Here is a 225,835-nt window from a genome sequence, read left to right on the forward strand (position 1 = left end):
ATGCTCGAGGTGCTCAACCAGGACTACATCCGCACGGCACGCGCCAAGGGCCTGCCCGAGCGCACCGTGGTGGTGCGCCACGCGTTCCGCAACTCGCTCATCCCGATCACGACGATCGTCGCAGCCGACGTCGGAGGTCTGATCGGCGGCGCGATCATCACGGAGCGGATCTTCGCGTTCTCGGGCATGGGTGCCCTGTTCAACGCCGGCCTCACCGCCGGCGATCCGAATCCCGTGATGGCGTACTTCGTCGTGGTCGCGGTCTTCGCGATCACCTTCAACTTCCTTGCGGACCTCGCCTACTCGGCGCTCGACCCGAGAGTGCGGGCCAACTGATGACCATTCCCATCAATCCGAGCCTCGAGGCACCGGGCACCCCGGCCGATGGCGGCCCGACGGTTCTCGCCGCCGAAGACAAGGGAGTCAGCCAGGGCCGGCTGATCCTCAAGCGCTTCCTATCGCACAAGCCGGCGCTGGTGAGCATGATCCTGTTCGTGCTGATCATCGCGTTCGCCGCATCCGCGGTCGGGTTCTTCGGCCTGCCCGGATGGTGGAAGTACAGCTACACCGAGCTGCTCCCGCCCCAGAACGGCGGCGCGCCGACGCTGTCGATCATCCCGGAGTGGCTCGGGGGCGCCGGCCTCGCGTGGGGCGACCACCCGTTCGGTCAGAACAACGTCGGCAAGGACTACTTCGCCATGACGATGCGGGGTCTGTTGAACTCCGCGTACATCATGTTCATCATCGGCCTGATCGCCGCCTTCATCGGCGTCGTGATCGGTGCGATCTCCGGCTACTACCGCGGGTGGGTGGATGCCGTCCTCATGCGCATCACCGACATCGTCATCGTCATCCCGATCATCGTCATCGGTGCCGTCGTCGGTACTGCCGTCGGCGGCCTCGGGCCGGCAACGCTCGCGGTGTTCCTCGGCTTCGTCGCCTGGACCGGAATCGCACGCCTGGTGCGCGCGGAGTTCCTGACGCTGCGCGAACGGGAGTTCGTCGAAGCCGCCAGGGTAGCCGGAGCATCCGATATGCGCATCATCTTCCGGCACATCCTCCCCAACGCGACCGGTGTCGTGATCGTCTCGACCACCCTGCTCATCGCCGCGGCGATCATCCTGGAGACGTCGCTGTCGTTCCTCGGATACGGAGTCAAATCTCCCGAGGTGTCGCTGGGGCTGCTGATCAGCCAGAACGAGTCGGCGTTCCAGACGCGTCCGTGGCTGTTCTGGTGGCCGGCCGTATTCATCGTGACGCTCGCGCTGCTGGTGAACTTCGTCGGCGACGGCCTCCGCGACGCTTTCGATCCGCGTCAGAAGCGCATCGTCAAGCGCCGCGTCAAAGACCTCCCGCCCGACGCCGTCGTGATCTCGAGCACCTCGTCCGATGTGCCCGAGGGCCCGACGATGGGGCGCTCCGGTGTGGCGTCGAGCTCGGGTGTGTCCAGCCAGGATCCCTCCACCGAGGCCTCCCGTGCAGAGGATGACCGATGACGGTCGCGCTCCGCTCAGGCCGTGGTGGCCAGCGCCCAGCCGGTCGCCACGATCAGCACGGCCACCACGGCACCGGCCGTGATGTTCCAGTCGCGTGTGACCGCGATGTCGTCCGCCATCCCCGCAGGGATGCTGTTGCTCTCGACGCGACGCTGCCACTGCTCGCGGACCACGGTGGCCGCGTCGCCGGATTCGGTGCCGAGCAGGTCGCCCGGTCGCAGCACCGCGCCGGCGGCCTTGGCCTCGCGATTGACCGCACGCCGGCCCGCCACCGCGCTGGAGAGCGCGCCGGGAGCAGGCGCCGCCCAGGCGACGAACTTCTGCCCGGGCGTGTGCAGCGTCAGCGCGTAGCGGGTGTCGACGTGGATGAGCGCGGGCCACGGCACGAGCACCCGATGGCTCACGTTCTGAAGGGTGACCCCGTCATCGTCGACGCCTACGTAGGGGCGCCACAGCGCCACCCACGCGAGGAACGCGATGAGCGCCGCGGCCGGGTAGATCCAGACGAAGCGCAGGTCGACGCTGGTGGCCGCCGCGATGAGGATCAGCGCGGCAGCGACCCAGCACACGATCGCCATGATGCGGTTGAACCGCGAGTGCAGCACGATCTCGCCGGTGTCGCTCATCCCTCCATCCTCCCAGTGCACGACGTCAGGAACGACCGATGAACCAGCTGCGCGGGCGCGACGGCTACGCCGGACCCCTTCTCGAGGTGAACGGCCTCTCGGTCGACTTCGCCGTCGACAACTACTGGGTTCCCGCCGCGAAAGACCTGAACTACTCCGTCGAAGCGGGCAAGGCTCTGGCGATCGTGGGTGAGTCGGGCTCGGGCAAGAGCGCGAGCTCGATGGCGATGCTCGGCCTCCTGCCGGGCAACGCGCGCATCGGCGGCAGCGTCAAGCTCGCCGGTCGCGAGATCATGGGCCTCAAGGCCGACGAACTGCGGCGCGTCCGAGGCAGCGAGATCGCTGTGATCTTCCAGGAGCCGATGACCGCACTCAACCCGGTCTACACGGTCGGCTTCCAGATCGTCGAGACGCTGCGAGTCCACTTCGGAATGACGCCGAGCCAAGCCAAGGCCCGCGCGCTCGAGCTGCTCGACCTCGTCGAGCTGCCCGACCCGCTCAAGGCGTACAACTCCTACCCCCACCAGCTCTCCGGCGGTCAGCGCCAGCGCGCCATGATCGCCCAGTCCATCTCGTGCGACCCGTGGCTGCTGATCGCCGATGAGCCGACGACGGCGCTCGATGTGACCGTCCAGGCCGAGATCCTCGACCTGATGCGCGACCTGCGCCACCGCCTCGACTCGGCGATCCTCCTGATCACGCACGACATGGGCGTCGTCGCAGACCTCGCCGACGACATCGTCGTGATGCGTCAGGGCGTCATCGTCGAGCGCGGCACGGTGGAGGCGGTCTTCGCCGCTCCGCAGCATCCGTACACCCAGCAGCTGCTGGCAGCAGTTCCGCGCATCGGCGACGGCGGCGACGAGGTGATCGACACCACGGCGGCCCTCAGCGGCGACACGAGCTCGCTCCGGCTCGCCGAGGTCGCCGCCGAGGCGGATGCCCAGCGCCGCGCAGGTCTCGGCGCACCCGTGCTGCAGTTCGAGGATGTCGCGATCGACTACCCCAAGCACGGCCGCGTCCCGGCGTTCCGCGCCGTGGAGCACGCGAACTTCGCGATCTACGCGGGCGAGGTCACCGGCCTCGTGGGCGAGTCGGGTTCGGGCAAGACGACCGTGGGTCGCGCGGCGATCGGGCTGCTGCCGATCGCCGAGGGGAAGGCATACGTCGTCGGCCACGACATCTCCAAAGCCGACCGCCGTCTGCTGCACAAGGTGCACAAAGACGTCGGAATCGTCTTTCAAGACCCGTCGTCGTCGTTGAACCCTCGCCTGCCCGTCGGTCAGTCGATCGGCGAGCCGCTGCTGCTGGCCGGTGAGGCGAAGGGCCGAGCGCTCGATCGTCGCGTGCAGGAACTGCTGGATGCTGTCGAGCTGCCTCGGGCGTATCGCAGCCGCTATCCGCACGAGCTGTCGGGTGGCCAGAAGCAGCGCATCGGCATCGCCCGCGCACTCGCTCTCGAGCCCAAGCTGCTGATCGCCGACGAGCCGACCTCGGCACTGGACGTCTCCGTCCAGGCGACGGTGCTGGAGCTGCTCAAGCGTCTGCAGCGCGACCTCGGGTTCGCATGCCTGTTCATCAGCCACGACCTGGCCGTCGTCGACACGCTCGCCGACCGGATCATCGTGATGAGCAAGGGGCACATCGTTGAGCAGGGCGCCACGGGCCAAATCCTGCGCGCGCCGAAGGAGCCGTACACGCAGCGGCTCATCGCCGCCGTGCCGATCCCCGACCCCGCCGAGCAGCGCGTGCGTCGCGAGGCGCGTGCTGCCCTGCTCGAGGCCGACGCTGCGGCTACCGCCGCCGCGGAGCGCGCCGACGGGGCGGCCTGACCCCCGCGCCATTCGGGCATCACGGCGGCGCAAGACCGGGCCCAACGCCGGGCCGCGGCCGCCCTCGGGAGTCGGTCAGGCACGACCGAGTAGAATGGAGATGCCCTTCTCCGGGCGAATCCCCAATCTGCAAGGACCTTTCATGGCGCGCGCCCACCGTTCAGACCTCCGCAACGTCGCGATCGTTGCCCACGTCGACCACGGCAAGACGACGCTCGTCGACGCCATGCTGCGCCAGACCGGCTCGTTCGGCGAGCACGCGCACGTCGATGAGCGCGCGATGGACTCGAACGACCTCGAGCGCGAGAAGGGCATCACGATCCTCGCCAAGAACACGGCGATCACCTACAAGGGCGCGCACGCCACCGAGGGCCCGGTGACGATCAACGTCATCGACACGCCCGGTCACGCCGACTTCGGCGGCGAGGTCGAGCGCGGCCTGTCGATGGTCGACGGCGTCGTCCTGCTCGTGGACGCGAGCGAGGGTCCGCTCCCGCAGACGCGCTTCGTGCTCCGCAAGGCCCTCGAGGCCAAGCTCCCCGTCATCCTCCTGGTGAACAAGACCGACCGCCCTGACGCGCGCATCGCCGAGGTCGAGGAGGAGTCGCACGACCTGCTCCTGGGGCTCGCGTCCGACCTCGTCGATGACGTGCCCGACCTCGATGTCGACGCACTGCTGGACGTGCCGGTCGTGTATGCGAGCGGGCGTGCGGGGGCAGCATCCCGCAACCGTCCCGCGAACGGCGAACTGCCCGACAATGACGACCTCGAGCCGTTGTTCGAGGCGATCCTCGAGCACGTGCCCGCTCCGTCGTACGACGACGAGGCCCCGCTGCAGGCATGGGTCACGAACCTCGACTCGAGCCCCTTCCTCGGCCGCCTCGCTCTCCTGCGCGTCTTCAACGGCACGCTGAAGAAGGGCCAGACCGTGGCGTGGGTGCGAGCCGACGGCACCACGAGCAACGCGCGGATCACCGAGCTCCTGAAGACCCGCGCCCTCGAGCGCTACCCCGCCGAGAGCGCTGCCCCCGGCGACATCGTCGCGATCGCCGGCTTCCCCGACATCACGATCGGAGAGACGATCGCCGATCCCGATGACGTGCGTCCGCTTCCGCAGATCCACGTCGATGACCCGGCCATCTCGATGACGATCGGCACCAACACCTCGCCGCTCGCCGGCAAGGTCAAGGGCCACAAGCTCACCGCGCGCCTGGTGAAGGACCGCCTCGACCGCGAGCTGATCGGAAACGTCTCGCTCAAGGTCGTCGACATCGGACGCCCCGACGCGTGGGAGGTGCAGGGCCGCGGCGAGCTCGCGCTGGCGATCCTCGTCGAGAACATGCGTCGCGAAGGCTTCGAGCTGACCGTCGGCAAGCCCCAGGTGGTCACGAAGAAGGTCGACGGCAAGACGTACGAGCCGTTCGAGCACCTGACCATCGACGCACCCGAGGAGTATCTCGGCGCGATCACGCAGCTGCTGGCGACCCGTCGCGGCCGCATGGAGAACATGACCAACCACGGCACCGGCTGGGTGCGCATGGAGTTCATCGTTCCCTCGCGCGGCCTGATCGGGTTCCGCACCGAGTTCCTCACGACGACCCGCGGCACAGGAATCGCCAACGCGATCTCGCACGGCTACGAGCCGTGGGCCGGCCAGATCGTCACGCGCCAGAACGGCTCGATCGTCGCCGACCGCACAGGTGTGGTCACCCCCTTCGCGATCATCGCCCTGCAGGAGCGCATGTCGTTCTTCGTGCAGCCGACGCAGGAGGTCTACGAAGGCATGGTCATCGGCGAGAACTCGCGCAACGACGACATGGACGTGAACATCACGAAAGAGAAGAAACTGACCAACATGCGTCAGTCGACCTCCGACACGTTCGAGTCGATGACGCCGTCGCGCCAGCTCTCGCTCGAGGAGAGCCTCGAGTTCGCCCGTGAAGACGAGTGCGTCGAGGTCACCCCCGAGATCGTGCGCATCCGCAAGGTGAACCTCGACGCTACCGAGCGCGCCCGCGCTACGGCCCGGCTGAAGCGCCAGGACGCAAACGCGAGCGCCTGACCCGCCCTTCTCGCAGTGCACCCTCGGTTCTCGTAGTGCACCCTCGGTTCCCGCAATGCACCCTCGGTTCCCGCAATGCACCCTCGGTCGAGGGTGCACTCCGAAGGTCGAGGGTGCACTCCGAAGGTCGAGGGTGCACTACGAAGGTCGAGGGTGCATTGCGGTGGCAGGAAAGCGGCCACCGATGTCGGATCGGACCCGTAGGGCCGCAGCACCCGCTCGGTAGGCTCGGGCGGTGATGTCGCGCCCGAGCCCCGCAGAGCCCGACCGCTCCGCGCGGCGCGCTGCGCGGTCGGGGCTGGGCGTGGCGCTGGCCACGAGCGCCTACGGAATCTCGTTCGGTGCGCTGGCCGTGGCATCGGGCCTCGACATCTGGCAGACCTGCGTGCTGAGCCTGTTCATGTTCACCGGCGGGTCGCAGTTCGCGTTCGTCGGGGTCTTCAGCGCCGGCGGTCTGCTCGCACTTCCCTCGGCGGTCGCATCGGCGTCGCTCCTGGGCGTGCGCAACGTCGCGTACGGCATCCGCATGTCGCCGGTCATCGGCGCGGGCGTGTGGCGACGCGCAGCGGCGGCGCAGTTCACGATCGACGAGTCGACGGCGGTCTCGCTGGCGCAGACCACGCCGAAGGCACGCACCGTCGGTTTCTGGGTGACCGGCCTCGGCATCTACGTCGGCTGGAACCTCTCGACGCTCGCCGGTGGGCTGCTCGGCGACGTGCTGGGCGATCCGCGTGCGTATGGATTGGATGCTGCGGCCGCCGCCGCATTCCTCGCACTGCTCTGGCCGCGACTGCGCCGGCTGCAGGCGATCGCGGTCGGCGTGGCCGCCGCCGTCGTCGCGGTGGTGCTGACGCCGGTGCTGATGCCGGGCGTTCCCGTGCTGGTCGCCGCCGTCGTGGCGATCGTCGTCGGCTGGTTCAACTGGCTGGGGCGCCGTACCCTCGACTCCGGCACGTACTTGCCGGGCGATGATCGGCCCGAAGATGAGCCCGACGATGTGCCCGAGCGGGAGGGGCTGCCGTGACCCTCTGGACCGCCATCCTCCTCGCCTCGAGCATCTGCGTCGCGCTCAAGGCGCTCGGCTACCTCGTGCCGCCGAGGCTGCTGGAGGCGCCCCGCCCCGCCCGGATCGCCGACCTGCTCACCGTCGCGCTCCTGGCCGCGCTCGTCGGGGTGCAGACCCTGGCCTCCGGTCAGGAGATCGTCGTGGACGCCCGCATCCCGGCGCTGCTGGTCGCCGCCGGCCTCCTGCTGCTTCGCGCCCCGTTCCTCGTCGTGGTGATCGCCGCCGCGGTCGTCGCCGCCCTCCTGCGGCTGTGGGGCCTGGCCTCCTGAGCTCCGCGCCGCCGCTTCTCAGGCTCGTCGACGGCCCGCGACCTAGACTGACGCCGTGACATTCTCCTGGTCTCGGTTCGGCTCGTGGATCATCGCGCTCATCGTCGGCGGCGTGTACGGGCTGGCCGGCACGATCGCGCAGTCGTACCTGCTCGGGTGGTTCCCGCTCGGGCTCATCCTCGCGATCATCGGCAGCGCCGCGCTGCTGGCTGCCGTCCGTCTTCTCACATCCGATCGCTGGGCGGCGCTGGCCACCGGCCTCGGCATGATGCTCACGACGCTCGTGTTCTCCGGTCGCGGCCCCGGCGGATCGGTGATCGTTCCCGCCAGCGCCGCGGACGCGTTCCCGGTGGGCGTGGTCTGGACGATCGCTGTCCCGGTGCTCGTCGCCGTCGTGGTGGCGTGGCCCGACCTCTCGGGCATCCGCCGCAAGGACGCCGAAGCGGCCGTGACACCCGACGAGCTCGGTGTCGGCCGCGGCCCCGAGCTCGGTTCGAGCGGAACTAGACTGAATCCGTGACGTATGTGATTGCCCTTCCGTGCGTCGATGTGAAGGACCGCGCCTGCATCGACGAGTGCCCGGTCGACTGCATCTACGAGGGAGACCGGTCGCTCTACATCCACCCTGACGAGTGCGTGGACTGCGGCGCCTGCGAACCGGTGTGCCCCGTCGAGGCGATCTACTACGAGGACGACCTGCCCGAAGAGTGGTCGGACTACTACAAGGCGAACGTCGAATTCTTCGACGAGGTGGGTTCGCCGGGCGGTGCGGCCAAAGTCGGCGTGATCCACTACGACCACCCGGTCATCGCGGCGCTTCCGCCGCAGGGCGAGTGACCGGAATCCGGCCCATCTGAGATGGGCGTCTCCGACCTCGCTGACTATCCCTGGGACGCGGTCGCTCCCTACGCCGAGCTCGCCCGCTCGCACCCGGACGGCATCGTCGACCTGTCGATCGGCTCACCCGTCGATCCGACGCCCGACGTCGTCGCACGCGCGCTGAGGGCTGCTACCGACGCGCACGCCTATCCCCAGACGGTGGGCACACCGGCCCTGCGCGAAGCGATCGCCGGGTGGTACGCGCGCCGCCGCGACGTGCCCGGGCTCACTCCGGCCCACGTGCTTCCCACGATCGGCTCGAAAGAGCTGGTGGCGCTGCTCCCGTTGCTGCTGGATCTCGGAACGGACGACATCGTCGTGCATCCGCGTGCGGCGTATCCCACCTACGAGGTCGGGGCGCGGCTGACCGGTGCGACGCGCGTTGCGATCGACGACCCCGCCCGATGGCCCGCCGGCACGAAGCTGATCTGGATCAATTCGCCGGGCAACCCGGACGGGCGGGTGTGGGATGCCGCATCCCTCCGCCACGCGGTGGCCCGCGCACGCGAGTTGGGCGCCGTCATCGCGTCGGACGAGTGCTATGCCGAGCTCGGCTGGGAGGCGCAGTGGGCCCACGAGCCCGTGCCCAGCATCCTGCGGCCCGACATCACCGACGACGACACGCGCGGCATCCTCTCGGTGTACTCGCTCAGCAAGCAGTCCAACCTCGCCGGCTATCGCGCCGCATTCCTCGCCGGTGATCCGACGCTCGTCGAGCGGCTGCTCACGGCGCGAAAGCACCTCGGCTTGATGGCACCGGCCCCGGTGCAGGCCGCGATGATCGCCGCTCTGGGCGATGACGCGCACGTCGCAGCCCAGAAGGAGCTGTACCGTCGCCGCCGCGCGGTGCTGAAGCCGGCCGTGGAGGCCGCGGGGTTCCGGATCGATCACAGCACGGCAGGTCTGTACCTCTGGGCGACCGAGGGGCGAGACGCCTGGGAGAGCATCGATCGCCTCGCGCGACTGGGTATCCTCGCCGGTCCGGGCCACTTCTACGGGAGTCATTTCCCCGAGCACGTGCGCTTCTCGCTCACCGCGACCGACGAGCGGATCGCGGCCGCCGCCGGGCGTCTGAGCGCACAGGATTAGGTCACTACCTCCATACGGATGCCGGGGGCTTTGGCGGGTGCGATGGTTGGCCGAGACCCCCGCTAGGCTGTAAAGACGCGCCAGCGGGGCACCCTCCGTCATCGCGACGGTACTCGGATACGCCCCTCTCGGCATGTCCGGCCGGCCGACCACACCCCGGATCGACCAGAGATCGCAAGGAGGCGCCGTGAGCGACGCGGACATCGAGCAGAAGGCCACCCTGACCATCGGCGATCGGACGGCGGAGTTCCCCGTGCTGTCTGCGACCGACGGCGCGGCGAGCATCGACATCTCGACGTTCACCCGCCAGACGGGCCATACGACGCTGGACTACGGGTTCGTGAACACCTCTGCGACCAAGTCCGCGATCACCTTCATCGACGGCGATCAGGGCATCCTGCGCTATCGCGGGTATCCGATCGAGCAGCTCGCCAAGAACAGCACGTACCTCGAGGTCGCGTGGCTGCTGATCTACGGCGAGCTGCCGACCGCTGACGAGCTCGCGGCGTTCGATGAGCGCATCCGCCATCACACCCTCTTGCACGAAGACCTCAAGCGCTTCTTCTCGTCACTTCCCACCACCGCACATCCCATGTCGGTGCTGTCGTCGGCGACCGCGGCCCTCTCGACCTACTACGAGGGCGAGTCCGACCCGAACAACCAGGAGCACGTCGAGCTGAACACGATCCGGATGCTCGCGAAGCTGCCGGTGATAGCCGCCTACGCGCACAAGAAGAGCATCGGGCAGGCATTCCTGTATCCCGATAACTCGCTGGGCTTCGTCGACAACTTCCTGAAGCTCAACTTCGGCGTGCTGTCCGAGATCTACGACATCGACCCGGTCATGTCGCGGGCGCTCGAGCGGCTGCTGATCCTGCACGAAGACCACGAGCAGAACGCATCCACCTCGACGGTTCGGCTGGTCGGCTCGACCGGCGCGAACCAGTTCTCCTCGATCTCCGCCGGGATCAACGCCCTCTACGGGCCGCTGCACGGCGGCGCGAACGAAGCCGTCCTCGAGATGCTCGCGCGCATCCGCGACTCGGGCGAGAGCGTGCAGCGCTTCGTCGAGCGCGTCAAGAACAAGGAAGACGGCGTCAAGCTCATGGGCTTCGGCCACCGGGTCTACAAGAACTACGACCCGCGCGCCCGTCTCGTCAAGGAATCCGCCGACGAGGTGCTCGAAGCGCTCGGCGTGCGCGACCCGCTGCTGGACCTCGCGAAAGAACTCGAGCAGCTCGCGCTGGAGGACGACTACTTCAAGGAGCGTCGCCTCTACCCGAACGTCGACTTCTACACGGGCGTCATCTATAAGGCGATGGGCTTCCCGACGCGCATGTTCACCGTGCTGTTCGCGATCGGACGCCTGCCGGGCTGGCTCGCGCACTGGCGCGAGATGCAGTCAGACCCGCAGACCAAGATCGGCCGCCCGCAGCAGCTGTACGTCGGCGCTCCGGCGCGCGATTACCCGAACGCTGCCTGAGTGGGACGCCTGCTCGTCAGGCCGCCGTCGCCGGCACTGGCCGACGGTGAACTGACGCATCTCGACCGTGTTCCCGTCGACCCCGCCTTCGCGCGCGAGCAGTGGGAGCAGTACGTGGACGTGTTCCGCGGCCGCGGGTGGGAGATCATCGAGATCCCCGCTGCGGATGCTCAGCCCGACGGCGTCTTCGTCGAAGATGCCCTGATCGTGTTCGACGATCTGGCCGTGCTCGCCCGAGCCGGGGCCGAATCGCGGCGCGGTGAGAAGCCGACGGTGCAGGCCGTGGTGACAGCATCCGCTCTGGACGCGGTGCAGATCGTGGCACCCGGCACCCTCGACGGCGGCGACGTGCTCAAGGTCGGGCGGACGGTGTACGTCGGAGCGTCTCTCCGGACCAACGCCGAGGGCATCGCCCAGCTGCGCGCAGCGCTCGAGCCGCGCGGGTGGACCGTGGTCGTGGTGCCAGTGACCAAGGTGCTGCACCTCAAGTCGGGGATCACGGCGCTGCCTGACGGCACGGTCATCGGCTTCGAGCCACTCGTGGACGACCCGACGATGTTCGACCGCTTCCTCGGCGTTCCCGAAGCGCACGGCACGGCGGTGGTCGTGCTCGACCAGCAGACCGTGCTCATGTCGGCCGATGCGCCCGCCACTGCGGCCCTCCTCCGCGACCGGGGGCTGGAGGTACTGACCACGCCGGTGTCGGAGTTCGAGAAGCTCGAGGGCTGCGTCACCTGCCTGTCGGTCCGCGTCCGCGACTGAGCACCGGGGGCCTGCGGCGCGGCGCGACTCGCTAACGTGGCGCATAGGGCTCACGAACGCCCCCGGCGCGACCGACGAGACGGAGCTCTCCCATGTGGACGCAGAACATCGACCCGCTGGGGAGCATCTGGCTCTCGGCGCTCGTCGCGGCGATCCCGATCCTCGTGTTCCTGCTGCTGCTGGTGGTCTTCAAGCTGAAGGGCATCGTCGCGGCGAGCATCGCGGTGGTGATCGAGGTCGTCGTGGCGGTGGTCGTGTTCGGGATGCCGGCATCCGGCGTCGCCGGCGCGAGCCTGATCGGTCTGCTCACGGCCGTCTGGCCGATCGCCTACATCATCGTGATGGCGGTGTGGCTGTACCGGCTCGCCGTCGCGAGCGGCCGCTTCGACGTCATCCGCGCCTCGATCTCGGGCATCTCTCCCGATCAGCGCATTCAGGTGCTGCTCATCAGCTTCGCGTTCGGGGCGTTCCTCGAGGGTGCCGCCGGGTTCGGCGTGCCCATTGCGATCTGCGCCGCTCTGCTGGTGCAGCTCGGTTACAAGCCGGTCAAGGCCGCCATGGTGTCACTGGTCGCGAACGTCGCCGCCGGCGCATACGGGGCGATCGGCATCCCGGTGATCGTCGGCGCGCAGGTCGCCGGCATCGATGTGATGGAACTGTCGCGCACGATGGTGCTGGTGCTGCAGCCGCTGACGCTGCTCGTGCCGTTCCTGCTCGTGATGATCCTCGACGGATGGCGGGGGCTGCGCGAAACATGGCCCGCGGCGCTCGTGGTGACGATCGTGTTCAGCGCCGTCCAGGCCGGTGTGCTCTGGTTCCTCGGCCCCGAGCTCGCCGACCTCGGCGCGGGCCTCGCCGCGATGGTCGCGCTCTTCGTGTTCGGGCGGGTGTGGCGCCCGAAGCACATCTTCCGCGAGGACGGCGGCGAGGCACCGCCGGTGGAGCGGCACTCCGTGCGCGAGATCGCCGTCGCCTGGAGCCCGTTCTACATCCTGACGGGCTTCATCCTCGTGTGGAGCATCCCGTGGTTCAAGCAGCTCTTCGCCGCCGGCGGGCCGCTGGCGGGAGCCGTGTTCAAGTTCCCCATCCCCGGCCTCACGGGAGAGGTCACGACCGCGAGCGGCACGGTCGTCGCCGCGACCTGGGACTTCACGCCGCTGAATGCCACGGGCACCGCGATCCTCTTCGCCGTCATCGTCTCGTTCCTGACGACGCCCTCGCTCCGGTGGGCCGATCTCTGGCGCGAGCTGGGTGAGACCCTGCGCGAACTCTGGCAGGCCCTGGTGCTGATCGCGCTGATCCTCGTGCTCGCCAATATCGCGAACTACTCCGGCGGGTCGGCGAGCATCGGCACCGCCCTGGCTGCGGTCGGTCCGCTCTTCCCGCTCTTCGCGCCGATCATCGGCTGGATCGGCGTCTTCCTGACGGGGTCGGTCGTCAACAACAACACCCTGTTCGGCCCACTGCAGGTGGCGACCGCCGACCGCATCGGCGTGCAGCCCGCTCTGCTGATCGCCGCGAACACGGCGGGGGGAACGACCGCGAAGGTCGTCTCTCCGCAGTCGATCGCGATCGCGGCGGGTGCGGTCGGCCTCTCCGGGAGGGAAGGCGAGATCCTGCGCGCCTCGATCGGCTACAGCCTCGGCATGCTCGCGATCATCTGCGTGTGGAGCTTCACGCTTTCGCTCATCCTCGGGTGAGGTGCGGAGGAAGGTCTACGTGCCGGGATTCTCGTTGTAGTACTTCTTGATCGCGGCGAGCTTGTCTGGCTCGCTGTACACCAGTACGGACTGCCCAGAACCGCAGCTGAAACCGCTGTCGGCGGCGCCGAAGAGGCTCGTCACCAGAGCGGTGTCGATGGCGGGTTCGTCGCCCTGCTCGTTGACGTAGAAGAACTGGCCACCTTCCGTCTTGGCGTAGGTCCTGTTCGTCAGCCAGTACGACGGCTGGGCATCGGCGGTGATCTGGATCAGCCGGAACGGGCGCTCGGAGGTCAGTGACAGGCGGCGTGCGTCGGAGAACGTCGAATAGCCGACCTCCACTCCGGCGGGCAGCTTCGCGTCGAGGCACTGGGTCTCGGAGCTGCGTGCGGCGAAATAGGCGCCGGAGGAGGCGAGATTCGGCACCGCACCGGTCATCAGCGCTGCGACCGCCAGCGTCGCCGCCCCGACCGGCACCAGGCGGGGCACCCACGCCCTCGGCACGGCCAGCAGGGCGAAGACGAGCGGCGCGATCAGCACGAGCCACGCATACAGGTAGTGCGTGATCAGCAGGATCGCGGTGCCCGCGAGGCCCGCCAGCGGCACCAGGCCGAAGTACAGCCCCACCAGGGTGCGATCGGACGGAATCGCCGCGCGGTCGGCACGGAGGTAGCGCACCGACCCCACGATCGCGAACACGAGGCAGGCGACCGCGCAGAGGGCCCCGAGAATGAGAACGTTGCGGGTCGTCTCGTCCGCCGCCATCAGCGCGAAGTGAGGGCCGAGGTCGCGCAGCCGCAGCAGGAAGCCCTCGTAGTCGATGTAGTCGAGCGGCGAGGTGCCCTGCAACCGCGAGAAGAAGACGACCCGCACCGCGAGGGCCGCGATCAGCAGGGCGGCCGACATCGCGGCGGGGCGCCAGGTGCTGCGGAACCCGTTCTTGACACCGCGCAGCACGAGGACCAGGGCCAGCGGAGGCACGCAGAAGACGAGGGCGAGCGGATTGGATGCTGCGGTCAGCACGATCGCGGCACCGAGGAGGACGCGCGACCTCGTCGTGCGGACGAGATAGAACGAAGGGGCCGCGAGCACCAGCAGGTACATGCCGAAGTAGTAGGTGGGCGCCAGATGGTACGACTGCAGCCAGCTCGTGCCGAGGAGCGGGAGGAGCAGGAGCGGGAAGCTCGCGATCGCCGCGCGGGACAGCCACGAGGAGTGACCCTCGGCGGGGTAGATCAGCCGCACGAGCAGGGAGACCCCGAGGAACAGCACGGCGTTGTTGATCGCGGCGACGAACACGAAGTACGCCTGCACCCCGCCCCCGGCGAGGGCGTAGGCGATGATGCTGATCGGCACCTCGGGGAACACGTAGACCTGGGGGGAGAAGCTCCAGTCGAGGCTGCGTCCCGTCATCATGTCGTGGACGTACTGGAAGAGCACCCCGTTGTCGCTGTTCTGCAGTTCCCACGAGAGAGGCCACGCGGTCGCTGCGTCACCGCTCGCGCGCACGAGGAAGATGACGGCAGTCAGTGCGGCGATGGCGACGGTCGCAGCCAGGATCGCCGAAGCAGCGCGCAGGCGGGCACGGGACGGTGCCGCAGCGCGCTCGTCTACGGCTTCCGTCAGAATGGCTACGAGAGAATCGTAGCCAGGTCGGGAGTCTTCCCGTTACTCGGCGCTATCGATCCGCCTTGCGCGCCTCGAGGGTGGACGTGTAGTCGGGCACGTGCGAGCTGAACTTCTGCGGCGGGCGGTCGTACGTGCCGGCAGGCGGCCGCGGCGGGATCTCGACGACTTCGCGCTCGACCGGGCCGTACGGGATCTTTCCCAGCAGGTGCGCGATCATGTTGATCCGCCCCCGGCGCTTGTCTTCGTTGTCGACCTCGTACCAGGGCGATTCGGGGGTGTCGGTGTGCGCGAACATCACGTCCTTCGCGCGGGAGTAATCCTCCCATTTCGTGATCGACAGCACATCGTTCGGGCTGAGCTTCCACCGCCGCATCGGGTCTTCCGCGCGCGACCGGAACCGCCTCTCCTGCTCGATGTCCGAGACGCTAAACCAGTACTTGAGCAGGAGGATGCCGTCTTCCACCAGCATCTGCTCGAAGATAGGAGCCTGCCGCAGGAACTGTTCGTACTGGTCGTCTGTGCAGTAGCCCATCACGCGCTCGACGCCCGCGCGGTTGTACCACGACCGGTCCATGAGCACGATTTCGCCCGCAGCCGGCAGGTGGGGGACGTAACGCTGGAAGTACCAGCGGGTTCTGTCGCGCTCGCTGGGGGTGGGCAGCGCCACGATCCGCGTCACACGGGCATTGAGGTACTCCGATACGCGCTTGATGGTCGAGCCCTTGCCCGCCGCGTCGCGCCCTTCGAAGAGCACCACCACGCGCGCCCCGGTCTCCTGCACCCAGGCCTGCATGTCGACGAGTTCCGCCTGCAATGACATGAGTTCCGACTCGTACAGCTTCTTCGGCATGCGCGTGCCCACGGATGCTCCTCTCGGGATTGCTGTGACTCTACGCGTGCAGCGCCTCGTTCAGAGTCACACCCACGCCCGCACGCCGGACGGCCTCGATCGCGCCGGTGAGCGAGTTGCGGCGAAACAGCAGACCGTCGCGCCCGGAGAGCTCGGAGCCCTTCACGGAAGGGCGGGATCCGTCATGCCGGGCGGGTTCGTCGGCCAGGACGATCTTCGATCCCGCGGTGACGTACAGCCCCGCCTCGACGACGCAGTCGTCGCCCAGTGATATGCCGATACCGGCATTGGCTCCGAGCAGCGTGCGTCGCCCGATCGAGACTCGGTGCGCGCCGCCGCCCGAGAGCGTGCCCATGATCGATGATCCGCCGCCGATGTCGCTGCCGTCGCCGACGACCACTCCCTGCGAGATGCGGCCTTCCACCATCGAGGTTCCCAGCGTCCCGGCGTTGAAGTTGACGAAGCCCTCGTGCATCACCGTGGTTCCCGGCGAGAGATAGGCGCCGAGGCGCACGCGCGACGCATCGGCGATCCGCACGCCCGGAGGCGTGACGTAGTCCAGCAGCCGGGGGAACTTGTCCAGCCCCTGCACCTGGATGCCGTCACGCACCAGCAGGGGGCGCAGCCGGGTGAGATCGTCGGGGTGCATCGGCCCCGCGGTGGTCCAGGCGACATTCGGGAGGTGGCCGAAGACACCATCGAGGTTCAGGCTGTTCGGTTGGGCGAGACGATGCGAGAGCGCATGCAGCCGAAGGTAGGCGTCCGGTGTGGACGAGGGCGCCGCATCCAGGTCGATCTCGATCGCCAGAGTCTCGACGGTCACCGCACGCCGAGGATCGGGTACGGCGAGCTGTTCGAGCTGCTCCGGCGGCATCGCGGGGTCGTAACCGAGCGGCACCCGACCGACCTGCGGTTCGGGAAACCAGGTGTCCAGAATCGTCCCGTCGGCGGAGGCCGTCGCAAGGCCGATTCCCCAGATCCATCTCTCGTCGCTCATGCAGTCCACGCTAGCGAACACAATGCCCACAGGCCCGGTCGATAGACTCGGAGCATGCCGCAGCTCGACCTCTCCGCGTCGTCGATCGACCTCACCCGGACGATCTGCGACATCCCCAGCGTCTCGGGTGACGAGGGAGCTCTCGCCGACCTGATCGACGCCGCGATCCGAGAACTCGGCCATCTCGAGGTCTACCGCGACGGCGACACGATCGTCGCGCGCACGATGCTCGGTCGTGCGCAGCGCGTCGTGATCGCAGGTCACATCGATACGGTTCCGATCAACGGCAACGTTCCGACCCGCCAGGTCGAGATCGACGGCGAGGCTTATCTCTGGGGACGCGGCACCGTCGACATGAAGGCGGGCGTCGCGGTGCAGCTGAAGCTGGCCGCCGAGCTCACCGCCCCCCGTGTCGACCTCACCTGGATGTGGTACGACCACGAAGAGGTGGATGCCGACCTCAACGGCCTCACCCGGCTCTCCCGCACCCGGCCCGACCTGTTCGCGGGCGACTTCGCGATCCTGGGCGAGCCCTCGGGCGGCCAGGTCGAGGGTGGATGCAACGGCAACATGCGCGTCATGGTGCGCACGCACGGCGTCCGGGCGCACAGCGCGCGGTCGTGGATCGGTGAGAACGCCATCCATCAGGCCGCGCCGATCCTGACCCGCCTGACCGAATACCGCGCCCGCGAAGTGCGCGTGGACGGGCTGGACTACCGCGAGGGGCTCAACGCCGTCCGGATCGGCGGAGGAGTGGCCGGCAACGTCATCCCCGACCTGTGCGAGGTCGAGGTCAACTACCGCTTCGCCCCGAGTCGAGATGCCGCGGGCGCCGAACAGCACGTCCGCGACGTGTTCGCCGGCTTCGACATCGAGATCCTCGACGTCGCCGCGGGAGCGCGCCCCGGCCTCGACGCACCGCTCGCGAAGGAATTCGTCGCCGCTGTCGGTGCGGTGCCGAGGCCCAAGTACGGCTGGACAGACGTGGCGCGCTTCTCGGCGATGGGCGTTCCCGCCGTAAACTACGGGCCTGGCGACCCTGCTCTCGCCCACCACGACGAGGAGCGTGTGCCGCTCGCGCAGATCGAGGATGTCGAACGCGGACTCCGGTCGTGGCTGACGGCCTCCTGACCGAGCGCACGGACAAGCGCCACTGGCGCACGCTGCCGGTCGCGGTGCGGATCGCCGTCCTCTACCTCGGCGCGCGGGTCGTCACGACGGGGTTCCTCTTACTCGCCGCATCACTGTCGGGGGTCGGCTCGCGTTTCGGGCCGGGTGCGGGCATCGGCGACCTCATGGTCGGCTGGGATGCTCAGTGGTACTGGTTCACCGCGGTCAACGGCTACCCGGTGACGCTCCCGCTCACCGGCACCGGCGCCGTCGCCGAGAACCAGTGGGCGTTCATGCCGGTCTACGCCTACCTGTCGGCTGCTCTCGGCACGGTGTTCGGATCGTGGGGAACCGCGGCGGTCGTGATCTCGCTGGTGGCGGGATACCTCGCCTGCCTGGTCTTCTATCGGATGCTCCGCCCGGCCGGGTCGCAGCATCCTGGCGGCCCTCAGCCCGCCCTCGACCAGCAAACCGCGACGTGGGCGGTCGTCTTCTTCGCCTCGGCGCCGCTGGCGGCGATGTTCCAGGTCGGGTACGCGGAGTCGCTGTTCCTGCTGTGGCTGTTCCTCGCACTCCTGCTCGTGCAGCGGCGTCGATACGGATGGCTGTATCTGCTCGTTCCGCTGATGGGTTTCACGCGGCCTGGTGTGCTCGCGTTCGCACTGTTCCTCGGGCTGTTCGGCATTTCGCGATGGATCCGCCGCCGTGTCGAGCCGCTCCGCGGGCGCGAGATCGTCCACATCGTGGCTCTCGGCGGACTGTCGGTGGTGGTCGGCTTCGCGTGGCAGGTGATCGCCGGCGTCGTGACGGGCGATACGGGCGCGTATCTCGCGACCGAGCTCGCGTGGCGGCGGAACTGGCTGACGGGCGCAGACAGCGCGTTCGTGCCGTTCGACGGATTCCTTCGCGGCGCCGCGTTCTGGTTCGGCTCGTGGGGATGGGGCGTGGGGACCGGATACGTGGTGCTCGCAGCATCCGTGATCGGCGTCGCCGCACTGCTGATCTTCGAGCCGCACGTCCGCAGACTCGGTCTCGAGTTGCGGCTGTGGATCGCGAGCTACCTCGGCTATCTGCTCGTCGTGTTCTTCCCGCAGTCCAGCATCTTCCGCCTGCTTCTGCCGATCTCGCCGCTCTGGGGCGCCGCCGCGATGCCGCGCTCGCTGATCTGGCGTGTCGGGGTGCTGGCAGCCTGCCTCCTCGGGCAGTGGTGGTGGATCTACAACATGTACGCGCTGGGCAACACGTACTGGCAGATACCGTGACCCGCAATTACCGCGGAACTGCGCGACTCTCAGCGCACGATAAACTCAGTGTGCAGACCTACGAGGAAAGGACCCACGATGGCAGCGATGAAGCCGAGGACCGGAGACGGACCAATGGAGGCCGTGAAGGAAGGGCGTCTGATCATCGTCCGTGTGCCGCTCGAGGGCGGTGGGCGCCTTGTCGTCTCCGTGAACGACGCCGAAGCCAAGGAGCTCTACGACGTGCTCGGCGGGGTTGTCGCACCCGCGTGATCCGACGCGATTCCATAGACGCGTGAGTTCTGGAACGGCCGGTCTTCTGACCGGCCGTTCCGTCGTCGGAGGACCGGCCCGGCGGTCCGAGGCCGATGCGGTCCGCGTCAGTCGCGCGGATCGGGGAGCGTCGTCAGCTGCAGCAGACCCTCGCCCACGATCGAGAGTGCGCCGATGACCGCGGGGGAGGACTGCGTCTCTTGAATGAGCGACCGGTAGGCGGTGGTCTGCGGATCGCGGCGCACCGGATCGGCCACGGCGCCGCCGCCGAGCACTCGAGGCACTAGCACGGTCCCGCCGGGTCGCACCAGACGCAGGCCGTGCTCGACGTACTCGATGACGCCCTCGGGGTCGGCGTCGACCAGCACGATGTCGTAGGACGCCTCATTCATGCGGGGGAGGACATCCGCGGCGCGTCCCGTGATGAATCGCGCGCGCGCAGCCGGAATCCGCGCATCTGTGAACGCCTGACGGGCGGCATTCAGATGCTCGGGCTCATTGTCGATCGTCGTGAGGGTCGCGCGGGGTGAGCCGTGGATGAGCCAGAGCCCCGACACCCCCGCTCCCGTGCCGATCTCGACGATATTCAGGGCTGCGGATGCGGCCGACAGCACCGCGATCTGCGCACCCACGGCAGCGCTCACGGGGTTAGCCCCGAGCTCGAGGGCATGCGCCCGTGCGCGCGCGATGTGGTCGGGCTCGATGACGGACTCGGCGGCGAACCTGTCGTTCGCGTCGTATCCGGCCATGCGTGCTCCTCCGCTGCTCACACTACGCGCGCGCGCACGGCGATGCCCTCAGGCGCGGCGGGTAATCTGAAGGCATGTTCTTCGGGCTCACGATCGAGAAGCTTCTGCTGATCGGCGTGATCGCGGCAGTGCTCATCGGACCCGAACGGCTGCCTCGCTACGCCGAGGGGCTCGCGCACTGGGCCGGTCGAGCACGAGAGTTCCTGCGCGGGGCTCGTAGCCGCGTCAAGGAGGAGATGGGGCCCGAGTTCGACGACGTCGACTGGCGCAAACTCGACCCCCGGCAATACGACCCGCGCCGCATCATCCGCGAGGCGCTGCTGGACGACGCGCCCGTGCCGACCGTGAAGGCGGCCGCGACGGCGGCGTCGGTGACGGCGGCGATGACGGCGGCGGGAGCCGCGGCGATGGAGCGCGGCGACGCGGTGGACACGCCGTTCGACTCGGAGGCGACCTAGGCACGCAACCGCGTACGGTCACCGCCCCCCCCCGCCGACGCAGGACGACACGTTCGAGACCAGACTCACGAAACGCAATCTTCTCGGGCCGAAACACACCCGCATTCCGCTCGTAGCCACCCCGAAACAGGCGGGCCGTCTACTGGACGTATGACTCCCGCATCCGTCACTTCCACCGAAACCGAGAAGCACCTCTCGACTCGCGTGAACATCGCGCTGCTCGGGGTGAGAAGCAACGCGCCGGTGCGACGAGCGGGCGGCGCCGGGCCGAGCGACGACGGGCACTTCATCATAAACGGCGAGAGCGCCGCGATTCCGCTCAACTCGAACAGTCCTTACGTGGTCACCTCGAGCGGTCGACTGGTGAGGGACGGCGCCGACCTCGGCTTCGACGTGTCGCCGGTGGTGCGACCGCGCTTCTACGATCTCGAAACCGCGGACGGAATCAACTACGAGAAGATCGCGAAACTCCACGGCAAGAACGTGCTCGCGACCACGGTCGTCCAGACCTGCGTGCGGTACGACGAGAGCGAGCGCTGCCGGTTCTGTGCGATCGAGGCGTCGTTGGATGCGGGGCTCACGGTCGCCGTGAAGACCCCGGCGATGCTCGCCGAGGTCGCAGAGGCAGCGACTCGCCTGGACGGCGTCACGAACATGGTGATGACCACCGGCACCTCGAACGGCTGGGATCGCGGTGCCAAGCACCTCGCCCGCTGCGTGCGCGCGGTGAAGAAGGCGGTGCCCGATCTCGAGATCCAGGTGCAGTGCGAACCGCCGGCTGACCTGCGCGCCATCACCGAACTCTACGAAGCCGGAGCGCGATCGATCGGCATCCACGTCGAGTCGATGGACGACGCCGTTCGGCAGCGATGGATGCCGGGTAAGTCGCAGGTCACGATGGATGAGTACCGCGCCGCATGGCGTGAGGCGGTACGAGTATTCGGCTGGAACCAGGTCTCGACTTATCTGCTTGTCGGCATGGGCGAAGACCCCGATGAGCTCGTGGAGGGCGCACGCGAACTGATCGAGATGGGCGTGTACCCGTTCGTGGTTCCGTTCCGCCCGCTCAAGGGCACGCTGGCCACCGACGTCGACCATGTGCCCGCGCCGCATCGCAGCGTGCTGCACTCCGTGACCAACCGGGTCGCCGTACTCCTCGAGGCAGCGGGCATGCGCGGCGAGGATCAGCGCGCAGGATGCGCCGCGTGCGGTGCGTGCAGCGTGCTCAAGACAGCCGGTGCCTGACATGCTCGAGGTTCCGGTCATCACCGGGAGCGCGCCCAGCTCGCGGGCGCGAGGGGCGCAGTGGAGCATCGAACTGGCCACGAAGAGCCAACTCGACGCGTATCGCGCCATCCGACGCGAGGTGTTCGTCGCCGAGCAGGGAATCTTCGACGCCGACGATTCCGATCGCATAGACGATGACCCTCGCACGATCGTGCTCGTCTGCGTCGATGCGACCGGATACGTGCTGGGTGGAGTTCGCCTGGCACCAGCAATCGAAGGACGCGACATCGGATGGTGGACCGGCAGCCGGCTGGTCGTGCGCAGGGACGCCCGGGCGGCGGGCGGCATCGGATCGGCGCTGGTGCGTGAGGCGTGCGCGACCGCGCTCCGATCGGGCGTGCTGCGGTTCGAGGCCACCGTGCAGGCGCGCAACGAGCCGTTGTTCCGCCACCTCGGGTGGCATGCGTGGGGCGAAACCACGATCGGCGGCGTGCCGCACGTGCGCATGCGGTGGCCGATCGACCGGGTGCAGCAACTCGTGAGCGCGACGAAAGGACCACTGGGGGAGCTGGTCGGCAGGCTTCGCGGCGACGGCCCCGCCGCCCTCGGCGGGGCCGGCTTCGTCGGCGACGACGGCGCACCGCTCCCCGGCACCGATGTCATCGCCGCGTGCGACGCGATCCTGCCCGCGATGATCGAGCGCGACCCGGAGTGGGCGGGCTGGTGCGCCGTGCTGGTGAACGTCAACGACCTGGCGGCAATGGGCGCACACCCCATCGGACTGCTCGATGCGGTCGCGGCGCCGACGGCATCCTTCGCCCGCCGCATCCTCGGGGGCCTCCGCAGTGGGGCGGATGCCTGGGGCATCGCCGTTCTCGGCGGACACACGCAGATCGGCGTGCCCGCAGCCCTGTCGGTCACGGCTCTCGGCAGGACGAAGCATCCGATTCCCGGCGGCGGCGGACGCGTGGGCGACGCACTCAGCCTCACCGTCGACCTGCGCGGAAGCTGGCGCCACGGCTTCGAAGGACGCCAATGGGACACCACGTCGGCGCGGTCCGGCGCCGAGCTGCGTGAACTCGGGTCGCTCGTGCGCCGCGCGCGTCCTGCCGCCGCGAAAGACGTCAGCATGGGCGGCATCATCGGCAGCGCGGCCATGCTCGCCGAGGCCTCCGGCACAGGGCTGAGCGTCGACGTCGCCGATATCCCCGCACCCGACGACGTGGCGTTCGGGGACTGGCTCACCTGCTTTCCCGGATTCGGGATGCTGACCGCCGATCGCCCCGGCCGGTCGCGTATCGCCTCCGAGCTGGCGACCTCGGCCGCCATCGGCGTGCTCGACGACGGCGAAGGCGTGCGACTTCGCTGGCCGGACGGCGCCGAGACCGAAGCGTGCACGACGTCCCCCACGGGGCTCGGACCCGCGACACCGACGACCTGACCCACCCTCCCGTTCCATCCCGTGCATCACCCACACGAAAGAGAGACGAACATGCCCGAAGACCTCGACGCCCAGATCGCCCAGAACATCGCCACCTCGCTCGGCGAGATCCCGCATCCCTCCCTCCCCAAGGGCACCAACATCTACGGGTCGACCAAGCTCTTCCCCGACTTCCAGGCCGAAGACGGCGAGACCTACTTCACGTTGATCCACGGCATCCCGCACGAGTCGTCTGTCAGCTTCGTCGCGATCCTGCAGGCGACGCGGGCACTGCGCAAAGGGTTCGAGTCGGCGATCTACTTCTACGGCCCCGGCACCCTCGCGTGCTCGGCGAACCGGGGCTTCCCCACGACCGGAGACTCCGGTTTCCCGGGAGAGCTGAACATGAACGGCTCGCTCGAGACCTTCATCAAGGAGGGTGGCACGGTGTACGCCTGCCGGTTCGGTCTGGCGCTGCACGGCATCCGAGAGGAAGACCTCATCGAAGGCGTCATCCCCGCTCATCCGCTCGACGTGCAGGACGCGCTGATCTACTACGCCCGCAAGGGTGCGATCATCAACTCCACCTACAACCTCTGAGAGCCCTCGGATGACTCTCACTGTCGCGTCGGTATCGGCGAATTTCACTCGAGATCTCGATCAGAACTACGCGCTCGTGGCGCAACTCCTCGAAGACGCGCGAGCGCAGGGCGCACGGCTCGTCGCCTTCCCGGAGGCGGCGATCGGCGGCTATCTCTCGTCGCTGGGCAACCACGGCGACACGGTGCAGGAGACGGTGCAGACCACGAAGCGATCGCTGCCCCCCGCCATCCGCCTCGACGGGCCCGAGCTCAAGAAGGTGCAGAAGCTCGCCGGCGACACGATCGTGACCATCGGATTCTGCGAGCTCGACGACGACGGCGAAACGCGCTACAACGCGGCCGTGTGCCTCGACGGCGGCGCGATCTACGGCTCGTACCGCAAGGTGCACCAGCCGCTCGGCGAGCACCTGTCGTATTCGGCGGGGTCGGAATACCACGCCTTCGACACTCCCCTCGCGCGGGTGGGAATGCAGATCTGCTACGACAAGGCCTTCCCCGAGGCGGCGCGGATGCTGGCGCTCGATGGCGCCGAGATCATCGTCAGCATGTCGGCCTGGCCCGCAGCGCGGACCGCCACCGCCGAGAATCTGCAGGACGACCGCTGGACCTACCGGTTCAACCAGTTCGATATCGCCCGGGCGCTGGACAATCAGGTGTTCTGGATGGCGTCGAACCAGTCCGGAACGTTCGGGTCGCTGCGCTACGTGGGCAACGCGAAGGTCGTCGATCCCGGCGGAAACGTGCTCGCCACGACCCTGCTCGGAGCCGGCCTCGCCGTCGCCGACATCGATGTGGATGCCGCCTTCCGCTCGATGCGGGGTGGGATGTTCCACCTTCGCGACCGGCGTCCCGATGTCTACGGACCCGTCACCGACACCGGGCACGACGCCGCGCACGCCAACCGCTGGAGGGAACTGGCTCATGCCTGAGCTGACCTTCGCCGTCCGGTGGCCGGACGGCCGACAGACCTCGCACTACTCGCCGAGCCTGGTCATCCACGATTTCCTCACCGTCGGAGCGCGCTACCCGGTCTCGGACTTCGTCGGACGCACGAGCGAAGCGCTCGCCATCGCGAGCGAGCGCGTCCACGCGAAGTACGGCTTCGCCTGCACCTCTGCGATGCAATCGGAACAGGCGATCGCCCAGGAGGCGCAGTCCTACCCCGCCGGCGAGGTCGAGATCGTTGCGATCCAACCCGGGCTTGACGGGAGCCCCGCGTGATCCCCGTGCGGCTGCACGAGGGAGACCACTTCGACGCGATCATCGTCGGGGGTGGGCAGGCGGGGCTCTCCGTGAGCTGGCACCTTGTGCAGGCCGGTGTGCCCCACGTCGTCATCGAGCGAGACACCGTCGTGCACGAGTGGCGCGACGGGCGGTGGGACAAGTTCACACTGGTCACGCCGAATTGGCACTGCCGGTTGCCGGGCTACCCCTACGACGGGAACGACCCCGACGGCTTCATGACCCGCGACGAGGTATTCGCCTGGTCGAGGCGCTACGCCGACACCTTCGACGCTCCGGTCGCCGAAGGTGTCGCGGTCACCCTCGTGCAGCAGCGTCCGGGAGGGGGGTTCATCGTGCACACCAGCGCCGGCACAGTCACGGCCGACTCGGTCACCTCCGCCACCGGGGGCTATCACCTGCCGGTCACCCCCGCGTGGGCCGCCAGCATCCCCACCAGCATCTTCCAGCTGCACTCCCACGAGTACCGCAACGCCGATCAGGTGCCGGGCGGCCCGGTGCTCGTCATCGGGTCTGGGCAATCCGGAACCCAGATCGCGGAGGACCTGCTGCTGGAGGGACGCGATGTGCACCTGGCTCTCGGGCGTGCGCCGCGCGTGGCCCGCTTCTATCGAGGCAGAGACTGCATGACGTGGCTTGCCGAGATGGGCATCTACGACCTCGCCGTCGAGACGAGGGGTCTGGCCAAACGCGAGTCGACAAACCACTACGTCACCGGACGCGACGGCGGGCGCGACATCGATCTTCGCGAATTCGCCCTACGCGGGATGGGGCTGTACGGTCGCGCGACGGGCTTCTCCGAAGACGCCTTCCGCTTCGACGAGTCGCTCGCCGAGAACCTCGACTACGCCGACTCGGTGGCCGAATCGATCAAGAACGACATAGACCGCTACATCGATCGCGAGGGGATCGACGCTCCGCGCGAAGACCGCTACCGAGCGGTGTGGCATCCCGGCAGCATCCCCACCACGCTCCCTGCGGAAGAGGTCGCGACCGTCATCTGGTCGATCGGATTCCGCGCCGACTGGTCGTGGCTCGGCGATCTGGACGTTCTCGACCAGGAAGGGCACCCCGCGCATTCCTGGGGGGTCACCGCGGTGCCGGGTTTCCAGTTCATCGGCCTGCCGTGGATGCGGACGTGGGGGTCGGGGCGCTTCCACGCGATCGCGCGCGACGCCGAGCACATCGCCGACGTGATCGGGACCATCGCGCACGAGCGGGTCCGCGTCGCCTGAGGGGACCGGGATGCTGCGCTATACCCTGAACGAATGGTCACTGCCCCGAAGACCGGTAGCGTCACGATGGCCGGCGTCGCCGCGCACTTCGGGAGAGACGTCGATCGCACCCTCGCGAAGCTGCCGGGCATCATCGCGCAGGCGCGGGACAAGGGCGTCGACCTCCTCGTGCTGCCCGACGCGACGATCGGAGGCTACCTGCTCGATCTGGAGCATCCCGCTGACGACGTGGACAGCGCACCACTGGCAGTCGACCTCGACGGGCCCGAAGTCGCGGCGGTGGTCGCGCTCGCCCGCGACATGACCGTGTGCTTCGGTCTGGCGGAGCGGGCGGTCATCGACGGCGCCGAGGTGCGATATAACACGGCCGTGTGCGTGACCGGCGACGGTATCCTCGACACTCACCGCAAAGTGCATCTGCCGCTCGGCGAGTCCGACGTCTATCGGGCCGGCGACCGGTTCGCCGCGTTCGACACCCCGGTCGGTCGCGTCGGCATGCTCATCGACTTCGACAAGACCTTCCCCGAGTCCGCGCGGTCGCTGGCCCTGGACGGTGCGCAGATCCTCGCCTGCCTGAGCGCGTGGCCCGCGAGCGTCACCGACCGCTCCGACCGCATCCGCAACGACCGCCAGGCGCACCTGTTCGACCTCTACGACTGCGCGCGTGCCGCCGAGAACCAGGTGTACCTCGTCTCGTCGAATCAGACGGGTGTGCTCGGCGGGCTCCGCTTTCTCGGTCAGGCGAAGATCGTCGATCCGGCGGGGGAGATCATCGCCAAGACCTGGGCGAAGGGCGGGCTCGCCATCGCGGAGGCCGATGTGACAGCATCCATCGCTCGTGCGCGTCGATCACTGCACCACCTCGATCAACGCGCCGAGCACGCGTACCGGATCACCGGCGAGAAGAAGTGAGAATCGCGCAGGTCACGTATTCGACCAAACCGCGGGGCGGGGTCGTGCATACCCTCGCCCTCTCCGAGGCGCTCGCCGCGCTGGGGCACGACGTGGAGATCTGGACCCTCGGACGCGGCGACGACACGGCCTTCTTCCGGGAGGTCGATCCGGCGGTCGCGGTGCGGGTCGTTCCTTTCGAGACCCGCGACGGCGAGGAGATCGGGGCGAGGATCGAGCGGTCGATCAGCACCATGTCGGAGGCCTTTTCGAGCGAGGCTGACATCGTGCACGCGCAGGACTGCATCTCGGCGAACGCCGTGATCGCGGCGGGGCGCGCCTGCGTGCGCACCATTCATCACTTGGACGCGTTCACGACCCCGCGGTTGATCGAATGCCACGAGCGCGCGATACACGAGCCCGTCGCACGCATCTGTGTGTCGCGCGCTGTCGCAGCCGAGGTCGCGCTCGAGTACGGCTACGACGCAACGGTGATCCCGAACGGCGTGGATGCCGAGCGCTTCATCGCTGCTGCCGGCGTCGCAGGCGAAGCGGAGCGTGACCGGTGGCGCACGCAGCTCGGCGGTTACGTGCTCGCGCTGGGTGGGATCGAGCCGCGAAAGGGGTCGATCGACCTGCTGGAGGCGTTTGCGCGGGTGCGGGCGAAGCATCCTGATCTTCGTCTCGTGTTCGGCGGGGGTGAGACGCTGTTCGACTATCGCCCGTATCGCGAGGAGTTCGACCGCAGGGCCGCTGAGCTCGGATTGCAGCCCACGATCCTCGGCACTTTGCCCGACGACGACGTGCCACCCCTCGTCGCCGCAGCGCGAGCGCTGGGCTTCGTGTCGACGAAAGAGGGCTTCGGTCTGGCGGCGATGGAGGCGCTCGCCGCCGGCGTGCCGGTCGTGGCGCGTGATCTGCTCGTGCTGCGCGAGGTCTTCGGGGTGACGGTGAGCTACGCGCACGACGTCGCCGGTATCGCGGCGGCCATCGAACGGGTCATCGATCTCGGCGGCGCGCACGACCCGCAACCCGGGCGCCGCTTGGCGGCGTCGTATACGTGGGATGCTGCCGCTCGCGCCCACGACGCGTTCTACGAGGATCTGCTCAATGCGGAAGGCAGTCATGGTGCGGCAGTCGATTTCATCGATCATCACTGACCTAGGGGCGAACGACCCCGATCGAGTCGTCGTCATCGATGAGGACGGCTCCTTCACTGCGGCAGAACTCGATGACGCGGCAACCCGCCTCGCGCACGCACTTCGCGCACGCGGCGTGGTGCACGACGACCTGGTCATCGTCTCACTCCCGAATGGGAGAGATTTCGTGATCGCGTGCGCGGCGATCTGGAAGGCCGGCGCGACGCCCGAGCCCGTCGCGCTCACCCTGACCGACGACGAGCGAGCGGAAGTCGAGCGCATTTCGCGGCCCGCCGCGGCGATCGGAGTGCGTCCGCGGACAGCCGGCATCGAGTGGTTCGAGACGGTGCAGGCACCGCCGAACCCGCACACGCTGCCCGACCTGGCGGCCGCGTCGTGGAAGGCTCCGACGAGCTCGGGCTCGACCGGCAACCCGAAAGTGGTGCGATCTACCGCACCCGCCTTGCTCGATCCCACACGACCCGTCGCCGATTTCCTGCCGTTGCGCGCAACTCAGCTGGTGTCGGGGCCGATGGCGCACTCCGCGACGTTCACGTACGCGTTTCGGGGGCTCTTGACCGGGCACCGACTGGTCATTCTGCCGCGCTTCGACGAGCGGGCGTGGCTGGACGGCGTCCAGCAGCACCGCGTCACTTGGGCCCTGGTCGTACCGACGATGATGCACCGGCTGCTGCGGGTGCCTTCGGCAGAACGCGGCCCCGATCGCGTGGCCTCCGTCGAGTCGCTGCTGCACATGGGCGCGCCCTGCGCGCCGGATCTCAAGCGCGCCTTCCTCGAGTGGGTCGGTGCCGAGCGGGTGGTGGAGGTGTACGCCGGGTCTGAGTCCAACGGGCTGACCATGATCCGCGGCGACGAGTGGCTCGTCCACCCCGGGAGTGTGGGGCGACCGATCGGGAGCACGGAGGTGCAGATCCGTTCGGGCAGCGGCCAGGCGCAGCCCGTGGGGTCGGTCGGCCTGGTCTGGATGCGGCGTGGTGAGCGCTCGTCGTACGAGTATGTCGGAGCAGACTCGCGGCGTGACGTCGCCGGCTGGGACACGCTCGGCGACCTCGGGCGGATCGACGAAGACGGCTACCTCTACCTCGTCGACCGCGAGGACGATGTCATCAATCGGGGCGGCGAGAAGATCTACCCCACCGAGGTCGAGCGCGTGCTCGAGGCGCACCCCGCCGTGCGCAGCGCCGTGGCGTTCGGTGTGGCCGACGAGGCCCTGGGCCAGAAGATCGGGGCCGTCGTCGACATCGGCGACGCGACGGTCGATCGTGACGCGGTGATGGCGTGGGCGAAAGCGCGGCTAGGACCCCGTGCCCCGGCATCCATCGAACTGGTCACCGAGCCGGTTCGCAACGATGCCGGCAAGACATCGCGCCGCCGATGGTCACTGCGCTCTGTGGCGGGTCGCCCGGTCACGGACACGTAGAGGTCTGGTCGCACGACACTCACCCGACCAATCCTGCCTCAGCGCAGCCGCACCCTCAGCGTGGGGCGAACGGCAACGACTTTCCGGCGAGTCCGCGGGGCTGGGCCGCGAGTTCGGCGGCGAGGGCGGCTATCGCGACGGCCGCCGGATCGTGCGGGTGGGCGAGCACCACCGGCGCGCCGTCGTCGCCGTCGGCGCGCAGCGCGGTGCTGAGCGGGATGGAGGCGAGCACGCGCACCTCGTCGCCGTCCTGCGAGAGGTCGGCGGCGACCTGCGCGCCACCGCCGGCACCGAACAGATCGAGGGTGGTGCCGTCGGGCAGCGTCATCGCCGCCATGTTCTCCACGACGCCGATCACCCGCTGCCCCGTCTGACGGGCGACCAGACCGCTGCGTACGGCCACATCCGACGCGGCCGACTGGGGAGTGGTGACCACGAGCACATCGGCCTGCGGCAGCAGCTGGCCGACCGAGATCGCGACGTCGCCCGTGCCCGGCGGCATGTCCAGCAGCAGCACGTCGAGGTCGCCGAAATACACGTCGGTGAGGAACTGCTGGATCGTGCGGTGCAGCATCGGCCCGCGCCACGCGACGGCTCCGAGCGGACCGTCGGTGCTGCGCCGCAGGAACATCCCGATCGAGATCGTCTTCACGCCGTGGGCCACGGGCGGGAGCATCAGATCGTCGATCCGCGTCGGCGAAGGGGGCAGTCCGTCCGCGTCCACGAGCCCGAGCAGGGCGGGGATCGAGAACCCGTGCACGTCGGCGTCGACGAGTCCGACCGCCAGGCCCCGCTCCGCGAGGGCGACGGCGAGGTTCGCGGTGACCGTGGATTTTCCGACGCCGCCCTTACCGCTCGTCACGGCGATCACGCGGGTGAGAGATCCTGGCCCGAACGGCATCTGCCTGGCTGGTCTCCCGCCGCGGAGCTTCTCGGTGAGCGCGCGGCGCTCGTCGGGCGACATGACCCCCACGGCGAGTTCGACGACCGAGACGCCGGGAACGGATGCGGCGGCCGCTCGCACCTCGGATTCGATGCGCGCTGCGGCGGGGCATCCCACGATCGTGAGCGCGATCTCGACGTGGGCGGTGGCGCCGTCGACGCTGACACCGCGGACCATGTCGAGTTCGGCCAGCGGCCGTCGCAGCTCGGGATCGATGACCGCCCCGACCGCGCGACGGACGACCTCGGTGAGGCCGGCCGCCACCTCTTCGCGTGTCACTTCTTGGGGGTGCCGGGCGCGTCGAGGCGGTCCAGCAGCGTCCTGAGCTCGGCCCGCAGCACATCCTTGGTCATGACGTCGTGATGGAAGTCGTTGACGGCCATGCGCAGCGCGACGATCTCGCGGGCGAGGTACTCCGTGTCGGCGAGGTTCCGCTCCGCGCGCTGCCTGTCCTGTTCGATCTGCACCCGGTCGCGGTCGTCCTGGCGGTTCTGCGCGAGCAGGATGAGGGGAGCGGCGTAGGAAGCCTGCAGCGACAGGATGAGCGTCAACAGCGTGAAGTTCGTCTCACGGGGGTCGAACTGCAGGGGAACAGGCGCGAACGTGTTCCACAACAGCCAGACGGCGACGAAAATCGTCATCCCGATCAAGAACCCGGACGTGCCCATACCGCGCGCGAACGCCTCGGAGAAGCGCCCGAACCGGTCGCTGGAGGGCTGCGGGTTGCGGCTCAGCATGCCGGAGCGCCCGCGTGGGGCGTCCAGCGTGGGCTGACGGGAGCCCCGCGCCATCATCGCCGCCTCGGGACGGATGCTGTCGTCACCGGAAGTGCGGCCGGGCGGGACTCGTCATCGCCGTCGTGCGACCGCCAATCCTCGGGTAGGAGGTAATCGAGCACGTCATCGACCGAGACCGCGCCCACCAGCCGTCGCGCCTGATCGACGACCGGGAGCGAGACGAGGTTGTAGCTCGCGAGCATCCGTGCGACCTCGGCGGCGGAGGCGCCCACCGGCACGGGATCGAGCGTGTCGTCGATGATCGCACCGAGACGCTCGTGCGGCGGGTAGCGCAGCATCCGCTGGAAATGCACCGTTCCGAGCAAGCGGCCCGTGGGAGTCTCGTAGGGCGGGAGCGTGACGAAGACGGCGGCCGCGAGCGCCGGGTGCAGCTCGTGGCGACGGATGAGGGCCAGGGCCTCGGCGACGGTCGCATCGGCCGACAGCACGATCGGCTCGGGGGTCATGAGTCCGCCCGCGGTGTCGGGCAGGTACTTCAGCAGCGCGCGGACGTCTTCGGCCTCTTCGGGCTCCATCAGCTCGAGGAGCTCTTCGCGCTGCTCCTCGGTGAGCTGGCCGAGCACGTCGGCCGCGTCATCCGGCTCCATCGCATCGAGGATGTCGGCGGCGCGCTCGTCGCCGAGCGATTCGAGGATGTGCACCTGCTCCTCTTCGGGCATCTCCTCGAGGGCGTCGGCGAGACGGTCGTCCGAGAGCTCGTCGACCACTTCGAAGAGGCGCTCCTCCGGCAGGTCGAGCAGGGTGTTGGCGAGGTCGGCGGGCTTCATCTCCGAGTAGCTCGCCACGAGCTGCTCTGCCGACTGCGACTCGCCGGGCAGCTGCTGCTCGCGCACCTGCGACCACATCGCGAATGAGGTCGCGCCCTTCGCGAAGGGCGAGGAGCTGGTTTTCGGGTGACGCAGGAACAGCTGACCGACGTCCCACTGGCCGAGGCGATCACGCTCGATCGCCACGTCTTCGATGACGGCGTCGCCTGATCCGTCGCTGAGCGACACACGCCGCCCGATCATCTCGGCCATCACGCGCACCTCGCCGCCGCGCTGCTGGAAACGACGCACGTTGATCAGGCCCGTCGTGATGACCTGGCCGGTCGCGATGGAGGTGACCCGCCCGATCGACACGAACACATGGCGACGGCCGGGGATCTCGACGATCAGACCGATCACGCGGGGCGGGTCGTCTTTTCGGTAGATGACGACGACGTCGCGGACCTTGCCGAGGCGGTCGCCCACCGGATCGAACACGGCGCACCCGGCCAGGCGTGCGACGAAAACCCTCTGCGTGCTCACCGCTCCAGCGTAGCCCGGTGCCGTGCGATCCTCGCGGGCGCGGCGAATGCCGACCGGCCTTTCCGGACAGAAGCGCGCGCCGCGCCGCGTGCGAAGATGGAACGCATGAGCATGATGGGCCCGCGGATTCCGCAGGGGCGTGGCGAGGTCGGTGAGACGATCGCGACGTACCCCACCTACGAAGCCGCGCAGAAGGCCGTCTCCACGCTCATCGCGGGTGAGGTTCCGGCGAAGGACATCGCCATCGTCGGGCAGGGACTGCGGTCGGTGGAGCGCGTCACCGGGCGTCTCGGCTACGCCGCAGCGGCGCGTTCGGGCGCGATCAACGGCGTCCTGCTCGGCCTGTTCTTCTCGGCGATCGTGGTGCTGGGCACTCCATCGGTACCCATCCAGGTCTTCGTCGGAGTGCTCTTCGTCGGCATCGCGATCGGCATGCTCCTGAGCATCGTCACGTACTCGTTCGTCCGCCGGCGCAGAGACTTCGCGTCCGTCATGCAGGTGATCGCCGCCAGTTACGACATCGCCGTGTCGGCGGGGTCGATCCATCGCGCACGTCAGATCCTCGGCGCGCAGAACTCGCCCGAGCAGAACTCGTCCGCGCAGGACACTGCCGCACAGAGCACCTCCGCGCGGGCCCGACCGGCCGTGACGCGACGACCTGCGCCCGCTGCGCCGCCCGTCACCGCTCAGCCCGAAGGCGAAGCGGAGCGCCCGCGGTACGGCGAACGCGTGCCGCAGCACCCCGTGTCTCCCGGCGCGCCTCCCGCGTCCGCTCCGGACGCGCCGGCTCCTGCCGCGCCCGCTGCTGCGCCGGACGCGCCCGCGCCCGACGGGCCCGCGGCGGGGCAGGACGACCAGTCCACGCCCTCCCGCTGAGTCGATCGTGGACGAACGCCTGTCCGTGACGTTGCCCGGCGGCCTCGTCGACGTCTCGGTCGAGGTCGAGGGGCCCGAGAAACCCTGGGCCGTGCTCGGCCTCGCGCACGGGGCGGGCGCCGGGATGCGGCATCCGTTCCTCCTCGGCGTCTCGCGCGGAATGCGGGCGGAGGGGGTGGCGACCGTCCGTTTCACCTTCCCGTACTCCGAGGCAGGACGACGGATGCCGGGACCGGCCGCGCACGCGGTCGCCACGTGGGGTGCCCTCGAGGCCTTCACCCGCGAGCGCGTGCCCGATGCGCCGTTCTGGGCAGCGGGCAAGTCCTACGGCGGGCGCATGGCGTCGATGGCCGCCGCGGAGGGCGTGATCGATCCTGCGGGGCTCGTCTACCTCGGCTACCCGCTGCATCCGCCGGGAAACCCCTCCGCACCCCGTATCGCGCACCTTCCGGCCATCGCCGCTCCGCAGCTGTTCGTGGAGGGGACGAACGACCCGTTCATCGACCCGCACGCCCAGCTCGAGGAGGCGGTCGCGTCGTGCCGAGACGCCCGCATCCACTGGATCGACGGCGGAGGCCACTCGTTCGAGGTGAAGGGACGCCGACGTCCGGCCGACGAGATCGGCGCGGGGCTCGCCCTAGTGATTGCGGCGTTCCTGCGGGAACGCGGCTGAGTCCACGGGGGCGGTTCAGCGACCCGCGGCGTATCCCAGCATCCCCCGCGGGTTGGCGGCCGCCCACAGTAGTCCTCGGTCGTGGTCGATCCCCACCGCCGAGAGGCGCCCCAGAGCCCAGTCGCCGGCGCGCGTGACGGCGTGCCCACGGCTTCTGAGCCCGTCGACCACGTCGTCGCCGATGCGGGCCTCGACGACCACGCCGGCCTGGTCCCACCCACGGGGCCAGAACGAGTCGATCAGCGCGGTCGTGTGGAGGTTCGGCGCGTCGATCGCCTGCTGCGGTGCGTACCCGCCCACGAGCATCCGCACGAGCACCGGAACCTGCCACTGCTCCTGCTGATCGCCACCGGGGGTTCCGAGCGCCATCACCGCCCGACCCTCGCGGAGCACCAGCGTCGGAGTCAGAGTGGTGCGCGGGCGTCGACCGGGCCGCAACGCGGACGGGGATGCCTCATCCAGCCAGGTCGCCTGGAGGCGCGTGCCGAGGCAGAAGCCGAGCGAGGGGATCGTCGGCGAGGACTGCAGCCACCCACCGGAGGAGGTCACGGCGATGATGTTGCCCCACCGGTCGACGACGTCGATGTGGCACGTGTCTCCACGGGTTTCGCCCGATCGCGCCACCGTCGGCTCACCGACTCCTGCGGCAGCCTGCCCGGGCCGGTCGGACACGAGCGGCGGGCGGAACGCCACGCGCCCGCCCACCGCGCCGGGCCGCCAGTCGTGCGATGCACGTGGGCCGATCAGGGCGCGGCGCGCGGCGATGTACGGCGGAGCCAGCAGCTCTGCGACGAGCACATCGCCGTCGTCGGACGCGTCGCCGAAGTACGCGTCGCGGTCGGCGAACGCGAGCTTGAGCGCCTCGACGATGGCGTGCGCCGTGCGCTGTCGACGGGTCTATCGATTCGGTCCCGAGGCCTTCGAGCAGCAGCAGCGTCTGCAGGAGCGCAGGACCCTGCGTCCAGGCGCCCGCTTTGGCCACCGTGTGGCCCCATACTTCGGCCGAGACCGCCGGCTCGTAGCCGGCTTCGAACGCGGCGAAGTCTGCGGGAGCGATCACCCCGGCGTGATCCCGTCCGTCCGAGTGGCGGTGCGGTCGCGCGAGGAATGCGGATGCTTCGTGCGCGACGCGTCCGTGCCGCCAGGCGTTCAGTGCCGCATCGATGCGCGACGCCCGATCGGGGGCATCGCTGGTGGCCGCGACGAGTTCGTCCAGAACGTCGGCGTACGCCGGGTTGCGGATGATCGTGCCCGCGGCGGGAGCGGTGCCCTCCGGCATCCACAGCTGCGCCGACGACGGCCAGGACTCCGTGAACAGGGCGCCCACCCGGCTGATCATCGCGGCAGCGGTGGGCGAGAGCGGGTGACCGCTCCTCGCATAGCCGATCGCGAACGACAGCACCTCGCCCAGCTCCCACGTGCCGTGATCGCGCAGGAGGGTGAGCCACGCGTCGACGGCGCCCGGGACGGCGGCGGCGAGCCCTCCCGCCCCCGGGACGGTCGTGAGTCCCTCGCCGCGGAAGTGCTCGATCGAGGCGCCCGCCGGCGCCGGTCCCTGGCCCATCAGCACCACCGGCGTCGCGGGGTCAGCGGCGGTGGCGAAGATCCCGACCAGGTCGCCGCCCGGGCCGTTCAGGTGCGGCTCGACCACGTGCAGGACGAACCCGCCCGCTACTGCCGCGTCGAAGGCGTTGCCGCCGCGCTCGAGCACGGCCTGCGCGCTCGCCGTCGCCAGCCAGTGGGTCGACGCCGACATCCCGAAGGTGCCCTCGAGGGTCGGGCGGGTGGTGAATTCGGGGGGAGCCGTGAACGTCGGCGGCCGCATGAATACCTTCGCGCTGCTCACTCGGTGCGCAGCCGCGACACCCACGCCTCGACGTCGTCGGCCGTGCGCGGGATGTCGGCCGAGAGGCTCACCGGTCCGTCGACGGTCATCAGGATGTCGTCCTCGATGCGCACGCCGATGCCGCGGAATTCCTCCGGCACGGTGAGGTCGTCGATCTGGAAGTACAGTCCGGGCTCGATCGTGAAGACCATGCCCGCCTCCAGGATGCCGTCGTAGTACATCTCGCGTCGAGCCTGCGCGCAGTCGTGCACGTCGATGCCGAGGTGATGGCTCGTGCCGTGCACCATGTAGCGCCGGTGCTGGCCGCCGAGCTCGCCGTCCAGCGCCTCTTGAGCCGTCACCGGCAGAAGGCCCCATTCGGCGACCCTGGCCGCGATGACGGCCATGGCCGCATCGTGGACCGAGCGGAACCGCACGCCGGGCTGTGCGGCGGCGAAGGCCGCATCGGCCGCCTCGCGGACCGTCTCGTAGACCAGCCGCTGGGTCGCGGTGAACGCGCCGCTCACTGGGATCGTGCGCGTGATGTCGGCGGTGTACAGGCTGTCGACCTCGACCCCGGCGTCCACGAGGATCAGGTCGCCCGCGACCACCGCGCCGTCGTTGCGGGTCCAGTGCAGGTAGCACGCGTGCGGGCCGGACGCGGCGATCGTGTCGTATCCCTCCCAGTTGCCGTCTGCGCGGGCGCGCTGATGGAACACGCCCTCGACGATGCGCTCGCCTCGGGGGTGAGCGATGATGCGCGGCAGATCGCCGACGATGTCATCGAACCCGCGGGCGGTCACCTCGACCGCCAGGCGCAGCTGGGCGATCTCGTAGTCGTCCTTGGTCAGCCGCAGCTCCGAGACGAAGCGGGTCAGATCGGCATCCTCGCCGACCACCAGGTCGCCCTCGCCTGCCTCGAAACCGTCGATGTGCGCGGCGGCCACGCCGAGGTCGGCGGCCACGCCTGCCAGCGCGGGCCGAGGCCCGATCCAGAACTCGCCGATCGAGGCATCGCCGTAGAACTCCGCCGTCGTGCGGTCGGCGCGCTCACGGAAGTAGAGCGTGACGTCATGTCCACCGGCATCGCTCGGGTCGAACACGAGCACCGCACCGGGCTCGGAGTCGGCGGCCCACCCCGTGAGGTGGGCGAAGGCCGAGTGCGGCCGGAAGGGATAATCGGTGTCGTTGCTGCGCACGCGCACCTCACCGGCGGGAACGATCAGGCGCCTGCCGGGGAACGCAGCCGACACGACCTCGCGGCGGGCGGCGGCGAACGGCGCCTGCTCGCGCTGCGGCGGAACGGACTCGGGGCGCTCGGCCCACCCCGTCGAGATCGTGTCGAGGAAGCCCTTCGGGAACGGCTGACGCCGGTTGGTGACGGCATTCGGGTGCACGGGCGTCGCCTCTGCGGGCGCCTCGGTCGTGCTGGTCGCGGTGGTGCTGTCGCCTGAGGTGTTCATGCCCTCATTGTCCCACCCGGCGGGCGGAGCGTGTCGAGACGCTGAACGCGACGGCCCTCAGCCGGCCGGTTCGAGCTGCACGATGAGCGGGCGGTGGTCGCTGCCTGAAGAGTCGAGGTTGCGCAGCACCACGGAGCCGGTGGGCTTCCAGTTCGCCGAGGCCATCACGTGATCGATCGGCGCGCCCAGGAGCGCGGGAAACTTCGTCGACCACGTGCCGACCCCGCCGTTGTTCGTCTCGACGGCGGCATCGTGGCATCGGCCGAGGGCCCCCCCGTCGACCCCGAGCCCGCTCATGTGATCGAGCGTGGCGTTGAAGTCGCCCGCCATGATGACGTCGTCGGCGCCGCACTGATCGGCGAGCCATTGCAGGTCGCTTCGCCAGTCCTGCATATAGCTCTGCCGCGGTGCGACGGCGTGCGCCGCGACGACGGTCGGACCGACGCCCGACGTGGGCATCGCGACCGCGCTGGGCACGGTCGAGGTGTTGCTGGTGCCGTCCTGCGACGATTCGATCACCGAATAGTCGCCCATGCCCGGCGAGATGAGCAGGGTGGTGGATCCGGCATCCCATTCGGTCGACGGGTTGGCAGCGTGATGCGCCCACATCGGATGCCCGAGGTCGCGCATCGCGATCGCCACCTGTTCGCCGGTCTCGATCGTGGTTTCGGGCAGCGTCACGATGTCGGCATCCATCGCCACCGCGATCTGCGCGATCTCCTGCGGCGTCGTGGCGGTACCCGCGGTGTTCCAGGTCATGACGCGGACGCTCGCCTGGGTCTGGGGCGGAAGCGCGTCGGTGCCCATGCCGCGCGTCATGACGATGGCTCCGTTGACACCGCCGGCGATCAAGGCGATGAGCGCCAGCGACAGCGCGAATGCCCGGATCGGCCGGGCGATCGCAAGGAGCAGGGCGATGAGCAGGAATGCTGCGAACGCGAGGGCGACGGGCCCGCGGAACGACACCAGCTGCGCGATCGGGAAGGTGCGCTCGAGGTGGAAGAACTGCGGCCAGGTGAGGATCGCCGCCGCGATCGCGCAGAGCACGGTCGTGAGGATCCCCAGCAGACGCAGCACGCCGCAAATCTATGTCAGCAGCCTGGGAGATCCCGGCGTGCGCCTCCGGTCTCGCGGATCGGGTGGGCGAGGGCGGGGGCCCGGGGAAAGCGGGCGGTACGCTCGTGGGGTGCAGGGGACGCAGCGATTCGCAGGACCGAGCGACCTGCACCTGCACTCCGTGCACTCCGACGGCACCGAGTCGGCCGCCGAGGTCATGGCCGCCGCGCACCGGCACGGCCTGCGCACCGTTGCTCTGACTGACCACGACACGACCTCGGGGTGGGCGGAGGCGGCGGAGGCGACAGCATCCCTCGGGATGACCTTCATCCCCGGCATGGAGCTGTCGGCCAAGTACGAATGGCGCAGCGTCCACGTGCTCGCGTACCTGTTCGACCCGGACGACGCCGCCCTGCGCGCGATGACCGACCGCATCCGCTCGTCGCGGCTCGATCGGGCGCGCACCATGGCGGAGCGCATCTCGCACGATTACGACCTGGACTGGGACGACATCCTCGCGCAGACCTCCGACGGCGCCACGGTCGGGCGGCCGCACATCGCCGACGCGCTGGTGGCGAGGGGGCATGTGCGCGACCGGACGGAGGCGTTCACGACCATCCTGGACTCCGATGGCGACTACTACGTCGCGCTCTACGCGCCCGACCCCGTCACCGCGGTCCGGCTCGTCTCCGAGGCGGGGGGTGTGGCGATCATCGCCCACCCCGCCGGCCGCGCGGGCCTGCTCCCGGGTCCGCTCATGGAGAGGATGCTGGAGGCCGGCCTGGGCGGTTTCGAGCTCGAGCACCGCGAGAACCTGCCAGGCGGGGTGCGGACGCTGCGCAGGCTCTGCGCCGAGCGCGATTTGATCGTGACGGGATCCAGCGACTACCACGGCCTCGGCAAGCCCAACCTGCCGGGCGAGAACACGACGACCGACGACATGGTCGCCCGGCTCATCGCCCAGGCGACAGGGAGCGCCCCCGTCTACGCGTAGACGAGCGCGCTCCCTGCGCGACAGCATCCCTCGGCTCGATTAGCGTTTCGGTGATGCGCCAGTCCACACCCCTCGAGCGCAGAATCGATGCCGCCGCGCACCGATTCCTCGCCGGTGCTCCCGAGACGGGCGTCAAAGCTGCGATCGTCGAGGTCACGGTCTTCGTGCTCAAGCAGGGCTGGGCGTGCATCTTCGGAGCCGCCCTGCTGGCGGTCATCGTCGCCGCACGCCTCTGGTACCCGGACGACGCCGCCCTCGCCCGCAACGACGCCCTCACGCTCGCCGCGATCGCGATCCAGATCATCATGGTCTCGACGCGCCTCGAGACCGGGCGTGAGCTCTGGGTGATCGTGCTGTTCCACCTCACGGGCACCGCGATGGAGCTGTTCAAAACCGACGTCGGCTCGTGGAGCTACGACGCCGAGGGCGTGCTCCGGATCGGAGCGGTGCCCCTGTTCAGCGGGTTCATGTACGCCGCGGTCGGCTCGTACATGGTGCGCGTGTACCGCCTGTTCGACCTCGGCTTCACCCGCTACCCCCGCCGGTGGATCACCGCGATCGTCGCCGCGCTCATCTACGCCAACTTCTTCACGCACCACTGGATCTGGGACCTGCGCTGGGTGCTGCTGCTCATCGTGGTCGTGCTGTGGGCGCGCACGGTCATGTACGCGCGCAACTGGCGGAGGGCGATCAGGATGCCGCTCCCCGCCGCTTTCGCCGGAGTGGCGCTGTTCATCTATCTCGCCGAGAACATCGCCACGTGGGCGGGCGCGTGGGCCTATCCCGATCAGCTCGCCGGCTGGCACCCGGTGTCGATTACCAAGCTCGTGTCGTGGTTCCTGCTGATGATCATCTCGGTCGTGCTCGTGGCGTGGGTGTACCCGCCCCGGCCGCCCGTCCCGCGAGAACAGGAGACCTCACCGGTGCAGGACGAATCGGCGTAGATCGTCCTGCACCGGTGAGATCTCCTGTCGCGGTGCTGCGGGGGAGGGTCAGGCGCCTGCCGGAGCACCGCTCGGGCGCGAGCCGCCGCGGCGACGGCGACGCCTGCGCGGCGCGGCGTTGCCGTCGTGGTGCTCGTTTCCGCCGCCGTCGTGGGTGCCTTCGCCGTCGGCTCCGTCATTGCCGCCGTGTTCGGCGATGACCTCTGTCGTTGTCGTGCCGGCCGTGGCGGGGGCGGGTCCGGTCGATTCGCCGGCCCGGCGCCGGCGACGGCCCGTTCCGTCACGATCCGTCGAGGAGCTGCGATCCGAAGACGAGCGGCGGTCCGAGGAGGAGTGGCGGTCCGAAGAGGAGCTGCGCGCAGCATCCTGGGTCTTGACCGTCTGCGTGCGCGGTGCCGTCGTCAGGCGACCTTTGGTGCCGGCGGGGATGTCGAGGTCGGAGTGCAGGTGCGGGCTCGACGAGTACGTCTCGGTCGGCTCGGGCTGACCGAACTCGAGCGCGCGGTTGATGAGCGCCCACTTGTGCAGATCGTCCCAGTCGACGAACGTCACGGCGATGCCGGTCTTACCTGCGCGGCCCGTGCGGCCCGCGCGGTGCAGATAGGTCTTCTCGTCGTCGGGGATGGTGTGGTTGATCACGTGCGTCACGTCGTCCACGTCGATGCCGCGCGCGGCCACGTCGGTCGCGATCAGCACGTCTTTCTTGCCGGCCTTGAACGCCGCCATCGAGCGCTCTCGCGCCTCCTGGCTCATGTCGCCGTGCACCGATGCGGTGTTGAAGCCGCGGTCGCCGAGCTCGTCGGAGAGGCGCTGCGCCGCACGCTTGGTGCGCGTGAAGATCACGGTCTTGCCGCGGCCCTCGGCCTGCAGGATGCGGGCGATGACCTCGTCCTTGTCGAGCGAGTGCGCCCGGTAGACGAGGTGGCGGATGTTCGCCTGGGTCAGGCCCTCGTCGGGGTCGGTGGCCCGGATATGGATCGGGTTCGTCATGAAGCGACGGGCCAGCGCCACGATCGGGCCGGGCATCGTCGCAGAGAACAGCTGGGTGTGGCGGATAGCCGGCACCTTCTGGAAGATCTTCTCGATGTCGGGGAGGAAGCCGAGGTCGAGCATCTTGTCTGCCTCGTCGAGCACGACCTCGGTCGCGTGCGACAGGTCGAGCAGGCGCTGGTTGTTCAGGTCGATGAGGCGCCCGGGGGTGCCGACGACGATCTGCGCACCGGCCCTGAGCTGCTCGATCTGACCCTCGTAGGCCTTGCCGCCGTAGATCGCCACGACGCTTGTGCTGCGGCCCGAGGTGAGCATGTCGATGTCTTCATAGACCTGTACGCACAGCTCGCGGGTGGGAACGACGATGAGCGCCTTGACGCCGTGCTCGGGGTTGGGTCCGAGACGCTGGACGACGGGGATGCCGAACCCGAAGGTCTTGCCCGTTCCGGTCTTGGCCTGGCCGATGATGTCCTGGCCGGGCATGCCCAGCGGAATCGTCTGCTCCTGGATGGGAAAGGCATCCACGATGCCCTTGCTGGCGAGGACATCGACGATGTCCTGATCGACGCCGAGTTCGACGAAGGTCGTCACGATATGAGCCTGTCTGGCGGTGAGATGCCGCCGGGGTGAGTGTTCCACGCCCTTCACTCATCCACAGGCGCGGGGGCCCGATCCGATGCCGGGACACCCCCACGATACCGGGATTTGCGTGGATCGCCGGATTGACGGCATGCGCACCAGGGCACGGGATGCCGGGGCGCGAGGCGCTCGACGGCTAGGCTGTGGCGCGTGGTGAAGTGGTTCTGGCAGCGCCGCCCCGCGGACCGGGTGCTCAGTCTGCGCTCACGGGGCGATCAGAGCGATGCCACCCGCGTCGACTTCGCCGAGCTCGCGCCCGAGGTCGATACCTTCCTCGGTCAGGCCGCCTACCTGCAGCTGGGCTACTTCGAGACGCTGAGCGAACTGATCGCATCGACGCCCGAGCTGGCCGAGAAGGAATCCCTCTCGCGCGCGGCGGGTGCCGCGCTCACCAAGCACGAGGCGCTCATCGCCCTCATCCGGGAACGCGGCGACGATCCGACCTCGCTCATGCTTCCGTTCCGCGAGCCGCTGGACGCGTTCCGGCGTGCGACGCACGGGAATCGCCCCCAGGAGACGATGCTGTCGGTGCACATCACGGCGGGCATGCTCGACGACTTCTATCTGTCGCTCTCGGCCAGCTACGGCGACACCGGGCGCAAGGTGGCCCGCATTCTGCACGCCGACGACGATCGGCAGGCGATCGTCGACATCATCGGGGCGACCATCGGCAGCGACCCGCAATGGCGTGCGCTGCTCGCACTGTGGGGGAGACGCCTGGTGGGCGACACACTCCTGATCGCACGCGCCGCGCTGCGGCCGTCCACGCTCCAGGTCGCCGACGAGAAGAAGGTCGAGCCCGTCTTCACCGCGCTGATGTCGGCCCACTCGCGCCGTATGGACGCGATGGGTCTCGCGGCGTGATCAGGGGCGCGACGTAGGCATGAGCGCGGTGATGAGGGCGCGGAGAGCGGCTCTCGCGGCGGGTGCGCTGCTCATCCTGGCCCTCGCCGGCTGTGCGCCGACGGCTCCTCCCGTGCCTGCGCCCACCGGGGTGACCGTGTCGATCGTGCAGGACCGCCTCTACATCGCGAAAGGCGAGGCCTCGATCGTGATCGAGAACGCCGGCTCGGACGCGATCTCGCTGACGAACGCCTCGTACTCGACCCCGAGCCTTTCCGGCGCGGTCGCCTGGTCGGGGGAGCTCACCATCCCCGCCGGCTCGCACCGATCGGTCACCTTCCCGATCCCGAGCACCGATTGCGCCGGAGATGCCGCCGCGACCGGCACGGCGCAGATCGGTTTCGCCACCGCCGACGGTGCGGCGTCGGCGGAGTACCCGGTGGCCGACCCGTACGGCTTCCTCGGCAGACATCAGGCGGCGGAATGCTTCGCGCAGCAGCTCGATGCGACAGCATCCGTTCACATCACCGACGTCACGACCCGCACGACGGATGCCGGGCTCATCGCCGTGCTCACGGTCACCGCGACCGTGCAGGGCGAAGAGGCGATCCGACTCGATTCGGTCAAGAGCACGACGCTGCTCCAGCCGGCGGGCGGCGGCTGGACGTGGGAGCCGGCGACCACGGTCGAACCGGGGCGCACGGCGACGGTGCTGCTGGAGGCGGTGCCTGCCAGGTGCGATCTGCACGCGATCGCCGAAGACAAGGTCGGGACCCGCTTCGACACGACGGCCGAGATCCTCGGAGACCCCGCGGTCACCGGCACGCTCACGCTCGTGGCGACCGACGCGCAACGCGGTGCGCTGTTCGACTACGTGGTCGCCGCGTGCGGAGCGCCTGCGCCCTGATCGGGCCCAGCAGCGCTATCGGCCACTTGCAGTGCTAGGAGATGCGCAGTCTGGCGCGCTCGCGGTCGTCGTGCGTCGTGCGGACGCCGGCGAGCACACGCAGCACCGGGTACACGATCGGGAAGGGCGCGATGAGGGAAACGAGCCAGATCCACGGGTTGTCGATGCCGACTCCCGCCCACGTGAACAGGAGCCAGACGGCTCCGCCCACGATCGCGCCGATGATCGGGCCCAGCGCGACGCCGCGGGTCTCGCGACCGGGCGCCGCATAGTGCGCGCCGATGCCGAGCACTGCTCCGGCGATGAGGGCGAGGAGGATCTGCATCAGGCGACGAAACCGACGCGGCGCGACTCCTCGGTGCCGAGTTCGATGTACGCGAGACCGGTCGTGGGCACGATGTACGAGTTGCCCTTGGTGTCGGTGAACGTGACGTGCGTGGCGCTGGCGTCGAGTGCGGTCGCGACCGACTTCTTGACGGCGTCTGCCGGCTCGCTCGTCTCGAAGCTGAGCTCACGGCCGGTGTTCGCGATGCCGATGCGGATCTCCACGGGTGACTGCCTTTCTGCCCTCCAGGCGAGGACCGAGGGCTCGGATCTGCCTGGCGCATTGGCAACTCTACGACACGGCGATGAGGCGTCAGGTCGTACCCTGAACGCTCTCGGCGAACGCCCCTACCGAGCCGCGGGAGCGGTGTCGTCGCGTCGCGATAGCGTGGCCGGATGATCGATCCACCGGCGACCGCGGGCGCGGGTCCGCAGCCGGACCGGCTCGACGACGACCAGCGCGCGATCATCGCGCTGCCCCCGCACGCGTCGGCCGTCGTGGCGGGAGCGCCGGGGACGGGCAAGACCGAGACGCTCGTCGCCCGCGTGGCGGCGCTCGCCGCAGCCGGTGTCGATCCCGACGCGATCCTCGTGCTGACGCCCTCGCGCCAGACCGCGACGGCCCTGCGCGACCGCCTCGCCCTCGTGGTCGGCCGGGCCACGAGCGGCCCCATCGCCCGCTCGGTGTCATCGTTCGCGTTTCAGCTGGTCCGGGCCGCGGAGGTCTTCCGCGGGGGCGAGCCGCCGCAGCTGCTCACCGGCGGCGATGAGGATCAGCTCGTGCAGGACATGTTGGACGGGGATGCCGAGGACGAACGGTCAGGGCGATCACGGTGGCCGCAGTGGTTGGGCCCGAGCATCCGCTCCACCCGCGGATTCCGCACCGATGTCCGCACCTTCCTCAGCGAGTGCACGACACTGGGGATCGAACCCGCACGGCTGGCGGAACTCGGGCGCGCCCACGAGCTGGAGGCCTGGGTGTCGCTGGCGTCGTTCTCCTCCGAGTACCTCCGCGTGCGCGCCGACATGCGCGGCGCGCATCGCGATGCGGCAGGGCTCGTCCGCGAGGCGGTGGGCGTCCTCCGTACGGCGGCGCCCGGCGATGCGCCCGAGCTCGGAGGCGCCGCACGACTCGAGGCGATCCTCGTCGACGACGCGCAGGAGCTGACGCTCGGCGGCGTCGAGCTGATCGAGGCCTGCGTGGCCCGCGGCGTCGCGGTGATGGCTTTCGGCGATCCCGACGTCGGTTCGGGCGCCTTCCGCGGCGCGACCCCCGAGAACTTCGCGCGGCTCGCGCGGCGGCTGGGGGCTCCGCTCGTGCTCGCCACCCCCCATCGCGGCACGCCCGGCCAGATCGACCTCGTGCGCACGATCACCGAGCGCATCGGCGCCGTCGGCGTCGTCGCCCACCGCCGTGCACCGTCGGGCGAGGCGCCGGACGGATCGGTGCGCACCCTGACACTGCGCTCGGCCTCGGAAGAGTTCGACGCGATCGCGCGGCTGCTGCGCGAACGTCACGTGCACGACGGCGTGCCGTGGGGCAGGCTCGCGGTGATCGCCCACGACACCCGTCAGGTGGCGGCGCTGGAGGCGGAGCTGGCCGCACGTGAGGTGCCCGCGCGCGCGAGCGGCCCAGGCCGCGCGCTCGGCGTGCTGCGCCCGGTGCGCGACCTGCTGCGCCTCGTCGAGCTGGCGACGCGGGATGCTGCGACCTGGACCCCGGACGAACTCTCCGACGCGCTGCTCGGCGCATACGGCGGCCTCGACCCGATCGAGCTGCGCCGCCTGCGCACGGCGATGCGGCACGCCGAGCTGACCGCCGGCGGCGAACGCCCGGGCACCGAGCTGCTCGGCTCGGCGCTCGCGCAGCCGCTCGAATTCGACCTGGTCGACACACGCGAAGCGCGCCGAGCGGCGCGGATCGCCCGCACGCTGTCGATGCTGCGGGAGGCGCATGCCGCGGGCGCGACGATCCACGAGCTGCTCTGGACGGCGTGGCACCAGAGCAGGCTCGAGAGGGCGTGGAGCGAGGCAGCCCGCGGCGGCGGCCCGCTCGCCGAGCAGGCCGGTCGCGACCTCGACGCGGTCGTCGCGCTGTTCGAGGCGGCGAAGCGGTTCGTCGAGCGCGGGCGCGACGCCGACCCTCGGGCGTTCCTCCGGGGCATCCTCGACAGCGATGTCGCCGAAGACCGCCTGGCCGCCCCGCCGCCGACCGAATCGGTGCGCATCCTCACCCCTGCGGGGGCCCTCGGTGCCGAGTTCGACACCGTCGTGGTCTCGGGCGTCCAGGACGGGATCTGGCCGAACACGCGGCTGCGCGGGAGTCTGCTCGACACGTGGCGGCTCGCGGATGCTGCGGCCCGCGACGATGCGGCGGCCCCCGGCATCCTGGATCGACGTCGCTCCGCGATGCACGACGAGCTGCGGCTGTTCGTCCGCGCGGCGTCGCGTGCACAGGAGCGGCTCATAGTGACCGCCGTGGACGATGACGACACGGGGCCGAGCGTGTTCTTCGAGTTCCTGCCGACGCCCGAGCGCGCCTCACGTGCGATGGAGCATCCCCTCTCGCTGCGCGGGCTCGTGGCGCTGCACCGCCGCGCGCTGACCGACCCCGCGAACGCGCGCGGCCGCGACGGCTCTCCTACGCGTGCGGCCGGTCAGCTCGCCCTTCTCGCCGACGCACAGGTTCCGGGCGCCGATCCTGCGCAGTGGTACGGCGTGCGTGCTCCGACATCCGAAGCGCCCCTGCGCGATCTCGCTCACGAAGACGTCAGAGTGTCGCCTTCGCGGCTGCACACGCTGGAGGAGTGCGAGCTCAACTGGGTGATCGGCGACCTCGGCGGCGATCCGGGGGGCACGACCGCGGGCATCGGGACGATCATCCACGCGGCGCTCGAACACGCCGACGGCTCCGAAGAGGAGAGCCTGTGGCGGATCGTCGAAGACCGCTGGGGAGAGTTGTCGTTCGAGGCCGAGTGGCGTGACCGCGCCGAGCGCACGCGTGCCCGGGATCTGGTGCGCCGCCTGCACCTGTACCTGCGTCGTTTCGATGACGTCGGCGGTCGCCTGATCGGCGCGGAGCCGCACTTCGAGGTCGCGATCCCGGTCGACGACGAAGAGGCGTTCGCCCACGGCGTTGTGCTCTCGGGCTACATCGACCGGGTCGAGCTCACCCCCGAGGGCACCGTGGTGATCGTGGATCTGAAGACGGGCAAGCACGAGCCGCAGACCGACGCGAAAGTGATCGACAACCCTCAGCTCGCCGCATATCAGCTGGCGTTCGAGGCGGGCGCCATCCCGGAGGCGGTCGGGCATCCACCCGGCGGGGCGCAGCTGCTGGTGCTCCGCCCCACCTCACGCGCCGACTACGTGACACCGCGACAGCCCCCGTTCGACGACGAGCGCCGCGCGGCATTCCTCGGGCGCATCCAGTCCGCGGTCGCGGTGATGCGCGGCACGAGCTTCGAGGCGCCGTACGAGGAGCACTGCCGCGACGAGCACTCGTACGGGCTCTGCCGCATCCACACGATCGCGGCGGTGAGCGCGTCGTGACACCGTCCCTCTCGGCTGCCGCGATTGCGGCGGCCCTCGGTCAGTTCGCGCCGACCGCCGAGCAGACCGCCGTGATCGAAGCCCCCCTCGAGCCCGCCCTGGTCGTGGCGGGTGCGGGCAGCGGCAAGACCGAGACGATGGCCGCGCGCGTCGTGTGGCTCGTCGCGAACGGCATCGTCCGGCGCGACGAGGTGCTCGGCCTCACCTTCACCCGGAAAGCAGCGGGAGAGCTCGCCGAACGCGTGCAGAAGCGGCTCGGACGCCTGGCGGAGTTCGAGCGGCGGGGCCTGCTCCCCTCCCTCCCCGCTCTGCACGAGGCGGGGGCGCTCGAGATCTTCGGTCAGATCGAGCGCGACGATTCCTCCAGCGGCGCCGGCAAAGACGCGGCGCGGCACGCCGCGCTCGAACGGCTGGCCTCGTTCGATCGAGGCCCGATGGAGGATGCGGGGGATGCTGCGGCATCCGACGCGCTCCTGCACCGCCCGACCATCTCGACGTACAACAGCTTCGCCGACGGGATCGTGCGCGAGCACGCGGTACGCATCGGCTGGGATCCGGAGGCGGCGATCCTCTCCGAGTCGGCGGCGTGGTTGCTCATGCGCCGGGTGGTCTTGGGTTCTGATGACGCCAGACTCGAGGGCCGGGTCGAGGCGGTGCGCAGCATCATCGACGGAGCCCTACGGATCGCCCGTGACAGCGTCGACAACCTCGTATCGCTGGACGAGCTCATCGCGTTCCCCGAGCGATTCGCCGACGTCGTGGAGCGCCCGTCGACGAGGAAGGGCACGGTCGTCTACGCCGACGTCGCCGAGGCGGCCGAGAAGGTCGGCGCGCTGCCACTCCTGGGCGAACTGGCCCGCACCTACGCGGCACAGAAGCGGCGACTGGGCGTGCTCGACTTCGCCGACCAGGTCGCCGGTGCGCTCGAGGTCGTGCGCAGCCACCCGTCGGTCGGCGAAGAGCTCCGGTCGCGGTATCGCGTCGTGCTCCTCGACGAATACCAGGACACATCGGTGTCGCAGACCGACCTGCTCGCAGCCCTCTTCGCCGGCACCGCGGTGATGGCGGTCGGTGATCCGCACCAGGCGATCTACGGCTGGCGGGGGGCCAGTGCAGGCAACCTCGGCGGTTTCGCGGCCGCGTTCTCGCCCGACCGGCCGTCGGCCACGTACACGCTGCTGACGAGCTGGCGCAACAGCGCGCGCGTGTTGCAGGCGGCGAACGCGGTGCTGGAGCCGCTGGCAGCGTCCGCGAGCATCCCGGTGGGGGCGCTGCGCGCGCGTCCGCAGGCACCCACGGGCGACGTGGAGGTCAGGTTCGACACCGATCTGGATGCGGAGGCCGACCGGGTCGCGGAATGGTTCGCGCGCGTCCGGTCCGAACGCGCGGCGGGCGGCTCGCGGACGACCGGAGCAGTGCTGTTCCGCAGCAAGAAGCACATGGTGCGGTTCGGCGACGCACTCGGGCGCCGAGGCATCCCGCACCGGATCCTCGGTCTCGGCGGACTGCTGTCCACACCCGAGGTGGTCGATGTCGTCTCGGCGCTGCGGGTGATCAGCGATCCATCGGCGGGGTCGGCGCTGATCCGCCTGCTCGCCGGCCCGCGGTGGTCGATCGGGCTTGCCGACCTGCGGGTGCTCGCCGAGCTCGCGCGCCGCATCGCGCGGCACGACTCGGCCTTGGCCCCCCTCGCCCCGGAGGTGGCCGAGCGGGTGCGCTCCGGTGCCGGCGACGACAGCGCGTCACTGGTCGACGCCCTCGATTTCGTGCTGCGCCACCCGGCGGACCACGGCTGGCTCGAGCCGTTCACGCCCGAAGCCCGCGAGCGGCTGCGAGACGCGGCATCCGTGTTCGCAGGTCTCCGGCAGGCGAGCGGTCTGCCGGTGCCCGAACTGGTCCGGCTCATCGAGCTCGAGCTGCGGCTCGACGTAGAGCTCGCGGCGAACGAGGCCCGCGGGCCGGCGCGCATCGCGTCGGCCCAGCTGCGGGCGTTCGTCGACGAGCTGCACGCCTTCCTCGCCGCGGACGAGTCGGGCTCACTGTCGAGCCTGCTCGCCTGGCTCGACCATGCCGAGCAGCTCGACGAGTTCGCCCCCCGCACCGAGCCGCCCGAGGACGACGTCGTGCAGCTGCTCACGATCCACGGGTCGAAGGGACTCGAATGGGATGCGGTGGCCGTCGTCCGCCTCGTGAAGGACGAGCTGCCCAGCGCGCCGCGCGACAGCCGGGGCTGGCTGCACTTCGGAGTCCTGCCGTACGCCTTCCGCGGGGATGCGCAGTGGCTGCCGCGGCTCGGGTGGGAGCGAGAGGTCGCGCCGACCCAGCAGGACCTGCGCGCGGCGATCGACGAGTTCATCCTCGCCAACCGTGCGCGCCAGCTCGAAGAAGACCGACGCCTCGCGTACGTGGCGGTCACCCGCGCCCGCGACCACCTGCTGCTGACCGGTTCGCCCTGGTCGGGCACGAAGCGCCCCCGCGATCGCAGCGTGTTCCTCGATGAGATGGCGACCGCGCTGGCGGTCGAACTTCCCGTCGATGAGCCCGGAGACAACCCCTATCTGGGTGAGCGAAGGCTGCTGAGCTGGCCGATCGATCCGCTCGGCTCCCGCCGCCCGGCGGTGACGCGCGCGGCCGAGGCCGTGCGCGCTGCCGAACGCGCCCCCCGGGTCGCTGCCGAGACCGATCTGGCGCTGCTGCTGGCCGAACGGGCGGCACGGCGCGCGCCCGCGGCAGGCAGAGCGCCCACCCGTATCCCGGCGTCACGGTACAAGGAGTTCGTCTCGGATTACGCCGGCACGGTGGCGGCCATCGAGCGCCCGCTTCCCGAGCGGCCCTACCGGCAGACCAGGCTCGGTACGCTCTTCCACGCCTGGGTGGAAAACCGATCGGGAATGGTGGGGACGGGCGGCTCGCTCGATGACGCCCTGTGGGAGAGCGATGAGTCACCGCTCCCCGAGGGAGCCGCGGAGGACGCGGCCGATCTTGCCCGCCTGCAGCAGATCTTCGAACGGTCGGAGTGGGCGGCCCTGCGTCCCATCGAGGTCGAGACCGAGATCGACTTCGCCGTCACCGACCTGGACGGCCTGCCGCACGTCATCATCTGCAAGCTCGACGCCGTCTACCGTCGGGCCGACCGCGGCGACCGGATCGAGATCGTCGACTGGAAGACCGGTCGGCCCCCGACGAATGCGGCGGAGCGCGAGGCACGGATGCTGCAACTCGAGCTGTACCGTTGCGCCTACCACGCGAAGCACGGTGTTCCGGTCGACGAGATCGATGTCGCGCTCTACTACGTGGCCGACGACCTCATCCTGCGGGGCTGACCCGAGACCCGGGACTTCGGCCCGATCGAGGTCAGGACTGCTCGGCGGTCCAGCGGCGCAGTGCCGACTCGGCGGATCGGTCGTTGTCGGCCTGCACGTCGTCGTCATTCGAGTCGGGAACGGGTGCCGCGGGTACCTCACCAGAGCGTCCCCGAGCGGCCGGAGTCGCGTCCCAGCCGGTCGTCGAGGCCCACGTCGCGATATCGACCGGCAGCGGCTCGATCGGCGCGGTGGACGAATCCTCCGGGCGGGATGCCGGAGCATCACCCGCCGGGAAGGGGCGGTCGTCCGCAGCCCCGGCTTCGACATCGCCCCTCGAGTCCGACGAGAATCTCGAGTCCGACTCCGTGCCTCCCAGTGCGCCGGTGTCGCCCTCCGTGGTGATCCAGAGCGAGAGTTCCTCGGGGTCGTAGGTGTCGGTCTGCATCGAGATATCGCCCGGCGCCGGCGCTGCGTCGGGCACGCGGTCCAGGAGCGCGATCGCGCCGTCGACGCCGAGCGCGGCATCCGTGACCAGATCGTCGTCGAGCACGCCCTCCGACAGCGCCGTCAGCAGCGCCACCGCATCGTCGATGATCTCGGTGCGGCCGATCTCGTCGCCGTGCACGAGCCACTTGGCGAATTCGAGCTCGGCATACAGCCGTGCCCGTTCGCGCAGGAGCGCGTCGGGCGCGTGCCGGGTGTGCAGCGCGTAGGCGTCGTACACGTCCTCTGCGGCGGTCGGTGCGGAGGCGAGCCACTGCAGGTCGATCGCGGGATCGCCGACCGACAAGTTGTGCCACTCGAGCACTCCGGTCACGGTCGGTGCATCGGCCACGTCTTCGAAGAGGAAGGATGCTGCGCCGGCCCCGCCCAGCACGACCGCCGACTCGAACCGCCAGAGCCCGTCGGTCTCGATCGCCTGCCGCCAGCGGGCGATCAGGCTCGCGGGAACCCGCCTGGTCGCCGCGGCGCGATCCACGAGCCGCGCCGCGTCGTCGCGGATCTGCTGCGGCGTACGGACCGGGAGCCCCTCGGTGCGGACGATCGAGAGCGGCAGGCCATGCAGGGCGGCCAGAGCCTCGCCGATCGACGTGGCCGCGCCACGGCCCGGGGGAACATGCGGCGCATCGACGCGATAGCCGGGAAGGAAGTCGACCACGACCGCCCGGGCGTTGTTCAGCGCCGCCTCGCCGAGCACTTCGGGTGCACGGAACGGCAGCAGGCCCCGGACGCCGGGGGTGAGGGCACGGAGGGCCCGCACCTCTGCGGCGAGCTCGACGGCGACGTCGGCGTCGACCGGTGCGCGCACCACGACACGGCGTCCGTCGTCGAGTTGGGCCACAGCGGAGTCGTAGCGTCCCGCGGCGTTCTCGGTCAGCATCCCGACACTCACGACCCCGGCCCTCGGCAGAGCCGAAGCGACCGACGCGGCTAGAGTGAGAGGTGAGCGTGCCATGAGCCCAGGGTAGGTCGGGTGTGCCCGAGCGGCCCCGCGCCACGCCCGCCTGTCGACCAAGCTGTCGACCGATGCAGAGAGGTCTCGGATGACGGCGGACGACCATTCGGTGCCCCCGATCGCGCCCCCGCTTGCGCGAGCAGATCTTGATCGGTCTGCGCACGAGCGCGCGGACGACGCTCTGGTGGAGCGGTTGAGGGCGGATGCTGCGACCCGCGTCCTGGTGCTCCACGGCGACAGCGCGCCCCTGACAGAAGCCGGAGCGCTCCGGTTCGTCACGCCTGCGGAGGTTACGGACGGCGCTGAGTGGGCCTTCCTCGGGCGGATGCCCGACGGCGCCGCCGTGCTCACGGCGGTGTTCGCACGCGAGGCCGAGCAGCCGCTGCCGGGCCCGCACGCGTGGGGCTCGCTCCGCACGGTCGGCGGAGAGCTGTCCGCGCAGGACGCGGGCTTCTTCGTGGAGGCGCTGAGCCTCGGCCGCTGGCTGCTGGACTCCCCGTTCTGCCCCTTCTGCGGCACCCGCACGATCGTGCACAACTCGGGGTGGGCGCGGCGGTGCCCGCACTGCGGCCGGGAGCACTTCCCCCGGACCGATCCGGCGGTGATCGTCGCGATCACGAGTGCGCAGCATCCCGATCGACTGCTCCTGGGGTCGAACGCGCTGTGGGGCGCGAACCGCTTCTCGTGCTTCGCGGGATTCGTCGAGGCCGGGGAGTCGCTCGAGTCGGCAGTGGCGCGCGAGGTGCGTGAGGAGTCCGGCATCGAGGTCGTCAACGTGCGATACCGCGGTTCCCAGGGGTGGCCGTACCCCCGGTCGTTGATGGTCGGCTTCCACGCCACCGCGGCCGACGACGACGCCGCACTCGCCGACGGCGACGAGATCGTCGAGGTGCGCTGGTTCGACCGCGACGAGATCGCGGCGGGTCTGGCAGGCACCGGCGACCTGCTGCTGCCGGGGCCCGCCTCCATCGCGCGCCGGCTGATCAGCGACTGGCTCGAGGGAGCGGCGTGAGGGACTGGTCGTCATGAGCGACGGTGCCATCCACGACAGTGCCCTCCACGACAGCGCCCTCCACGGTCTGGATGAGCGCCAACTCGAGGCGGTGACGGCCCTGCGCGGACCGGTGCTCGTGCTCGCAGGCGCCGGGACCGGCAAGACCCGCGTGATCACCCACCGCATCGCCCACGGTGTCGACACCGGCGCCTACTCGCCGGGGCGCGTCATGGCCGTGACCTTCACCGCCAAGGCGGCCGGAGAGATGCGCGGCCGACTGCGCGCGCTCGGCGTCGAGGGCGTGGCGGCCCGCACGTTCCACGCGGCCGCCCTGGCGCAGCTCAACTTCTTCTGGCCGACGCTCGCCGGAGACTCCGCGCCCACGATCGTCGACAACAAGGTGCGCCTGCTCGCCCATGCGGCCGACACCCTCGGCATCCAGCCCGACACCGCGACGCTGCGCGACGTCGCCGGCGAGATCGAGTGGCGCAAGGTGACGATGCGGAGCATCGACGCCCACGCGGTGGCACGCCCCGGCGGAGTCGGACGCCTCGAAGCCGGTCGCGTCGCCGACCTGCAGCGGGCGTACGAGAAGCTCAAAGACGAGCGCCGGCAGCTCGACTTCGAAGACGTCCTGCTCGCGTGCGCGGGGATGATGGAGGCCGAGCCGCGCGTGGCCGCGGCGGTGCGGGAGCAGTACCGGCACTTCACCGTCGACGAGTTCCAGGACGTCTCGCCGCTGCAGCACCGGCTGCTCGAACTGTGGCTGGGGGATCGTCGTGACATCTGCGTCGTCGGCGATGCGAGCCAGACCATCTACTCGTTCGCGGGAGCGGATGCGCGGTTCCTCCTCGATTTTGACCGCCGGTACGACGACGCGCACGTCGTGCGACTCGAGACGAACTACCGCTCCGATGAATCGATCCTCGCGGTCGCCAACGCCCTCATGCGCGATCGCCCGGGGGCACTGCACCTGCAGGCGGCTGCGGCCCGGGACAAGGCACCGGATGCTGCGCCGCCGACCGTCACCGCCTACCCCGATGAGGTCGCCGAGGCGAAAGGCGTCGCCGCAGAGGTCGCGGCGCGGGTTCGCTCCGGCGTGGATCCGCGGCGGATGGCGATCCTCTACCGCGCTCATGCGCAGTCGGCCGAGCTCGTGCGTGCCCTCGCCGATGTGGGCCTTGCGGCGACCGTGCTGGGCGGCAAGCGGTTCTTCGACATCCCCGAGGTGCGCCAGGCGGTCATGGCGCTGCGCGGAGCATCCGTGGCACCGCAGGAGCGCGGCTTCCTCGACGGGGTGCGCGACGTGCTGCGCTCGCTCGGGTTGACACAGGACCCTCCGCCGGCCGGCGGTGCGCTCCGCGACGCGTGGGAAGCGCGGTCCGCGCTCTTCCGCCTCGCCGAGGAGGCTCCGCCGGGTACGACGTTGCGGGCGTTCACCGATGACCTCATGGCGCGCGCGCGAGCTCAGCACGAGCCGGCGATGCGGACGGTCACGCTGGCGACGCTCCACGCCGCAAAGGGCCTCGAGTGGGATCACGTGCATCTGCTCGGTGTGGCGGAGGGTCTGCTGCCGATCAGCTACGCCACGACGTTCGACCAGATCGACGAGGAGCGACGCCTCGCCTACGTGGGCATCACGCGGGCCGGGCGAACGCTGTCGATGTCATGGGCTCGCGGAGAGGGACAGCGGGAGCGATCGCCGTCGCGGTTCGTGCGGGAGATCGGCGCTCGGGAAGACGGCACAGGCATTCTTCGTGCGGTCGATGCGCGCGCCAGGTCCGCCGCAGCGAGTCGTCGAACAGGATCAGCGAGTGCGCCACCCGAGGGGGCCCGCCGGCCTCGGTGAGCATCCGCGCTGCCACGAGGCCGGCCTCGGTCGCGGTGGCACCGTCGACCTCGGGCCCCGGTTTACCGACCAACTGTGCCGCGATGAGTGGCCAGGTCGGGTCGGCGTCACGCCGATGCGCGCCGATGCACGCGAGACACGCGGTCTTGCCCGGCACGATGAGCGGCCCGATCTCGACGCGTCCGCCGGTGAAGATGACCGGCAGATGGCTGATGTCACGCGCCATCAGGGGGGCCGCCCGGCGTGGCTCGACGAGGTGGTCGGTGACGACGATCACCGGTCCGGCGCCGGGCGGCGCCTCGTCGCTCGCGCCGTACCACGTCGCCCTGACGACTCGCCATCCGGCGGAGGCGAGCGCTCGGGCGATCTGATCCGTGACGGTGACGGGGTAGTTCTCGGCGGTCTGCAGGGTCAGGACGGGTCCGCGCGCAGGCTCCTGCACGAGCGCCGCGCGCAGCTGGCGCAGCAGGGCGCGGGCCTGCGGGGCAGTAGCCCCGGATACCCGGGCGACCGCCTCGAACGCGTCGTCGGGCACGCCGCGCACGAGCTCGTGCACGAGCCGCTCCTGCCAGGGCTCCGGATCGTCGAGGACCACGATCGCGTCGATGCCGAACTGCAGGCTCGAGTGGCTCCGCCACAGCGGCGGGAGACCCGGATCCAGTCGGAGCATCCTCCGATCATGGGCCGCGCATCCGCCGCTGAACCGCTTTCCACAGGCCGCGCGCTCGTATCCAGGCGCACGGGGGCTGGGGAGGAACGGGCGCTAGACGGGCTTGGGGTCGTCCGTGCTCTCCTCGTCGGGTCCGTCGGCATCCGGCTCGGCGTCGTCCTCGCCCGAGAGCAGGCGGTCCAGTGCGTCGTCGAACTCGTCGCGGACGGGTGCGTCCCCACGCTCCCTGGCTTCGAGCCGTGCGACCAGGGCCGCCGGGTCGTCGATGTCTTCCGGGGTGGGCATGAGGTCGGGGTAGTCCCACAGCGCGTCGCGAGCGGCGATGCCGACAGCATCCGTCACCGCTCGCCACATCGCCGCGGCCTCGCGCATGCGGCGGGGCCGCAGGTCGAGTCCGACCAGCGAGTTGAGCGCCTGCTCGGCCGGCCCGCCGACCGCCCTGCGCCGGCGCACGGCCTCGGCGATCCGGTCGGCCGAAGGCAGTCGTGCGGTGGCGGCCTCGGTGACGACATCGACCCAGCCCTCGATGGTCGCCAGGAGGTTCTCGAGCCGGGCCAGCGCGGCGTTCTGCGCGTCGGAGCGCGCGGGGATCAACGCGCCGCTCTCGAGCGCACGGCGCAGCTCTTCCGGCTCGGAAGGATCGAAGCGGGAGGCGAGTTCTTCGAGGGCCTCGGTGTCGACGTGGATGCCGCGGGCGAAGTCGTTCACCTGAGACATGACGTGCAGGCGCAGCCAGCGGGCATGACGGAACAGCCGGGCGTGGGCGAGCTCGCGCGTCGCGATGTAGAGCGCGAGCTGGTCCTCGGGGATCTCGAGGTCGCGTCCGAAGTCCGCGAAGTTCTGCGGCAGGATCGCCGCCTCACCCGAGGGCATGACCGGGATGCCGACATCGCCGCCGCTGACGACCTCGGTCGAGAGCCGGCCGAGGACCTGGCCGAGCTGCGTCGCGAACAGCGACCCGCCGACGGTGCGCATGAGCCTGCCCGCTCCCTTGACGAGATCCTGCATCTCTTCCGGCACCTGCTCGCTGAGCGTCGCGGTGAGGGCGTCGGCGATGCTGGTCGCGACGGGTTCGGCCAGTTCCTGCCAGACGGGCATGGTCTCTTCGACCCAGCCGCCGCGGGTGAGAGCGCGCGGGGGAGTGGCGAGTTCGGAGATGGTGGTCGCCTCGCCGAGCCACAGCGTCGCCAGGGCGAAGGCATGATCCAGATCGGTGCGCTGACCGTCGGTGACGCCCAGTCCGCCCTGGTTGGCGATGTGCAGGGCCTGGCGCTTGGCGGTGTCCCACGAGATGCCGCCGTCCGCCCCGCCTGCGAACGCACCCTGCAGCTGCTGCATGACGGACTGCATCATCGCGGGGTCGATCTGCATGCCCGACAGCCGCTCCAGCTGCTCGGGGTCGATCTCTCCGCCGGCGCCGCCGAACAGCTGCCGGATCAGCTCCTGGAACTCTTCTTCAGGACTGCGATCCTCGTCCGCCACATCAGCCGCCTTTCAGCCAGGTCAAGACCTCGCCATCTACGCTAGTCGCACGGATCATCGCACCCGTCGGCCGAGACCCTCCCTCGCTTACGCCGGTCGCGAACGACCAGGCAGAGAAAGGGTTCCCGTGACGCTGTTCGACGAGAACGTGACCATCACGCCTGCCCCGCGGCGCACGATGAGCCGCGGCACGCTGGCCGGCATCTGGGCGCTGGTGGTGGCTCTCGTCGTGCTGCTGGTCATCACCTTCCTCCCGACCGCGTACGTGATCCAGCAGCCGGGACCGGTGTACAACACGCTGGGCACGGCGGAGAGCTCGGACGGCACGGAGGTGCCCCTCATCTCGGTCTCGGGCGCCGACACCTACCCGACGGCGGGCGCACTCGACCTGCTGACCGTGCAGGTCGTCGGCAATCGCGAGCGCACTCCGTCGTGGTTCGAGCTGGCGATGGCATGGTTCGATCCTTCGCGTGCGGTCCTGCCGATCGATGCGATCTTCCCCGTGGGTCAGAGCACCGATCAGCGCAACCAGGAGAGCGCCGCCATGATGGTCGACTCGCAGAAAGAGGCCACGGCGGCCGCGCTGACTCAGCTCGGCTACACGATCACCGCCGATCTCACGGTCCACTCACTCGTCGACGGGTCGGCGGCCACCGGCATCCTCCAGGAGGGCGATGTCATCGTTTCGGCGAACGGCCAGACGGTGACGGATGCCACGGGCCTGCGTCAGATCGTCAATGCCGGCGAGGGCGCACCGATCAGCCTCGACATCGAGCGCGACGGCGTGCCCCAGACCGTGTCGGTGACACCCACGCAGACTGACGCGAACGGCGGGCAGGTGTGGCTCATCGGCGTGACCCTCGTCAACGACTACGTCTTCCCGATCGACGTCACCATCCAGCTGAACAACGTCGGCGGCCCGAGCGCCGGGATGATGTTCGCGCTCGGCATCATCGACACCCTGACGCCCGGCGAGCTCAACGGCGGGCAGAACGTGGCGGGCACCGGCACGATCACCGCCGACGGCACAGTGGGCCCGATCGGCGGCATCCAGCAGAAGCTGTGGGGCGCGAAGGACGCCGGAGCGGCGTGGTTCCTTGCGCCGGAGTCCAACTGCGACGAGGTCGTCGGACACATCCCCCCCGGACTCCGGGTGTTCTCGGTCGCCACGCTCTCGGATTCGATGAAGGCGCTCGAGGCGATTTCGTCCGGCGGAGATCTGGACGCGCTGCCCACCTGCGCGGCAGCCGGCTCCGCCAACTGACGACTCAGCACGGCATCGATGCGCGAACGTTGCGCAACCGTGAGTGCGCACAGCGCTTCCTCGGCATATGCCCAGAACCGCCAACCTAGGATGAGACGGTGACCACGTCGCCCTCACCAGCCTCATCTGCCGCGGGGCCAGCCGCCCCGCACCGCACTCGCCGGATCGTCGCGATCTCACTCGCGATCATCGTCGGACTGGTCGTGGCCTTCTTCATCTTCGCGAACCTGTACACCGACTGGCTGTGGTTCCGTCAGCTCGGGTTCGACTCCGTGCTCGTGACCCAGTGGACGGCGCGCGTGATCATGTTCGTCGTCGGGTTCCTCGGCATGGCCGTACCGGTATGGCTGGCGATCCAGCTGGCGTACCGCCTCCGCCCCGTGTATGCCCGGTTGAGCTCGCAGCTGGACCGCTACCAAGAGGTCGTCGAGCCGCTGCGTCGCCTGGCGATGTGGGGTATCCCGGTATTCTTCGGATTCTTCTCGGGATTCGCCGCATCTGCCCAGTGGGAGACCACGTGGCTCTGGATCAACGGGGTCACCACGTCGGTGACCGACCCGCAGTTCGGGCTCGACACCGGCTTCTACATGTTCGCGATGCCGTTCTACAGCGCTCTGCTGGGCTTCGTCTCGGCGGTTCTGCTGATCTGCCTGCTCGTGACCGCCCTGGTGTCCTACCTCTACGGCTCGGTGCGGATCGGGCAGCGCGAGCTGCGCATCTCGAAGTCGGCCCGCATCCAGCTCGCCGTGATCGCCGGTCTCTACCTGCTGGTGCAGGGCCTGAGCCTCTGGCTCGACCGCTACAAGACTCTCGTCGAGCCGGGCGACCGCATCACGGGCCCCGGCTACACCGGCGTGCATGCGACCATCCCCGGCATGACGATCCTCGCGATCGTCGCCGTGCTGGTGGCGATCCTCTTCTTCGTCACGGCCATCATCGGTCGCTGGCGCTACCCCCTGATCGCGACAGCGCTGCTGGTGGTCTCGGCCATCGTGCTCGGAGTCGGCTACCCGTGGATCGTCACGACCTTCCAGGTCAAGCCGAACCAGCTGGCGCTCGAGCGCGAGTACTACCAGCGCAACATCGACATGACCAAGGCCGCCTACGGCATCGACGGACTCGTCAAGAGCGACTACGACGCGGTGACCACCGCGTCGGCCGGCCAGCTGCGCTCGGACGCCGAGACGACAGCATCCATTCGCATCATGGACCCTGCGATCATCAATCCGACGGTCGCCCAGCTCGAGCAGTACCGCTCGTACTACCAGTTCAAGGATCCGCTCGACGTCGACCGCTATTCGATCGACGGGCAGTCGCAGGACACGATCGTCTCGGTGCGCGACCTGAACCTCGGCGCGCTCGGGCAGGCGGCGTCGTGGCAGAACACGGCCCTCGTGTACACCCACGGCTACGGCCTGGTCGTCGCCAAGGGCAACGAGCGCACGGTCGACGGTGACCCGGTGTTCCTGGAGAGCGGCATCCCGGCCAGCGGATTCCTGTCGTCGAACTCGTTCGAGCCGCGCGTCTACTTCGGCGAGAACTCGCCGCCGTACTCGATCGTGGGTGCGCCGGCCACGACCGATCCCATCGAGCTGGATTACCCGTCCGGCAAGGACGGGTCGAACGAGACCAAGACCACCTTCACCGGCAACGGCGGCCCGAGCGTCGGGAACGTCTTCGACCGGCTCCTGTACGCCCTCAAGTTCCAGTCGGAGCAGATCCTGTTCTCGGACTACATCAACGAGGACTCGCAGATCCTGTACGACCGCGAACCCGTAACCCGCGTACAGAAGGCAGCGCCCTACCTGACCCTGGACAGCGACCCGTACCCGAGCGTCGTGGACGGCCGGATCGTGTGGATCGTCGACGGCTACACGACGAGCGCGACCTACCCGTACTCGACGACGGTGAGCCTGGCATCCGCCATCGCCGATACGAACAACCCGACGCCGCGCTTCGCGCTCGACAACATCAACTACGTCCGCAACTCGGTCAAGGCCACCGTCGACGCGTACGACGGCAGCGTCAAGCTCTACGCGTGGGATGAGACGGATCCTGTGCTGCAGACGTGGCAGAAGGTCTACCCCAATACGCTCAAGCCCATCAGCGAGATGTCGGCGGGGCTCATGAGCCACGTGCGCTACCCGACCGACCTGTTCAAGGTGCAGCGCTCGATGCTCGGGGTGTACCACGTCGACGACGCGCAGTCGTTCTACCAGCGCGATAACGCGTGGGCGACGCCGGATGACCCGCAAGACCCCAACCGCCTGCAGCCGCCCTACTACCTGACGATGCAGATGCCGGGGCAGACCGATCCGGCGTACTCGATGTTCACGTCGTTCATCCCGTCGTCCGAGGGCGCCAACTCCAGAAACGTCCTGATGGGCTATCTGGCGGTCGACTCGAACGCCGGAGCGGACCAGGGAACGAAGAGCGCCGACTACGGCAAGCTCAGGATGCTGGAGATCACCGCCGATACGACGATTCCCGGCCCCGGTCAGGTGCAGAACACGTTCAACTCCGATCCGTTGATCTCCTCGCAGATCAACCTGCTGAAACAGGGTCAGTCGCAGGTGCTGAACGGCAACCTGCTGACGCTGCCGGTCGGTGGCGGGTTCCTCTACGTGCAGCCGGTGTTCGTGCAGGCCTCGACCGGAACGCAGCTCCCGCAGCTGCGCAAGGTGCTGGTCGCGTTCGGCACGCAGGTGGCGTTCGAAGCGACTCTGAACGACGCGCTGAACACGCTCTTCGGCGGCAGCTCGGGCGCGACGGCAGGAGACCAGACCGTCCAGCCCGGCGACGAGGCGACGGCGACTCCCGCGCCCACCCCGACTCCGGGCGAGACGACGTCGCCGACTCCGAACCCGTCGACATCCGTCGCCTACCAGGCCGCGCTGCAGGAGGCCTCGAAGGCGATGCTCGACCGCCAGGCGGCCCTGCAGGCCGGCAACTGGACGGCGTACGGCGAAGCCGACGCGCGCCTGACGGCTGCGGTGAACCAGCTGATCGCACTCGGGGGCTGACCCCGACCCCGGTGATCGAGCAGCCCCGATCGCCGGGGTGAATCAGTCGGTGAGCAGCCAGAACCAGATCAGCAGCAGTGTGACGCCGAACCCGGCGATCTGGTTGATCCAGAGGAATCGGCGCCAGCCCCTGGTGGCATCCGCCGCGGTCTCGTCGGTGATCCGGTGGAACGGCCACACAGCCGCCAGGTAGGGGACGACGAGGATCGCCGCCAGCGGACCCGGCCACGCGGTCGCAAGCATCACGAGGCCGGCGGCGGTATAGCCGGCCAGGGCGAACCACACCGTCCAGCGCGCTCCCCGCACGGTCGCGATCGATGAGATGCCCGCCTCACGATCGGCGACGACGTCCTGCACCGCGCCGAAGGCGTGCGACGCCACCCCCCAGAGGGCGAATGAGACGACGATCGCGCCGAGCTGAGGCGTCCACACTGCCCCCGCGAGCACGAGGCCGTACACGGCCGGTGAGAAGAAGTGAATGCTGCTGGTCACCGAATCCGCGAATGGAACCTCCTTCAGCCGCAGCGGGGGAGCGCTGTAGAAGACCACGAAGAAGAGGCTCGCGGCCAGCACGAGCCAGGACAGCGGTGAGCCGACGATCGCGAGGTAGACCACGAACGCAACGCTCGTGAGCGCGGCTGCCCACAGCGTGATGCGGTGCATCCGTCTGTCGAGCACCGCGCCGTGCGCGCCGCCCTTGCGCGGGTTTCGCAGATCGGACTCGTAGTCGAAGACGTCGTTGATCCCGTACATCGCGAGGTTGTAGGGGATCAGGAAGAAGATCGTCCCGATGATGAGCGTCGGATCGATGCTCCTCGTGGTGAGCAGATAGGCCGCCGCGAACGGATAGGCCGTATTGATCCAGCTCACCGGGCGCGACGCGATGAGCAGTTCGCGGATCACGGCTCCTGCGCGGAGCTTCTCGGGTGGTGCGTTCACGTGCTCGATCATGGCACCCGCGGCGACCTCGGCCCCCGGCCGATCAGGGTGAACAGCGCGGGCACGAGGAACGCGGCGCAGAGCGGGTACGAGAAGTCCTCGATCGGCGCGAGACCGATTCGCACTCCGCTCACGTGCGTGGGCGGGTAGCTGAACAGACCGGCCGCGATCATCACGTTGTCGAAGACGGCGGTGAGGATCAGCAGGACGACGGCGGCGATCGCGGATGCCAGCATCCGGCGTCCGAACGCGGGTCGCCCCACCGTGCACAGGGTGACGACGAGTGTGATCACGACGAACGGGAGCACGATGATCGGGTAGGTCATCGCGCGCCGCCGCCCTCGGTCGCAGCCCCTGCTCCTCGGCCCGCGCGACGGGCCAGCCGCCGGTTCGCCCATGCGGACGAGACGAGCGCGAGGTAGCAGAGGAAGGCGAGGAAGAACGGCTCCTCGATCGGCAGCTGGGGGGCGAGGTCGATGCCGAGCAGGAGCGCGCTGCCCCCCTTCACGAAGACGCCGGTGGCGATGCCCACCGCGTCCCACACGAGGAAGAACACGGTTCCGATGACGATCGCGACCGCGGACCGCACCGGCGCCCGCCAGAACGCGAGCGACAGCCGCGCATCGATCGCGACGATTCCCGCGGCCGACACGAGGATCGCGATCAGGTAGATTCCGGGCACGTCACACCACGATCACAGCACGGTCACAGCGGAGTCACGGCTGCGACACAGCGACGATCGGCTCGGCCAGCGGGCCGGGAGTGTGATCGCCACGCAGCCGCTTGAGCACGAGCTCGGCCGAGATGAGGCACATCGGCAGGCCGATGCCCGGGAGTGCCGATGCACCGGCGTAGAAGAGTCCGTCGACGCGCTTCGAGGCATTGCGCGGGCGGAACACCGCGCTCTGCCCGAGGGTGTGCGCAAGGCCCAGGGAGTTGCCCCGCCACGCGTGCAGGTCGTCGGCGAAGTCGCCGGGGGCGACCGTGCGGCGCACGACGATCCGGTCCGAGAGGTCCGGGATGTCGCACCAGTCGGCGATCTGGGCGATCACCCGATCGGCGGCCGCCTCCACGCGGGCATCGCCGTCGCCGTCCACTCCACCGCGACCCAGCGCCGGGTCGGCGGGGATCGGCACGAGGACGAACAGGTTCTCGGTACCGGGCGGCGACGTGGTCGGGTCGGTCGCGCTCGGTCGGCAGACGTAGATCGACGCCGGGTCGGGGATGTGGGCGTCGGCGCCGAAGATCGCCTCGAAGTTCGCCCGCCAGTCGGCGGTGAACAGCAGCGTGTGGTGCGGGAGATGGGGGATGCTGCCGCTGACGCCGAGCATGATCAGGAGCGCCCCCGGGCTCGGGGTCTTCTTCGCCCACCACGACTCGGGGTAGGTCTGGAGGGCGCGGGGGAGCAGCGCCGTCTCGGTGTGATGCAGGTCGGCGGTGGAGACGACGATGTCGGCCGTGACGATCGAGCCGTCGGAAAGGCGGACGCCGGTGGCGACAGCATCCGCCGTTTCGATCGCGACCACGTCGGCGCCGGTGCGGATCTGCACGCCCGCCGCCCGCGCGAGGCGCTCGATCGCGTCGATCACAGTGGAAAGGCCGCCGCGGGGGTAGAGCACACCCTCGTCGAGGTCGAGATGGCTCATCAGGTGATACAGGCTCGGCACGCCGTACGGCGACCCGCCGAGGAACACGGCGGGGTAGCCGAGCACCTGACGGAGACGCTGGTCGGTGAAGCGCGCGTCGATGTACGACGCGAGAGGCCGGGTGAGCAGCGGCGCCAGCTGCGGCAGCCGGCGCAGGAGCGCGGGATCGCGCAGGCCCGCGGTCGTCTCGTACGTGTCGTAGAGGAAGCGCGAGACGGCGAGCTCATACGCGTCGCCCGCCGAATCGAGATAGGCATCCAGCAGCGCGCCGGCGCCCGGCTCGACCGACTCGAACAGCGCGGTCGCGGCGGTGCGGCCCGATCGGATGTCGAGCGGCGCCTCCGCGCCTTCGGTATACACGCGGTAGGCGGGCTCGAGGGGCACGAGGTCGAGTTCGCGTTCGGCGGTCGTGCCCATCAGTCGGAAGAAGTGCTCGAACACCTCGGGCATCAGATACCAGCTGGGGCCGGTGTCGAAGCGGAACCCGTCGCGCTCCCACGTGCCGGCGCGCCCCCCGAGTTCGTCGCGTGCCTCGAGCACAGTGACCGTATGCCCGTCGCGGGTCAGGAGGCACGCCGTCGCGAGGCCGGCGATACCGCCGCCGATCACCACGACGCTGCGCGCGCCGACCGGGCCCCGGGCTGACCGGCGACTCATGCGCGGGCCCCACGGGGTGAGAAGCCGAGCAGGGCACGAGTCGCCAGTACGGCCTTGACGGGGTCGGGAACCCGCACGCGCGCCCCGGCATCGCCTTCCCGCCGGAGCCTGGTCGCGAGCTCGGCGAACAGATCGTGCGCGACGGTGACGGCGCGGCGGCAGTCGCCCGGTAGCCGCGGGACGACCGCGGAGGCTGCGGCGAGGTCGCCGTCGATCCGGTCCAGCACGCTCGCGCGGGTCTGGCCCGGAGCGCCCAGCCCGAGGTAGTCGCGGCCGAGCCCGTTCGCGTCGTCGGCGTGGTCGCGCAGGAAGTTGACGTCCTGGAATGCGGCGCCGAGCCGGCGCGCACCCTCGACGAGATCGTCCGCAGGAGCGACGGGATGCTCTCGCCCCGCGTTCACGAACGCCTGGAGGCACATCAGACCGACGACCTCCGCCGAGCCGTACACGTACTCGTCGTGTGATGCGGCGTCATGCTCGTGTGTGGTGATGTCGGTGCGCATGGACGCGAAGAACGGCTGGATGAGGGCGGCGTCGATGCCGCACTCGCGCGCCGTGCCGGCGAAGGCGTGGACGAGCAGGTTGGCGCTGAACCCGCGCTCGACGGCGGTGAGCGTCTCGGTTTCGAGATCGTCGAGCACGATGCGCTCGGTTTCCGGCGAGAGTCCCGCCGCGCTCGCCGGGCCGTCGACGATCTCGTCGGCGACCCGCACGAGGGCGTAGACGTTCCGGACGTGCGGGCGCACGCGAGGGCCGAGGAGCCTGCTCGCCATCCCGAACGATGTCGAGTACGCCGCGATCACGGCGGCTGCAGCATCCTGCGCCGTCTTGTCGTACAGGGCGAGCCCGGTGAGCTGTCGGGTCATGGCATCCTCCCCGCGATAGTCGTCGTGAGGCCGAGGAGGAGCTCGCGGACCTCGATCGGGAGTGCGGGCGAGTCTGCTTCGTCGCGAGCCGAGGCGAGGGTTTCTTCGATCACATCGACCAGGCGGGTGCGGGCGCCGCTCTCGTCGAGGATGCGCTGCGCCTCGCGGACCGCGATCGGGCCGGTGTGCGCTAACGCGAGGGCGTCGTTGACGAGGTGCCAGCTCGGCGTGTCGCGGGCCATCGCGACCAGGGGGGTGCGCTTGGCTTCGCGCAGGTCGCCGCCTTCGGCTCTTCCCGCCTGACGCGACGTGCCGAAGGCCCCGATGAGGTCATCGACGAGCTGGAAGGCCAGGCCCAGCCGGCCGCCGAATCGCTCGAGGGCGGCGAGGGCCTCGGGTGAGGCACAGGCGAGGGCCGCGCCTGCACGCAGCGGTGCGCTGAACGAATACACGGCGGTCTTGTCGTGCGCGGCAGCCAGGATCGCGTCCGAGTCGGCGTGGTCCCATGCCACCGCATGCTCGACATCGGCCAGCTCGCCCGCCACCGAGACGAACACCGCGTCATCGAGGAGTCCCATGAGCTCGGCGCGCACCGACGGTGCGGTATCGGCGAGGGCCAGGATTCGCGCGGCTTCGTGGAGCAACAGGTCGCCGGCGAGGATCGCCGCGGCATCTCCGAGCAGAGCCGCACCGATGGCATCCGCTCCGCGCACCCGTCCGCGCTGGCGGAACTCGCCCGCGACGTTCGGGATGCCGCGGCGCTCGGTGTCGTGATCGATGACGTCGTCGTGCACGACGAAGGCCGTGTGGAGGATCTCGAAGGCCGCCGCGACGGGGTACAGCGCAGGCGTGGAGCGGGCGTCGCCGCCGAACGCTTCGAACGCGGCGACGACCAGTGCAGGGCGGAATCGCTTGCCGCCGGCCGCCGCGCGCGTGATGGCGTCGGCGAGCGCGGTCGTGCCTTCACCGAGCGCTCGGGAGCGATCTCGGATGCGCGCGAGGGCGATGTCGATCGTCTCGTCGATCGCGACGCGTGCGGTCGGGTCCGCGGCGAGGACGATCATGATGCGCGCCGACGCTCCTCAGGCAGCTCCCTGCCGAACAGGCGCAGCTGTGGCGCCTGGAGGACCAGCCAGGGGCTGAACGCCCACGGGGTGGCGGAGAGGGAGGCTGCGAGGTCGAGGGGATCGACCCACTCCGCGTCGGCCACTTCCACGGGGTTGAGCACCGGCTCCGCAGAGGTTCGCGCGATGTAGACCGGGCAGACCTCGTGTTCGACGATGCCGCTGGCGTCGATCGCACGGTAGCGGAACCGGGGGAGGGCCAGTTCGATGTCGGTAAGAGTCAGGCCGAGCTCGAATTCGGCGCGGCGCTCGACGGCGGCGATCATCGGCTCGTCGGGGCGGGGGTGACCGCAGAAGGAATTGCTCCACACTCCGGGCCATGTCGACTTGCTGAGGGCACGGCGCGTCACCAGGACCAGGCCCTCGTCGTTGACGACATGGCAGGAGAACGCGAGATGCAACGCCGTCTCGGTGGTGTGCACGCCGCTCTTCGGCGCGGTCCCGATCTCTCGGCCCGCGTCGTCCAGGAGAACCACGGAGTCGATATCGTTCCCGGCGTCGGCGTCTGTCACAGTGTCTCCATCATGCTCTCTTCAATTGCTAGTTTTTCTAGCGATAGAAGTGAGACGATAATACAAGCGGCGAGAGGGGGTGTCCAATGACAGGACCTTGGGTACCGGAAACGGAGCACGACCGCGCGGTGATGGAGGTGCTGCAGGGCATCCGCGCCTTCAGTGATGCGATGGACCGCATGCACGGCGGGATGAAGGGCGACATGGACATGAACGCCACCGACCTCGCGGCGCTCCGGATGCTCATCATGCGCGAGCAGCGCGACGAGACCGTCAGCCCGCACGAACTCGCTCACCATCTGCGCATCTCGACCGCCTCCACGACGAAGCTGCTCGATCGCCTGAGCGCCTCGGGGCACGTGGAGCGACGTGCGCATCCCTCCGATCGCCGTTCGCGTGTGGTCGTGCTGACCGACGAATCCAGAACCTCCTTCTTCCGTCATTTCGGCGAGAATCTGCGTGCGATGCGGGTCGTGGCTCAGGACTACACGACCGAGGAACTGCAGATCATTTTGCGCTTCATGGCCGATGTGGGCGTCGCGATCGACCCGGACGTCGCCCCCGCGAAGCGAGCCCGCGTCGCCACCGGCTGAGATCCCGTGCTAGGCTGAATTCTTGTGCCGCGGGGTGGAGCAGCTCGGTAGCTCGCTGGGCTCATAACCCAGAGGTCGCAGGTTCAAATCCTGTCCCCGCAACGAAATGAAGAAGGCGTCCCGGAAGGGGCGCCTTTTTCGTCGTCTAGTGCGAGACGGAGGTTCGGGAACCCCCGAACGATGTCCGGTATGAGCGCGGGCTCACTCCCGAGGCGCGTTTGAACTGCGCGCGGAAGTTGACGGACGACCCGAACCCGGCCTCCTGCGCGATGCGCTCGACCGGTGTCGCCGATCCGACCAGCATCTCTTGTGCACGGCGCACCCTTGCATTGAGGAGCCACGTCATCGGACTGATGCCGAAGCGCAGGTGGAAGCGCCGGTTGAGGGTGCGAACGCTCACGTTCGCCACGGCAGCCATCTGCTGAAGCGTGATGGGCTGATCCAACCGCGAACTGAGCCACACCGTCAGTTCGTGCAGGGGTCCGTCCAGCGGTTCGTCGGAGGTGACGATGAAGGGCGCCTGACCTCCGTTGCGATACAGCGGCATGACGGCCTGACGCGCTGCGTCCGCCGCGACCTCGACGCCGTGGTCGCGTCTGATCAGTTCCAGGCAGAGGTCTATCCCCGCGGACGCACCCGCGGACGTGTAGATCCCGCCGTCTTCGCGGAACATGCTCTCGGCGGTCACTTCCACTTCCGGAAAGAGCTCCTGGAACAGACTCGCCGCCCGCCAATGGGTCGTCGCTGAGCGCCCGTCCAGAAGCCCGGCCTGCGCGAGCGTGAAGGCACCCCCGCAGATCGAAGCCAGCCGTACGCCGCGCCGGTGGGCGTCGCGCAGAGCATCGAGAATCTCGCGTGGCTGCGTCCGCGCGGGCGTGCGGCTTCCGGGAACGATGATCGTGTCAGCGCTCGCGAGCTCGTCCAATCCGTGGTCGGGCATGATGCGCATTCCGCCGCCGGTCGACGATTCGCCGCACACGATCACGCGATAGATCGGGTGTGCGTTCTCGTCGCGCGCCCAGCCGAAGACTTCGATCGGGGTGGACAGATCGAAGGCGATCACGTCATCGACGGTGATGACTGCAATGGTGTGCATCGACGCTCCTTGGCAAAATGCAAACACTTAATGGCCATCTGGCCACTTCCCGAAGAATACATCGCGGCGCATGCTAAGGCCACCCCCGCGATCTCGATGGAGAGTCCGGCACTCGCAGCCCCGACGGCGAGACCCACCTCCCTGATCCAGACCGTGTCATCGCGCCCAGAAAGGCCTGCCACATGACTCACCCCGCCGCCGAAGCGGAAGCCGTCGACGACATCCGAATCGATCCTCTCTACAGTCCGTTCACGCTGAAGAACAGAACGATCCGCAATCGCTTCGTTCTTCCCGCGATGCAGCGCGCGTCGTTCGGATTCCGCCCTACGGACTGGATGGTCGAGTCCCTCGGCAGGGCAGCATCCGGCGGAGCGGGAGTGATCATCTCCGAGGGATCGTCACCGGATCATCCGGCCGCTTACTGGCAGCCCGTGTTCAGCGTCATCGGCCGCGACACGATCGATGGCTGGCGGCGGGTCGCCGACGCGGTCCTCCGCTCCGAAGACGTGCTGTTCCTCATGCAGCTCTGGCACCCCGGAGCCCTGCGTCTGGTCACCGAGCAGATGCACAATCCCTTTCCGGACCAGCCCTCGCTGAGTCCGTCGGGCCTGGTGCGAGAGGGGCATCGGAACGGGGTCGCCATGACATCGCAGGATCTCGAGGACACCAAGCGGGCGTACGTCGAGAGCGCGCTCATCGCTCAAGAGATCGGCGCGCACGGCGTGGAGGTGCACGGCTGCCACGGCTACCTCCTCGATCTGTTTCTCTGGCACGAGACGAACACGCGCACAGACGAATACGGGGGGTCGACCCTCGCCCAGCGGGCCGCGTATCCGGCCGAGATCGTCGCAGCCATTCGTGAAGCGACCGGTCCGGACTTCATCATCTCGTTCCGGTTCTCGCAGTGGAAAGAGATCGACTACACCGCACGGATCGCAGAGCACCCCGACGACCTCGCGCCCTTCCTCGCGCGCATGGAGAACGCAGGCGTCGACCTGTTCCACGTCTCGACGCGCCGATTCGACGCTGCGGCATTTCCCGAAGTCGACCCGCGACGAAGCCTCGCCTCCTGGGTGAAGGGCATGACCGAGGTGCCGGTGATCGCCATCGGCAGCGTCGGACTCACCACCGACTGGGCGAGCGATCTGCTCGACAACCAGGAGGCCCAGCTTCAGATCGAGCAGGATCTCGACCGAGTGCGAAGTGGCCTCATCGCGCACGATTTCGATTTCATCGCCGCCGGCCGCGCGCAGATCGCCAACCCTGAGCTCATCAGTCGCATCCGCGACCGCGAATTCTCACAACTGCGCACCTTCGACAAGCCTCGCGACCTGGGCGGCGGCGATGCCTATATCGCCGATGGCCAGATCGTTCACGAGGCGCACAAGCGTGGGCTCTGACAGCTACCCGAACACCACGACGTACCCGAGCACCACCCACCCGAAATCGAAAGGACTCACAGCACATGATCCATCGACACCACACCAGGGCCCTTGCAGCGGCGGCCGCGCTCGCCACGCTCGCGCTCGTGCTCGCGGCGTGTAGCAGCGCCTCCCAGGCATCCACCTCATCCCAGGAAGCGACAGCGAGCGGTGGCATCCCCGCCGCCGTGACACAGGCCGTGGATGCCGCCTACGCGGGCACCTCGGGAGAGGTCCCCGGCGACTCGGCTCCTCTGGCCCAAGGCAAGAAGGTGTGGATCGTCTCGGCGTTCCAGCAGGTCTCCGGACTCGCCCACCTCGCTGCCGAGGCGCAGGCCGCGTCGAAGACGATCGGCTGGGATTCGACGGTCTGCGACGGCCTGAACAACGCCAACGGCGCCTGGGCCACCTGTGTCCGCCAGGCGATCGCCGACGGGGCGGATGCCATCATCCTCGAAGCGATCGACTGCGCTCCCGTGCGTCAAGCGCTCCTCGAGGCGAAAGCTGCCGGCATCCTGATCGCCGCCGCCAACTCGTTCGACTGCAACGACCCGAGCCAGGGCGGGGCGGAGGCGCTGTTCGACGCCACGCCCACGTATGCCGACGGAGTCGACAGCACCGCCGACTATTACCGCCAGTCGGGCGCGCTGCGAGCCGACGCGGTCATCGCACACAGCGGCGGCACCGCACAGGTGCTGCACGTCGAGTTCTCGGGGGTCGCTTTCGGCGGCTATCTCTCCGAGGGCTTCACCAAGGAGTTCGCCACATGCGGCGGCTGCGCGATCGTCGACACCCTCTCGATCACGCCGCCCGACATCCCTCAGATCAGGCAGAAGTTCGAAACCACCTACATCAAGGCCGCGAAGGCCGACACGGTCGTCGTCGATGTCGACTTCTTCTTCGCCGCCGGCATCCAACCCGCGCTCGCGGCTGCGGGTCGTACCGACGTGACCGTCGCGGGCGGAGAATGCGCCATCGAGAGTCTCGACTTCATTCGCGCCGGGGGCGGCCAGCAGACGTGCATAGGCACATCGCTCGGTCGCATCGGATGGTCGCTGATCGATCAGCTGAACCGCGTGTTCGCGAAAGAGCCGCTCGCCAAGGACGGCATCGGGTGGCAGCTGGTCGACGCCACGCACAACCTGCCCGCAGCGGGCACGCAGTATGACGGCGACACCGACTACGCGGCCGCATACACCGCCTCGTGGCAGGCGGCGGACAAGCCATGACCGTCGTCGGTGGGAGGGTGTCCTCCCCGGCGGATGACATCGTGCTCGCCGGCATCTCCAAGACGTTCGGAACGGCACGGGTGGTCGATGATGTGTCCATCCGTGTCCGTCCTGGACGCATCCATGCCCTGCTCGGCGGCAACGGATCCGGCAAGTCGACTCTGTTGAAGATGCTCGCGGGTGTTTATCGTCCGGATGCCGGTGGCACGATACGCCTGTTCGACGCCGAGTACCCCAGCGAACGGTACGGACCGGGCGAGGCGATGCGAAGCGGCTTGCGTTTCGTGCACCAGGATCTCGCCCTGATCCCGGACCTCTCGATCGCAGAGAACATCGCGCTCGGCGGCCGATACCCGCTCGGACCGTTGCGCCGGATCCGGTGGCGACGTCTGAGGGCCGATACTGCGCTGCTGTTGCGGCGGGTGGCGCTCGATCTCGATCCCGACACACTCGTGGGGGCGCTGCGGCCCAGCGACCGCGCCCTGGTCGCCATCGCGCGGGCGTTCAGCGGGCCGCCGACTGATCATGCCGTGCTCGTGCTCGACGAACCGACCGCGAGCCTGCCTCACGACGAGGTGGAGCGCCTGCTCCAGGCGATGCGAGACTTCCGCGCTGCCGGCCACAGCGTCGTATTCGTCAGCCATCACCTTCCCGAGGTGTTCGGAGTCGCCGATGATGTCACGGTTCTGCGAGACGGCCGCGTGGTGGCCACCGGAGAGATCGATCACTTCGATCACTCGCGCATCGTGACCCTCATGGCCGGCCACGCCAGGGAGGCAGCGACCCGCAAGGTGCGCGCGTCGGCGGATGCGGCATCCCCCGCCCTCAGCCTGCGCGGCTTCCACGCCGGACCCCTGTCGGGTGTCGATCTCGACGTGCGCCGAGGCGAGATCCTCGGCATCGCCGGGCTGCTGGGCTCCGGCCGCAGTTCTCTGCTGGGCGCGCTGTTCGGCGATCTTCCCCACGGTGGCGATGTTCGGCTCGCGGGCGGCGTCGTGCGCATCCGGTCCACGATCGACGCCGTCGCCGCCGGCATCGCCTACGTGCCCGAAGACCGCCGTGGCGAGGCGGCGTTCCTTGACCGCAGCGTGTGGGAGAACATGTCGGCGGTCGTGATCGGCACCTACCTGCGGATGCGGCGCATCGACGATCGACGTGCGCGAGCTGATGCGCGGGATCTTGCCGCGCGGTTCCACGTGCGCGCCGCATCCATCGACTCGCCCCTCGAATCGTTGTCGGGAGGCAACCAGCAGAAGGTCATCCTTGCGCGATGGCTGCGCGCCGCGCCCCGGATCCTGCTCCTCGACGAGCCGACCCAGGGCGTGGATGTCGTCGCACGCGACGACATCCACGACCTCATCCGTGAACGCGCCGACGACGGCGCGGCTGTCCTGATGGTCTCGAGCGACCTCGACGAACTCGAGCTGCTGTGCGATCGAGTGGCGGTGCTTCGCGGCGGTCGTCTGGTCGACGTGCTCGACGGTGACCGGGTGACCAGTCGCACCATGACACAGCTCACCCAGAGTGAGACGGGAGAATGACCGTGACCGACGTCGTGAACGAGGCTTCGCCGAGGAGGCAGCTCGCTCGAGACGACCGGCCGAGCGTCGGGCATCGCCTCGGCGGCATCCTGGAGAGATACGGCCTGCTCCTGCTGCTCGTCGTCATGGTGGCGATCTTCGCCCTCGCGCCCGAGTCGGGTGAAGCGTTTCGCAGCGCGCCGAATATCCGCGCCATCCTCGCCAATCAAGCTGTCGGGTTCGTGGTCGCCATAGCCCTCCTCTTCCCCTTCACCGCCGGGTTCTTCGACTTCTCGGTAGGCGCCACGACGGCTGCCAGCTCCGTCGTCGCGGCGACGGCGCTCTCGAAGTTCGGTCTGCCGTTGATCGGCGCGGTCGCACTCGCGATCGGTTTCGGGCTGCTTGTCGGCGCCGCCGTCGGATACTTGGTCGCCTTCCTGCAGATGAATGCGTTCATCGCCACGCTGGGCATGGCGACCCTGTTGGGCGGCGTGATCTTCGCCTACACCGAAGGCCTGCAGATCACATCGGGCATCCCGACGGAACTCACCGACATCGGTTCGAAAGACTGGTTCGGCGTGCCACAGATCGTCGTGGTCGCCGCGATCGTCGCTGTCGTGGCCTGGTTCGTCCTCACCCAGACCGTGACGGGTCGGCGGTTGATCGCTGCGGGATCGAACCCTCGGGCGACGACGCTGCTCGGACTCTCGCTGCGACGCATCCAGTTCGGTGCGTTCCTGACGTCCGGGCTGTTCGGTGGGATCGCCGGCGTTCTGCTGCTCGCCCGTCAGGGCGCGGCGACTTCGGACGGCGGCATGAGCATGTTGTTTCCCGCGCTCACCGCGGTGCTGCTGAGCACCATCGTCATCCACATCGGACGCGCGTCCGTGCCGGGAACCATCATCGGGATCCTGTTCATCGCCGTCAGCGTCAGTGGGCTCACTCTGATCGGCGCGCCGGCATGGGTCGGACCGGTGTTCAACGGTGCCGCGCTGCTGCTCGCGGTCGGCTTCGCCCGGCTCACGCGGCGTCCTCGGGCGGGTTGACCGGCGTTCATGACCCGCGGTCTCGCGCCGCCGCCCACCACATCGAGGCGAGTTGCGCCCGGCCGCGCGCATTCCACAGTCGCAAGGCGTCGCCCACGTGGCGCTCGACGACCTTCACCGAGATGCCCAGCGACTGCGCGATCCGCACGTTTCCCCATCCTTGCGCGACGAGTTCGACGACATGGGCACGACGCGGGCTGAGCGGCGGAAGTGGACTCTGTTCTCCGGGTGGCAGGGTCGGTGCCACGACGGCGATCAGCGCCGTGCAGGTGGGAACGCCGAAGGCGGCCAGCACTCTCGAGATATGCACCCGCACGGTGGCCGGTGACAGGTACAGCAGCGCCGCAATGTCGCCGGAGTCCTGACCCCGCGCGGTCAGCTGCGCGACTTCGATCTCGCGGGGTGACAGTGAATCCCACCCGCTGCCGCGCGGCGGCGGCAGACGACGCCGCGCATGAGACAGCGCCTCGGTTGCAGAGCGCCGCACAGCGCGGTGGCCGACCGCATCCGCCTGCGACACTGCGGCCCTCAGGGAGCGTGCGGCCTCTGCAACCTGATCCGTGGCGATGCGGGCCCGCGCGAGGACGACTTCGCTCTCGGCGGCTTCGACGACACGACCCTGCGCACGAGCAGCATGCGCCGCGCTCTCAGCGAGCCGTGCCGCGAGGTGGGCGTCGCCGGCCAGCAGCGCGACACGAGCGCGGGTGCGCTCCACGACCGCAGCGGCGATCGTGCTCGTGTCCATCAGCTCGAGCTGCGCGAGCCAGGCAAGCGCTGCCTCCGCATCGTCGTCGGCGATCGCGGCTGCGGTGAGCAGCTCGATTGCGAGCGCTCGATCGATGATCGTCAAGCGACTGAGGCCCGGGTCGCCCGCGGAAAGGATGAGGGTCGCCGCCTGTTCGATGTCACCGAGTGCCACCGCCCCGAAGGCGGCCAAGAGTCGCACACCGCGCCCGACATAGTCCTCTGTCGACAAAGGGCTGTCGATCAGGCGTGAGATCTCGGCACGCGCGCGGTCGGCGTCATCGGCGTTGCCGGTGACGAGGCTCGCGACGGCGGTGGCGAGGTCTTCGAGTCCGTGGAGTCGCCCGAGTTCCTCGAGCTCGGGCAGCTGGGCTGCGGCATCGTCGATGCGGCCGGAGAATGCGGCGGTGCGCACACGACAGCTCAGCATGATCACCGAGAAGGGAGAGTCCAGCCAGGGCTGATGCCACCGTCCACCCGCAGAGGTGAAGGCCGACGCGAGGTCCAACCGCCCCGAGGCCAGCGCCGATTCGGCCAGCAGATACTGCGCGAACGATCGCTGGCGATCGGTGCCGCCCGTCGCGCCAGCGGGTGCGTCTGCCCACGGCGCCGGCCATGTCGGATCCTCCATCCCGGCGAACGCCAGTCCGCCGGCGCCCGACGCAAGCGCGCGGTCGAGGTCGACGACGGCGACATCGCGCGCGCGATGGGCGGCCTGCCGAACGGCGTGGAAGTCGCCCGCCCAGAAGGCGCTGATCGCCGAGGCTGTCCACCCTGCGGTGTCGGCCGGGGTGGGTTCGGGCAACGCGGGCCCCGAGCTCGCGCCGGGTCGCGCGACGCGATCCAGCGTCGCCTCGAGCGTGCGCCACCCCATGCCGCGAGCGTAGGCGACCCTCGCCGTGATTACGCGCAATCCCCCTATCCAGATCGCTCAGGTCCTCGACAGAGTGGACCCATGCGCCGACTCATCGTCATTGCCGTCCTCAGCGGGGGCCTGTTCCTCAGCGGTTGCGCCGCCGCGGGCGAGGCGCCCGGGGCTGACGACTCGGCACCATCCGCCGAAGCTGCGCCTCCCGCTGCCACGGACGAGGTGGCCGACGCCGCTGAGGCGACCGCGCCCGAAGACGTCTGCACCCTCGTCACGGCCGAAGAGATCGGAGCGGCGCTCGGGGCGCCGGTCACGATCAAGACAGGCCCGAGCGGGGACTGCGAGTTCTCGCAGGAAGACCCCCGCGCCACCAGTGGCATGGTCGGAGTGATCGCGGGGGCCGGCGGCGGATACGACGCCTACGTGGAGGGGATCAAGGGGTCGATCCTCCAACCACAGATCGTGGAGCCACCCGCCATCGGGTCGCGAGCGCTGATCGGAGTGGGCGGTAGCCCGTACTCCGAGACCACTCTGCAGGCGGCGGGAGTGGCGGAGGCGGGGGGCCTCCTCGCCACCGTCAATCTCCTCGGCCCGGGCGACCCAGCCGTGCTGCTCGCACAGGCCGAGGCCCTGCTCGCTCTGATCACCGACGCGGCGTCCTGAAGCCCGGCATGCGTACCGCGGCCCCCCGGCCGGCGATCGAGTAACCGCCGCAGGCGACATATCGAGCGTTGGTTCGGGGGAGTGATCACCGTGCCAGCCAGCTCAGGATCGCGTGGTTGAGCTCCGCCGGCTTCTCTTGCTGGATCCAGTGCCCGCAGTCGAGAGTGACCACCTCGACGTTCGGTACGAAGTCTGCAAGCGTCTCGGATTTCTGGACCGTGTCGCGGTCGCCGTAGATCATGAGCGCCGGCTGGTGGATGATCGGGTCCACGTCGGCGAGGAGGTGCCAATTGCGGTCGAGGTTCCTGTACCAGTTCACACCGCCCGTGAATCCCGAGGTTTCGAAGGCGGAGACGAGAACGGCGAGTTCGTCGTCGTTCATGACGGGCTCACCGAGGGGAGTCTCCGCCCGGGCGAGATCGATGAACGCCATCCCCGGGTGAGCCTGCCTGAGCGGTTCGTTCTTCCGGTAGAGATTGCGAAGGAACCGGGAGGTGTTCTCGTCGAACACGGCGTCCGCGACGCCGGGCTGTCGATTGAAGTGGACGAAGTAGAAGTCACCGCCGAGCACGGCTTCCATGAGCTCGATCCACGGCACCTCTCCGCGCTCCTGGTAGGGCAGGCTCAGGTTGATCACCTTGTTCACGCGGTCCGGGTGCAGCAGGGTCAGTCCCCAGACGACGTTTGCGCCCCAGTCGTGACCGACGAAGGTGGCGTCGTCGTATCCGTAGTGATCGAGAAGCGCAACGAGGTCGCCTGACAGGTGCTCGATGTCGTAGGCCGTCACCTCAGTCGGCCGGGAGGAGTTGCCGTAGCCACGTTGGTTCGGGACGATGACGTGGTATCCCGCTGCGACGAGGGCAGGCACCTGATGGCGCCAGACGGAGGCATGCCCCGGCCATCCGTGGCACAGCACGATCGGGTTCCCGGCGTTGTGTCGTCCTGCCTCGAAGACTTCGAGTTCGATGCCGTTGACGGCGATGCGGGTGGGGTCGGGGAAATCGGACGGATTCACGGATGCTCCTCTGAGGTTGGTGCCGGATCACATGCGGATCGGCTGCGTGCTCAGAACGTACGAAGCATTCCGGACACCCTACGTCCGAGATCCTCGGCAAGCTGACGTCATGCGAATCGATCCCACGGGCAGAGCCCTGCAGCTGTTGTCGCTTCTGCAGACCCACCGCTTCTGGCCCTGTGCCGAACTCGCAACTCGGCTCGGGGTGACCGAACGAACGGTGCGCCGCGACCTTGAACGCCTACGGGAGCTGGGGTACCCGGTCGATTCGACGTCGGGGAAATACGGCGGCTACCGGCTCGCGACGGGGACGCATCTGCCGCCGCTGGTCCTCGACGACGAGGAGGCCGTCGCGGTGTCGATCGGCTTGCGTTACGCGGCTGAGGCCGCGATCAGTGGCATGGAAGAGACGTCGTTGCGCGCGCTGACGAAAATCGAAGCCCTCCTGCCCCATCGGCTGCGCCGACGCGTGTCGGCGCTGCGCTCGAGCGTCAGCTCTGTCCCACGCGAAGTCGACGGTGACTTCATCCATCCTGAAGCGCTGAGCATGTTCGCAGCGGCCTGCCGCGACCAGGAGCATATGCGGTTCGACTACCGGCGAAGAGATGGCGAGATCAGCAGGAGACTCGTCGAGCCTCAGAAGCTCGTCACGGTCGAACGCCGCTGGTATCTGGTGGCGTGGGAGGGGCATCGCGGCGACTGGCGAACGTTCCGACTCGACAGGATCCAGGCTCCGCAGAAAGTCGGCAGTCATTTCCCGCCACGAGGGATTCCGGGCGGAGACGCGGCCGACTTCGTCGCGAGTTCCATCGGTCTCACTCGCCGCCATCACGATGCGAAACTCGTGATCCACGCAACCTCGGCAGAGCTCGAGGAAGTCCTCCGTTGGGCAGACCACACCCTGATAGAGGTGAACGCCGACCATTGCGTCGTGCAGGTCCGCAGCGAAGACATCGGACGGCTCGCCATGAGAGTTGCCGAGATTGCGCTCACTGCCCCGGTGACTGTCATCGAGCCCGTCGAGCTCGATGACACGATGAGGCGGCTCGCCGCTCACCTCACGGCTCGGTAGCTTGCCGCGGGCCATGGCGCGGGCGAGGATTAGAGCATGTCCACGCCCCGCCCAGATCCCCCGCGCGAAGAGCGCGTGGACGATCTGGCCGACGGACGCGACGAGACGGCGGTCGAACGCGCCGACCGTAACTGGAACGAGGTCCTGCAAGAGCTGCGGGTGCTGCAGACCGGCACCCAGATCCTCACCGGATTCCTCCTGGCCCTGGCCTTCCAGCCGTCGTTCGCCGATCTGAGTGACAGACAGCGCGGGTTCTATCTCACGCTCGTCGTGCTCGCGGCCGTCGCGGCGATCTTCGCGCTCGCCCCGATCGCCCTGCACCGACTCGTCTTCCGCCACCACGCGAAGGCGCGTGTCGTCATGTACGGCCATGTCTCGCTCGTGGCTTCGCTGATCACGGTGGCTCTGCTGCTGGTCGGCGTGGTCGCGTTCGTCTTCGACGTCGTCGTGGGCGCGCCCGCCGCCGTGATCGCCTTCGCGATGCTCGCGGCACTCATCGCCGTACTGTGGGTGGTTGCACCGATCGTCATCCGAATCCGCAATGCCACGAAGGGCGACCGATGACCGCACTGGCGATCGCCCAGTTCGCGCCCACCGCCGATCCCGCGGCGAACCTCGAGCACATCGGGCAACTCGTGGCCCGGGCATCCGACAGGGGCGCCCGCGTCGTGGTGTTCCCGGAGTACTCGAGCTACTTCGTCGACCCGTTCGACGAGTCGCTCCGCGAGCACGCCGAAGCGCTCGACGGCCGCTTCGTCGACGGTCTCGCACGCCTCGCCGGCGAGCACGGCGTGGTGGTCGTGGCGGGGCTCATCGAGCGCGCGGACGACGCACGGCGGGTGCGCAACGCGGTCGTCGCCGTCGACGGCGATCGAGTGCTCGCCGCCTATCGCAAGCTGCACCTGTACGACGCGTTCGGCCAGCGCGAGTCGGACTGGATCGAGCCGGGCACCATCGATGCCCCCGAGACGTTCGAGGTCGACGGAGTGCGGTTCGGGCTGATGACCTGCTATGACCTGCGATTCCCCGAAGTCGCCAGAAGGATCGCGGATGCTGCGGCCGACGCCATCCTCGTTCCGGCCGAATGGGTGCGCGGCCCCCTCAAAGAGCATCACTGGCGCACGCTGATCCACGCACGGGCGATCGAGAACACGCTGTTCGTGGCGGCATCCGACCATCCGCCGCCGCTCGGCGTGGGAAATTCCATGATCGTCGACCCGCAGGGTGTTGAGATCGCCGCGATCGGCACGGGCACAGACGTCGCGGTGGCCCACCTCGACCCCGAGGCGGTCAGGCGCGTGCGGCGCGTGAACCCCGCGCTGCAGCTGCGCCGCTTTGCGGTGACCCCGCGCGAATGACCCTCAGCGCATCGCGGCCAGGCGCGAGGCCGCCTCTTCGAGCACCTCGACGCGCTTGCATGCGGCGAACCTGACGAGGTCGGCGTATTCGCCACGGTGCGCGGTGCTCACGAAAGCAGTGAGCGGGATGGCGACCACTCCGGCTCTGGCGGGCAGCGCGCGGCAGAACTCGCCCGCATCGATATGGCCACCGTCGTCCGGTTCGGGGATTCGCGCGACCGTGAAGTACGAGCCCCTCGGCACGGAGACCTCGAAGCCGGCCTCCCGCAGGCCCTCCCCGAGCAGATCCCGCTTCGCGCGCAGCGTCGAGGCGATGCCCTCGAAATACTCGTCGGGCAACCGCAGGCCGGTCGCGATCGCGGGCTGGAACGGTGCGCCGTTCACGTAGGTGAGGAACTGCTTGACCGCGAGCACCGCGTCCACGAGGGGCGCGGGCCCGCTGATCCAGCCGATCTTCCAGCCCGTCGTCGAGAAGGTCTTGCCGCCGGACGAGATCGTGAGTGTGCGATCCCACGCACCCGGCAGCGTCGCGAGGGGAACGTGTGGTTCGTCGAAGATGAGGTGCTCGTAGACCTCATCCGTCACGATGACTGCGTCGTGCTGCTCCGCCAGGCGGACGATCTCGTCCCTCACCTCGGCGCTTAAGACCGCCCCCGTGGGATTGTGGGGATCATTGACCAGGATGATCCGGGTGCGGTCGGTGACTGCACTGCGCAGCTGATCCAGGTCGGGCTGGAACTGCGGCCAGCGGAGCGCAACAGTGACGAGGCGCGCCCCCGCGAGCGCCACGCAGGCCGCGTACGAGTCGTAGTAGGGCTCGAAGACGACGACCTCGTCATCCGGGCCGTCGATCAGCGCGAGCAGGGCCGCGGCGAGGGCCTCGGTCGCTCCTGCGGTCACGACGATGTCGCGGGCCGGATCCAGGTGAAGTCCGTAGAACCGGAGCTGGTGCTCCGAGATCGCGGAGAGCAGATCGGGGATGCCGCGGCCCGGCGGGTACTGATTGACCCCGTTCGAGATCGCATCGCGCGCGGCGGAGAGCACAGCATCCGGTCCGTCCTCATCGGAGAAGCCCTGTCCGAGGTTGATCGCGCCCGTCTCGGCCGCAAGGGCGCTCATCTCGGCGAAGATGGTGGGGCGGACCGAACCGTCGGGAGCCATCAGACCGGCGCCCGCTGAGGTGCGGCGCCAGGCGCCGGGGAGTTCTCGCATCGGCCTCAGGCTACTCGCATACCCCAGTCCCACCAGCGGCATAGGAAACGCACAGACATCGTTGGCAACCTGATGAGTGCCTGCCAGAAGGAGCACCCCATGAGCGAACACCAGGGCGACCGCCCGGATCAGTCCATCCCCGCATCCACCAACGAATCCGCCGCGGTCGAGTCGACGCCGGCCGCGCCCGCTGTCGACGCCGCGCCGGTCGCCCCTGTCGCGAACCAGGCGCCGACCGCTCCCGTGGTGCCGGCCGCCATCCAGCCCGCAGCCCCGCAGCCGCCAGCACCTCAGCCGCCGCAGCAGTCCTACCCGGCCTACCCCGGAACGCCGCAGCCGTACCAGGGCGCGTCGCACGCATACCCGGCGGGTCAGCAGGGATACGCAGGTCAGCCCGCGCAGCCCACCGCCGGCTACGCCTACGGCCAGGCCTTCGGCGTCCACCCGGGCCAGCCGACCGCGACCCAGCCGGTCGGCACCGCCCAGACCGCCACCCCGGCGAAGAAGTCGGGCGCCGGGAAGGTCGTCGGCCTGATCGTGGCCGCAGCCCTCGTGGGCGGAGCCGCCGGCCTCGGCGGCGCGTACGCCGGAGTCAACCTGTGGAGCAGCACCACAGCGGCAGCCCCGGCTGGCCCCACCACGGTCACCGTCAACAACACCGATTCGGTCACCGCGACCACCGCGATCGCCGCGAAGGTGGTGCCCGGCGTCGTCACGATCGAGGCTACGAGCGGCAGCTCAGGCGGCACCGGTTCGGGCGTCGTGCTCACTGCCGACGGCTACGTCGTCACCAACACCCACGTCGTGACCCTCGACGGGGCCTCCAGCGACGCGACGATCAGGGCCACCACCTCGGACGGCCGCGTCTATGACGCCACCGTCGTGGGCACCGACCCGACCTATGACCTCGCCGTCATCAAGCTCACCGACGCGTCGGGCCTCACCCCGATCGAGTTCGCCGATTCGTCGAAGCTCAACGTCGGCGATCAGGCCGTCGCCATCGGTGCGCCCCTGGGGCTGTCCAACAGCGTCACGACCGGGATCGTCAGCGCGCTCAACCGCTCGATCGAAATCGCGTCGTCCGCGGCGCCCAGCACGGGCGACTCGGATGGAAACACCGGTGGCCAGGATCAGAACGGGCAAAACGGGCCGTTCTTCTTCGACAACGGCCAGGGTTCGACGGGTCAGGCGCCCACCACGACCATCAAGATCGCCGTCATCCAGACCGATGCGGCCATCAACCCGGGCAACTCGGGTGGCGCACTCGTCAACGGCGACGGCGAGCTGGTCGGCGTCAACGTCGCGATCGCGACGGCGGGCGGCACCTCGGGCGGCGGCCAGTCCGGCTCGATCGGAGTCGGATTCTCCATCCCGTCGGACATCGTCAAGCGCGTTTCGGATGAGATCATCGCCACGGGCAGCGCAACGCACGGACTGCTGGGCGCGGGTGTCAAGGACGCAGCATCCGTCGCGGATGCCACGACCACCGGTGCCTATATCTCCGAGGTGACCGAGGGCGGCGCGGCCGCCTCGGGAGGGCTGCGAGTCGGCGACGTCGTCACCGCGTTCAACGGGGTTCCCGTCACCGGTGCGACCGATCTCACCGCGCAGGTTCGCGCGGCTGCGGCCGGAAGCAAGGCGACGGTCACCTACGTCCGGGGCGGCAAGAGCAGCACCGCCGATGTGACGCTCGGAACCCTGGCACCGTAGCTGGCGACGCACCCGTACACCGGGCCAAGAACGCCACCCCGCGATTCGCGGGGTGGCGTTCTGCGTCTCAGCTCGCGAGATCGTCCACGGATGCCGGCGACCGCCCGGCGGCGTCTGTGACACCGGCGCCGCGCAGCAGACGTTCCACGGCCTGCAGAGGTATCGGGATCCACGTGGGGCGATTGCGCGCCTCGTAGGTCGCCTCGTACACCGCCTTGTCGAGCTCCAGCGCATCCAGCAGCGCCATCGAATCGGCAAGGGAGAGTCCGGATGCCTCGGCATAGCCCTCGAGGAAGGCGCTGCGCGCGTTCAGCGCCCACGCACGCGCAGCGACCGGCGACCTGTCCGGCTGGTCGAGCCGGATGGAGCCGGCGACGTAGTCGAAGGATCGCAGCATCCCCGCGACATCGCGCAGCGCGAGGTCGGGCCGCACGCGCTCGGCCATCGGGCGCAGCGGCTCGCCCTCGAAGTCCAGGAGCACCCAGCCGTGGCCGGGCACGAGGATCACCTGACCGAGGTGGTAGTCGCCGTGCACCCGCTGCAGGGCGGGCCACGACGCGTGCCGCGCTCGCTCGTAGGCCGCGCTGATGTCGTCTCGGTGTTCGGCCAGCGCCGGCACCTCGGCGATCGCCGTCGACAGGCGCCGGCGCCAGCCCTCCGCGATGACCTCGCGATCGCCGGGCAGGGGAGTGACGGTGGGAAAGAGTCGCGCGAGGTCCACATGCACCTTCGCGGTGGCGATTCCCATGTCGCGCGCGCGTTCGGTGAAGTCCTCGCCGACATCGGCCGCGCGCAGCGCCACGCGCCAGGCGTCTTCCACGCCGGAGAAGAACTCCTGAGCGAACGCGAGCGAGCCGCGGACCGAACCGGCAGCGGATGCCGGGTCGGGCCACTCTCCGTCGACCGAGCCGATCGCGCGCGGGACGAACGGCGAACCTGCCGCAGCCAGCGCGGTCTGCAGCTCGATCTCGGGGTTCAGCCCGGCATGGATCTGACGGAAGATCTTGCAGATGATCGCCGTGCCGTCGCCGTGGGGAACGTAGATCAGCGAGGTGTTGGACTGCTCGCCGCTCAGCACGCGTGCGGTGTAGCCCGTGTCGGCCGGCGGGGCGGACGGGGCGGGGCGGCCGACGGCGATCGTGCGGAATCCTCTGCCCTGGCCGCCGACGGTCACGAGCGTGCGCAGTGCGTCGGTGTAGGCGCGGTCGGTCACGCCGTCGATCAGGGTCGTGCCCGGCTCGGGGCTGCCGATCACGCCGACCGCGTCGTCGTCCACCGATGCGGTGGCACGCGCGACGATCGGCACCTGGTAGAGCACGGGTGGCAGCGAGACCTCGTCGGCCACCAGCAGGGTGCGCACGCGCACCCCGGGGTCATCGCCCGGCAGATCCCATGATGCGACGAATCTCAGATTCGGTGTGCGGCCCTTGGCGGCGTACCAGCGTTGGCGTGGCATCCATGCAGCCAGGCACGCCAGCGTGCTGTCCATGGTTCGAGGCTATTGCGCAGGCGCGTCCCTGTCGAGGCGTCGCGGCAACCCGCCCGATCGTGGTGCCGGGCCGGTGCTCGGTGTACGTTCAGGACACCGCCCCGACCCGTCGCGCATGATCGCAAGCGAGCGGAAACGGCGGCGAAACGTGCACAGCGAACAATGACAGTGAGCGACAGCAACGGAGGCGACATGGCGATCGTGCGAGCGGCCATCACCCAGACGACGTGGACCGGTGACAAGGAGTCGATGCTCGACAAGCACGAGGGCTTCGTGCGCCAGGCAAAAGCCGACGGCGCGCAGGTGATCTGCTTCCAGGAGCTGTTCTACGGTCCGTACTTCGGCATCACCGAAGACAAGAAGTACTACCGTTACGCCGAGCCTGCCGACGGCCCGATCGTCCAGCGCTTCGCGGCGCTGGCCGCCGAGCTGAGCATGGTGATGATCCTCCCGATCTACGAGGAGGACATCACCGGCGTCTACTACAACACCGCGGTCGTCGTCGATGCCGACGGCACGATCCTCGGCAAATATCGCAAGCACCACCTCCCGCACCTCGACCGGTTCTGGGAGAAGTTCTACTTCCGGCCGGGCAACCTGGGCTACCCGGTGTTCGACACCGCGGTCGGCAAGATCGGGGTGTACATCTGCTACGACCGGCACTTCCCGGAGGGATGGCGCGAACTGGGCCTGAACGGCGCGCACGCCGTCTTCAACCCCAATGCGACGAAGCCGGGCCTGTCCAATCGCCTCTGGGAGGTGGAAGGCCCTGCTGCCGCCGTCGCGAACGGCTACTTCGTGCTCCAGCCGAACCGGGTGGGCCGCGAGGACAACGAGTACGGCGAGCTCGCCGTCGACTTCTACGGAACGAGTCAGGTGATCGACCCCCGCGGCAACTTCGTCGGCGAGCGTGGCTCGGGGACGGAGGAAGAGGTCCTCATCCGCGACCTCGACATGGACATGGTGCAGCAGATGCGCGACGACTGGCAGTTCTACCGCGATCGCCGCCCCGATTCGTATACCGCGATCACCCGGCCCTAACGCACAGGAAGAGCATCCGCACATGAGCAAGACGCTGATCAAGAACGGTCTGGTCGTCAACGCGACCGGCACGGGAGCGGCAGACGTGCTGATCGACGGCGGCACCATCGCCGCGGTCCTCGCACCCGGCTCGACGCTCCTCGGGTTCGACATCGAGGCGAACGTCGATCGGGTCATCGATGCGGCGGGGAAGTACGTGATCCCGGGCGGCGTGGACGCGCACACCCATATGGAGATGCCGTTCGGCGGCACCTTCGCCTCCGACACGTTCGAGACCGGCACCCGCGCAGCCGCCTGGGGCGGGACGACGAGCATCGTAGACTTCGTCGTGCAGTACCCCGAACAGAACATCCTCGACCAGTACCACCTGTGGCACGAGAAGGCGGCGGGCAACTGCGCGATCGACTACGGCTTCCACCAGATCCTCTCCGACGTGCAGGAATCCAGCCTCACGGCGATGGACGAGTTGATCGACGAGGGTGTCACGAGCTTCAAGCTCTTCATGGCCTACAAGGGCGTCTTCCTGAGCGACGACGGCCAGATCCTCCGCGCGTTCCAGAAGGGCGCGTCCAACGGCGCGCTGATGATGATGCACGCCGAAAACGGCGCCATGATCGACGTGCTGGTCAGACAGTCGCTGGAGGCGGGGAACACCAGCCCGTACTTCCACGGCACCAGCCGGCCCTGGCAGGCCGAAGAGGAGGCCACGCACCGCGCGATCATGATCGCCGACCTCACGGGTGCGCCGCTTTACGTCGTGCACGTCAGCGCCAAGCAGGCGGTAGACCAGATCGCCGCCGCGCGGGATCGAGGACTCAACGTGTTCGGCGAGACGTGCCCGCAATACCTGTACCTGTCACTGGAGGATCAGCTCGGCGCCTGGAGCGAGCAGTGGGGCGACTTCGAGGGCGCCAAGTGGGTGTGCTCGACCCCCCTGCGATCCAAGTACGAGGGCCACCAGGATCACATGTGGCAGTCGCTGCGCACGAACGACATCCAGATGGTCTCGACCGACCACTGCCCGTTCTGCATGAAGGATCAGAAAGACATGGGGATCGGCGATTTCTCGAAGATCCCGAACGGTATCGGCAGTGTCGAGAACCGGATGGATCTGATGTACCAGGGCGTCGTGTCGGGTCAGATCTCGCTGTCGCGCTGGGTCGAGATCACCTCCACGACCCCCGCGCGCATGTTCGGGATGTACGGCAAGAAGGGCGTGATCCAGCCGGGCGCAGACGCGGATGTCGTCGTCTACGACCCGAACGGACACACCTCGATCGGCCTCGGCAAAGCCCACCACATGAACATGGACTACTCGGCATGGGAGGGGTTCGAGATCGACGGGCACGTCGACACCGTGCTCAGCCGTGGCCGGGTGATCGTCGACGAGACCGGCTACGTCGGCGGCAAGGGCGATGGCGCATACATCAAGCGCGGTCTGTCGCAGTACCTCGTATGACCTCCGCCGTTCACTGAGCTTGTCGAAGTGTCGCGACCCTTCGACGAGCTCAGGGACCGACTACCGATTCGAGAATGGATAAACCTGATGGATTTCGGCGTCGTCCTGCAGACCAACCCGCCCGCCGCACGTACCATCCAGCTCGCGAAGCTGGCCGAGGCGCACGGGTTCTCGCACGTGTGGACGTTCGACTCGCACCTCCTCTGGCAGGAGCCGTACGTCATCCACTCGGCGATCCTCGCCGAGACCAAGCGCGTCACGGTGGGGCCGTTCGTGACGAACCCCGCGACGCGCGACTGGACGGTCACCGCATCCGTCTTCGCCACTCTCAACGAGCTGTACGGCAACCGCACGATCTGCGGCATCGGCCGCGGCGATTCGGCGGTGCGGGTCACCAACGGCAAGCCCGTGACGATGCGTGAGCTGCGCGAGTCGATCCACGTGATCCGCGAGCTCGCCAACTCGCGCTCGGTCCAGTACAACGGTGCGACGCTGCAGTTTCCCTGGAGCCGCGGCTCGCAGCTCGAGGTGTGGGTGGCCGCCTACGGTCCGCTCGCTCTGAAACTGACCGGCGAGGTGGGCGACGGCTTCATCCTCCAGCTGGCCGACCTCGATGTGGCCGCCTGGATGATCAAGACGGTTCGGGATGCTGCCGAGGGCGCCGGGCGCGATCCCGACGCGATCGCATTCTGCGTGGCCGCGCCGATGTACATCGGCGATGACTGGGCACACATGCGCGACCAGTGCCGCTGGTTCGGGGGGATGGTCGGCAACCATGTGGCTGACATCGTCGCCAAGTACGGCCATCACGCCGACGAGGGCGGAGTACCCCGTCAGCTCACCGAGTACATCGAGGGTCGCGTGGGCTACGACTACAACACCCATGGCAGGGCCGGGAACGACCACGTCGACTTCGTGCCGGACGAGATCATCGATCGCTTCTGCATCCTGGGGACGGCCGAGCAGCACATCGCCAAGCTCGAACAGCTGCGCGCGATCGGCGTGACGCAGTTCGCCGGCTACCTCCAGCACGACAACAAGGAGGAGACCCTCCGGGTCTACGGCGAAACGGTGATCCCGGCACTGTCCGATCACCTGACGGCCAAGTCGTGAGGCTGATCGTGAGTGAGAGGATCGCTGCATGAGCGACACGTCACACCCCGAACTCGACGTCCGCGCCCGTGAGCTCGACCGTGCGCACATCTTCCACTCGTGGTCGGCCCAGGCGCTCCTTGACCCTCCGGTGCTCGCGGGCGGCCTCGGCAGCACCGTCTGGGATCACGCGGGCAATCGCTGGCTCGACTTCTCGAGCCAGCTGGTCAACGTGAACATCGGGCACCAGCATCCGGCCGTCGTGAAGGCGATCCACGAACAGGCGGATCTGCTCACGACCGTCGCCCCGTCCACTGCCGCCCTGGTCCGCGGCGAAGCCGCCCGCCGCATCACGGCGCACGCGCCATCGGGCTTCTCGAAGGTGTTCTTCACCAACGGCGGTGCCGATGCGAACGAGAACGCGATCCGCATGGCACGGCTGCACACCGGCCGCGACAAGGTGCTGTCGACCTACCGCTCGTACCACGGCAACACGGGCGCGGCGATCGTCGCGACGGGCGACTGGCGCCGCATCCCGAACGAGTACGCCTCCGGGCACGCGCACTTCTTCGGCCCATACCCCTACCGCTCGGAGTTCTGGTCCCACTCGCCCGAGCAGGAGTCGGAGCGGGCCCTCCGCCACCTCGAGCGGGTCATCCAGTCCGAGGGTCCTGCGGGGATCGCCGCGATCCTCCTGGAGACCGTGCCCGGCACCGCGGGGATCCTCATCCCGCCGCCCGGCTATCTGGCCGGTGTCCGGGCCCTCGCCGACCGCTACGGCATCGTGCTGATCCTCGACGAGGTGATGGCCGGGTTCGGCCGCACCGGCCGCTGGTTCGCGTTCGACGGCTACGACGTCGTTCCCGACCTCATCACTTTCGCGAAGGGCGTCAACTCGGGCTACGTGCCGGTGGGGGGCGTGATCATCTCCGACGACATCGCGGCCGACTTCGACGAGACGGTCTTTCCCGGCGGGCTCACCTACAGCGGTCACCCGCTGGCCATGGCCTCGATCGTCGGCTCGATCGATGCGATGGAAGCGGAGGGCATCGTGGAGAACGCGCACCGCATCGGCGCCGAGGCGATCGGCCCGGGTCTGCGCGAGCTGGAGTCGAGGCATCCGCTCATCGGCGAGGTCCGCGGCGAAGGGGTCTTCTGGGCGATCGAGCTCGTGTCGGATCGCGCCACGCGCGCACCGCTGTCAGCCGGAGTGATGGGTCAGATCAAGAAAGACCTCTTCACGCGCGGACTGCTGCCGTTCGTGCAGGACAACCGCATCCACGTCGTACCCCCGTGCGTCGTGACCGACGACGAGGTCGCGCAGGCGCTGTCGATCTACGACGAGGTGCTCCGAGTCGTGTCACGATGAATCCCATGCAGGCACTGGAGAGCTGGACGCACACAGAGCTGACATTCGACGGCGAGACGCGCGAGGTGTGGCGGAAGGGGAGCGGCCCGGGGGTCATCGTCATCCATGAGATCCCCGGCATCGACGACGCGCTGGTGCGGTTCGCCGAAGAGGTGGTCGAACGGGGCCACACAGTGCTGCTGCCGAGGCTGTTCGGAACCCCCGGAGCCGGATTCACCTTCGGCAACGTGGTCGGTGACATAGCTCAGTTCTGCGTGAGGCGCGAGTTCACTCTGTTCGCTCGCGGCAAGACCAGCCCGATCGCCGGCTGGCTGCGAGCCCTCGCCCGCCAACTCCACGATGAGACCGGAGGCGACGGTGTGGGTGTCGTCGGAATGTGCTTCACCGGAGGCTTCGCACTGGCGATGATGGCCGATGCACCGGTGATCGCCCCCGTGCTCGCCGAGCCGTCACTGCCCTTCCCCCTCGGAGCCAAGCGTGGCGCCGACCTCGGACTGAGCCCGGCCGATCTCGAAGCGGTCACCCACAAGGCGGCGGCGGGATGCGAAGTGCTGGGCCTGCGCTACCGCACGGATGCTGCCACCGGCACGCGCTTCGACACGCTGGCTCGCCTCTTGGGCGAGCGCTTCATCGCCGTCGAGTTCGAGGGCAAGGGCCATTCGGTGCTCACCGCCCACCGCCAGCAGGAGGGCGTGGACCGCGTGCTGGACTTCCTGGACGAGAAGCTGGCCCCTCAGACGGCGTGAGCGGTGAATCCGGTGGGCTGACGTGACAGGCTGAATAGATGCGCGCTGTTCAGGTTCTCGAGTTCGGTGGCCCCGAAGTCCTCCACGTCGCCGATGTCGACGAACCAGTGGTCGGCGATCGGCAGATTCTCATCCACGTCGATCGAGCCGGAGTGAACTACGCCGACACGCATCAGGCGGAGAACACCTACCTCTCGCCGAGCACGGTGCCGATGATCCCCGGGGGCGAGGTGGTCGGGCGGACGGACGACGGGCGCCGGGTCGTCGCGCTCGTCGACGGAGGCGGCTACGCCGAGCGCGGCGCCGCATTCGAGGCGCAGTCCTTCGACGTTCCCGATGGCGTCGATGACGTGAGCGCTCTGGCGCTCGTCGTGCAGGGTGCGACGGCCTGGCTGCTCCTGCACCGGACCGCGCGCCTGCAGCCCGGCGAGTCGGTCGTCATTCACGCCGCCGCAGGCGGGGTGGGCTCGCTCGCCGTGCAGCTGGCGAGAAGCCTTGGAGCAGGCAACGTCATCGCCACGGCCAGCACGCCGGACAAGCGCGATCTGGCCCTCTCGCTCGGGGCGGATGTCGCGATCGACCCCGCATCCGACGATCTGGTCGGAGCTCTCCGCACCGCGAACGGCGGGCGTCGCGTCGACGTCGTGCTCGACATGACCGGTGGCGCGGTCACCGACCAGAGCGTCGCCGCGCTCGCGCCATTCGGCAGACTCGCCTTCTACGGGATGGCGTCACGCCAGGCGCCGACACCGATCGCGCCGGCGAGCCTCCTGGCCCACTCGACGTCGGTGGGCGGGATGTGGCTTCCCCATGCCTTCACCGTTGCCGGCCTGATGCCCCGCGTGATGACAGAACTGTTCGGCCTCGTCCGCGACGGCTCGCTCAGCGTGATCGCCGGAGGCGAGTACCCGCTGTCGGAGGCGCGACGTGCCCACGAAGATCTGCGCTCGCGCGTGACGACGGGCAAGCTCGTTCTCGATCCCTCGCGCTGACCCCCCGCTCGTTGGGCGGCATCAGCGCAGGCTCTACGAATCGCGGTCAGTCCGCCAGACCCGGTCGGTGAGCGCTTGAACATCCCGATCGAGATGGTCGAATCGGGCCTCGAGCCGCCCCACCTCGGAGCGGATAACCCGTGCAAGGCTGGTGCTCACGAGCGTCAATCCGCCGATCATCACCGTGAGCATCGCGAACATCACCGCGGCAAACACGCCGATGAGCGTCCAGACCTGAGGTTCCGTCATGTGCACCCTCCGATTGTCGCCTCGAATCGAGAGAATGTCACGACGCTCACATCACGAACCGCCAGACATACTCGACTCCGGTCTCGGGCCGGAACCACGCGAGCGTGACCATGACGTCGTCGCGGTCGAGATCGCAGAGGCACAGCTCGGCCGTCTCGCCGGGCAGCATCTGACCCCACAGCTGGGTCTGGACCGTGACGCGCTCGCCGTCGACGAACACGCGCACGAAGTCCACCGCCGCATCGCTCGCGTTCGTGACGAGGGGGTGCGTTTCGTACCCGCGATCGATGCGCCACGGCACTCGGTAGGCGGGCGGTGGGCGGAACTCGTCGGGGTCGATGACTCGCAGCATGCCGGTGACGGTAGGCGCGGCATCCGACCTCCTGAGGACCGTGGATGCTGCTGTCCGGCCGCGCTGTGGATGAGCGGCGTGAGGGCGGTGCGGGGGAGGAACGGCGTGCCGTTCGGACGCCCCCGATCAGCCGGGGCTGTCGCCTGAGTCGACGCCGGACGCACCGGGCTCGAGTGACTCCTTCGCGGGGCCTTTGCGCCGCGGCGTGATCGCCCGGCCGACCGAGCGGCCGGCGCCGCCGACCGCCGAGACTCCTCGTGTGACGCCGCCCACGAGTGCACCGCCCGCGCGCCGCAGCCCGTACGTCGTCGCGCGCTCGAGGGGCAGTGCCCCCGGCCGTGGCTCGAGGTCGGCGGGCACGGTGAGGGGCGGGACTCCGAACGCGCGACGCGAATTGACCAGCACCCTCCGGCCGAGGATGTGGTTGCCGGTCCCACCGATCACCGCGCCGATGCCGAACGGCAGCGCCTTCCCGACGATGGACGCGGTGCCCTTCGCAGCGAACTGATGCACGAACGCGGTCTTCAGGCGATCCACCAGGGGTCCGACGGCCACGCGGGGGAGGGTCTTGGTGATCAGCTCGCCCCAGTACTTCTCGCGCGGCGCGCCTTTGCCCGTCACCTGGCCGGCGAGCTGGGCGACCAGGTCGATGCCCTCCTTGCCGAGCATGAGGGTCAGCACGAGCGCGCGGGCGCGGTCGGGATTCTCGATCGGGATCCCGTGCACCTCGGTCACCGACTGGGCGAACAACGCGGTCGCCTCCAGGAACCCGACGGTCTCGACACCGCTGAGCGCCAGGGTGACACCGGTGCCGATGCCGGGGACGACGGCGGTCGCGCCCACCGCGGCGCCGCCCGTCGTGACGGCCGCGAGGTAGCGCCGCTCCAGCATCCGCACGATCTCCGCGGCAGACGCGTTCGGATGCCTGAGCCGGATGCTCCGCAGGTGCGCGACGACCACCGGCCGCTGGATCGCCATCACGCGATCGAGCGCACGGATGATGCCCGGATGCTCGTCCGAACCGGCAGGCGGGATGCCGCCCACCCACGGCGAATCGTCGGGCAGCGTATGAATGCGGTGAACCTTCTCGGCCATCACCGCGATCCTAGGCGCGAGTTCCGAGAGTCGGTTGGGCTTGACGCCGCGCGGCGGGAATGCTCATTCGTCACGAACGTCACGCGCTTCAGCGGTATCCGGATCGCTTGGTAAGTTGGTCCGGTGACAGCCTCTCTGCCTCTGCCGCAGGACGCGTATCCGGACGAACCGGACAGCGTGGTGGAGAGCGCGCGCTCCGACAGCGGGCGCATCACGGAGCTGCCGCCCAAGCCGCGCATCTCCGCGACTGAGGCCGCGAGCGTCGAAGTCGCTCCGTCGCCGGATGCCGAGCCCGCGGTCACGCCGCCCCCGAAACCGCGCGCGCCGCGCGCACCCCGCACACCGCGTGCGCCCCGCGCTCCGCGGGCGACGACGGCATCGACCACCACCGCGCCGAAGACGCCCGCCAAGCCGAGGCGTCCTCGCGCAACCACGCCGAAGGTCGTCGACCCGGGCCCGCCGCCGCCACTGCCGGCAGACCTCGCCGCTGCCGGCATCGTCGTGCCGCCGAAGCCTCCGCTGCCCGAGGTCGTTCCCGACGGCGCGCCTGCGTTCGATCCTGTCGCGGAGGCGCTCGCCGAGACGAGCGAGCCTCCGGTCATCGAGGCGACCCCTGAGCCTGAGCTCGCGTCCGACGAGGCGCAGGTCGCGGCGCCGTCCGAACCGGACGCCGTCGTGGAGTCGGCCGCCGAGCCGGCCGTCGAGCTCGAGCGGGCCGTCGAGCCAGAGCCCGCCGCAGAGCCGGACGCCGAGCCCGAAGCCGTCGCCGAGGCGCTCGTAGTGGCTGAGCCGGAGCCTGTTGCCGAGCCGGAGCCGGAGCCGGAGCCGGTGAGCCGAGCCGTTCCCGAGGTCGCCGAGCCCGAGCATCCCGTCGCCCCTGAAGAAATCACCCCCGAAGAAGTCGCCGTTGAGGCGGTCGGCGCCGACGAATCCGTCATCGAAGAGTGGCTGACGTCGCCTCACGCCGACGTCGAGGCCGCCGCCGCTCTCGCGGTGGTGTTCGACGCCGAGTACACCGCCGAGCCGTCGGGCGACGAGGTCGCTCCCGCACTCGCGGTGCGAGGGGTGACCAAGTTCTTCGGCGAGACGCGCGCGGTCGACGGCATCGACCTGACCGTCCCGGCGGGCATCTTCTACGGCCTGGTCGGGCCCAATGGCGCGGGCAAGACGACGACGCTGTCGATGATCGCGGGGCTTTTGCGGCCGACCCGCGGCACGATCTCGGTGAACGGCGTCGATGCGGCCGGCAAGTCGGCGGCGGCCAAGCGCATGATGGGCGTGCTTCCCGACCGCCTGCGCACGTTCGACCGGCTCACCGGGCGCCAGCTCCTGTACTACTACGGTGTCCTGCGCGGGCTGTCGCCCGCCGTCGTCGAGAGCCGCACCGCCGACCTGGCGCGGGCATTCGATCTGACGGATGCTCTGGGCAGGGTCGTCTCGGACTATTCGGCCGGCATGACCAAAAAGGTCATGCTCGCCGGCGCGATGATCCACTCGCCGCGCCTTCTCGTGCTGGACGAGCCGTTCGAGGCCGTCGATCCGGTCTCGAGCGCGATCATCCTGGACATCCTCGGCACGTACGTCGCGCACGGTGGAACGGTGATCCTGTCCAGTCACGGCATGGAGCTGGTCGAACGGGTGTGCTCGCGGGTCGCTGTCATCGTGGCGGGCCAGGTGCTCGCGGAAGGCACGGTCGACGAGGTGCGCGGCGAACTCACCCTCGAGCAGCGCTTCATCGAACTCGCCGGCGGCCTGAGCGACGTGGAAGGCCTGGAGTGGCTGCATACGTTCTCCGACTGAGGGCGGCGCTCCTGATCGGTGCGCTGCGAGGAGACCGGGCGCACATCATCCGGATGAGCATCGGCATCGTGCTGCTGGTCGCCGCCACGATCGTCACGTGCTGGGGCGTGCTGTCGCTGCGTACCGCCCCGATCGAGGTCGTGCTCGCCGTCACGGTGCTCGGTGGGTCGGCGGTCACGCTCGGCTTCGCGCTGGCGCCACTGATCGCGGGGGCCACCGATCCGCTCGACCCGCGGAGGTTCGCAGTGTTCGGTCTGCCGTTCGGCCGGCTCGCGACGATCCTGGCCGTCGCCGGCCTGCTGAGCGTGCCGGTCATGGTGCTCACGGCGCTCGGCGTGTGCCTCGTGCTGGTCTGGAGTGCGCACGGCGTCGCCTGGCCGATCGGGGCGATCGGGGCCATCCTCGCGATCGTCACATGCGCGCTGCTGGCGCGCGTGTGCATGGCGCTCACCTCGCTCTTCCTCCGCGATCGGCGCTCGCGCGAGCTCAGCGGCGTGTTCGCGCTGGCCATCCTCGTGGTCGTGGTGCCCGTGGGGGTGTTCTTCGCCTCGCTCGAGTGGCGCGGCACGGTCCCCACCCAGCTGGGCGAGGCGGTTTCGGCGCTCGCGCTCACCCCGCTCGGCGCCGCGATCGCCTTCCCGGGGCGCGTCGGCCAGGATGCCTCATCCGCCTGGGCGAGCCTCGCGGTCTCGCTCACCACGATCGTCGTACTCGGTGCGGCGTGGGGGTGGCTCGTCCGGCGGGTCCTCATCACGACGGAGCGCCCTGTGTCGGTGCGCGAGCGTGGCGGACTGGGCTGGTTCGCGGTGGCCCCCGGTACTCCCGGCGGCGGCGTCGCCGCTCGCAGCCTCATCTACTGGCTGCGCGACCGCCGCTACATCGTGAACGTCATCGTGGTGCCGATCGCGGCGGCGCTGACCATGGTGCCCCTCATCGTCGTCGGCGTGCCGGTGCAGGTCGTCGCCCTCGTTCCCGTGCCGATCGCCGCGCTGTTCTTCGGCTGGCTGCCGCACAACGACCTGGCTTACGACTCGACCGCCCTGTGGATGCACGTCGCCAGCGGGGTCAAGGGCGTCTCAGACCGCGTCGGGCGGCTGGTGCCCATCCTGCTGATCGCGGTTCCCGTGCTGGCGGTCGCGATCCCGCTCGCAGTGCTCGCCCACGGAAGGTGGGCGGTGCTGCCCGCGATGGTGGGCGTCTGCGCCGCGCTGTTCCTGTCCGGCCTCGGACTGTCGAGCATCTCGTCGGTGGTCTCGCCCTACGCCGTCGCGCGACCGGGTGACAGCCCGTTCCAGCAGCCGCAGCGCGCCGGTTCGGCGAGCGCGGTCGCGCAGGGGCTCGTGCTTCTCGGCGCGATCGTGCTCAGCGCCCCGGCGCTGTGGTGGGCGTGGCGGGCTCTCACCGTCGACATCGACGAAGCGTTCACCGCGCTGTGGGTCGGTGTCGGCAGCGGGCTGGGCGTGCTCGTGGTCGGGATCGTCATCGGATCGGTGGCCTTCCGTCACCTCGGTGCGCGCCTGATGGAATTCGCCGAGTCCACCTAGGCCTGCCGCGGCTAAACTGACTGACCATGAGCACCCCCCTCGATCGCCCCGACCAGGGCGGCACCGCGACCCTCGACCGCGAGCTCGAAGAGCTCCTGCGCGAAGAGAACGTCGAACCGGGTGATCATGAGCGGTTCTCGCACTACGTCAAGAAGGACAAGATCCTCGAGTCGGCCATCACCGGCAAGCCGGTGCGCGCGCTCTGCGGCAAGAGGTGGACGCCCGGCCGCGATCCCGAGAAGTTCCCGGTGTGCCCGACCTGCAAAGAGATCTACGAATCGATGGTCGGCTGAGCCGTCGGGTGTGACCGATCTCAGTCGACGTCGACGAACACGGTCGGGATCGCCGGGTCGGACCGGCTGAGCGCGAGCCCCTGCACGGGCAGCTCTTCGCGCACTCGCACATGGTGGGCGCGCGCGGCGGCCACCCCCGCAGGCCCCTCGAAGGTGCTGTCGATGTCTCCGCCGTCCACGAGGGTCGCACGCAGTTCGCGTGCATCGGGATGCTCCGCCGCCGTGTCGATCTGCTCGAAGCCGTCCGACACCCTGATCAGCTCGCTGGTCGCGGTTCCGGCATCCAGGGTGCGGAACGCCGCTTTGCGGCCGCCCTTCGACGCCTTGTCCAGCGACGCCTTGGCCACCCCGACCCATGATCCCGCGGCATCCTGACGTGCCACGAGCTTGTAGACCATCCCGGCCGTCGGGGTGCCCGACCCGGTGACCACCGAGGTGCCCACGCCGTACGCGTCGACGGGGGCCGCGGCGAGCGCCGCGATCGCGAATTCGTCGAGATCGCTCGTCACGGTGATCCGTGTCGAGGTCGCGCCCAGTTGATCGAGCTGGGCGCGCACCGCGGCCGCGACGAGCGGCAGGTCACCCGAATCGATGCGCACACCGCCCAGCTCCCGGCCGGCGACGCGCACAGCGGTCTCGACGCCCTGCGTGATGTCGTACGTATCGATCAGCAGCGTGGTGCCGACGCCGAGCGCGGCGATCTGCGCGCGGAACGCGTCTTCCTCGGTGTCGTGCAGCAGCGTCCACGAGTGGGCGGCGGTGCCCATGGTGGGGATGCCCCAGCTGCGCCCCGCTTCGAGGTTCGAGGTCGCGCCGAAGCCGGCGATGTATGCCGCGCGCGCCGCGGCGACCGCCGAGCGCTCGCCGGCCCGACGCGATCCCATCTCGGCCAGGGGCCGATCACCGGCGGCGATGCTCATGCGCGCGGCGGCCGTCGCGACGGCAGAGTCGTGGTTCAGCACGCTCAGTGCGAGGGTCTCCAGGATCACCGCCTCGGCGAAGGTCCCCTCCACGGTGAGGATGGGTGAGCCGGGGAAGTACAGCTCGCCCTCGCGGTAGCCGGCGATCGACCCCGTGAAGCGGTAGCCGGCGAGGTAGTCGATGGTCGCAGCATCCACGATCCGGTTGTCGCGCAGGAAGCGCAGTTCGTCATCGCCGAAGCGGAAGTCGCGGATGAGGCTCAGCAGGCGCCCCGTACCGGCCACGACGCCGAAGCGCCGGCCGGCCGACAGGCGCCGGGCGAACAGCTCGAAGACGCAGCGACGTGCGGCGGTGCCGTCGCGCAGCGCCGCGTCGAGCATCGTCAGCTCGTACTGGTCGGTGTGGAAGGCGGTGCTCTGCGGGCTCTGCGCGCTCATGCAGCGAGCCTACTGAGCGACGCACCCGACCGCGCCGGTCGGCGATGTCGTCGCGGGTAGGCTGGGTGATCGTGGACGATGCGCCGATCGGGATCTTCGACTCCGGCGTGGGCGGCCTGACCGTCGCCCGGGCGATCTCGGCACAGCTTCCGCGTGAGTCGCTGCTCTACATCGGCGACACGGCGCGCTCGCCGTACGGCCCGAAGCCGATCGCCGACGTCCGGCGCTATTCGCTCGAGATCCTCGACTCGCTCGTCGATCAGGGCGTCAAGATGCTCGTGATCGCGTGCAACACCGCGTCGGCGGCCATGCTCCGTGATGCGCGCGAGCGCTACGACGTACCGGTGGTCGAGGTGATCGGCCCCGCCGTGCGCACCGCGATGTCGACGACCCGCAACGGTCGCATAGGTGTGATCGGCACGGCCGGCACGATCGGATCCGGCGCCTACCAGGACATGCTCGAGGTCAACGCCCGCCTGACGGTGTTCGCGCGAGCGTGCCCGCGCTTCGTCGAATTCGTCGAGGCCGGGGTGACCGATTCGCCCGAGGTCCTGGCCGTCGCCGAGGAATACCTCGCGCCGCTCCGGCACTCCGGCGTCGACACCCTCGTGCTCGGCTGCACGCACTACCCGTTCCTCGAGGGCGCGATCAGCTACGTGATGGGGCCCGACGTCTCGCTCGTCTCCAGCGACACCGAGACTGCCAAAGACGTCTACCGACAGCTGGTCAGCCGCGATCTACTCGCCGGTGCGGATGCTGTCGCCACCCATGTCTACGAGGCGACCGGCGACTCCGCCGACGAGTTCCTGCGCCTCGCGCACCGCCTCATGGGGCGCGAGGTGAGCGCTGTGCAGCTCGTGCAGACCGGCGCCATCGAACTGCCGCGCCCGCGCGGCTGACGCACTGCTCCTGCTTCCCCCACCCGCGACCTCCTGAACGAGAGACATTCATGCCCGAGAACACCGCCCCCCTCACCCGCGCGGACGGCCGCACCGTCGACCAGCTCCGCCCCATCACGATCGAGCGCGGGTGGAGCGCACAGGCCGAGGGATCGGCGCTCATCAGCTTCGGCGGCACGAAGGTGCTGTGCACGGCGTCGTTCACCAACGGCGTTCCGCGCTGGCTGACCGGCAAGGGCAAGGGTTGGGTGACCGCCGAATACGCGATGCTGCCGCGAGCCACCAACAGCCGCAACGACCGCGAGAGCGTGAAGGGCAGGATCGGCGGACGCACGCACGAGATCTCGCGGCTCATCGGCCGGGCGCTCCGCGCCGTGGTCGACACGAAGGCGCTCGGCGAGAACACGATCGTGATCGACTGCGACGTGCTGCAGGCCGACGGCGGCACGCGCACCGCGGCGATCACCGGCGCCTACGTCGCGCTGGCGGACGCGATCGAGTGGGGCCGCACGAAGAAGTTCATCGCGCAGAAGGCGACGACGCTCATCGACTCGGTGTCGGCGGTGTCGGTCGGCATCATCGACGGGGCGCCCATGCTCGATCTCGCCTACGTCGAGGATGTCCGCGCCGAGACCGACATGAACATCGTGGTCACCGGACGCGGCCTGTTCGTCGAGGTACAGGGCACCGCCGAGGGCGCGCCGTTCGACAAGCGCGAGCTCGACGCACTGCTCGAGCTGGGCGTCGCCGGCTGCGCCGACCTGCGCGAGATCCAGGCTGCGGCGCTAGGCAAGATCGCGGCGCTCGGCGCAGGGGAGTAGCGGATGCCGGGCCGCATCGTCCTCGCGACGCACAACCCGCACAAGGTTCAGGAGTTCCAGGCGATCGTCGCCGCGACCCGCCCCGACCTCGAGGTGATCGGGTACGACGGACCCGAGCCCGTCGAAGACGGCGTGACCTTCGCCGAGAATGCGCTCATCAAGGCCAGGGCAGCGGCCGCGCACACCGGCCTTACGGCGCTGGCGGACGACTCCGGCATCTGCGTCGATGTGCTCGGCGGCGCGCCCGGAGTCTTCTCCGCGTACTGGGCGGGGCACGCGAAGGAGGCCGGAGCCAACCTCGCCCTGCTCCTGGACCAGCTCTCGGACATCGCCGATCCTCATCGCACGGCATCCTTCGCCTCCACGATCGCCGTCGTGACGCCGGAGGGCATGGAGCACGTCGTGGAGGGCCGCTGGCCGGGGCGGCTGGCTGCGGCACCCTCAGGTGCGGGCGGATTCGGCTATGACCCGATCTTCATCCCCGACGGCCAGCATCCCGATGCCGAGCGCACCGTCGGCGAATGGTCTGCCGAGGAGAAGAACGCGGCGTCGCATCGGTCGCGCGCGTTCGTCGCCCTCGCGCCGCTGCTCGCGACGCTCTGACCCTCGCGCTCCGCTACTCGGCGTGGGCCGTGGGTCCGTCGACCTGTTGAGAATCGGACTCATTCCCGACTTGGGCGAAACCGGCTGATCGCCTGCGTAGCGTTCTAGCCTTGCCCCATGCACGATCACGCGCCGAGCACCGACGGCATCCGCGGCGCGAGCAATCGCCGCCTGCTGGCGATCTCGCTCGCGATCACGTCTGTCGTGATGATCGTGCAGGTCGTCGGAGCAGCGCTCTCGGGCTCGCTCGCCCTTCTTGCGGATGCCGCGCACATGTTCACGGATGCTGCGGCCCTGGTGATCGCACTGATCGCCAGCACCGTCGCGGCACGACCCGCCAACGACCGGCGCACTTTCGGATATCAGCGCGCCGAGGTGTTCGGCGCGCTGGTGAACGGCGTGATCCTGATCGTGCTGTCGGTCTGGATCGGCGTCGAAGCGGTGCTGCGCCTGCTCAACCCGGGTGAAGCCGAAGTGGCCGGTGGGCTGATGCTCGTCGTCGCAGTCGTCGGGCTGATCGCCAACGCTGTCGCGATGTGGCTCCTCAGTGCCGCGCAGCGCACGAGCATCAACGTGCGCGGCGCGTACCTCGAAGTGCTCGGCGACATGATCGGCTCGGCCGCGGTCATCGTGGCCGCGATCATCATCGTGACGACGGGGTGGGCGCCGGCAGACGCGATCGCGTCGCTGCTGATCGCCGGGATGATCGTGCCCCGTGCGATCGGACTGCTCCGCGAAGTCGCGTCGGTGCTCAGCGAGGGCGCGCCCAAGGGCATGCAGGTGCAGGAGATCCGCGCCCACATCCTCGGGACGCCGGGAGTCGTCGCCGTCCACGACGTGCACGTGTGGCAGCTGACCCGCGGCGCACCCGTCTTCACCGCGCACGTCGTCGTGGAGGACGCCGCGCTCGCCGATGGGCGGGCCGCCAGCATCCTGAGCGAACTGCAGGGATGCCTCGAGAGCCACTTCGATGTCGAGCACAGCACGTTCCAGCTCGAGCCGGCGGATTACGTCGAACGCGACGACGCCCAGCACGCCTGACGGATCAGTCTTCCCGTACGACCTCGGACGGCGACTTGTCGGGCCGGAGTCCTCGCCAGCGGGAGTGCCGCAGGATGCCGCCGGGCGTGAACTCGCCGAACTCGACCTCTCCGACGAGCTCGGGCCGCACCCACAGCGCATCGCTCGCATCGAGGGCGGGCACGCCGACGAGAGGATTCTCATCCGTGCGCAGCGGGGTGAGCGTGTGCAGAAGCGTTGCGAGCGTCGAGTCACTGAACCCGCTGCCCACGCGTCCGGCGTACTGCAGCCCGTCCGGGCCGGGGATGCCGAGCAGCAGTGAGCCGAACGTGCCGCTGCGTCCGCCCTTGCCCGGTCGGATGCCGGCGATCACGACCTCCTGGGTGCGGGTGATCTTCACCTTGAGCCAGGCCTCCGAGCGTCCGCCGCGAAGGTAGGCCGACCCCGGGTCTTTCACGACGATTCCTTCGAGGCGCAGCCGGTCGCTCGCGTCGAGTGCGGCATCCACGTCGTCGAAGACGGGCGGGACGACGACGGCCGGAATGGATGCCGCGGCGATCCGCTCGAGCACCTCACGGCGTTCGCGGAGGGCCAGCGTCGTGAGGTCGCTGTCGCCGTGGACGAGCGCGTCGAAGAGGTAGTACTGCACGGGGGTGCGCCGCGCCTCACGGGCGATGTCGCCGGAGCGCTCGAGGTTCATGCGCAGCTGGAGGAGGGGGAAGCTCGGGCGCCCGTCGGGTTCGAGGGCGACCAGCTCGCCGTCGAGCACCGCGTGCGTGTCGCCGAACCCGGGGTCGATGTCGGTGAGCTCGGGGTAGCGATGGGTGACCTCGTTGCCGCTGCGGGCGAACAGGCGCAGGCGCGCACCGTCCCAGACGCCCACCGCACGGATGCCGTCCCACTTGGCCTCGACCCACGGCTCACCCTTCCACCGGCTCGCGGCCGCACGGGCGAGGGCGGGCGTCGAGGACGTCGAGAGCATCGGGCGCAGATCGTCCGGCCGGGGTGGCCACACTGTAGAGGCGGCCACCGATCGCGAGACATCACTTTCGCGCTGAGGCGGCACGTGACGCGGGGTGTCTCGGCGCGGATGTGGTGTCTCACCGCGAGGGGATGCCCCGCCCTCGGCGTGCGGGTCGGGCTCGTCGCCCTGCTGGCTGGCGTGCACGACGATGCCATCCGGCTGCGTGCGACCCTCGGCATCCGTCTTCATCCGGTGCAGGAGCCAGCTCGACTTCTCGCCGTCGCCCGACGTACGGATCAGGGCGAGCCGCACGCGGCCGAGCGGACCGCCCGGGCGACCTTCGAGCGTGGCGATGATCTCATCGTCGCGCCACTTCTCGAGGTCGTAGCGCCCGTCGTCCCAGATCGTGACCGACCCCCCGCCGTACTCGCCCGCGGGGATCGCGCCTTCGAACGACCCGTAGCTCATCGGGTGGTCTTCGGTCTGGATCGCGAGGTTGTTGCGCGTGTACGAGTGCGGCACGCCGCGGGGCACCGCCCAGCTGACCAGCACACCGTCGTGCTCGAGCCGGAAGTCCCAGTGCAGCGCGGTCGCGTGGTGCTCTTGGATCACGAACGTGGGCTTCTCACCGTGCGGGGTCTCGCCGAGCGGATTCGTCGGTACGGGCTCGGGTGTGCGTCCCGCGGTGCGCTTGGAGATATAGGCCGACAGCGGCCCGACCTCGGCCTCGCGACCACCGGAATGGAAGCCGAGCGCCTCCATCGGGTCGCCGATCTCGTCCATGCGCTCGAGTACCTCGTCGAACGACAACTGCCGCAGGTGCGGGTCGGCCAGCTCGTCCCATGCGCGCGGGGCAGCGACGGTCGGATACGCGCGGCCGCGCAGCGAATACGGTGCGATCGTCGTCTTGGCGCCGTTGTTCTGGCTCCAGTCGATCAGCACCTTGCCGGTGCGCTCCGTCTTCTTCATCGAGCTGACCACGAGGTCGGGGTGATCCGACTCGATCGCCCTGGCGAGCTCGTGCGCGAGGGCCGATGCCGCCTCGGTCGACTGCCCTGGCGGGAGCGCGGCATAGAGATGGATGCCCTTGCTGCCCGAGGTTACCGGGTACGGCTCGAGGCCCATGTCGGTGAGGATCGTTCGCGCCCAGCTCGCGACCACCGCGCATTCGGCGAGCCCGACCCCGGGGCCGGGGTCGAGGTCGAGCACGAGGCGATCGGCGTCGCCGCGCTCGCCGTCAGGCGCGAAGCGCCACTGCGGCACATGCAGTTCGAGGCTCGCGACCTGCGCGAGGTAGACCAGCGTGGGCACATCGCCGACGAGCGGGTAGTCCTTGGCTCCGCCGGAGTGAAGGATCGGCATCCTCTTGACCCAGGCGGGTGCTCCGCGTTCGAGGTCTTTCGCGAAGAAGACGGATTCGGGATGCTGCGCGGTGCCCACACCCTCCACCCAGCGCTTGCGGGTCACGGGCCGGCCGATCACGTGGGGGATCAGCAGGGGAGCGATACGGGTGTAGTAGTCGATCACCTCGCCCTTGGTCGTGCCCGTCTCCGGATACAGCACCTTCTCCAGATTCGTCACGCGCAGGCGGCGGCCGCCGATGCGCACGAGCTGCTCGCTCGCACCTCCGCCCGCCGCTGCCATGCCCCCATCCTGCCGTTGCGCGTGTCTGTGGACTAGCCGCGACGGGTGTGACCGGTGTGTACTGGTGTGATGAGAGCGATCTGGAAGGGCGCGCTGACCTTCGGGCTGGTGAACGTGCCGGTGAAGGTCTACAGCGCGACCGAAGACCACGACGTGTCGCTGCACCAGGTGCACAGCACCGACGGCGGACGCATCCGGTATCAGCGCATCTGCGAGATCGACGGCGAGGTCGTGCCGTACGCCGACATCGACAAAGCGTACGACGACGGCGAGCGCACCGTCGTGCTCACGAAGGAAGACCTCGATTCGCTCCCGGCCGAGAAGAGCCGCGAGATCGACGTAGTCGAGTTCGTCCCTTCCGAGCAGGTCGATCTGCTCACCCTCGACCGCGCGTACTACCTCGAACCGGACTCGGTCTCACCCAAGGCGTACGTGCTGCTGCGCAAGACCCTCGAGCAGACCGATCGCACCGCGATCGTGCGGTTCTCGTTGCGGCAGAAGACGCGGCTCGCCGCGCTTCGGGTGCGTGGCGACGTGCTCGTGCTGCAGACGCTCCTCTGGGCAGATGAGGTGCGCGAGGCGGCGTTTCCCGCACTGGAGGAGAGCGTCCGGATCTCGGCGAAGGAGCTCGAACTCTCCGCATCGCTCGTCGAGAGCTTCGCGAGCGATTTCGACCCGTCCGAGTTCGTCGACGAGTACCAGGAAGAGCTGCGCACCCTCATCGACGCCAAAATCGAGAAGGGCGACGCGCTCGACACCTCTGAGACGTTCGCCGACCACGAAAAGGAAGACACCGGCGGCGAGGTGATCGACCTCATGGCAGCGCTGCGCGCGAGCGTGGAGCGGTCGCGCGCCGCACGCGAGGGGAAAGCGGATGCCTCAGCATCCGCTCCTTCGAAGTCTGCGGCGAAGGAGCCGGCGGGTGCTCCCGCGTCGAAACCCGCCCCCGCGAAGAAGCCCGCCGCGAACAAGCCCGCCGCGAAGCGGGCTCCGGCGAAGAAGGCCGCGAAGGCCTCCTGACGCTCGCGCGTTCCTGTTCGCCTGTCTAGGTGCGCGGGGGCTCGGTGCGGGTCGGCGCGTCGGGGTGCTCGGGGCCGCGCTCGAACACCTCGGGGTCGAGCACGAGCGCTTCGGCCTGCTCGTCGGTGACCTCGACGTGTGCCTGCTTCATCTTGCGACGCTCGTTCAGGTAGTGGATCAGGGTGACGATGGCGGTGCCGCCCACCGCGATGAGGAGGATGACGTCGATGTACTTCGTGACGAGGTCGGCGATCACCGGTACGAAACCGATCGCGTACCCGAGCATCGTCAGCCCGAAGCCCCAGAGTACGGCCCCGATCAAGTTGTACAGCGAGTACCTGCGCCAGTTCATGTGGCCGATGCCGGCCGCCACGGGCGCGAAGGTGCGGACGATCGGGACGAAGCGCGCCAAGATGACCGCGAGGGCGCCGTAGCGGAGGAAGAACGCGTTCGTGCGCTCGACGTTCTTGACGCTGAACAGGCCGGAGTCGCGTTTCTCGAAGATCGCTGGGCCGCCCTTGTGGCCGATCCAGTAGCCGACCTCGCCTCCGACGAACGCCGCGAGCGCGATGAGCAGAGCGACCCACCAGACGCTGATCCCGAAGATGCCATGGGGGAGTGCGGTCGTGGAGTGGGAAAGCAGGCCCGAGATGACCAGGAGGGTGTCGCCGGGAAGCAGGAAGCCGATCAGCAGACCCGTCTCGGCGAACACGATGAAGCACACGACCAGCAGCGCCCACGGGCCGGCGTCCTGAATGATCGACGCGGGGTCGAGCCAGGGGATGAGAGCGATGTGGTGCACAGGTGTTCCCGTCGGTCGAATGGGTCGGCGGTCAGAAGAGGGAGTGAGCCTCCGTCGTGCGGAAGGTGGGACTTGAACCCACACGCCCGGAGGCACAGGAACCTAAATCCTGCGTGTCTGCCAATTTCACCACTCCCGCGGGTGCCATCAGTCTACGTGCGACCCTGTGCGATGTCTGAGGGCCAGGGCGCCTGGAACGATGCGTTGAGTGATTCTGAGCGGGGGGCGATAGCGTGATTCATTCCTTCTGTCTGCCCGTAGGAGTACGCCTTGGACGTTCTGTGGAGACTTCCCGTCATCGACGGACCCGTCCCATGGATCGTGTATGCCCTCTCGATCGTGCTGATCATCACGCTGCTCGCGCGCAAGGTGACGCCGCGATGGTTGCTCAGGGCGGTGCTCGGCATCGGTGTCGGCGCGGGTCTCGGGTTCGGGATCTACCTGCTGGTCAATGCGATGAACGCGATGGGTTCGCCGCTGCCGCACGAGGTGGGGGTCTGGGTGATCGTGGCGTTCGCCGCCCTCGGGCTCGCGGTCGTCAGCCTGTGGGACTCGAAGGTGTGGCGGAAGATCGTCGCCGCGTTCGCCATCATCTGGTTCGCGTTGAGCGGGATCATCGGTATCAACGCGTTCTACGGCTTGAACGCGACATTCGGGAGCATTTTCGGCATCGTCTCGGGTGACGCGATCCCCCTTCCTAGCCCGCAGCCCTCGCAGACCAACGCGGGGCCGTTGTACAAGACGTGGATGCCGCCGGCGGGTATGCCGGAGAAGGGCACTCAGGGGACGCAGGTCATCCCGGGGACGGCATCAGGCTTCGACGCGCGCCCCGCCGGCATCTACCTTCCGCCTGCGGCGCAGGTGGAGAACGCCCCCGCACTCCCGCTGGTCATCATGATGATGGGTTACCCCGGCAACCCGGATCCCAGTTACATCGGTGCGGTGCTCGACGACTTCGCGGCCAAGAACAAGGGTCTTGCCCCCATCGTGGTGGTCGCCGATCAGATCGGAAACGGCAGCGATCCGGCGTGCGCCGACTCTCAGGCCTTCGGCAACGCGGAGACCTACATCAAGACGGATGTCGTCGATTGGGCCAAGAAGAATCTGCCCATCATCCAGGATCCGAAGTACTGGGTCATCGCCGGATACTCGAACGGCGGTGGGTGCGCGATCAAGTACGGCGCCCAAGAGCCCGGCGTCTTCAAGAACATCCTCGACATCTCGGGTGAGGAGTTCCCCGGGTCGGAAGACGTCGATGGCATCACCACGAACGTGTACGGCGGCGACGCCGCGAAGTTCGACGCCTCCAAGACCGTGAACATCCTCGCCGCCGGTAAGGGCACCTACCAAGGAGTGACCGCCGTGTTCACCGTCGGCGGAAGCGACCCCGGTTTCATCCCTGCCGCGCAGAAGGTGTCGGCTGCGGCCGAAGACGCCGGTATGACGGTGAGCTACACAGAAATCCCGGGTGCCGGTCACGTCATCGACGGACTGAACGGCGGCCTCCAGGCGGGCTTCGCCGTCCTCTACCCGGTGCTGGGGCTCTCCGCGCCGCAGTAGCTCGGCACGTGCGCTGTGGATAACTTCCGCGGCCGTCGAAGCGTTCTTGCGAGGATGCTGCGATGACTCCCGTGTCCGCGCCGGCCAGCGCTCTCTCGGTCGTCACCGAGCGGGTGCGCGAGAGATTGCGGGCCGAACAGACCGATCCGGCCCGCCATCCCGACGTCGCGGCGCAGGTCGCCCGCGCAGAGGTCCGCAGGCACAACGACTTCGCGCTGGCTCGCGGGCTCGCGACCGTCGACGACGAAGCGTCGTGCGTGCGCGATGTTCTGGCCGCCGTGGCCGGCTACGGCCCGCTGCAGGTCTACCTCGACGATCCGACGGTCGAGGAGCTCTGGATCAACGCCCCTGACCGCATCTTCATCGCCCGCGCGGGCCGGTCCGAGCGCGTCCCGCTCACGCTGACGGATTCCGCGGTGCGAGATCTCGTCGAGCGGATGCTGCACGCCACCGGTCGCCGCGTGGATCTGAGTCAGCCCTTCGTGGACGCCTCGCTGCCGGACGGATCGCGTCTGCACGTCGTCATCCCCGACGTGACCAGGCGGCACTGGTCGGTGAATGTCCGGAAATTCCTGCCGGCGTTCCGCGACCTCGACGCCCTCGTGCGCTTGGGATCCGTGCAGCCCGCTGCCGCCCGCATCCTCCGCACGGCGATGGTCGCCGGTCGGAGCGTCCTGGTCTCGGGGGCGACGCACACCGGCAAGACGACGCTGCTGGCCGCGCTGATCGGCGAGTGCCCGCCCGAAACGCGGCTGGTGACGGTCGAGGAGACATTCGAACTCGGGGTGGACGCGTCCGATGTCGTCGCGCTGCAGGGGCGCCAGCCGAGTCTGGAGGGCACGGGCGAGATCACTCTCCGCCGGCTCGTCAAGGAGGCACTGCGCATGCGTCCCGACCGGCTCGTGGTCGGTGAGGTCCGTGACGCGGAGGCGCTGGATCTGCTGCTCGCCCTGAACACCGGGGTTCCCGGCGCCGCGACGATCCACGCCAACTCCGCGCGCGAAGCGCTCGGCAAACTCGCGGCCCTGCCTCTGCTGGCCGGCCGCAACATCGATTCGGGGTTCGTGCTGCCGGCGGTCGCAGCATCCGTCCATCTCGTCGCGCACTGTGCGAAAGACCCCGACGGCCGGCGCCGCGTGGTCGAGATCGTCGAGCCCACCGGCGTCGACGCCGGCACGATCGACGCGCGGTCGGTCTACAGGTGGGCGGCGGCATGACGTTCGTCCTCGGCGGGATGCTGGCGGCAGGCATCCTGCTCGCGCTCTCACCGTGGCTCTGGCCACCGCGCGTGAAGCCGGCCGCTGCGGCGCTCCCGAGCCGACTCGAGCGGCTGCTGTCGGCCGCCGGCCTCGGGCAGGTCCCCGGTCGTGCCATCGTGTTCGCGAGCGCGGGCTGCGCAGTGCTCGGCGCGGCGATCGTCTGGCTCTTCATCCCCGTGCCGATCCTCGCCGGCATCGCCGGCGTCGCGGCCTGCTTCGTCCCGCTCGCCTGGCTGCGCGCGCGGGTCGCCCGTGTGCGCCGCGCGCGCCGCAACCTGTGGCCGGACGTGTGCGACCTGCTCATCGCGTCGGTACGCGCGGGGATGGCGCTTCCGGATGCGGTGGCCAGCCTGACCGAATCGGCCCCGGTGGCGTTGCGTCCCGCGTTCGGGCAGTTCGCGCGAGACCTGTCGGCATCCGGGCACTTCGACTCCAGCGCCGCACATCTGAAGGATGCGCTCGCAGACCCGGTGGCGGACCGCATCATCGAGACTCTGCGCATGGCGCGGCAGGTCGGCGGCACGGAGCTGACGACAGTGCTTCGGGCCCTGTCGACGTCGGTGCGGGCCGAGGCAGCACTGCGATCCGAGGTCGAGGCGCGGCAGTCGTGGGTGCGCGGCGCCGCGGTGCTCGGCGTCATCGCGCCGTGGGTGATCCTCGCGATGCTCGCACTGCGGCCGGAGGGCGCGCGGGCGTACGGCAGCCCTGAGGGCATCGTGCTGATCGTTGCCGGCGCCCTCGTCTCGGTGGTCGCGTTCCGCATCATGCTGCGGATCGGCCGCCTGCCCGAGCCGCGGAGGTGGTTCGGGTGAGCGCGTCCGCCCTGAGCCAGCTCGCGACGGCGATCGTGCTGGGCGCCGCCTTCGGCACGGGCGTGTGCCTGCTGGTGTCGCTCGCGCCCCGATGGGGCTCCGCGAGCCTGTCGCGCCGCATCGCGCCGTACATCCGGGATGTGACCGATCCGAGGGGCACCACTGCGTGGGGGAGCGTGGGCGGGTTCGATGCGCCGTCGCTGTGGCGGTCGGCGCAGCGCCGGTTCGCGAGCGCGCTCGGCGGCTCGGAGAGCACGAGCCGGCGCCTTCGGCAGGCGGGTTGGTCTGCGGATGTCGCGGCCTTCCGTGGCACGCAGCTCGCCTGGGCGATCGGCGGCCTCCTGATCGGTGGGGCGATGCTGATCGCGATCGCCCTGCTCGGCCGGTTCTCGCCCGGGGCCGTCCTCCTTCCGCCGATCCTCGGAGTGGTCGGCGCCATGGCGGCGGACTTCCGCCTCAGTCGAGCCGCGAGGGCGCGGGTCACGCGCATCCAGGACGAGTTGCCCACCGTGCTGGAGTTCCTCGCCCTGTGCCTCGCGGCCGGGGAAGGTCTCTTGGACTCGGTGCGCCGCGTCGGCGCGGTCGGCGCCGGAGATCTCACCGGAGAACTGCGCGGTGTCGTCCTCGCGGTCGGAACCGGCTCGTCGCTCGCCGAGGCGCTGACCCGGCTGGCCGCTGACCTGCAGATCTCGCCGCTGTCTCGCTGCGTCGACCATCTGGTGGCGGCGATCGATCGCGGGGCGCCGCTGGCGCAGGTGCTGCACGCACAGGCGGTCGATGCGCGGGAGGACGCGAAGCGCACCCTCATCGAGCAGGCCGGGCGCAAGGAGATCTACATGCTGGTGCCGCTCGTGTTCCTGATTCTGCCGTTGAGCGTCCTGTTCGCGGTGTTCCCCGGCATCTTCATGCTTCGGCTCGGGATCGGTTGACCGCTCGCGGTCGGAAGGAGAATGACATGACGAACTCGGTGGCGGGCCGCGCGCGCAGCCGGATGCGCTCCGCGTGGGGCGACACCCTCCGCGACGAGCAGGGCGACGTGCCCGGCTGGGTGCTGATCACGCTCATGACGGCGGGACTGGTGGTCGTGATCTGGGCGCTCGCCGGACCAGCCCTGGCCGACCTGTTCCAGCAGGCGATCTCCCGGGTGTCCGGTCTGTAGCGGATGCGCAGCATCCGATCGCTCGTCGACGATGACGCCGGGTCGAGCCCCGTCGAGTTCGTGCTCGTCGGCGCGCTGCTGACCGTCGTGACTCTCGCGGTGCTCCAGTTCGGCTTGGCGGTGTACGTCCGCAACGTGGTCCACGATGCGGCAGTCGAGGGCGCGTTCCACGCTGCGCTCGCCGACACGTCTCTCGCCGACGGCGCGGATCGCACGGCGGTCATCGTCTCGCGTGCTGTGGGTGCCGAGTACGCCTCGGATGTCTCCGTGCGTGAGGTGGATGCTGCGGGCCACCGCGACGTCGAGGTCACGGTGCGTACGACACTGCCTCTCGTGGGGCTCCTCGGAATCCCGCGCACGATGGAGGTGAGCGCACGTGCGCCGGTGGAATCCCTCGATTGAGACCGCGGACCACGAGCCGGGCGAGGGGAGCGGCCTCGGCGAGGCGGGTTCGGCCGCCCTCGAGTTCATCGTCGTGGGTCTGCTTCTGCTCGTCCCCGTCGTGTACCTGATCGTGTCGCTCGGGCTCATCCAAGGGCAGTCGCTCGGCGTCGAGGCCGGCGCGCGTCACATCGCGCGATCGGTGTCGAGCGCACCGGATGCCTCGACTGCGGACGCGCGGGCGCGCCAGGTGCTTGCCGCCGTCGTCGACGAATACGGACTCGACCCCGACTCCCTGAAGATCGAGGTGTCGTGCCGACCCGCCGGCGCCACGTGCCCCGAGGCCGGCGCGACGCTCGTCGTCACGCTCTCCGCAAGGGTCGCTCTGCCGCTCGTTCCTCCGATCCTGGGGCTCGATCGACTGGCTTTGGTGCCGATCGAAGCATCGGCGGTGCAGAAGGTGTCGCGGTTCTGGGGTGTGCCGTGATCGCGATCGTGCGCCGCTTCCGCGCTCGGGTCGCGGCCGGCTCCATCGCGGCCGACGATGAGGGCAGCATCCTGCTGCTCACGATCGGCTATGCCGTGCTGGCCCTCGCGGCAGTGCTCATCTGCGTCGATGCGACGAGCCTCTACCTCGAGCAGAAGCGTCTCGATTCGCTCGCGGATGCTGCGGCACTCGCGGGTGCGGACGGCTTCACGATTGCGATGGATGCCGCCGGCCAGCCGCGCGCCGACCTGACCGACACGGGCGTGCAGGCCCAAGCCGCCGCCCTGGTCGAGGATGCCGGAAGTGGGGCGGTGCTCGTGTCGGCGGCGACTCCGGACGGCGTCTCGGCGCGCGTTACGGTCGCAACGACGTGGCACCCGCCGGTGATCACGCTGTTCGTGCCCGGGGGCGTACCGCTGGAGGCGACTGCGACGAGCCGCACCGCGCTGCGGTGATGTGCAGAAGAAGGGCCGGGTCGCGAGCCGGATCTGACTCAGGGAATCGTGATCGGGATGATCGCGATCGGCTGGGTGAACTCGTCGACGCGGGCTGTGATCTGCAGCTGCCACTCACCGGAGATCGGTGTCGTTAGGACGGCTTGGTAGTCGCCGGTGGCGGAATCGAGCCGGATCGCCGCCTCGAACGGGCCGAGTTGCTGGGCGGGCAGGCGCGCTGAGACGTCGATCTCGTCGATCGCGACCGGTGCGCCGTCATACTCGAGCCGGAACGACAGGGTGTTCTGTCCGGCGGTGGTGGGGCTCAGCCTGCCGTCGACCGTGAGTCCCTGAGATTCGGCGTGCACCGTGGTGTCGGCGGCCACCGGCGCGGCGGCAGAGCTGTTGTGATCGTGCGAGGGGCTGGAATTGGTGAGGAACCCGGTGATGGCGATCACCGCGATCAGCAGAGCGGCTTCGTAGCTGAGGATGCGGCGCAGGCTCGTCCATTGCAGCGCAGCAGTGGGGCGCGCGGTGATCCGCGGCAGCAGGCGGGTGCGGTTCCAGGCGGCGAGCACCACGACGGCGGCGACGATTCCGAGTTTGAGCAGCAGCGTCCGACCGTATCCGGTGCCCAGGACTGCATCCCATGACCCGATGATGAGCACCGCCATGATCGTGCCCGACACAGCGAGCACGACAACGCTCGCGAGGGCGAATCGCGAGAAGCGCACCGCGACGCGCGCGGCGACCACGGGGTCGATGCGCGGCTCGGCGCCGGCCGCCCCGGGTCGTGCGGCGGCGAGGTAGCGGAGCAGTCCGACCACTCCGCCCGCCCAGAACGCTCCGGCGAGCAGATGACCGAGGTCGGCAGTGATGACGAGCCAGCCCGGTTGGACGGTTTGGGTGTGGCCGACCAGCACCGGCGTGACGACTGCCACGGCCGCGGCCGCGACGACCACCCAACCTGCCCCCGTGGGTCGGCGTACGAGGAGCACCGCGAACAGCCCCGCTCCGGTGATGATCAGCGCCGCGGCGACCGGCTGCCACAGGATCCCGGGCAGCCAGGTCGATGGCGAGAACACGTCCGCCAGGTGCCCGCCTACGACCCGCAACGCGGATGCGAGGACGAGGAGCACCGCCGCGAGGGCGGCGACACCGAACGCGGCAGTGACGAGTCTGAGAAAGCCTCGGTCCGCCGCTTCGCGGCGGCGAAGAACTATCCGGTCGAAGAACAACAGGCCCGAAAAGACGAGCAGTCCCAGGTATTGCAGCACTGTCAGCACCGAGACGGCTGTGTCGGTCTCTGCCGGTGTGGTGCCGAAGCCGGCCGCGCTCGGCGTCGTGGCGGTCTCGGCGCCCTGGCCGATGCGGAAGGTGATGCCACCGCCGATGGGGTGCCCGTCGACGGAGACCACTCGGTAGCCGATCACGTAGGAGCCGTCGGCGAGGTCATGCGGCAGGTCGGCGGTCACGGTCGAATCGACGGTGCGGGCATCGAGCACGATGGGCATGCTGCCGTCGCCGGGAAACAGTTGGATGGCACCCTCGATGAGCTGGACGGGTTCGTTGAACCTCAGCTCCGCACTCTCGGGGGCCTTCTCGAGCACAGCGCCGTCGGCGGGCGTGGTGCTCAGCAACTCGGCGTGGGCCGAGGCAGGCAGCGCCCCGGATCCCACGCCGAGCAGCACTCCGAGCATGACCGCGAGCACAGCGAGTGCTCGGCGGCGCATGCGCGGCGCGTGTTTCCCGGCGACGACCCGAGTCATGCCTTCTTGCGGCTTCGGAAGAGCGCGGTCGCTCCGACGACCAGCCCCAGCGCGCCGACCACCAGCGACGTGATCAGCAGTGGGGTCTGCCCGCCGTCGCTCGGTGCGGCGGTGTCGGAGGCCGTCGTCTCGATGGATGCGGTGTCTGCGGTCGTCTCGTCCGACGCGGCGGCCGCCGCGACGACCGCGACAGCGGGAGACGGGTGCTCGAGGTCGTCCTCCGCCTGACCGTCGGCGGGAATCTGCACCCAGCTCGTCTCGCCCTGCTCGCAGGTCTGCACGGTGGGGAAGTACAGCGTGGTACCCGCGGCGTCTTCGGGCAGCTGCACCGACAGCTCGAACGCGTCGCGCTGATCGGCCGGCAGCGGGGTCATGGCCGTGTAGACGATCTGCGCGACACGCTCGGTGACCTGGTTGCCGTGGCTGTCGGTGAGCGGAGTCGCCAGGGTCTCCTTCACCTTCTCCACCGAATAGAAACTGTTGCGGGTCGGGGTGACAGCGTTGATTTCTTGGGGAATCTGGATCGAGACCGATGTCGTGGGCGACCCATCGCAGCCGTGCGGAACGCTCAGCGTCAGGATCGCGTACGCGCCGGCCTCGTCGGTGTTCGGGCTGATCGTCACGTGTGCGCTCGCGGCGGTGGCGCCGGCGAAGGTGAGCGCGACTGCGCCGAGGACGGCAGCGCCGCCGACGAGCAGGGGACGCCTCTTGGTGCGTGAGTGCATCGTTTCTTCTCTCTCTTTCTGTTGCCACCAGAGGTGGTGGACGACAAGGGCGGAAATCAGGCGGCCAGCATCAGCCAGCACATCGCCGCCATTCCGAAACTCATGACCGCGCCGGAGGCGACGTCACCGGTGTGTCCTCGCCAGGTGCGTGCCGGACCACGGACGCAGTCGATGAACTCGACGACCAGCACCACCGCGATGATCAGCAGCGCGGCGGTGGCGGCGATCCCGATCGCCGCGCTGGTTCCCGAGAGCGCGGCGTGCGAATGCCCGGACGTCGGCATCGGGTCGCTCTGGGAAGTGCCGACCATCGGGGCCATGGCGGCGACCATCCACACCATCGCGATCATCATCACCGCGTGTGCGACCTGGTGCCAGGGCCCGTGCCCACCCAGCATCCGGCGGGAGATCACGCGCCGAACCTGCAGCACGAGAAGCACCAGAAACCATGCTGCGCCGGCGGAGAACACGACGATCTGCAACCCCGCCGGGATCGCCGCCCACCACGCCCACGGCATCGCGATCATGTCGGCCGCCATCACCACGTGAAACCCTTGTCCGACTGCTTGCAGGGGTCTCGTCCGGTCGGCGACGATCCGGTACAGCGAATAGAGGGCCAATGCCCCGAATACGACAGTGAACGCCCACTGCGCAGCCGGATCGGTGACCATCAGCATCCTTCTTAGTTCTACAACTCGTAGTGTTGAGCGTAGTAGCGGAAGGCGCCACGGCAAAACTACCTGTTGTAGAGTTGGGTCGGAAGACAGCGAGGTGTGACGATGGCGGAACTCGAGTTCTGGGTCGACGGAATGACGTGCGCGCACTGCGAGCGAGCGGTCACCGCGGAGCTTGCCGCGGTGGACGGGGTGGCCGACGTGCGGGTGGATGTCGCGTCCGGTCGGGTGCAGGTGACCCACGACGCGCCGCTCTCTCGCACCGCGGTCGAGCGGGCTATCGACGATGCCGGCTACGAGTTGAGGTCTTGGTCCGCCGATCTCGGCGGCTGAGACGGTTCCGTCCTCACCTCGGGACGCACCCGCGGCACGAACCGCGGCACCCAGCGCACGAACGCGAGGGCGCCGACCAGCCCGATGACCCCGATCGCGCCGGTCGCGATCGCCAGAGTCGACAGGGCGGCGATGCCCGACACGAGCAGGGGCGCGGCCGCACCGCCGGCGTCCGACAGCGTGCGCCACGACCCGAGGAACGGGGCGGGGTTCTGGTGTGGCGCGACGTCGGCGCCGAGGGTGAGGAGGATGCCGCTGGACAGCCCGTTTCCCACGCCCAGCACGGCGGCGAACAGCGCGAACCACATCGCCGACTGCGGCAGGTCGTGCGTGAATGAGAGGGCGAGGAATCCGAGACCCATCAGGATCATCGCCGGCAGGGCGGCCCACAGCCGGCCGAATCGATCCATCACCTGGCCGCTCGCATAGAACAGCGCGAAGTCGATCGCGCCCGAGATGCCCACGACGAGCGCGAGGGTCTGCGCATCCAGCCCGATCGATACGCCCCAGATCGGCAGTACCGCCTGGCGTGCCGAGCGGACGGCGGAGAGGGATGCCGCGGCCAGCCCCAGCCGCGAGAGCACGACCCGGTACTCCCACATCGTGCGGAAGACGCCCCGGCGGGGTGGCGTGGGCACTGCGCCGGTGATCGGCTCACCCGTGTCGACCGTCTCACCGGCGGCCGCGGCATCCGAGATCCGCCGTGCGCGCTCCTCGGCCTGGAGCCGCTGCTCCGGGTCGGGCGCGACCAGTACGAGCACGACCGTCGCGACCAGGCAACACGTGAAGAACCAGATCGACGCCGTCGTGTCGCCGAACACGCCGATCAGTCCGGCCGAGATGAAGGGTCCGACGAAGACCCCGAGGCGGAACGTGCCGCCCAGCAGCGACAGGGCACGCGCGCGGAACGCGATCGGCACGCGGGTCGTCATGAAGGCGTGGCGAGCCAGGCCGAATGCGGCCGTGCAGAATCCGATGACGAAGACGGATGCCGCGAGCATCGCCACACTCGCCGCGAACACCATGCCCATCGTGCCCACGATCGAGAGCACTCCGGCGGCGACGAGCGTGTAGCGCTCGCCGATGCGGGCGACCGCCCAGCCTGCAGGCAGATTGCCGATCAGCTGGCCGACCACGAGCGCCGAGGCGACCAGCGCCGCCATGGCGATGTCGGCACCGAGCCGTTCGGCGATCACGGGCAGGAGCGGGATGATCGCCCCTTCGCCGAGTGCGAACAGCACGGTGGGGCCGTAGATCATCGGACCGAACCGCCACAGAATGCCGGCGGCCCCGCCTGCATTCGGGCGGCCTGCATTCCGGCGATCGGTCACGTGCATCCACGTTAGTCTGGGGAAGCCATGCTCGAACTCGATCTGTCCGCCGACATCCAGGCGCTGCGCTCCACTTTCGCCGATATCCGCGAGGTGGTCGACGTCGAGGGGCTTCGTACCGAGATCGCCCGGCTGAGCGAGGAGGCGGGTGTCCCCGACCTCTGGGACGATCCGGATGCCGCGCAGAAGGTCACCAGTGCGCTCAGCCACCGGCAGTCCGAACTGGGCCGCATCCAGAGCATCGAGAGCCGTCTGGACGACCTGGAGGTTCTGGTCGGGCTCGCGAACGAGATGGGCGACGAGGAGTCGGCCGACGAGGCGCGCAAGGAGCTCACTGACCTGGGCGCGATCATCGGGCAGCTGGAGGTGCAGACGCTCCTGGACGGCGAGTACGACGCGCGCCCCGCGGTCGTCACGATCCGCGCAGGCGCCGGGGGAGTGGATGCCTCGGACTTCGCCGAGATGCTCCTGCGCATGTACCTGCGCTGGGCCGAGCAGCACAAATACCCCGTCACGATCATGGACTCGTCCTATGCCGAAGAGGCGGGCATCAAATCCGCGACGTTCGAGGTCGACGCGCCGTACGCGTTCGGCACGCTCAGCGTCGAGGCCGGCACCCACCGGCTCGTCCGCATGAGCCCGTTCAACTCCGCGGGCAAACGCCAGACCTCGTTCGCCGCGGTGGAGGTCATCCCGCTCCTGGACGAGGCGGTCGAGGTCGAGATCCCCGAGAACGACCTGCGCGTCGACGTCTTCCGTTCCTCCGGCCCCGGCGGTCAGTCCGTCAACACGACCGACTCCGCGGTGCGCCTGACCCACATCCCGACCGGGACGGTCGTGTCGATGCAGAACGAGAAGTCGCAGATCCAGAACCGCGCCGCCGCGATGCGCGTGCTGCAGTCGCGCCTGCTCATCCTCCAGAAAGAGCAGGAGGCGGCGATCAAGAAGGACCTCGCGGGCAACATCACCGCCAGCTGGGGCGACCAGATGCGCTCCTACGTGCTCGCGCCCTATCAGATGGTCAAAGATCTCCGCACCGATTACGAGGTCAACAATCCGACTGCCGTGTTCGACGGCGACCTCGACGGCTTCATCTCGGCGGGCATCCGCTGGCGCAAGCGCCCGACCGACGACTGAAATCCCCGGTCGCGCATACGGCTTTCATAGGATGCCGTTGCCGGGTGTCGCTCGTGGCCCCGATCGAGCCCGCACTTAGGCTCGTTGAGCCATGATCAGGTTCGAGAACGTCAGCAAGCGCTACCGCGGCACGGCCAAGCCCGCACTCGACGATGTCGACTTCGAGGTGCAGCGCGGGGAGTTCGTCTTCCTCGTCGGGCCCTCCGGGTCGGGCAAATCGTCGTGCCTGCGGCTCATTCTGCGCGAGGAGAATCCGAGCGACGGGCGCGTCGTCGTGCTCGGCCGCGACCTGCGCACGCTCTCCAACCGCAAGGTCCCCTACTTCCGTCGCCACATCGGAGCGGTGTTCCAGGACTTCCGGCTGCTGCCCACCAAGACGGTGTTCCAGAATGTCGCGTTCACGCTGCAGGTGATCGGGTCATCCCGGGGCTTCATCCGGCAGGCGGTGCCAGAGGTGCTCGCCCTGGTGGGGCTCGACGGCAAGGAGAAGCGCTTCCCGCACGAGTTGTCCGGCGGCGAGCAGCAGCGTGTGGCGATCGCCCGCGCGCTGGTCAACCGCCCCCAGGTGCTGCTCGCCGACGAGCCCACCGGAAACCTCGACCCCGGCACGTCCGTCGACATCATGCAGCTGCTAGCCCGCATCAACGCGGGCGGGACGACCGTTGTGATGGCCACGCACGAGGCCGGCTTCGTCGACCAGATGCAGCGGCGCGTGATCGAGCTCAGCCGCGGCGAGATGGTGCGCGATGAACGGCACGGCGGATACGGCGACACATCCGGGCTGCCGAGCCTCGCGCCCGAGCCGGTGAAGGGCGCGGCGGCCCTCGCCGCTCTCACCGCCGTGCTCGAGGTGCAGCGCGAGGTCAGCGAAGACGGGGCCGTCGCGCCCGCGGCCGTCGCGGCGGCGGTCGAGGCCGCCGAGGAGGCGGCCGACGCGGCGGTGCACGACATGGCCGTGAACAACATCGCGCAGCAGGCTCGGGATGCAGAAGCCGCCGCCCATGCGCAGGCTCTGGCGACAGCATCCGCACCCGCGGCGAAGCCGACCGCAGAACCCGCGCACCCGCTCTCGCAGCCGATCCCGCTCGTCGACCTGCCCGAACTCGACCTCGCCGACCTCGGCGTCGCCGACCGCCTCGGGCTGGGCGGCGACGCGGACGAAGACCACGGAGTGGGGCCCACGTCATGAGGTTCGGGCTCATCCTCGGCGAGGCCTTCACCGGCCTCCGCCGCAACGCCTCGATGGTGATCTCCGTCGTGCTGGTCACGTTCGTGTCGCTCACGTTCGTCGGCGCCGCGATCCTGATGCAGATGCAGATCGGCGCGATGCGGGGGTACTGGGTGGATCGCGCCCAGGTCGCGGTCTACATGTGCACCGCGACCTCCACGACCGACACGTGTGCGGGGGGTGCCGCGACGCAGGATCAACTCGCCGAGGTGCAGGCCAAGCTCGACGGCCCTGCGTTGGCGCCGCTGATCCGCGACGTGCGGTTCGAGAGCAGTGACGAGGCGTACCAGAACGCCTTGACTCTGCTCGGGAGCGACTACGCCGGCATCCTCAGCGCCGATCAGTTCAACCAGACGTACTGGATCAACCTCGTCGACCAGGGGAAGTCGAACGTGATCGTCGAAGCGTTCTCCGGCACGTCCGGGGTCGAAGAGGTCAAAGACCAGCTGCAGTACCTCGATCCGCTGTTCTCGGCGCTGACCGTCGCCACCTACATCGCGGTCGGCATCGCCGCGCTCATGCTCATCGCGGCGGTGCTGCTGATATCGACGACCATCAGGCTCTCGGCCTTCGCCCGCAGGCGTGAGATCGGCATCATGCGCCTGGTCGGAGCATCCAACCGCTTCATCCAGACCCCGTTCATCCTCGAGGGCGTGATCGCCGCCTTCGTGGGCTCGGTCCTCGCCAGCGCGGCCATCCTGCTGGGCGTGCACTTCGGGGTGGACGGCTACCTGAGCACTCGCATCGACTTCGTCACCACGTGGGTGAGCGTCGGGGATGCGTGGATCGTCGTCCCGGTGATCATCGGGCTGGGGATCGTCCTGGCCGCACTCTCGGCCGGATTCGCGATCCGGCGGTGGCTGCGGGCCTGAGCGGCAGCGAAAGCCGCACCGCGTTGTATGCTGGTGGGCTGCCGCGCCCTCGGACACCTCGAGGTGGCGGCGCCGACAAGGAGTCGTCATGCCCAAGGAACGCGGGGAGAAGGTCGTCGCGACCAATCGTCGCGCGCGCCACGAGTACAACATCGAGAAGACGTACGAGGCCGGACTGGTGCTGACCGGCACCGAGGTGAAGTCGCTGCGGCAGGGCCGCGCGAACCTCTCGGACGGCTATGCCTACATCGATGGCGGCGAAGCATGGCTGGATGCCGTGCACATCCCGGAGTACTCGCAGGGCCATTGGACCAACCACGCCACCAAGCGCACGCGCAAGCTGCTGCTGCACAAGGACGAGATCATCAAACTCTCGCACGCGGTGGCCGCAGGCGGCTACACGCTGGTCCCGTTGAAGCTCTATTTCTCAGACGGGCGCGCCAAGGTCGAGATCGCGATCGCCAAGGGCAAGCACGAGTGGGACAAGCGCCAGACGCTGCGCGAACGGCAGGACAAGCGCGAAGCTGAGCGCGCCATGCGCTCGAAGAATCGCCTCGGCGACTGAGGCTTCGATCTACGGAACCGCCGGCTGGCTCTCAGCCTCGGCCACGGCCTTGTCGGTGAACGCCTGCTTCGGCACGAACGCGAGCAGCACGGCGGCGGCGAGCGCCGTGAGACCGCACACGAGCCACACGGTGAAGTAGCCCGAAAGCGAGCCGGCCGTGCCTTCGGTGGCACCGCCTGCGGCGTGATTGATCAGCGCGATGCCGAAGACGCACGAGGCGATCGCGCCGCCCACGGTCTTGACCGAATTGGTCAGCCCGGTGGCGACCCCCGTCTGCGTCGGGGGAGCAGCGGATGCTGCGGCGGCGGGGAGCGCCGCGACCAGCGCACCGGAGCCGAGGCCCACGATCACCATGTTCGTGATGAGCTGCACATAGCTGTCGTGGAAGGGCAGGAACAGCAGGAAGCCGATCGCGACCAGCACGGACGCGCCCATCAGCGTCACGCGCGGCGTGACGAGCCGGGCGACCGTCGGGAACACGAGCGCGCCGACGATCATCGCGACGAGGTAGACGCCGATGATCAGGGAGGTGGCGAAACCGGTGGTCCCGAGCCCGTATCCGTAGACGGCGGGGTCGGTGCGGGCGAAGGTCGACAGCGGCGCCTGCGCGCCGAGCACGCTCACCCCGAAGAGCCCGGCCGTGAGGAACACCGGCCCAAGGGCGGGCGAGCGGAACATGCGCACATCGATGAGCGGGTCGTCGTGGCGCAGTTCCCAGACCGCGAAGGGCCAGACCAGGAGCACGCCGAGGGCCACGAGCGACCACGCCAGCAGGTCGCCGCCGCCATTGAGGCGCAAGAAGCTGAGACCGCCCGTGAGCGACAGCAGCGCGAGCGAGATGAGGACGAGCCCGACGGTGTCGAGGCGGCCGCCGGTAGGGGCAGGCGATTCTCTCACCCCGAACCAGATGACGAAGAAGCACACCGTGACAGCGATCGCCGGGACCAGCAGCACGACGGTCAGCGGCAGCGAGTCGACCAGTGCCCCGCCGACGAGCGCTCCGGTGATCGCGCCGATTTCGAGAGCGGCGACGAGAAGTCCGGCGGCACGCGCCGTGATGCTCGATCGCCCGGTCATCGAGCGCGAGCGCGACCAGATCAGCGCGATCTCCAGTGGCAGCCAGACCACGTAGAAGCCCTGCAGCGCCCACGCGACGAGGAACACCGCGAAGACGTCGGTGAACGGCAGCACGAGCGAGGCGGCCGCCGTGATCACGGTCGAGATCAACAGCATCCGCTTATGACCGACCATGTCGCCCAGCTTCGCGAATGCCGGCACGACCAGCGCCGACAGCATGAGCTGCGTGCCTTCGAGCCAGTTGACGTCGGCGTCGTGGATGCCGAGGTTGCGTGCGATGTTCGTCAGCATCGGCGTGTAGTAGCCCTGGAGGATGCCGCTGGTGAACTCCACGAAGGCGAGGAAGCCCACGACGCTCGCGAGGGCACCCAGAGTCTTGGCGCGCGTCATCGTTCTCCTTCGAACGGGGTGAAATCGGGTGCGATCACTGTATCCGCTTGGTCAGCGCAGATGTTCGATCGAGGCAGGCGTTCGATCAGAGCAGGCGTTCGATCAGAGCTCGGTGGAACTTCTCGCCGCGTTCGAGCGCGACGATCTCCACGCTCTCGTCGACGCCGTGGATCGACGCGCGCTGCGCGTTCGACATCTCGAGGGGTGCGAAGCGGTAGACGGCGGGCGAGAAGCGGTGGAAGTGGCGCGAATCGGTGGCGGCCATCATCACGTACGGGACGGCGGGGATGCCGGGGTGCGAGGCTCCGAGAGCCTCGGCCAGCAGCGCGAACTGCGCGTTGTCGGTGGGCGATTCGGGCGAGGGCTCACTGGACTCGGTGGCGGTGACCACGACGAGCGGATCGCGGATGCGTCGCCGAACGCGCCGCAGCGTTCCCGCGACGGTCTCGCCGAGCGCGATCCGCAGGTTGAGGATCGCGGATGCCTGCGACGGCAGGACGTTGGCGGCCGTTCCGCCCGACTGCATCGTCGCCGCGACGGTCGTCCGCACGAGGGCGGCCGGCTCGCCGCCGAGGCGGGCGAAGACCTGCGCGGTGAGGGGCGGGACGGCGCCGAGGAGGCGCAGCAGGAGCCGTGCGGGGCCTGAAGTCTCGCCGGCGAACTGCGACAGCATCCGAGTGATCGCCCTCGGTGCGCGCGGGCGGAAGGTCGCGGCGTCAAGACGATCGATGGCGCGCGCGATGCGCCGGACGGCGGTCAGCGGCGGGGGAGCAGAGGGGTGTCCACCCTCGCCGCGGGCGGTGAGGGTGACGGTCAGCACACCCTTCTCGCCGACGCCGATCATCGCGGCGCGCCCGGAGACGAACGGCAGCGGCGAGTCGACGACCGCGCCGCCCTCGTCGACCACGAGCCACGGCACGATGCCGCGAGAGCGGAGGGAAGCGGCGATCTCCTGCGCGGCCGATCCGTACGTCTCCTCGTTGCCGCCGAACGACAGGTAGACGTCGCGCGCGGGCACGAATCCGTCGGCGAGGAGGTTCTCGACCGCCTCGAGGATCACGATGAGCGGGCCCTTGTCGTCGAGTGCCCCGCGCCCGTACACCGAGCCATCGGCGATGCGCCCCTCGAACGGCGGGTGCGTCCAGTCATCGCTCTCGTCGACTGGAACGACGTCGTAGTGCGCCATCAGGAGGAGCGGGCCGTCGGATGCTGTGCGCCGGCCCTTCCAGCGGAAGAGCAGACCGAACTCGCTGTGCCGTTCGAGTTCGAGGTGTGCGTGGGTGAGCGGATACAGCTCAGCCAGGAGCGCGACGAACTCGTCGAACGGTGCGTGCCCGCGCTGCTCGAGCTCGGCCGACACGGTCGGGAGTGAGATCATGCGGGAAAGTCGCTCCGCGATCCCCAGGCGTACGCTCGCGGAGCTCATCGAGTAAAGATATCCCGTCTCTCCGGGCTCAGCGCGCCATGAACCGCGCCTCGACCGCGGCCGTGACGACGATGTCTTCGGGCTGGAATTGGACGGCGGGTGCGGAGCCGTCCATGACCCCCATCGCCATGGCCCGCAGCATCTTCGGGGCCGGTGCGCCGCCGCCGTCAGGTGCGCCATGGGTGAGCAGTCCGAGATCGGCGATCTCGAGCGGTGTGATCGCGGTCAGCCCGATCGCCCCGGCATAGGCGGTGGCGCGGTCGACGGCGACGCGTACGGCCTGGGTCGCGACATCCGCTTCGGTCTGCTTCGCCGTGCCGGGCGTGAGGCGCCACGTCACGCCGTCGACCTGCACGCCCTCGCGTTCGGCGACGTCGCTCACCCACCACGAGAGCGCGGCGAAGTCGGTGAAGGTCGCGGTGATCTCGACCGTCGCGTAGTGCACCAGGGCGAGCTGCTTGCCGTCGTTGTTCCACGGGCGGTTGGCCCAGACGGCGGTGCGCTGGCTCGACCAGTCGACGATCGTGCCCTGCTCCTCGCGGGCGCTCAGGTCGTCGCGGAGAGGCAACACGAGTGCCGCGATGCGCTCGACGACAGTGCCGCGTTGGGGCCCCTCGGCCTTGACCGTGACGCGCGCGACACCCTCTTCCGGTGCGATGCGCGTCTCGTGCTCGCCGCGGACGGTGATGATGACTTCGCTCATGGCACCGACCCTACGCCGGGACCCTGGGCCGCCGTGAAGTGCCACTGAAGAATCTGCATCCACCTGCATCCGAATCATCCGATCGGGGGGAAGAACTCCATGACGGGCGGATCGGCCGCTCGCTGAAGGAGGAACTCGTGCGCAAGACACTCACTCTCGGCCTCGCGGCCGGAATCGTGGCGGCGGTCGGCTTCGTCGCCCCCGCTCAGGCCATCTCGTCGACCAGTGCGGATCTGTCCGTTCTCCACGCCATCCCGGGCCTCACCGTCGACGTGTACGTCGACGGAGCGCTCACTCTGGACGACTTCGCGCCGGGTACCCTCGCCGGGCCCCTCGACGTGCCCGCCGGAGACCATGTCGTCGCGATCACGGCGGCCGACGCCCCCGACGCGAGCGCTCCGGTGCTCGGCCCGGTGACCGTCAGCCTCGCGGCGGGCGCGAGCTATACGGCCGTCGCTCACCTCGATGCGGACGGCAATCCCACTGTCACTGCGTTCAGCAACGACATCAGCGCGACGCCGGCCGGCCAGGGTCGACTGACGGTGCGCCACGTGGCCGCGGCGCCCGCGGTCGACATCATCGCGGGTGGCGCGCCCGTGATCTCGGGGCTGACCAACCCGAATGAGGCGAGCCTCGTGCTGCCCGCCTCGACCGTGTCGGCGTCGGTCGCTCTGGCAGGCACCACCGCTCCGGTGATCGGACCGGCGGACGTGCCGATCAAGGATGGCACGCTGACGATCGTGTACGCCTGGGGGAGTGCGGCTGACGCCAACCTCGCCCTCGCGACACAGGAGGTCACGACCGCGCACACCGATCCGGGTGGGGTCAACTCGGGTACAGCGGGCTACGCCGCCGATCGCGACGCGATGGTGCTCACGACGTGGACCGTCGGGATCGCCGTGCTGTTCGCCGCTCTCGTGGTCGCTCTCGTCCTCGTGCGGCGTCGCCGCACGCAGTCGTGACGCCCACGCTCTGAATCCCGGCTGCGGGCCGCGCACGCGCCCCCCATCGCGGCTTCTCCCGCCGCCCGCAGCCGGGCTCCCCTCTTCTACTCCTTCCCGTTCCGCTCCGCTCTTTGGATTCGAACATCGTCGATGAGAACCATTCAGCTCCCCCTGATCATGATCGCCCTGGCCGCCGCGATGCTGTCCGGGTGCTCGTCACCGGCCCCGCCCGCATCGGCCGTCCCGCCGGTCACCGCCACCTCCGCGCCGGCACAGACTGCGCGCCCGACCGCGGCAGTCAACGTTCCGGTGGCGGCCGCGACGCTCGCGCCGGCAGCAGTCGCCGATCCACCGACACGCGTGAGCATCGCGGCGATCGGCATCGACGTTCCGATCGTGCCGGTGGGTGTGGAGCCTGACGGGCTCATGGAGCTCGATCCCGACCCGGCCATCGCCGGGTGGTATCGGTACGGCCCCGACCCCTCGACCGGGCAGGGCAACACCGTGATTGCGGCGCACATCGATTCGCCCGACTACCCGATCGGCCCCTTCGCGTCGCTGCGCGACGTGCCCGCCGCTTCCGAGGTCGTCCTGGAGACCGCGAGCGGAGGGCAGCTCCGCTACGCCGTCGAGAGCATCACCTACTACCCGAAGGCCGAGCTGCCCACCGCCACGCTGTTCGAGCGCAGCGGCCCGCCGGCCCTCGTCCTCATCACCTGCGGGGGAGACTTCGACTCCGATACCGGGCATTACAGCGATAACGTGGTGATGATCGCGAGGCCCATCCCATGACCGGCGTGGGCATGATCGGGGGTGACGGCATGGACTCGGCATCCCCTCCCGACCGCGAAGCGGCCTTGAGCATCCGCTTCGGCCAGGGTGATGAGCGCGCACTCGAAGAGATCTACCGCCGCTGGTCACCCGTGATCTACACGCTCGCGCTGCGGTCGCTGGGCGATCGGAGCGATGCGGAAGATGTCACGCAGCGCACCTTCGTCTCGGCCTGGACGTCGCGGGCGTCGTACGACTCGGAGAAGGCCCGCCTGTCGACGTGGCTCGTCGCGATCGCCAAGCGGCGGATCGCCGACACCCATGAGACGCGCGCCCGCATTCGGACGCTGCAGGGTGAATTGCAGCGGACGGCGACGCCCGATGAGCTGGTCGTGGAGCCGACCGCCGACCTGGGCGACACGATATTGGTGGCGAGCGAGCTCGAGAGGCTCGAACCCGATGCCCGCACGGTGATGCGCATGGCCTTCTTCGACGATCTGACACATCAGGAGATCGCGACACGACTGGGAATGCCGCTCGGAACGGTCAAGAGCCATATCCGCCGAAGTCTCACCCGCCTGAGAACCCGATTGGAGGTGACCCATGTCGCACCCTGAGGATCACCTCGACCCGGAGCAGCTCGCGCTGCTGGCGATGGGCGAGCCCGTGGCATCCCGAGCCGACTCGGAGCACCTCGCGGTGTGCGTGGACTGCGCGGAAGAACTGCAGGAACTCACGCGCGCCGTGGAGGTGGGTCGCGCGACCATCGACGTCGGCGAGCTCGAAACGCCCGACCCCGTCGTCTGGACGCGTATCGCTCAGGAGCTCAAGCTCGCGTCGCCCCTGGAACCATCGCCGGCCGAACGCGCGGCGCTCACGCAGCCGGCTCGACCCTCGCGACTGCGCACGTTCTGGTCGCTCGCTGCGGCGATCGTGCTGTTGGCGGGAATCGGTCTGGGCGGGTGGGTGCTCGGTCAGGGGTCGACGCTCGTGCCGGTGGCGCAAGCCGCGCTCGCACCGTTCCCCGATCATCCGGGGGCCGAGGGGTCGGCGCTGGTCGAGCAGAAGAGCGACGGCGAGCAGATCGTGCGGGTGACGCTGGATGCCTCTGACACGCCGGACACCTATCGCGAGGTGTGGCTGATCAACGCAGACGCGTCGGCGCTGATCAGTCTCGGGGTGCTCGACGGCACCGAGGCCACGTTCCCGATCCCCTCAGGCGTGGACCTGCGCAATTACGTGCTCGTCGACATCTCGCAGGAGCCGATCGACGGCAATCCGTCGCACTCCGGCGACTCGATCGTGCGGGGGAAGCTGGCGTTCGACTCGGGTCCGGTCTGAAGTGATGCCGTCAGGAATGGGCGAGCCGCGGCATCCGTTGTAGACTGGGATGCTCGGCACCGCGGTGGCGAGCGTGACAAGTCAACAGCGTGACAGTGGCCGCCTTCGAGAGAAGGATCACGGGGATGATCGGTTTCGACATCGTCTTATGATCTGCGAGAAGCGGGCCGAGGATGCAGGGTTATCTCGTAAACGACCTCTGCAAAAACATAATTGCCGATGCAAATCGCAATGAGTTCGCCCTCGCTGCATAAGCGAGCCTGAACTCCGTAAGACCGTAGGCGTTCCCGCTACGGACCCTTGCGTCATCTAGGGGACTTGCTGCGTGACGGCGTCTGGACGTCACGCGGGACTCTTCCCAGGCTGGGCTCGTCGACTTAGGTGTCTGTGACAAATGTCGGAGCCGAGCAGAACGCATTCACAGACTGCGCCCGGAGAATGCGCAGAGACTCAGCGATGGACGGGGGTTCGATTCCCCCCATCTCCACTAGCCGCTGTCACGTGAGCGAATGTCACAGGGTCCAGCCCCTTCGGAGGCTGGGCCCTCTGACGTTCATCATCTCCCTTGCCTCATCCACCCGCCACGCCTCGATTCATCGCTGCGCGAGGTGCCCGTAGTCGGGCAGGTCGATCTCGTCCGCAGGCGGGGTGAAGAGGCGGCCGGTGAGTCGACCGACGAGCGGCGTTGCGGCCAGTCGGACAGCCCCCCGGAGCATGGCGACGCCGGCCCTCGAGGTCGGATGGGCGATGCGGGGTGTCCCGGGCGGCAGGTCCTGCGCGTGATCGACGTACGGTCGCATGATGCGTTCGTACCCGCGGAAGGCATCGCGATGGTCTACGTGCGCGGCGAGTTCACCGGCGAGCACATACGCGCCGGTGAGCGCGAGGCTGGTTCCCATGCCGCTGATCGGAGACGCGCAGTACGCGGCATCTCCGACCACGGCGAATCGCCCTCGCGACCACCGGGGTGCATGCACCTGCCCGATCGATTCGAAGTACAGATCCGAGGCCTGATCGAATCCGTCGAGCACACGACGTGCCTCCCACCCGGCATCCTCGAACTTCGCGCGCAGACGAGCCCGCTGTTGGAAGGCCGTGCGTTCGGCGGCCGATCGACCGGCGGTCTTGTCGATCACGAAGGACATCGCTGCGCGGATCGTCCCGTGGCGATCGGGTCGCAGGGTGATCGCGCGACCTCCTGGGGCGTTGTACCAGCGCCACCAATCGTCGTCTCCCGCGGTGCGCGGAATCGTGGCGTACGACGTCTCGAGCCCCAGGGAGCGGATGACCGGTTCGTCGCCGAACACGAGTCGACGGGTGCTCGACCCGATTCCATCCGCGCCGACGACCAAGTCGAACCGTTCGGCCGGCGCGTGCTCGAAGTCCACCGTGACGCCCGGCTGGTCGGGCTCCTCCGCCCCGCCCGCCTCGCTCAGGGCGGTGATGCGGTCGCCGAATCTGTACTCGGTGCGCGCACGGGTGCGATCCACGAGCAGCTTCGCGAGATCGCCGCGCAGAATCTCCAGCTCTGCCGTGGCTCCGCCGGAGTCGGAGGTTCCCGCGGGAAATTCCGCGACGACGGTGCCGCGCGATCCGATGAATCGCGTGCCCACCTCGCCGGTCGTGGCTGCACGTATGTCGTCTTCCACACCCATTCGCCGCGCCACTTCGCGACCCGCGCCGCGGACGTCGACATTCTGGCCGCCGTCGCGCAGCTGGGGCGCTCGCTCGATGACCGTCGTGTCGTAGCCGTAGCGATCGAGCCAATACGCCAGGGCGGGGCCGGCGATGCTCGCGCCGGAGATCAGTACTCGTCCGCGCGTCACGGTGCCTCATATCTTCGGTAGCCCAAGGTGGGCAATCTATCGGTCTCGATGACCGCTGTGCGGGGGCTTGCGTTCGGGGTCGATCCGGGTGCACACCGTCGCGTTCGTGCGGAGTGCGGCCCGCTACGTGCGCACGTCGCCTACGAGCGACAGGAGATCCTTCAGAACACTGCGCAGTATCGGGAGGCGGGCCATGGGCAGCGCGGTCTTCAGCAATCGCAGACCTCGGTCGAGCAGGCGGCGTGTGCGCGACTGACCGTCCGAGGAGTCGTACACCCAGAAAAGGGCGAGCAGCAGATGTGCCAGGACGAGCGTCCGCGGTAGAAGCGCTCGCAGATCTGCCGGAAGACCCGGTGACTCCGCGCCGTCGACAGCCTCGGCGAAGAGGTTCTGCACGATCGCGAGCGAAGCTGCCGACTCGGCCGATAGCGGGTTTATGGGGGACCGAGGTGAGACGGCCGCGGAGAGGAACTCGCCGGCGTGCGAGTGGTAGGGCCCGAGCTGATCGAGACCCGTCGAGTAGACGATCTTCAGGCGCTTGACCAGGTCGGGCTCTGTGGTGAGCAGCGGCTCGGCGGCCGCTCGGTGCGTCTGCTGCACATCGAGGTACAGCTCCTGGATGAGCTGGTTCTTGGAGGGAAAGTGATAGTTCGTCGCCCCGACCGACATGCCGAGCTCGTCAGCGATCTTGCGGATCGTCGTCGCGTCGTAGCCGTTCTCGCGAAACGACTGCAGTGCCGCCGTGCGAATCCGCAGCCTCGTGCGGTCACCCTTGCGCTCGGGCTCGTCAGCGGGCATGTTCGCGACTCCGTACGTCTCTGAGTGCTGCTTCCAGATCGGGGTGTGCGAAGGCGAACCCCGCCTCGGTGAGCGTTTCGGGTAGCACCCATCTGCTCTTGAGGATGAGTTCGGACTCTGTGCGCAGTGCCCACATGCCGATTTCGAGCATCCATCGGAACGTGGGCACCCCGATCGGAGCGCCGACGACACGGCGCAGAGTGCGCATCAGGGTGCGGTTGTCGGTCGGGTGCGCAGACGCGATATTGATCGGCCCGTCGAGCCGGGCGTCGTCGCGGATGAATAGGATCGCGCGCACGACGTCATCCACGTGCACCCAGCTGAACTTCTGCCGTCCGTGCGTCCGGTACCAGGGAACGCGGGTCGGGCCCGTCGGGCGCGCGCCGATTCCGCGATAGCGCCGGTGCGGCGGGCACCAGCCGTCGAACTGCGTTCCGCCGAGTCCGAGACGAGCGAGACTCAGAAGCATGCGGGTCGCAGGGCCGTCGCCGAGTACGATCGCCATGCGCAGGGCGACGCGACGCGTGCGGGGGAGCGCGCCGACGAAGAGCTCGCGCTCCCACGCGGTGGCGACGTCCACCGAGAAGCCTTCACCGATTCGTCCGTCGGACTCGGTGTTCGGGCGGTCCGTGGAGTGTCGGTAGATCGTGGCCGTCGACGCGTTCATCCAGATGCGGGGTGGGTTCGCTGCTGAGCCGACGGCCTCGTGAAGCGCGCGGGTCGTGTCGACGCGCGAGCGGAGGATCTCGTCGCGATTGGCGTCGGTGTAACGGCAGTTCACTGATTTGCCGGCGAAGTTGATCAGGATCTCGGCGCCGTCGACGGCGCGTCGAAGCGAGTGCGGATCGTCCCACCGCGCCTCAGCGGATCTGCCGATCGTTCGAATCTCATAGCCCTCGTCGGCGAGCGCGGCAGATACCGCCTTGCCGATGAAGCCACTCGCTCCAGCAATCACTGCGATCGGTCGCTCACTGCCGTCCATGCACTCAGGGTAGTACTATTCTGAACGTGTTCAGTAATGGTGATTCCCTGCGAACTGGGACGGCGACGATGTCGGTGTACCAGCGTGTATTGGGCCCGCGTTTCAAGGGGCTCGATCCACAGTTGCAGCGGTATTTCGGCGCCATCCCCGCAGCCTTCGAGGGAAGGGGCGTCGGCCGCTACGAGAGGGCCGGTCTCCGGCGTCGAATCCTGCGGCCCGTCTTCGCCATCCTGGGATGGCGCCACATTGCTTTCTCTGAGTCCGGCAGCGACGTGCCCTTCACCGTGCAGAACGTGGCCCAACCGGACGGTTCTCTGAGCGCCACCCGCACGTTCGAGTTCGCTCGAGGTGTTCGGACGATGCGAGACAGGATGCGCGTCGTCGAGGGCCGGCTCATCGATCGGATAGGGACGCGCGGCGAGATCGAGGTGGAATTCGCCGTCGATGTCGTTCGTGGTGGGCTGAGGATGCAGTCGCGCAGGATCGCTCTGCGTCTCGGCCGCGTGCGACTCCCGCTGGCACCGCTCGTCAGGGTGGTGATCGAGGAGCGCGCTGTCAGGGGCGGATGTGGCCAGCGGGTCGACGTGCGAATGCTCTTACCTCTCGTGGGTGAGATCTATGGCTATTCGGGTGGATTCATCTACAGCCTCGTCCCGAAGGGGACCATCCGCGGAACGTGATTCGTGGTCTGTATCACAGTGTCGGAGGTACGTTCTAATCTATAGGCATGACGAATGAGCCGGCGAATGCTCCCCACGGGCAGCGCCCCGAGGGTTGGGAGCCGCCTGTACTCGATCCGCTCGACCTTGTGGTCGAGGCTGCATCGATGGTTTCGATCATGACGGCTCAGCAGCTGCAGCGCGTCGAGGCGATGCGGCGGGATGCGCTCGATGACGCTGCGGTCCACGGCTACGCGTTGAACGACGTGATCGAGCGATCGGTCCGGCTCGAACTGGCCGCGGCGCTGGCGATCACCGAGGCGGCGGCCGGTTCGATGATCGCTCAGGCCGACGCGCTCGTGAATCGATACCCCGCCGCACTCGACTCGCTGTCTGGAGCGCGCATCACGCCCCGGCATGCGGCCGTCTTGATCGAGGCGCTGGATGCTGTCGATCCCGCGCTCCGCGAGGGTTTGGCGCCGCAGGCTCTGGCATTGGCCGAGGCGCAGCCCCTCGGGACTTTTCGACGTCTCCTGCGCAAACTCGTAGAAACGGTGCAGGTGTCGACGCTGGCAGAGCGATCAGAAAGGGCGGCGCAGTCACGTCGCGCAAGCGTTCAGCCAGTGGCCGATGGGATGGCCGACCTGCTTCTACGGATGCCTGCGGTCGAGGCGTATGCCGCTTTCGCACGCGCGACGGCGATCGCCAAAGTTCTGTCAGCCGTCCCGGGCGAGGAGCGTACCCTCGACCAGCTGAGGCTGGACGTGCTCTGCGATCTGCTGGTCGACGGCGACACCGCCTCGCTGCCGCCCGAAGCCCGTGGCATCCGCGCGACCGTGGCGGTCACCGTGCCGGTGCTCGCCCTGCTCGACGATGACTTTGCCGCCACCGCGGACGGTATCGCGACGGTGGAAGGGATCGGCCCGATCCCGATCGGGCGAGCGCGCGAACTGTGCGGTGGCGCGCGCGACTGGATGCGGGTGCTGACCCATCCCGAGACCGGAGTCGTCCTCTCCGTCGGGCGTGATTGCTATTCGCCGCCGGCGTCGCTGCGCCGACTCCTGAAATGGCGCGCCGAAACATGCATGGCGCCTGGGTGCAACATGCCGGCATCGCGCTGCGAGCTCGATCACACGATCGCCTGGCAGGACGGCGGGTCAACCTCGCTCGCCAACCTCGCCCCGCTGTGCAAGGGGCACCACACCGTCAAACATTACGGGCGATGGTGCGTTGAGCAACCTCCCGACAGTGGTGGCGCACTGGTGTGGACCTCGCCCGCAGGGCGGCACTATCGCACCGAGCCGGAGCGACGAGTGCCGGTCTTCCGTGACAGTGGTTCGCCCCCGCCGTTCTGAGATGTAGCGCGAGACGAGCGAAGGCCGGCGATGACGTGCATGACCCCCGCGTCCTGACTCGAGTCGGCGTTTCGTCGGAGCCGAGATGGGTTGTGGCCGCAGGCATCGACGCCGACGAATATTGCCGCGCCAGTCAGGCCTTCAGGGTCGCTCTCTCCCGCTCGATGGCGAGTGCCTCGTCGACGGCCGCTTGCACCCGCGCCTCCTCGGCTGCTCGAGCAGTCGATCGCCGCCGCCGCGTGAGCCACACGACGAGCACCACAACCGCAGCGATGAGCAGGACGAGGACGAGCAGCGACCACGGCACCGCCGGCGAGACTCTCTGAGCAGTCACATCCGCAAGCTCGGGCGATGAGCCGGGGGGCAGCAGCTCAGGCGCCAGCCGCGGGGTGATGGTCGCGGTCGTGAAAAGCGCGAACGCTGGAACCACCCCCTCCACCTGCTGCGCCACCTGCCACGTCTCGCCCGGGAGCACCTCGGGGGCGGATGCCAGGGCGGGCGCCGCCGCGGTGAAGGCGCCGAGCGGTCCGGTCAGTACGATCGACTGCTCCGCTGACAGGCGCACGTTTCCGGTGTTGCGCAATGTGTAGGTGACCGTCGCGATGCCTGTGCCGAAAGGATTCGGGGTACCGGCATAGTCGACCTGGAGACCTTCGATCGCCAGCGCGGGGGCGAGATCACCGGTCACACGCAGATGCATCCGGATGCCGAGTCTCCGGTCGACGGTGATCCCCTGTGTCGCCGCATCGCGCGTGAGCGTGGTGAGCACTGCTCCGGCATAGTCGCCGGGCGTGACGTCGGCGGGGACGGCGACCGAGAAGGGCACTGAGACCGCCTGTCCGGCAGGGACGCTGATGTGGGGCTCGTTGAAGGTCACCCATACGCCCACTGCCTCAGAAGCCTCGGCGCGCGGCGCGGCATCGAGTTCTCCGCTGGCGTTGGTGAACCCGTCGGCTGCGTAGAGGTCGACTTCAAGGGCCTTTTCGTCGTAGTTGGAGATGATGATCGCGTCGTCGATCCGCCCGCCGGGGGCGACGCTGAGGTCGTAATTCTGCCGGCCCGATCCCTGTGCGCTGTCGCCGGTGCGCACGCCCCATGTCACGTCATCCGGACTGGGGGTGGTCGCCGCGAGGGCGGGGGAGACGCCCCCCAGTCCGAGCAGCGCGAGGGATGCCCCGAGGGCGGCGATGAGGGGGACGCGACGGAGCAAGTTGTGATCCTCCGAAATGCGGATGGGCGTGTACGCGGCATGGGAAGTGCTCGCCGGGCAATGGCGAGAGCCGGGGTGGGCGCCGAGGGGCCCACCCCGGCCGGGTGAGGCCTGATCAGCTGAGACCGGTGAGGGTCAGCGTCGCCGTGTAGGTGCCGTCGGTCACCTCGATCGGGATCTTCAGCTCGAGGGCAGCGCCAAGCTTGGCTGAACCCTGCGCGTGACCGGCGGGCGCCGAGCCGAGCGTTGCGGATCCGGCGAGGCCCGGGCCCCCGTCGAGCTTGGTCGTCACCGGTGCGCCCTGAACCGCGCCAGCACCGGGCTCGATGATCGAAGGGGTCCAGCCGAGGTTCTCGCCCGAGAACGTCTTGGCTCCGGAGTGGAAGGCGCCCACCTGGGCGGAGATCGACCACGACGGCGCCGCGATGCGCGTATCGGTCACCTTGATCGGGTTGATCGAGCCGGTCGCGGTGAAGTGGTCGCCGCTGCCCACCGCGGTGCCGAGGTCGACCACGCCGTTGGTGCCGTCGATGCTCCAGATGAACTCGCCGGGACCCGAGAGGGGGACGACGACCTGCAGCTGCTGCGAGGTGCTGTCGCCCGTTGGCGGCGGGCTCACGCAGTCGATCGTTCCTTCGCGCAACGCGACGCCGTTCGCGCTGCTGTCGTCCGCCCAGAAGACCGGCTTGACGCCGTTCACGCACAGCGCCTGGGGTGCCGTCGTGAAGCCCTCGTTGTTCGAGTTGGGCAGTCCCGCAGGGCGGTCGTATGTGATGGTCTTCGCGAAGTTGCCGTCGACGCCGATCTCGAACAGCGCGAACTGGCCTCCGCAGGTGTCGTCGCAGACCGCCCAGATCGCCGACTTCTCGGGGTCGTACTGGACCTCCATGACGCCGTTGGGGAACGCGGTCGGGATCGTGGCGACCAGCGTGAACTTCGTGCCGTCGGTCTGGTCGAGCGCGAAGGCGTATATCGAACTCGTGCCCTCGAGCCCGACGAAATACAAGCCGGTGCCGTGATCGGCATACGTTGCCGGGTCGTACGTGGCGCCGGTCGCGTTGTCGTGGAAGCCTTCGCCGACCAGGTACGAGTCGGGAACGAAGGTGATGCCCTCCAAGCCGAGGTTGGCGCCCACTGCCGGCAGTGCCGATACGAGGTTCCATTCGATGGCTGCCGTGAGCGCGGGGCCCGTCGTCGCGTCGTAGCGAAGGACGGCGGGGCGGCTGGTGCCATTGGCGCTGTTGTTGCGCTCGGATGAGACGAACAGGCCGTGATCGGTCTGGACGACACCCTCGGCGTCGACATCCCCCGTGCCGTCGGTGTAACGCAAAGGCTTGCCAGTTTCCCAACCGGAGGCCGGAACCCATACCGAGCCGGACTTCTGGAGCGCGAACAGGGCGCCGGGACCATTGCGCACGGCCCACAGGGTGTCAGTCGCGCCGGCGGTGCCCTGCTCGTAGCTCAGACCGCTCATGTTCGAGGTGAACGGAACGAAGTTCGCGACGCTGGCGTCGGCCACCGTCGATCCACCCGGCCATGCGGCCGTGGTGGGCTGAGGCGGAGTCGTCGCTCCGCAGACGTTCGCGGCGCCCTTGGACGGCGTGGCGTTGACGATGAACTCGCCGGTGCCGTCGTCGCAGCGACCCCAGGTCGCGGGGTAGATCGAGTCGCTCGGCCACGTGTAGCCGTCGACCAGCGTGGCGTTGTCCGGCAGGTAAAGGCGCGCGGCGTCGCCGCCCTTGCCGAGTCCGAACACGGCGCCCACATCGAACGTCGCGTAGCCGCCAGCGGCGATGACCGTGCCCGCGGGGATGTTGAAGCGGCTCGTGTCCTTGTCGTCCTTCAGGATGTATCCCGAGGCATCCACGGAGGACGCGCCCGTGTTCTTGATCTCGATCCAATCCTGAGGAACGCCGCTCGCGTCGACTTCGTTGATCACGAGGGTGGGCAGTGTGTCCGCCGAGGCGGCGCTGAGCGCGACGGGAGCGACGATTGCGGCGAACGATGCTGTCAAAGCCACTGCGGTGAGACCGGCCAGAATCGGCCGATGGTGTCTTGTCATGTGGGGGAGTCCAGTCCGGGTAGATGATCGCGTGATCAGGCTGCTCTACGCTCTCGCGAACGAACAAAACGGAAGGTGCGATCAGGAAAACATCGAATGACTCGAAGCTGAACGTCGGGTTCCCGTGCGGCCTGGCCGATGTCGTACGCGAGAGCTAGCGTGTGGCGCACACCGAACTCGCGACGCACCGAGGAGCGCAAATGGGCGCGGCCGACGCCGCGGGCGTGGCGCCGGATATCGACCTGCGGCCCGAGGGCGTCTCGGTCGTCATTCGCCACGACATCGAAGTGAAGATGACGCGGGCGGCGATCGACCTCGCCCAGCGCATCTCCCAGACGGCTGCCGGCCTCGGCCTCGTGGCCGACATCTCGAGGGTCCAGTCGATGCAACTCGCGATCGCTCAGGGCGCCGACACCGACGTCCAGGACTTCTGGGTCGGAGCGCTCGGCTACCGGCTCGTCATGGACGGCGAGGCGATCGATCCGCTCCGTCGCAATCCGCCCCTGTGGTTCCACCGGCTGGAGTCCGGCGCGAACGGCCGCGGGCGCACCCACCTCGACGTCTCGGTTCCTGCGGCGCTCGCCGAAAGCAGGGTCGATGCCGCACTCGCAGCCGGTGGCCGCGTCGCCCCGAGCTCGAACGTGCCGGCATGGTGGAGCCTGGCCTCGCCCGACAACCACGGCGTCGACATCGCCGCGTGGCCCGACAGCCCAGGCAACGTCGACTGAGGCGTGCTGCGACCCGGATGAGGGCCGGTGTTGCGATGATGGGATGTCGCGATGGTTCGTCGCGGCGCATCTCACCGATGAGGAACGCCCGATGCCCCAGACGCCGAACGCCGACAGATTCCGCGACGCGCGCGACCGGCTGCTCGCCGCGCGTGAAGACTACGACCGTGCCACGGCCGAGTTCGTCTGGCCGCAGATCGCGGGCCCCTTCAACTGGGCGATCGAGTGGTTCGACGCGTTCGCCCACGGCAACGATGCGCTCGCGCTGATCATCCTCGAGGAAGACGGCCGGCGCACCACCAGGACATTCGACGAGATGGCGACGCGCTCGGATCAGCTCGCCCGCTGGCTGTCCGGACGCGGGGTCGCGCGCGGAGACGCGGTGCTGCTCATGCTCGGCAACCAGGTCGAGCTGTGGGAATCGATGCTGGCGCTCACCAAGATCGGTGCTGTCATCCTCCCGACGACCCTGGCGATCGGCGGTACCGACCTCGAGGATCGCCTCGTGCGCGGGTCGGTCGCGCACGTGATCGCGGCCGGTGACCACGCCGCCAAGTTCGCCGACCTTTCGGTCGCGGTGAGCGGCATCCGGGTGGGCGACGGCCCTGACGGCTGGGCTCACTACGCGAACGCGTTCGATAGGAAGAGCGAGCGGATGCCGCATCCTGGCACCCTCGCGAGCGACCCTCTGCTGCACTACTTCACGTCGGGCACCACCAGCCGGCCCAAGCTCGTCGAGCACACCCATGCTTCGTACCCGGTCGGCCACCTGACGACGATGTACTGGCTGGGGCTCCGGCCCGGAGACGTCCACCTCGCCATCAGCTCACCGGGCTGGGCGAAGCACGCGTGGAGCTGCTTCTTCGCGCCGTGGATCGCGGAGTCGACGATCTTCGTCTACAACTACGCCCGCTTCGATGCGGATCGGATGCTGCAGACCATCCGCGATGAGGGCGTCACCTCGTTCTGCGCACCGCCGACGGTGTGGCGGATGCTGATCCAGGCCGACCTGTCGGGAGGACCGGGGGCGCTTCGCGAAGTGGTCTCGGCGGGCGAGCCGCTCAACCCCGAGGTCATCTCGCAGGTGCGCGCGCGCTGGGATCTGACCGATCCGCGACGGCTACGGCCAGACCGAGATGACCGCGGTGATCGCGAACTCTCCCGGCCAGCCGATCAGAGCGGGTGCGATGGGTCGCCCGATGCCGGGCTGCCCGGTCGTGCTCCTGGATCCCCTCACCGGCGAAGAGGCGGCGGAGGGTGAGATCTGCATCGATCTTTCGCAGCATCCGACCAACATCATGACCGGCTACGTGGCCGACCCCGAACGGAACGCGGAGTCCAGGGCCGGGGGCTTCTTCCACACCGGTGACATCGCCCACCGAGACGACGAGGGCTATCTCACGTATGTCGGTCGCACCGACGACATCTTCAAAGCGTCGGACTACAAGATCAGCCCGTTCGAACTCGAAAGCGTGCTGGTGGAGCATCCTTCCGTCGTCGAGGCCGCGGTCGTGCCTGCTCCCGATGCGATCCGCCTCGCGGTTCCGAAGGCATATGTGGTGCTTGCCGCAGGCGTAGAGCCGACCACCGAGACCGCGCACGCCATCCTGCTCTACGCGCGCGACCATCTCGCGCCCTACCAGCGCATCCGCCGGATCGAGTTCTTCGATCTGCCCAAGACGATCTCGGGCAAGATCCGACGCGTCGAGCTTCGCCAGCGCGAAGAACGGATCGCGCGAGGAGAAGAGGTCGCCGACGAGTGGCGCGACGACCTGATCCGCGATGCACCGATCGAGGGCGGCAGCCGCTAGCGCATCGCTACCCGGCGCGAAATCCACTCGCGAGGGCCACGCTGACGATGCCCGCGCGCGACTCGACATCCCATCGCCGCAGAACCGCGGTGACATGCTTCTCGACCGTCGACACACCGACGCCGAGATGGCGCGCGATCTCACGGTTCGGCATCCCCGCCACGATGCACTCGACGACTTCGCGCTGGCGGACGGTCAGCTCCGGCGCGGTCATGGTCGCCGACGTCTCGGCCGATCCGAGCGCTGCGGCCACCTCGGCACGCGTGGCCACTCCGAACGCGCTCAGCACGCGCGACACCTGGATCCGCACGGTGTGCCGCGAGAGATAGAGCCGCTCGGCGAGGTCGGCGTTGGAGAATCCTGCGGCGACGAGCATCGCCACTTCGCGCTCGCGCTCCGACAGCCCCTCGAGCCCGCTCGCGGCGGCGGGCGGCAACCGTCGTCCGACCGTGCGCAGTTCGCGCGCCGCCGCGCGCTGCACCGCGAGGTGACCGTGATCGCGGGCAGTGGCGACGACGTCGGCGAGCCGTCTGGCCGCCGGCCCGCGCTTGTCGAGCGCGATGCGGGCTCGCGCGATGAGGATCTCGGCCTCGGCCGCCTCGACGGCGCGACCCGTCGATCGGGCATCGACCACCGCGCGCTCCGCCGCCGTCAGTGCGCGATCGGCGTCGCCGGCCAGGAGCGCCACACGAGCATCCGATCGTGCGACGGCCGGGGCGGCGATCGGATGCTCCGCGAGGCGGGACGCGTGATCGAGCCAGCACTCGGCGGAATCCAGATCCTGGTCGTCGGCGGCGGCGGCCACGAGCATCTCGAGCGCCAGCGCACGATCGATGATGCGCAGATGAGAGAGTGCTTCATCGCCACCGGCGATCAGCGCGAGACGGGCAGCCTCGCGGGTGTCGCCCAGTGCGACGGCGCCGTACGCGGCGAGGATGAGACTGCCGCGGCCCAGCACGTCGTCCGGATCGAGCGGCTCTGCGGATATCTCCGACACGAACGCGCGTGTGATCGCCCGGCGATCGGCGTTGCCCCCGACCAGTGCAGCGCATGCCTGAGCGAACCGTCGCGTCTGCGGCGACGGCGCGCGCTGGATCGCGTCGTCGACGAGGGTCGCCGCGAGCGAGATCTCACCGAGGAAGGCCTGGATCCGCGCGACCAGCAGCCTCCAGAATGTGAGGAACGGATGATCCGGCCGCCCGAACAGGATGTCGGGGACCGGGCCGGCGTCGGCGACGAGTTCGGCGCCCAGCCGGACCCGCCCGGATGCGAGAGCAGCTTCCGCCTGGAGGGCGGTCAGGATCGGCGCGAGATGCGGGCTCATCGCAATGGTTTCCGCCCGCGCGGCGCTCACCGGATCAGCGCCGGTCAACGGATCACGCAATGCAGGATCGGCGTGGGCGCCGGGCCAGCCGGCGAAGGCGAGCCCGGCGGCCGCACGGGCGGCCCCCAGCGCGTCGGCATCCTCCGCGAGCTGCAGGGCGCGAGCCGCGTGCTCGGCTCCCCGCTCGTGCCGACCCGTGGACGACAGTCGAACACTGAGCACTGCGTGGGCGAACGCGTCGCCCGCCGGCGCGTCGAGCTCCGGCATCCCCTCGCCCATGAGCGAGAGGAGGGCTGCGTCGAGCAGGGATTGCCGCGGGTCCCGCGGCAGAGGTCACGGCCGCGAGCCTATCCGCGGACGGGCGATGAATACGCCGATACCCCCGTGACGCGCCGGATCGATCAACCCATAACCTGCAGGAGACGTCGCTAGCCGAGGTCTGGGGCATCGGTATTTCGCACGATCACGAAGACGGGCACGACTCGGGGGGGTCGTGCCCGTCGTCATCTCCGCGTCGTCCGATCAGCTCGCGGGCGGCCACTGCACGAGCAGGAGACCCTGCTTCGTGTCGGCGTACTTCACGAAACCGTCGCCGAACAGATACGTGAGCCCGAAGCCCTGGTCGTCGGTCGCGATCGCCGTCGCGGCACTCTCGGTGAGGTAGACGCCTGTGGCGGCGTCCTCGCGCTTCCATCCGGAGGCGAGCAGATCTGCCTGCGCCGTGGATGCCGCGGTGGGAGTGATGGGCGCCCAGCCGAAGATCTGCACGTGATCGGTCGCGGTCGTGTAGTCGCCCCACGTGCACTGGATGCCGCCGGTGACCTCGACTCCGTCGATGCGGAGCGCCTCGGATTTGAACGTCCAGCCGAGCTTCTGGAACCCCGCGACGACCGACGCCGGAATGATCGTCGTGCAGTCGGGTGCCGCGGTCGGAGTCGCGCCGGGGCCCGCGGTCGGCGCGGGCGAGGTCGGAGCGGGGGCAGCGCCGGTCGGCGCGTTCGACGGATCAGCGGCGGGGGTCGACGCGCAGGCGGTGAAGGCCGCGGCGGAAGCGGCGATGAGCAGCACGGCGCCGATCCTCGCGAGAGAGCGTGTCATCGAGACTCCGTCGGGGTGGTGTCAGGCGTGTGCAGGAGAGCGAGGAACCCGTCGTGCAGGATGCCGTTGGTCGCCAGCGCCGACCGCGCGGAGATCGAGTCGCTGCCGTCGTAGGCGGTGAATCGCCCGCCGGCCTCTGGGATGATGACCGCGTACGGAGCGATGTCGTACTCCTTGACTCCGAACTCGGCGACGAGTTCGAGGCGCCCTTCCGCCAGCAGCATGTACGGCCAGGCGTCGCCGTAGGCGCGGTCGCGCCATGCGGCCGTCGTGAGCCGCTCCAGGGCCGCCAGCTCGCCCGCGTCGCGCCACTGCGCGATGCTCTGGAAGCTCACGCTCGCCTCCGCGACCGTATCCACGGATGACACGGCTAGGCGTCGGGGTTCAGCATCCGCGTGTCCTGTCCACGCTCCCAGGCCCGTCGCACCCCACCACCGGCGCCCGATCGCAGGCTGACTCACCACGCCCACCCGCGGGACGCCGTCGACGGCCAGCGCGATGAGTGTGGCCCACATCGGGATGCCCTTGAGGTAGTTGGCCGTACCGTCGATCGGGTCGATGATCCATTGGCGATGCGTGTCACCGGCCGCACCGAACTCCTCGCCGAACACCCCGTCGGCGGCGCGCTCCGCCTCGAGGATGGCGCGGATCGCCCGCTCGGTCGCGAGGTCGGACTCGGTGACGTGCGTGGCGTCGGCCTTGAGGCTCACATCGAGGTCTGCGGCGTCGAAACGTGCCATGGACACCGCGTCCGCAGCATCCGCGAGCCTCAGCGCGAGCGCGAGATCCTCGGCGATCGACGGCTCGGATGAGGCGGCCGGGTGCGACGGGCGAGGAAAGGTCACCCTTTCGAGGATACTGCAGTGCCCTCGCCTCGATTCGCGGGCGAGGGCATCGTGATGCTAACGTTGACCCTCGGTTCGCCTCTCTGAACAGGTGCGCGAACCATGCACCTCTAGCTCAATCGGCAGAGCAATTGACTCTTAATCAATGGGTTCAGGGTTCAAGTCCCTGGGGGTGCACCACACGAACCGGCTCCGCGACTGCGGGGCCGGTTCTGCGTTCGGCGCGATGGGTCACCGGATCGGCCAGACCACCAGCACCACCATCGCGGCGACGCCGAGCGCGGCTCCGATATATGCCATCCACGAGCCCGAGAGGGTGTTGCGCCGCGCGAGGATGATCGCCACGACGCCGACGATCACCGCAAGCACAGCCACGATGCCGATGAGCGGCTTCGACGCGGCATCGGCGTAGAACGCGAAGCCTGCGGCGACGGCACCGAGGAAGAACGCCACCACCGCCGTCATGCTCAGGGGCGGCGCCGAGGTGGGGACGTTCTTGCTCATGGGCGTCAGGCTACTCCGGATGTCAGCTCAGGCCGCGTCGCCCACCAGCACCGCGGCTGCCTCGTCGGCCGCATCGGCCTCGCGGGCGTCGATCGGAGCGAGCGCCTTGCGCCCGAAGGCGATGACGACAGCGGCGACGACGACGGATGCCGCGGCGAACACGTAGGGAACCGTCGGACCGTACGCGTGCCACAGGAGGGCCGCGATCGGGGGAGCAGCCGCGCCACCGAGGAAGCGCACCGCCGAGTACGACGACGACGCGACCGTGCGCGGCAGGTCGGTGGCCTCCATCACAGACTCGGTCAGCACCGTGTTGAGCACACCCAGGAGCAGCCCGCCTACCACGATGCAGACCACGAGCGCCCACGGGATGTTCACGAAGACTCCGGCGGCGACGAGGTCGAGCGCAAGCAGGGGCAGCATGATCAGCAGGATCGTCGTGCGCGCCAGGCGTCTCGTGAGGATCGGGGCGACCCAGACGCTCGTGGTCGCGAGGGCCACGCCCCACGCGAAGAACGTCAGGCCCAGTCCCATAGCCGAGAAGCCGAGCGGGAACGGCGAGAAAGCGAGCAGCACGAAGAACCCGATGTTGTAGAACAGCGCGGTCACGGCCAGCACGGCGAGGGCGGGGCGGCGGAGCGCTTTGATCGGGGCGGAAAGTGGCATCGGAGCCCGCTTCTCGCCGCGCGTCTTGAGCATCACCGCGATCGCGATGAAGGCGATCGACATCAGCACCGCGACACCGAAGAACGGTCCGCGCCAGCTGATCTCGCCGAGGAGGCCCCCCAGCAGCGGTCCGACCGCGATGCCGAGGCCGAGCGCTGCTTCGTAGAGCACGATGGCGGCGCCACTGCCGCCGGATGCCGCACCCACGATCGTGGCGAGCGCGGTGGAGATGAACAGGGCGTTGCCCAGACCCCAGCCGGCGCGGAAGCCGATGACGGCGTCGACGCTGCCGCTCAATGCGCACGCGAGCGCGAAGACCACGATCAGGGCCAGCCCGATCAGCAGGGTCGCCTTCACGCCGACGCGGCTCGAGACCCAGCTGGTGACGAGCATCGCGAGCCCGGTCACGAGCAGATAGCTCGTGAAGAGCATTTCGGTCTCGACGGGGCTCGCCTGCAGCTGGTCCGCGATCGCGGGAAGGATCGGGTCGACCAGGCCGATGCCCATGAAGGCCACGACGCAGGCGAAGGCCACCGCCCACACCTGCATGGGCTGGCGCCAGATGCTGGCGGTCGGTGCCGCGTGTGCCATCATCGTGCCACTCCCACGGGTGTCGAGGTGCGCGCCGAAAGGATGTCGGCGACGCGCGACAGCGCATCCCAATCCTCATCGTCGAGGTCGGCGAAGCGAGGCTCGAGCGCGTCGCGCAACTGCACGAGCCACATATCGAGGGCGGCACGACCTTCGTCGGTGACGGCGACGACCGTCGCACGGGAGTCGGCCGGATCGGCGGTGCGCTCCACGAGCCCTGCGTCGGCGAGCTGACCGACAAGTCGGGTCATGCCGGGCTGGGTGACGCGACTGGCGGTGGCGAGCTCGCCGAGGCGGATGGGACCTTCGCTGCGCAGGATGCTGAGGGTGCGCCATTGGGCAGCGGGCGCTTCGTTCCCGGTTTCGCGTGCCGCGATGCGGGTGAGCGCGTGGGCGGCGATCACGATCCGCTCGATGTCCTGGGATCTACTCATACCCGAAGTATATACCTCCGGTATGTATGGCCGATGCTTCCATCCATCCACGAGACTGTGGTCGGTGCCGACGGCGCCCGAAGAACGAGGAGACACTCATGGCGGAGCACGATCTTGCAGGTAGGCGGGCACTGGTCACCGGGGGAGCCAGCAGCATCGGGCTCGCGTGCGCCCGCGAGTTCGCATCCCGAGGTGCGCACGTCGTGATCGCCGACCACCACGTGTACCTCACCGAGTCGGTCGCGGCCGAGCTCGACGGGGAGGCGTGGCTCATCGATCTCGCCGACACGTCTGCGCTCGAGGACCTCTCGCTCGACGTCGACATTCTCGTGAACAATGTGGGCATCCAGCACGTGAGCCCGATTCCCGAGTTCGACCCCGAGACCTTCCGCCTCATGCTGCGCCTCATGGTCGAATCGCCCTTCCTGCTCATCCGCGCCGCGCTGCCCGGAATGTACCGGCGGGGGTGGGGCCGCGTGATCAACGTCTCCAGTGCCCATGGGCTGCGGGCGAGCGCCTTCAAATCGGCGTACGTGACGACTAAGCACGCACTCGAAGGACTCTCGAAGGTCACGGCGCTCGAAGGAGCACCGCACGGCGTGACCAGCAACTGCGTCAACCCGTCGTACGTGCGGACACCGCTCGTCGAGAACCAGATCGCCGATCAGGCGCGTGTGCACGGCATCCCCGAAGACGAAGTCGTCGAGAAGGTGATGCTCACCGAGAACGCGATCAAGCGCCTCATCGAACCCGAAGAGGTCGCCTCGCTCGTCGGCTGGCTGGTCTCGGACAACGCGGGAATGGTCACCGGTGCGTCGTACACGATGGACGGCGGCTGGACCGCCCGATGAGCCGGTATCGCACCCTCGATGTCGCGGTCGACGGCGGCGCGCTGCGCGTCGGCGTCTGGGAGCCCGAGAGCGATGAGGATGCCGCCCCCACGCTGTTGCTGATCCACGGGGTGACGGCATCCCACCTGTCGTGGTCGCCCCTGGCCGATCGGCTGCCGCACGTGCGGCTCATCGCGCCCGATCTCCGGGGCCGGGGACGAAGCAGCGGGTTGCCCGTGTCGGCCGGACTCAGCGCGCACGCGAACGACCTCGTCGCGGTGCTCGAGACGCTCGAGGTGGACCGCGCCGTCGTGGTCGGGCATTCGATGGGAGCATTCGTCGCCCTCGTGCTCGGCGAGGAGCACGCCACGCGGGTATCGCGGCTCGTGCTGGTGGATGGAGGCCTGCCCCTCGATCTCCCGGATGGCCTCGCCCCCGAGGAGGTCGTCCGTCTCGTGCTCGGCCCCACCGCCGAGCGGCTCGCGATGCGGTTCGCCTCGGTCGACGCCTACTTCGACTTCTGGCGCGGGCACCCCGCGTTCGCCCGCGACTGGTCGCCCGCGCTCGAGGCATATCTCGCGTACGACCTCGTCGGCGACGCGCCCGAGCTGCGCCCCGCCACGACGCTGGCGACGGTCGAAGCCGACTCCCTCGACCAGAACACGGGCAGCGCCATCGCCGACGCGCTCGCCGCGCTCCGGCATCCGACCCTCGTGCTGACCGCCGAGCGCGGGCTGCTCGACCAGCTGCCGGCGCTGTACGCCGCAGATCGGCTGCCGCGGCTCGTGGCGTCGTACCCCGGCCTCCGGCACGAAGCAGTGCCGGATGTGAACCACTACACTATCGTGCTGTCGGAGCGCGGAGCGGATGCTGTCGCCTCGGCCATCCTCAGCGCGCCGAGGCGATGCGCGTCGTGAGCTGATGCGCGTGCGCGAGCAGCGTGCGACCGAGGTCGGCGAGACGCTCAGGACCGAAGCGGAACTGGACGCCGGTGATGCTCAGCGCCCACTGCGGGTGCCCGTTGCGGTCGAACACCGCGGCGCCCAGGCCGAAGCTGCCCTCGACGATCAGACCGGAGTTCAGGGCGTAGCCGCGCTCGCGCGTCTCGCGCAGGCGTGCGCGCAGGCGGCTCTCGTCGTGCGCGACCCCCCAGCGAGCGGGCAGCTCGGGGTGTCGGTCGAGGTACGCGTCCACATCGTGGGTAGGCAGGAACGCGAGGATCGCGAGACCGGCCGACGCCACGCCGAGCGGGAACCGCACGCCTTCCGAGAGCACGAACGAGCGGATCGGAAAGCTCCCCTCTTCGCGCATGATGCACACCGTCTCGTCTCCGCGCCGCACCGAGAGGAATGCGCTCTCCTCGGTGCGCACCGCGAGCGACCGCACGACATCACGGGCGATCGCGGTGATGTCGTAGCGGGATGCCGCGACCGTCCCCATCAGGTAGAGCTCAGGCCCCGGCATCCACCGCCCGGTCCGTTCGTCGTGATCGACGAGGCCTTCCACGCGCAACGCGGTCAGCAGGCGGTGCGCCGTCGGGCGCGTCAGCTCGGCAGCGCCCGCAAGCTCGGACACGGCGACCCCTTCCGCACCCCCGGCGGTGACCAGACGCAGCAGCCGGGCGGCGCGCGCCACGGATTGCGCACCGGGGATGCCGGTCGCCGAGGAAGGCATGTCCACGATATGGACACTAGCTGCACGGATCTCCACATGGCAACCGGCCGCGTGCACGGTGCCCTCTGCACTCCGAGGATGGAGGCAGAGACATGGAGGAGTGCCCGTGATCGACAAGACATACGCCTCGGCGGCGGAGGCCGTCGCCGACATTCCGGACGGCGCGACGCTCGCCGTCGGAGGGTTCGGTCTCTCCGGAAATCCGACACTGCTCATCGAGGCGCTGCTTGCGCAGGGCACCACCGACCTCAGCATCGTGAGCAACAACTGCGGTACGGATGACTCGGGCCTCGGAATCCTGCTGAACGCCAAGCGCATCCGCAAGATGACGTCTTCCTACGTCGGCGAGAACAAGGAGTTCGAGCGGCAATTCCTCTCCGGTGAGCTCGAGCTCGAACTCACCCCGCAGGGCACGCTCGCCGAGAAGCTGCGGGCGGGCGGATCGGGAATCGCGGCGTTCTTCACGCAGACCGGCGTGGGGACTCAGGTCGCGGAGGGCGGGCTGCCGCGCCGCTACGACGGCTCGGGCGGGGTCGCCGTCGCCTCGCCCGCGAAGGAGGTGCGCGCGTTCGATGTCCGCGCCGAGTCGCGCGACTTCGTGCTGGAGGATGCGATCCAGACAGACTTCGCGCTCGTCCACGCCCTGCGCGGAGACCGATACGGCAACCTCGTCTTCAACAAGGCGGCCCGCAACTTCAACCCGCTCGCCGCGATGGCCGGCCGGGTCTGCATCGCTCAGGTCGAGGAGCTGGTGGAACCCGGCGACCTCGATCCCGACAGCATCCACCTGCCGGGCGTCTACGTGCACCGCATCGTCGAGGTCGGCACCGATATCGACAAGCGCATCGAACGCCGCACCGTTTCCACGGGCACTCTGTCCAGGGGCACTGTGCCTGTGAAGGGAGCCTGACCCATGGCGCTGACCAGAGACCAGATGGCGGCCCGCGCGGCGGCCGAACTCTCCGACGGCTCGTACGTCAACCTGGGCATCGGCCTGCCCACCCTCGTGCCGAACCACGTGCCGACCGGCGTGACGGTCGTGCTGCAGTCGGAGAACGGCATCCTCGGCGTGGGTCCGTACCCGACCGAGGAGAACGTCGACCCCGATCTGATCAATGCGGGCAAGGAGACGGTCACCGTGCTCCCCGGAGCGGCGTACTTCGACTCGGCCACGAGCTTCGGAATGATCCGGGGCGGCAAGATCGACGCGGCGATCCTCGGTGCGATGCAGGTGTCGGCGACGGGCGACATCGCGAACTGGATGATCCCCGGGAAGATGGTCAAGGGACCGGGCGGCGCGATGGATCTCGTCCACGGCGCGCGCAAGGTCATCGTGCTCATGGAGCACGTCGCACGAGACGGATCGGCGAAGATCGTGCACGAGTGCTCGCTCCCGCTCACCGGCAAGGGCGTCGTCGACCGCATCATCACCGATCTGGCCGTGATCGACGTGACAGCCGACGGGCTCGTGCTCGTCGAGACCGCGCCCGGCGTCAGCGTCGACGATGTCGTCGCGGCGACCGAACCCCCGCTCATCACAGAAGGAATGACCTCATGATCCAGGACGACGTCGTCATCGTCGCGGCAGCGCGCACCCCCCAGGGCCGTCTCAAGGGCCAGCTCGCCGCCTTCACCGCACCGCAGCTGGGGGGCTTCGCGATCCGCGGAGCGCTCGAGGCATCCGGCATCCCGGTCGATCAGATCGACGCCGTGATCGTCGGGCAGGTGCTGCCGGCCGGCTCGGGGCAGAACCCCGCCCGGCAGGCGGCGATCAACGCCGGAATCGGATGGGACGTGCCCGCGTCGGGCGTCAACAAGGTGTGCCTGTCGGGTCTCACCGCGATCATCGACGTCACGCGGATGATCCAGGTCGGCGACGCGAAGGTCGTGGTGGCCGCGGGCATGGAGTCGATGACCCGGGCGCCGCACATGCTGATGGGATCGCGTGACGGATGGCAGTACGGCAGCGTCGAGGTGCTCGACCACATGGCGTTCGACGGCCTCACCGACGCGTACGACCACGTCAGCATGGGCGCGTCGACCGAGGCGCTCAACGAGAAGTACGAAGTGACACGCCAGGAGCAGGATGCTGTGGCCGCCCGGTCGCACCAGCGCGCGGCCGCCGCGCAGGCTGCGGGCGTCTTCGACGCCGAGATCGTCACGGTGGAGGTGCCGCAGCGGCGTGGCGAGCCGGTGCTGGTCACGACCGACGAGGGAATCCGGCCCGACACGACCGTCGAGACGCTGGCGACGCTCCGGGGCGCCTTCGCGGAGGGCGGCATGATCACGGCGGGCAACTCATCCCAGATCTCGGACGGCGCCTCCGCCGTGATTCTCACGACCCGCGCGCACGCCGATGAGAACGGGTGGTCGATCCTCGCGGCCGTCGGTGCGTCGGGGCAGGTCGCCGGACCCGACAACTCGCTGCACGCCCAGCCCGCGCACGCGATCGCCCGAGCACTGCAGAAGCAAGGTCTCGCAGCATCCGATCTCGATCTCGTCGAGATCAACGAGGCCTTCGGCGCGGTCGTGGCCAGGTCGCAGCGCGAGCTCGGCGTATCGGATGACGTCGTGAACATCCACGGCGGAGGCATCGCGATCGGTCACCCGATCGGCGCATCGGGCAACCGACTCGTGGTGCACGCGGTGCACGAACTCGTGCGACGCGGCAGCGGTACGGCCGCGGTGGGCTTGTGCGGCGGCGGCGGTCAGGGCGAGGCGCTGATCCTCACCCGCTGACCCGTGGGATCGAAGGGCGGGTGCGCTCAGGCGCGGCGTATGCGCCGCTGGAGCAGCTTCTGCTCCTTGCCCGACACGGGCGAATCGGCCGAGACCAGGTGTCCGCGCGATGCCCGACGGGTGTCGACGATCGCCCCGACAGCGAGCGCGAACGTGATTCCCCAGCTCAGCCAGGCGAGCGCCTCGCGCCAGGTGAACTCCGCATCTCGGGCTCCGCGCAGCAGGGTGATCCCGCTGATGACGGCGCTGATGATCCCGGTGCCGAAGAGGTACTTGCGCATCCCCACACGCTACCGTGCCGGGGCGCGAGCGGGCCACGGGGGAGGGGGCGGCATCCCGCGATGTAGCCTGAAGAACGATCGAAACAGGAGAACCCGTGCCTCAGGCAGAACTGGTCGTCGTCGCTAACCGCCTCCCCGTCGACCGGGTGGAGGGTGCCACCGGGAACGACGTCTGGCGCCGATCGCCCGGCGGACTGGTGACCGCCCTCGAGCCGCTCATGCGCCGAGAAGACGGAGCGTGGGTGGGCTGGCCCGGCCAGGCCGGACTCGAGGTCGAGCCCTTCGACTTCGAAGGCACGCACCTCGTGCCCGTGCCGCTGTCCGAGGAAGAAGTCCAGCTCTACTACGAAGGCTTCTCCAACGACACGATCTGGCCGCTGTATCACGACGTGATCTCCGAGCCGCGCTATCGACGCGTCTGGTGGGATGCGTACGTCAAGGTCAACCGTCGGTTCGCGCAGGCCACGGCAGATGTCACGGCGCAGGGCGGCACCGTCTGGGTGCAGGACTACCAGCTCCAACTCGTGCCGCGCATGCTGCGCGAGCTGCGACCCGATCTGACGATCGGCTACTTCCACCACATTCCCTTCCCGGCATACGGTCTCTATTCGCAGCTGCCCTGGCGTCGCCAGGTGCTGGAGGGACTGCTGGGCGCCGACGTCGTCGGCTTCCAGCGCGTGGCGGATGCCGGAAACTTCGCCCGCGCGATCCGCCGCCAACTCCGCTATGTCACGAAGGCGTCGGGCATCACGGTTCCGCAGGCAGACGGCTCCACGCGGAACGTGCTCGCCAAGGCCTTCCCGATCTCGATCGACACCGCCTCGTACGTCGAGCTCGCCCGCCGCGCCGACGTGCGCGCGCGCGCCGTCGAGATCCGCGAGAGTCTCGGCAACCCGGCCAAGATCCTGCTCGGGGTCGACCGCCTCGACTACACCAAGGGCATCCGTCATCGCCTCAAGGCCTTCGGCGAACTGCTCGAAGACGGGCGCCTCAACGTGGAGGATGTGACGCTCGTGCAGGTCGCGAGCCCCAGCCGCGAGCGTGTCGAGGCCTACGTGCAGTTGCGCGACGAGATCGAGCTCATGGTCAGCCGTATCGGCGGCGACCGCGACACGATGGACCACACCGCGATCCGGTACCTTCACCAGGGTTATCCCCGGGAAGAGATGGTGGCGTTGTTCCTCGCGGCTGACGTGATGCTCGTCACGGCGCTGCGTGACGGCATGAACCTCGTCGCCAAGGAGTACGTCGCGACCCGCACAGACAACCGGGGCGTGCTCATCCTGAGCGAGTTCGCCGGCGCCGCCGACGAACTCGGCACGGCGCTGCGCATCAACCCGCACGACATCGACGCGCTCAAGGACACGATCGTCCGCGCCGTCGAGATGCCACCTGCCGAGCAGGGCCGTCGCATGCGGGCGATGCGGCGCAAGGTGATCGAGAACGATGTCCACGCCTGGTCGTCGTCGTTCCTCGACGCGCTGGCCCAGGCCCGCTCGCAGAAAGAGGACAACGCATGACCGCGCTCGAGACCCCCGACCAGGTGCAGGACGAACTGCGGAGGGTCGCAGCATCCGATCGCCTCCTGGTCGCGCTCGATTTCGACGGCACGCTGTCGCTGCTGCAGGACGAGCCGATGCAGGCGCGGATGCTGCCGGACTCGCGGCGGGCGGTGGAGGCGCTCATCGCCGCACCCGACACGGTGGTCGCGCTCGTCTCCGGGAGGAGCCTGCGCGATCTCGAGGAGATCTCCGAGCATGCCGAGGACTCCGCGATCCTGCTCGCGGGGTCGCACGGCGTGGAGTACTGGTACCCGGGCGAGGGGGCCGTCGAGCCGGACGACGACGACGCGGAGCACGCGCTGCGCGATCATCTGCGCGAGCTCGCGACAGCGGAACTCGGCGACCTCGACGGCGTCTGGGTCGAACCCAAGACGTTCGGCTTCGGCATCCACACGCGCACCGCGTCGGAAGCGGATGCCGAGCAGGCCTGGCAGTACGCCGATGCCCTCGTGTCGCAGAACGCTCCGCACTGGCGCCGCCGCACGGGGCACAACATCGTCGAGTACTCGTTCCGGCACGAGGGCAAGGACAGCGCGATCGCTGCGCTGCGCGAGCGCGTGGGCGCGACGGCCGTCGTGTTCGCCGGAGACGACGTCACCGATGAGGATGCGATCGCGAAGCTCGGCCCCGACGACCTCGGCATCAGGGTGGGACAGGGCCGCACGTCGGCCCGCGTGCGGGTGGCCGACACCAGGGAACTCGCCGCGGCGTTGTCGGCGCTGGCCGAGATGCGCGGCGCCGCACGGGAATAGACTTTCACAATGCCTGAGTTCGATCCTTCTGCCAGCGCGCCCGCAATCGACATCAAACCTCGCAGCCGCGTCGTGACGGACGGCATCGAAGCCACCACGTCACGCGGGATGCTCCGCGCCGTCGGCATGGGCGACGAGGACTGGGACAAGCCCCAGATCGGCATCGCGAGCTCGTGGAACGAGATCACGCCGTGCAACCTGAGCCTGGACCGTCTCGCGCAGGGCGCGAAGGAGGGCGTGCACGCCGGTGGCGGCTACCCCCTCCAGTTCGGCACGATCTCGGTGTCGGACGGCATCTCGATGGGCCACGAGGGCATGCACTTCTCGCTCGTCTCGCGCGAGGTCATCGCCGACTCGGTCGAGACGGTGATGATGGCCGAGCGGCTGGACGGCTCGGTTCTGCTCGCCGGCTGCGACAAATCGATCCCCGGGATGCTCATGGCATCGGCGCGACTGGATCTGTCGAGCGTCTTCCTGTACGCCGGCTCGATCGCGCCGGGCTGGGTCAAGCTCAGCGACGGCACCGAGAAGGACGTCACGATCATCGACTCGTTCGAGGCGGTCGGCGCATGCCTGGCCGGCAAGATGAGCGAGGCCGACCTCAAGCGCATCGAGTGCGCGATCGCCCCCGGCGAGGGTGCGTGCGGAGGCATGTACACCGCCAACACGATGGCATCCGTGGCCGAGGCGCTGGGGCTCAGCCTCCCGGGTTCGGCGGCTCCGCCCAGCGCAGACCGTCGCCGCGACTACTACGCCCACCGTTCGGGCGAGGCGGTCGTGAACCTCCTGCGCCTGGGCATCACGACGCGCGACATCCTGACCCCCGAGTCGTTCGAGAACGCGATCGCGCTGGCCATGGCGCTGGGCGGCTCGACCAACGTCGTCCTGCACCTGCTCGCGATCGCCCGCGAGGCCGAGGTCGAGCTGAACCTCCACGACTTCAACCGCATCGGCGACAAGGTGCCGCACGTGGCCGACATGAAGCCGTTCGGCAAGTACGTCATGAACGACGTCGATCGTCACGGCGGTATCCCGGTGATCATGAAGGCGATGCTCGACGAGGGCCTGCTGCACGGCGACGCCCTGACGGTGACCGGTAAGACGCTCGCGGAGAACCTGGCCGACCTCAACCCCGACCCGGTCGACGGCACCGTCATCCACACGTTCGACAACCCGATCCACAAGAGCGGCGGGATCACGATCCTGCACGGCTCGATCGCCCCCGAGGGCGCGGTCGTGAAATCCGCCGGATTCGACGCCGACGTGTTCGAGGGCCCTGCCCGCGTGTTCGAGCGCGAGCGCGCCGCCATGGACGCCCTCGAGGCGGGTCAGATCGCGGCCGGCGACGTCGTCGTGATCCGGTACGAAGGCCCCAAGGGTGGCCCGGGCATGCGCGAGATGCTCGCGATCACGGCGGCCATCAAGGGCGCGGGGCTCGGAAAAGATGTACTACTCTTGACCGACGGCAGATTCTCAGGCGGCACAACCGGCCTGTGCATCGGCCACATAGCACCCGAAGCGGTGGACGCTGGTCCCATCGCCTTCGTGAGCGATGGTGATCTGATACGGGTCGATATCGCGGCTCGCACTCTCGACCTACTCGTCGATGAGGCTGAGCTCGACTCCCGCCGCTCTGGCTGGGAGCCACTGCCCCCGCGCTACACCCGTGGCGTTCTGGCGAAGTACTCCAAGCTCGTGCGCTCCGCTGCGGAGGGCGCGGTCACGGGGTAGACGGTCTCTTCGAGACCGGCCACCGATATCCGACTTCCCGTCTGAGGATCCTCACCATGTCTGCCGAAAACGCGTCGGCCGTTCCGCGGCCACCCTCTCGTCCCGCCCCCGCGCTCGCGCCCGTGCTCACCGGTGCGCAGGCGGTCGTCCGTTCGCTCGAACTGCTCGGTGTCACCGATGTCTTCGGCCTGCCCGGCGGCGCCATCCTGCCCGTCTACGACCCCCTCATGGACAGCACCGAGCTGCGCCACATCCTCGTCCGCCACGAGCAGGGCGCCGGTCACGCCGCCGAGGGCTATGCCGCAGCATCCAACAGGATCGGGGTCGCGATCGCGACCTCCGGCCCCGGTGCCACCAACCTCGTGACGGCGATCGCCGACGCCTACATGGACTCGGTGCCGATCGTGTGCATCACCGGCCAGGTGTTCTCGAACCTCATGGGAACGGATGCTTTCCAAGAGGCCGACATCGTGGGCATCACGATGCCCATCACCAAGCACTCGTTCCTGGTGAAGAGGGCCGAAGACATCCCCGGTGCGATCGCGGCTGCGTTCGAGGTTGCGGGCACCGGTCGCCCAGGCCCTGTGCTCGTGGACATCACGAAAGACGCGCAGCAGGCCGAGGCGCCCTTCGTCTGGCCGCCCAAGATCGACCTGCCCGGCTACCGGCCCGTGACCAAGGCGCACGGCAAGCAGATCCAGGCGGCGGCCCAGCTGCTCGCCGAGGCGAAGAAGCCCGTGCTCTACGTCGGCGGCGGCGTCATCCGCTCGCAGGCCTCCGCCGAGCTGCTCGCCCTCGCCGAGACGACGGGTGCACCGATCGTGACGACACTCATGGCGCGTGGCGCGTTCCCCGACTCGCACCCTCAGCACCTGGGCATGCCGGGCATGCACGGCACGGTTCCGGCCGTCCTCGCGCTGCAGGAGGCCGATCTGCTCATCTCGCTGGGCGCGCGGTTCGACGATCGGGTGACCGGCAAGGCGTCGCTGTTCGCCCCCAACGCCAAGGTGGTGCACGTCGACATCGACCCGGCCGAGATCGGCAAGATCCGTGCCGCCGAGGTGCCGATCGTGGGCGACCTGAAAGACGTGCTCGTCGACCTCGAGGCCGCCTACCGCGCCTCCAGCGCCGGTGCCGCGCCCGATACGCAGGAGTGGTGGTCGTATCTGGACGGGCTCCGCGCCGAGTTCCCGCTCGGCTACACGCAGCCCGCCGACGGCCTGATGTCGCCGCAGTACGTGATCTCGCGGATCGGTGAGATCACCGGCCCCGAGGGCGTCTTCGCCGCCGGCGTCGGGCAGCACCAGATGTGGGCCGCGCAGTTCATCAAGTACGAGCGCCCCAACGCCTGGCTCAACTCCGGCGGGGCCGGGACGATGGGTTACGCGGTTCCCGCCGCGATGGGCGCGAAGGTCGCCGAACCCGACCGTGACGTGTGGGCGATCGACGGCGACGGCTGCTTCCAGATGACCAACCAGGAGCTCGCCACCTGCGCGATCAACAACATCCCGATCAAGGTCGCGATCATCAACAACTCCTCGCTCGGCATGGTGCGCCAGTGGCAGACCCTGTTCTACGACGGTCGCTACTCGCACACGAGCCTGAACACCGGGCACGGCACGGTGCGCATCCCCGACTTCGTGAAGCTGGCCGAGGCATACGGATGCCTCGCGATCCGCGTCGAGAAGGAAGAGGACGTGGATGCTGCCATCAAGACGGCGCTCGAGACCAATGACCGCCCCGTGGTCATCGACTTCGTCGTGAGCGCCGAGGCGATGGTGTGGCCCATGGTGCCCCAGGGCGTCAGCAACAGCTACGTCCAGTACGCCCGCGACCACTCGCCCGCATTCGACGAGGAGGCCTGATCATGCCCAGTCACGTGCTGAGCCTCCTGGTGGAGGACAAGCCCGGTCTGCTGACGCGTGTCGCCGGCCTTTTCGCGCGCCGCGGCTTCAACATCGAGTCGCTCGCGGTGGGGGTCACCGAGGTCCCGGGGCTCTCGCGCATCACCGTCGTCGTCGACGTCGAAGAACTCCCGCTCGAGCAGGTGACCAAGCAGCTCAACAAGCTGATCAATGTCATCAAGATCGTCGAGCTCGACATGTCGTCCTCGGTGCAGCGCGAGCACATGCTGGTGAAGGTGCGGGCCGACAACGCGAACCGCTCGAGCGTGCTCGAAGTCGTCAGCCTGTTCCGGGCATCGGTCGTGGACTATGCGCCCGACGCCCTCGTGATCGAGGTGACCGGCGACCACGGCAAGGTCGACGCGCTGCTGCGTGCACTCGAGCCGTTCGGCATCAAAGAGCTCGCCCAGTCGGGTCTGCTCGCGATCGGCCGTGGCGGCAAGAGCATCACCGAGCGGGTCCTGCGCAATTAGATCCTCTGTACTCGAGCGTTTCGACTCGCTTCGCTCGCTCAACGACCGGAAACACACAAGGAGAAACAAAGTGACCGAGATCTTCTACGACGCCGACGCCGACCTGTCGCTCATCCAGAGCAAGAAGGTGGCCATCGTCGGCTACGGCTCGCAGGGCCACGCGCACGCGCTCAACCTGCGCGACTCGGGCGTCGAGGTCGTCGTCGCCCTCAAAGAGGGGTCGACGTCGATCCAGAAGGCCGAAGAGGCCGGCTTCGAGGTCAAGTCGGTCGCGGATGCCGCCGACTGGGCCGACGTCATCGTGATCCTGGCGCCCGACCAGCACCAGCGCGGCATCTTCGCCGACTCGATCAAAGACCACCTGGCCGAGGGTAAAACCCTCCTGTTCAGCCACGGATTCAACATCCGCTTCGGCTACATCCAGGCGCCCGACGGCGTCGACGTCGTCATGGTCGCCCCCAAGGGCCCCGGCCACACCGTCCGTCGCGAGTACGAGGCGGGTCGCGGTGTTCCCGTGATCGTCGCGGTCGAGAAGGACGCATCGGGCGGCGCGTGGGAAACGGCGTGGTCGTACGCGAAGGCGATCGGCGGCCTTCGCGCCGGCGGCATCAAGACCACCTTCACCGAAGAGACCGAAACCGACCTGTTCGGTGAGCAGGCCGTGCTCTGCGGCGGCGTGTCGCAGCTGGTCCAGTACGGGTTCGAGACCCTCACCGAGGCCGGCTACCAGCCCCAGATCGCCTACTTCGAGGTGCTGCACGAGCTCAAGCTGATCGTCGACCTCATGTGGGAGGGCGGCATCGCCAAGCAGCGCTGGTCGGTCTCGGACACCGCCGAGTACGGCGACTACGTCTCGGGCCCGCGCGTGATCGACCCGCACGTCAAGGAGAACATGCAGGCCGTCCTCGCAGACATCCAGTCGGGAGCGTTCGCCGAGAAGTTCATCGCAGACCAGGATGCCGGTGCTCCGGAGTTCCTCGAGCTGCGGGCCAAGGGTGCGGCGCACCCGATCGAGGCGACCGGCAAGGAGCTGCGCGCCCTGTTCGCGTGGAAGCAGCAGGACGCCGACTACACCGAGGGTAGCGCCGCGCGCTAGCGCACATGCTCGCGCGCTGAGCCCCGGCATCCAGACCGCCGTCCGATCCGGCACGGCTTCAGGCCCGGCCATCGTCCCCCCAACCAGGGGATCGGTGGCCGGGCCGCTTTCCTGCCGTGGGCATCCCGATGTCGCTACGCTGACCGTGACGGATGGAAGGTGGACCCGATGACCGGTTCCGGCACGAAAGAGGATCCCTGGCAGCTGACCACCGCGCCCGGATCATCGGCGTACACGATGTACCGCGACGACACGGCGGATCCGCCGTTGCTGGTCTGTCAGGTCGGTTCGACGAAGCTCACCTATCTCGCATCCGCGATCGACGACGCCGTCACATGGCTCCGTGCGCAGGGCGATTGGGTCGACCTCGGTGCGACCGACGAGCAGAAGGACGCACCTGAGGGCACCCTCGAGGCGTGGGGTCGGAGTGGAGACAATCCGGTGGACGGCTGGTACGGCCAGCGCAAGGGGTATCGCGGTCGGTTCGGGATGTACGTCCCCCCGCTCCTGGAAGAACTTGGCCTGGTCGAGCTGACACACGAGAAGCGCGGCAACCGACTGCGCGCACTCTGACTTACGCTGAGTGCATGACCGCCCGACATGACGACGCGCTGTCGTGGGACGGCGACGACGATCCCACGCTCGATACCGGTATCGCTGCGACCGCGCGCGACGCGGAACCGGCGGAGATCGAGACCCCCGAGCCCGCGCAGCCCGCTCCTGCACCGCCCGCGCTGCCCACAGGTTTCACCGCCGTCGGCAAAGACAGCGGCACTGTGGGCCATGTCGCGGCGGACGGCACAGTCACCATGCCGACCGATCGCGCTCCGCTCGGCAATGTCGCCCTCATCACGCTCGGCATCCTCGGCGGCATCTACGCGCTCTGGACGGTCGGCTGGATCGTCGGTGGCCTCCGGGTGCACAGCGTTGCCGGATTCCTCGTCTCATCCGACGGCGCCGCATCTCCGCTGTGGACGGGCGGCAACCTCGTCGCGCTGTTGCTCGCCATCCTCGCCCCGGCGATCTGGTTCGGCACAGTCGTGTGGCTCACCCGCGGAGGGCGAGTGTGGCTCCGCTGGCTGCTGCTGTTCGTCGGCGTCGTCCTGCTCGTCCCGTGGCCGTTCATCATGGTGGGGGCGGTGGGTTCGTGATGGGTACTCCAGCTCCGAGCTCGACGCGGCGCGCACCGATCCTGCCGGTCTGGATCGTTGCGACGATCTCCGGCATCTTCGGTCTCCTGTACGCGTATGTCGTCTGGAATGCGGCCACGCTCCTCGCCTATCAGGCGAGCGGAGTGCTCGGCATCAACGGCCTCGGGTGGCTCGTACTGCTCCTGGCTGTGCTGTTCCCGATCATCGTCTTCGCGATCGCCTTCGCCGTGGGGTACCGCCGTCGTGCGCTTCCATTCGCCGCGATCCTGTTGACCGGTCTGGCGCTCGTCGCCGTGTTCTGGATGAGCATCCTCGCCTACGCATATGCCTACGGCGGGTCGCTGCTGGGCTGACCCGCCCCGCAATGCACCCTCACCGAGGGTGCATTGCGACGATCGAGGGTGCACTGCGGGGCGTCATACGGTCCGGGTCGGCAGATCGCCCGAGGTAGGCTGAAAGACGCTGAGCCCCCCTCTGGCGTGCGGCGCGGCATCCGCTCTGCTTCGCGCAATCGCGCACCGCCCCGAAGGAACCTCCGTGTCGCAGCCTGTTGTGTCGAAGCCTGTCGTGCTGATCGCCGAAGAACTGTCTCCCGCCACGATCGATGCACTCGGTCCCGACTTCGCGATCCGGCAGATCGACGGGACCGACCGTGCGGCGCTGCTCGCGGGTCTCGCTGACGCGCACGCGGTTCTGGTGCGGTCGGCGACGAAGATCGATGCCGAGGCGATCGCCGCCTCTCCGGTGCTCAAGGTCGTCGCCCGCGCGGGTGTGGGCCTGGACAACGTGGACATCAAGGCCGCCACGACCGCCGGCGTCATGGTGGTGAACGCCCCCACCTCGAACATCATCTCGGCGGCCGAGCTGACGATCGGCCACATCCTGAGCCTGGCCCGGCACATTCCCGCCGCCCACGCATCGCTCGCCGGCGGTCAGTGGAAGCGCAGCGCCTACACCGGCATGGAGCTGTTCGAGAAGACTGTCGGAATCGTCGGCCTCGGCCGCATCGGCGGCCTGATCAGCGAGCGGCTGCGCGCCTTCGGTGTGCGCGTCGTCGGGTACGACCCCTACGTCACCCCCGCACGTGCACAGCAGCTGCAGGTCGAGCTTCTCTCGTTCGACGAGGTGCTGCGCCAGAGCGACTTCGTCACCGTGCACATGCCCAAGACTCCCGAGACCACGGGCATGATCAGCACCGAGCAGCTCGCGCTCATGAAGCCGACCGCCTATGTCATCAACGTCGCCCGCGGCGGCCTCATCGACGAGGAGGCGCTGTACACGGCGCTCACCACCGGTGTGATCGCCGGCGCCGGACTCGACGTCTTCACGTCCGAGCCCCCGGCCGCCGATTCGTCGGCGTCGCACCTGCTCGCCCTGCCGAACGTAGTCGTGACACCGCACCTCGGCGCCAGCACCGACGAAGCGCAGGAGAAGGCGGGTGTCTCGGTCGCCCGCTCGGTCAAGCTCGCTCTCGAAGGCGACCTCGTTCCGGATGCTGTCAACGTCGCAGGCGGCATCATCGACCCGTTCGTGCGCCCGGGCATCGCCCTCGTCGAGAAGCTCGGCCAGTTCTTCACGGGGCTCGCGTCGGCAGCCCTCACCAGCCTCGACATCGAGGTACGCGGTGAGCTCGCCGCCTACGACGTCAGCGTGTACCGGCTCGCCGCGTTGAAGGGCATCCTCACGAACATCGTGAGCGAGAACGTGTCATACGTGAACGCGCCGCTCTTCGCCGAGCAGCGCGGGATCGAGACGCGGTTGATCGTCGAGGCCGACAGCCCGCTGTACCGCAACCTCACGGTGCTGCGCGGCACGCTCTCGGACGGAACGGTGCTCTCGGTGGCCGGCACTCTCGCCGGAACCCGCATGGTGCCCAAGGTCGTCGGAATCAACGAGTACGAGATCGAGGTGCCGTTCGAGCAGCACCACATCGTCATGCGCTACGCGGACCGCCCCGGAATCGTCGCGATCTACGGCCAGCGCCTGGGTGATGCGGGCATCAACATCGCCGGCCTCCAGGTGGCGCATCCCGACGCGACCGGACGCGCACTGTCGGTGCTCACGGTCGACTCGCTGGTTCCGGATGAGATGCTCACCGAACTGCACCAGGCTGTGCAGGCGGATATGTTCCGTCAGATCGAGATCACCGAGCCGTAGGCGCACGCCGGGCCCGCCGCTACGGTGAGCGCATGCGTCTCCTGAACACCCCGGCGGCCCGCATTCTCGGGTCGGTCGTGTCGTGGTTGCTGTTCTCGTTGTGCTTCACCCTGCTCTTCGAGTCGGGGCGGATGCTGATGGGACTCGGCGGCTCGTGCGCGTCGGGTGGCCCGTACGTGATCGAGACCCCCTGCCCGGACGCGGTGGCGATCTTCACGCCGCTGAGCATCCTCGGGGGCCTCGCGGCGGCCGCGATAGGGCTGATCTTCGCCCGCGGCTTCGGCACACCAGTGGTCTTGTGGGCGTGGCCCGTTCTCTTCGTCGGGCTGGGCATCGACTTCCTGCTCGCCTCGTTCCAGCCGGGGGGCGCAGCGAACCTCGTCGTCGCGATCGTGTTCCTCGTGATGGGACTGGTTCCGCTCGGGTTCGTGTGGCGCGTGGGTGTGCGGCGACTGTTCGTCGGCACGACCGATGCGCGTGACAGGTCGTTCATGGATGAGCGCGGTCCGGTGCGGATCTTCTCCTTCGGCGCTGCACCACCCGACGACAGCAGGCGTGTGACGGCGGGGGACTGGGCGCTCGCACTCGGGATCTGCCTGCCCTGCGTCGCGCTGGGCGTGTGGCTCGGGCTCATCCTCTTCGGTGTGGCTGCGGCAGAGCCTGTTCCGCGCTGAGGCGCACGCCGTCAGCGACCTGCTGCCCTCAGTACGAGGGCGATCAGCGCATCGAGATCTTCGCCGACAGGCACGGGGCCCGGCACGCCCCCGACCGTCAGCGCGTTGTTGAAATACAGACCGTCGCTCACGAGCATGATCAGCTGGAGCGCGGTCTCGTCCTTCGCCTCCGGCCGCACGGCGTCTTCCCACAGGGTGCGCAGATCGCGCAGCGCGTCCGTCGCGGAGGGATGACCGTTCTGCGCGAGTCGCGAGAGTGCGATGATCGTGCGGTCCAGCGCGCTCCCGGTCATGATCGAGGTTCGCATGAAGGCTGCGACGGGTCCCTCCGGCGACGCCCTGATCTCTTCGATGTCTTCGACGGAGAGGGCGCGCAAACGCTCGATCAGCCCTTCGACCAGGGCGTCCTTCGATCCGAAGTGGTAGAGCAGGCCGCCCTTGGACACTCCCGCCCGGCGGGCCGAGGCATCCAGAGTCGCCGCTCTTTCGCCGTCTTCCACGAGGAGCGACTCGAACGCGTCGAGCACCACTTCGCGGGCGTGCGGGGGTCGGCTCATGGTTCCGATCGTATCCATCGTTACTACTGGCGACAGCGCAGGGAAGTTTGATACTATACCGGCTGGACGGTTTATAAATCATGGCTTCAACACTCACTCAAGACATCGCGATCGCCGAGGGCGACAGCACCCGCGTCGGCTGGCGCGGCTGGGCGGCGCTCGCCGTGCTCATGCTGCCCGTGCTGCTCGTGTCGGTCGACAACACCGTGCTCAGCTTCGCCCTGCCGCAGATCGCGCTCGACCTCGAGCCCACCGCGACGCAGCAGCTCTGGATCATCGATGCCTACCCGCTCGTGCTGGCGAGCCTCCTGGTGACGATGGGCGTGCTCGGCGACCGATTCGGGCGCCGACGGATGCTGCTGATCGGCGCCGCCGGTTTCGGTGCCGTCTCGGCACTCGCGGCGTTCGCCCCGAGTGCCGAGTGGCTCATCGCCGCGCGCGCCGCGATGGGCATCTTCGGCGCGATGCTCATGCCCTCGACCCTGTCGCTGCTGCGCAGCATCTTCTCCAACCGCGACCAGCGTCGCATGGCCATCGCGATCTGGGCATCGGCCTTCTCGGCCGGCGCCGCGCTCGGACCGGTGGTCGGCGGCATCCTCCTGCAGCACTTCGCGTGGGGGGCCGTCTTCCTGATGGCCGTGCCGGTGCTCGTGCCCCTGCTCATCCTCGTGCCGATCCTCGTGCCCGAGAGCCGTGACCCGCATCCGGGCCGCTTCGACGCGCTCAGCGTCGTGCTGTCGCTCGGGACGATGGTGCCGATCGTCTACGCCATCAAGGAGTTCGCGGTGCACGGCACCGAAAGCGCCCTGCCTCTGGTTCTCGTGGTCGTCGGCGTCGTGTTCGGCGTCTTGTTCGTCCGTCGGCAGAACCGACTCGAGACGCCCATGCTCGACATGCGCCTGTTCCGCCGTGCGAATTTCACCGGGTCGGTGCTCGTCAACCTGCTGAGCGTCATCGGTCTCGTCGGCTTCCTGTACTTCGTCGCGCAGCACCTGCAGCTGGTCGTGGGGCTCTCGCCCCTCGATGCGGCGCTCGCGCTCGTACCCGGACTCCTCGCGATGATCGTCGCCGGAATCGGTGTCGTGCCCATCGCCAAGCGCGTCGCACCGCGCATCGTGGTGCCCACGGCGCTCGGGTTCTCGGTGCTCGGCTATGTCCTGGTGGCCATCGCCGCAGACACGGGTGCGCTGCCGTTGCTGATCGGCGCCTTCGTCTCACTCGGCATCGGGATCGGCTCGGCCGAGACCGTCTCGAACGAGCTGATCCTCGCGAGTGCTCCGCCGGCGAAGGCCGGCGCCGCGAGCGCCGTGTCGGAGACCGCCTATGAACTCGGCGCCGTCCTCGGTACGACGATCATGGGCGGACTCCTCGCCGCGTTCTACCGCGCCAGCCTCGTACTGCCCGCAGGTATCCCCGACTCCGCTGCGGATGCGGCGAGCCAGACGCTCGCCGGTGCGGTCGCCGCATCCGAGACTCTGGACCAGGCGATGGGACAGGCGCTGCGGGATGCAGCGGCACACGCGTTCGACGCGGGCGTCGGTGTCACCGCACTGATCGGTGCGGGGCTCATCGTGGTGGCGGCGCTCATCGCCGCCTTCACGCTGGGCGGTCGACACAAGCCCGTGCCCGTCGACCACTGACCCGGATCCGGCGATGCGGGTGCACCCCGATACGCTGGGAACCGAGAGAAGGAGCGCAATGCCGGGCGTGCAGAGCAGAACCGTGAGACTGGCCGTGATCCCGGGCGACGGGATCGGGCCGGAAGTCATCGCCGAAGCCGAGAAGGTGCTCGATGCGGCGACCGCGGGCTCCGGCATCCGCTTCGACAAGACCCGCTTCGCACTCGGCGCGGCGCGATTCCTCGAGACCGGCGACACGCTGACGGATGCCGATCTCGACGCCATCAAGGAACACGATGCGATCCTGCTCGGCGCCGTCGGGGGAGTGCCCGGCGATGTGCGGCTGAAGGATGCCAACATCGAGCGCGGACTCCTGCTGAAGCTCCGCTTCGAGTTGGACCACTACGTGAACCTGCGTCCGTCGAAACTGTACCCGGGCGCTCCGGGGCCGCTCGCGGCGCCCGGCGACATCGACTTCGTCGTCGTCCGGGAGGGGACCGAAGGGCCGTACGTCGGCAACGGCGGGTCGATCCGCCGCGGCACGCCCCATGAGATCGCCAACGAGACCTCGGTGAACACCGCCTTCGGCGTCGAGCGCGTGGTGCGCTACGCGTTCGACCTCGCCGAGCGGCGCCGGAGGAAGCTGACGCTCGTGCACAAGACGAACGTGCTGGTGCACGCGGGAGGAATCTGGCAGCGCATCGTCGATGAGGTGGCGCGCGAGCATCCAGACGTCACCGTAGACTATCTGCACGTCGACGCGGCGACGATCTTCCTGGTCACGAACCCGGGCCGCTTCGATGTGATCGTCACCGACAACCTCTTCGGAGACATCCTCACCGACCTGGCCGGCGCCGTCACCGGTGGCATCGGTCTCGCCGCATCCGGCAACATCAACCCGGACGGCGCGTTCCCCTCGATGTTCGAGCCCGTTCACGGTTCGGCGCCCGACATCGCGGGACAGCAGAAAGCCGATCCCACCGCTGCGATCCTCTCCATCGCCCTGCTGCTGGACCATCTCGGGCTGCGGGACGAATCCGCTCGCGTCACCCGCGCGGTGGAGGACGACATCGCAGGCCGGGACGACACCGCCGGAACCACCGCCAGAACCACTGCGCAGATCGGCGACGCCATCGCGGCAGGACTCCGGGCGTAACCTGGATCCACCGCCCGATTCGCCCGCGCACGACACGCATGGATGTGACATGACCCTCATCGACACCGAGACCGGACTCCCCTCGCTGGAGTTCGCCGTGACCAAGAACCTCGCGGCCAAGTCGCCCGCGCAGCGCGAAGAGCTGCTGCGCGATCCGATCTTCGGCACGGCCTTCACCGATCACATGGTCGACATCTGCTGGTCGGTCGGCGGCGGCTGGCACCGCCCGCGCGTGCAGCCCTACGGCCCGATCGCGCTCGACCCGGCGGCCGCGGTGCTGCACTACGGGCAGGAGATCTTCGAGGGCATCAAGGCGTACCGCCACGCGGACGGCTCGATCCACACGTTCCGGCCGCGCCAGAACGGGCTGCGGCTCCAGCGCAGCGCCCGCCGGCTCGCGCTGCCCGAGTTACCGGTGGACTACTTCATCCAGTCGCTCAAGGCGCTCATCGCCGTCGACGGCGCCTGGGTTCCGGCATCCGCCGATCAGAGCCTGTATCTGCGCCCCTTCATGTTCGCCAAGGAGGCTTTCCTCGGCGTTCGCCCGGCCAACAAGGTCAACTACTACGTGATCGCCAGCCCCGTCGGCCCCTACTTCAAGGGCGGGGCGAAGCCGGTCTCGATCTGGCTGAGCGAGGACTACGCACGCGCGGGCAAGGGCGGAACGGGGGCCGCCAAGACCGGCGGCAACTACGCGGCGAGCCTGCTGCCCCAGGCCGAAGCGTACGAGGAGGGCTGCGACCAGGTCGTCTTCCTCGACCAGGACGGCAATGTCGAAGAGCTCGGCGGAATGAACATCGTGTTCGTCTACAAGGACGGCACGCTCGTCACGCCGCAGTCGGACTCGATCCTGGAAGGGATCACCCGCGACTCGCTCCTGCAGCTGGCCGCCGACCGCGGACACAAGGTGGTCGGGCGCAACGTCGCGCTCGCGGAGTGGCGCGAAGGTGTGGCATCCGGCGACATCGTCGAGGTGTTCGCGTGCGGTACCGCTGCCGTCGTGGCGCCGATCGGCCTGCTGAAAGGCAAGAACTTCTTCGACGAGCAGCCGATCGGGCCGCTCGCGCTTTCGCTGCGCGAAGAGCTCACCGACATCCAGTACGGGCGCCGCGAAGACACGCACGACTGGCTCGTGCGCCTCGACGGCTGAGTAGGCTCGACGGGTGAGGATCGCCCGCTTCAGCCACCAGAACGCCATCCGCTACGGGATCGTCGACGGGGGCGAGCTCGTCGTCCTCGACGGCGACCCCATGTTCGCCGGCTTCCAGACGACCGATGAGCGCGTGCCGCTCCGCGACATCTCGCTGCTCGCGCCCGTGATACCGCGGTCGAAGGTCGTCTGCGTCGGACGCAATTATCGCGAGCACGCGGCCGAACTCGGCAACGAAGTGCCCGCCGAGCCGCTGCTGTTCTTCAAGCCGAACACCTCGGTGATCGGACCGGGCGACGCGATCGTGCGGCCGACCCAGTCGTCGTTCACCAGCTTCGAGGGCGAGCTCGCCGCCGTCATCGGTCGCATCGCGAAGAACGTGCCGGCACACGACGCGCTGGACTACGTGTTCGGCTACACGATCGCCAACGACGTCACCGCCCGCGACCTGCAGAAGACGGACGGCCAATGGGCCAGGGCGAAGGGCTTCGACACCTTCTGTCCGCTGGGTCCGGCGATCGAGACGGAGTTCGCGCTGGAGGATGCCCGCATCGTCACGCGCCTGAACGGCGAAGTGAAGCAGGACGGCCCGATCAGCGACATGATCCACTCGGTGGCCGACATCATCGCGTATGCGTCGGCCGCGTTCACGCTGCTGCCCGGAGATGTGATCCTCACCGGCACGCCCGCGGGCGTCGGGCCGTTCGTCGGCGGTGATGTCATCGAGGTCGAGATCACCGGCCTCGGCATCCTGCGGAACACCGCGCGGGACGCCTGACTACGTCTCGCGGGTCGACCGCGAACGGGACGCATCCTCAGGGCCACATCTGTACGGCGAGGTCGGAGAGCAGCTGCCCGCCGTCGATGTTGCTCGCGGACATGTAGATCCAGACGTTGTCGCGCGCGTAGATCGTCTCGACCGCATCGACTGGGTACTGCGAGTTGTGGATCGTCATCGTGCAGAGGGGGTTGCCCGCACGCGCGGTCGAGCAGGTGTAACCCAGCCCGGGGAGCGTATCGACCGCAGAGGTGACGGCTGCGGGAGTGGCCTCGCTGATCAGGAGGAGGATGCCGGTGGCATCGCCGACGATCCAATCGCAGCCGAGCCTGAGGGTGGCGCCGTCCGGCGCGGGCCGGACGAACCCGGTGCCGTCGCCCTGCAGAGTCATGCTGTCGACCGTGTCTTTCCGCGACGCCGCGGTGCCCACGGACGCGCAATCGGTGGGGAAGACGGCTGTCTTCGCCACCGTCGAAGTCGGAGTCGAAGTCGGTGTGGGAGTGGGTGTGGGAGTGGGCGTCGGGGCGACGGTCGCGGTGATCGTCGGAGTCGCGGCGGGCGTACCGCCCGCACAGCCTGCGAGTGCGACGGCGGTGACGGCGAAGGCGGCGAGCAGGGCGGCGGCACGGGCACGGATCATCGGCGTCTCCTGGGGGCGAGGTGCAGGGTCGGGCATGAGCCTAGTGCGCTCGGCTACTGCCGGCACCCGATCGAGGCGGCCGGTCGCGTCGCAGCCCCAGGCCGGCTGAGCGCCCGCGCCTAGACTGGGTGCCGATGTCTTCCTCACCAGACCCTCGCACCACGACCGCCACCGGAGCCGACGTCCGCGTCCGCTTCTGCCCGAGCCCGACCGGACTGCCGCATGTCGGCCTCATCCGCACCGTGCTGTTCAACTGGGCCTACGCACGCCACAACGGCGGGGCACTCGTCTTCCGCATCGAAGACACCGATGCGGCACGCGACAGCGAGGAGAGCTACCAGCAGCTGCTGGATGCTCTGCGGTGGCTCGAGATCGACTGGGACGAAGGCGTGGAGGTCGGCGGCCCGCACGCTCCCTACCGGCAGAGCCAGCGGCACGACCTGCACCTCGATGTGCTGGAGAAGCTCAAGGCGACTGGCGCGGTGTACGAGAGCTACTCCACCGCCGAGGAGATCGACGCGCGCAACGATGCCCGCGGCCGTGCCCGCCAGCTCGGCTATGACAACTTCGACCGGGATCTGACCGACCAGGAGCGTGCCGACTTCCGTGCCGCGGGCCGCGAGCCCGCCTGGCGGCTCCGCGTGCCGGACGAAGACCTCACCTACATCGACCTGATCCGCGGCGAGGTCACCTTCCCCGCCGGCTCGTTCCCCGACTTCGTGCTCGTGCGTGCGGGCGGAATCCCGCTGTATCCCTTCGTGAATCCGGTCGACGATGCGCTCATGGGCATCACGCACGTGATCCGCGGCGAAGACCTGATGCCGTCGACGGCGCGGCAGCTCGCGCTGTACGGAGCGCTCGTGGATGCCGGTGTCACGACGTTCATCCCGCGCTTCGCGCACATGCCGCTCGTGCTCGGCGAAGAGGGCAACAAGAAGCTCTCCAAGCGCGATCCGAAAGCCGACCTCTTCCATCAGCGCGAGCGCGGATTCATCCACGAAGGGCTTCTGAACTATCTGGCGCTGCTCGGGTGGTCGATCGGACCCGACCGCGACGTCTTCTCGCTCGACGAACTGGTCGCGGCGTTCGACATCGTCGATGTCAACCCGAACCCCGCACGGTTCGACCAGAAGAAGGCCGAATCCATCAACGGCGATCACATCCGAATGCTGGAGCCCGCCGACTTCGCCGCGCGCCTGGTGCCGTACCTGGCCGCCGCAGGCGTGGTGGCAGACCCGCCTACGGGCGAACAGCAGGCGATGATCACAGCATCCGCACCCCTCGTCCAGGAGCGCATGCAGGTGCTGGGGGACGCACCCGCACTGCTGGGGTTCCTCTTCACCGACACGCTCGACTATGCGGACGACGCGCTGGCCTCGCTGCCGGCCGATGGCGGTGAGGTGCTCGTCGCCTCGGTGGGTGCGCTCGAACTGGTGCCCGAGGCGGAGTTCACCGCGGCCGCGGTGCAGGATGCGCTCTCGTCAGCGCTCATCGACGGGCTCGGCCTGAAGCCGCGCGTCGCCTACGGACCACTGCGGGTGGCGTTGAGCGGGCGACGGATCTCTCCGCCGCTGTTCGAGTCGATGGAGCTCTTGGGCAAGCTGGAGTCGGTCCGCCGGCTCGGCGCGCTGGTGGAGCACCTCGCGGGCTGAGCGCGGTGCGTGCTCGGGTGGGCTGCTCAGTTTGGAGGCGCCGCCCGCGTCGACTAGACTTGATCCTTGGCACGGGCTGGCGCCCACCGCCTTGGGGTATGGTGTAATTGGCAACACGGAGGTTTCTGGTACCTTTGTTCTTGGTTCGAGTCCAGGTACCCCAGCCATACGAACGTTACTCGAACCATGGTCAAATGAACTGGCTATGGAACGATCTGAACTCCCCGCCTTTGTGCGGGGAGTTCTTGTTTTCTCTGACTCTTCAGCTCTCGCGAGTTCGATTCCGCCGGAAATCTCGCGGATTCTGGTGTTCACCGTCTGGCGTTGCCCGGTGACACTGATGCGGTCGTCATCCATCCGGACAGTCAGGTGGTCAAAGAACGCCGTGAGAAGGTCTCTGCGCACTGTGTCTGACGCGCGCTTGTACAGCTCGCCAGGCTCACGCAGCAGGTCGATGTAGGCCAACGCCGTGTCGGTGCCGTAGTTGAGTCGGTCGACGGTCACCTCCAGCTGCTCCTTGATCGCCTCCTTCTGTAGGGTCGCCTTCTCGATCCGCTCGCGGATCTTCGCGATCGGCAGCGACCCGGTCGCGGCGAGCTCGATGAGGCGCTCTTCCTGCGCTTCAAGTTTGTTAAGTTGCTTCGTGAGCTGATTCTTCACGTCGCGGTCTTCGGCGAGAATGTTGGCGATCGACTTCTGTACGGCTCCGCGGATGCCTTCAATGGCTTCCGGTGTTAGTCCTTCGTGTGCGACCTCGGCGATGACTTCGGCCTCGATCTGTTCGACCCGCAGCCACGGCATCGAACACTGCTTGTGCTGCCGACCGGCGCAGACGAGGTACTCGTACGTGCCTCCGTTGCCCGCGTTCTGGCTGTACACCAGCCGGCTCTTGCGCCCCGCATCTTCACACTCACCGCAGACAAGGAGCCCCTTCAGATAATGGAAGTGGGTGATGTCACGGTCGCCTTTGCGGTTGCGGTGGTCGAGAACCTCCTGGACTCGCAAGAAGGTCTCCTTTGAGACCAGCGGCTCATGCCGGCCGACATGAAGGTTGCCTTTGTAGCGCATGATTCCGGTGTAGTACGGGTTGCGCAGGATCAGCGCGAGTCGACTTCGACTGACCGCTTGTGCAGGTCGGGACGGCGACGGCCGCGTGGTGAGTCCGCGCTCTTCCAGCATGTGTGTCATCTGGGAGATCGAGTATCGCCCGGTCGCGTATTGCTCAAAGGCCCACGCGACGAGTGGCGCGCGTTCGTAGTCGACATCGATGGTGTTCACGAGCCGCCCGTTGAAGTCCTTGCGGACGTTGAGGTACCCGAGCTTGGCACGTCCGACCGTGCCGCCTTGCTCGACTTTGTGCGCCATCTTGACCTTCACATCCTCGCCGTTCATACGGACCTGGACTTCGTTCATGATGTCGGTGATGGCCTCCATAGCATCTGCCATGTAGCCCTCTCCGAACTCCTCCTTGGCGGAGATCAAGCGGACACCCTTCTCGAGAAGAGCCCGTTTGGTGATCGCCGCATCGGTGAAGTTTCGGAAGACGCGGCTGCGCATGTAGATGACGACGTACTTCACCTGGGGGTGCTCATCGACGTAGCGCAGGAGCTTTCGGAATTCGGCACGCTTTGATATCGTCTGCGCGGACTGTCCAGGCTCGACGAACTCTTTTGCCACTGTCGCGCTGAGCTCGCGCACCTTGCGGAGCGCTTCTACGCGCTGGGTAGCGATGCTATTTCCATCCTCGTCGAGGTCTGCCGCAGTGTGGAGCTGACGTGGCGTCGAGACACGCAGATAGATGACTGCCTGCGCAACCCCGACGTGTTCGATTGCTGTCGATGGTGCTTTGAGTAGATGTTCGAGCCCGTCGAGTGAATTGACGGCTACCTCGGGACTTGCGATTCCGGGGCTTTGTGGGGTCATGACTGGGTTCCCTCCGCTTAGGTCCTCCGGATTAACGCTCTTCTTGCCCTCGAAGTCCAGTCCCGGAGCGGCGCTCCTGGCTATTTCTTGGGGGTCCACCGGTGTTGGCTCGGCGTTGTAGAAATCACCCCGATTGTCATGATTTTTCATGGCATCCTCCATGTGTTCGTGGAACGACGATTCGGCGTGCGTTACCCGGTTGTGCCCGCTAGGCGGCCTAGCTGGGCCGCGGCGCCACTGGTGCCCCGCGCCCACCTATTCGTGGCTGTGTCGGCCTCGTGGGGCGCCGCAGCGGCCTTAGTGCTGGCAGCGTGATCCTGTGCGTCGTAGTGTTCTTGGGCGAGGCGGAGCAGCGCGCGGCCGAGGTGATGCAGGTCCAGCTCAGTGCGCCGCGTCCCCTCGACGCGAACGCTGCGCCCGGTGAGTACCCGACCGCCCTTCCGAGGGGCGCGGTGGTTTCCCCGCGGACGGGCCGCGCTACTTGACGAAGACATAGAGCACCTCCTCCCGTTCGACGACGTCGTAGATGTCGCGCAACCTGGCCATGAGCGGCGCGTAGTTCCAGTCGAGTGCGTCGTACTCGAGGCCCTGGTCGATGCACCAGTCCACCAGGCTTGTTTCCCAGTCCTCGAGGGGGCTGAGCGCGCGCAGGGCGTCTTCTTCGCTATTGAACGCGCCGGCGAACGCCTCGTGGAAGCTCTCCATGAGATCGTCGGTGCCGACGCTCACGTCGGGAAGCGAGAGGAAGGCTTGGAGCGCGTGGTCCTCGGGGAGCTGCAGGTCGCTCAGGAGTTCGATGAGGCCATCGACCTCGCCGCTGTCCCAGCTGGCCGGGACATTGACGACGAAGTGCTGCCCGCCGACACGGACGCGAGTTCGCACGAGGAGCAGGTCGAGCTTCGGTGGCAGATGTTCGTTCATGAACTGCCGCCCGGTGCCAGTGTTCTCTCGCTGGACGAGATAGGTCCCGAACCAGTCGATGAGTTCCTTTGTGATCGCATCGGCACGCTCGTCGGTGTAGAGCATGAGGTACTCGTCGCGAAGGTTCAGGTACTGGCCGTCTCCGGTGCGCCCGAAGTCCGCCAGGGCGCTCTCGCGTCCGTGGGCGCGGCCGAGGACATGCGCGATGCAGCGGGCGGTGTCGTCATCGACTTCGGTGTGTTCGGCCGTCGCTTGTGCGATACCGTCCGAGATCATCCGCGCGAAGCGACCCTGCGCGACTTCGAGGCGTCGCCAGTCGGGCGTCTGACGCTTGTTAGCCGGTCGTGCTTCCGGAGCGGTATGTGGTTGGTATTCGCTCATGATCGGCCTCCCTTCGTGAGGATGTAGTGGCCAAGCGCGTCGACCCATGCCTCCCGCTCCAGAGGCACGGTGACCTCGTTGAGTTCGTTCAGCGCTCGTTCGGCGTCGAGGTCCCCTGTTGCCGCGAAAGCTTCGAGGGCGCTGCCGGGGCCGTCGTGCATCGTGGCGGCAAGCATGCGGGCTATGCCCTCATCGGCGACGTTTGTGTCGCCGTAGCTCCAGTCGTCGAGGATCTGAAGCGCTGTCTCGGATTGGTCAAGTGACGCCGGGAGCGTCGAGTCGAAGTTGAAATGTGTTTGGGGTGATGAAGTGGTCATGATGAAACCTCCTTTCGGTTAGCTGGTGATGGGTGGAGGAAGCCGGTCAGTGCGTCGAGCGTTGACGCGGCTTCGCAGATGGTGAAGAGCTCGCTCGGCAGATCGCGTTCGGCGCGGATGGCGGACCGGAGCTTGCCTGAGCGCGCTTCGTTGGGCGTGGTCCAAAGCACAGCCGGAAAGATGCCGCTGCGGGCCTGCTCGATGCCGGTCTGCCGATACTGCTGGTAGGTGCGGCACTTCTTAATGACGGTGGGCAGGTGTTCGGTGCCCCGATCGACCTCGACGAAGACGTGAGCCTCAACCTTGTCGTTGGCGATGACGACGAATAGGTCAGGTTTGAGTGTGAGCAGGCCGAGCGGTCCTTGGAAAGGGCGCCAGCAGCTCGGTTCGGCGTCGAGCTCGAGTATGTCGAGTGCTCCGCGCAGCTCCTGTTCATGTAGCGCTACGGCGACCTCAGCTGTCTCGAGTGTGTGTGCGAGAAAGCTCCGCGAGGGGGTGACGTAGCGTCGCCTCCCCGGCTCGCCGCGCAAGGCGCGCAGCAGTCGTTCGCCGGCAGCAGCGAGATGCCAGGTGATGGCGGCCGAGCCTCGAATAGGCCCTCCGACGCGGCGCTCGATGCGCGCGATGAAGCTGTGCGCCTCCAGCCGGAGCAGGACGCGGTTGGCCAGGCGGGTCGCCGTGGGGACAGTGGCGTGCAGGCCATGCGGGCCAGCTGGAAAGTGCAGCCGCTGGATATGCCGCGTCGTGAGCGCCCGGAAACGCTCGAGGTCTTCGAGGATGTGGCGGTCTCGCTCAGTAAGTAGCGCCTCGAGCTTACGGACCATCGAGGGGTTCCAAGAGTCGGTCATGAAGCACCTCCTGCGCCGTCTGTGAGGTCGGCCCCAGCACCGCTCATCTGAGCGGGAGTCCCATCCCAGGACAGACGGAAGAGGCCGGAAAATGGCCGAATGGTGCACCGAGTAAGAGCTGCGACCGGCGCATCGACTGGCGCACCGCCACCACTTGCGAGGAGTGCATAGGGTGAGGCATTCATGCTCGCCTCCGCTTCAGATGTGAGGGAGTTGACGGCTCGACCCCGTCAGGAGTGACTGACGCACGAGGTTCTTCTTTCGTTGGCAGAGATACCTGCTGTCGAAGGCGCTGAGCTGCTCGTATGGCTGCACCGTTCCCAAGACGCTGTGGTGGCGCGAGGGTTCGTGCGGAGAACCAGCCACTGGGTCCGGAGGCCGTCAGGACGTTGGCATAGACCTCGTACTGGGGGAGGATCTGAATGTCCTCGGCGCTCAGATGCGGACTAGAGCTTGCGATGCGCTTGGCCTCGCGCGCACTGGTCGCGTAGGTCACCTTGCTCTTTGTGTTGACCTCGATCGCATCGGCGAGCTCGGTGCTCATTTGGTAGAAGCCTTGCCCAAAGAGTGCCCACCCGACCCCGTACGAGCGGGAGATCTCGAGCGCGGTCTCGAGGGGCACTGGGAGACGAAGGAACTTGCGCACCTCGTCCACATACACGAAGCCGGGGCGCTTCTTGGGCTGGGCCTCCGTGGCGCGTTCCTGCGCAGCAAGGAAGATCTCCGAGCAGATGAGCCCACCGATGAGCTGGCTGGTCTCAGTCCCGCCGAGTGCCTCGTTCACGCTGACCATTACGATCCGGTCACCCTTCCAGATGTCGCGCAGACGAAACTGCGGCTCGGCCTGGCCGAGGATGGCCGTGACACCGCGGCGCATCAGGTACCGACGAAGTTTGTTCATCGGTGCGGCGATCTCGTTCTCCTGCTGAGCTGGCTTCAGCGATTCGAAACGTCCCCAGAAACGAGCGATCTCGGGCTCGGCGGCGACGGACGGGACGACAGAGCGGCGGAAGACGGGGTCAGTCAGCAGTCGAGAGATGTCCAGCAGGGTGTGCGGTGTTTCCCTCGATTGACCGTCGATAGCCAGGCTGAGCACCGATGCGTAGAGGATGTCTTCTGTGCGGGGTCCCCAGCCATTGGCGAACACGCTCTTGAAGACAGCCAGGATGCTGTCGGCCACGGCGTAAGGGTCCCGTCCCCGAGCATCAAGCGGATTGAACCCGGCGGTCCCGTCCGAGTCCGACGGATCGAAAAGCACGACGCGCTCGCCTTCCTCCGGCGTCAGGCAGTCCAGCACGTACGACACGCCCTGTCCTTTCGGATCGATGAAGCAGACGGGTCGGCCCGCGTGCACATCGGCGAGTAGCCAAGGCACAAGCGCTGCCTCCGTCTTCCCTGCCCCTGTGGGTGCGATCACTGACACATGTGACAGTCGGGCGTCGGCTGTGATCCCGACGAGCCGCTCAGGGCCAGGTGCGGTACCTACCGCGAAGACGCTCACAGTGTCTGACACTTCAGTTGGCACCGGGATGCGCTTCGGGTGGAGCGGGTCTGCTCCGGGGAGCTCGCGCTCGCCGAGTGGCCAGCTCAGTAGCGGGGTCAGTTCTGGTGTCGTCAACTCGAGTCGGGCGTACGCCGGGCTGGCTGCGTCGAGCAGGGCACTTGACTCGCGGACGAGCCGCAGTCTGACCCCAATCGCCTCGAGGCCATGAAGACTGCCGAACAGCCCGCGGGCCAGCGCTTCGCGCCGTTTTGGATCAGGGCCATTCACGCCGATTCGTAGCGCCACCTGGAGTCGAGCTTCGGCGGCATGCGCTTGCAGTCGGCGTTTGGTCTCGGGGGCTGCTCTCTTGACGCCGTGCCAGAGTCGCGATGTCGTCGGTTGGAGTGGGTCGGGAGTATCAGAGCGCACTTGTTGCGGCGACCTGGCTCGGCCGAGCACTACTTGAAATACGAGTGTCTCGCCCTTATTCCGAGCGGCCAGCGCACTGTAAATGGCCGAAGTGAGCTGCTCCGGATCGACTGCCCCGGTGGGCAGGCCTCGCTGACGCGCTTCGACTCGAGCACTCGCCGCGATCGAAGCGCGGGTCACCCCGTCGAACACGACGCCGGAGAACGCGTTTCGAAGCAAGTGCTTGAGCTGATGCACGCTCGTAGAGGTGCATCCCAGGATGAACTGGATGCCATCGTCCCCAGCCCGCGTCTCGAACGAGAGCGGCCTCGGTACGTCGGACGCCGTGAGCCGAGCCAGCATAGCGGTGACGGCGAGCGGTTCGATCGGTCGCGGGAGGTAGAGCCTGGTGAAGGCAAATGCATCAGGCACGATGCGCTCCTTCGTCGAAACCGATAGACAAGCCGTCGGCTGAGGTCAGGTCTCTTGCCTGGGGGGCTCGAGACGCGTGCTCCGCCGCAGCTTCCGCTTCGAGAAGCGCCTTCTGGAGTGCGGCGCTCGTAAGGATCTGGGCGGACCGAATAGTCGATTGCTCGTCCGTCTGGGTCGTCACGCGGATTCGCACGGAGCGGCGAGCGCAGTGACGGTGGGTTGGTCGGTTCTTGGTCATGATTCACCTCCTTTCGGGTTGGATTGGATAAGTACGTACTCGGTCGCGGCGGAGGCCTCCGGAGCGCAGAGCGGATTGCCGTTTATGAGGCAAAGCGAGAGATTTGTCAATACATGTTGTGTATTCCGCAACGACTTGACGGGGATGATCCTGTTCATGCTCACCACCGCCGATCCCGGCGCCACCGGACGAACCAAACGGTCACCCACACGATCGCGCCAATGGCGGCGATGAGCAGCAACCACCCCCAGATCTGGCTCAGCAGCTGCAGTCCGAGCCAGAGCACAAACACCCCGCCCAGGGCCAGGAGACAGGCACGGAAGAACTTGGTCATGAGAGGCTCTGGCTTCTTCTCCTCGGGTTTCTTTTCATCCCAGAACACGACTCAGCGCTCGCCTTCTCCATCGGCGGACTGCGCGTCGGCATCGTCCTGACGGGCGAAGTCGCTCGGCACGGGGTAACCCCATTTGGCGAGCGAGACGTCGCTTTCAATCTCGTTGCCCCAGACGCTCCAGTTCGGTATCGGTGGACGGCGACGAGCGAACAGCTCGAGCTTTTCAGCGTCTCGCCCGCTCACCCGGTCGATGACGCTGTAGATCTCATCCGGCTTGACCGAGTGCTCGAGCAGCGGCCAATAGGCCCAGGTGGGTTGGCTCTTGAACTGGACGGGTGCTTTGCCGCGCGTGCCGAAGAGCACGTGCTCGGTGGCGTTACGCAGGTAGTTGCCGAGGGTGAAGCGCGGCTTGATCCAGGTGAGCGGCGAACGCGGCGTGAATCCCCACGCCTCCATGACGTCATACCCGTCGCGCAGCGTCGCGTTCGTGACCCAGAGCCAGAGGTGCGCGTTCTCATCGGAGAGCGCCTGAATCGCTGTGCCCATTCCCTTGATCTGGTCCATCGACATGAGGTCGTAATGGCGTGAGGCACCGAGCGCGCCGGTCTGGTGGGTGGGCCACGGCGGATCGGCGTGGAAGACGCGAAACTTCGGGCCTCGGAACGGCTCGGGACTCTGTTGGACCGTTGCGCTCGCTTCCGGTCTCGTTGTGTTGGCCATGCGGCTGTCGCTGAGGGTCATGATGAGCCTCCTTTCTCGCCCGTGGTTACGGCGGGCAGACGGATGAGTAAGAACGGGCCGAGCGGAACTGTCAATGCACGAGCCGCGAGCGAACGGAGGTGAGATTCGCTTTCGGAGGGTGTGCGACTGGTGCAGGCATGAGATGGCATCGTTCACGAGAGCACCTCATTACCTGTGGAGCCGTGCAACACCGAGTGCCGCCGGCCGCGACGGGTCGCGGTGAGTGACCGGTGAATCGCGGCGGCAAAGGCACCCGGGGGATCGTCGGGGTTGAGCGGTGTGATCGTGACGTTCTCGGCGTCGATGAGATCGGGCGGCACCTGCCCGCCGAGAATGACAGCGTGGACGAGCCCAGGGAACGCGAGGAGCTGCGAGAACAGCTCTGACACGTTGTCGTCGGTCAGCTCGAAGTCCGAGAAGATAGTGGCGCGCACATCGTGATCGGAATGTGCCGCTGCGAGCCGCTCCATGGCGAGAAGGCTTGGCCGAAGGTCGCTGATGCCCGAACCGCGAGGATTCTGAAGCGAACGTTCGAGCCGCCGCATGAGGTGGCGGTCGTTGAGTGCGACGACGCCGCTCGCGCCGACCGGATCGTCGAAGTGAAGGACAGCGACCTTCGAACGATCGGTGAAGCTCCAGTTCGCGGTCAGCCGGATCGCTCGCGCTGCTTCTGCAAAGCGGTTGCCGACCGGATCGGTACCCTGCGGGGCGATGACCGAACCGGAGCTATCGAAGATGAAGACGTCCAGGCACGGGCGTTTGGGCTCGAGTCCGGGCCAGCCGAGCTCGACCCATGGTTCGCGGTGAGCCGGGAAGTCCCGAGTCTGGATGACGCCGCCGGGTAGCACCCCGGATGGCTGGATAAACAGGGTCACTTTGCACCCCCGCTCCGCCGGGTGGTCTGCCCGATCGAGGTCGTCTCGGCAGCAGGGCCGTTCCCCGCAGTCTGCGGATTGCGGCGTAGGATGCCGCTCAGCAGTGCTTGCAGGTGGTGGCCGGCAGCCGCCGCGCGGTGCGTGTGCTCCGCGTGCAGCGAGGTGCCTGTTGTCAGAGCCTCCTCGCGGCGCTGCCACGATGAAGAGGCGGCGAGCGATTTGTGGCGGGCTACCACACGCTGATAATCGGCATTCGCGAGATCCAACGCGTCTGAAATTTCGTCAGCATTCACGTAGGCCTCGATCCAGCTGGCACCCGCGATAGCTGCCGCGATGCCGCCGAAGACCAGCCCGACAAGCGGGTCCTCTAAGGTCGAGCGGAGAGCAAAAATGCCGGTCGCAATCGTGCCCGCGACGCTGACCGACACCCACGTCAGGCCCTTCACAAAGCGCCAGCCTTTGTCAGGGGCTTCGAACAGATGCGCGAAGGGCTGCTGCTTCTCGGTGAGTTGCTCCGGCGTCCGGGCGCGGCGTTCCCGGTTCCGGATGTCGCGCACCTCGGCCCCAGACAAGCCGGCCGTGACGGTTGCCACCGCGGCACTGATGGCCATCACCGCGGCGAGGATCGGTTCCTCGCCGAGCCAGATGAACGATCCGGCGAGGGTGGTGACGTCTCCAACGAGTAGTCCCGCCTTCGTGAGGTAGTGCCACTTCTTCGCGTTCGGCGGGCGCCGTCGAAACGAGGCCAGCGCATCGTGTGCGTCGATATAGCGGGTTTCAGCTGCTCGCAGCAGCGGAGTGTGTCCCTCGACAAGGAGGCTGGCCGCCGCCGCAGCAGGCGCGAGCCCAGCGGCTTCCACCTTGGCCTCACGGGCCACCTCCTCGGCCGTCGCCTGATGCAGATCGTGCTGCTCCAGGGTGAGTTCGTCGTATTCAGGGACGACCCAGAGCTTCGCGACTGAATCCGGCTGTGGTGTGGCGCCCGATTCGTCGACGCGGGGAAGCGCGATCTGCTCGGCGCGGGCGTCTGCCTCGCTGGCTCCGGCGAGCGGGTCGATGAGTTTCGACATCTCGGTCACCTCCCGTCCGTGACGACGAGGCACTGCGCGGCCTGAGTGTTCTGACACAGGCGCGTGTAGAAGAACTTCATGCCCTCGATGAAGTCGGAAGGCAGCGCGTCACCGACCACCCGGCCAATGCCGACCACCGCGACGCTCGCTCCGGCCAGGTTCGGCACGACGACCTGGTCGGCGAGTGCCGTCGCTTCATCGGCGCTCAGGGGGTGGTCGAGGACAACACCCTGATTATTGAGCCCATCCGTGAGCGCTGCAGCTTCCAGCACCATGTCGGCGCGCAGCGTCTTTGATTCGTCGAAGAGGCGGAATAGCCCGATGACATCGGTACCGCCCTCGGGGAGCAGGGCGATCGCGGGGGTGTAATTCTTCTCCACCTCGGTCATGGCGTCGTTAACAATGCCCGGCACGCGGCGAAGCTTTGCCAGGTCGGTGGACCCCGGCACGGCGATGTCGGTCTCGTAGATGGGGGCGGTGACCGAGTTGGGGCCGAAGGCGACCACAGTGACGTGCCCGCCGCCGCAGACCGCGACGCGCTCGATCTTCGTCTCGATGTACGCCAAGTGCTCGCGCATGATGAGCGGGTCGTCGCTCGTTCCTGAGACGTCGACCGCGTTGTAGCTGTTGATCTGCTGGCCATCGGGGCAGGTTTCGAGGATCTGCTGCAGCCGGCCAATGTCTCCGGGGGCATGGGCGGAGCAGCCCGTGACGGCAATCGCGCCGAGGGCGAGGGTGATGCCGAATGTGAGGGTTCGGCGGGATACTGAGAACGTCATTGACGTACCTTTCCTTATTGCTTTCGCAGGTGATGGGTGGGGTGTTACTGACACGGGGCGATCCAGTTGGCGCTGGATCGCCCCGGCCTCTCGGCTCAGGGGCCGAGGGGTCTAGAGACGAATCGTTAGGCCGGCGAGATTCATCCGGGTCGACTGCGCGAACGTCTCCAGGTTGACGAGCAGCTCGTACAGTTCCCGGAATTCGGGAGTGTCGTTGTCGACGAGTACGTCGTTGCGGCTGTTCTCGGTGATTTCGTTGCTCGCTGCGGTGAGTGCCACGAAGGACTGTTCCGCCAGGCCGGTGAGGGCAAAGACGAGAGTTTGGGCGCGGACTTCGGGGTCTGCGATGCGGTCGAGGTTCAGGGTCATGGACTGACTCCCTTTCACTGGGTGGGGTGGGTCGTAGAGGAGGAAGTGTGAACGGGCAGGCGCTCGTTCTAGTTCAAGAATCCAAGAACGCGGAGATGCAGTCACTGACACGAAACTGACACCATGAGTCCTGTGGACGAGGATGAGATTCGCAAGGGTCTGGAGCGTGACCTTCGAGCGCTACGTCGCACCGCTGGTGGGTTCGATGTAGAGAGCGTCGCCGGTATGGCGACGCTGACGAACATGCTTGGTCGTGGTGTCGCCCAAATTGCGCACACGGTGATGTTGGACGTGCACGCGAGAGAAGGCGGTCCTAGTGACAGCGATGTGCGCGCGTATTTCGCGACATGTGGAGTCGAGACCCAGGGAGAGAACCTCGCGCAGCGGCTCCAGGCCTACGCGGCGGCACAGCACTGCGACCCGCGAACCGCGTTACGGCGAAGCGACCGCGGCGCGCGCAAGCTGAGCTCTTTGCTTCGCGCACGGATCGAACATGACGCGCCGCGCGGTCGAGTCGAGGTGGTCGAGCGAGACGGCCTCGTAACGATCGTGGTGCGATTCGAAGCAACGCGCTACACCCGGTGGCTGCGCCCGGTGGTCACCGTCAATGGCGATGATTTAGAGCGGGAGTTCGCGACTCACCCGTCCGAGCGCGATGCAGGATGGCTACAGGCTGAGGAACGGTTCACGGACTTGGATCTGTATTCCGCCGATCGACGCTTCGCCGATATGCAGATCATCGTGTACTGGGCGATGCGCACCACCCCACAGTGGTCGACAGACGCCGTTGCGTATACGCCCGGGATTAGCATCAGCACTGCCATGCCTGGCCCACGGATCATGAATGTGAACCTCTCACGGGTTGAAACGAAATAGAGCCCGTTCACAGAGGAGCGGAGCTCTATTTCGTGAACGGGCTAGTCGGAGATCACACGGATCTCCTCATCGGGAGTGATGCCGATCGGGATCACCTGCCAGAGCAGAGTGTCGTCGAATGGGGCGGGAATGAACAGGCGTACGTGAGCGGGTGGCTGCCGTGGGTTGAAGCCGGACGGCACGACCCATCCTTCTAATCGCCAATCCGGTTGCTCGTAGCATCCGGCTGGAGTGTCGCCGGTGTGCGCAGCGAACGGCACATACTGCGCTGTTGCTGACGTCAACACCACCGGCAGCCGCACGGCGCCGTCATCTGACTCGATGAGGACCGTCCGCGGAGCGGAGTACGTCGATTCGATCAGCGACCGTATGGCGTCCTCTTTCGTGAAGCGCAGGGGGTATTCGTGCACGGACTCGCCGGGCTCGAACCCTCGGTCTCTTAGCGATTGTTGAAAGACAAGGTCCGCGTTCTTCTCGTTCGACGGGGACGTTGGGGGCGTGTCATCCATGGATGACTCCTCTCGTTGAGTGGTGGATGGGCTCACGCGGAATTCCGTGCAAGCTCGACACCCCTCAACGAGGTTCCCTTGTTTTACAACACGAAGTGACTAGTTGCAAGCATGAGCAGCATCCGGACCGCCGCGCTCTGAGACGATGAGCGGGTGAGAACGACCCGATGCGCCTCCACGCTGAACTGGGCAGCATACTGAAGCAGATGGAGTGCTCACGCAGAATATGGTCGACCGGAGACGGCTCGTTCAAGGATGTCGCGACGTCAGCTGAACGCTTCTAGCGACGAGAGAATCGATGCGCCGAGGTTCAGCACCTTCGCGTCTAGGTCTGCGGGGTCGACGTTCGCGGGGGAGCCATCAAAGGTCTGGATATACGCCATCAGCTTGCCGCTTCGCGTGACGGTGGTCGTGTTGCCGCCATCGCATTCGTACATGATCGCGGTCCCGTCGGTCGGGCAGTCCGCATCATATCCGGAGAATGCGGAGAACGCCTCCGCGCCGTCCTCGGCGGTGGCGTAGTGAAAGAGCTGCACTTCCACGCGGTGCGGATAGCTCGGATCGTCGCGGTTGGGTTTCGCCTCGAAGGTGCAGTACACGGTGTCGGAGACGAGACCGTTGGAGCCGCTGTCGCTGCCGGACGTCGCCTCGATGGAGAGCTGCTGCGTCGCGGAGTCGAGGCCCAGGATTGTACCTAGCATTGTGGCGTCAAGCGTCCCACAGACTGCGCGGGAGTCTACCCAGTCCAGCGTGGGGACCGGAGCCGTGCCGACCTCGCCGACCTTTGGCACGTCTCCCGATGCCCAGATCGCGGCGAGCTCTCGTGCGACGGGCATGACCGCGCCCCACAGGTTGTCCTTGCCGCTCCCGTATCGGGCGTCATCGTCGTAGACGGTGATGTCCAGATAGGTTGTGTCATCCAGCTGCAATGTCAGTGGTGCTGGTGGCTCCGCGACGCCGAGGAAGCCTGACAGCTCGACTGGCCCGGCGACACCGGGCTGCGCGCTGCCCGGTTCTGGAGCATCGAAGCTGCGGTCCGGGTCAGACGACAGGGCGACTACGAGTGAGATGGCGCTGGTGTTGTCGTAGAGCAGGTTGCATGAGACCGTAGCCTTCCCTGGGCTGTCTGTGCTCTCGTTCTGGCCCGTCGAGCTGGTGACCTCATGCCACTTGATGGAGCCGCCAGGCTCGGGGATCGCGATAGTCGGGCCGCTCTCAGAAGCAGCGAGCGCCTGGTCTGCCCAGGCGCACACATCGACGTTCTCGATGCCGTTCGTCTCAGTAACTACTGCGGCGTCGGAGCTCTTTGCGGTCGGGCCATTGGATGCGGGCGAGGCTGATGCGCATCCGGAAAGGATGATCGCGCCGACCGCGACGAAAGCGAGCACTCGGGCCCTAGTGAGCAGTGAGGTTGCGTCTACCAATTCGGGCTACCGCCTTCTGGGTGTCCAGGCATGCTGGATGGGCTGAGAGTTGAGGATGTTTTCTGGGCTCCCCCGAAGGATGTGCAACGAGGGCACGGACCCTTAGCTCTTCGGAAAAGTCATGCGTGGTCAACGGCCGGAGGAACGGTGACGGGTTAGCGTGACTAGAAATCTGTCCCAAGAGTAGAGGGACCACGGCCATCGGAATCCCCTACTCCTGCCACGAAAACCCGGGGCTACAACGATGTGGGTGGGTGCTGAGATACTGTTGCGGCTACCCAAGGACCCGACAGGAGAGGCTGACGTGAAGGTCGCGCTGATCGACGATCATGACATCGTTTCGCTCGCCGTTGCGTCGGTTGTTTCGCAGCTCGAAGGGCTGGAGTATGTCGGAGCTGCAGGTACGGTGGCAGATCTGTTCAAGATGTTCCCCGACGTCGGTGTCGCGGTGCTCGATCTTCGGCTGGCAGATGGGTCATCGCCGGTTTCCAATGTTGAGCGTTTGACCGAGGCGGGCATGCGGGTGCTCGTGCTGACATCGGGGGAGTCGCCGTACCTGGTCCGGTCTGTCGCAAAGAGCCCGATCCACGGGCTTGTGCGGAAGTCGGCACCGCTCGCGGACCTCGTCGAGACGTTGCGGAAAGTTGCCGCGGGTGAGACTGAACTGTCAACAGAATGGGCGGCTGCTATCGACAGCGATCCGGACCTCGGCTCGGCGAGACTGAGCGCCCAAGAGCAGCGCGTGCTCGCCCTCGTCGCGCGCGGTGCCAAAGCGCAAGCAGTCGGATACGAGCTTGGGATCACGATTCACACCGTCGATGATTATCTTCGACGCATCCGCGCGAAGTATGCGGGCGTGGGTCGGCCTGCGCACACCCGGATCGATCTCTACAAACGCGCTGTGGAAGACGGTATTCTCCCCTCTCCGGCTCGTCCCTAGCGCGGTGGCATCGACTCAGCCGGTCGCGGCCGCCACCAGCCGGCGGCCGCCGTTTGCAGCGGATCGCGTGATTCGGCTGATGTCCATGGCACTTGCGATGGCCTGCATCGCGATCCTGGCGGCGTATGTTGAGCTCGTTGCGCGCCAATGGCCGCTGCTGTCATGGTCGGTGGTGCCGGGACTGGCCGCAGTTGCCCTGCCACCGGCAGCCATTCTCGCCACGTTCTGGTGGGTGCACCCATCCTTCTTACGTCGGCTATGGGCTCTCCAAGCTGTCTCGCTCTTGCTTGCTTTTCTGGCCGTTCCCGTGGCCCTGGCCGGCTCGAAGCTGCCCACCTCTGCAGGGCCGTGGTGGATCGGCCAGTTCGTAATCATCGGTGCATGCGCCGCTGCTCTTGCCTGGACTGTGCGGTGTGCAGTTGTGTATGCGATCACGCTGGAAGTAGTCGTGTTCGGGATCGCGTTGACGTGTTCCGCCGATCCATTCTTCGGACCAGCCACGGGGGATGCTATGCGCCAGTTGTTCTTCGTGGCGATGTTCATGAGTCTTGCGATGGCGATTCAGCGGGCGGGGCGACTTCTTGATCTCGCGACAGCGACAGCAGTTGCGGAGGCGCGCGCGTCTGCGGAGGCCGATGTCAAGCGTGCCTCGCGTCATCGCGTCGAAATGCTCGTGCACGACAGCGTGATTGTCGCCTTGCTCGCCTACGCGAGTGGTGCCCCTGCGCCGACGACGGTGGGCGAGGCGAAACGAGCGCTGGAGGCCATGCGTTCGTCAGGTAATCTCGCTGCGAACGAGGCTACTCGAACCCCACGTGACTTCACCTGGGAGCTGCAGTCCCTGACGACAACCATTGATCCGCAGGCTCGATTCGACTATCAAACCGACGGAAACGGAGCGATTCCCGGTGCAGTCGTCGCGGCCCTCATCGAAGCCACTTCTGAGGCCTTGCGGAACAGTGTTCGCCACGCTGGACAGGGTCGCCCTGTGCGGAGACAGGTCCGCGTCGTGCTGGCTGAAGGCGAGGCCGACGTCGCGGTGCTCGATGATGGAGACGGATTCGACGTCGCGTCCGTGGGTGCCACGAGGCTCGGCATCCGCCACGGCATCATCGGACGCATGCAGCAGGTTCCCGCAGGTGCAGCCGAGATACGAAGCATCCCGGGGTACGGCACGACCGTGTTGCTCCGCTGGAGCACGTCATGAAGGGCGAAGCGGAAGCACCGGAGGACATCGGGCGTTACCTCGGCTTTTACGGCCCTGCACCATGGATTCTCCTCGGGCTCTTCATGGTCTCCTATACCTATGTCGCTCTCGCGGGCGGAGCTCGAACTGCGGCGGACGTCTTCGCCCTTGTCGTGACGTTCTGCGCCGCCACGCTCCTGGCCTTCCCTGCGCCGACGCCCTTTCCTCTGTGGCGAACGGTCGTTGTCGTGGCGCTGATCCCCATTGCTCTGGCGGCTTCGCTGACCCATCCCATCGACGATCCGACTGGCTACGGCGTCTGGTCGTTGCGGACCGGCATAATCCTCATGTACTGGCTGGCACTTCGAGCGCGCTATCTTGCGGCATGGATCGCAGAAGCAGCATCGCTCGCGGTTGCGTGCAGCTGGAGCATCATCACCACCGGAACTCCGCTTCTCGGTCTCAGAATCAGCTACGGAGGCATCCTTACGCTGCTGGCGGTAACGATCTTTGCCAGAGCGCTTCACGCCACCGCCCGACGGATCGTCGCCCACCGAGCGGCCGAACGAGAGCGAGCCGAACGTGAGGCTCGCGCGGCAACCGCGGATTTCGACGCTGAAGCGGAACTTAGAGCCGTACGGGATATCGCGCAACCGACGCTGGAGCAGATTGCAGCTGGTGCACGCCCAGATCCCATCATGGTCGGTGGACTTGAAGCTGCGCTACGGGACCTCATCCGTGGGCGCAATCTCGCCTCCGAGCCCCTCGTCACGATGCTTCGCACCGTACGTGCATCGGGTACCGACGTGCTCCTCCTTGACGATCTCGCCGATCATGACCTCACGGACGCACAACGCACCGCGACCGCAAAGTGGGCGACGGCTCGTCTAGCGACCACGCGCAACGTGACTAGCGCGACCGTTCGCATCGCCCTCGAGGACGGAAAGCCGCTCGCAAGCATGACTTTCGACGGTGCCGACTACGTCGAATTTGCGCCCTGATAACGTGAGGAAAGTCGGCTGGCTGATCCGATCGGGCCACGAGTTTTCGGGGCAGGACACCCCGGGTCCGACGCGGCTAAATTCGCATGCACCGGGTCGCCCAAAAGTCTCAACTGGACTGGGGCGCCCTGGCCGAACAGACGACGGGCGCACCATAACCGACGCTTATGTGAACAGCGACGAGGTGGTTTCGAGCGGTTGCGCTGCAAGCGAGACGAGGACATTCATGATCAAGATCAAATTGAGTACGCACGCGGCGGTCGCGGCGCTCGCCGGATGCGTCGTCCTGGCCGTTCTAACGGGCTGCAGCACCGTGCGAGACGTTCCAGCCTCGGCCGGAGCCAACGGCGGAGCTGCTGCGTCGGAAGCGGGTTCGCTCGATTGTGATGACAGCGCCACGGTAGATCAAGCGGTGTGTGACGATCTGAACGATGCAACGGCGGACGATCCTGAACAGCCGTGTGATTTTGCGGACGGGAGTGCGGTGTGGACCCCTGCCTTCGCTGACTTCAATCCCGACCGGCCCGTGCGCTGCGCGGTCCCAGGTGAGGCTGAGCTGTTCCAGGCGATGGCAGGCTATGGCGCGCAGGTCGATGGCGTCTCTGACCTCGGTACGGAAGGCTCTGCCGATTACAACATCTTCTATCTCATGAGGGGGAGTTGTGGAGGGGAGCCGACCTACTGGCCGGCCACTGATAGCTGGAGTCGATTTAAGGGCACCTCTCCTCGTCTCACCGATGAGCGGTTCCCTACGGGTAAAGATGTAGTGACTGCCATCTGCGGGTAGCCGCGCGCTGATGGCAGTCGGCCCGTCGCATCTTGGATCCGGTTTGGTTGTTCGCTAGCGACCAGTCCTTTCATATCGAAATTGACATGCGCGCACCATACGCAATTCCTGAATTCGCTATATTTTGTGTGCGGCACGTCGCGCAGCGCTATTAGGTATTGACAAAATACCTGATGAGTGCCATAATACGTGTCGGCTAGCTTCGCGGTGTCACTGCAGGAGCTGGCAAGAGCTCTCTAGCTTTAGATAGTGTCGGGATAGCTCCTCCGCCCATCTTCCCGGGTGTGGGAGCGGCCACATTTCTCTTGAGGTGTGTCCGCTCCTGCAACCGCAGGGACTGGGAACCCGAAACCACTGGGAGCATCATGAACAACAAAGTAGTCGCCGCACGCGCGATGCACGACCTTGAGCGCACCGCTATCGAAACACTCGAGGAGATCACAATCGATGGCGTCACCTACCGTCGGCATTCGTGCGGTGGTGGTCTCGTTGCGCTCACCGCGTTTGTCACGCCTCGGGTCCGTATCTCGCCCAAGGCAATGGTTCGCGACCGTGCTGTCGTCATTGGCAGCGTGCGACTTTTCGACGAGGCCATCATCGAAGAGAACGCCGTAGTCGTCGGTGCGTGCACGCTCCGTGATCGAGCCCGAGTCGGGGGACACGCAGTCCTGCGCGACAATGTCACCCTCGCCGATGCGGCCCGCGCAGATGGCCTGGTGACATTGGCCGGAAGCGTCAAGCTCCGCCACTTTGCGCACATCAGCACCGGCAGTTACACCGGCGGGATGACGATCACTTGATCGCCGGCCGCAATCGAGCCCACCTTGAGAGAAGAGAAGAGCCCCCTCGGCGACTCCTCGTCGCTCGGTGGGCTCTTCTTCGTCTTCGACTGATTGACGTCGAAAGGCGATATTTCTTCGAGTGATGTCTCGGGATGGCCATCTTGACCACCAGGGTGACGGCGTTGCCACCTCGGATGGTAAATTCAGTGCCCCAACATGGGCGATGATGCTCCTCGAGCGTTTGGAACTCGCGTCTACGGCTGTGAGGCGGCGCGGATGATCGCTAGCGTGTCGCTAACGATCCCTTCATCGGCGCGCATGATTCCTGCGTAGGAGATCACCGCCTGCAGTACGCTGACGACCGCGGCGAGGTCGATGGTGTCATTGATCTGCCCTGCGTCGACCGCCGCTCGAAGGCGCGCGTGTAGGTGGATGCGGGCGGGCGCAGCGAACTTTGCCGTCATGCGCTCGAGCATTGCTTCGTCCTCGGAGGCGACGGCCGTGGACACCCGGATCAGGTCTCTGCCGTTCTCTCGGTATCCGTCCTCACCGCTTCGCATCCACGTCTCCAGGTCGGCCCACACGTCGGAGCTATAGGGGACCTCGAGGTCGGGCCCAACGATGAAGTCGTCCAGGATAGCCTCGCCGATGACGGCCACCTTGGTCGGCCACCAGCGATAGACGGTCTGCTTACCGACACCAGCCCTGGCCGCGATCCCGTCCATCGTGACGCCATCGTAACCGCGCTCTGCGAGTAGTGAGGCCGTCGCGGAAAGAATCGCCGTGCGAGCCCCCTCATCGCGCGGGCGGCCACGCTTCGGCGCATCTGCAGGATTTACGGCCGTCATCTTCAGAGGCTACAACCGTCAAGGCCTTGCAATTATGAGACGTCTCGTATTGAATATGAAGAAAGCCGTATCAATAGAGATGACATGTCCGATGATTCGCCGTATCCGATTCCCACTTTTCTCAGCGACCATGCCAAGGCAGTACTGGCCGCGCCCCTCCCGCAAGGCCAGAATCCCGCACTCGACGACACTGACGGATGGCTGCAACTGATCGCATACGGCAACGCCGGCGTGGAGAAGAGATTCGGCGACGTGGAGCTCCCCGTCACTATCGAGCCGCGTGAGATCGCGGGTGTGCCGGTGTACGTGATCCGCTCAGCCGAGGTGTCGGACGAGATCAGCTCGCCTCTGTTGATTGACATCCACGGCGGAGCGCTGATCATCGGTGGCGGCGCACTCGCCGGACTGATGGCGGCGCCCGATGCCTTGGCGTCGGGGATGCTCACGTGGGCGCCCGACTACCGGATGCCGCCTCTTCATCCCTACCCGGCGGGGCTCGATGATGTTCTCGCGGTCTATCGAGCTGCTCTTGACGTCAGATCCCCCGAAGAGATCGCGATCGCTGGAACGTCGGCGGGCGGTAATCTGGCGGCTGCCGTCATCCTGCGAATCAAAGACGAGGGGCTTCCGACGCCAGGGTCGCTGGTACTCCTGAGCCCAGAGGTAGACCTTACCGAATCGGGGGACACCTTCCAGACGCTCGCGAAGGCGAGCAATACGCTCGGGAGCTTGCGGGACATCAACCAACTCTATGCGGCCGGCGTTGACCTCACCGATCCGTACGTATCGCCTCTGTTTGGCGACCTCACAGGCTTTCCGCCCACGTTCGTTCAGGCTGGCACCCGTGATCTGTTCCTCTCCAACGCGGTCAGGTTCCATCGCAAACTGCGCACGGCGGGCGTGGATGCTGAGTTGCACGTATTTGAGGCAATGCCGCACGGCGGGTTTGCTGGCGCTCCGGAGGACGAGGAAGTAGGTCTTGAGCTGCGCCGTTTCCTCGATAAGCATCATCCCCGCGTTTAATCGCCCACATGTCTAGGCCACATCGTCTCGGGACTACCTCGGGGAGTCGGGATCCGTTCACTCAGAGTCGTGGTTCAGATCGATAGATGCTCTATACGCTTCACCCTGTCTTGGCCGCCGATCCCGGACATAGTCAAGAGCGTCCTGACGGTGCACTCCGCGATATCTGCGAGCCGGCCGGCAACGGTCCCATCCGATTGAGTAAGGCTCACGCGCAACATTGGCACACTGTTTGACGAGAGGGGCGCAGAGGCCGCGACGGGAACGGCCGTCGAGACCAAGATGATCCCGTCGACGGCCGCTCCCCGCAAGCGACGTGTTCCGTCGACAGTATCCTCTTGGTGCGAGGTGAACGCCACTAACATCCACATTCCCTGTCGCCTAGCCTCGTTCTCTAGGGCAGGTAGGAGACCGGGCGCGACCATGTGCACTTCGGCTGAAATAAGCGTACCGATAACCCGCGATCGCCGGCTTCGCATGGATCGTGCGCCGTTGTGCGCGACGTAGTTCAGGCGCTGCATTGCCTCGACGACTCGTCCGCGCGTGGCGGCTTTCACGTTCGGGTGGTCATTGAGGACCCTCGACACGGTCTGGTGGGAGACGCCTGCTTCAGCTGCGACGTCTCGGATGCCGACGGAGAGAGCCACTGATCAGGTTCCGCCGTGGTCGGACCGAACGGACTCGTCTTTGGTTCGCGGCTTAAGGGCGCCGGCGAAGACGATGATTATCAAGCCGACCGGGATGAGAATGGCGAGCCCGACGCGCAACTCCGTGAACGCGGTGAGCGCCCCGATCAAGGGGCTTGTGAACAGAAAACCCAATCGCATCAGCCAGCTCACGAGAGTCACTCCGGCGCCTTCGCTCACGCCGGGAAGCTTGCTGGCAGCCGCGAGTGCGCTGGGAGAGATGGTCGCGGATCCGTATCCGGCCAGGGCGAGTCCGATCAGAAGCTGCCAGACAGAGTCGTTGGTTGATACGACCAGGACGCCACCTACGGTGATGGCCGCGCCGCCAATGCGCGCGATAGCGGAACGGCCGAAGCGGGTAATGAGAACATCGCCGGCGAACCGCCCGATGCACTGGCTCCCGATCATTACGGTAAAAGCGATCCCTGCCATCGAGGGGGCCATGCCACCAAGCTGGACGCCGCTCATCGCAGACCAGTTGTTAGCTACGTCCTCGACCATAGAGCCGCTGATGGCCAAGATCACGAGAGGCAGCGCGGCCAGAGCGACCAGTTTCCAATGAACGGCTCCAGCCGGCGTGGCACCGGGTTTTTCTGCGCGCTCCGACGAGGCAGGAAGATCGCGCAAGAGAAGCGCGCCGACCCCGACGAGGAGCACCGCGGCCACGGCTGCACCCGCCAGGTATATACGCACATCTATTCCGGACGTCGCCGCGGCAGTCGCGGCGATCCCGCTGACGACACCGCCCAGGCTCCAAAGCGCATGCATCGACGACAAGATCTTTCGACCCGACGAATCCTCGACACGAATGCCGGCGACGTTCTGTGCGACGTCGACGATGGCATCGAACAGACCGATCAAGAACAAGCTCACTGCCAGAACCCAGCCCACGCCCGCCCACGGCGCGCTGGCCACCGCCGCAGCGAGCAGGATGGTTCCCCAGAACGCTACCTTCACAGGGCCAAAGCGGGCGATCAGAGGTGCCGGCGCAGCCGACGAGGCGATTCCTCCCACAGCGAATGCGGCGACGATGAAGCCGAACTCAACGGGGCCGAGGTTGAGCCGCTCGGACAGAATCGGATACCAGGGGAGGAGAGCCGCGAAGACAGCACCGTTGCTGGCGAACATGACGCCAACGCCGAGCGCGCCGCGAAACGGGGTCATCCGTGCTCTGGTCATGCGAGCATGGTATGGATGATAATGATCACGTGCAACGATCAGAACGCCATAAAACGATCATTCGGGCAGTTGACTCGGGACCGCGCCGCATTCAAGAGCTCGCGGAGCTTACGGGCGCATCCACCATCACCATCCGTCGTGATCTCGCTGAACTGGCGGAAAAGGGAACCCTGCGGCGCACACACGGTGGCGCAGAGACAGCGTTGATGCGAGGCGCAGAGTTCCCGTTTGGTCTGCGCCAGTCAGAAGCTCCGGCAACAAAGAGCGCGCTAGCGGAGGCGGCCGCCCAACTCGTACGCCCCGGACAATCGGTTCTTATCGATAATGGAACGACCGCTCTCGCGGTCGCTCATGAGCTCAGGGGGGTGGGAATCACCGCCCTTGCCCTTTCTCTGCATGCAGCAGCGGCGTTGGCGTCCAAACCTGGCAATGAGGTCATCGTCCCTGGCGGGACCGTTGACGCGGACGACCTCTCGTTCGTCGGTATCGATGCTGTGGATGTTGTTCGCTCGATGCGTTTCGATATTGCGTTCTTAGGCGCATGCTCAGCGGATCCCGCTTCTGGTCTGACCGTCTCGAAGTGGGCAGACGCGAAGATCAAACGTGCGGCGATGGACTCCTCCACGCGCACGGTGCTCGTTGCGACGGCTGAGAAGTTCACGCGGACGTCTGCACACCTGTTCGGAACGTTCGCCGACCTGGACACGATCATCACTACCGTCGATATTTCTCCAGCAGTGCTCTACGAGGTTCGTCAAGCGGGCGCCGCGGTTATCACCGTATGATCTCTCGTTGAGAGCCGCGAGTCCGGCGAGATATCGCCCCGCCGGCCTTGGCGCCAGCACTATTCTCCTGCAATCTAACCTCAGAATTCCCCTCGTCATGTTCGAGCCCGACGAGGATGCGTCGGAAATCACCAATCGGGTCTATCACGCGTCTCCGGTATTTCCTGCAACACGCACCGCGGTGAGGGTCGCGCCGGTCGAGGTGACCGTCGCAAGCTGTGTTGGCGAACCGGCAAGGTCATACATGTCGTTATCCTGGATGCGGCCACCTTCGAGGATTGTGCCCGTTGTAATGAGGACAGCCGACTGATCTCCCGCGATGCCCGCCCTTCCGTTTCCGACCATCTGGTTGTTGGTGACGGCGAGGAATCTGATTTTGCGTCCAGCGGCCGCATAGAACCGGCACGCTGAACGCCCGTTTCCGCGAAAGACATTCGATCGCACGGTGAGGCCGGTGATGTCCTTGCCGTTGTCGTTTGCCGATGCGGCGAGTCCCCACGATTTACTTTCTATCACCTGGTTCGCCACGACGATCGCGTGGATGTAGTCGCGCGTGTTCGTTGTTGCTCCAGAGGGTGTCGAGATGAAGATGCCAATGCCATCCTGCGCTCCTGGGCCAGTGCATCCGCGGATCAGGTTCTCCGTGATAATTGCGTGCAGGCCGGGGTAAGCGTCTGGCAGAGTTGTCTTCCGGAGCGCGATACCGGTGACACATCCGATAATGTCGTTACCCATGATGAGAGTGCCGGTCGCGCCCGCGTCGGATATGCCGTAGTACATGTTGATGATTACGTTGTAGACGACCCGATAGCCTTGGACCCCGAGGTCGGGGTCCGCGCCGGTTTGAGCCTCGGTAAAGATGCCATTTTGGCCAGGCCCATACGCGGAGGCCGTGTTCGTTCCGACGATCACATTGAACGCAATCAGAGTGGGTTCCGTAGCACCCGTTCCTTTCGTCCCTGCTCCGATCCCAGAACCGCCGGGGCCGACACCCGAGGGGGCGAGACGGCCAGGGTTCTTGATGTGGTTATACGTAATTGAGCACTGGTCGTAGGAGTGGTCAAAGGGAACGGCGGTAGCAGGGGTATTCCAAACGTTCATGCGGGTTATGGAGCACCGCTGCACGTAGTAGATGTTCAATGGCTTTACCGCGGAGCCGTAGCCGGCGGTATGGATCATCGCTTCCGCCTCGATGCCGAAGTCGTAGAAGTCGGCACCGATGAGCGGGTTGCTCGCGTTGCGCCCTGCACACGTAAGCCAATCGGATGTTCCGGCCGCCGAGGAGTCTCCAGGACGGTCTGCGATAACGTGCACCCACGACAGATCACGCTGCACGCCTCCCCAGGACACGTAGTTCTGGACGGCGAGGGGCGCCGTGGCTATTGTGCGCCCTTGGGGGATGTGCACTATTCCTCCACCTGCGGCAACTGCGGCAACCTGGGCCGCTGCAAATGCAGCGTCATCGGGGGTGCCAAAGGTGGCTTTGCCCGCCGTAATTGTTGTCGTAGCGTTCGACGCGAGGGTCGCGACCCCACCAGCCACAGACTGGATCGTTGAGATCCACACTCCGTCGTTTGCGTTCGCAACCACCGGACCAGCACTCATTACAGCAATCGTCTTCCCAATGTCGGTGGCGGTAAACGGCCGGGCCGCGGACGCGACGGTCGGCTGTCCAGCAGTGGTTGACACGTCAGTGAGGACAATCGCGTCCATCTTTGCGCCGAAGTCTTTAATGTTGAATCGGCTGTTTCGTCCCGCGGCAAAGTCCACCGAGGCGGGCAGCCGGAGGTTCTCGTCGACAGCAACCATCTTTCGTAGCGAGGTCGGCAGAGCGGACGCCCACTGCCACCTTCCGAACTTCGGTGAGGCACCAGCAGAGGGCGTCGAATATACCCCCGCGAGTGGGTTGGTGCCGAACGTCGTCCATTCTCCCGATGTGAGCGTGTAAGAAAATACCGCGAGGCCGTTGACAAGCAGGCGAAGTAACTGGTCTGCGGTGAGAACCAGCTCTACCTTGTCACCTATCTGCGCGACCACAGACGTAGCGGAGCCAAGCGTGGTCGAAGTCAGCCCGGTCAGGACCGTTCCCGTGGACTTCTGCACGACGTAGACCCGCGATGTGCCCGACACAGCCCATCGGAGCATGCGAATGTCGTTGGTGTTGAAGAGGCCGGCAGTAAACCCACCAAATGACGATGCGGTGCCAACAGCGTTGATGCCGTTTATCGTGACCCGACTGACGCCGACCGCACCGCCCACGTTGATGTATTGACACGTGAGCCCAGAGGTCCCCGCTATGGCCTGCATCGACAGACCATCGGAGGTGACAGAAAATATGCCGGCCGGAGCAGAGTCCGGTTTCACAATGATCGGGACCGCGGTGACAGTAGTGTTCTGCGTCTCTAAGCTCGACGACGCGGCGTAGTGCGTCGGGTCAATCTCATGCACGATGTTCGATACGGGAGTTGAACCCGGGAATGCGTACAGGCCGCCTGCTCCGGCGAAGTCGTTCTTAGTGACAACACCCGCCGTATCGAGGGCCGAAGCGATCGCCGGAGGAACCGCTGATGCGATACCCGCAGTGACTTGACCAGGAATATTCGCTGCGGCAATCTTTCCGTCAGCTATTGCACCACTTAGGGCGGAAAGCTGATCCTCGCCGAGCCGTAACGGCACCTGCCCCTCGGGTAGTCGCCCATCTCCGCCGAGCGAGGCAATCCCATTGGGCGTGCCGACGTCCGAGAGCTTCGTTCGGGATACCGAAGCATTGGCTAGCTGAGCTGCACCCACCGATCCGTCAGCTATTTTGGCGTTTGTGACTGCCCCGTCGGCGAGTTTGGCGGTGGACACCGTGCCGTCTGCAAGTTCTTCATTGAGCTTCGCCTGCACCGAGGAACTGAGCTTCGCCTCCGTCACCGCTGCATCAACGATTTTCACCGTCGACACTGAACCGTCGACGGGCGCCCGGTCGTTGGTAAGTCGACCATCGATGGTCGTGACGACGGGGTTGCCCTCCTGCGTGAGTGCTCCGGTGAACTCCTTGTTTCCCACGATCACCTGGTTGCCCGCGAGCCGAACCACGTCGCTGCCATCAGCTTTGGCAGCGAGTTCGGCAGTAAGTCCCGCTATTTTGCTGATGGCGATGTCGGCGTCGGGAGCGACTTCGGCGTTGGTGAGTGTTCCGCGGGCGACCTTGCTCGCTGTGACGGCGTAGTCGGCGAGCTTGGTCGAGGTGACGCTCCCGTCCGCGATCTCGCTCGGTGCTGCATTGAGCTTGTCTTGTAGCTCGGGTGAGAGGTGCGCCTCAACGACGGAACCGAGGCGAAGTTTCGCAGTGGAGACCGTGTTATCCGCGAGCTGGTCGGTTCCAACAGCACCGTCCACAATCTTGGCACTCGTCACCTGTCCGTCTGCCAGCGCAATGTTCTTGACCGAGCCCGGCCGTAGTTGTGGAGCCCCGACTGTGCCCGGCTTCAAAGATCCGTCGCTCGCGAGGGATTGTCCGAGGTAGTCGTTGAGTATGTCGCCCCAGCTACCGAGATCGCCGCCGACCTGGGGGAGCCTCGGCACTACGCGGTTCCTCCCGGATACGGCCCAGTGCTGTACGGCAGCGCGGATGGCGGAAGGATCTGCTCGAGTTGGTGTGGAGTGTGTTGGTTCCTCATATCTGCGCCTGACTATGAAGCACGAGCGCGATGCTGACAAGACTGAACGCCGTGTAGAAAATACAACGGCTCCTCGCATCGACCCTCTGGCGGCGGCCTCGCCGGGCGCCCCAATCACCACCAGTCCCGGCGCGTCAGGGTGTCGTTGTTCTGCCATGGTCGGCGTGGCCTCAGCACACGAAGCCGTATCCGCCTCGTGTCTGCAATCCAACATCGGCACGATTCGGTCGGGTTCCCCGCGTCGTGGTGAACGGGCGCCGATGCGACGCGACCACGCTCGACTCAAGCGGGCTTCGAGCGCCAGCTTGGCACCACTCAGATCCGCGCATTCACAACGTTGTCTGCACCGATTGGCGGCAACTAATGTTGACAACTGGCGCATTAGATGCTACAATATCGCCAGCGTTGGAGCTCCCCAATAGTTGGGTTTGAGCCAGTCCAACGTGCACCACTAACCGACACGACGCACCTCTGCCGTCGCATCGACAGCCAGTTCGGTCAGTCGCCTCACCGCGAGCTGCCGACCGACCTGGCTGCCGATGTGTGCAGCCTTCCGTGAATGAATTTCCCGAAAGGACGCACCATGATGGTCAGTGCATATGAAAACAACGAGGTCGTCGAGAAAGTATGGAGAACCTCGGATCAGACCTGTCGCCGGCACGTCAACCCTGACGGATCAGCAGGAGGTTGGGTCGCACTCACCGCGAACGTCGCTCCTACCGTGTATATCGGCCCGGATGCGATTGTTCTGGACTATGCCCAGGTCTCCGGTAACGCCCAGATCTACGGCAAAACGCAGATTCACGACCATGCCCAGGTCTCGGGTGACACTCGGATTTATGGCGGTGCCAAGATTTCCGGCAGTGCCCAGATCTACGGCCGCGCCCAGATTTTCGGCCGCGCCCAGATCTACGGCAGTGCCCGAGTCTTCGACGACGCCCAGGTTTACGACGACGCCCGGGTCTACGGACACGGGTTTGTCTACGACCACGCTCGGATCTTCGGCTCTGCCAAAGTCCTCGGCAGGACAGAAATCTGGGGCAGCGCTCAGATCTACGACAGCGCCCAGATCTCCGGCACCGCCCAGATCTACGACACCGCCCATGTCTCCGGCACCGCCCAGATTTTCGGGGACAGCCGGGTTTTCGGCCACGCCGAAATTTTTGGGCACGCGCGAATTTATGGTGATGCCCGAATCTCTGGTCACGCCAATGTGTACGGCAGTGCCCGAATACTCGGCAAAACCCGCCTATCCGGTCGCGCGCAGGTCTATAGCAACGCCTGATTCGCTGGTTCCGCTTGTGGGTGCAACACCTATGCCCCTTCCTCCACGCCCTGTGCGCGGAGGAAGGGGCTCTTTTTCATTTCAGTCCACCTAGCGGCGAGAGATTAGCCAACGTCCACCGCGGTGACTCTAGGCCTTCACATCCGGTTGCTCCGGATAGTAGCGCCAGCCTCGACTAACGCCTTTTTGATCGATTTATCTTTGAATCCAAGGGGCTGGGAGAGCTGGCGCGGGGAGTTTTCAGATGCATACATTGATCTTTGCGTCTGTGCGCGCAATTGCGACTAGTCGACGTTACGGTTCGCCGGTGATCGTCGGATGTGACGACCGCGCATCGTCAATGATCTGTGGCTTGATGGCCGGAGATGTGCTCGTTTCGGGTCGAGGTGTTGCATTGAGGAAGTCGAGCTGTTGTCGGTAGTAGTGGACCTTCGCGTTGTCGCCCCTGCTTTCAGCATCAGTGAGTGATGCTTCGAAGGCGGTGCGCGCTCGGTCGTAGTTGCCCTTCGACAGCAACTCTTCCCCTGTAGCTCCGTCAGAAGGCGACGTGGATCCTTCTTGTTGACCCTGATCGCTGTGCGGCGGGTTCAGCCACGTGAGAATGAGGGCGGTCGCGCTCGCTACGAGAACAAAACCGACTGCTGCGATGGCGGTGAGAATGATTGCCTTCCGAGTAATTCGTAGTCGATTCATGATTAGTACCATTGCTGCCAGCTCGAGAGTGCGGGTGCTCCGATGGCCTGCTCTCCAGTTGTTGTATTGATGCACGCGTAGCGGGCGTAGGCGCGCACTGCGCGGAGATAAGTGCTGTTTCCGTCGAGATACACAATGGAGCCGCCGACGGACACTCTGCTACTGCTGGTGATTGCCCAGGTCTTCCATTGATAGGTATCGCTGAGGCTGTCGGCGTCCGCGGCAGTACGGAATCGTGGCTGCATCTTGTCGTACCCGTCCGTGCGCCAGCGGTATTCGTGTTGGCCACCACCCAGGTTGCTACTTGGCGTGTTGGAATCGATCGGGTACGCCGCCGTACCACCACCACCGGCATATCCACCGAAATTACTGGCAGGCATCGCCGGCGATGTGTAGTTTGACCAGCCGAAGACTTGCAGACGACGCGAAGTCCCCACGCCACAGGTTGGGGTGACATCCCACCAGACTCTTGATGCTTCATAGGTCCCGCCACCGGACGGTGCGGGGAAAGTTTCTTTCTCGACGTGAAAACCGCTGACGGTGCCAGGTGTGTCAACGACGCGCGCGAAGGCCGGCTCGTTGCTGTCGGCGCTGTAGTTGCTCGTGGCGTAGGTGTTCTTGCACCGCGTCTTCGCCTTGACCCGGTACTCGAAGCCTTGGTAGTTCGTCGCGTAGGTGTAGCTCAGGCTCGTGGTTGGAGCCGCCCAGGCGCGCCAACCAGTTGCGTCGTCACGGTAGTACGCGGTCGCATACTCGGCCGATGTGCCGCTTGGACAGAGAGTCGCTGCCCAAGACCAGGTGACGCTATCGACCGTGCCGTCGCCTATCGCGGTGGCCGTCAAGATCGGGGCCTCTGGTGCGGTGATCGGCCGAACCGCGACAGCGGTGTTGCTGGTGGCAACAGCGCCTTTCGTGCCGTCCTTGAACGCGCATTGCGTGTCTGCTTGGAAGCTGTATTGGGATCCCTCGTGTGCCGGGACGGTCATGGTTCGTGCCGTTGACCATAGGCTCTCGGTCCACGAACCATTGTTCACTTTTGAACGCAAGCGATACAGCGCGTCGGCGGTACCGCAGTTGACACTAGATGCAGCACCCATCGCGGTGGCATCAGAAACGGAGGCGATCACGACGCTCGCGGCGGCATCCGGTGCGACAGAGACGGTGCCGGTGCGGCGGCTGGTAATGCTCTCGATCTCGTTACTGCCTTCGGCCTTGTACTTCAGTACCCAGGAAACACACGCGAGCCCGGTCTTGCATTGGGTAGAACCGTCCCCGACGTAGGCAAGGACGTCGACGTCAGACGTTGCGGTGAGATCGGCGCAGGAGATCGAGTTGCTCGACGCTGCTCCTGGTAGTTTCAGGGCTGACTCATCAACTCGCAGGGTGGTGCTGACGCTGGATGCGTCGGCGGTCATGGTGGGGCAACTGGGATATTCACCGTTCTGGTCGTAGTACTTTTCCAAAGCCTCCGCGAGTGTCGTGGCTGCGGCTGTACGTTGGGCGTCGCGACCCTCGGCCAGGAAATGCATGCTTCCCAGCGTCGCGATGGTGGCGAGGATAGCGATGAGGACGACGACGATGAGCACCTCCACAATCGTGAAGCCGCCGCGGTACCCCCGAGCGGCGGCTCGTTTAGAGTCGAAAACGAAACAGAAAGTGTTGCGGGGTGCCCGGCGCGTCATATCTGCGCCTGACTATGAAGCACGAGCGCGATGCTGACAAGACTGAACGCCGTGTAGAAAATACAACGGCTCCTCGCATCGACCCTCTGGCGGCGGCCTCGCCGGGCGCCCCAATCACCACCAGTCCCGGCGCGTCAGGGTGTCGTTGTTCTGCCATGGCCGGCGTGGCCTATGTAGTTGGAGTCGTAGCTGGCTGGTGTCTTGAATCCTCCGTTGGCTCGATTCGGTCGGACCTTATCCTGTGCCTCGGAGTCGACTGGCAAACTGTAACGATGCGCAGCGACTTCAGTAAGCTCTGGCCTCCGTTCGGGCTGCGGTTGTCATGCGGTCCGATCGAGCTCAGCGCTATCCGAGACAGCGATCTGCTCGAGCTGGTAGATGCCGCCGCCGACATTCACCCCGATTCTCTACGTCCCTTCCCGGAAAACTGGGCCGGCCTTCCCGCTGATGCACGTGCAGCAACACTGGCCCGGAAGTACTGGGCGCAGCGCAGCTCGTTCTCTCCCAATGATTGGCAGCTGTCGCTTGTCGTGCGCCTCGACGGCCAGATAGTCGGAGTGCAGGGCGCGGAGGCAAAAGCATTCCCAGCTCTTCGCACCCCTGACACCTATTCTTGGCTCGCACGGGGCGTGCAGGGACGCGGGGTCGGGACGTTGATGCGTCAGATCATCTGCTCATTCCTGTTCGACGAACTCGGTGCCACTGCCGTCACGAGCGGCGCCTACGACGACAATCCGGCGTCAATCGCAGTCAGCAAAAAGGTCGGCTACGTGCCCAACGGGCGGCGCCTCGAACTCAGGGATGGCGTGGCCGCCGCACACACGAAGTTCATCCTTCATCCGTCGAACTTTGTGCGCCCACCACTGCCCGTGGAAATCCACGGCGCGGATCAGTTTCGTGCCTACCTCGGACTCCAGATGTGCGACCCGGGTGCTGCTCCACAGCCCGCGGAGACGTGTGTCGATGACGCGCGTTGACCGTGTGCGCTGCGCGTGGCGAACCCGGCGCTGCATCTCTCCTCTCTCCGCCTGCAGGCAGATAGTAGGAGGTCTCCACACCGGCCTATCCGACCAATCACGCACTAAATCGCGGTGCGTCGCTCTGACTGGCTTTCACCTTGTCGGGGGAGAGACGTGGGCGTATAGGTTCCGCTGGCGGGAGCGATGGCAAGTGTGATCGGCCGTGCACTCGACTGCGAGAGATGACACTTGCGCAGCGCGTCGTGAAAGGCGTCTGCGAGACCGGCCCGAATGCATCATCGGGCGGACCATCGCTGCCGCCGTGCCCGATGTGTACAATTCGTCTAGACATTGGGTGATTCGTCTAGTTTGGTGGTTGGGTGCATGGTGAGTTCCGCGGATGCAGTTTTGGCGGCGATGGTGTCGGTGGCGCCTGGTCTCGCGCGAACGTTCGGACAGTATTGCGAGGTCGTCGTGCACGACTATCGCGACCCGGACGCATCCGTTATCGCTGTCGGCGGCGATGTCACGGGGCGTCAGGTCGGTGACGCGATGAGCGATATCGGGCTGCGGGTCCTGGCTGCCGGTGACGCGGCGGTGCCGGACATCGACTACATCACACGGGCAGAGGATGGGCGGCTCTTGAAGTGCTCGACCTTCCCGCTCTTCGATGCTGATGCCCACCTGATCGGTGCGCTCTGTGTGAACCTGGACGTGTCGGCGTTGCATCGCGCCGCGGCGATGCTCTCCGACCTGGGGGGAGCGAACGTCGCGACGGCGAACCCACCGCGGACTGACTTTTCGGGTGATCTGGGCGCGCTCATCGACTCGGTCACAGATGCCGCTGCGGCACGATCGAGCGCACCGATCGCGAGCCTGCCACGTGCCGAGCGCCTGGAAGTGGTCCGTGCGTTGCAGGACGCGGGTGCCTTCGCGTTACGCGGTGCCGCTGTGGGTATCGCTGCTCGGCTGGGTGTTTCGCGTGCCGCGCTCTACAACGACCTGTCGACGATCGCCGAGGAGGCGTCCTGATGATCATCATGACTGAAGAGCGATCCGCGAGTCTCATATCCGAGGAGCTGGCGCTGGAGGCCGCGCGGCTGGCGCTGAGCTCGGTGGGCCAATCCGTGCTGCTGCCGGTCGTGGTCGGGTTCGTGGCCGGGACGCAGAATCGGTTCACGATCAAGTCGGGCTCCGCACCGGGTCTTTCGGGCGCGAAGATCGGCAGCTTCTGGCCCGACAACCCAGCCCTCGGTCTGCCCCGGCACAGCTCGACCATCATCTTGCTCGATGCCGCCACCGGACGGTTGGCCGCGGTGATCGAAGCCGCCGCGGGCAACGCGTATCGCACGGCGGCGGCGGATGCAGTCGCTGTGGAGACCCTCGCCCGCAAGAATGCGCGGGTACTTGCGGTCATCGGCTCGGGCAACCAGGCGCGCTATGAGGCGCGCGCGGTCGCCCGGGTGCGACCGATCGCTGAGATCCTTGTCGCCGGCCGCAACCGTGCGGCCGCTGAGGGGCTCGCCGCGCAGGTGCAGGTTGAGACGGGTGTCCGTGCGCGGGCGGCCGGAATTGAGGAGGCCTGCCACGAAGCTGACATCGTTGTGACGGCGACGACCGCGACGCGGCCGCTATTCCATGCCAACTGGATCCGCCCGGGTACGCACGTGTCGGCGATGGGGGCCGATGGCCAGGGTAAACAGGAGCTGCCTCCCGAGCTGTATAGATCTGCGCGCCTGTTCTGCGACATCGTGGACCAATCCCGCAGCATCGGCGAGTTCCAACACGCGCCGCACGATGTCCCGATCACGGCGCTCGGCGACGTGCTCAACGGCGTCGGGGTCGGGCGAGCCGACGACGAGGAGATCACCGTGTTCGACAGCTCTGGCTTCGCGCTCCAGGACCTCGCCTTGGCCACCGCCCTGCTCAGCCGCGCCGACAAAGAGGAGACCTGAGGATGACTGCCACCGACACCGACACTGATCGGAGCGACCCGTTTGCTGAGGTTTCTCTCGTCGAACGGTCGGGTGCGACGCACCCGCTGACCGATCCACGCTGGCGTGGCGATGACGACGCCCCGTTGGCGCTCACCCCGATCCCAGGGCTGACGCCGACGGACATCGACTCGACCGAGCGCTCCCTCTGGCGATACGCCCGCGCCTTGCCCGTCGATCGGGCACATCGCATCAGCCTCGGTGAGGGCCTGACGCCTCTGATCGGCGCGCCATGGATGACGGGAGATATCCGGTTCAAACTCGAATGGTTCAACCCCACCTCGAGCTTCAAAGACCGCGGCGTCTCCGTGATGATGTCCCACCTGCACAGCCAGGGCGTCACGCAGGTCCTCGAAGACAGCTCCGGCAACGGCGGTTCATCGGTCGCCTGCTACGCCGCAGCGGCTGGCATCGCCGCGAAGATCATCGTGCCCGAAGCCACGTCGCCCGCGAAGATCCTGCAGGCGCGTTCTTTCGGTGCGGACATCGAACTTGTCGCCGGCACCCGCGACGACGTATCGGACGAAGCGATCCGCCAATCCGGGACGATCCCCTACGCGAGCCATAACTGGCATCCGTTCTTCCTGCAGGGCACCAAGACCATCGCCTACGAGATGTGGGAGCAGCTCGGATTCCGCGCCCCCGATAACGTCGTGCTCGTCGCGGGCGCGGGAAGCAACATCCTTGGCTGCGACCTCGCGTTCCGGGAGCTGTTGGATGCCGGCCAGATCCAGCGCCTGCCACGGTTGCTCATCGGCCAGCCGGAACACTGGGGTACCATCTCCGACGCGATCAACGGCGTCGACCCCGCATCGCACGGCGAACGCGTCCCGACGATCGCGGAAGGCGCATCGATAGCACGTCCCATCCGTCTCCCCGAGACCGTCGCCGCCATCCGCCGCTCCGGGGGTGCGGCCGTATCGGTGTCGGATGACGAGATCCGTTCGGCGGTGCGCTCCTTGACCGCGCGCGGACTCTATGCGGAACCCACTAGCGCGGTCGCCGCGGCTGCGCTGGACCGCTTTCTTGCCGACGGAACCATCACCGCCGGTCAAACCACGGTGGTCATTCTCACCGGATCCGGGTTGAAATCGGCCGATCGCATGACGACGATCTTCGACGGATCACGGTCGTGACCGGCGAGGTTGAAGTCGTCCTCCTTGCCACGGGCGGAACGATTGACAAGGTCTACGGGCTGAGCGGTGAACTCGAGATCGGTCCGCCGGTGGCCGCTGCGCTCTTGGCGGCCGCCGGAATCGAGATCTCGATCGAAAGCATCCTGACGAAGGACTCTCTTGAACTCACCCCCGCTGATCGCGCGGCGATCGTTGAGTGCGTTCGCAGCCGACCGGCCTGTCGTTTCCTGATCACTCACGGCACAGACACGATGACCGACACCGCTGCGGCCCTGCTTGAGAGTGGCGTCGTCACGGACCGAACGGTCGTGCTGACGGGAGCAATGCGCCCAGCAGCCATGATCGACAGTGACGCGGCATTCAATCTCGGCGCCGCGATGGTTGCCGCGCGGATGCTGCCAGCGGGCGTGTATATCGTCATGCACGGGACGGTGTTCGCCGGCGATGCCGTGACCAAGAATCCTGCCGCAGGGCGGTTCGTCGAGGTCCCGCGCCAAGGCTAGGCGAATATCTCGGGAAGATCAGTTCTCTGGGATGCGCGGACCGCTCGCTGTCTGGCCCACAGGCCTTGTCTTGACATGGGGCACTTGGACCCGGTCATCCCGCAGGACGAACCGTTGTCCGGTGCGGTGCGGTGTTGCGACAGTCACGAACGATTGTCCGTGTTCACAACCTCTATGGGACCAGCAGGTAGCAGATGGTGAGAGTGACTCGGTGGAGCCTTGGTGTTACCGAACTCGGAAGATACGGCGCAAGGAGTCGGAGAGGATGGGGGCGAGCTCTTCGTCGGTCAGATGCGCGAACGACGGCAGCGCTGCGAAGGACATGAATGCCACGTTGACGGCCCAGAGCTGCTCGGGCGTGGGTGTGCGTGAGTAGATCGCGACGGCGACGCGGTCGAAGAAGTCAGGACCATCGCCGGGTAGCGTGCGCAGGCCAAGGTTGGCTACGAGAAAGTCGATCGGGCGACGCTGGCTCAACCCTGAGGCGATCAGTGCATCGATGACCGCATCGATCCGCGCCGGTCGGGTCGGAATGGCAGCGATCTCGTTGAGCGTGGCGGCGAAGCGTGCCGTCTCTGCGTCGATGATCGCTTGCAGGATGTCGCCCTTGGCGGGGTAGTGGTAGTACAGCGCCGCGCGAGTGAGTCCGAGTTCGGCCGCGAGGTCCTGCATCGCGGTAGCCGCGTAGCCGCGCTCCGCGAACATCCGTGCGGCCGCGTCGAGGATGCGCTGCTTGGCCTGCACGGTCTGCTCTGCTCGGGTGGTGCGGACGAGTGCCATGGCCGATACTCCTTCGAAAACGGGTCTCACCGATTCTATCTATACAGACTGTTAGGAAAATGACTGACAGCATGTATAGTCAATCGCTATACAGGTTGTATAGCGGGTGGGTCGTGATAATTCCACGGCTTGCCCTCGACAGAATGGGTTTCGGCACATGGCTGGTCTTCTTTACCGTCTCGGACGTTTCTCCGCACGTCGCCGCTGGACCGTGATCCTCTCGTGGCTGCTGATCATCGCGCTCTCCGGGGTCGGCTACTCCCTTTTCGCTGGCACGATCTCCCCGTCGATCACCATCCCTGGCACGCCGACGGCGAAGGTCGCCAGCGAACTTGCCGACACCCTTCCGGAGGTGAGTGGCGGAAGCGGCAGCTTGGTCTTCTCGACCACGGATAGCGCCCCCTTCACCGAAGAGCAGAAGGCCGGAGTTGCCTCCCTCCTCGAGCAGATCAGTGGGTTCGCGGGCGTCAAATCGGCAACTGATCCGTTCACCATCGACTCGCAGCTCGCAACTGAGCGTCAGCAGGCCGTCGACGGGCGCGAACAGGTACTCGCGGGTCAGCAGCAGCTGGCCGAGTCGCAGGCTCAGCTCGATCAGCTGCGGGAGATCGATCCCTCCAACGCAGCCCTCGCCGCGAGTCAGGCGGAGCTCGACGCCAGCGCCGCAACACTGACCGCACAGAGCACGCAACTCAACCTCGGCCAGCAGCTGCTCGACATGTCGACAAACATCCGCTTTGTTTCCGAAGACCAGACGGCCGCCCTCGCGACCGTCCAGTTTGTCGACGACGCATTCGTCGTACCGCCCGCCCTCAAGGAGAAGGTGGTGGCGGCGACTGAGGATGCGACCATCGCTGGTGTCGAGGTGACTGTTTCGAATGAGCTGGTGCAGGGAGTCCCCAACCTCATCGGCCCCGGTGAGATCGCGGGCATCATCTTCGCTGCCGTCGTGCTGCTCGCGTTGCTCGGCACCGCGCTCGGAGCGGCGCTTCCGCTTGTGAGCGCCCTGGTGGGTATCGCGGTAACCCTCATCGGGTCGCTAGCGTTCTCCGGAATCGTACAGTTCACCTCGATCACGCCATTGCTCGCGCTGATGCTGGGCCTTGCGGTGGGGATCGACTATTCCCTATTCATCATCAACCGGCACCGGACGCAACTGAAAGCGGGAACGACGGTGCCCGAGTCGATCGGACTCGCCAATGGCACCTCCGGTAACGCCGTCGTTTTCGCAGGGACGACGGTCATCGTCGCGTTGGTCGCTCTGAACATCACGGGCATCCCATTTCTCGGACTGATGGGCACCGTCGGAGCTGTCGCGGTTGCTGTCGCGGTCCTCGTCGCCGTGACTCTCACTCCCGCCATGCTGTCCGTCGCCGGAATGCGGATCCTCCGCACGAAGGAGCGCCGTGCGATCGGTTCAACCGAAGCCACGGCGGCGTCGACGAACGCCATGTCGATGCGGCGGGCCGTCCTCACGCTGATCGCAGGCATCGCCGTCCTTGGAAGCGTCGCACTGCCGGCGCTGGGCATGCGGCTGGGTCTGCCCGACGGATCCTCCGAGGCCACCACCTCCAGCCAGTACGCGACGTTCACGACCATCGCCGACAAGTTCGGCGCGGGGCAGAATGGCGCGCTCGTGATCGTTGCCGACCTGCCCGAATCGGCTTCAGGTGTGATGCTCCTCCAGCAGCAAGTTGCGATCGCCACCGTGATCGCCGAGCAGGATCACGTGAGCGCTGTCGCACCGATCGGTGTCCCATCCGGCGGCGACGTGATCGCATTTCAGATCATCCCCACAAACGGCCCGTCCAGCGTTGAGACGGAAGAACTCGTGCATGATCTGCGCGATATCTCACCGCTCAGCACGAGCGAGGGCGCCGTGTCGCTCGGCGTCGCAGGCAACGCGAGCGCACAGATCGACATCTCCGAGAAACTGGGGGAGGTGCTGCCGATCTACCTCGCCGTCGTCATCGGCTTGTCGCTGATCATCCTCCTCATCGTCTTCCGATCCATCCTCGTACCCGTGATCGCGACTGCCGGGTTCGTGCTGTCGTTGGTGGCCACCTTCGGCGGGCTCACCGCGATCTACCAACTCGGCTGGCTCAGCACGATCTTCGGGGTACACGACCCCGCGCCCATCTTGAGTTTCCTGCCGGTGCTCGAGATCGGTATCCTCTTCGGCCTCGCCATGGACTACCAGCTCTTCCTCGTTTCTGGGATGCGGGAGGCGTACGCGAAGGGCGCGCCCGCCCGGATCGCGGTCCAGCGCGGACTGCAGGTCGGTCGCCCGGTGGTCACCGCTGCCGCGATCATCATGGTCTCCGTCTTCGCCGGATTCGTGTTCTCCGACTCCTCGACGATCCGACCGATCGGATTCGGGCTGGCGTTTGGCGTGCTGATCGACGCCTTCGTCGTACGGATGCTCCTGGTACCGGCTGCGATGACTTTGCTCGGCGACGCCGTCTGGTGGATGCCGAAATGCCTCGAACGGGTGGTGCCGAACATCGACGTCGAAGGTTCCTCCCTTGAACGACTGCACGCGAAGCCGGACGTCGAGGATTGGCGAGAGCCGACCCGGGAGTTAACGACATCGCGGCCGTAGGTACGCGCAGTGCTCGATAGTCCTTCGACGACGCAGCGAGCTACGCCTCCACTCGCTGCTTTCGCAGGCGTGACAGCGAGCAGGGGGCACGCCGAGGGGCCGAGGAGCTTCGGAGGAAGGTGTCCGGTGCGGGCTTGCCGAGCACGACGTGCGCTGGTGTGACGATCGTTTCGAACGTGGGGCGGGTTCGAATCACCTGGAGGGGATCGCTTCCCACTCAGGAAGCGAACGCTTTGATCTCGGCCAATCCGACGTTGTTCCCGGCCCCCGCGGTGATTGTGAAGCGGACCCAGGCTACAGAGCGGGAGCTGAAGGTGACCGTGGTGCCCGCGCCGGTGGCGTCGAGCTGCTCGACACTTACTGCCGAACCGCTGGAGAACGTAAGCGTGCCACCAAGTATGTTGTCGGTGCTGTTGGGCCGGTCGTAAAGCGTGATGCGTGCCAGGGCCTGGGGTGTGTCCCAGCGCAACTCGATCCATCCGCCGATGCGTTCACCAAGAGTTGCCCATTCTTTGGTGTAGTCGCCCGGATAGCCGTCGATGACGCCATCGATGGCGCGGACCCCCAGCTGGGTATCGCCTGCGTTCTCTGAAGACACGAGAACGCGAGCGGACATCGCGACGTTTGGCCCGCCGCCACCCGGCCCTCCGATCGGAACGACAGGTGCGGGCGGGTCCGTCGTGTACTGGCGTTCGAGCCAGTCGGTCGCGATCGGTTGTACGGCAGGATCGTAGGGTGAGTATGCCTCCATGGCTGCACGCTTGCGGTCGCAGAGGCTGCTGTTCACATTTGCCGCGCGGTCGGAGATGCCGTAACCCTGGTACGCAGCGAGTGCTGGTACGAAGCCGGCGAGTGCTGAGACCGTGAAGCGACTTGTCATCTGATGATCGGGATGGTCGTGCGTCGATTCCGCGCCATCCAGTGTGCGCACCATGACTGGATCGGCTTCGTCGGCGATAGCGCGAAGGACGGCCAACAGCTCTGCTTTGGTGAACGTGGTCGAGAAATCTAAAGAGTGGATCGTTGTGATCGCGCCAGTCCAGAGCATCGCGAGAGATACAGCACCAGTTGATGGGAACCCCTCACCCTGTCCGCCCCCGTCAGGGAGGCGAACATAGATGTGTTTCACGGATGCAATGGACGCGACATGGAGGGCCTTTCCGGCAATGATCTCAGTCCCGGTCGACCATGCATCGACGGAACCGGTCATCTGTGAGTAGGCGGCACGCGCGCCCACTTCTCTGCTATGCCAGTAGGTTTCATCACTATCGCCGGAGTCGCCCGCCGTGAGGTAGACGACCACAAGTCTTCGTCCTGCATCGATGTCTGTCAGGATGTCCGGGTTCATGAAGTAGAGATCGTCGTCTTGATGAGCGTTGACGATCACCACGCGCTCGTCTGGTCGTGTTTCCCACACGTCAACATTGGCTATCCGAATGGCGAGCGCATTGGCGTCACCGATGCGTATTTCCACGGCGTTAGAGAAATCAAGGTCAGGCATCAGGAACCTTGACGTAGATGTGGAGCGGGTTAGGATCAGCGGCCGGTGGCCACAACGCGGCAGGAACCAGTTGGACGGTGACCGAATCTCCCGCCTCGCCTGCGGGTCCTGGCGTCTGTATTTGCGCCACAACCGCCGGGTCAAGGTCCGCCTCGCCGATCCCACTGAGAGGTTTGATGTACGCCCCGGCGTTTCGGATGGCGTCGGCTGTTAGCGTTCCGTCATCATCGTGCGCCACACTCAGGAAATCGTTGAGAATGTCCCCCCAACTTCCGCTGTCGCCACCGACTTGGGGAAGCCGTGCCATTAAAGGGCAGGTCCTGTTGAGATTGACGCGTTTGGTGAGCCGTCCCATATCCAGCCCGAGGTGGCACCGTCAGCATACGCGCTGACCTGGTCGCTGAGGAAGACGTTATCGACGTAGAAGACATCGCCTGATGCTGGGCTGGTCGTGGTTCCGCGGTTGGCGTTCACGCCGACAGATTGCGTGTTTGGCGGAGCGGTGCTCGTCACTGAGGTCGTTGTGCAGGCGCCAGGTGCGAGCACTGCGGCGTTAGAATGCGAGATCGAGAGTTCTGTCCCGAGCGTGGATGATGTTCCTGGTTGATCATAAAAGCGAGCATTGATTGTGAAGGCTCTACTTGAGGCAGTGCCGTTACAGATGGTGGCTGCAACATAGACAGCCTGACCGGCGCTGATAGTCCAGCGCTGCGTGAGGGGCTGGAGGCGGATGCTCGCTCCGCTCGCCGTGGTCGTTGTCCCTTGCGCCATTAGAGACCCGTTGAAGGTTGTGATCGTTGCGGTGGCGCCTGTCTGGCTGGTCGGAAGAGCGGCGCCTTCAAAACGCGGATTCATGAAGCGGTTGGTGACGACGACGCCCCCGGGCGGGGCGTGCCCTGCGCAGACTCCCGCAGTTGGAGAGAGCGCTGAACTCGTGACGTAGTAGCTGATGTTGTTGGTCGTGGCGGTAAGGCAGAACGTTCTTGGGTTCGCGGTATTGTCCACGCGGTACTGGTAGCTCGTCGAACCGGAGTCGGCTAGACCTGTGTCGCTCAGGGCGGATGGGTAGGTATCGGCGTTAATGACGGCATACGCCATCACCTTCTTCGCGGCTTGTTCTGCGGTGGACGCCGAAGCCGCCTCCTTCGCTCGGCTGTTGATTCCGTTGTAGGCGACGATCGTGATTGCAGCTAGGATCGCGATTACCACGACCACGATGAGCAACTCGACGATCGTAAAACCGCGATGCCTATCTCGAACAACCTCACCCAGAAGAACCGACGAGTGAACACTCTCGAAATCTGCGCCGCATAGCGGCCGATGCGAGTGACTTGAAGTAGTGCGTGGAGCTGCGGACCTCATTACTACGCATGACTATGAAGCATGAGCAAGATCCTGGCAAGGCACTGCCCGTTGTGAAAATCGCTACGGCGTCGTTGAGATAGGCAGCAACGGCATCTGGTTCCTGTGCACGCCATCAGGGCGTGTGTGATAAATCTCGGTATTGCTGGCCGGCCCTCGCATCGTCCAGATTCTGATGGCTGTGACAGGCAGGAGCCCCGTGCGGCACTGCGCTCGTCATCGTTGAGTATCGGCGACTGATCAGCCGGTCGGCGAGCTTGTAGACGGCTCCTACTGCCAGTAAGAGCAAGGTAATTCCCGCTCCGTTCGAGGCGACGGTGAGAAGGATGTATGCCAACGGCCAGATGAGTGCAAGGAAGAGCGCTTTCCAGGTGACATGCAGGTCCGGCCTGAATAGTACCCAGCCGATGATCGTGAATGCGGGCACGACATAGTGGAGTCCGATGTTCGATGTTGCGGCGATTCCGGTGAAGTTCGCGAGGGGCCTGAGCGCGAGGTGGTACATGATCAGGGTCACGGTGATACCGAACATCGAGCCGACGCGGAGCACACGGAAGAATCCGCCGTCTCGGTCGGGCCTCGCGGTGAGGACTCCTGCAGCGAGCCCCACGAAGATGTTCGACTGGACCGTGAAGTAACTGACGAATTCGAACAGGCGCTGGCTCAGCGGTGCGTTAGATGGGCCGAAGTCGACATTCACGTTGCCGACAACGAGCACGAGTTGCGTGCCTACGGACAGGATTACTACCAGCGGTGAGTGCCTGCCACGCACGGGCCCCGATTCGGCTTGGAATGACTCCGATCATCTGGCCAGCTTAAAGGCGACACAGCAGCAGGTCTTCGAAGCATGTGCGTAGCTCCCAACGGCCAGTGGCAAGGCTTGCGCGGCTGTAGCGAGGAGAACCGCACATGGGCCAGGGCCCTAATCGAAGGTGAAGACGGCTGTACGAAAGCGCGCTTTAACGATCAGGCGTCACTGACGATCCAGTCAACTGCCCGATCGTGGAGAGTCGAGGGTCGGCATCTCTGATTCCGTCGGCGGGTCCGCTCCCTCGCGCGAGACCGTGATGGCGGCGGCGTGGACGGCCCAGTCCCCGTACACGGCAAGATCGGACGCGCCAGGCTCCCAGCTGTCCAGACGTACAACAGCTGAGATCAGCGCGGACATGAAACTGTCTCCGGCACCGACGGTGTCGATGGTCTGTACCGCGCGAGCGGCCACTTCGACCCGCTCGTTGGCTGTCGCAAGCACGGCGCCACGTGATCCACGTGTGACTACAACCAATCGTGGACCAATAGCGCGTATTCGCTGCACCACTTCGTCGATGTCTCGACCTGGATATAACACATCGGCGTCTTCGTCGCTCAGTTTTACGATGTCTGCAACCGCAAAGAATTGCTCGAAGCGCTCGGTCGCGCGTGTTGAGGGAAGGAAGGCAGCACGTATATTCGGGTCGACGGTGAGACGGACACGCTCCGGACGGTCGCGGAGCAGCTGAAGAAGCTTTGACGCTCCCGGCTCGAGGATCAGGGCGATTGACCCAACATGCGCGAGGTCGACCGCGTCCCAATCCAGCTTTGGTGGAAGGTCCCAGGCGACTGAGAAGCGGTAGGTTGCGTTGCCTGTCTGGTCGAGTTCGACCTCCGCGATCGATGTGTGAGGGGCCCTGTCACTCTTCGGATGGAGCGCCACTGACGCGGCCGCCATGTGGCTGCGCAGCAGTTCGCCATCGTCGTCTTGACCCAGATAACAAAGAAGAGTGACGTCTTGTCCCAAACGCGCCAACCCCACCGCAACGTTGGCTGGGCTCCCGCCGGGACGTCTCTCCTTGTTCTCGCCACGTTGGATGACATCTACGAGGGCCTCGCCGATGACGAGGGTTCGCGGTCCGCCCACGGCTATCGTGCCGCAATCAGCCTGCGGAGCGCGTTCCTGGTCGCCCCTTCACCGGATGTCAGCGCTATGAAGGTTCTCGCAAAGTCGTCCGCGAACTGTTCATCGTCTGCGAGATCGCCGAACCAGTCTCGATTTCGAAGGAACCCGTTCGGTTCCGTCCGCTGGAGCTCTACCGCGTTACGGACGGCTGGCTCTTGACGGTCGCGGAACGGCAGTGGCTCGCCGTCGACGTACATCGTCGCGTAGGCTGCCCAACTCGCGATCACCGCAGCGCATAGGGCCGCGGGCTTACCGGACGCTATGAGGGATCGTGCAATCGGTACAACGAACTTTGGAATCCTGTCAGAGGCGTCTGTTGCCAGTCGGCTGAGAGTGTCGCCCACGTAGGGGTTCGCGAAACGCTCGATGAGCTGTCGCTTGTACTCGTCAAGACTCACCCCTGGCACCGGGTCGAGAGTCAGTTCTGCTTCGTCGCTCATGAAACGCGTGAGTAGGGTGACGATGTCCCGGTCGGTCGCTGCCTCTTGGACGTATGTGTGGCCGGCGAGAATCCCGAAGTAGGCCATTGCCTGATGACTGCCGTTTAGGAGTCGGAGCTTCATCAGTTCATAGGGTCTGACGTCCTGAACTAGTTGCACGCCGACCTCTTCCCAGGTGGGACGACCGAGCGGGAAGTCGTCTTCGAGCACCCACTGCTCGAAGCCTTCAGAAAGTACCGGCCATGCGTCGTCGACTCCGAATCGGTTGTGGACCCAGTCGCGATCCGCGTCCGTGGTGACGGGCGTGATCCGATCAACCATGCTGTTGGGGAACCTCACCTCATGGGCGACCCATTCGCCGAGTTCCCGGTCGATGAGGCCAGCGAACGCACAGAAACTTGCTCTTGCTACGTTGCCGTTCTCCTCGATGTTGTCGCACGACATAATGGTGAACGGTGCTGTTCCGCGGTCCCGTCGAAGTTGAAGGCCAGCGAGAACGATGCCAAAGACCGTCGACGGGATCGCACCGGGAACGGCGTCCGCGATAATCGCCGGGGTTGTCGTGTCGAATAGTCCGGTGGCATCGCTGATGTTGTAACCGCCCTCGGTGATGGTCAGCGACACGATCCGAGTCGCGGGATCGGCAAGCCGCTCCAAGACGGATTCGAGTTCGGTTGGAGCGGACAGGTACTCCACAATTGACCCGATGCGAGTCGCCGGGGTGGACCCGTCCGGGTGTCGCTCCACGAGAGTGTATTCGAGTGCTTGTCCGCGGAGCGCCTCTCGCATGCGAGTGTCTGAGGGCAGGACGCCGACGCCGCAGATTCCCCATTCCTTCGATCCGCCCGCCCGTAGGAGCTTGTCGACGTACATTGCCTCGTGCGAGCGGTGGAAGTTACCCACTCCGAAGTGCACGATGCCGACCTGAACTGCGGAGCGGTCGTAGTTGATGGCGACAATGGGCTCGTTCTTGGTCGCTTCAGAATCTGCGGACATGAGATCTCCCTGGAGATGTGGTTTGGGGGTCAACAAATTGAGGTGGATGGTTCGACGAGAACTCAGTGAGCTGCGGACCTGCGTCCCTCGCGAGTGCTGTGGCTTGCGAGCTACGGTCGGCTAACGGTGGAGCCGCGAATCGCCAGTTCGAACGACACCTGGACGTCCTCAATCGCAGACTCGTCACCATCGATTAGCCGGAGCAGTCGATCGACACTCAGTTCTGCGATCTCACGCACGGCTGGTGCAATTGTCGTGAGCGGCGGGTAGGAGAATCGGGACTCCGCAGTGTCGTCCCAGCCGAGGATCGCAACGTCCTCGGGCACTCGGATGCCTTGGGAGTGCAGTGCGCTGAGGGCACCGAATGCAAGCGTGTCATTGAAGCAGAACAGGGCATCGAATTTCACGCCGCGGTCGAGCAAATCATTGACGGCCGCGAATCCGTCGGGTGCTTTCCACTGTTTCACGCTGACGCGAAGCTCCGGAGGAGAAGAGAGTCCGGCGCTGTGGAGGGCTGAGAGGTATCCCTGAGTTCGTCGCACTCCAGGGCCCGCGCTCGCGGAAAGTGGTTCAACCGCGGCGATAGCGGCGATGCGCGTGCGTCCGAGACCGATCAGGTGGTCGGTGGCAACTCGGGCCGCTTCGACGTTGTCGATTGAGATGTGGGCGAAGCGACCGCCGACGCTGTCAGCGGTGAGGTCGATGCGTTCACCGAGCAAGACCGTAGGAACTCCATCTCCGTATTCAGCAAGGTCCTCTGAGGTGATGGAGTTCGGATTGATGATGAGGCCATCGATCATCGCTGATGGGTATCCGGAGAGCACAGAAATTTCTCGCTGACGCGTTCCGCCGGTCTGCTCAATCAGAATCACCTGATCGCGCTCGGCTGCGTGCTGCTGGATCCTGTCGGCTAGTTCCGCGAAGTAAGGGGCTGCAATCTCCGGAAGAGCCAGGGCAACGAGGCCTGATCGTCCTCCTCGCAGCTTTCGAGCACTCAGATTCGGCTTGTAGCCAAGCATTTCGATCGCGCGCTGCACGCGTGCCCTGGTGTCCGGCTTGACGTGCACGAAGTCATTGACGACGTTGGACACCGTGCGCTGAGACACGTTTGCGAGAGCCGCGACATCACGCATTGAAACAGACATCGTCTTCTTCCTCGTGTGCGCTGATGCTGAGTGCGGGACCAGCGCGGCCTGATGGTGCGACGGGACGGTGCAGGTCGCCCGACGAGATGCTTCGTCGGGCGACCTGTGAGTCAGTGCTCGAGCACGTCGTCGATTTTAGCGTTCCCGTCTTTCAGAGCCTGGTCGATCGGGACTCCTTGGAACCAGATCGACTCGACAGCTTGCACTGCTGCAGATTCAACGGCCGACCAGTTCTGCACGCGCGGCAGTGTTGTGGTCGCGTCCGCGGCAGACGATGCGTAGTTCGCTCGCTGCGGAGCTTCCTGGTACGCGGCGGAGTCGATGACCGACGTGCGCGCCGCGATATGACCGGTGCCCAGAGCCCAGGCTTCGTCGTTGGCGTACAGGTAGGAGATGAACTCCAGCGCGGCGCGGTACTTCACCGGATCTGCGTTCTTCTGCACGGGAACGGCCCAGGTGTGCTGGTTCGCCCAACCATTCGGCGTGCCGTACAGGTTGGGGAACGTGTGCGCCTGGTAGTTGAAGGTAGCTGTGCTGTTCAGAGAGTCCACGACCCAGGTCCCGTTGAAGAGGATGGCCGCGTCTCCGTTTGTGAAGCTCTGGTTTGCTGCGTCGTAATTCTGGTTTCCGTCAGTGAAACCCCCATCGAGGAGAGACTGCTTGAACTCCAATGCAGTCTTGGCCTCCGGGCTGTCCAGGTTCGCCTCGGTGAGGTCCTTGTTCAAGACTGATCCACCCTGTTGCATGATCAGCGTGTTGATGAAGTGCCAGCCGAGATTGTCACCGACCGTCGGAATCGCGATGAAGTTCTTGCCGGTCTTTTCCTTAACCTGCGCTGCCTCGGAGAGGAATTCTTCGGGGGAGGTTGGCAGGATGGGGTTGCCGTCGGCGTCGACTAGACCGGCCGCCTTGAAGAGATCCACGTTCACGTGAGCGAGCGCCGTGTGGTAGTCGAAGGGCACCGCGTAGGTCTTGCCGTCGGAGGTGATCGCCTTCTCCTCTACCGGCAGTGCATCTGAGAGATCGATGCCGACGGACTCGACCTCATCGTCGAGCGGCAGCAGCAACTGCCGCTCCGCATAGTCTGGCAGGCTCTGTCCGTGCATGACCGTGACGTCGGGAGGCGTCCCGCCGGCGATAGACGCATTCAGTTGATCGTAGAACGAGTCCCACGCTGCACCGCCGAGGCGTTCTACCTTGATGCCGAACTTGTTCTCAGCGTTGAACTTGTTCGCAAGCGTTGTGATCGTTGCGCACTCGCCGACCGCCTTCGAGAGGTCGGTGTTGTCGCCGACCTCATCAGCGCAGTTTCCGAAGAAGTGTGCGAACTGAATGGTCGTGCCGTTCAACTGGTCATCAGTGACCTTGTTGATGGCGTCAGCGACGTTGCTGCTGTCAGCTGTCGATGTGCCGCCGGTGCAGGCGGAGAGCAGCAACGCCGCCAGGGCGAGCCCCGCGATTGCAGGGATTCGGGTTTTCATGATTGAACTCCTTGTCCGAGATGGGTTAGGTGGGGTTGAGATTTACTTTTCGCCACTGCCGAGGGTGATTCCTCGGATCAGTTGGCGCTGGAAAACGAAGAACACGATGATGAGCGGAAGGCTTCCGATGAGGCCGCGAGCCATGAGATCGCCGAGGTTTGTTGCGGAGGCGAAGTTGGACTGCAGCGAAGCAAGCCCGGTAGTGATGGTGAACCACTCGGTGCGGGTCGACGCAACGAGCGGCCACAGGTAGTCATTCCACGTCAGCACGAAGGTGAAGATTGCCAACGAAGCCATCGCGGGCCGGGCAAGTGGCACCATGATCGAGGAGAACGTGCGCCAGCGGGTCGCGCCGTCAATCCGCGCAGCCTCTTCGAGTTCCGGGGGGACCTTACTGAAGAACTGGGTCATCAAGAAGACGCCGAGCGGTGCCGCGAGTCTCGGAAGAATGAGAGCCGGGTAGCTGTTCTGGAGATCTGCGCTGGAGATCATCAGGAACAGTGGAATGAACATCGCTTCCTTCGGCACCATCAGGCCCGCGAGTACCGCGGCGAACACGAGGCGTTTGCCGCGGAACGAGATGCGAGCGAACGCGTAGCCAGCCATGGCACAAAACAACACGGTCACGACGGTGGTGACGATGCTGACCACCGCACTGTTCAAGAACCATCGAGGCAGTTCACTGCCGCGCAGTACTGTCACGAAGTTGTCGAAGGTAACCGCTGACGGGAACAGACTCGTCGACGACTTCTGCAGCACCTCGTTAGGGGTTAGCGCCATCGACAGCATCCAGATGATCGGGATTAGCCACGTCAGTGCCGCTACTGCAAGCAACACGTGCAGGCCGAGTGAACCGCGTTTGCGGGGGCGACGCACGAGCCCCGGTGTGCCGTCAGCAGGAGTTGACGTGTCGAGCGACTTGAGAACTGTCATGAGTTTTTTCCCATCACTCTGAACTGGATGGCGGCCACCGCGGCCATGATGACGAACAAGAACACGGAGATGGCCGCCGCGTAGCCCAGCTGGTAGTCCTTGAAGCCGGCTTCATAGATCTGCTGAATCAACACGATCGTTGACGTGCCCGGGCCGCCGCGGGTCATGATGTACACCTGACCAAAAATCTGGAACGACGCGATGAACTGCGTCACTGTCACGAGGATGGTGACGTGGGAGAGCCCGGGCACCGTGATGTGGCGGAACCGCTGCCACCATCCGGCACCGTCGAGTGACGCCGCCTCGTAGTAAGCGGGTTCGATGTCCTGCAGACCGGCTAAGAACAGGACCATGTTGAATCCGACTGACCACCAGACCGTCGTGACAATGATCGAAGGCATCGCAAGAGAAGGGTCGGAGAGGAACGGAATGCCGTCGAGTCCGAACCAGCCGAGGAAACCGGCGATGAGCCCTCGGTCTGGGTTGAGCAGGTAGCTCCAGATGAGGGTGACCGCTGAGATTGGGAGCACATACGGGAGGAAGAACGCTGCGCGGTAGACGGCCCTGCCGCGTCCCTTGGTGTTGAGCAGCAGTGCCAGCCCGAGCCCGACGATGATCAGCAGCGGCGTCGAAACGACCGTGAAAACTAGCGTGTTGCGAAACGCCGTCCAGAATGTCTCGTCGGAGAACATGCGCGTGTAGTTGTCGAAGCCTATGAACTCTCGCACAGGGCTGAGCAAGTCCCAGTCGTAGCCGCTCATGAAGACGGCCTGGAACACCGGGGCGAGTAGGAATATCGCGTATACAACCAGGAACGGGGCGAGGAACAGGGCCGCAGTGACCGCCTCGCGCCCCTGACTTCCCTTGGCGGGTCGGCGTTTCGCTGCCGTTCGGCCGCCAGTCGCACCCCGGATTCCCGCCGGTGGTGAGGACACAGTCATCTTCGACTCCTTTGCTGCGTAGCAAACTTTGCTGTTGCTCTATATTCAATGACCTGAGGCCTCTTGTCAATCGCAGATTTGCTGCGTTGCAAATTCGTGATCCGTGAGGCATGCTCTTGGCATGTCTGAAACATCTGCGCCGACGGCGGCGCTCTTCACCGACGATTACCCACGACCACAACTGGTTCGCGCGGAGTGGCTCAGCCTCAACGGTACTTGGGAGTTTGGCTTCGACAACGAGGTCTCCGATGTCCCGCTCAGCTCCCCACTCCCGCGTCAAATCCAAGTACCGTTCCCCCCGGAATCGCCCGCTTCCGGCATAGCTGAGCTTGGCTTCCATCCTGTTGTTTGGTACCGCAGGTCTGTGTCGGCCGAAGAGATCGCGGCAGCCGGGGGAGCTTCGGCAGACGACGTCCTACTGCTTCACTTCGGTGCGGTTGACTACCGCGCCCAGGTGTGGGTCGATGGATCGCTCGTCGGCCGGCACGAGGGTGGCCACACACCATTCTCCTTCGACATCAGCGAGCATGTGCGTCCTGGGCAGCCACTGGTGATTGTGGTGCGCGCTGAGGACGATCCTCTGGACGTCGGCCAGCCCCGAGGCAAGCAGGACTGGCAAGAGGTGCCCCACGGGATTTGGTACGAGCGCACGACCGGGATCTGGCAGACCGTGTGGCTCGAGCGTGTTCCCCGTCTTCACGTGGACCGTTTGGCATGGAGTTCAGACTTGACACGATCGACGGTCACACTCGAGCTTGAGCTCGCAGGCATTTCTGACGCGCCCGCAGAGGTAACGGTGGAGCTGTCGTACGAGGGCGAACGCCTGGGCTCCGCGGTGTGGACGACGACCCGTCCTCGATCAACAGGGACGGTGACGCTCAGCCGGCAAGAGAACGGTCAAGCATACGAGGCCTTGTTGTGGACGCCGGAGACGCCCCGTCTTGTCGAGGCGACGCTGCGCGTGCGATCTGCAAGTGGGGCGCTGGACCAGGTTCGTTCGTACTTGGGACTTCGAAGCGTCGGTGCGGCTGGAGGGCACTTCCTGCTGAACGATCGGCCGTACTACGTGCGTTCTGTTCTCGGACAGGGTTACTGGTCGGAGAGCCATTTGGCGGCACCATCCGCAGATGCGCTCAGGCAAGAGATCGAACTCGCGAAGTCGCTCGGCTTCAACGCGATGCGAATCCATCAAAAGGTCGAGGATCCTCGCATGTTGATGTGGGCTGATGTACTGGGCTTGCTCATTTGGGAGGAGGCACCCAGTCACTTTGAATACTCGGTCACCGCAGTACAGCGGCTCACAGCTGAGTGGACAGAGACGATCCTCCGGGACCGTTCACACCCGTCGATCGTTACCTGGGTACCGCTAAACGAAAGCTGGGGAGTGCAGCACATTGCTCATGACCCTGCTCAACTCGATTACGCTCGCGCGCTCTATCACCTGACCAAGGCGCTGGACCCCACCCGTCCGGTGGTCAGTAACGATGGGTGGGAGCACGCCGAGTCAGACCTGCTCACTATACACGACTACGCGGTGACCGGCCCCGAACTCGCTGCAAGCTATGTGGACGCCGAAACTCTCGAGTCTGTTCTCTCTGGCCTTGGCCCATTGGGACGCAGGATGCGCTTGCTCCCGAACGCCTCGGCCGGACTACCCGTCATGGTGAGCGAGTTTGGCGGCCTGAGCTACGCACCAACTCATGACGGAGCAGCATGGGGCTACGCCAACATGGCATCGGAGGGTGAGTTTGAGGCTCGCCTCCGCGAGCTTTTCACCGCCCTGCACAGCAGCCCCATCCTCGCGGGATTCTGCTACACGCAGTTGGCTGACACAAGACAAGAGGCAAACGGCTTGGCCGACCCAGACAGACACCCAAAGCTTGATGCCTCTACCATCCGTGCAATTGTTCGCGGCGACGGCATCGACATCAGCTCGCACCGGCGACCGAAGCGTCCAGTGGAACATGCCCACGATCTCGAAGAGTAGAGCGGGCACCTATCCCGCGGGATGCTGCGTCGATTGTGTTTAGGTCGATTACGAGGTAACGAATCGTGGGCCGGCCCCTCGTCTGCCGGGGTCGGTTCACGAACTGCGTCTATTCGAGTTGAGACAGGCGAGCTCATCAGCCGGGTGTCGTCACTGGAGCACTACGAAATGGCGTACCCGGCGAAGCTTGGACAGAGGCCGACTCACCTCCCGTCGAAACCGAGCTCACGACACCAGCTAGCGAGTAAAAACTCAAGGAATGGCGCCAGGAGCGAGCCAACCAGCTGGTCAAGCGCGGGACGACCGCTTTCGGACCGATGTCCCCGTGTCTCCTGCGGCGATGGTCGACTCGTCTAGTCGGACCTGTCCGCAGCTGCACACAACGCGTACGTTGCGATCCGACTAGCGACCGCGTTCTGCCCCACGAACGGTGCGAAAGAGTGTTGGTGTCCGGCAGTGGATCAATCCGACACCGTGATCGGCAAGTTCGTGAAGCTTTCTAATGATGGAGCTGAGCGCCGTACCGCCGCGGAGACAACTCAACCGAGGTGGACCGTTGTGGAATAGACAACGGGCATTGACTTTCCAGAGCAACTGTCCATACTCAGTCATCCGCTCCTCGTTGGGCTGCGGTGTAGAGGATCCCACCCAGGGATCGTCCGCCGCTTCCGATGAGGAGGCTCACGATGAGTGAGAATGAACCACCCGAGGTGCCGGCGACGGCTCTCGGCCCGATCCGCCCGCTGAGCGTGCGGATCACCGATGGCCTCCGGGCGCAGCTGGAAGTGATTGCCCAGCTCAACGACCGCAGTGTCACTGAAGAGATCCGTCTGGCCCTGGAGGCCTGGGTTGAGACGAGCAAGTCTGACCCGAAGGTGCTGCAGCGTGCCGAGACGGTACGAGCCGAGATCGAACGCGACGCCCAAACGAAGCAGAGCGCGATCGAGGCCATCTTCGGCGGCCCCGCGGCCGGGGGAGCGAAGTCTCCCGCACCGCGCGGCAAAACCGCCTGACGACGCAGCGCGAGCTGCGCCTCGTCGGACACCAATCTCCTTCCCTCGTTTGTGGGAGTACGGGAGAGGGGCGGCCGTCCCGGGCATCAAGTGCTTCCATGCACCCTGCCCGGACGGCTGCCCAGAAGAACTAGTTATGCGTCGGGAACGTATTGCACTTTGACGACAGGCACGGCTGCAACGATCCAGTCCTCATGACGGGTGACTTGAGCGCTGAGCGCCAGACGTTCGACGTAGTTGTCTTCGATTCGGTTCGCGACGCCGTCGAGGGTCGTATTGACGCGATCGAAACCGTCACGCATGTCGTCTTCGATTCGTTCGAAACGAGCCTCAAAGCGATCGAAACGAACGTCGATCTGCTGGAAGCGCGCATCATGCGCGTCGAGTCGTTCATTGATCTTGTCGAACTCGCCCTGCAGCTGTGCCTGCATGTCGGTGAGCATCGTGGTCAGTGCCGTGATGTCTTGTTGCGTCATATCTGCTGCTCATTATGAGCATTCGCCTTCGGACTGAGAAGCCGTAGAAATCACAACACCCCCACTCATTTATGTGTCTCGTTGCTGCCCCGCGGCTTGTCAGAGAACCCAAGAGGGTTCTCGGCCGCGACAACAGTAAGGAGGTGGGAGCGATGGTCAAAAGCATCGTCATCCCGCACGACCCGTCACGTTCACCGCGCCTGAAGCACCTGGCTACGGCCGACGAATTCCAGGAAGCGGTGGACGGCTGGTTGGAGCCAATCGAGATGCCCGCCGTAGGCGTCACTATGTACGTGAACGAGGCAGCCCGGCGTGAACGCCAGCCGATCAACTGCCGAGCCATGGCCCTTTGGTGGCTCTACACCGCCGACCCGTCGCAGCATCCGATCTTCCTCGGCGACGTCGTGCTCACCTGCACAAGCGATCAGGGAGAACCCACTGCCCTGCTGGAGCGAATCGTTGGCGATATTTTCGAAGCCCGCGAGTTCGTCGTGCAGGTCAAATCGCTGCGGCAGGAAACCTGGAGCGACACTTTCGCACGTTTCGAGAACGTCTTCGACGCCGCGACCTGGTGCATGGTGTTCACCGGCACGCTTCGTCCTGGCGCCCAGCTTCGGCTTGCCAGCCGGGTACCTGCGCCAGAGGGCGTCGACGAGACCTTTCGGGGGAGTGACGCAACGTGGTGAGGGCCCTGCGGATCCTGCCCGATCCTGGCGAACCGATTGAGAAAATCGAGATCGAGCGTCTGGAGGACTACCAAGCGGTGGTGGGTGGCTGGATCGAGCCGGTCGACATCCCGAATCTCGGGGTGACGATCTTCGTCAATGAGGAGGGGCTGCTGCGGCACCTGCCGTTCAACTCCCGTGCGACCTTCCTATGGTGGTATCTCGAACCAGCGGCCCGCCAGCAGGCAATGCTGGTCGGACCGGCACTCGTCGTTGGGCTCCCGGACCGAAGTGGCGACGCTACCGACGTCCCCGATACGGCGATCGAGCTTCTGACCAGGCTAGGTGAGTACGCGGTGTTAGTGAAAATCGGCGATGGCCCTGCCTGGGTTACCGAACCGCTCGGGAAGTTTGGCAGCACGGTCATGCCAATGGCGGCCGGAGAACCAAACTGGTTCCTGTCCGCCGCTCGCTACGAGGACTACTTCACCGCTGCTGCATGGGCGATGGTGCTCCTTGAGCGCTGGGACGAAGCGATCGACACCCGAGTGGTGCCGGTGGCTCATCTCCCGATCCACCTCCAACACGTGCATCGCCCTGTCACCGAGACGGATTGAGCGCACCACCCAGGGCGGCGACTGCCCGGACTTGAGAACCAGCGAGTTCTTGTCCGGCGCGGTCGCCGCCCTATTCAATGTGGTCGTCTGACGATTGCTACAGACGAAGGCCCACTATGGCGGTGGCGAACGATTGACGGAAGCGCTTTTGCTGCCCACTCCCAGGAAAAGTGATGAATTGCTCGTGGAGCACTGGCAGCGCAAGTCGGCGAAGTGGTTCAGCTAAAAGCTCGAAGACGTTCTTCTTGATGAGGACGATTCCGTTTGGTTGGAGAGCCTCCGCGACCTGGATTGTCTTGTCGATGTTTGCCTTCAGCGCCCCAGCGCGTGCTTGTGGGTCGTCGTAGTTCACGGGACGCGAGGCTAAGTCGATCAAGTAGACGCCGTCACGTTGCAACTGCGCGAGCCAGGGCACCTTTTGCCCAGGTCCACTCGCGAGGGATGGGCTGTCGTACAGGACCTTCACGACTTCACGAAACAGGCTGTCGTCGCCGGTTAGTCGCTCGTCGTAGAAGAAGCGACGAGCGGACACGTCGCCGCCACTATCCGGTGCACTCTCCGCGATCATGAGGAGGCGCACCCGATCCGGCTTCCACCTGGCGCGCCGCGATGCGTACCAAGTATCTTCTTCCATCTCAGCCGTGTCAGAGCGTTATCAGCGTTTTCGCTGGGAACCCGGCAACGGTAAGCGGCGCCTTCGCCTGTACCGCCGCAAGATAGCCATTGAACGCCCCACCGTAAATGAACGGGAAAGCGGCCAGTGCGACGACTCCCACATGCTCTCCAATCACGTCGAGAAGTCGCCAGGTCTGAAGCTGAGTCAGCTGCACTCCGTGCGACATATAGGCGCGGTGGTCGACGAGGCCAAGCGCCGCTTCCTCCGGCGTCTCGGGGCCATCGATGCCGAGCACCTTTACGTGCGCGGCGAATTCTGCACGACCTGCGTCAGTGCGGAGCTCATCGCGGAGATGTGCCAACTTGTTTCTGATCCAGAGCGCAGCTTCAAGCTTGGGTGGAGTGACGTCCACGCCAATGTAGTGCGTGTAGAAGGCCTGGCATTCGGGCCAACGCCACGAGTTTTCAGTCTGGAGATTTGTGAGCCGTGCGCCGAAACGGCATAGTACTGCGTTCGCCATCTGCTCGAGGAAGATCTCAAAGAGCGCGACAGCATCTTTCACGACTGCGCTGGAAAGTTGCCAGAAGTAGTCAGACGGCCAGACGCCGACGTCGCGATCAAACAGGACGGCTTGCAGATCTTCGCCGTGTTGCTCGGGATCGAAGATCCGGGATGCTTCGGAGTCGGCGAACTCCCAACGCTCATCGAACCACGCGCCCATCCCGCGGTTAGTCGATGTCGTGAAGGCCCGGATGCGCGCCTCTTCCATCTGCCAGTAGACATACTCTGCGGAGACACTGTGTGAATCAAGGTACGTGATCATCGCTAGTCCTTGGCGGGCTGCTGCGACGTCATGTGCGCGATGAGATCGTCCAGGGTGTCGAAGTGCTGAACCCGTGGCTTGCCGTCATCCTTGAGGCCCCAGAGCGTGTATCCATCGGGACTGAGCTTTTCGAACTGCCCGTTGAACTCGCCCACAGTGACGAATCGAATGACCAACTGTTGGACGTCAGTGCGGGGCTTGACGCTCAGAAGCTTCCGGCCGGCGTCGTCACGGAGAAGATGCGGCCCCTTGGTATCGATGCAGATGACTTCACCGGCCGTCCAGACGACGAAATCAGGGTAGAAGTTCTCTGTGTCGCCGATCGAGATCAACGGGATTCCGTAGCCGGATCGAGGAGGGTTGCGCGCCCAGGTAAGCCCCGTCTTGTCTAGTGCCCTGGCAAATGACTTCTCGGTCCCATTGAGCCCTTCATACCCTGCGTGAAGCGCGTTCTCGAATCGTTCGATTTCGCTCTCACGTACAAGGATTGGTCCCACGACGTAGGGATTTGGCTTGCGCTGTACCAGCGAGACGTTCTCGATGAAGGTGTGCACCACTTTGCTCGCGAGATCCTTGATCTGCGCGAATGCGGGGCTACCGACGCCGACTTGCGCGTCGAACCTTGGGTCTGCGGTGCTGGCAACGTCGAGTGCTCGGGGAAGGAGGCGCAGTATCTCGCGGTGAAACACCCAGCGAGCAGCCACCCGACTCGGCTCTTCGTAGTCTTCCCAGTCTGACGCCACGGCCGCGCCGCCCACTGTCTGCGTCACGATACGGCGGCTGCCTCCGCCCGCCACGTTGGAGCCACCGCCCGAGTAGTCGATCATGTGCTCGAGAAGCTTCTCGACCGGCGTGACAGCGTACGTGGGATCGGTTGCAGTTTTGGGGATCTCACGCTTCAGCTTTGGCTTCAGCTGCTTGGCTCGAGCTGTTTGCGGCGCGCTCGATATGAGCTTCACGTCAGGCAGGTCGGTGCCGAGGCGCTCGGCCACGTCCGCGAGGATGTCGTTGAAGACTTCATTGCGGTCGACGCGAACGTAGAAATGTGCGGTGTTGAGACGGTCGGCTGGATAGTGCGTCGCGCCCGGCTGGCGAAGCACGCGCCCGATGACTTGCGTCACCTGAACCGTCGATTCCATTGACTTGTCAATGTAGGCGAAATAGGCCTGCGGGTCGTCCCACCCCTCTTGCAGAGTGAGGTTGAAGATAATGTGCCGGAAGGCACCACTGGTGAATTCCTTGTAGTCGTTATCCGCGCCCTTGAATAGGACCAGCTCTTCCGGAAGTGGATAGTCCTTGTGGGTGTCGAGGTTCGCGTAGATGGCGACGGTGGCTGGGTCGATGCCCTGCTGCTCGACGAGGTAGCGCCAGATGAGGATCGGGGGAGCCTGACGTTGCGCGAAGGGCTGTGCCGGATCGTCTCGGCGGTAGGAGTCGTCGGCGGTGACGTTTGTTTTGCACACGTAGATCGCCTTCGGCGTGACCTCCGCTCCGTAATCGAGTGCGTCCTGTTCGGCCTCGGCCATGTCAGCAAGCAACGCCGCGATGGCCTCCTCCATAGGAGTCTTGTATCCCGCCATGCTGAGAGCGTTCTTGACCAGCCCCTCCGAGACCACCTCCGACGACCGAACCTTCGTGACGAGCCACTCGTCCGAGCGGCCGGCGGCTCGAAGGCGCTCGATCTCCGCTGACATGAGCGGGGGAAGCTGCATCGTGGCGCTGGCCAGAAGAATCGCCTCTGGC

Annotated in this window: 208 protein-coding genes, 4 tRNA genes, 1 other RNA gene and 3 pseudogenes (2 of these 216 cut by a window edge); 126 read left to right on the forward strand and 90 right to left on the reverse strand. The window is 67.3% G+C overall.

The genetic code is table 11. The features are described 5' to 3' along the window. Positions 1-336 carry the 3' end of an ABC transporter permease gene (locus ACFE6Z_RS01110; RefSeq protein WP_375383851.1) on the forward strand. It extends 1,200 nt beyond the left edge of the window, so only the last 336 of its 1,536 coding nucleotides appear in the window; its start codon lies off the left edge, out of view; it ends in the stop codon at positions 334-336. Next, positions 336-1,496, forward strand: coding sequence for an ABC transporter permease (locus ACFE6Z_RS01115; protein WP_375383852.1), 1,161 nt, complete (start codon positions 336-338; stop codon positions 1,494-1,496). Before ACFE6Z_RS01110 ends, ACFE6Z_RS01115 begins: the two co-directional genes overlap by 1 nt. 14 nt (positions 1,497-1,510) lie before the next feature. On the opposite strand, the gene ACFE6Z_RS01120 is transcribed toward ACFE6Z_RS01115, so the two are convergent. Further along, complete coding sequence (locus ACFE6Z_RS01120; protein WP_375383853.1) at positions 1,511-2,122, reverse strand: PH domain-containing protein; 612 nt, start codon at positions 2,120-2,122, stop codon at positions 1,511-1,513. A 38-nt stretch (positions 2,123-2,160) separates the two neighbouring features. Here ACFE6Z_RS01120 and ACFE6Z_RS01125 point away from each other — a divergent pair, with 38 nt between their 5' ends. The 10 genes from ACFE6Z_RS01125 to ACFE6Z_RS01170 all read left to right on the forward strand — a co-directional run bounded on the left by ACFE6Z_RS01125 (position 2,161) and on the right by ACFE6Z_RS01170 (position 13,264). Further along, on the forward strand, positions 2,161-3,954 hold the full coding sequence (locus ACFE6Z_RS01125; RefSeq protein ID WP_375383854.1) for an ABC transporter ATP-binding protein: 1,794 nt from the start codon (positions 2,161-2,163) through the stop codon (positions 3,952-3,954). 142 nt (positions 3,955-4,096) lie between these two features. After that, a complete protein-coding gene (gene typA, locus ACFE6Z_RS01130) occupies positions 4,097-6,016 on the forward strand; it encodes a translational GTPase TypA (protein ID WP_375383855.1) in 1,920 nt (639 codons plus the stop codon). Positions 6,017-6,254: 238 nt separating this feature from the next. Beyond that, the gene (locus ACFE6Z_RS01135) at positions 6,255-7,040 is read left to right on the forward strand and encodes an AzlC family ABC transporter permease (RefSeq protein WP_375384625.1); all 786 of its coding nucleotides are present in this window, start codon (positions 6,255-6,257) and stop codon (positions 7,038-7,040) included. After that, positions 7,037-7,351, forward strand: coding sequence for an AzlD domain-containing protein (locus tag ACFE6Z_RS01140; protein ID WP_375383856.1), 315 nt, complete (start codon positions 7,037-7,039; stop codon positions 7,349-7,351). Before ACFE6Z_RS01135 ends, ACFE6Z_RS01140 begins: the two co-directional genes overlap by 4 nt. A 55-nt stretch (positions 7,352-7,406) precedes the next feature. Then, the gene (locus ACFE6Z_RS01145; RefSeq protein ID WP_375383857.1) at positions 7,407-7,871 is read left to right on the forward strand and encodes a DUF6113 family protein; all 465 of its coding nucleotides are present in this window, start codon (positions 7,407-7,409) and stop codon (positions 7,869-7,871) included. Continuing rightward, positions 7,868-8,188 (forward strand): ferredoxin, encoded by a 321-nt coding sequence (gene fdxA / locus ACFE6Z_RS01150; RefSeq protein ID WP_375383858.1) that lies wholly within the window; start codon positions 7,868-7,870, stop codon positions 8,186-8,188. Before ACFE6Z_RS01145 ends, fdxA begins: the two co-directional genes overlap by 4 nt. 21 nt (positions 8,189-8,209) lie before the next feature. Continuing rightward, positions 8,210-9,319 (forward strand): succinyldiaminopimelate transaminase, encoded by a 1,110-nt coding sequence (gene dapC / locus ACFE6Z_RS01155; protein ID WP_375383859.1) that lies wholly within the window; start codon positions 8,210-8,212, stop codon positions 9,317-9,319. Positions 9,320-9,506: 187 nt separating this feature from the next. Beyond that, on the forward strand, positions 9,507-10,802 hold the full coding sequence (locus ACFE6Z_RS01160) for a citrate synthase (protein ID WP_375383860.1): 1,296 nt from the start codon (positions 9,507-9,509) through the stop codon (positions 10,800-10,802). Next, positions 10,803-11,564, forward strand: coding sequence for a dimethylargininase (ddaH, locus tag ACFE6Z_RS01165; RefSeq protein WP_375383861.1), 762 nt, complete (start codon positions 10,803-10,805; stop codon positions 11,562-11,564). Positions 11,565-11,656: 92 nt separating this feature from the next. Next, positions 11,657-13,264 carry an L-lactate permease gene (locus tag ACFE6Z_RS01170; protein WP_375383862.1) on the forward strand — a complete coding sequence of 536 codons (1,608 nt, stop codon included), beginning with the start codon at positions 11,657-11,659 and terminating at the stop codon, positions 13,262-13,264. Between the two features lie 15 nt (positions 13,265-13,279). Here the strand turns inward: ACFE6Z_RS01170 and ACFE6Z_RS01175 are convergent, their stop codons facing one another. The 3 genes from ACFE6Z_RS01175 to dapD form a co-directional block, all read right to left on the reverse strand. Then, positions 13,280-14,773, reverse strand: a complete 1,494-nt coding sequence (locus tag ACFE6Z_RS01175) for a hypothetical protein (RefSeq protein ID WP_375383863.1) — start codon at positions 14,771-14,773, stop codon at positions 13,280-13,282. A gap of 169 nt (positions 14,774-14,942) precedes the next feature. Beyond that, a complete protein-coding gene (gene ppk2 / locus ACFE6Z_RS01180; RefSeq protein ID WP_375384626.1) occupies positions 14,943-15,743 on the reverse strand; it encodes a polyphosphate kinase 2 in 801 nt (266 codons plus the stop codon). Between the two features lie 40 nt (positions 15,744-15,783). Then, the gene (dapD, locus tag ACFE6Z_RS01185; RefSeq protein ID WP_375383864.1) at positions 15,784-16,740 is read right to left on the reverse strand and encodes a 2,3,4,5-tetrahydropyridine-2,6-dicarboxylate N-succinyltransferase; all 957 of its coding nucleotides are present in this window, start codon (positions 16,738-16,740) and stop codon (positions 15,784-15,786) included. A gap of 54 nt (positions 16,741-16,794) precedes the next feature. On the opposite strand from dapD, the gene dapE reads away from it, so the two are divergent. From dapE to ACFE6Z_RS01200, 3 genes are all read left to right on the forward strand, one after another. Beyond that, the gene (gene dapE, locus ACFE6Z_RS01190; RefSeq protein WP_375383865.1) at positions 16,795-17,871 is read left to right on the forward strand and encodes a succinyl-diaminopimelate desuccinylase; all 1,077 of its coding nucleotides are present in this window, start codon (positions 16,795-16,797) and stop codon (positions 17,869-17,871) included. After that, positions 17,853-19,112, forward strand: coding sequence for a hypothetical protein (locus ACFE6Z_RS01195; protein ID WP_375383866.1), 1,260 nt, complete (start codon positions 17,853-17,855; stop codon positions 19,110-19,112). Before dapE ends, ACFE6Z_RS01195 begins: the two co-directional genes overlap by 19 nt. A 78-nt stretch (positions 19,113-19,190) precedes the next feature. Beyond that, positions 19,191-19,364 (forward strand): DUF3117 domain-containing protein, encoded by a 174-nt coding sequence (locus ACFE6Z_RS01200; protein WP_127095811.1) that lies wholly within the window; start codon positions 19,191-19,193, stop codon positions 19,362-19,364. Between the two features lie 107 nt (positions 19,365-19,471). Here the strand turns inward: ACFE6Z_RS01200 and ACFE6Z_RS01205 are convergent, their stop codons facing one another. Further along, a complete protein-coding gene (locus ACFE6Z_RS01205; RefSeq protein WP_375383867.1) occupies positions 19,472-20,113 on the reverse strand; it encodes an O-methyltransferase in 642 nt (213 codons plus the stop codon). 74 nt (positions 20,114-20,187) lie between these two features. On the opposite strand from ACFE6Z_RS01205, the gene ACFE6Z_RS01210 reads away from it, so the two are divergent. The 10 genes from ACFE6Z_RS01210 to ACFE6Z_RS01255 all read left to right on the forward strand — a co-directional run bounded on the left by ACFE6Z_RS01210 (position 20,188) and on the right by ACFE6Z_RS01255 (position 29,768). Then, complete coding sequence (locus tag ACFE6Z_RS01210; RefSeq protein ID WP_375383868.1) at positions 20,188-20,571, forward strand: Sec-independent protein translocase TatB; 384 nt, start codon at positions 20,188-20,190, stop codon at positions 20,569-20,571. Between the two features lie 150 nt (positions 20,572-20,721). Beyond that, a complete protein-coding gene (locus tag ACFE6Z_RS01215) occupies positions 20,722-21,816 on the forward strand; it encodes an MSMEG_0568 family radical SAM protein (RefSeq protein ID WP_375383869.1) in 1,095 nt (364 codons plus the stop codon). A 1-nt stretch (position 21,817) separates the two neighbouring features. After that, positions 21,818-23,239, forward strand: coding sequence for an MSMEG_0567/sll0787 family protein (locus tag ACFE6Z_RS01220; RefSeq protein WP_375384627.1), 1,422 nt, complete (start codon positions 21,818-21,820; stop codon positions 23,237-23,239). A 51-nt stretch (positions 23,240-23,290) separates the two neighbouring features. Then, positions 23,291-23,818 (forward strand): MSMEG_0572/Sll0783 family nitrogen starvation response protein, encoded by a 528-nt coding sequence (locus tag ACFE6Z_RS01225; protein ID WP_375383870.1) that lies wholly within the window; start codon positions 23,291-23,293, stop codon positions 23,816-23,818. A gap of 10 nt (positions 23,819-23,828) precedes the next feature. Next, positions 23,829-24,749, forward strand: coding sequence for a carbon-nitrogen hydrolase family protein (locus tag ACFE6Z_RS01230; protein ID WP_375383871.1), 921 nt, complete (start codon positions 23,829-23,831; stop codon positions 24,747-24,749). Continuing rightward, positions 24,742-25,041 carry an MSMEG_0570 family nitrogen starvation response protein gene (locus ACFE6Z_RS01235; protein ID WP_375383872.1) on the forward strand — a complete coding sequence of 100 codons (300 nt, stop codon included), beginning with the start codon at positions 24,742-24,744 and terminating at the stop codon, positions 25,039-25,041. Before ACFE6Z_RS01230 ends, ACFE6Z_RS01235 begins: the two co-directional genes overlap by 8 nt. Beyond that, complete coding sequence (locus tag ACFE6Z_RS01240; RefSeq protein ID WP_375383873.1) at positions 25,038-26,297, forward strand: MSMEG_0569 family flavin-dependent oxidoreductase; 1,260 nt, start codon at positions 25,038-25,040, stop codon at positions 26,295-26,297. The genes ACFE6Z_RS01235 and ACFE6Z_RS01240 overlap by 4 nt, the downstream gene beginning before the upstream one ends. A 33-nt stretch (positions 26,298-26,330) precedes the next feature. Beyond that, complete coding sequence (locus ACFE6Z_RS01245; RefSeq protein ID WP_375383874.1) at positions 26,331-27,209, forward strand: carbon-nitrogen hydrolase family protein; 879 nt, start codon at positions 26,331-26,333, stop codon at positions 27,207-27,209. Next, positions 27,206-28,348 (forward strand): MSMEG_0565 family glycosyltransferase, encoded by a 1,143-nt coding sequence (locus ACFE6Z_RS01250; RefSeq protein WP_375383875.1) that lies wholly within the window; start codon positions 27,206-27,208, stop codon positions 28,346-28,348. The genes ACFE6Z_RS01245 and ACFE6Z_RS01250 overlap by 4 nt, the downstream gene beginning before the upstream one ends. Beyond that, complete coding sequence (locus ACFE6Z_RS01255; RefSeq protein WP_375383876.1) at positions 28,299-29,768, forward strand: AMP-binding protein; 1,470 nt, start codon at positions 28,299-28,301, stop codon at positions 29,766-29,768. The genes ACFE6Z_RS01250 and ACFE6Z_RS01255 overlap by 50 nt, the downstream gene beginning before the upstream one ends. Before the next feature lie 55 nt (positions 29,769-29,823). On the opposite strand, the gene ACFE6Z_RS01260 is transcribed toward ACFE6Z_RS01255, so the two are convergent. Genes ACFE6Z_RS01260 through ACFE6Z_RS01270 form a run of 3 tightly spaced genes read right to left on the reverse strand, consistent with a single transcriptional unit; the run spans position 29,824 to position 32,797 of the window. After that, entirely contained in the window at positions 29,824-30,990 is a 1,167-nt protein-coding gene (locus ACFE6Z_RS01260; RefSeq protein ID WP_375383877.1) for an Mrp/NBP35 family ATP-binding protein, read from the reverse strand. Next, positions 30,987-31,502 (reverse strand): DUF1003 domain-containing protein, encoded by a 516-nt coding sequence (locus tag ACFE6Z_RS01265; RefSeq protein ID WP_375383878.1) that lies wholly within the window; start codon positions 31,500-31,502, stop codon positions 30,987-30,989. Before ACFE6Z_RS01265 ends, ACFE6Z_RS01260 begins: the two co-directional genes overlap by 4 nt. Further along, positions 31,502-32,797, reverse strand: coding sequence for a magnesium transporter MgtE N-terminal domain-containing protein (locus tag ACFE6Z_RS01270; RefSeq protein ID WP_375383879.1), 1,296 nt, complete (start codon positions 32,795-32,797; stop codon positions 31,502-31,504). Before ACFE6Z_RS01270 ends, ACFE6Z_RS01265 begins: the two co-directional genes overlap by 1 nt. Before the next feature lie 105 nt (positions 32,798-32,902). On the opposite strand from ACFE6Z_RS01270, the gene ACFE6Z_RS01275 reads away from it, so the two are divergent. Beyond that, positions 32,903-33,673, forward strand: a complete 771-nt coding sequence (locus ACFE6Z_RS01275) for a general stress protein (protein ID WP_375383880.1) — start codon at positions 32,903-32,905, stop codon at positions 33,671-33,673. Positions 33,674-33,677: 4 nt separating this feature from the next. Continuing rightward, on the forward strand, positions 33,678-34,346 hold the full coding sequence (locus tag ACFE6Z_RS01280) for an alpha/beta family hydrolase (protein ID WP_375384628.1): 669 nt from the start codon (positions 33,678-33,680) through the stop codon (positions 34,344-34,346). A 15-nt stretch (positions 34,347-34,361) separates the two neighbouring features. Here the strand turns inward: ACFE6Z_RS01280 and ACFE6Z_RS01285 are convergent. From ACFE6Z_RS01285 to ACFE6Z_RS01295, 3 genes and pseudogenes are all read right to left on the reverse strand, one after another. After that, positions 34,362-36,171 (reverse strand): annotated as a pseudogene (locus ACFE6Z_RS01285) (gamma-glutamyltransferase family protein). Between the two features lie 17 nt (positions 36,172-36,188). Further along, positions 36,189-37,634, reverse strand: coding sequence for an aminopeptidase P family protein (locus ACFE6Z_RS01290; protein WP_375383881.1), 1,446 nt, complete (start codon positions 37,632-37,634; stop codon positions 36,189-36,191). Positions 37,635-37,691: 57 nt separating this feature from the next. Continuing rightward, positions 37,692-38,711, reverse strand: coding sequence for an endonuclease/exonuclease/phosphatase family protein (locus tag ACFE6Z_RS01295; protein WP_375383882.1), 1,020 nt, complete (start codon positions 38,709-38,711; stop codon positions 37,692-37,694). A 109-nt stretch (positions 38,712-38,820) separates the two neighbouring features. Here ACFE6Z_RS01295 and ACFE6Z_RS01300 point away from each other — a divergent pair, with 109 nt between their 5' ends. Then, positions 38,821-39,684, forward strand: coding sequence for a PHP domain-containing protein (locus tag ACFE6Z_RS01300; RefSeq protein ID WP_375383883.1), 864 nt, complete (start codon positions 38,821-38,823; stop codon positions 39,682-39,684). A 53-nt stretch (positions 39,685-39,737) separates the two neighbouring features. Next, positions 39,738-40,628, forward strand: coding sequence for a DUF817 domain-containing protein (locus ACFE6Z_RS01305; RefSeq protein WP_375383884.1), 891 nt, complete (start codon positions 39,738-39,740; stop codon positions 40,626-40,628). Between the two features lie 48 nt (positions 40,629-40,676). On the opposite strand, the gene ACFE6Z_RS01310 is transcribed toward ACFE6Z_RS01305, so the two are convergent. Next, positions 40,677-42,209 (reverse strand): DEAD/DEAH box helicase, encoded by a 1,533-nt coding sequence (locus tag ACFE6Z_RS01310; RefSeq protein WP_375383885.1) that lies wholly within the window; start codon positions 42,207-42,209, stop codon positions 40,677-40,679. A gap of 198 nt (positions 42,210-42,407) precedes the next feature. On the opposite strand from ACFE6Z_RS01310, the gene ACFE6Z_RS01315 reads away from it, so the two are divergent. Further along, positions 42,408-43,121: a ferritin-like fold-containing protein gene (locus ACFE6Z_RS01315; protein WP_375383886.1), complete on the forward strand. Its 714-nt coding sequence runs from the start codon at positions 42,408-42,410 to the stop codon at positions 43,119-43,121. Positions 43,122-43,233: 112 nt separating this feature from the next. Then, complete coding sequence (locus ACFE6Z_RS01320) at positions 43,234-44,007, forward strand: hypothetical protein (protein ID WP_375383887.1); 774 nt, start codon at positions 43,234-43,236, stop codon at positions 44,005-44,007. 34 nt (positions 44,008-44,041) lie between these two features. On the opposite strand, the gene ACFE6Z_RS01325 is transcribed toward ACFE6Z_RS01320, so the two are convergent. Both ACFE6Z_RS01325 and ACFE6Z_RS01330 read right to left on the reverse strand, forming a co-directional pair. Continuing rightward, a complete protein-coding gene (locus tag ACFE6Z_RS01325; protein WP_375383888.1) occupies positions 44,042-44,332 on the reverse strand; it encodes a hypothetical protein in 291 nt (96 codons plus the stop codon). Then, positions 44,332-44,556 (reverse strand): DUF3107 domain-containing protein, encoded by a 225-nt coding sequence (locus tag ACFE6Z_RS01330; protein ID WP_375383889.1) that lies wholly within the window; start codon positions 44,554-44,556, stop codon positions 44,332-44,334. The genes ACFE6Z_RS01325 and ACFE6Z_RS01330 overlap by 1 nt, the downstream gene beginning before the upstream one ends. A gap of 171 nt (positions 44,557-44,727) precedes the next feature. On the opposite strand from ACFE6Z_RS01330, the gene ACFE6Z_RS01335 reads away from it, so the two are divergent. Together ACFE6Z_RS01335 and ACFE6Z_RS01340 are read left to right on the forward strand one after the other, a co-directional pair. Next, a complete protein-coding gene (locus ACFE6Z_RS01335; protein ID WP_375383890.1) occupies positions 44,728-47,883 on the forward strand; it encodes a PD-(D/E)XK nuclease family protein in 3,156 nt (1,051 codons plus the stop codon). Beyond that, positions 47,880-51,206, forward strand: a complete 3,327-nt coding sequence (locus ACFE6Z_RS01340) for a UvrD-helicase domain-containing protein (protein ID WP_375383891.1) — start codon at positions 47,880-47,882, stop codon at positions 51,204-51,206. Before ACFE6Z_RS01335 ends, ACFE6Z_RS01340 begins: the two co-directional genes overlap by 4 nt. A gap of 31 nt (positions 51,207-51,237) precedes the next feature. Here the strand turns inward: ACFE6Z_RS01340 and ACFE6Z_RS01345 are convergent, their stop codons facing one another. Then, positions 51,238-52,644, reverse strand: a complete 1,407-nt coding sequence (locus ACFE6Z_RS01345) for a phosphotransferase (RefSeq protein WP_375383892.1) — start codon at positions 52,642-52,644, stop codon at positions 51,238-51,240. 88 nt (positions 52,645-52,732) lie between these two features. Between ACFE6Z_RS01345 and nudC the strand changes: the two genes are divergently transcribed. Together nudC and ACFE6Z_RS01355 are read left to right on the forward strand one after the other, a co-directional pair. Continuing rightward, a complete protein-coding gene (gene nudC, locus ACFE6Z_RS01350) occupies positions 52,733-53,656 on the forward strand; it encodes an NAD(+) diphosphatase (RefSeq protein WP_375383893.1) in 924 nt (307 codons plus the stop codon). Positions 53,657-53,669: 13 nt separating this feature from the next. Beyond that, the gene (locus ACFE6Z_RS01355) at positions 53,670-55,487 is read left to right on the forward strand and encodes an ATP-dependent helicase (RefSeq protein WP_375383894.1); all 1,818 of its coding nucleotides are present in this window, start codon (positions 53,670-53,672) and stop codon (positions 55,485-55,487) included. A 763-nt stretch (positions 55,488-56,250) separates the two neighbouring features. Here the strand turns inward: ACFE6Z_RS01355 and ACFE6Z_RS01360 are convergent. Beyond that, the gene (locus tag ACFE6Z_RS01360; protein ID WP_375383895.1) at positions 56,251-57,639 is read right to left on the reverse strand and encodes a zinc-dependent metalloprotease; all 1,389 of its coding nucleotides are present in this window, start codon (positions 57,637-57,639) and stop codon (positions 56,251-56,253) included. 127 nt (positions 57,640-57,766) lie between these two features. On the opposite strand from ACFE6Z_RS01360, the gene ACFE6Z_RS01365 reads away from it, so the two are divergent. Together ACFE6Z_RS01365 and ACFE6Z_RS01370 are read left to right on the forward strand one after the other, a co-directional pair. Next, positions 57,767-58,903: a PDZ domain-containing protein gene (locus ACFE6Z_RS01365; protein WP_375383896.1), complete on the forward strand. Its 1,137-nt coding sequence runs from the start codon at positions 57,767-57,769 to the stop codon at positions 58,901-58,903. Between the two features lie 98 nt (positions 58,904-59,001). After that, a complete protein-coding gene (locus ACFE6Z_RS01370) occupies positions 59,002-61,926 on the forward strand; it encodes a UPF0182 family protein (protein WP_375383897.1) in 2,925 nt (974 codons plus the stop codon). 42 nt (positions 61,927-61,968) lie between these two features. Here the strand turns inward: ACFE6Z_RS01370 and ACFE6Z_RS01375 are convergent, their stop codons facing one another. From ACFE6Z_RS01375 to idi, 7 genes are read right to left on the reverse strand one after another with little or no spacing between them, the layout of a single operon-like run. Further along, positions 61,969-62,877, reverse strand: coding sequence for a prenyltransferase (locus tag ACFE6Z_RS01375; protein ID WP_375383898.1), 909 nt, complete (start codon positions 62,875-62,877; stop codon positions 61,969-61,971). Continuing rightward, positions 62,874-63,191 carry a lycopene cyclase domain-containing protein gene (locus tag ACFE6Z_RS01380; protein ID WP_375383899.1) on the reverse strand — a complete coding sequence of 106 codons (318 nt, stop codon included), beginning with the start codon at positions 63,189-63,191 and terminating at the stop codon, positions 62,874-62,876. Before ACFE6Z_RS01380 ends, ACFE6Z_RS01375 begins: the two co-directional genes overlap by 4 nt. Next, positions 63,188-63,547 (reverse strand): lycopene cyclase domain-containing protein, encoded by a 360-nt coding sequence (locus ACFE6Z_RS01385; protein WP_375383900.1) that lies wholly within the window; start codon positions 63,545-63,547, stop codon positions 63,188-63,190. Before ACFE6Z_RS01385 ends, ACFE6Z_RS01380 begins: the two co-directional genes overlap by 4 nt. Before the next feature lie 34 nt (positions 63,548-63,581). Then, entirely contained in the window at positions 63,582-65,168 is a 1,587-nt protein-coding gene (gene crtI, locus ACFE6Z_RS01390) for a phytoene desaturase family protein (protein ID WP_375383901.1), read from the reverse strand. Further along, the gene (locus ACFE6Z_RS01395; protein WP_375383902.1) at positions 65,165-66,034 is read right to left on the reverse strand and encodes a phytoene/squalene synthase family protein; all 870 of its coding nucleotides are present in this window, start codon (positions 66,032-66,034) and stop codon (positions 65,165-65,167) included. The genes crtI and ACFE6Z_RS01395 overlap by 4 nt, the downstream gene beginning before the upstream one ends. Then, positions 66,031-67,098, reverse strand: coding sequence for a polyprenyl synthetase family protein (locus ACFE6Z_RS01400; RefSeq protein ID WP_375383903.1), 1,068 nt, complete (start codon positions 67,096-67,098; stop codon positions 66,031-66,033). Before ACFE6Z_RS01400 ends, ACFE6Z_RS01395 begins: the two co-directional genes overlap by 4 nt. Next, positions 67,095-67,670: an isopentenyl-diphosphate Delta-isomerase gene (idi, locus tag ACFE6Z_RS01405; RefSeq protein WP_375383904.1), complete on the reverse strand. Its 576-nt coding sequence runs from the start codon at positions 67,668-67,670 to the stop codon at positions 67,095-67,097. The genes ACFE6Z_RS01400 and idi overlap by 4 nt, the downstream gene beginning before the upstream one ends. A gap of 86 nt (positions 67,671-67,756) precedes the next feature. Between idi and ACFE6Z_RS01410 the strand changes: the two genes are divergently transcribed. Beyond that, entirely contained in the window at positions 67,757-68,263 is a 507-nt protein-coding gene (locus ACFE6Z_RS01410; RefSeq protein ID WP_375383905.1) for a MarR family winged helix-turn-helix transcriptional regulator, read from the forward strand. A 28-nt stretch (positions 68,264-68,291) separates the two neighbouring features. Next, a tRNA-Met gene (locus tag ACFE6Z_RS01415) sits at positions 68,292-68,365 on the forward strand. A gap of 43 nt (positions 68,366-68,408) precedes the next feature. Here the strand turns inward: ACFE6Z_RS01415 and ACFE6Z_RS01420 are convergent. Then, positions 68,409-69,359, reverse strand: coding sequence for a GlxA family transcriptional regulator (locus ACFE6Z_RS01420; protein WP_375383906.1), 951 nt, complete (start codon positions 69,357-69,359; stop codon positions 68,409-68,411). Between the two features lie 182 nt (positions 69,360-69,541). Between ACFE6Z_RS01420 and ACFE6Z_RS01425 the strand changes: the two genes are divergently transcribed. The 4 genes from ACFE6Z_RS01425 to ACFE6Z_RS01440 all read left to right on the forward strand — a co-directional run bounded on the left by ACFE6Z_RS01425 (position 69,542) and on the right by ACFE6Z_RS01440 (position 74,575). After that, positions 69,542-70,759, forward strand: a complete 1,218-nt coding sequence (locus ACFE6Z_RS01425) for a hypothetical protein (protein WP_375383907.1) — start codon at positions 69,542-69,544, stop codon at positions 70,757-70,759. 65 nt (positions 70,760-70,824) lie between these two features. Beyond that, on the forward strand, positions 70,825-72,009 hold the full coding sequence (locus ACFE6Z_RS01430) for a substrate-binding domain-containing protein (RefSeq protein WP_375383908.1): 1,185 nt from the start codon (positions 70,825-70,827) through the stop codon (positions 72,007-72,009). A 17-nt stretch (positions 72,010-72,026) separates the two neighbouring features. Continuing rightward, positions 72,027-73,550, forward strand: a complete 1,524-nt coding sequence (locus ACFE6Z_RS01435; RefSeq protein ID WP_375383909.1) for a sugar ABC transporter ATP-binding protein — start codon at positions 72,027-72,029, stop codon at positions 73,548-73,550. 2 nt (positions 73,551-73,552) lie between these two features. Continuing rightward, a complete protein-coding gene (locus ACFE6Z_RS01440; protein WP_375383910.1) occupies positions 73,553-74,575 on the forward strand; it encodes an ABC transporter permease in 1,023 nt (340 codons plus the stop codon). Positions 74,576-74,582: 7 nt separating this feature from the next. Here ACFE6Z_RS01440 and ACFE6Z_RS01445 read toward each other — a convergent pair whose 3' ends face one another. Next, positions 74,583-76,193: a LuxR C-terminal-related transcriptional regulator gene (locus ACFE6Z_RS01445; RefSeq protein ID WP_375383911.1), complete on the reverse strand. Its 1,611-nt coding sequence runs from the start codon at positions 76,191-76,193 to the stop codon at positions 74,583-74,585. Between the two features lie 81 nt (positions 76,194-76,274). Between ACFE6Z_RS01445 and ACFE6Z_RS01450 the strand changes: the two genes are divergently transcribed. Then, the gene (locus ACFE6Z_RS01450) at positions 76,275-76,850 is read left to right on the forward strand and encodes a hypothetical protein (protein WP_375383912.1); all 576 of its coding nucleotides are present in this window, start codon (positions 76,275-76,277) and stop codon (positions 76,848-76,850) included. A gap of 85 nt (positions 76,851-76,935) precedes the next feature. On the opposite strand, the gene ACFE6Z_RS01455 is transcribed toward ACFE6Z_RS01450, so the two are convergent. Continuing rightward, positions 76,936-77,865, reverse strand: a complete 930-nt coding sequence (locus ACFE6Z_RS01455; RefSeq protein WP_375383913.1) for an alpha/beta fold hydrolase — start codon at positions 77,863-77,865, stop codon at positions 76,936-76,938. 109 nt (positions 77,866-77,974) lie between these two features. On the opposite strand from ACFE6Z_RS01455, the gene ACFE6Z_RS01460 reads away from it, so the two are divergent. From ACFE6Z_RS01460 to ACFE6Z_RS01470, 3 genes are read left to right on the forward strand one after another with little or no spacing between them, the layout of a single operon-like run. Further along, complete coding sequence (locus ACFE6Z_RS01460) at positions 77,975-78,937, forward strand: helix-turn-helix transcriptional regulator (RefSeq protein WP_375383914.1); 963 nt, start codon at positions 77,975-77,977, stop codon at positions 78,935-78,937. Positions 78,938-78,973: 36 nt separating this feature from the next. Beyond that, entirely contained in the window at positions 78,974-79,501 is a 528-nt protein-coding gene (locus tag ACFE6Z_RS01465) for a DUF6328 family protein (protein ID WP_375383915.1), read from the forward strand. Next, complete coding sequence (locus ACFE6Z_RS01470; protein WP_375383916.1) at positions 79,498-80,295, forward strand: carbon-nitrogen hydrolase family protein; 798 nt, start codon at positions 79,498-79,500, stop codon at positions 80,293-80,295. The genes ACFE6Z_RS01465 and ACFE6Z_RS01470 overlap by 4 nt, the downstream gene beginning before the upstream one ends. A gap of 3 nt (positions 80,296-80,298) precedes the next feature. Here ACFE6Z_RS01470 and ACFE6Z_RS01475 read toward each other — a convergent pair whose 3' ends face one another. Continuing rightward, complete coding sequence (locus ACFE6Z_RS01475; RefSeq protein WP_375383917.1) at positions 80,299-81,507, reverse strand: aminotransferase class I/II-fold pyridoxal phosphate-dependent enzyme; 1,209 nt, start codon at positions 81,505-81,507, stop codon at positions 80,299-80,301. Positions 81,508-81,606: 99 nt separating this feature from the next. On the opposite strand from ACFE6Z_RS01475, the gene ACFE6Z_RS01480 reads away from it, so the two are divergent. Then, on the forward strand, positions 81,607-83,217 hold the full coding sequence (locus ACFE6Z_RS01480; RefSeq protein WP_375383918.1) for a S1C family serine protease: 1,611 nt from the start codon (positions 81,607-81,609) through the stop codon (positions 83,215-83,217). Positions 83,218-83,284: 67 nt separating this feature from the next. Here ACFE6Z_RS01480 and ACFE6Z_RS01485 read toward each other — a convergent pair whose 3' ends face one another. After that, positions 83,285-84,706 (reverse strand): aminoglycoside phosphotransferase, encoded by a 1,422-nt coding sequence (locus ACFE6Z_RS01485; RefSeq protein ID WP_375383919.1) that lies wholly within the window; start codon positions 84,704-84,706, stop codon positions 83,285-83,287. A 192-nt stretch (positions 84,707-84,898) separates the two neighbouring features. Here ACFE6Z_RS01485 and ACFE6Z_RS01490 point away from each other — a divergent pair, with 192 nt between their 5' ends. The 6 genes from ACFE6Z_RS01490 to ACFE6Z_RS01515 all read left to right on the forward strand — a co-directional run bounded on the left by ACFE6Z_RS01490 (position 84,899) and on the right by ACFE6Z_RS01515 (position 91,405). Further along, positions 84,899-85,747 carry a nitrilase-related carbon-nitrogen hydrolase gene (locus ACFE6Z_RS01490; protein WP_375384629.1) on the forward strand — a complete coding sequence of 283 codons (849 nt, stop codon included), beginning with the start codon at positions 84,899-84,901 and terminating at the stop codon, positions 85,745-85,747. A 22-nt stretch (positions 85,748-85,769) separates the two neighbouring features. Then, a complete protein-coding gene (gene hydA, locus ACFE6Z_RS01495; protein ID WP_375383920.1) occupies positions 85,770-87,206 on the forward strand; it encodes a dihydropyrimidinase in 1,437 nt (478 codons plus the stop codon). Between the two features lie 87 nt (positions 87,207-87,293). Next, positions 87,294-88,319 (forward strand): TIGR03842 family LLM class F420-dependent oxidoreductase, encoded by a 1,026-nt coding sequence (locus tag ACFE6Z_RS01500; protein WP_375383921.1) that lies wholly within the window; start codon positions 87,294-87,296, stop codon positions 88,317-88,319. A gap of 28 nt (positions 88,320-88,347) precedes the next feature. Next, on the forward strand, positions 88,348-89,667 hold the full coding sequence (locus ACFE6Z_RS01505; RefSeq protein ID WP_375383922.1) for an aspartate aminotransferase family protein: 1,320 nt from the start codon (positions 88,348-88,350) through the stop codon (positions 89,665-89,667). A gap of 5 nt (positions 89,668-89,672) precedes the next feature. Continuing rightward, complete coding sequence (locus ACFE6Z_RS01510; RefSeq protein WP_375383923.1) at positions 89,673-90,413, forward strand: dienelactone hydrolase family protein; 741 nt, start codon at positions 89,673-89,675, stop codon at positions 90,411-90,413. A gap of 38 nt (positions 90,414-90,451) precedes the next feature. After that, a complete protein-coding gene (locus ACFE6Z_RS01515) occupies positions 90,452-91,405 on the forward strand; it encodes a zinc-binding alcohol dehydrogenase family protein (protein ID WP_375383924.1) in 954 nt (317 codons plus the stop codon). 33 nt (positions 91,406-91,438) lie between these two features. Here ACFE6Z_RS01515 and ACFE6Z_RS01520 read toward each other — a convergent pair whose 3' ends face one another. From ACFE6Z_RS01520 to ACFE6Z_RS01530, 3 genes are all read right to left on the reverse strand, one after another. Next, complete coding sequence (locus ACFE6Z_RS01520; RefSeq protein WP_375383925.1) at positions 91,439-91,654, reverse strand: hypothetical protein; 216 nt, start codon at positions 91,652-91,654, stop codon at positions 91,439-91,441. Positions 91,655-91,700: 46 nt separating this feature from the next. Then, positions 91,701-92,006, reverse strand: a complete 306-nt coding sequence (locus ACFE6Z_RS01525; RefSeq protein WP_375383926.1) for a hypothetical protein — start codon at positions 92,004-92,006, stop codon at positions 91,701-91,703. Positions 92,007-92,132: 126 nt separating this feature from the next. Further along, positions 92,133-93,101 carry a hypothetical protein gene (locus ACFE6Z_RS01530; RefSeq protein ID WP_375383927.1) on the reverse strand — a complete coding sequence of 323 codons (969 nt, stop codon included), beginning with the start codon at positions 93,099-93,101 and terminating at the stop codon, positions 92,133-92,135. A 123-nt stretch (positions 93,102-93,224) separates the two neighbouring features. Here ACFE6Z_RS01530 and ACFE6Z_RS01535 point away from each other — a divergent pair, with 123 nt between their 5' ends. The 3 genes from ACFE6Z_RS01535 to ACFE6Z_RS01545 are packed head-to-tail and all read left to right on the forward strand — an operon-like array spanning position 93,225 to position 96,738. Further along, positions 93,225-94,901, forward strand: a complete 1,677-nt coding sequence (locus ACFE6Z_RS01535) for an ATP-binding cassette domain-containing protein (protein WP_375383928.1) — start codon at positions 93,225-93,227, stop codon at positions 94,899-94,901. Next, positions 94,877-96,445, forward strand: a complete 1,569-nt coding sequence (locus ACFE6Z_RS01540; protein ID WP_375383929.1) for a hypothetical protein — start codon at positions 94,877-94,879, stop codon at positions 96,443-96,445. The genes ACFE6Z_RS01535 and ACFE6Z_RS01540 overlap by 25 nt, the downstream gene beginning before the upstream one ends. 26 nt (positions 96,446-96,471) lie before the next feature. Then, positions 96,472-96,738 carry a DUF3039 domain-containing protein gene (locus ACFE6Z_RS01545; protein ID WP_375383930.1) on the forward strand — a complete coding sequence of 89 codons (267 nt, stop codon included), beginning with the start codon at positions 96,472-96,474 and terminating at the stop codon, positions 96,736-96,738. 20 nt (positions 96,739-96,758) lie between these two features. Here the strand turns inward: ACFE6Z_RS01545 and ACFE6Z_RS01550 are convergent, their stop codons facing one another. Next, complete coding sequence (locus tag ACFE6Z_RS01550) at positions 96,759-98,096, reverse strand: nicotinate phosphoribosyltransferase (RefSeq protein WP_375383931.1); 1,338 nt, start codon at positions 98,094-98,096, stop codon at positions 96,759-96,761. A 71-nt stretch (positions 98,097-98,167) separates the two neighbouring features. Here ACFE6Z_RS01550 and murI point away from each other — a divergent pair, with 71 nt between their 5' ends. The 4 genes from murI to ACFE6Z_RS01570 all read left to right on the forward strand — a co-directional run bounded on the left by murI (position 98,168) and on the right by ACFE6Z_RS01570 (position 101,460). After that, positions 98,168-98,995, forward strand: coding sequence for a glutamate racemase (gene murI / locus ACFE6Z_RS01555; protein ID WP_375383932.1), 828 nt, complete (start codon positions 98,168-98,170; stop codon positions 98,993-98,995). Positions 98,996-99,045: 50 nt separating this feature from the next. Then, entirely contained in the window at positions 99,046-99,816 is a 771-nt protein-coding gene (rph, locus tag ACFE6Z_RS01560; RefSeq protein WP_375383933.1) for a ribonuclease PH, read from the forward strand. 3 nt (positions 99,817-99,819) lie between these two features. After that, positions 99,820-100,419, forward strand: coding sequence for an RdgB/HAM1 family non-canonical purine NTP pyrophosphatase (rdgB, locus tag ACFE6Z_RS01565; protein ID WP_375383934.1), 600 nt, complete (start codon positions 99,820-99,822; stop codon positions 100,417-100,419). A gap of 117 nt (positions 100,420-100,536) precedes the next feature. Then, positions 100,537-101,460: a cation diffusion facilitator family transporter gene (locus ACFE6Z_RS01570; RefSeq protein WP_375383935.1), complete on the forward strand. Its 924-nt coding sequence runs from the start codon at positions 100,537-100,539 to the stop codon at positions 101,458-101,460. A gap of 4 nt (positions 101,461-101,464) precedes the next feature. Here ACFE6Z_RS01570 and ACFE6Z_RS01575 read toward each other — a convergent pair whose 3' ends face one another. Continuing rightward, positions 101,465-104,047: an ATP-dependent DNA ligase gene (locus tag ACFE6Z_RS01575; protein ID WP_375383936.1), complete on the reverse strand. Its 2,583-nt coding sequence runs from the start codon at positions 104,045-104,047 to the stop codon at positions 101,465-101,467. Positions 104,048-104,116: 69 nt separating this feature from the next. On the opposite strand from ACFE6Z_RS01575, the gene ACFE6Z_RS01580 reads away from it, so the two are divergent. Then, the gene (locus ACFE6Z_RS01580) at positions 104,117-105,067 is read left to right on the forward strand and encodes a Ku protein (RefSeq protein ID WP_375383937.1); all 951 of its coding nucleotides are present in this window, start codon (positions 104,117-104,119) and stop codon (positions 105,065-105,067) included. A 25-nt stretch (positions 105,068-105,092) separates the two neighbouring features. On the opposite strand, the gene ACFE6Z_RS01585 is transcribed toward ACFE6Z_RS01580, so the two are convergent. Both ACFE6Z_RS01585 and ACFE6Z_RS01590 read right to left on the reverse strand, forming a co-directional pair. Beyond that, positions 105,093-105,869 carry a DedA family protein gene (locus ACFE6Z_RS01585; RefSeq protein ID WP_375383938.1) on the reverse strand — a complete coding sequence of 259 codons (777 nt, stop codon included), beginning with the start codon at positions 105,867-105,869 and terminating at the stop codon, positions 105,093-105,095. Between the two features lie 57 nt (positions 105,870-105,926). Further along, a tRNA-Leu gene (locus ACFE6Z_RS01590) sits at positions 105,927-106,008 on the reverse strand. Positions 106,009-106,139: 131 nt separating this feature from the next. Between ACFE6Z_RS01590 and ACFE6Z_RS01595 the strand changes: the two genes are divergently transcribed. The 8 genes from ACFE6Z_RS01595 (at position 106,140) to ACFE6Z_RS01630 (ending at position 111,982) form a co-directional block, all read left to right on the forward strand. Continuing rightward, entirely contained in the window at positions 106,140-107,429 is a 1,290-nt protein-coding gene (locus tag ACFE6Z_RS01595; RefSeq protein WP_375383939.1) for an alpha/beta hydrolase, read from the forward strand. Positions 107,430-107,491: 62 nt separating this feature from the next. After that, a complete protein-coding gene (locus ACFE6Z_RS01600) occupies positions 107,492-108,646 on the forward strand; it encodes a CpaF family protein (RefSeq protein WP_375383940.1) in 1,155 nt (384 codons plus the stop codon). Further along, positions 108,643-109,500, forward strand: a complete 858-nt coding sequence (locus ACFE6Z_RS01605) for a type II secretion system F family protein (RefSeq protein ID WP_375383941.1) — start codon at positions 108,643-108,645, stop codon at positions 109,498-109,500. Before ACFE6Z_RS01600 ends, ACFE6Z_RS01605 begins: the two co-directional genes overlap by 4 nt. Next, a complete protein-coding gene (locus ACFE6Z_RS01610; RefSeq protein WP_375383942.1) occupies positions 109,497-110,429 on the forward strand; it encodes a type II secretion system F family protein in 933 nt (310 codons plus the stop codon). The genes ACFE6Z_RS01605 and ACFE6Z_RS01610 overlap by 4 nt, the downstream gene beginning before the upstream one ends. Positions 110,430-110,455: 26 nt before the next feature. Further along, positions 110,456-110,659: a hypothetical protein gene (locus ACFE6Z_RS01615; protein WP_375384664.1), complete on the forward strand. Its 204-nt coding sequence runs from the start codon at positions 110,456-110,458 to the stop codon at positions 110,657-110,659. Positions 110,660-110,662: 3 nt separating this feature from the next. Beyond that, on the forward strand, positions 110,663-111,061 hold the full coding sequence (locus ACFE6Z_RS01620) for a TadE/TadG family type IV pilus assembly protein (RefSeq protein WP_375383943.1): 399 nt from the start codon (positions 110,663-110,665) through the stop codon (positions 111,059-111,061). Further along, positions 111,036-111,527 carry a TadE family protein gene (locus ACFE6Z_RS01625; RefSeq protein ID WP_375383944.1) on the forward strand — a complete coding sequence of 164 codons (492 nt, stop codon included), beginning with the start codon at positions 111,036-111,038 and terminating at the stop codon, positions 111,525-111,527. The genes ACFE6Z_RS01620 and ACFE6Z_RS01625 overlap by 26 nt, the downstream gene beginning before the upstream one ends. Beyond that, positions 111,524-111,982: a pilus assembly protein TadG-related protein gene (locus ACFE6Z_RS01630; RefSeq protein WP_375383945.1), complete on the forward strand. Its 459-nt coding sequence runs from the start codon at positions 111,524-111,526 to the stop codon at positions 111,980-111,982. Before ACFE6Z_RS01625 ends, ACFE6Z_RS01630 begins: the two co-directional genes overlap by 4 nt. A gap of 38 nt (positions 111,983-112,020) precedes the next feature. Here ACFE6Z_RS01630 and ACFE6Z_RS01635 read toward each other — a convergent pair whose 3' ends face one another. The 3 genes from ACFE6Z_RS01635 to ACFE6Z_RS01645 are packed head-to-tail and all read right to left on the reverse strand — an operon-like array spanning position 112,021 to position 115,126. Next, entirely contained in the window at positions 112,021-113,694 is a 1,674-nt protein-coding gene (locus tag ACFE6Z_RS01635; protein ID WP_375383946.1) for a copper resistance protein CopC, read from the reverse strand. Between the two features lie 32 nt (positions 113,695-113,726). Next, entirely contained in the window at positions 113,727-114,455 is a 729-nt protein-coding gene (locus tag ACFE6Z_RS01640; RefSeq protein ID WP_375383947.1) for a YcnI family protein, read from the reverse strand. 56 nt (positions 114,456-114,511) lie between these two features. After that, entirely contained in the window at positions 114,512-115,126 is a 615-nt protein-coding gene (locus tag ACFE6Z_RS01645) for a DUF5134 domain-containing protein (protein ID WP_375383948.1), read from the reverse strand. 108 nt (positions 115,127-115,234) lie between these two features. On the opposite strand from ACFE6Z_RS01645, the gene ACFE6Z_RS01650 reads away from it, so the two are divergent. Continuing rightward, a complete protein-coding gene (locus ACFE6Z_RS01650; RefSeq protein WP_375383949.1) occupies positions 115,235-115,462 on the forward strand; it encodes a heavy-metal-associated domain-containing protein in 228 nt (75 codons plus the stop codon). On the opposite strand, the gene ACFE6Z_RS01655 is transcribed toward ACFE6Z_RS01650, so the two are convergent. Next, positions 115,423-116,799, reverse strand: coding sequence for an MFS transporter (locus ACFE6Z_RS01655; RefSeq protein ID WP_375383950.1), 1,377 nt, complete (start codon positions 116,797-116,799; stop codon positions 115,423-115,425). The genes ACFE6Z_RS01650 and ACFE6Z_RS01655 overlap by 40 nt on opposite strands. A gap of 21 nt (positions 116,800-116,820) precedes the next feature. Between ACFE6Z_RS01655 and prfB the strand changes: the two genes are divergently transcribed. From prfB to smpB, 4 genes are all read left to right on the forward strand, one after another. Beyond that, positions 116,821-117,930, forward strand: a complete 1,110-nt coding sequence (gene prfB, locus ACFE6Z_RS01660) for a peptide chain release factor 2 (protein ID WP_375383951.1) — start codon at positions 116,821-116,823, stop codon at positions 117,928-117,930. Positions 117,931-118,021: 91 nt separating this feature from the next. After that, the gene (gene ftsE / locus ACFE6Z_RS01665) at positions 118,022-119,119 is read left to right on the forward strand and encodes a cell division ATP-binding protein FtsE (RefSeq protein WP_375383952.1); all 1,098 of its coding nucleotides are present in this window, start codon (positions 118,022-118,024) and stop codon (positions 119,117-119,119) included. Next, positions 119,116-120,030 (forward strand): permease-like cell division protein FtsX, encoded by a 915-nt coding sequence (ftsX, locus tag ACFE6Z_RS01670; RefSeq protein ID WP_375383953.1) that lies wholly within the window; start codon positions 119,116-119,118, stop codon positions 120,028-120,030. The genes ftsE and ftsX overlap by 4 nt, the downstream gene beginning before the upstream one ends. 88 nt (positions 120,031-120,118) lie before the next feature. Further along, entirely contained in the window at positions 120,119-120,595 is a 477-nt protein-coding gene (gene smpB, locus ACFE6Z_RS01675) for an SsrA-binding protein SmpB (RefSeq protein ID WP_375383954.1), read from the forward strand. A gap of 9 nt (positions 120,596-120,604) precedes the next feature. On the opposite strand, the gene ACFE6Z_RS01680 is transcribed toward smpB, so the two are convergent. The 3 genes from ACFE6Z_RS01680 to ACFE6Z_RS01690 all read right to left on the reverse strand — a co-directional run bounded on the left by ACFE6Z_RS01680 (position 120,605) and on the right by ACFE6Z_RS01690 (position 124,191). Further along, positions 120,605-122,062: an MFS transporter gene (locus tag ACFE6Z_RS01680; RefSeq protein WP_375383955.1), complete on the reverse strand. Its 1,458-nt coding sequence runs from the start codon at positions 122,060-122,062 to the stop codon at positions 120,605-120,607. Between the two features lie 85 nt (positions 122,063-122,147). Continuing rightward, positions 122,148-123,488 carry a M20/M25/M40 family metallo-hydrolase gene (locus tag ACFE6Z_RS01685; RefSeq protein WP_375383956.1) on the reverse strand — a complete coding sequence of 447 codons (1,341 nt, stop codon included), beginning with the start codon at positions 123,486-123,488 and terminating at the stop codon, positions 122,148-122,150. Positions 123,489-123,516: 28 nt separating this feature from the next. Further along, a complete protein-coding gene (locus ACFE6Z_RS01690; RefSeq protein WP_375383957.1) occupies positions 123,517-124,191 on the reverse strand; it encodes an SIMPL domain-containing protein in 675 nt (224 codons plus the stop codon). 137 nt (positions 124,192-124,328) lie between these two features. On the opposite strand from ACFE6Z_RS01690, the gene ACFE6Z_RS01695 reads away from it, so the two are divergent. The 5 genes from ACFE6Z_RS01695 to ssrA all read left to right on the forward strand — a co-directional run bounded on the left by ACFE6Z_RS01695 (position 124,329) and on the right by ssrA (position 127,737). Then, complete coding sequence (locus ACFE6Z_RS01695; RefSeq protein ID WP_375383958.1) at positions 124,329-125,153, forward strand: DUF4397 domain-containing protein; 825 nt, start codon at positions 124,329-124,331, stop codon at positions 125,151-125,153. Positions 125,154-125,285: 132 nt separating this feature from the next. Further along, positions 125,286-125,927, forward strand: a complete 642-nt coding sequence (locus ACFE6Z_RS01700) for a class F sortase (protein ID WP_375383959.1) — start codon at positions 125,286-125,288, stop codon at positions 125,925-125,927. Then, positions 125,924-126,523, forward strand: a complete 600-nt coding sequence (locus tag ACFE6Z_RS01705) for an RNA polymerase sigma factor (protein ID WP_375383960.1) — start codon at positions 125,924-125,926, stop codon at positions 126,521-126,523. Before ACFE6Z_RS01700 ends, ACFE6Z_RS01705 begins: the two co-directional genes overlap by 4 nt. Beyond that, positions 126,510-127,247, forward strand: coding sequence for an anti-sigma factor (locus tag ACFE6Z_RS01710; RefSeq protein WP_375383961.1), 738 nt, complete (start codon positions 126,510-126,512; stop codon positions 127,245-127,247). The genes ACFE6Z_RS01705 and ACFE6Z_RS01710 overlap by 14 nt, the downstream gene beginning before the upstream one ends. 121 nt (positions 127,248-127,368) lie before the next feature. Further along, positions 127,369-127,737: a transfer-messenger RNA gene (gene ssrA, locus ACFE6Z_RS01715) on the forward strand. Positions 127,738-127,840: 103 nt separating this feature from the next. On the opposite strand, the gene ACFE6Z_RS01720 is transcribed toward ssrA, so the two are convergent. The 3 genes from ACFE6Z_RS01720 to ACFE6Z_RS01730 form a co-directional block, all read right to left on the reverse strand. Next, on the reverse strand, positions 127,841-129,073 hold the full coding sequence (locus ACFE6Z_RS01720; RefSeq protein ID WP_375383962.1) for an FAD-dependent monooxygenase: 1,233 nt from the start codon (positions 129,071-129,073) through the stop codon (positions 127,841-127,843). Between the two features lie 123 nt (positions 129,074-129,196). Next, the gene (locus ACFE6Z_RS01725) at positions 129,197-129,871 is read right to left on the reverse strand and encodes a TetR/AcrR family transcriptional regulator (protein WP_375383963.1); all 675 of its coding nucleotides are present in this window, start codon (positions 129,869-129,871) and stop codon (positions 129,197-129,199) included. Next, complete coding sequence (locus tag ACFE6Z_RS01730; protein WP_375383964.1) at positions 129,861-130,853, reverse strand: epimerase; 993 nt, start codon at positions 130,851-130,853, stop codon at positions 129,861-129,863. Before ACFE6Z_RS01730 ends, ACFE6Z_RS01725 begins: the two co-directional genes overlap by 11 nt. Positions 130,854-130,927: 74 nt before the next feature. On the opposite strand from ACFE6Z_RS01730, the gene ACFE6Z_RS01735 reads away from it, so the two are divergent. Next, positions 130,928-131,533: a DUF4166 domain-containing protein gene (locus tag ACFE6Z_RS01735; RefSeq protein ID WP_375383965.1), complete on the forward strand. Its 606-nt coding sequence runs from the start codon at positions 130,928-130,930 to the stop codon at positions 131,531-131,533. 47 nt (positions 131,534-131,580) lie between these two features. Next, entirely contained in the window at positions 131,581-132,867 is a 1,287-nt protein-coding gene (locus tag ACFE6Z_RS01740; RefSeq protein ID WP_375383966.1) for a DUF222 domain-containing protein, read from the forward strand. A gap of 133 nt (positions 132,868-133,000) precedes the next feature. On the opposite strand, the gene ACFE6Z_RS01745 is transcribed toward ACFE6Z_RS01740, so the two are convergent. Both ACFE6Z_RS01745 and ACFE6Z_RS01750 read right to left on the reverse strand, forming a co-directional pair. Further along, the gene (locus ACFE6Z_RS01745; RefSeq protein ID WP_375383967.1) at positions 133,001-134,077 is read right to left on the reverse strand and encodes a WxL protein peptidoglycan domain-containing protein; all 1,077 of its coding nucleotides are present in this window, start codon (positions 134,075-134,077) and stop codon (positions 133,001-133,003) included. Positions 134,078-134,192: 115 nt separating this feature from the next. Further along, positions 134,193-136,139, reverse strand: coding sequence for a lamin tail domain-containing protein (locus ACFE6Z_RS01750; RefSeq protein ID WP_375383968.1), 1,947 nt, complete (start codon positions 136,137-136,139; stop codon positions 134,193-134,195). Positions 136,140-136,339: 200 nt separating this feature from the next. Between ACFE6Z_RS01750 and ACFE6Z_RS01755 the strand changes: the two genes are divergently transcribed. Further along, positions 136,340-136,867: a VOC family protein gene (locus ACFE6Z_RS01755; RefSeq protein WP_375383969.1), complete on the forward strand. Its 528-nt coding sequence runs from the start codon at positions 136,340-136,342 to the stop codon at positions 136,865-136,867. Positions 136,868-136,958: 91 nt separating this feature from the next. Further along, positions 136,959-138,678 (forward strand): annotated as a pseudogene (locus ACFE6Z_RS01760) (AMP-binding protein). Between the two features lie 7 nt (positions 138,679-138,685). Here ACFE6Z_RS01760 and ACFE6Z_RS01765 read toward each other — a convergent pair. From ACFE6Z_RS01765 to ACFE6Z_RS01775, 3 genes are all read right to left on the reverse strand, one after another. Continuing rightward, positions 138,686-140,269: a LuxR C-terminal-related transcriptional regulator gene (locus ACFE6Z_RS01765; RefSeq protein ID WP_375383970.1), complete on the reverse strand. Its 1,584-nt coding sequence runs from the start codon at positions 140,267-140,269 to the stop codon at positions 138,686-138,688. A 255-nt stretch (positions 140,270-140,524) separates the two neighbouring features. After that, positions 140,525-141,100, reverse strand: a complete 576-nt coding sequence (locus tag ACFE6Z_RS01770) for a hypothetical protein (RefSeq protein ID WP_375383971.1) — start codon at positions 141,098-141,100, stop codon at positions 140,525-140,527. Continuing rightward, positions 141,097-141,945, reverse strand: coding sequence for an inositol monophosphatase family protein (locus tag ACFE6Z_RS01775; protein ID WP_375383972.1), 849 nt, complete (start codon positions 141,943-141,945; stop codon positions 141,097-141,099). The genes ACFE6Z_RS01770 and ACFE6Z_RS01775 overlap by 4 nt, the downstream gene beginning before the upstream one ends. A 104-nt stretch (positions 141,946-142,049) precedes the next feature. On the opposite strand from ACFE6Z_RS01775, the gene ACFE6Z_RS01780 reads away from it, so the two are divergent. Then, a tRNA-Lys gene (locus ACFE6Z_RS01780) sits at positions 142,050-142,125 on the forward strand. A 51-nt stretch (positions 142,126-142,176) separates the two neighbouring features. On the opposite strand, the gene ACFE6Z_RS01785 is transcribed toward ACFE6Z_RS01780, so the two are convergent. From ACFE6Z_RS01785 to ACFE6Z_RS01795, 3 genes are read right to left on the reverse strand one after another with little or no spacing between them, the layout of a single operon-like run. Next, positions 142,177-142,449: a hypothetical protein gene (locus ACFE6Z_RS01785; RefSeq protein WP_375383973.1), complete on the reverse strand. Its 273-nt coding sequence runs from the start codon at positions 142,447-142,449 to the stop codon at positions 142,177-142,179. Positions 142,450-142,476: 27 nt separating this feature from the next. Continuing rightward, positions 142,477-143,706: an MFS transporter gene (locus tag ACFE6Z_RS01790; protein WP_375384630.1), complete on the reverse strand. Its 1,230-nt coding sequence runs from the start codon at positions 143,704-143,706 to the stop codon at positions 142,477-142,479. After that, positions 143,706-144,140 carry a MarR family winged helix-turn-helix transcriptional regulator gene (locus ACFE6Z_RS01795; RefSeq protein ID WP_375383974.1) on the reverse strand — a complete coding sequence of 145 codons (435 nt, stop codon included), beginning with the start codon at positions 144,138-144,140 and terminating at the stop codon, positions 143,706-143,708. The genes ACFE6Z_RS01790 and ACFE6Z_RS01795 overlap by 1 nt, the downstream gene beginning before the upstream one ends. 98 nt (positions 144,141-144,238) lie before the next feature. Here ACFE6Z_RS01795 and ACFE6Z_RS01800 point away from each other — a divergent pair, with 98 nt between their 5' ends. Next, positions 144,239-144,991 (forward strand): 3-hydroxybutyrate dehydrogenase, encoded by a 753-nt coding sequence (locus tag ACFE6Z_RS01800; RefSeq protein WP_375383975.1) that lies wholly within the window; start codon positions 144,239-144,241, stop codon positions 144,989-144,991. Next, on the forward strand, positions 144,988-145,887 hold the full coding sequence (locus ACFE6Z_RS01805) for an alpha/beta hydrolase (protein ID WP_375383976.1): 900 nt from the start codon (positions 144,988-144,990) through the stop codon (positions 145,885-145,887). The genes ACFE6Z_RS01800 and ACFE6Z_RS01805 overlap by 4 nt, the downstream gene beginning before the upstream one ends. On the opposite strand, the gene ACFE6Z_RS01810 is transcribed toward ACFE6Z_RS01805, so the two are convergent. Continuing rightward, positions 145,859-146,644 carry an IclR family transcriptional regulator gene (locus ACFE6Z_RS01810; protein ID WP_375384631.1) on the reverse strand — a complete coding sequence of 262 codons (786 nt, stop codon included), beginning with the start codon at positions 146,642-146,644 and terminating at the stop codon, positions 145,859-145,861. The genes ACFE6Z_RS01805 and ACFE6Z_RS01810 overlap by 29 nt on opposite strands. 106 nt (positions 146,645-146,750) lie before the next feature. On the opposite strand from ACFE6Z_RS01810, the gene ACFE6Z_RS01815 reads away from it, so the two are divergent. Genes ACFE6Z_RS01815 through ACFE6Z_RS01825 form a run of 3 tightly spaced genes read left to right on the forward strand, consistent with a single transcriptional unit; the run spans position 146,751 to position 149,383 of the window. Next, positions 146,751-147,554, forward strand: coding sequence for a CoA transferase subunit A (locus ACFE6Z_RS01815; RefSeq protein WP_375383977.1), 804 nt, complete (start codon positions 146,751-146,753; stop codon positions 147,552-147,554). Between the two features lie 3 nt (positions 147,555-147,557). Continuing rightward, positions 147,558-148,202: a CoA transferase subunit B gene (locus tag ACFE6Z_RS01820; RefSeq protein ID WP_375383978.1), complete on the forward strand. Its 645-nt coding sequence runs from the start codon at positions 147,558-147,560 to the stop codon at positions 148,200-148,202. Further along, a complete protein-coding gene (locus ACFE6Z_RS01825) occupies positions 148,199-149,383 on the forward strand; it encodes an acetyl-CoA C-acetyltransferase (protein WP_375383979.1) in 1,185 nt (394 codons plus the stop codon). Before ACFE6Z_RS01820 ends, ACFE6Z_RS01825 begins: the two co-directional genes overlap by 4 nt. A 26-nt stretch (positions 149,384-149,409) precedes the next feature. On the opposite strand, the gene ACFE6Z_RS01830 is transcribed toward ACFE6Z_RS01825, so the two are convergent. Then, positions 149,410-149,664: a hypothetical protein gene (locus ACFE6Z_RS01830; protein ID WP_375383980.1), complete on the reverse strand. Its 255-nt coding sequence runs from the start codon at positions 149,662-149,664 to the stop codon at positions 149,410-149,412. A gap of 95 nt (positions 149,665-149,759) precedes the next feature. Between ACFE6Z_RS01830 and ACFE6Z_RS01835 the strand changes: the two genes are divergently transcribed. From ACFE6Z_RS01835 to ACFE6Z_RS01885, 11 genes are all read left to right on the forward strand, one after another. Further along, the gene (locus ACFE6Z_RS01835; RefSeq protein WP_375383981.1) at positions 149,760-151,184 is read left to right on the forward strand and encodes a trehalose-6-phosphate synthase; all 1,425 of its coding nucleotides are present in this window, start codon (positions 149,760-149,762) and stop codon (positions 151,182-151,184) included. Further along, positions 151,181-151,978: a trehalose-phosphatase gene (otsB, locus tag ACFE6Z_RS01840; protein ID WP_375383982.1), complete on the forward strand. Its 798-nt coding sequence runs from the start codon at positions 151,181-151,183 to the stop codon at positions 151,976-151,978. The genes ACFE6Z_RS01835 and otsB overlap by 4 nt, the downstream gene beginning before the upstream one ends. 9 nt (positions 151,979-151,987) lie before the next feature. Next, positions 151,988-153,709, forward strand: a complete 1,722-nt coding sequence (gene ilvD, locus ACFE6Z_RS01845) for a dihydroxy-acid dehydratase (protein ID WP_375383983.1) — start codon at positions 151,988-151,990, stop codon at positions 153,707-153,709. A 56-nt stretch (positions 153,710-153,765) separates the two neighbouring features. Continuing rightward, the gene (locus ACFE6Z_RS01850) at positions 153,766-155,574 is read left to right on the forward strand and encodes an acetolactate synthase large subunit (RefSeq protein WP_375383984.1); all 1,809 of its coding nucleotides are present in this window, start codon (positions 153,766-153,768) and stop codon (positions 155,572-155,574) included. Positions 155,575-155,576: 2 nt separating this feature from the next. Further along, positions 155,577-156,086, forward strand: coding sequence for an acetolactate synthase small subunit (gene ilvN, locus ACFE6Z_RS01855; protein WP_375383985.1), 510 nt, complete (start codon positions 155,577-155,579; stop codon positions 156,084-156,086). Positions 156,087-156,156: 70 nt separating this feature from the next. Next, positions 156,157-157,182 carry a ketol-acid reductoisomerase gene (gene ilvC, locus ACFE6Z_RS01860; RefSeq protein ID WP_375383986.1) on the forward strand — a complete coding sequence of 342 codons (1,026 nt, stop codon included), beginning with the start codon at positions 156,157-156,159 and terminating at the stop codon, positions 157,180-157,182. Positions 157,183-157,350: 168 nt separating this feature from the next. Next, positions 157,351-157,755, forward strand: coding sequence for a DUF6855 family protein (locus ACFE6Z_RS01865; RefSeq protein WP_375383987.1), 405 nt, complete (start codon positions 157,351-157,353; stop codon positions 157,753-157,755). A gap of 14 nt (positions 157,756-157,769) precedes the next feature. Continuing rightward, positions 157,770-158,333 (forward strand): DNA polymerase III subunit gamma/tau, encoded by a 564-nt coding sequence (locus tag ACFE6Z_RS01870; protein ID WP_375383988.1) that lies wholly within the window; start codon positions 157,770-157,772, stop codon positions 158,331-158,333. Beyond that, on the forward strand, positions 158,333-158,686 hold the full coding sequence (locus tag ACFE6Z_RS01875) for a bacitracin resistance protein (protein WP_375383989.1): 354 nt from the start codon (positions 158,333-158,335) through the stop codon (positions 158,684-158,686). Before ACFE6Z_RS01870 ends, ACFE6Z_RS01875 begins: the two co-directional genes overlap by 1 nt. Before the next feature lie 199 nt (positions 158,687-158,885). Then, the gene (gene serA / locus ACFE6Z_RS01880; RefSeq protein ID WP_375384632.1) at positions 158,886-160,490 is read left to right on the forward strand and encodes a phosphoglycerate dehydrogenase; all 1,605 of its coding nucleotides are present in this window, start codon (positions 158,886-158,888) and stop codon (positions 160,488-160,490) included. Positions 160,491-160,522: 32 nt separating this feature from the next. Beyond that, positions 160,523-161,164 carry a hypothetical protein gene (locus tag ACFE6Z_RS01885; protein ID WP_375383990.1) on the forward strand — a complete coding sequence of 214 codons (642 nt, stop codon included), beginning with the start codon at positions 160,523-160,525 and terminating at the stop codon, positions 161,162-161,164. Between the two features lie 11 nt (positions 161,165-161,175). Here the strand turns inward: ACFE6Z_RS01885 and ACFE6Z_RS01890 are convergent, their stop codons facing one another. Beyond that, positions 161,176-161,721, reverse strand: coding sequence for a TetR/AcrR family transcriptional regulator (locus ACFE6Z_RS01890; RefSeq protein WP_375383991.1), 546 nt, complete (start codon positions 161,719-161,721; stop codon positions 161,176-161,178). Positions 161,722-161,801: 80 nt separating this feature from the next. Here ACFE6Z_RS01890 and ACFE6Z_RS01895 point away from each other — a divergent pair, with 80 nt between their 5' ends. The 4 genes from ACFE6Z_RS01895 to ACFE6Z_RS01910 are packed head-to-tail and all read left to right on the forward strand — an operon-like array spanning position 161,802 to position 166,424. Further along, on the forward strand, positions 161,802-163,361 hold the full coding sequence (locus tag ACFE6Z_RS01895; protein WP_375383992.1) for an MFS transporter: 1,560 nt from the start codon (positions 161,802-161,804) through the stop codon (positions 163,359-163,361). A gap of 58 nt (positions 163,362-163,419) precedes the next feature. Beyond that, positions 163,420-164,496 (forward strand): 3-isopropylmalate dehydrogenase, encoded by a 1,077-nt coding sequence (locus ACFE6Z_RS01900; RefSeq protein ID WP_375383993.1) that lies wholly within the window; start codon positions 163,420-163,422, stop codon positions 164,494-164,496. Positions 164,497-164,545: 49 nt separating this feature from the next. Then, complete coding sequence (locus tag ACFE6Z_RS01905; protein ID WP_375383994.1) at positions 164,546-165,646, forward strand: branched-chain amino acid aminotransferase; 1,101 nt, start codon at positions 164,546-164,548, stop codon at positions 165,644-165,646. A gap of 13 nt (positions 165,647-165,659) precedes the next feature. Continuing rightward, a complete protein-coding gene (locus tag ACFE6Z_RS01910) occupies positions 165,660-166,424 on the forward strand; it encodes a fumarylacetoacetate hydrolase family protein (protein WP_375383995.1) in 765 nt (254 codons plus the stop codon). A gap of 37 nt (positions 166,425-166,461) precedes the next feature. Here ACFE6Z_RS01910 and ACFE6Z_RS01915 read toward each other — a convergent pair whose 3' ends face one another. Continuing rightward, a complete protein-coding gene (locus tag ACFE6Z_RS01915) occupies positions 166,462-167,064 on the reverse strand; it encodes a hypothetical protein (protein WP_375383996.1) in 603 nt (200 codons plus the stop codon). 134 nt (positions 167,065-167,198) lie between these two features. Between ACFE6Z_RS01915 and gltX the strand changes: the two genes are divergently transcribed. Continuing rightward, positions 167,199-168,716, forward strand: a complete 1,518-nt coding sequence (gene gltX, locus ACFE6Z_RS01920) for a glutamate--tRNA ligase (protein WP_375383997.1) — start codon at positions 167,199-167,201, stop codon at positions 168,714-168,716. Between the two features lie 92 nt (positions 168,717-168,808). After that, positions 168,809-168,883: transfer RNA gene (locus ACFE6Z_RS01925), tRNA-Gln, on the forward strand. A 595-nt stretch (positions 168,884-169,478) separates the two neighbouring features. On the opposite strand, the pseudogene ACFE6Z_RS01930 reads toward ACFE6Z_RS01925, so the two are convergent. The 11 genes and pseudogenes from ACFE6Z_RS01930 to ACFE6Z_RS01980 form a co-directional block, all read right to left on the reverse strand. Next, positions 169,479-170,801: pseudogene (locus tag ACFE6Z_RS01930) on the reverse strand (recombinase family protein); the annotation flags it as partial. Positions 170,802-171,116: 315 nt separating this feature from the next. Beyond that, positions 171,117-171,941, reverse strand: coding sequence for a hypothetical protein (locus ACFE6Z_RS01935; protein ID WP_375383998.1), 825 nt, complete (start codon positions 171,939-171,941; stop codon positions 171,117-171,119). Further along, positions 171,938-172,258 (reverse strand): hypothetical protein, encoded by a 321-nt coding sequence (locus tag ACFE6Z_RS01940; RefSeq protein ID WP_375383999.1) that lies wholly within the window; start codon positions 172,256-172,258, stop codon positions 171,938-171,940. Before ACFE6Z_RS01940 ends, ACFE6Z_RS01935 begins: the two co-directional genes overlap by 4 nt. Then, positions 172,255-173,106 (reverse strand): replication-relaxation family protein, encoded by an 852-nt coding sequence (locus tag ACFE6Z_RS01945; protein ID WP_375384000.1) that lies wholly within the window; start codon positions 173,104-173,106, stop codon positions 172,255-172,257. Before ACFE6Z_RS01945 ends, ACFE6Z_RS01940 begins: the two co-directional genes overlap by 4 nt. 181 nt (positions 173,107-173,287) lie before the next feature. After that, positions 173,288-175,255 carry a type IV secretory system conjugative DNA transfer family protein gene (locus tag ACFE6Z_RS01950; RefSeq protein WP_375384001.1) on the reverse strand — a complete coding sequence of 656 codons (1,968 nt, stop codon included), beginning with the start codon at positions 175,253-175,255 and terminating at the stop codon, positions 173,288-173,290. Between the two features lie 572 nt (positions 175,256-175,827). Continuing rightward, the gene (locus tag ACFE6Z_RS01955; protein ID WP_375384002.1) at positions 175,828-176,001 is read right to left on the reverse strand and encodes a hypothetical protein; all 174 of its coding nucleotides are present in this window, start codon (positions 175,999-176,001) and stop codon (positions 175,828-175,830) included. Positions 176,002-176,052: 51 nt separating this feature from the next. Continuing rightward, positions 176,053-176,742, reverse strand: coding sequence for an MT-A70 family methyltransferase (locus tag ACFE6Z_RS01960; protein ID WP_375384003.1), 690 nt, complete (start codon positions 176,740-176,742; stop codon positions 176,053-176,055). A gap of 152 nt (positions 176,743-176,894) precedes the next feature. Next, positions 176,895-177,617 carry a vWA domain-containing protein gene (locus tag ACFE6Z_RS01965; RefSeq protein WP_375384004.1) on the reverse strand — a complete coding sequence of 241 codons (723 nt, stop codon included), beginning with the start codon at positions 177,615-177,617 and terminating at the stop codon, positions 176,895-176,897. Then, positions 177,614-178,687 carry a hypothetical protein gene (locus ACFE6Z_RS01970; RefSeq protein ID WP_375384005.1) on the reverse strand — a complete coding sequence of 358 codons (1,074 nt, stop codon included), beginning with the start codon at positions 178,685-178,687 and terminating at the stop codon, positions 177,614-177,616. The genes ACFE6Z_RS01965 and ACFE6Z_RS01970 overlap by 4 nt, the downstream gene beginning before the upstream one ends. Before the next feature lie 5 nt (positions 178,688-178,692). Beyond that, on the reverse strand, positions 178,693-179,466 hold the full coding sequence (locus ACFE6Z_RS01975; RefSeq protein ID WP_375384006.1) for a hypothetical protein: 774 nt from the start codon (positions 179,464-179,466) through the stop codon (positions 178,693-178,695). 111 nt (positions 179,467-179,577) lie between these two features. Beyond that, positions 179,578-179,835, reverse strand: coding sequence for a hypothetical protein (locus tag ACFE6Z_RS01980; protein ID WP_375384007.1), 258 nt, complete (start codon positions 179,833-179,835; stop codon positions 179,578-179,580). Between the two features lie 123 nt (positions 179,836-179,958). On the opposite strand from ACFE6Z_RS01980, the gene ACFE6Z_RS01985 reads away from it, so the two are divergent. Further along, positions 179,959-180,711, forward strand: coding sequence for a hypothetical protein (locus tag ACFE6Z_RS01985; RefSeq protein WP_375384008.1), 753 nt, complete (start codon positions 179,959-179,961; stop codon positions 180,709-180,711). A gap of 41 nt (positions 180,712-180,752) precedes the next feature. Here ACFE6Z_RS01985 and ACFE6Z_RS01990 read toward each other — a convergent pair whose 3' ends face one another. Both ACFE6Z_RS01990 and ACFE6Z_RS01995 read right to left on the reverse strand, forming a co-directional pair. Further along, positions 180,753-181,121, reverse strand: a complete 369-nt coding sequence (locus tag ACFE6Z_RS01990) for a hypothetical protein (protein ID WP_375384009.1) — start codon at positions 181,119-181,121, stop codon at positions 180,753-180,755. A 365-nt stretch (positions 181,122-181,486) separates the two neighbouring features. Continuing rightward, complete coding sequence (locus ACFE6Z_RS01995; RefSeq protein WP_375384010.1) at positions 181,487-182,608, reverse strand: hypothetical protein; 1,122 nt, start codon at positions 182,606-182,608, stop codon at positions 181,487-181,489. Positions 182,609-182,948: 340 nt separating this feature from the next. On the opposite strand from ACFE6Z_RS01995, the gene ACFE6Z_RS02000 reads away from it, so the two are divergent. From ACFE6Z_RS02000 to ACFE6Z_RS02020, 5 genes are all read left to right on the forward strand, one after another. Next, on the forward strand, positions 182,949-183,584 hold the full coding sequence (locus ACFE6Z_RS02000; protein ID WP_375384011.1) for a LuxR C-terminal-related transcriptional regulator: 636 nt from the start codon (positions 182,949-182,951) through the stop codon (positions 183,582-183,584). Between the two features lie 4 nt (positions 183,585-183,588). Then, entirely contained in the window at positions 183,589-184,791 is a 1,203-nt protein-coding gene (locus tag ACFE6Z_RS02005) for a hypothetical protein (protein ID WP_375384012.1), read from the forward strand. Then, entirely contained in the window at positions 184,788-185,771 is a 984-nt protein-coding gene (locus ACFE6Z_RS02010) for a hypothetical protein (RefSeq protein ID WP_375384013.1), read from the forward strand. Before ACFE6Z_RS02005 ends, ACFE6Z_RS02010 begins: the two co-directional genes overlap by 4 nt. A gap of 226 nt (positions 185,772-185,997) precedes the next feature. Beyond that, positions 185,998-186,558: a hypothetical protein gene (locus tag ACFE6Z_RS02015; RefSeq protein WP_375384014.1), complete on the forward strand. Its 561-nt coding sequence runs from the start codon at positions 185,998-186,000 to the stop codon at positions 186,556-186,558. Between the two features lie 365 nt (positions 186,559-186,923). Then, the gene (locus ACFE6Z_RS02020) at positions 186,924-187,358 is read left to right on the forward strand and encodes a hypothetical protein (RefSeq protein WP_375384015.1); all 435 of its coding nucleotides are present in this window, start codon (positions 186,924-186,926) and stop codon (positions 187,356-187,358) included. 236 nt (positions 187,359-187,594) lie between these two features. On the opposite strand, the gene ACFE6Z_RS02025 is transcribed toward ACFE6Z_RS02020, so the two are convergent. After that, positions 187,595-188,188: a TetR/AcrR family transcriptional regulator gene (locus tag ACFE6Z_RS02025; protein WP_375384016.1), complete on the reverse strand. Its 594-nt coding sequence runs from the start codon at positions 188,186-188,188 to the stop codon at positions 187,595-187,597. An 84-nt stretch (positions 188,189-188,272) separates the two neighbouring features. Between ACFE6Z_RS02025 and ACFE6Z_RS02030 the strand changes: the two genes are divergently transcribed. Beyond that, positions 188,273-189,211: an alpha/beta hydrolase gene (locus ACFE6Z_RS02030; protein ID WP_375384017.1), complete on the forward strand. Its 939-nt coding sequence runs from the start codon at positions 188,273-188,275 to the stop codon at positions 189,209-189,211. Between the two features lie 74 nt (positions 189,212-189,285). Here ACFE6Z_RS02030 and ACFE6Z_RS02035 read toward each other — a convergent pair whose 3' ends face one another. Together ACFE6Z_RS02035 and ACFE6Z_RS02040 are read right to left on the reverse strand one after the other, a co-directional pair. Continuing rightward, positions 189,286-189,858 carry a LacI family DNA-binding transcriptional regulator gene (locus tag ACFE6Z_RS02035; RefSeq protein ID WP_375384018.1) on the reverse strand — a complete coding sequence of 191 codons (573 nt, stop codon included), beginning with the start codon at positions 189,856-189,858 and terminating at the stop codon, positions 189,286-189,288. A 3-nt stretch (positions 189,859-189,861) separates the two neighbouring features. Next, positions 189,862-191,076 carry an MFS transporter gene (locus tag ACFE6Z_RS02040; RefSeq protein ID WP_375384019.1) on the reverse strand — a complete coding sequence of 405 codons (1,215 nt, stop codon included), beginning with the start codon at positions 191,074-191,076 and terminating at the stop codon, positions 189,862-189,864. Positions 191,077-191,087: 11 nt separating this feature from the next. Between ACFE6Z_RS02040 and ACFE6Z_RS02045 the strand changes: the two genes are divergently transcribed. Next, positions 191,088-191,861 (forward strand): DeoR/GlpR family DNA-binding transcription regulator, encoded by a 774-nt coding sequence (locus ACFE6Z_RS02045; protein ID WP_375384020.1) that lies wholly within the window; start codon positions 191,088-191,090, stop codon positions 191,859-191,861. A gap of 144 nt (positions 191,862-192,005) precedes the next feature. Here the strand turns inward: ACFE6Z_RS02045 and ACFE6Z_RS02050 are convergent, their stop codons facing one another. Then, the gene (locus tag ACFE6Z_RS02050) at positions 192,006-195,431 is read right to left on the reverse strand and encodes a hypothetical protein (protein ID WP_375384021.1); all 3,426 of its coding nucleotides are present in this window, start codon (positions 195,429-195,431) and stop codon (positions 192,006-192,008) included. Positions 195,432-196,085: 654 nt separating this feature from the next. On the opposite strand from ACFE6Z_RS02050, the gene ACFE6Z_RS02055 reads away from it, so the two are divergent. Next, positions 196,086-196,811 carry a hypothetical protein gene (locus ACFE6Z_RS02055; protein WP_375384022.1) on the forward strand — a complete coding sequence of 242 codons (726 nt, stop codon included), beginning with the start codon at positions 196,086-196,088 and terminating at the stop codon, positions 196,809-196,811. A gap of 294 nt (positions 196,812-197,105) precedes the next feature. On the opposite strand, the gene ACFE6Z_RS02060 is transcribed toward ACFE6Z_RS02055, so the two are convergent. Together ACFE6Z_RS02060 and ACFE6Z_RS02065 are read right to left on the reverse strand one after the other, a co-directional pair. Further along, a complete protein-coding gene (locus ACFE6Z_RS02060; RefSeq protein WP_375384023.1) occupies positions 197,106-197,504 on the reverse strand; it encodes a hypothetical protein in 399 nt (132 codons plus the stop codon). Between the two features lie 2 nt (positions 197,505-197,506). Next, entirely contained in the window at positions 197,507-199,186 is a 1,680-nt protein-coding gene (locus ACFE6Z_RS02065; RefSeq protein WP_375384024.1) for a prepilin-type N-terminal cleavage/methylation domain-containing protein, read from the reverse strand. A gap of 272 nt (positions 199,187-199,458) precedes the next feature. Here ACFE6Z_RS02065 and ACFE6Z_RS02070 point away from each other — a divergent pair, with 272 nt between their 5' ends. The 5 genes from ACFE6Z_RS02070 (at position 199,459) to ACFE6Z_RS02090 (ending at position 203,778) form a co-directional block, all read left to right on the forward strand. After that, positions 199,459-200,163 carry a GNAT family N-acetyltransferase gene (locus ACFE6Z_RS02070; RefSeq protein ID WP_375384025.1) on the forward strand — a complete coding sequence of 235 codons (705 nt, stop codon included), beginning with the start codon at positions 199,459-199,461 and terminating at the stop codon, positions 200,161-200,163. Positions 200,164-200,562: 399 nt separating this feature from the next. Continuing rightward, positions 200,563-201,177: a transcriptional regulator gene (locus tag ACFE6Z_RS02075; protein ID WP_375384633.1), complete on the forward strand. Its 615-nt coding sequence runs from the start codon at positions 200,563-200,565 to the stop codon at positions 201,175-201,177. Further along, positions 201,177-202,100 (forward strand): ornithine cyclodeaminase family protein, encoded by a 924-nt coding sequence (locus ACFE6Z_RS02080; protein WP_375384026.1) that lies wholly within the window; start codon positions 201,177-201,179, stop codon positions 202,098-202,100. The genes ACFE6Z_RS02075 and ACFE6Z_RS02080 overlap by 1 nt, the downstream gene beginning before the upstream one ends. A 2-nt stretch (positions 202,101-202,102) precedes the next feature. Further along, a complete protein-coding gene (locus ACFE6Z_RS02085) occupies positions 202,103-203,275 on the forward strand; it encodes a pyridoxal-phosphate dependent enzyme (RefSeq protein ID WP_375384027.1) in 1,173 nt (390 codons plus the stop codon). Next, on the forward strand, positions 203,272-203,778 hold the full coding sequence (locus ACFE6Z_RS02090) for an asparaginase domain-containing protein (RefSeq protein WP_375384028.1): 507 nt from the start codon (positions 203,272-203,274) through the stop codon (positions 203,776-203,778). The genes ACFE6Z_RS02085 and ACFE6Z_RS02090 overlap by 4 nt, the downstream gene beginning before the upstream one ends. 225 nt (positions 203,779-204,003) lie before the next feature. Here the strand turns inward: ACFE6Z_RS02090 and ACFE6Z_RS02095 are convergent, their stop codons facing one another. Further along, complete coding sequence (locus ACFE6Z_RS02095) at positions 204,004-204,558, reverse strand: TetR/AcrR family transcriptional regulator (RefSeq protein ID WP_375384029.1); 555 nt, start codon at positions 204,556-204,558, stop codon at positions 204,004-204,006. 157 nt (positions 204,559-204,715) lie between these two features. Here ACFE6Z_RS02095 and ACFE6Z_RS02100 point away from each other — a divergent pair, with 157 nt between their 5' ends. Next, entirely contained in the window at positions 204,716-207,160 is a 2,445-nt protein-coding gene (locus ACFE6Z_RS02100) for an MMPL family transporter (RefSeq protein ID WP_375384030.1), read from the forward strand. A 217-nt stretch (positions 207,161-207,377) separates the two neighbouring features. On the opposite strand, the gene ACFE6Z_RS02105 is transcribed toward ACFE6Z_RS02100, so the two are convergent. The 9 genes from ACFE6Z_RS02105 to ACFE6Z_RS02145 all read right to left on the reverse strand — a co-directional run bounded on the left by ACFE6Z_RS02105 (position 207,378) and on the right by ACFE6Z_RS02145 (position 217,715). Beyond that, positions 207,378-208,661, reverse strand: a complete 1,284-nt coding sequence (locus tag ACFE6Z_RS02105; RefSeq protein ID WP_375384031.1) for a PIG-L family deacetylase — start codon at positions 208,659-208,661, stop codon at positions 207,378-207,380. A 306-nt stretch (positions 208,662-208,967) separates the two neighbouring features. Next, on the reverse strand, positions 208,968-210,023 hold the full coding sequence (locus ACFE6Z_RS02110; RefSeq protein ID WP_375384032.1) for a type IV pilin protein: 1,056 nt from the start codon (positions 210,021-210,023) through the stop codon (positions 208,968-208,970). Between the two features lie 115 nt (positions 210,024-210,138). Beyond that, positions 210,139-210,741, reverse strand: a complete 603-nt coding sequence (locus ACFE6Z_RS02115; RefSeq protein WP_375384033.1) for a Pr6Pr family membrane protein — start codon at positions 210,739-210,741, stop codon at positions 210,139-210,141. Positions 210,742-211,011: 270 nt separating this feature from the next. Continuing rightward, positions 211,012-211,920, reverse strand: coding sequence for a carbohydrate kinase (locus ACFE6Z_RS02120; RefSeq protein ID WP_375384034.1), 909 nt, complete (start codon positions 211,918-211,920; stop codon positions 211,012-211,014). Between the two features lie 2 nt (positions 211,921-211,922). After that, positions 211,923-213,395 (reverse strand): mannitol dehydrogenase family protein, encoded by a 1,473-nt coding sequence (locus ACFE6Z_RS02125; protein WP_375384035.1) that lies wholly within the window; start codon positions 213,393-213,395, stop codon positions 211,923-211,925. Between the two features lie 110 nt (positions 213,396-213,505). Next, entirely contained in the window at positions 213,506-214,540 is a 1,035-nt protein-coding gene (locus tag ACFE6Z_RS02130) for a LacI family DNA-binding transcriptional regulator (RefSeq protein WP_375384036.1), read from the reverse strand. Between the two features lie 110 nt (positions 214,541-214,650). Next, positions 214,651-216,021: an extracellular solute-binding protein gene (locus tag ACFE6Z_RS02135; RefSeq protein WP_375384037.1), complete on the reverse strand. Its 1,371-nt coding sequence runs from the start codon at positions 216,019-216,021 to the stop codon at positions 214,651-214,653. Positions 216,022-216,063: 42 nt separating this feature from the next. Next, complete coding sequence (locus tag ACFE6Z_RS02140) at positions 216,064-216,954, reverse strand: carbohydrate ABC transporter permease (RefSeq protein ID WP_375384038.1); 891 nt, start codon at positions 216,952-216,954, stop codon at positions 216,064-216,066. Further along, on the reverse strand, positions 216,951-217,715 hold the full coding sequence (locus ACFE6Z_RS02145) for a carbohydrate ABC transporter permease (protein ID WP_375384039.1): 765 nt from the start codon (positions 217,713-217,715) through the stop codon (positions 216,951-216,953). Before ACFE6Z_RS02145 ends, ACFE6Z_RS02140 begins: the two co-directional genes overlap by 4 nt. A gap of 301 nt (positions 217,716-218,016) precedes the next feature. Here ACFE6Z_RS02145 and ACFE6Z_RS02150 point away from each other — a divergent pair, with 301 nt between their 5' ends. Together ACFE6Z_RS02150 and ACFE6Z_RS02155 are read left to right on the forward strand one after the other, a co-directional pair. Continuing rightward, entirely contained in the window at positions 218,017-219,882 is a 1,866-nt protein-coding gene (locus ACFE6Z_RS02150) for a glycoside hydrolase family 2 protein (RefSeq protein WP_375384040.1), read from the forward strand. A 686-nt stretch (positions 219,883-220,568) separates the two neighbouring features. Then, positions 220,569-220,895, forward strand: a complete 327-nt coding sequence (locus ACFE6Z_RS02155; RefSeq protein WP_375384041.1) for a hypothetical protein — start codon at positions 220,569-220,571, stop codon at positions 220,893-220,895. A 134-nt stretch (positions 220,896-221,029) separates the two neighbouring features. Here ACFE6Z_RS02155 and ACFE6Z_RS02160 read toward each other — a convergent pair whose 3' ends face one another. Next, complete coding sequence (locus ACFE6Z_RS02160) at positions 221,030-221,326, reverse strand: hypothetical protein (RefSeq protein ID WP_375384042.1); 297 nt, start codon at positions 221,324-221,326, stop codon at positions 221,030-221,032. A gap of 197 nt (positions 221,327-221,523) precedes the next feature. Here ACFE6Z_RS02160 and ACFE6Z_RS02165 point away from each other — a divergent pair, with 197 nt between their 5' ends. Next, complete coding sequence (locus ACFE6Z_RS02165) at positions 221,524-222,057, forward strand: DUF3846 domain-containing protein (protein ID WP_375384043.1); 534 nt, start codon at positions 221,524-221,526, stop codon at positions 222,055-222,057. Beyond that, positions 222,051-222,653, forward strand: coding sequence for a DUF3846 domain-containing protein (locus ACFE6Z_RS02170; protein WP_375384044.1), 603 nt, complete (start codon positions 222,051-222,053; stop codon positions 222,651-222,653). Before ACFE6Z_RS02165 ends, ACFE6Z_RS02170 begins: the two co-directional genes overlap by 7 nt. Positions 222,654-222,750: 97 nt before the next feature. Here the strand turns inward: ACFE6Z_RS02170 and ACFE6Z_RS02175 are convergent, their stop codons facing one another. The 3 genes in view from ACFE6Z_RS02175 to ACFE6Z_RS02185 are tightly spaced (at most 10 nt apart) and all read right to left on the reverse strand, a layout consistent with a single transcriptional unit that may run on beyond the window. Beyond that, the gene (locus ACFE6Z_RS02175; protein ID WP_375384045.1) at positions 222,751-223,287 is read right to left on the reverse strand and encodes a hypothetical protein; all 537 of its coding nucleotides are present in this window, start codon (positions 223,285-223,287) and stop codon (positions 222,751-222,753) included. A 10-nt stretch (positions 223,288-223,297) separates the two neighbouring features. Beyond that, on the reverse strand, positions 223,298-224,092 hold the full coding sequence (locus ACFE6Z_RS02180) for a hypothetical protein (protein ID WP_375384046.1): 795 nt from the start codon (positions 224,090-224,092) through the stop codon (positions 223,298-223,300). A gap of 2 nt (positions 224,093-224,094) precedes the next feature. Then, positions 224,095-225,835: the 3' portion of a DEAD/DEAH box helicase gene (locus ACFE6Z_RS02185; protein ID WP_375384047.1), read on the reverse strand. The gene runs 584 nt beyond the window's last position; only the last 1,741 of its 2,325 coding nucleotides appear in the window; the start codon falls outside the window, past its right edge — the gene reads right to left on this strand; it ends in the stop codon at positions 224,095-224,097.

This window comes from uncultured Microbacterium sp. (assembly GCF_964244775.1).
Taxonomy (GTDB): Bacteria; Actinomycetota; Actinomycetes; order Actinomycetales; family Microbacteriaceae; genus Microbacterium.

Excerpts from the sequence above, each read along its gene's own strand:
- ACFE6Z_RS01335 (WP_375383890.1), top strand. The coding sequence starts at position 44,728 with ATGATCGATCCACCGGCGACCGCGGGCGCGGGTCCGCAGCCGGACCGG.
- ACFE6Z_RS01830 (WP_375383980.1), bottom strand. The coding sequence starts at position 149,664 with ATGCGCAAGTACCTCTTCGGCACCGGGATCATCAGCGCCGTCATCAGC.
- ACFE6Z_RS01545 (WP_375383930.1), top strand. The coding sequence starts at position 96,472 with ATGAGCACCCCCCTCGATCGCCCCGACCAGGGCGGCACCGCGACCCTC.
- ACFE6Z_RS01820 (WP_375383978.1), top strand. The coding sequence starts at position 147,558 with ATGGCGCTGACCAGAGACCAGATGGCGGCCCGCGCGGCGGCCGAACTC.
- ACFE6Z_RS01475 (WP_375383917.1), bottom strand. The coding sequence starts at position 81,507 with ATGCGAGAACTCCCCGGCGCCTGGCGCCGCACCTCAGCGGGCGCCGGT.
- prfB (WP_375383951.1), top strand. The coding sequence starts at position 116,821 with ATGCTCGAACTCGATCTGTCCGCCGACATCCAGGCGCTGCGCTCCACT.
- ACFE6Z_RS01935 (WP_375383998.1), bottom strand. The coding sequence starts at position 171,941 with ATGAGCGAATACCAACCACATACCGCTCCGGAAGCACGACCGGCTAAC.
- ACFE6Z_RS02175 (WP_375384045.1), bottom strand. The coding sequence starts at position 223,287 with ATGGAAGAAGATACTTGGTACGCATCGCGGCGCGCCAGGTGGAAGCCG.
- ACFE6Z_RS01890 (WP_375383991.1), bottom strand. The coding sequence starts at position 161,721 with ATGAGCCGACCCCCGCACGCCCGCGAAGTGGTGCTCGACGCGTTCGAG.
- ACFE6Z_RS01470 (WP_375383916.1), top strand. The coding sequence starts at position 79,498 with ATGACCGCACTGGCGATCGCCCAGTTCGCGCCCACCGCCGATCCCGCG.
- ACFE6Z_RS01225 (WP_375383870.1), top strand. The coding sequence starts at position 23,291 with ATGCCCGAAGACCTCGACGCCCAGATCGCCCAGAACATCGCCACCTCG.
- ACFE6Z_RS01800 (WP_375383975.1), top strand. The coding sequence starts at position 144,239 with ATGGCGGAGCACGATCTTGCAGGTAGGCGGGCACTGGTCACCGGGGGA.
- ACFE6Z_RS01725 (WP_375383963.1), bottom strand. The coding sequence starts at position 129,871 with ATGCCCGCTGACGAGCCCGAGCGCAAGGGTGACCGCACGAGGCTGCGG.
- ilvD (WP_375383983.1), top strand. The coding sequence starts at position 151,988 with ATGCCTGAGTTCGATCCTTCTGCCAGCGCGCCCGCAATCGACATCAAA.
- ACFE6Z_RS02100 (WP_375384030.1), top strand. The coding sequence starts at position 204,716 with ATGGCTGGTCTTCTTTACCGTCTCGGACGTTTCTCCGCACGTCGCCGC.
- gltX (WP_375383997.1), top strand. The coding sequence starts at position 167,199 with ATGTCTTCCTCACCAGACCCTCGCACCACGACCGCCACCGGAGCCGAC.
- ACFE6Z_RS02095 (WP_375384029.1), bottom strand. The coding sequence starts at position 204,558 with ATGGCACTCGTCCGCACCACCCGAGCAGAGCAGACCGTGCAGGCCAAG.
- ACFE6Z_RS01620 (WP_375383943.1), top strand. The coding sequence starts at position 110,663 with ATGCGCAGCATCCGATCGCTCGTCGACGATGACGCCGGGTCGAGCCCC.
- ACFE6Z_RS02030 (WP_375384017.1), top strand. The coding sequence starts at position 188,273 with ATGTCCGATGATTCGCCGTATCCGATTCCCACTTTTCTCAGCGACCAT.
- ACFE6Z_RS01465 (WP_375383915.1), top strand. The coding sequence starts at position 78,974 with ATGTCCACGCCCCGCCCAGATCCCCCGCGCGAAGAGCGCGTGGACGAT.
- ACFE6Z_RS01490 (WP_375384629.1), top strand. The coding sequence starts at position 84,899 with ATGGCGATCGTGCGAGCGGCCATCACCCAGACGACGTGGACCGGTGAC.
- ACFE6Z_RS01135 (WP_375384625.1), top strand. The coding sequence starts at position 6,255 with ATGTCGCGCCCGAGCCCCGCAGAGCCCGACCGCTCCGCGCGGCGCGCT.
- ACFE6Z_RS01900 (WP_375383993.1), top strand. The coding sequence starts at position 163,420 with ATGCCGGGCGTGCAGAGCAGAACCGTGAGACTGGCCGTGATCCCGGGC.
- ftsX (WP_375383953.1), top strand. The coding sequence starts at position 119,116 with ATGAGGTTCGGGCTCATCCTCGGCGAGGCCTTCACCGGCCTCCGCCGC.
- ACFE6Z_RS01410 (WP_375383905.1), top strand. The coding sequence starts at position 67,757 with ATGACAGGACCTTGGGTACCGGAAACGGAGCACGACCGCGCGGTGATG.
- ACFE6Z_RS01515 (WP_375383924.1), top strand. The coding sequence starts at position 90,452 with ATGCGCGCTGTTCAGGTTCTCGAGTTCGGTGGCCCCGAAGTCCTCCAC.
- ACFE6Z_RS01355 (WP_375383894.1), top strand. The coding sequence starts at position 53,670 with ATGAGCGACGGTGCCATCCACGACAGTGCCCTCCACGACAGCGCCCTC.
- ACFE6Z_RS01580 (WP_375383937.1), top strand. The coding sequence starts at position 104,117 with ATGAGAGCGATCTGGAAGGGCGCGCTGACCTTCGGGCTGGTGAACGTG.
- ACFE6Z_RS01425 (WP_375383907.1), top strand. The coding sequence starts at position 69,542 with ATGACTCACCCCGCCGCCGAAGCGGAAGCCGTCGACGACATCCGAATC.
- ACFE6Z_RS01945 (WP_375384000.1), bottom strand. The coding sequence starts at position 173,106 with ATGACCGACTCTTGGAACCCCTCGATGGTCCGTAAGCTCGAGGCGCTA.
- ACFE6Z_RS02110 (WP_375384032.1), bottom strand. The coding sequence starts at position 210,023 with ATGAGGTCCGCAGCTCCACGCACTACTTCAAGTCACTCGCATCGGCCG.
- ACFE6Z_RS01430 (WP_375383908.1), top strand. The coding sequence starts at position 70,825 with ATGATCCATCGACACCACACCAGGGCCCTTGCAGCGGCGGCCGCGCTC.
- ACFE6Z_RS01235 (WP_375383872.1), top strand. The coding sequence starts at position 24,742 with ATGCCTGAGCTGACCTTCGCCGTCCGGTGGCCGGACGGCCGACAGACC.
- otsB (WP_375383982.1), top strand. The coding sequence starts at position 151,181 with ATGACCGCGCTCGAGACCCCCGACCAGGTGCAGGACGAACTGCGGAGG.
- ACFE6Z_RS02075 (WP_375384633.1), top strand. The coding sequence starts at position 200,563 with ATGGTGTCGGTGGCGCCTGGTCTCGCGCGAACGTTCGGACAGTATTGC.
- ACFE6Z_RS01825 (WP_375383979.1), top strand. The coding sequence starts at position 148,199 with ATGATCCAGGACGACGTCGTCATCGTCGCGGCAGCGCGCACCCCCCAG.
- ACFE6Z_RS01400 (WP_375383903.1), bottom strand. The coding sequence starts at position 67,098 with ATGATCGTCCTCGCCGCGGACCCGACCGCACGCGTCGCGATCGACGAG.
- ACFE6Z_RS01655 (WP_375383950.1), bottom strand. The coding sequence starts at position 116,799 with ATGCACGTGACCGATCGCCGGAATGCAGGCCGCCCGAATGCAGGCGGG.
- ACFE6Z_RS02180 (WP_375384046.1), bottom strand. The coding sequence starts at position 224,092 with ATGATCACGTACCTTGATTCACACAGTGTCTCCGCAGAGTATGTCTAC.
- ACFE6Z_RS01460 (WP_375383914.1), top strand. The coding sequence starts at position 77,975 with ATGCGAATCGATCCCACGGGCAGAGCCCTGCAGCTGTTGTCGCTTCTG.
- ACFE6Z_RS01740 (WP_375383966.1), top strand. The coding sequence starts at position 131,581 with ATGACGAATGAGCCGGCGAATGCTCCCCACGGGCAGCGCCCCGAGGGT.
- ACFE6Z_RS01635 (WP_375383946.1), bottom strand. The coding sequence starts at position 113,694 with ATGCGCCGCCGAGCACTCGCTGTGCTCGCGGTCATGCTCGGAGTGCTG.
- ACFE6Z_RS01210 (WP_375383868.1), top strand. The coding sequence starts at position 20,188 with ATGTTCTTCGGGCTCACGATCGAGAAGCTTCTGCTGATCGGCGTGATC.
- ACFE6Z_RS01810 (WP_375384631.1), bottom strand. The coding sequence starts at position 146,644 with ATGCCTTCCTCGGCGACCGGCATCCCCGGTGCGCAATCCGTGGCGCGC.
- ACFE6Z_RS02015 (WP_375384014.1), top strand. The coding sequence starts at position 185,998 with ATGATCAAGATCAAATTGAGTACGCACGCGGCGGTCGCGGCGCTCGCC.
- ACFE6Z_RS01645 (WP_375383948.1), bottom strand. The coding sequence starts at position 115,126 with ATGGTCACCGATCCGGCTGCGCAGTGGGCGTTCACTGTCGTATTCGGG.
- ACFE6Z_RS01570 (WP_375383935.1), top strand. The coding sequence starts at position 100,537 with ATGCACGATCACGCGCCGAGCACCGACGGCATCCGCGGCGCGAGCAAT.
- ACFE6Z_RS02150 (WP_375384040.1), top strand. The coding sequence starts at position 218,017 with ATGTCTGAAACATCTGCGCCGACGGCGGCGCTCTTCACCGACGATTAC.
- ACFE6Z_RS02155 (WP_375384041.1), top strand. The coding sequence starts at position 220,569 with ATGAGTGAGAATGAACCACCCGAGGTGCCGGCGACGGCTCTCGGCCCG.
- ACFE6Z_RS02140 (WP_375384038.1), bottom strand. The coding sequence starts at position 216,954 with ATGACAGTTCTCAAGTCGCTCGACACGTCAACTCCTGCTGACGGCACA.
- ACFE6Z_RS01230 (WP_375383871.1), top strand. The coding sequence starts at position 23,829 with ATGACTCTCACTGTCGCGTCGGTATCGGCGAATTTCACTCGAGATCTC.
- ACFE6Z_RS02060 (WP_375384023.1), bottom strand. The coding sequence starts at position 197,504 with ATGAATCGACTACGAATTACTCGGAAGGCAATCATTCTCACCGCCATC.
- ACFE6Z_RS02025 (WP_375384016.1), bottom strand. The coding sequence starts at position 188,188 with ATGACGGCCGTAAATCCTGCAGATGCGCCGAAGCGTGGCCGCCCGCGC.
- ACFE6Z_RS01510 (WP_375383923.1), top strand. The coding sequence starts at position 89,673 with ATGCAGGCACTGGAGAGCTGGACGCACACAGAGCTGACATTCGACGGC.
- ACFE6Z_RS02045 (WP_375384020.1), top strand. The coding sequence starts at position 191,088 with ATGGATGATAATGATCACGTGCAACGATCAGAACGCCATAAAACGATC.
- ACFE6Z_RS02165 (WP_375384043.1), top strand. The coding sequence starts at position 221,524 with ATGGTCAAAAGCATCGTCATCCCGCACGACCCGTCACGTTCACCGCGC.
- typA (WP_375383855.1), top strand. The coding sequence starts at position 4,097 with ATGGCGCGCGCCCACCGTTCAGACCTCCGCAACGTCGCGATCGTTGCC.
- ACFE6Z_RS01765 (WP_375383970.1), bottom strand. The coding sequence starts at position 140,269 with ATGCCGGAGCTCGACGCGCCGGCGGGCGACGCGTTCGCCCACGCAGTG.
- ACFE6Z_RS01975 (WP_375384006.1), bottom strand. The coding sequence starts at position 179,466 with ATGACGTTCTCAGTATCCCGCCGAACCCTCACATTCGGCATCACCCTC.
- ACFE6Z_RS01120 (WP_375383853.1), bottom strand. The coding sequence starts at position 2,122 with ATGAGCGACACCGGCGAGATCGTGCTGCACTCGCGGTTCAACCGCATC.
- ACFE6Z_RS01865 (WP_375383987.1), top strand. The coding sequence starts at position 157,351 with ATGACCGGTTCCGGCACGAAAGAGGATCCCTGGCAGCTGACCACCGCG.
- ACFE6Z_RS01305 (WP_375383884.1), top strand. The coding sequence starts at position 39,738 with ATGCGCCAGTCCACACCCCTCGAGCGCAGAATCGATGCCGCCGCGCAC.
- ACFE6Z_RS01325 (WP_375383888.1), bottom strand. The coding sequence starts at position 44,332 with ATGCAGATCCTCCTCGCCCTCATCGCCGGAGCAGTGCTCGGCATCGGC.
- ACFE6Z_RS01755 (WP_375383969.1), top strand. The coding sequence starts at position 136,340 with ATGGGCGCGGCCGACGCCGCGGGCGTGGCGCCGGATATCGACCTGCGG.
- ACFE6Z_RS01505 (WP_375383922.1), top strand. The coding sequence starts at position 88,348 with ATGAGCGACACGTCACACCCCGAACTCGACGTCCGCGCCCGTGAGCTC.
- ACFE6Z_RS02065 (WP_375384024.1), bottom strand. The coding sequence starts at position 199,186 with ATGACGCGCCGGGCACCCCGCAACACTTTCTGTTTCGTTTTCGACTCT.
- ACFE6Z_RS02080 (WP_375384026.1), top strand. The coding sequence starts at position 201,177 with ATGATCATCATGACTGAAGAGCGATCCGCGAGTCTCATATCCGAGGAG.
- ACFE6Z_RS01265 (WP_375383878.1), bottom strand. The coding sequence starts at position 31,502 with ATGGCGCGGGGCTCCCGTCAGCCCACGCTGGACGCCCCACGCGGGCGC.
- ACFE6Z_RS01500 (WP_375383921.1), top strand. The coding sequence starts at position 87,294 with ATGGATTTCGGCGTCGTCCTGCAGACCAACCCGCCCGCCGCACGTACC.
- ACFE6Z_RS01275 (WP_375383880.1), top strand. The coding sequence starts at position 32,903 with ATGAGCATGATGGGCCCGCGGATTCCGCAGGGGCGTGGCGAGGTCGGT.
- ACFE6Z_RS01200 (WP_127095811.1), top strand. The coding sequence starts at position 19,191 with ATGGCAGCGATGAAGCCGAGGACCGGAGACGGACCAATGGAGGCCGTG.
- ACFE6Z_RS01170 (WP_375383862.1), top strand. The coding sequence starts at position 11,657 with ATGTGGACGCAGAACATCGACCCGCTGGGGAGCATCTGGCTCTCGGCG.
- ACFE6Z_RS01115 (WP_375383852.1), top strand. The coding sequence starts at position 336 with ATGACCATTCCCATCAATCCGAGCCTCGAGGCACCGGGCACCCCGGCC.
- dapC (WP_375383859.1), top strand. The coding sequence starts at position 8,210 with ATGGGCGTCTCCGACCTCGCTGACTATCCCTGGGACGCGGTCGCTCCC.
- ACFE6Z_RS01205 (WP_375383867.1), bottom strand. The coding sequence starts at position 20,113 with ATGGCCGGATACGACGCGAACGACAGGTTCGCCGCCGAGTCCGTCATC.
- ACFE6Z_RS01550 (WP_375383931.1), bottom strand. The coding sequence starts at position 98,096 with ATGAGCGCGCAGAGCCCGCAGAGCACCGCCTTCCACACCGACCAGTAC.
- ACFE6Z_RS01710 (WP_375383961.1), top strand. The coding sequence starts at position 126,510 with ATGTCGCACCCTGAGGATCACCTCGACCCGGAGCAGCTCGCGCTGCTG.
- ACFE6Z_RS01870 (WP_375383988.1), top strand. The coding sequence starts at position 157,770 with ATGACCGCCCGACATGACGACGCGCTGTCGTGGGACGGCGACGACGAT.
- ACFE6Z_RS01530 (WP_375383927.1), bottom strand. The coding sequence starts at position 93,101 with ATGGCCGAGAAGGTTCACCGCATTCATACGCTGCCCGACGATTCGCCG.
- ACFE6Z_RS01785 (WP_375383973.1), bottom strand. The coding sequence starts at position 142,449 with ATGAGCAAGAACGTCCCCACCTCGGCGCCGCCCCTGAGCATGACGGCG.
- ACFE6Z_RS01875 (WP_375383989.1), top strand. The coding sequence starts at position 158,333 with ATGGGTACTCCAGCTCCGAGCTCGACGCGGCGCGCACCGATCCTGCCG.
- ACFE6Z_RS01220 (WP_375384627.1), top strand. The coding sequence starts at position 21,818 with ATGCTCGAGGTTCCGGTCATCACCGGGAGCGCGCCCAGCTCGCGGGCG.
- ACFE6Z_RS01940 (WP_375383999.1), bottom strand. The coding sequence starts at position 172,258 with ATGACCACTTCATCACCCCAAACACATTTCAACTTCGACTCGACGCTC.
- ACFE6Z_RS02085 (WP_375384027.1), top strand. The coding sequence starts at position 202,103 with ATGACTGCCACCGACACCGACACTGATCGGAGCGACCCGTTTGCTGAG.
- ACFE6Z_RS01395 (WP_375383902.1), bottom strand. The coding sequence starts at position 66,034 with ATGACCCGACAGCTCACCGGGCTCGCCCTGTACGACAAGACGGCGCAG.
- ACFE6Z_RS01650 (WP_375383949.1), top strand. The coding sequence starts at position 115,235 with ATGGCGGAACTCGAGTTCTGGGTCGACGGAATGACGTGCGCGCACTGC.
- ACFE6Z_RS02130 (WP_375384036.1), bottom strand. The coding sequence starts at position 214,540 with ATGTCTGTTTCAATGCGTGATGTCGCGGCTCTCGCAAACGTGTCTCAG.
- dapD (WP_375383864.1), bottom strand. The coding sequence starts at position 16,740 with ATGAGCGACGAGAGATGGATCTGGGGAATCGGCCTTGCGACGGCCTCC.
- ACFE6Z_RS02040 (WP_375384019.1), bottom strand. The coding sequence starts at position 191,076 with ATGACCAGAGCACGGATGACCCCGTTTCGCGGCGCGCTCGGCGTTGGC.
- ACFE6Z_RS01245 (WP_375383874.1), top strand. The coding sequence starts at position 26,331 with ATGGTCACTGCCCCGAAGACCGGTAGCGTCACGATGGCCGGCGTCGCC.
- ACFE6Z_RS01905 (WP_375383994.1), top strand. The coding sequence starts at position 164,546 with ATGACCCTCATCGACACCGAGACCGGACTCCCCTCGCTGGAGTTCGCC.
- rdgB (WP_375383934.1), top strand. The coding sequence starts at position 99,820 with ATGCCGGGCCGCATCGTCCTCGCGACGCACAACCCGCACAAGGTTCAG.
- rph (WP_375383933.1), top strand. The coding sequence starts at position 99,046 with ATGCCCGAGAACACCGCCCCCCTCACCCGCGCGGACGGCCGCACCGTC.
- dapE (WP_375383865.1), top strand. The coding sequence starts at position 16,795 with ATGCCGCAGCTCGACCTCTCCGCGTCGTCGATCGACCTCACCCGGACG.
- ACFE6Z_RS01345 (WP_375383892.1), bottom strand. The coding sequence starts at position 52,644 with ATGGCACGCTCACCTCTCACTCTAGCCGCGTCGGTCGCTTCGGCTCTG.
- ACFE6Z_RS01955 (WP_375384002.1), bottom strand. The coding sequence starts at position 176,001 with ATGACCAAGTTCTTCCGTGCCTGTCTCCTGGCCCTGGGCGGGGTGTTT.
- ACFE6Z_RS01700 (WP_375383959.1), top strand. The coding sequence starts at position 125,286 with ATGAGAACCATTCAGCTCCCCCTGATCATGATCGCCCTGGCCGCCGCG.
- ACFE6Z_RS01895 (WP_375383992.1), top strand. The coding sequence starts at position 161,802 with ATGGCTTCAACACTCACTCAAGACATCGCGATCGCCGAGGGCGACAGC.
- ACFE6Z_RS01525 (WP_375383926.1), bottom strand. The coding sequence starts at position 92,006 with ATGCTGCGAGTCATCGACCCCGACGAGTTCCGCCCACCGCCCGCCTAC.
- ACFE6Z_RS01640 (WP_375383947.1), bottom strand. The coding sequence starts at position 114,455 with ATGCACTCACGCACCAAGAGGCGTCCCCTGCTCGTCGGCGGCGCTGCC.
- ACFE6Z_RS01575 (WP_375383936.1), bottom strand. The coding sequence starts at position 104,047 with ATGGCAGCGGCGGGCGGAGGTGCGAGCGAGCAGCTCGTGCGCATCGGC.
- ACFE6Z_RS01705 (WP_375383960.1), top strand. The coding sequence starts at position 125,924 with ATGACCGGCGTGGGCATGATCGGGGGTGACGGCATGGACTCGGCATCC.
- ACFE6Z_RS01960 (WP_375384003.1), bottom strand. The coding sequence starts at position 176,742 with ATGACCCTCAGCGACAGCCGCATGGCCAACACAACGAGACCGGAAGCG.
- nudC (WP_375383893.1), top strand. The coding sequence starts at position 52,733 with ATGACGGCGGACGACCATTCGGTGCCCCCGATCGCGCCCCCGCTTGCG.
- ACFE6Z_RS01790 (WP_375384630.1), bottom strand. The coding sequence starts at position 143,706 with ATGGCACACGCGGCACCGACCGCCAGCATCTGGCGCCAGCCCATGCAG.
- ACFE6Z_RS02160 (WP_375384042.1), bottom strand. The coding sequence starts at position 221,326 with ATGCAGGCACAGCTGCAGGGCGAGTTCGACAAGATCAATGAACGACTC.
- ppk2 (WP_375384626.1), bottom strand. The coding sequence starts at position 15,743 with ATGCCGAAGAAGCTGTACGAGTCGGAACTCATGTCATTGCAGGCGGAA.
- ACFE6Z_RS01915 (WP_375383996.1), bottom strand. The coding sequence starts at position 167,064 with ATGATCCGTGCCCGTGCCGCCGCCCTGCTCGCCGCCTTCGCCGTCACC.
- ACFE6Z_RS01600 (WP_375383940.1), top strand. The coding sequence starts at position 107,492 with ATGACTCCCGTGTCCGCGCCGGCCAGCGCTCTCTCGGTCGTCACCGAG.
- ACFE6Z_RS01485 (WP_375383919.1), bottom strand. The coding sequence starts at position 84,706 with ATGGACAGCACGCTGGCGTGCCTGGCTGCATGGATGCCACGCCAACGC.
- ACFE6Z_RS01985 (WP_375384008.1), top strand. The coding sequence starts at position 179,959 with ATGAGTCCTGTGGACGAGGATGAGATTCGCAAGGGTCTGGAGCGTGAC.
- ACFE6Z_RS01290 (WP_375383881.1), bottom strand. The coding sequence starts at position 37,634 with ATGAACACCTCAGGCGACAGCACCACCGCGACCAGCACGACCGAGGCG.
- ACFE6Z_RS02125 (WP_375384035.1), bottom strand. The coding sequence starts at position 213,395 with ATGTCCGCAGATTCTGAAGCGACCAAGAACGAGCCCATTGTCGCCATC.
- ACFE6Z_RS01885 (WP_375383990.1), top strand. The coding sequence starts at position 160,523 with ATGCGTCTCCTGAACACCCCGGCGGCCCGCATTCTCGGGTCGGTCGTG.
- ftsE (WP_375383952.1), top strand. The coding sequence starts at position 118,022 with ATGATCAGGTTCGAGAACGTCAGCAAGCGCTACCGCGGCACGGCCAAG.
- ACFE6Z_RS01690 (WP_375383957.1), bottom strand. The coding sequence starts at position 124,191 with ATGAGCGAAGTCATCATCACCGTCCGCGGCGAGCACGAGACGCGCATC.
- ACFE6Z_RS02010 (WP_375384013.1), top strand. The coding sequence starts at position 184,788 with ATGAAGGGCGAAGCGGAAGCACCGGAGGACATCGGGCGTTACCTCGGC.
- ACFE6Z_RS01750 (WP_375383968.1), bottom strand. The coding sequence starts at position 136,139 with ATGACAAGACACCATCGGCCGATTCTGGCCGGTCTCACCGCAGTGGCT.
- ACFE6Z_RS02055 (WP_375384022.1), top strand. The coding sequence starts at position 196,086 with ATGAATTTCCCGAAAGGACGCACCATGATGGTCAGTGCATATGAAAAC.
- ACFE6Z_RS01380 (WP_375383899.1), bottom strand. The coding sequence starts at position 63,191 with ATGACCTACCCGATCATCGTGCTCCCGTTCGTCGTGATCACACTCGTC.
- ACFE6Z_RS01215 (WP_375383869.1), top strand. The coding sequence starts at position 20,722 with ATGACTCCCGCATCCGTCACTTCCACCGAAACCGAGAAGCACCTCTCG.
- ACFE6Z_RS01255 (WP_375383876.1), top strand. The coding sequence starts at position 28,299 with ATGCGGAAGGCAGTCATGGTGCGGCAGTCGATTTCATCGATCATCACT.
- ACFE6Z_RS01805 (WP_375383976.1), top strand. The coding sequence starts at position 144,988 with ATGAGCCGGTATCGCACCCTCGATGTCGCGGTCGACGGCGGCGCGCTG.
- ACFE6Z_RS02020 (WP_375384015.1), top strand. The coding sequence starts at position 186,924 with ATGAACAACAAAGTAGTCGCCGCACGCGCGATGCACGACCTTGAGCGC.
- ACFE6Z_RS02145 (WP_375384039.1), bottom strand. The coding sequence starts at position 217,715 with ATGAGCGGCTACGACTGGGACTTGCTCAGCCCTGTGCGAGAGTTCATA.
- ACFE6Z_RS01450 (WP_375383912.1), top strand. The coding sequence starts at position 76,275 with ATGCGCCGACTCATCGTCATTGCCGTCCTCAGCGGGGGCCTGTTCCTC.
- ACFE6Z_RS01680 (WP_375383955.1), bottom strand. The coding sequence starts at position 122,062 with ATGACGCGCGCCAAGACTCTGGGTGCCCTCGCGAGCGTCGTGGGCTTC.
- ACFE6Z_RS02105 (WP_375384031.1), bottom strand. The coding sequence starts at position 208,661 with ATGCCTGACCTTGATTTCTCTAACGCCGTGGAAATACGCATCGGTGAC.
- ACFE6Z_RS01980 (WP_375384007.1), bottom strand. The coding sequence starts at position 179,835 with ATGACCCTGAACCTCGACCGCATCGCAGACCCCGAAGTCCGCGCCCAA.
- ACFE6Z_RS01520 (WP_375383925.1), bottom strand. The coding sequence starts at position 91,654 with ATGACGGAACCTCAGGTCTGGACGCTCATCGGCGTGTTTGCCGCGGTG.
- ACFE6Z_RS01125 (WP_375383854.1), top strand. The coding sequence starts at position 2,161 with ATGAACCAGCTGCGCGGGCGCGACGGCTACGCCGGACCCCTTCTCGAG.
- ACFE6Z_RS01795 (WP_375383974.1), bottom strand. The coding sequence starts at position 144,140 with ATGAGTAGATCCCAGGACATCGAGCGGATCGTGATCGCCGCCCACGCG.
- crtI (WP_375383901.1), bottom strand. The coding sequence starts at position 65,168 with ATGAGTCGCCGGTCAGCCCGGGGCCCGGTCGGCGCGCGCAGCGTCGTG.
- ACFE6Z_RS01605 (WP_375383941.1), top strand. The coding sequence starts at position 108,643 with ATGACGTTCGTCCTCGGCGGGATGCTGGCGGCAGGCATCCTGCTCGCG.
- smpB (WP_375383954.1), top strand. The coding sequence starts at position 120,119 with ATGCCCAAGGAACGCGGGGAGAAGGTCGTCGCGACCAATCGTCGCGCG.
- ACFE6Z_RS01445 (WP_375383911.1), bottom strand. The coding sequence starts at position 76,193 with ATGGGGTGGCGCACGCTCGAGGCGACGCTGGATCGCGTCGCGCGACCC.
- ACFE6Z_RS01770 (WP_375383971.1), bottom strand. The coding sequence starts at position 141,100 with ATGACACGCTCTCTCGCGAGGATCGGCGCCGTGCTGCTCATCGCCGCT.
- ACFE6Z_RS01685 (WP_375383956.1), bottom strand. The coding sequence starts at position 123,488 with ATGAGCTCCGCGAGCGTACGCCTGGGGATCGCGGAGCGACTTTCCCGC.
- ilvN (WP_375383985.1), top strand. The coding sequence starts at position 155,577 with ATGCCCAGTCACGTGCTGAGCCTCCTGGTGGAGGACAAGCCCGGTCTG.
- ACFE6Z_RS01970 (WP_375384005.1), bottom strand. The coding sequence starts at position 178,687 with ATGTCGAAACTCATCGACCCGCTCGCCGGAGCCAGCGAGGCAGACGCC.
- hydA (WP_375383920.1), top strand. The coding sequence starts at position 85,770 with ATGAGCAAGACGCTGATCAAGAACGGTCTGGTCGTCAACGCGACCGGC.
- ACFE6Z_RS01375 (WP_375383898.1), bottom strand. The coding sequence starts at position 62,877 with ATGATCGAGCACGTGAACGCACCACCCGAGAAGCTCCGCGCAGGAGCC.
- ACFE6Z_RS01730 (WP_375383964.1), bottom strand. The coding sequence starts at position 130,853 with ATGGACGGCAGTGAGCGACCGATCGCAGTGATTGCTGGAGCGAGTGGC.
- ACFE6Z_RS01480 (WP_375383918.1), top strand. The coding sequence starts at position 81,607 with ATGAGCGAACACCAGGGCGACCGCCCGGATCAGTCCATCCCCGCATCC.
- ACFE6Z_RS01615 (WP_375384664.1), top strand. The coding sequence starts at position 110,456 with ATGACGAACTCGGTGGCGGGCCGCGCGCGCAGCCGGATGCGCTCCGCG.
- ACFE6Z_RS02135 (WP_375384037.1), bottom strand. The coding sequence starts at position 216,021 with ATGAAAACCCGAATCCCTGCAATCGCGGGGCTCGCCCTGGCGGCGTTG.
- ACFE6Z_RS01850 (WP_375383984.1), top strand. The coding sequence starts at position 153,766 with ATGTCTGCCGAAAACGCGTCGGCCGTTCCGCGGCCACCCTCTCGTCCC.
- ACFE6Z_RS02070 (WP_375384025.1), top strand. The coding sequence starts at position 199,459 with ATGCGCAGCGACTTCAGTAAGCTCTGGCCTCCGTTCGGGCTGCGGTTG.
- ACFE6Z_RS01420 (WP_375383906.1), bottom strand. The coding sequence starts at position 69,359 with ATGCACACCATTGCAGTCATCACCGTCGATGACGTGATCGCCTTCGAT.